This is a genomic window from Aestuariibacter salexigens DSM 15300 (assembly GCF_000429145.1).
In the GTDB taxonomy this organism is placed as follows: domain Bacteria; phylum Pseudomonadota; class Gammaproteobacteria; order Enterobacterales; family Alteromonadaceae; genus Aestuariibacter; species Aestuariibacter salexigens.
In genome coordinates, this window is the sequence record NZ_AUBH01000001.1 from 57,672 (window position 1) to 288,357 (window position 230,686).

Consider the following 230,686-nt stretch of genomic DNA (forward strand, 5'->3'; position numbering starts at 1 on the left):
GTGCTCATCGATATCGGTGTTCATCGTGAGCAATGGAGCGACCGGCGGGCATTAACCCTGTGGCAGCAGTATTTGCCTGAACGCATGGATATTGGTGCCCGTGAACTGGCGCGGATAAAACGCTGGCCTGCACAGGTAATTACCTATGTGTATGGGAAATACCAGATTGAACAGGCTATCAAGCAGGCGCTAGACAGCGGCTATTCTGCTGTCGAGGCCCATCATATGATTCTGCGCTTAAGTAATCAGCCATCCATCTCAGCACAAACAGTTTCCTATTTTTTAACACGGAGAAAATCTTTTTGAATACAGCAGCCTTCCAGTCAGTATCAGCGGTGTTACTTGCCGCAATAGTCACAGCGTGCAGTGTCGCTCATGCAAAAGAGCACACGCTGCCCAGAAGTACCTTACTCGGCATCATGCCTGCACAAACCAGCCAGGGTGAGCCGGTCGTTCTGCAACGTATCGTGCCGCGCAGCACCGCTTCAGCCATAGGCCTGAAAGCGGGAGACACCCTTGTGTCTATCAATCAGCAGCCTATTGGCGAATTTTCTGATGTCCTTGACACGATCAGGCCGCTTACTACCGGCCAAGAAGTCTCTGTAACCCTGCAACGTGATGGTAAAACGCTAACGGTGTCGGGTGAGATGCACCCTCGACCTTTTGAAGAGAGTGCTCATGCAGAGGTGTTGTATGAATCCGTCAGCTATACGGGAAATGTACTGCGTTCGATAACCTATAAACCTGCAACTGCTTCACTACAGACAAAGGCACCGGCGATATTTTTCATTCAGGGCTATACCTGCGGCTCTATCGATATGGGGATGATGCCAAATGCCACCACTAAACAATTAGTTGAGCAGTTTGCTAAAGCCGGGTACGTGGTATTCCGGGCTGAAAAGCCGGGTGTCGGCGACAGCCAATCCGACCAACACTGTGCAGACATCGACTTTACTACTGAAACCACTGCGTTTATTGAGGCGCTGCGCGCTCTTAAACAAAAGCCATATGTTGATACCAACCATATCTATTTATGGGGGCACAGTCTCGGCGTGCTGCATGCACCTGTAGTAGCCAGCAATGAGCCCGTTGCCGGGATAATCGGCTACGGCGGCGTGCTCAAACCCTGGTATGACTACATGCTGGATATTTACTATGAGCAGTCGGTGAAACACTTTAATGCCTCACCGTCACAAGCCAGACGTAATAAAGCCATTATGCAGCCTGTTTTGGATATGTGGCTGAACAGCGATGCCCCGTGGTCTGACGTAAAGACGCATAAAGCCACTCAAGCAGCGGTTGATGCGGGGTTGGTCAGCATTCGTGATACGCAAATCTTCGACCGGCATTACAGCTTTTTCAGAGATCTTAACCAGTACGACTTTGCATCAATGTGGCAACAACTGGATGTGCCGCTTCTGATGATGCACGGCAGCCTGGATATTCAGGCAATCGACAAAAAATGGGCGTTCGACCTCGTGTCGCTGTCGTCACATCCACAGAGTCAGGCTTTGGAGGTTGAGGGAGCGGAACATGCTTTCATGCTCTATGCATCAGCGTCTGACTACAGACAAGCGCAAGCTCAAGGAACATTTAACCCGGCAGAGCCAGACGGACATTATGATCCTCGACTCGTTGAGCACAGCCTGAACTGGCTTGCAGCGCTGCAAACCGGTAAAAACTAAGCTCACTCAAGTGGCAACAGCGATACCGGTGGAAGAGTGACTAGTCGTAAACAGTAAGGTTGCGACCGTCACTCTTGGCCTGGTAAAGCCGAGCATCAGCCAAAGAGATCGCTTTATCGATAGAGGGAGACTCATCATGAGTACTTACGCCAGCACTGATTGTGATCTGTAAGGGCTTATTGCCCACTGAGAATGGCTCAGAGGCAATCAGTTCACGTAACTTATCGGCAAGTGTGAATGCATCATGCTTGCCGGTCTCTGGCAAAATAAAAATAAACTCCTCTCCGCCCCAGCGACCAACAATATCCTGATGACGGATATGCTGTCTGAATCGTCTGGTTAGCTCTACCAACACCTTATCGCCGGCATCATGTCCGTACATATCATTGACGCTTTTAAATTTATCCACATCCACTAACACGATGGCAAAGGGCTTGTTTGAGCGTTCGCTTCTTGCCAGCTCATAGTCCAGACTAGCGCGAATCCCTCTTCTATTTGGTAGGGCGGTGAGTGTGTCCTGTGTTGCCTGTTGCTCAAATTCATCACTTAGCTGTTGAATGAACTGATATGACTGCTGCCGTGAATATTCATAAAAGCCGGCCAGAAAGGTGAGTGTCATGTACGAGTACAGCAGGCGAGTTTTAAACTCGTAACTGTAGGTCGCTGCAAGTAGCCCTTCAGCGGGCACAAACATGATTACGGACAGAGCAATAATGAAAATGATATTCACGACAAGCCCTGCACGCAGTCCGGCCATGAACATGGCAACCGGCGGTACCAGAAATATCCACAAAGGCCCGGTATTATTATTCCCGCCTGAATGCACGAGATAGATCATCAATGCAACCAGGCTAAACAGTAAGATACTGCCTGACACGTCGTGCCGTCTCGAATTTTGCGACAGGCGCTGATACAGGCGCGTGATATAGAACAGGATGGTTGCCGTCAGTAGTGAAAAACCGAGTACGTTATCCCCTGACAGCAAGGCTCTTACGCTAAGCAACAACGTAATAGAAAAGCCCACCAGTCCGAACAAGTTAATCACATAGATTTTGCGATTGGCTTCCGGTGAGAGCTGATTACTGACGCCAGCGCTCAGGTATTGACGTAGTGGCGAGATGACGATGTGGTTAAATGCTGACTTAGCTTTCATTAACGATGCGACTGACGTCGCCGGCCAGTTCTTCAAGCAGGGAGTTCATCAGCGCAACCGCGTGGGCAAAGCCATCCTGCTGCATTGACCTGGTATAGTGGAACGACTTAGTGACAATGGCCTCGCCTTGTTGTTGCACCCAATATTGACCTTTTAAAATGACTTCCCCACGCTCATTTGGCAGAAAGTCATCTATCTGCACCGTGATAGAACGGTCAAGTGCAGAAGCGCCTGGCGAAGTTGAGGCAATCATCCCGTGCTGTTCACTCTGCTGATTAAACTGCTGAACCAGTACCCGAGGAATACTTTTCGTTATAGGCTCTGACCAGATATCCAGACTGGCATAATGTAACTGATGGGGCGCGGTCTGCATGACCAGACTGGATTGTTTAAGATAATCGGCTAGTCGCACGGGTTGCAGAACCCACTTTGTTCTGGTGCTCAGGTCACTACTACAGCAGTCTGGTGAGCTCAATACATAGTACTTAAAGGTTGCAGGGGCTGAAGAGCAGCCAAGCAAGAATAAAAAGGCCAGTGCGGATACCAGTGCTCTAATCATTATTATCTCCATTACTGGCCGACGTTGAACGCTTAGGGAACACGGCGTGCTGGGTATCGCCGGTAAATATCAAACTGTTCGGGGTGTGGTTTAACTGTAATAAAATCGGCTGCAAATCATTCAGCATGGTCTGGATTGCACTCAGCGTATCATTGATTTCCAGGTTGGTTGGTGAGCCGTCCGAATAACCCGCCAGTAAAGTTTGCATCTGTTGCAAGGTTTTATTCAGGTTGCCATTTAATTGCTGGGAATTAATTCCGCTGAGGGTGGATTCAAACGCCTGACTGGTTTGTCGAACCGATGCGGCGGACGAAGACACATTTGCCATGACTTCCTGTAAGTCTGCTAACACGTCCTCCAGAGGCATGTTGTTGAGTTTATCCAGCAGGGATTCCATTTTTTGGGTAATTTGTGCAAATTCATCAGACAGGGTGGGGATCACGTCATATTCGGCAAGTTTGACTAACTCGACATCCGGCGTGTCAGCAATATGCTGTAACTCAACATATAATCCTCCGGTGATAAGGTTGCCAATACGCAGTCTTGCACGCAGATCGTTGTTAACCCAATGCATGATTTGCTCTCTGACAAATTCCACTCCTTGTTCGTTATCTTGCTGTTGTACCCTGCCGGGATAGATTTTTATCAACACGGGGATGCTGTATTCCTCATCCAGAATACTGCCGGGGATGGATATGGGAGGATTAATTTGCGCCACCTCACCAATTTCAATGCCACGATACTCAACAGGGGCACCGACGGTCAGGCCTCGTACTGTCTCATCAATCAGTAAGATAAATTCTGCGGCCAGATTAAATCGCGCGTTTGAGGCTGACTCATAGTCGCGATAAATATCAAAAAACGCCCGTTTGGTGATTTGCTGGCCGGACGCCATACCCTCAGGAATACCAAAGGTGACGCCATTTGTTAATAGTGTCTCCAGACTACCAGTCTCTATATTCACACCACTGGCGCTGAGCTCAAAGCGCACGCCACTGGTATTCCAGAACCTGGTGTTTTCAGTAATCAGTTTGTGATACGGCGCTTCAATGAACGCGTTGTAGTACACAATGCGCTCTTCAACGTTAAAGTAGATATCTTCAAACTCACCGACTTTCAGGCCCTTATAAACAATGGGGTCGCCCTCTTTGAAAGCGAATTCATCGTCGCTGTTGAGAGTGACATGCAAGCCAGGCGTGCCAGGTGGCGTGACGGGTGGGCGTTCCAGGGCAATGAATTCATACTGCTCCTGCCCTTCCTCGCTGGGCTCCATGGCAATATATCGGCCGGACAACAGAGTGCTAAGACCACTTACTCCAGTGATGGATACGCGCGGTGCGATAACCCAGAATTGGGTGTTTTCAGTCAGCAAATGGGCCGCAGAGGGGTCAATGCGTGCGGTGACAATAACGCCGGATAAGTCCGGCTTAAGTTCGATTGCCTTGACCACACCTACGTCAAAGTCTCTTGCTTTGATTGACGTTTTGTCCACTTCAATGCCGGTGGCAGAAGAGAACTCAATGGTGATTAATGGGCCCTGATTACTCCATTGGTAATACACAATCCACAGCCCGATCAACAATGCTACCAGCGGTATCAACCAGACTCGGGATATGCTCCTGACCGGCTGAATGTCTGCCATCGGCAGTTCGTCGCCCGGTGTGATTTGCTCACTCATTGTAGTTCCTTGTACGCCAGATCAGTCTGGTATCAAATGTCATCGCTGCCAGCATGGTGATAAATACGACGGCGCAAAACGCCAGGGCAGCAGGGCCCGGGTAAATCGACATGGTGTTACCTAGCTGGATTAACGCCACCAGGATCGCCACTACAAAAACGTCGACCATTGACCATCTGCCAATAAACTCCGTAACCCGGTAAAACTGTATCCTGCTCAAGGCGTTATCTTCAAGTCCCTTTTGCACTGACAGGTTGAGCCAGGCCAGTGTGATCAGTTTTGCCACCGGTACGAGAATGCTGGCGACAAATATCACAATCGCAATGGGATAGGAGCCCATCTGCCATAACAATACAACGCCGCCAATGATGGTACTGGGTTCATCCTGCCCGAGCCAGCGCGTAGTCATAATAGGCATCATATTCGCCGGTATGTAAAAAATAACGGCAGTTAACAGCAGCGCCCAGGTGCGTTGAATGCTCTCGCTGGCAGGCACTTTTGCATGCGCAGCGGGCATACTGGCCACACCTACCAGACGCTGATATAAGTGAAATCGGTCCATATAGTAGGACATGGCGACCATGCACAGGGTGAACAGAACATAAGCATAAAATGAAGGCCCCATCTCAATACTGGCCAGGGTTCTGATCTTGACCAGACTGACCAGCACGCTGATCAGAAATATTTCAGCCATGCTCCAGGGCAGCAGTCGATATACCCAATCCAATACCGACTTTGCTTTGTACGGAGATCGCTGTGACGGTCTGGGAAACAGTAGGTACACCATCCCCACTAGCACAATAAAGGGCAGTGCCAGAATAGCCACTCCAGTAATGATCGCCAGTTCAACATAGTTGTTGGCCACCAACACCTTTAACGCGCTCAGCAGATTGATTGACTGGGCATTACCATTGGCTTCAAAGGACATGAATTCATAAGGCACGGATAGCAGCAGAAATACCAGTGCGGAGAGTGCAAATGCCAGTACATATTGCTGCGCTTTTTGTCTATACACAAACAGTTGTAAACCGCAGCGTGGGCACACCGCCTGCTGACGATCGGCGAGCTCCGGCAGACAGACTTCAAATTCGCATTCGCGACATTGGACCTGCTGTTCACAGCTGTGGGGGGATGATTGCACGGTTATGGTGGTGTTCGCGTTATTTTTTCATTAAGCATACACCTAAATAACGCTGCGCCATAAAAAAAGCGGCCTTTTGGCCGCTTGTCTGACAATTCATTCAAGATTAGTAACTTGCATTGCCTGGTGTACGGGGGAACGGGATCACGTCGCGTACATTTTGCATGCCTGTAACGTAGGCAACCAGACGCTCGAAACCAAGCCCAAAGCCGGCGTGCGGCACGGTGCCATAGCGGCGTAGATCGCGATACCAACCATAGTCTTCTTTATCTAGCCCCATCTCTTCAAGACGCTCGTCAAATACGTCAAGACGTTCTTCACGCTGTGAACCACCGATGATCTCGCCGATCCCAGGAGCCAGCACATCCATTGCAGCAACGGTTTTACCGTCATCGTTAAGGCGCATGTAGAAGGCTTTAATATCTTTCGGATAGTTCTTCATGATGATTGGCGCACCCACGTGCTCTTCTGCCAGATAACGTTCATGCTCGGAGGCCAGATCGATACCCCACTCAACAGGGAACTCAAACGTCTTGCCACAGTTTTTCAGGATCTCAATGGCGTCGGTATAGTCCATGTGCACGAAATCCTGTTCAATCACCTTCTGCAACCGGGTAATGGCATCTTTTTGAATGCGCTGGGCAAAAAACGCCATATCATCCGCACGTTCCTCAAGTACAGCTTTAAAGACGTACTTCAGCATATCTTCCGCCAGGGAAGCGATGTCAGATAAGTCAGCAAATGCCACCTCAGGCTCGATCATCCAGAACTCAGCCAGGTGGCGGCTGGTATTTGAATTCTCGGCTCTGAACGTAGGACCAAAGGTGTACACCTTTGACATCGCATTACTATAGGTTTCAACGTTAAGCTGGCCCGAAACGGTCAGGAAGGTTTCTTTACCAAAGAAGTCTTCACTGAAATCCACGTCGCCTTTATCTGTTGTAGGCGGGTTGAGCATATCCAGTGTTGATACGCGGAACATCTCGCCAGCGCCTTCAGTATCGCTGGCAGTGATGATCGGCGTACTGATCCAGAAGTAACCACGCTCATGGAAAAACCGATGAATTGCCTGTGACAGACAGTTGCGAACCCGCGTTACCGCGCCAATTACATTAGTGCGTGGGCGCAGATGAGCGTGTTCGCGCAAAAACTCAATGCTGTGGCGTTTTGCGGCCATTGGATAGGTGTCTGGGTTCTCTACCCAGCCCAGCACTTCGATGCTTGTTGCATCTATTTCCCACGCTTGCCCTTTGCCTTCAGACGCTTTCACAGTGCCTGTCGCACTGACAGAGCAGCCTGTGGTCAGCTTCTGAACCTGATCGTAATTCGGCAAATTATTCAACGCGATGACTTGAAGAGGATCGAAACAGCTGCCGTCATGCAATGCCACGAATGACAGCCCGGCTTTTGAGTCACGGCGGGTTCTTACCCATCCTTTGACGGTGACTTCTTCTCCCTCGGCAACTTTGCCAGCAAGAACATCCACCACAGGGGTGTGCGTCATGTTAATTTCTCCACATAATATTTGAATAATTTGCTACATCACTGTGCCTGCACGGTCAGATTTGACGCTGTAGACACAGGGTGTGTAATCTTACTTAGCTGACACTAAGACACAAGTAAAAATACCGCCAAAACCACCCATGACAGAGCAAAATAATCAATGGCAGGGCGAAGAGCGTCGTCAATTGCCAAGACATCGGGATATATTGTACAAAACCGTCGTTGGTTTGAGCGTGTTAGCATGGGTTGGTCTCATTATCGCCCTGGTACTATTTCATTTTGCACGACCCGAATTAAGTACCGGTGTGCAAGAGTACTGGGGGGTAAAAGCACGGCAGGGGTGGGATCGTTCGCTCGCCGCGGGATTGTTGTGGACGCTGCGTACCTGCCTGATATTAAGCTTGTTGAGTATTGTGCTTCGGCTGCGCCGTACTCGCAGAAAACAAGACCGTTTTGGCATAAGCCTCGTTTTATTGTCTATCATTGTTATCGTGAGCCTGGTGACACTGAATGTGTCTCTTGGCACAATCTGAAACTCCCAGGTGGGTGATGCCCAGCGTGAATACTACAAAGCTACTCAGGTTCGTGTTACGAGGTTACCCGGCTCTTGCCGTTATCACAGTGGTGCTAATCGTATGGCAGCACTTTGGAATGAATATCGCTTATCAGGTTTTTCCAAACGAAAACGTTGACGTTGAGTTATACATGGATGGCATCAACGAAGGGCTTTCCTCAGCATCTCTGCTACCAGACTCAGATAGCTTACGCATTGACTGCAATATTGTTGCTGTACAAAACACTCATGCATTTTGTGGTTTACAGATAAACCTGTCCGGTGCTTTGGATGTAAATCGCTACGACGAGCTAAATGTCGGTCTTGAGTTTGCGTCCTCGCTCGAAGATACCACCATGGTCTATCTGGTCAATGCTGAGCCCGACGCAGACACCGCGAGTCATGAAAGAGCAAATCTGCGCACGGTATTTGTCGAGCAGCAAAGTGCCACATTTGCGTTGCCGATTCGCTCCTTTAGCGTGCCGTCCTGGTGGTTGCTGAACAATCCGACGGATGAATTAAAAGGTGAACCTAATCTTGATAATGTCGTCAAACTGCGCATTACAAGCGGCGATAATGAAATGTCGCGCACCCAGACCATCGGCATTCACCATCTCTCTTTGAGCGGAAAATATCTATCTAACAGTGAACTCTATCTGACACTGCTAACACTTTGGGTATCGCTTAGCCTCGCTTATGCTGGCGTATTTTATAAAAAGCTATATGACGAATCGCGTGAAATGAAGGCGCGTTCGGAGCAGTTACAGCGGGTCAATTCTTTCCTGGATCATGAAAAAGACAGATACAAAAAGATGGCCGTCACGGACCCGTTGACCGGAGCACTTAATCGCTCAGGGTTGGGTAAGATAATCGAAGAGACGATACACGATTTCGTCGAAAATAATCAGCCCAGTGCGATGATCCTGATAGATATAGATAACTTTAAGGTCATCAATGATACCCATGGTCATGACGTAGGCGACGTAATATTGAAAGACCTTGTTACTCTGGTGTCTAACAATATTCGTTCTTCAGATGAGTTGGCTCGTTGGGGAGGGGAGGAGTTTGCAGTAATTTGTCCGCGCACCGAATGTGATGAAGCACGACTGCTCGCCAAAAAGCTCAGAAACGCTATTGAGCTTCATCGATTTGAAATAGGGCAGGTAACTTGCAGTTTTGGTGTAAGTGGAATTGATAAAAATGTGGAAACCTGGTTCAAAGCGGCGGATCGCGCGCTTTATGAATCCAAACGCGCGGGCAAAAACCGGGTGACGGTGGCAGGTTAAGCCAACGCTCTGTAAATAGCGTCTGTCAGTTGCGTTAGCTGCTCAGAAGTGATCACATAAGGCGGCATAATATACACCAGCTTACCAAAGGGGCGTATCCATACGCCTGATTCAACGAAGCGTTTTTGAATACTTGCCACATCTACGGCGGCGCGACACTCGACCACGCCAATTGCACCCAGAACCCTTACATCCGCAACGGCTGGCAGGCTGAGGCACGGTGCTAATTCGACTTTAAGCTGTTGCTCAATGGCTGGGACCTGTTGTTGCCATTGTCCCTGTTGAATTAGCCCGACACTAGCACTGGCCACCGCGCAGGCCAGTGGGTTGCCCATATAGGTTGGACCGTGCATAAATACGCCAGGCTCGCCCTGACACACACCAACGGCAACGTCTTCTGTACAGAGTGTCGCGGCCAATGTCAGATAGCCACCGGTCAGTGCTTTACCCAGACACAAAATATCCGGACTGATCTGTGCGTGATCGCAGGCAAACAGCTTGCCCGTGCGACCAAACCCTGTGGCAATCTCGTCGCAAATCAACAGGATCTGATAGTCATCACATAGCTGTCTGGCACGACGCAGATATTCTTTATGATACATACGCATGCCGCCAGCGCCCTGCACAATAGGCTCCAGAATCAGCGCGGCAATATCGTTGTGATGTTGACTGATCAGGTCTTCGAGCGGCGCAATGTCGTCCTCATTCCAGACCTGATCAAAGCGCGTTTGTGGTGCAGGGGCGAACAGCTGGTGGGGCAAGACCTTGTTAAATAAACTGTGCATGCCATTGACAGGATCGCACACCGACATCGCATTGAAGGTGTCGCCGTGGTAGCCGTTGCGCAGGGTAACGAACTTATGTTTCGCGCTGTTGCCCTGACAGGCCCAATATTGCAGCGCCATTTTCATCGCTACCTCAACACTGACCGAACCAGAGTCTGCCAGGAATACTCGCTCAAGGCCGGACGGTGCAATGTCCAAGAGCTGTTTGCACAGTGTGATAGCCGGTTGATGAGTAATACCGCCGAACATGACGTGCGACATTTTATCGATCTGGTTTTTAGCAGCATCATTCAATACTGGGTGATTGTAGCCATGCACAGCTGCCCACCAGGATGACATGCCATCAACAAGTTCCCGCCCGTCTGCAAGTTTCAGCATCACGCCGCTGGCACTCTCTACTTCGTAGCAGGGTAGGGGATTAAGCGCAGACGTATATGGATGCCAGATATGCTGCTTATCAAATTCAATATTGTTCAAATTATAACCGTTAGTAAACTTTTGTAAATGGTCAGAGTTGACAAGTGGTGCTGCGCGCCTAGACTAAGCGAGTCATTTTTCCTTGTAAAGAGTCATTCATGTCAGTTTCGTCTCCTGAGCTTCGCCACGATTGGAGTGTAGAAGAAGTCCAAAGCCTGTTTTCATTGCCGTTTAACGATCTCTTGTTCAACGCGCAAAGTATTCACAGAAAGTACTTTGATCCCAATCAGGTGCAGGTATCAACGCTGCTATCGATAAAGACCGGCGCGTGTCCGGAAGATTGCAAATACTGTCCGCAAAGTGCGCGCTATGATACCGGACTGGAAAAAGAACGCTTACTTGAAATCGAGAAAGTTATCGAACGTGCCCGCGAAGCCAAAGCGACCGGTTCAACCCGTTTTTGTATGGGGGCGGCATGGCGTAACCCGAAAGACCGAGATATGCCTTATGTCATCGACATGGTCAAAGAGGTAAAAAAGCTCGGCCTGGAAACCTGTATGACCCTGGGCATGCTGACTCGCGAGCAGGCCGTTGCGCTCAAGCAGGCAGGGCTGGATTACTATAACCATAATCTGGATACCTCGCCTGAATTTTACGGCGATATTATTTCAACTCGGACCTATCAGGACCGACTCGATACCCTGTCACATGTGCGCGATGCGGGCATGAATGTGTGCTCAGGCGGTATTGTTGGTATGGGCGAGTCGGCCGGCGATAGAGCCGGGCTGCTGGTACAACTGGCAAATTTGCCAAAGCACCCGGAAAGTGTGCCTATAAACATGCTGGTAAAGGTCAAAGGCACGCCGCTTGACAGTGTTGATGATCTGGAACCATTTGAGTTCATCCGCACCATCGCCGTGGCCAGAATTATGATGCCCCAGTCGTATGTGCGCCTGTCCGCAGGTCGTGAAGCGATGAACGAGCAGATGCAGGCATTGTGCTTTATGGCTGGTGCCAATTCCATTTTCTACGGTTGCAAGCTGTTAACCACATCTAACCCGGAAACCAATGAGGATGTGCAACTGTTCAGGAAGTTAGGCATTAACGCCGAGCGCAGTCGTGACTACTCTGATGAAGCCTACGTGGCCGCTCTGCAGGATGAAATCAGTGAGTCTGAGACGTCGCAGCAGGAGCCACTGTTTTACGATGCCACACAGAAGGCCTCGCGTCAGACAGAACAGGCCTGATGGCATTCGATTTTATTAAAACATCGCTCGCCAGTAGGGCAGAACAAGGACTGCTACGCAAGCGTAGTATCGTACAGAGCGAGCGTGACGGTATCGTCGAAATTGATGGCCGGCACTATTTAAATTTCGCGAGCAATGACTATCTGGGCATGCGCCAGCACCCCGATGTGCTGCAGTCTTTTGCCGAAGGGCTAGCTAAATATGGCAGCGGCAGTGGGGCATCGCCACTGGTAACCGGTTACAGTGATGCGCATGATGCGCTGGAGCAGTTCATTGCAAAGACGCTTGGCTATTCCAGAGTACTGCTGTTCTCTTCAGGCTTTGCCGCCAATCAGGGCGTGTGTCAGGCATTATTTTCTGCTAGCGGCACGATTGTCTCAGACAAGCTGATGCACGCTTCGTTCATTGATGGCGCCTTGTCCTCCAACGCGCAGCTCTCGCGGTTTCGACACAATGACATGTCACACTGCGAGGCGCTGTTGGCAAAGGCCGAGGGTGATGTACTGCTTGCGACGGAAGGTGTGTTCAGTATGGATGGCGATACGGGCCGTATCGGCGAACTTGGTGAACTGGCAAGTGCTCACGGTGCGTGGCTGATGGTAGATGACGCCCATGGATTTATGACCAGCGAAACCATCCATCCCTCTACCAGTGCAGACATTTACATGGCGACCTTTGGCAAAGCCGTAGGGACGGCAGGTGCCTTTGTTGCCGGCAGTGACGACCTGATTGACTACCTGATGAATTTTTCAAGGCATTACATATATAGCACCGCCATGCCGGCCGCACAGGCCTGCGCGACCCTCGCCAGTATCAAGCTGATAATGAGTGAAAAACCCTATCAGCGATTGGCTGAAAATATTGCCTATTTCAGGCATGGAGCAGTCCAACGGGCATTACCGATTACCAAGAGTGAGTCCGCTATCCAGCCTGTTATCATCGGTTGCCCTAAGCGCACCGTAGATATCAGCGAACGCCTGCGTGGTCTGGGAATATGGTGCGGTGCAATGCGCACGCCCACGGTACCGAAAGGCAGCGATCGTTTACGCATCACCTTGTCAGCACTGCACAGTCAGCAGGACATCGATGCATTGCTGGACGCGTTGGCGCTAGTGATTGAACCTGTCAGGCAGGATGAAGCATGCCAGAGCTAAAGCAGCGCATCGCCCGCCAGTTCAGCCGTGCGGCGACAATGTACGACAGGTTTGCCGATATTCAGGCTGATATTGCGTTTGATGCATTATCACTTCTACCGGGATGCGATGGCACCTTGCTGGATATCGGCTGTGGTACCAGTCGTTATGCAAAACAGCTACTAAGCAAATGCAGCCATATGCTTGGTGTTGACCTTGCCTATGGCATGCTTAGCCAGGCTCGCGACTCGGTGTCCAATGCTGACTGGATCTGTGCTGACGCGGAGGATCTGCCATTGGCAGCACAGTCAGTAAATGGCGTGTTTTCCAGCATGGCGCTGCAGTGGTGCAGCAGCGCTGAACAGGCCATGCTCGAGTGTGCAAGAGTCATGCGACCTGGCGCACGAGGCACGCTAGCGATCATGAGTGCAGGCTCATTCACTGAATTACATAAATGCCGTCAGATGATCGATGGTCAGCTGCTTGGTAATCGCTTTTTTGACAGCCAGCATTGGCATTCAGCGGCGGAAAAAGCGGGATTAAGAACGGCAAGCCATACTCGCGCTTATACCAGTTGGCATCCTGATATACTGTCGTTACTCAATTCAATACGTCACATCGGTGCCAGTACTCTGACCCAAACCGATCACAGACCGCTTAATCGTCGTTCTTTGCTGCGACTCGAGCATGAATATGAGCAGCACTTTGCCAAAAATGGCAGATTGCCCCTGACCTACAATGTGACATTTTTACAGGTGATAAAAAACCATGAGTGAAGCAAGTCCTATATCTTTTTTTATTACCGGTACCGACACCGATGTAGGCAAAACAGTAGTCTCTACGGCACTGTTGAAAACGCTCAACTCACAAGGTCTGAAAACGGCTGCTTACAAGCCGGTGTCAGCCGGTTGTTTGGACACAGAGCAGGGCTTACGCAATGCGGACGCTTTGGCTATGCTGGAACATTGTAGTGTCAACCTGAGCTACGAAGAGGTGAATCCCATTGCCTTTGCCGACCCGGTAGCTCCTCACCTGGCTGCTCATCGTGTCGGCCAGCCCATTGAGTTTGCTGCCATTACGCGGGGATATGAACGCCTGGTCGCAAAACAGCCGGATGTGATTGTGGTAGAAGGTGCTGGTGGCTGGCGACTGCCGCTTGAACAAGATGCGTATTTATCCAGTTTTCCGATGCTGTTTGATATGCCGGTGATTTTGGTGGTGGGCATGCGCTTAGGGTGTCTTAATCATGCCTTGCTCACCTGTGAAGCTATCCAGCAGGACGGCCTGAAACTGGCAGGCTGGGTAGCCAATGAAATCGACCCGGGTATGGCATATCTGGAAGATAATCTGGCCGCGCTGACACATTTGTTGCCAGCGCCGCTTCTGGGCCATATTCCCTTTTTGGCCAATACAGGTGACGCCTCAGGTTTTCTGAACCAGCGCCTGCTAGTTGATATTGAGTAAATGGCTCAGATCCTGTCCGGGCGCTATCGCGGATTGCGACTTATCTAGAAACATCACGCCAGCCTCGGCACCCAGCAGGGTGAGACTGTCCCCTTTGCGCTGCAACGCGGTGCCCTCTCTAATGCCGATTACCGGCATGTTTGGTTCCAGTGTGCAAAATTCGCTGATTCGCTCGGCTCGCGTTTCGCCGTTATGTCCGGGGGGGATGTAATCGGTGTAATGCGGATTAAGCTGAAAAGGCACCAGATTCAGTGCTTCGAATGATGGTGGCTGAATAATCGGCATATCGTTTGTGGTACGAATGCTGTTACCACAAATGTTAGAGCCTGCACTCCAGCCGATATAGGGTGTACCTCGTAGTGCGACCTTTTTTAACGGCTCAATAAGGTTATTTACATAAAGTTCATTGAGCAGATTAAAGGTATTACCGCCGCCTACCATGATGGCGTCTGCATCCATAACTGCCTGTTGTTTGTCCGCGCACTGGTGCAAGCCTCTAATTTCCAGATCAGGTAATGCCCGCTGCACTTTGTCCGTATAGTCGTCCCAGCCTATGGATACGCCAGCAAAGGGCACAAAAATCGCGCGCTTCACATCGCCTAAATGGGCATGGAACATGGCAACGGCGTGTTCCAGATACTCTTCGTTACCTCGTCTGGAACTGCTTAACATCAGAACATTTAGCACAGGTAAGGGTCCCCTTATTGTTTTAATTGATTGGTAAAGCGGATTATAGGCCGATACACTACTCAACCAAACCGTAAGTTGCACATTTTTATCTGACCGCGAGGAGCCCTATGGCCGATTCTCAACTATCGGTATTGTTTGTTTGTCTTGGCAATATTTGTCGTTCTCCGACTGCTGAAGCAGTGTTTGCCACCAAAGCGCAGCAGCGCAATATACTTATCAGTGCTGATTCTGCCGGTACAATGGGCTATCACACCGGCAGCCCGCCTGACAAACGTGCGCAGGAAGTCGCATTGAAGCGCGGATATCAGATGAAGCATCTGCGCTGTCGCCGTGTGCAGGATGATGATTTCGTGCAATTTGATTACATTGTGGCGATGGACAATGCCAATATGTCGGACCTGCAGGCGCGTTGCCCGGCTGATTTGCAGCATAAATTGCACTTGTTCCTCTCGTTTGCACAAAGTGACTATGACGAAGTGCCCGATCCTTACTACGGTGGCCGCAAAGGATTCGAGCTGGTGCTGGACCTCATCGAAGACGCTTCAGAGGGGATGCTTGACCATATCGTTCAACGTGACAAGGAATGACCACGCACCAGGCTGAAGTTAAGCCGATACGACGTTTTCCCGTTTTTTTCCTGGCGCTAGTAGCGCTGTTTCTCAGCGCTGCCTATCTGCTCGTGTTTCCAGCACTGGGCAGATTGTCAGATCCGCTTGAGCAACAGCTCATCTTGACGTTTCGACTGCCTTTGCTGATAACTGCCAGCGTCGTTGGGGCAGCTTTGTCGGTGGGTGCAGCAAGTCTTCAGGTATTATTACGTAACCCGTTGGCTGATCCTGGCATCATTGGTCTTAGCTCCGGCGCTAGTCTGGTGGCCGCGACGGTCCTGTTAAGTGGTGTGCTGCCGTCTGTATGGCCGCTGCATTATTTCCTGCCACTGCTATGTTTTATCGGTGCGTTGGCCTCGGGCACACTTATATATGTGATCGCGCAGCGATTATCTTCCTCATCAAGTGCGGTGATCCTGGCCGGTATCGCTATTTCTACCATTGCCGGCGCGATGATTGGCTGGATGTACTGGTTCAGTGACGCGCAATCACTGCGCAATCTTACCTTCTGGCTGATGGGAAGTTTGCATCAGGCTGACTGGTCGATACTCAGTGTCGCGTTACCTATTCTCGCCGCGACGCTTTGGGCAAGCTGCCGACAGGGAGAGCGTCTCAATCGTTATTATTTCGGGGCGCAGTTTGCCGCACTTGGCGGACTGGACGTAAAACGCTTTGAGCGAAACCAGTTACTCTGTGCCGCGTTGTTAATTGGACTGGCGGTGTCGCTGGCCGGCTCAATAGCCTTTATTGGTTTGTTAGTTCCACACTTCCTACGTTTGCTTGTCGGTCATGACAATCGCATGGTGTTGCCGCTGTCGGCTATCGTAGGTGCGCTATTGATGGTGTGGGTCGCGATAGGCACTGAGCATTGGACAACCACGCAACTGCCGGTGTCCATGCTGACTGCAACCATTGGCGGTCCGCTGTTTATTTGGGCGCTAATGCGCTCTCCACGGATGAGTATATGATTCAGTTAGCGTGTCATCATCTGAGCGTACCTGACCGGCTGGTTAATGTGTCGCTGTCAATGACGGCTGGCCGGGTTGTGCATGTGCTGGGGGAGAATGGCGCGGGTAAAACGACGTTACTGCATTGTCTTGCCGGGTTACTTGGTGACTACGAGGGAGATATCACGCTAAATCATCGTCCGTTGTCTGAATATGCGATGGCACAGCTGGCGACGTTTAGGTGTCTGCATTTACAACATCGTAGTACGCCTTTTCGTTTGACTGTTGCAGATGTTTTACATTTGCACAGCAACACAGCCGACGTGCCAGCTGTGTTGCAGGATGCTCTGGAAATTACTCCTTTTACTGGACGGATTTTTGACACCCTATCCGGTGGAGAGCAACAGCGTGTGTTGATTGCTCAGATTTTGCTACAGGTATGGCCGGCCATTGAACGTGGTGAGGCGCTCGTGATGTTTGATGAAGCCCTGCAGGGGCTGGATATCCGTCATCAACATCAATTCCACCGTTTGTGCAATCATCTCGCCGAGCTAGGTAATAGTGTGTTGGTAAGCCTGCATGATATTAACCAGAGCAGTCAGTACGCTGATGACGTATGGATAATGAAAAGCGGCGAACTGCTGGCAAGTGGAGAGGCTCATCAGGTACTAAGCATTGAAAATTTACGCCTTGCGTTCGGCGGCAATGTAGAAAAAATTAACAATACGCACGGAGGAAGCGGGTTTACCTGGACCACGTCATAAGAAAGACGAAAATTTGATTGAAATTTTACACCATCCTTCTACACTCGTTGGCCCGACGAATCGCGTACTACAACAATCAATACATGGCGCGTTGACAACTAAAGGAAAGAACGTGAGTCAATGGCAGATCGATAGCTGGCGCAGTAAGCCCATCTTGCAGCAACCTACATATCAGGATACCGCTCAACTGGAGCAGGTAGAGGCGAAGCTGAAGTCTTATCCACCGCTGGTTTTTGCGGCAGAAACACGGGAGCTTTATAAGCAGCTCGGACAGGTGTGTGAAGGTAAAGGCTTTCTATTACAGGGCGGCGATTGTGCCGAGTCTTTTGACGAGTTTAATGCGCCTAAGATCCGCGATACCTTTAAAGTGTTGCTGCAAATGGCCATCGTCCTTACGTTTGCTGGCCGCTGCCCTGTGACTAAAGTCGCCCGTATGGCCGGTCAGTATGCCAAGCCGCGCTCGGCTGACATGGAAACCATTGATGGCGTTAGCCTGCCCAGCTACCGTGGCGATATCATCAACAGCTTTGAGTTTACTGAACAATCACGTCAGCCAGATCCGAATCGGATGGTCGAAGCCTATCATCGTGCCGCTGCGACGCTGAATTTGCTGCGCGCGTTTGCCCAGGGTGGTCTGGCTGATTTACATCAGGTGAATCGCTGGAATATGGCGTTCGTTGAAAACAATCCGCTTAAAGAACGCTACCAGGACATGGCGCGACGCATTCAGGACACTCTGGAGTTTATGGATGTGATTGGCATAAATAGCGCCAACAACGCGGCACTGCATGAAACCACACTGTTTACGTCTCATGAGGCGCTGTTACTTAACTATGAACAGGCCTTAACCCGCATCGATACCCTGACAGGCAAACCCTATAACTGTTCGGCCCATATGCTATGGATTGGCGAGCGTACCCGCCAGCTTGACCATGCACATGTGGAGTTTTTCCGCGGTATTCATAATCCTATTGGGGTCAAGGTTGGCCCAACCATGCAGGATGACGAGTTGATCCGCTTGATTGACGCGCTCAACCCGGATAATGAGGCAGGCCGTCTGACCCTGATCACCCGCATGGGTGCGGACAAGCTTGAGCACAACCTGCCACGTCTGCTACGCCGGGTGAAACAGGAAGGCAGGAATGTGGTGTGGAGCTCTGACCCCATGCACGGCAACACCAAAAAGGCCTCGTCTGGTTACAAAACCCGTAATTTTGATGAAATTTTACGAGAAATTCGTCAGTTCTTCGCCGCTCACGAAGCCGAAGGTACTCATGCCGGCGGCATCCATCTTGAGATGACCGGACAGCATGTGACCGAATGTACTGGTGGTGCCTACGAAATCAGTGATGACGATTTGGCGCAGGCCTATCAGACCCAGTGCGATCCGCGTTTGAACGCCGATCAGGTATTGGAAATGGCATTTCTGGTTGCCGATCACTTGCGTAGCGGTGCATAGACGAATTGTTGGCTTTAGAATATGTCGTCGGCGCGCTGCGCGCCGGCAGCATGAGCAAATGCCTGCTCACGTTCCGATTCAGTGAGCAAGTTACCAAGCGGCGACACTCTAAGTAAGCGGCGCATTTCCTCATTATCCTTAAGCAGTATGTCTGCAACGTTTTGTGTTGTTCGCAGCTGTTCAATCAGACTCATCCAAGCGATGTGATTCCCCCTGCTTAGCCTACCGCTTTTTGCACGCTGGCTGATTAAATGATCCGCCGTATCCAATAACGACTTATCGAGCTGAAGCTTGTCAGCGATGGCACGATGAAGGGTTAATAACTGTGCATCAATAAGGTGATCTTTGCGAGAGCGCACTAGCTGTCTTCCTGCTGATGTTGTTGGGCATTCCATAATGCGGCGTAAACGCCACGCTGTGCGAGTAGCTGAGAGTGGGTACCTTGTTCAGCCACCTGACCGTTGCTGAGTACGACAATATTGTCGGCATCAATGATAGTCGACAGGCGATGCGCGATGACCAGACTTGAATGGCCTTTGGCTATCTCTCGCAGCGCCGTCAGGATGGCTTTTTCAGATTGGCTGTCCAGTGAGGAGGTGGCTTCATCGAACACCAGAATAGGGGGCTTTTTCAAGATAGTTCTGGCAATGGCCACGCGCTGTTTTTCACCACCGGACAGTTTCAGCCCTCGCTCTCCCACGGTGGTCGCGACGCCGCCAGGCAAAGAAGTGACAAAAGCATCCAGATGGGCCAGTTTAATAGCCTGCATAACGTCATCATCAGAGGCCTGGGGATTGCCGTAGCGGACATTCTCCAGAATGGTGTCATTAAACAACACGGTATCCTGAGGTACGATACCAATCGTCTTGCGAAGCGATTGTTGCGTGACCTGACGAATATCCTGCCCGTCAATGCTTATCGCACCTGAGGTGACGTCGTAAAAACGGAACAGCAGCTTGACCAATGTCGACTTACCCGCGCCGCTTTCACCCACCACTGCCACCTTCTGGCCAGGCTCAATGGTGAAACTGAGGTTTTTCAATATTGGCCTGTCCTCACGATAATGAAAATCAACGTTGTCGAAGCTAATGCGGGCCTGAGAGATATTAAGGGCAGCAGCATTAGCCGTATCCGTGACGTTTGGCGTTTTCTCCAATAGATTAAACAGGTTCTCTATATTGGCCAGCGAACCGCGGATCTCACGGTACACAAAGCCCAGAAAATTAAGCGGCATGAATATCTGCATAGTGAAGGCGTTGATAAGCACAAAATCACCAATGGTCATGTCGCCATTCGCTACACCCAGTGCAGCCATGGCCATCATCGATGTCATTGCAGCCGCGATAATAAACGCCTGTCCACCGTTCAGGGCAAACAGAGATAAACGATTTTTACGACGTGCCTGTTCCCAGCCGGCGAGGTTAGTGTCATAGCGTGCGGCTTCAAATTGCTCGTTATTGAAGTATTTAACGGTTTCATAGTTGAGCAAACTGTCTATTGCGCGACTGTTGGTTGTCGAGTCAGCCTGATTCATTTCGCGCACAAAACGTGTTCGCCAGTCTGTCGCTTTAACAGAAAAGCCCACATACAAAATGACCGCAATCAGAATAGTCAGGCCAAACCTGGCACCGTACTGGTGAATCAGTACGCCCACGACCAGTATGATTTCCAGCAGGGTGGGGCCGATATTAAACACCAGGAATCGCATCAGAAAGCTGATCCCCGAGGTGCCCCGTTCGATGTCTCTGGCCAGCCCTCCGGTTTGCCGGTTGAGGTGAAAATCAAGATCCAGTCTATGCAGATGGTCAAACACGGTCAGGCCCAGACGACGCATGGCGCGTTCTGTGACTCTTCCAAACAACGTATCTCTGATCTCACCGAACAGCACATTGGCCAGTCTGAGCACACCATAGGCAACTATTAACGCCAGTGGAACGGTAAGTAATGCATCCGCGGTGCTGTCAATATTCAGGCTATCAACAGTATGTTTCAGCACAAAGGGTAAGCCAATGCTGGCAATTTTTGCCCCGATCAGGCACAGCAGGGCCAGCGCCACCCGTTGCTTAAATTCAAGTAGGTAGGGCCACAGCTTGGCAAAAACGCGCCAGTTAATGTGGGTGTCGTCTGTGCTTGGGAATCGCGAGCGCCGCATAGGTCAGGCCGGAAGTCTATCGAATCTATATGATAACAAGTTTAGGTGTGCTCGCAGCAACTACATTGACTCGGTGAGTACTGCGCGCACTTTTTGGTAACGCTGTTCCTGATCCTGATTCAGACTGCCATCTTCAATGGTTTTAATGCACTGATTAATGACCGCCTTTGTGTTACTTGGCAACCTTCTTTCTTTGGCCTTAACCGCAATGGCCTGCAACAAATTGAGCGCAATAGATGGGTTTTTTGGCATGATCGTGAAGGCTTTACTGAATACCTCCAGAGCACTATCCACGTTGCCTTGCTCGTAGTGAGTAACCGCCGTGTTATTGAGTTCACGGGGACTTTGCCTGATCTCATCTTTTTCCTGCTTTTCCTGCTGTACGTAGTGCAGGAATAAATCACCCTGATTGGGATCAGATTTACAGCGCAGTTCGACTTTTTCCATAATGGATAAGGCCCGTTCATATAAACCTATGGCGTGGAACGCTTTGGCTTTATCAATCAGTGAATCGAGACTGTCATTCTCCCAATTTTCCTCATTTAACTGGGCAAGCAATGACTGGGCATTTTCGACATCATCTTCAAGGCAGGCGAGTCGGGCATCCAGCACCTTGAGCTGTTCACCCAGTTCATTTTTGGGGAACATGGCTTTGACCTGTTTAACGTAGTCATAGGCCTGTTTGAGCAATTTGTCTGTTTCAGACTCTTCAGACACCATCGCGTAGTCGAGACCCGCGCGGGCAACATTAAGATAATTTTCTGGCTTGTCGTGAATCGAATCCTTGGCGAACTTAACAATTTTCTTCGCGGCTTCAAACTGGGTTTCGTAATCATGGGTGATCCGCGATAGATCCATGGCGGTGCGGTGTCGACGAATGTTTCGCGGTGATATTTCGGTTGCAACAACAACACATTCCAACGCCGCCTCGTAGTCCTTTTTCTTGATCTGTAGTCCGGCCAGCAGGTCGTATGCAGCCAGCTGTGAGTCTGGCTTAAAGGCAAGTTCGAGAATGAGCTTTTCAGCTTCATCTTCATCGCCAAGCTGAATGAATGATTTTACCAGGCCGATTTTCGCCCAGGTGAAGGACTGTACATTCAGAATAGCCTGATAAAAGTTTCGGGCCTGCTCGTGGTAGCCGCACGCTGCCAGCAGTTCGCCTTTGGTCTTCAGTGCCAGTGGGAAGAACTCTGCATTGCTTGAGTCGGCCAGAAACAGTTCTACTTCCGACAGGGCCTTTTCAAACTGGCGCTGCTCCATCAGCTCGTAAATTGGCTTGAGTGCCTGCTTGCGCATCAATACACGAGTAAGACGTTTATCGAGCTCTTTTACGGTAAAGGGTTTGGCCAGAAAGTCGTCTGGTTTAAGTTCGACAATACTGTGCACGATATCCGGTGTGGTATCGGCGCTGATGAACACGAAAGCGGTGCGCGGAGACAGCTCATTTTCTGCTTTGAGCTGTTCATACAGATAGTAGCCATCCTGATCTTTTTTGAGATTGTATGAGCACACAATCAGATCAAAATGCTCTTTACGGATCTGTGACAAGGCCTGATTGGCTTTATCCACATAGGTGATATCACTGAAGCCGAGTTCCTCCAGTGAGTATTTCATATATCCCTTGGCAAGGACCTGATCGTCTACGATCAACACCTTGGTATTGCCGGCCAGCTTGTGATTCATCTTGCCCGTATTATGCTTGCTTTGTATTTAGCTTATCGTACTGAAAACGCAAAAGATAAGCTTATTTTTGTATGGGTTAAGCAAATATGAGGCTTATTTTGTGAGGAGAATTAGAGAAGGCGACCATTAGCGTCGCCATTGTGTATCCTGATTGCGTAACAGCGTCTCGGGTATATCTGAGTTATTGAGACTGAACACGCGTCTATTTTGCAGTGCCAGACCGTCCAGCCTTTCGCCATACGTGTCTTCAAACAAGGTTTGCAATGTTCCTTGCTGACGCATCATGCGCATGCCTGTAGACAGAGCCGAGGCAAGCTCAGGGTTGGCTTTATTGACGAACAAAAAATAGTAGCTGGGATACACCAACACTAGTGACCCCTCGACGGCAATAGAGGTCGATTGTGAGCGTTTAAGCTCGTCTTTTATGGTCAGCGCAGAGCGGGGTAAATAATCAGCTAGGCCGCTATCGATAGCCCGGAACATATCGGAGTATTTCAGATCTCCATGGATTTGCAGTCCGTTTTCAATCAATACCCGATACTCCGCCCAGTGTTGATATTGCAGTCCAATCATTTTTGCCAGGGCCTGTAACGATGTCAATGCGGCGAAATCCGCCTGCCTGTCGGCATGGATAAGTAGCAATCGGTTGCCGTGCAGGCCGGAATACAAGGATATTGGTACAAACAGCATGGTGTCGATTCGCTCTTTCGTCACAGGCATCCAGGCGACGTCAATGCCCGGTGTCCCATCTTGCAGCATCTTCTGTATGCGACTTTCATTGGTGGGTAAATCAAAGTGGGCAATCTGCACGGTGTGACCTGTCGCGTCAGCTGCCCTTGTTACCACTTGTTCAATATAAAGGTTCCTTTGCTCATCATTGGCTATATAGGGCAACGTAATTTTTAGTGTTTTCTCTGTAGCCTGAACATCCGATATGCTTATCAGACTAAAAAAAATAAATGCTGCAATTGCCGCAAAAGCTGCCAAAACACACCCTGCTAAAGGAACCATAAACACTCTGTCACTATAGCACTGCTTGCGGAGAACTCGCCATTCTCTGTGGATATTTGCTGTTTGCCGAACATTACAGATTGTTAATTTCCACTCCACATTCAGGTAATTGGAAGCAAGGTAAAGTAAAGGCCAATTGAATCAACATTGAGGTACTTACGTGTCTTCATCATTACTCAATTTTGCCTTGTTTCAAACCATCTGGTTCGTCGCGGCTTTCTGGCAGGAGCAAGCTTTACTCGTGCTCGCTCTGCTGGTATCTGCGATAGTGCTAGTGGCAAAGCAGCGCTTAACGGAGCTAAAAGTTATAGTCTGCTGTGGCGTGGTAGGCATCATCATGGACAGTTTATTAACGGCAAACCAAGTACTTGTGTTCGGCTCTGAACAACAGAGTTGGCATGTGCCTGTCTGGTTTATGGCCATTTGGTTTGGTTTTGCTGGCACGCTTCGTCACAGCTTACGTTCGCTCACCGCACGACCTGTATTATTGACTGCCGTGGCGGCCATTTTTGCGCCACTTAATTACCTTGCAGGCGCTCGACTCGGCGCATTGGAGTTTGGCCTGTCGACGATTGAAGCTGCACTAATAATCAGTGTCAGCTGGTTACTGGTCGTGCCCACCATGCTGATTGCTATATTTAGCGTGCACTTCGAAAATGGACTGTTTTTAACAAACAACGGTTATGAATTTGCACTCGCGCTGTTTGCCGCGACGCTTGCGCTGACATTCCAGGGTGCAGGCCGCTTCGCTATCGACAATGTCATAGCTAAACAGCTGTCATCAAATAGCGCGTCCAAAGATTCTAGCGCAGCTAACAGTTTCGCCTGATTACTATTTTAGTGACGTCCCCGAAATGGCGGGGATGTTGCTAATTGACATCAATAGGAAACTCCGTCGTACTTTTGATCGTTTCCATCACAAATCCTGCTGTTACCTCGAACAGGTTCGCATGTATCAGACGCTGGTAAAGCCGGTCATAGCCGGCAATATCTTCGACCGCCGCCTTGATAAGATAATCAACCTCACCGCCCATACGGTAAACTTCCATCACGCCAGGGATCACCTCCACCGTTTGCTTAAACTTATCTGCCCAGGCTTTATTGTGTTGATTGGTTCTTACCGAAATAAACACCATTAATTTTACCCCTATTTTGCTTGGGTCAAGCAGGGTAACTTTCTGGCGGATAATACCGTCTTCTTCCATACGCTGTATTCGACGCCAGCAGGCTGATTTAGAGATACCAATTTCCTCGGCCAATACACCCACAGATTTGCTTGCATCATGTTGCAGCCGTGCCAGTAATTTTTTATCTGTTTTGTCTAGAGTGGTCATAAGTTCCAATAATAAATAAAAATAAGAACATTTGTTTCGTATAAAGGTAAATATTAGCACGTAAAGGGGATATTGTTCTGGTTGTTTGTATTTACTATCTTCCCGCAGCAAGTGAGGAAGATATGAGCAACCTAATCGAACGTATTCGCAAAAGTGTTATTGGTGCCAACCGGGTATTTGAGACGCCCTTTGGTACAAAACCATTGGTATATGCTGATTACACAGCATCAGGCCGGTCGCTTGGATTTATTGAAAATTATATCCAGGGCCACGTATTGCCCACGTACGCCAATACGCATACAGAAACCTCATTTACAGGCGCACAAACCACACATTTGCGTGAGCAGGCTCGCGGTATCATCAAAAAAGCGGTAAACGCCAGCATTGAAGATAATGTTATTTTTTGCGGCTCGGGTGCAACTACCGGCATAAACAAGATGGTCGATATTCTGGGCTTACGACTGCCCAAGGCGCTGGACGATGAGTATCAATTGTCCAGCCAAATTCCGGAGCAGGAACGTCCAGTTGTGTTCATCGGGCCTTATGAACACCATTCCAACGAGCTCCCGTGGCGAGAAAGTCTGGCAAAAGTGGTGGCTATTCCGCTTGATCACAACGGGCAAATCGACCTGGTGACACTTGAGCTGGAACTCTGTAAGTATGCAACGCGTAAAGTAAAAATTGGCAGCTTTTCGGCTGCGTCAAATGTGACGGGAGTGCGCAGCGATGTCAGTGCAATCACCGCTCTTCTTAAACGACACGGTGCATTGGCGTTCTGGGATTATGCTGCAGCCGGTCCTTATGTGAAGATTGACATGAATGGCGATGCGCCTATTGATGCAGTGTTTATCTCTCCTCACAAATTTGTTGGAGGGCCAGGCACGCCGGGTGTGCTGGTGGTCAAACAAAGCGTATTAAACAACGAAGTGCCTGCCATTGTCGGAGGTGGCACGGTGATGTACGTCACACCTGAAGGACACAAATTTATTGCCGACCACGAGCGACGTGAAGAGGGCGGAACGCCCGCTATTGTCGAATCCATTCGCGCAGGATTGGTCTTCAAACTTCAACAGGATGTCGGCATCGACACTATTGAAACCCATGAAAAGCGGTTGATAGACAAAGCCATGGCATGCTTTAACAGCACTGAGCAAATCGATGTGCTGGGTGATAAAAATGCCTCGCGGTTGTCGATATTTTCCTTGCGCTTTAAACACAATGGTAAGGACCTTCACTACGGTTTTGTCACAGCGTTATTGAATGATCTTTTTGGTATCCAGGTGCGCGGCGGCTGCTCCTGTGCGGGACCATATGGCCACGCCCTGTTGGATATGGACATGACATATAGCCGCGAGATAGAAAAAGAAATTCAGGCTGGAAGCATGATCTTGCGCCCGGGCTGGGTGCGACTGAATTTCAATTACTTCATTAGTGATGAAGAGTGTGATTACATTTTGCAGGCACTCAAACTGGTTGCTGAATTTGGCTGGCGTTTATTGCCTTACTACCAATGGGATGCCATTGAGGGCGTGTGGCGCTTCCAGGGGCACCTGACGAAGTTGACGACGTCACTAACAGACATGAATTTCAATGAGCATCATGTTGTCGACGATTCTCCAGAGTTGCCTGACTACGCTGCACTACTTGGCCAGGCAAAGGCAATATTGACTGCCCCTGACACCCATTGGCAGACGTTCCCATTACAGTTATCTGATAAAGCAGAGGCGCTGCGCTGGTTTGTATTGCCACAGGATTGCTGTGAGACGTTCGCGGTGGTGACCTGATGCTTTGCCATAAAGCAAGCAACGTTGTAGCAGAATAGTTTTAGGAAAGTGGTGGACGGCACCGTGGTTTGAAGCGACGTTGCAAATCCGTTATCAAGTTTTGTAATGATGTTAGTTAGCAACTATGCTAAAACCGCTGATCATTAAGAAAATAAAAACTTGTGCCAATAGTACTTAACTGGGAAGAACACGGTGTTGTCTGGCATTGTTCGGGCCACATTACTCTGCACGACGTGATGGAAGCTGATGATTCGTTGTATGGAAATCTGGCTTTCAATAACACGCGATACCTCATTATTGACTGTCTTGCGGTCTTGGATTTCGACCTGAGCCCAACCGAAATTCGATTAGACGTTACTAACGATACGGTTCATGCCTTAAAACACGAGTCTGCCGACAGTGAGTCGGTGCAAATTGCTTTCGTGGTACCTAATCAAGCTCTGGCCGACGTGGCGGATGTGTACGCCGAGCAGTTCAAGAAAAAGCGTCTTTTGTGGCAGGTGGCGAAGTTTTCAGATATTGCTTCTGCCAGGCAATGGATAGACGGGCACAAGTAGAGTCAACGCATGCACGAGCCTGTTCACGGTAAATTTTCAGTAGAGGTTGACGGCAATATTATCGTCAACCGATACGCCGAGGGGTTTAACCAAGCCGGTATCCGAGCGGTCACCGATGCTATCCTGGAGTCTGCTAGAGGACTCGAACGCTGGGCACTGCTTCAATTGCCTGAAGCTAGTGCCGGTTTAACTGGCGACTCGGTTCCTGAAATGATGCGTGCATACAACCGTCTGCAATGTGCTGGCTGCATTGCTGTTGCGATTCACGATAACAGTATGTTTGTTCGCGCAGGCTATATGGTCAAAGATGTTGAAGTGAGCCTGCCGTTTCTCATCGATAAAGACATTGCATTACCGCGCCCGTGGTTAGAGAAAAAGTTCAGTACGCGTCAGCCTTCAGCCTAGCGTCGTGCAGTGCATCATAAAATGCATTCAGGTTATCTCTGAAGGCCAGGCTGAGCGGGTGTCTCAAAGCGACGGTTTCATGACTACTCTGCGGGGCGACAAATTCCTCAATCGACTTCAGCGTACCAGCCAATGCTGTTGCCTTAACTCTTAAGGTTTTTATCGCGTCAGTGGCATCGACATTGCAGCTTTGATCAGGCTCAGGAAGGGTCGCGATTAACTGGATGACCATCTCCTGAAAAAACGCTTTGGATTGCTCCTTGCTCAGCACATCAACGCCTTCTGAGTAGGTCGCTTGCCAATCCGGCAGTACGCTGCGAATGTATGTTTGGCACGTGTCACTGGCCAGTGCAGGTCTTCCCATTGCAAGGCTCAAGACGACAATGAAGTAAATAAATTTTGATTTCATAGTATCTATGCGCTTTTCATCGAAGATAGTGTGTCACTGATGGGACTGAACCCCTTTTCCGATAGCCATCTCAGTGCCTCGTCGGCGCGACTAAATTCTCGGTAATACTCGCTATATTTGCTGGTTTTCAGGGCTTTCGATAATACGTGGGATTTCAGGGCATTGGGCGGAAATACGACGGCATCTCTGACAATGCCGTTTTGGATACACCATGATTCCAACTGGCCAATAATGGGAAAAAAGTCCTGATCAGCGAGCTCCCAGTCGTCGAGGTAAGTAATATGCGCCCAGGGTTTATGTATTATGGACTCCGCGACCTTTTTAAACTCATCGGCATAAGCATGGGTTATTGCCGCGTCCCATTGCCCTCTAAAAACAGCAATGAGTACATCATTTTCAACCCAGAGTTTAAAATACCGCTCATGCGTCCTATACATATTCCTCATCCTTGTTGGTAATTAAGTGCTACTGAACGACATATTAGCTCACTAATAAAGGTATGCCTTCAATAATTAGTTCGCCTATTAGAGTATATACCACCTGTACTAAATCGTCGTATGTAACGTCCGGGCCATACAGAGTTGCCAGTGGCATGTTTACCGAATGACTTCCAAAGCATTAGTTTAGGGAGTTAGCATTGGAATACATGTATACGGATTCGGGAAGGGGCCGACATACATCTAATCAAAATTCCAGATAACTGAGCTTTGGTTTGGACGTAAGTGTTTAAAAAGTAAGGTGGTGGACGCTACTGGGCTTGAACCAGTGACCCCCGCCTTGTAAGGGCGGTGCTCTCCCAACTGAGCTAAGCGTCCTAAGACTTTGATTCTGATGGCAAAAAGAGTGGTGGACGCTACTGGGCTTGAACCAGTGACCCCCGCCTTGTAAGGGCGGTGCTCTCCCAACTGAGCTAAGCGTCCGTATTTTTGCCTGCCGCCTGGGTGGTTTACCGCAGTGGCGACGTGGGGCGGTATTATAGGGAGGCGGATTTCGCTGTCAATACAAAAATGTGCTTTTTAAAACTGGTCGAGCAAAAAGCCACCAGGTTGTGAATTTTTCATTCGGGTTGTGTTTTTTAGGCGTTAACAGACAGGTTTTATTGCTCACAACATTCTCAATAAATGTCGAGGCTGGTAGAATGCGCAGCCAATTTTTATCAGAGTCGAAGACCCATTATGACAGTTGTTACCCGATTCGCACCCAGCCCAACAGGTTATCTGCATGTTGGTGGAGCCCGCACCGCACTCTACTCATGGCTTTTTGCTAAAAATCAAGGCGGTGAGTTCGTTCTTCGTATAGAAGATACCGACATTGAGCGCTCCACAGATGAAGCCAAGCAGGCGATTCTTGATGGCATGCAATGGTTGGGACTGACATGGGATACTGGTCCGGTTTATCAGACTGATCGTTTTGACCGATATAAAGCGCTGATCCAGCAATTATTGGACGAAGGCAAAGCGTACAAGTGCTTTATGTCAGCTGAAGAGCTTGATGCGATCCGTGAGCAGCAAAAAGCGCATGGTGAAAAGCCCCGCTATCCGGGTACATGGCGTGATCGTACCGATCACCCGGAAGGTCAGCCCTATGTGGTGCGTTTCAAAACACCTCTGGAAGGCGAAGTGGTGATTAAAGATCACATCCGTGGCACGATTACGGTTGCAAATAGTGAGCTGGACGACCTGATTATCCTGCGCAGTGACGGTACACCAACGTACAACTTTTGCGTAGTAGTGGATGACTGGGATATGGGCATTACTCACGTTGTACGTGGTGAAGATCATGTCAATAACACGCCAAGACAGATTAATATTCTTAAAGCGCTCGGCGCGCCTATACCAGAATACGCTCACGTTTCTATGATTCTGGGTGACGATGGCAAGAAATTATCTAAGCGTCACGGTGCAGTTAGCGTAATGCAGTATCGCGATGATGGGTATCTTCCTCAGGCACTTATGAACTATTTGGTGCGTCTGGGATGGTCTCATGGCGATCAGGAAATTTTCTCGCAGCAAGAGATGATCGAACTGTTCTCTCTGGATGCAATTGGTCAGTCTGCATCAGCATTTAACACGGAAAAGCTCATTTGGCTCAACCAGCATTACATAAAATCGCTGCCGGCTGAAGACGTTGCCGAACATGCTAAATGGCATTTTGAGCAACTTGGGATTGATGTTTCCAATGGGCCTGCACTTGAGGCTGTCATTGGGATCCAGGCTGACCGTGTTAAAACATTGAAAGAGCTTGCCGAAATTAGTCGCTACTTCTATGAAGAGTACGAAGAATTTGATGAGAAAGCCGCGAAAAAGCATTTGCGTCCGGTTGCAAAAGAGCCATTAGAGCAGGTTAAAGTGAACTTATTAGCATTGACAGACTGGAACCCGGAAGCTATCCAGCAGGCCATTAATACAACAGCAGAATCATTGGGTGTAGGAATGGGTAAAGTAGGCATGCCATTACGGGTCGCAGTCACTGGTTCTGGTAACTCTCCATCTTTGGATATCACCCTGAATTTGCTGACAAAAGGGCAAATTGAACAGCGAATAGACAAAGCGCTCACATATATAGCAAACAGAGAAAATTCGTAAAAAAAAGCGTTGACATAAAAAGGGTGGATGCCTAGAATGCGCCCCGCTGTGACGGATTGGCTCCATAGGCCGGAGCAAAGTCTGGAAGCACGGGGCCATAGCTCAGCTGGGAGAGCGCTTGCATGGCATGCAAGAGGTCGGCGGTTCGATCCCGCCTGGCTCCACCAAGAAACCAAATTGTACTAAGGGCGTTAAATTAAACGCTTTTATAAGTAAGGTCGCTCGGTTTTTATTAATAAAACCTCTCCTTACTGAAGACATGCGAAGCTGTGTAAGCGTCGCAAAGTAGCCGAAAAATTTCTATTAATGAAATTTTTCCCTACAAAAAATCATCGAAGCAGAGCTTCGATAGAAAGATTTTTTGTCCCATTCGTCTAGAGGCCTAGGACACCGCCCTTTCACGGCGGTAACAGGGGTTCGAATCCCCTATGGGACGCCACTTTTGGAACCGATGTCGAAAGCAGAATAGGCCCTGCTCGACAGAGTTTGAAAAAACAGGTTCAAATTAGCAAGAAATAGGTCACATGTGTGTTAAATGTGACCTAACAAAAAAATCATCGAAGCAACGCTTCGTTAAGAAGGTTTTTTGTCCCATTCGTCTAGAGGCCTAGGACACCGCCCTTTCACGGCGGTAACAGGGGTTCGAATCCCCTATGGGACGCCACATTAAACAACCCGCTCATTCGAGCGGGTTTTTTTATGCAGTTATGACTGGTGAGTGCATCTGAGGCCGCGAAGCGGCAAAATACACGACGTACTTTGCAATCCCCGTTTAATCTCCAAACATCCAACAAACATATCCTAAAACAATCACTAATTGACATTCCCTCACAACAAGCGCACTCTAGCTGCATCACATCAATCGGGAGCAGGCCGGTGAACAATTTACCTTCCAATTACTTCGCTGATATTGCGCTTGTGCTCTCGAATTCGGCTCGCCTTCACTAAGAACGCCGCCTTTTCGGGCAAACTCAACATTTAAGCTCGTTTTCAGCTGGCACGGTCATCGTCTACTGCTGCGCGTTTTGGACCGTTATCAAAATTTTTTATGCTCATTGAGCATTGTCGGATTTATGTGATGCAAGAACAAACACAACAAATACAGAAGACCTCAATCTGGTCTCTGGTAAAACAAGCCCTGCGGGGCAAAACTGATTACGACTTTACCTCTGGTTCAATTGGTGTCGCAGCCTTTTTACTGGCGATACCCATGGTGCTTGAAATGGCAATGGAGTCTATTTTTGCCATTGTTGACATCTTATTTGTCGCGTCTCTGGGCTATGAAGCGGTTGCTGCCGTGGGGCTTACCGAAGGCGTACTTACCATCCTCTATGCTATTGCCATTGGTTTGAGCATGGGCGTCACGGCACTGGTGGCTCGTCGCATTGGCGAGGGCAACAGAGAGCAGGCCAACAAAATTGCCGGGCAGGCACTATGGACAGGACTGATCACCGCCACCATCGTCGCGTTTGTCGGCCTTTTTTATGCGGCTGATATTCTGCGTTTCATGGGGGCGGACGAGGCAGTGCTGGTCATTGGCGAGCACTACACCACCATAATGCTGTGTGGTTCTGTGTCTATTTTGTACCTGTTTATCATCAATGCCATATTCAGAGGGGCAGGGGACGCCGCCATTGCGATGCGCTCATTGTGGTTGGCAAACGGTATTAACATCATTCTGGATCCTATCTTTATTTTTGGCTTAGGACCTGTGCCTGAAATGGGCGTGACCGGTGCTGCTGTGGCAACCACCATCGGACGTGGAATAGGAGTGCTATACCAGCTATATCACCTGCGTCATCATGCCTCCCGTATTTGCCTGACACTGGAAGACATCAAACCTGTGCCTCGCATTATGTGGCAATTAATGAAAGTCTCCGCCGGCGGCATTATCCAGTTTCTTATCGCGACAGCGAGCTGGATGCTGTTGGTAAGGATCGTTGCGCAGTTCGGCAGCGCTGCCGTGGCAGGTTATACCATTGCGATACGCATTGTTATATTCACTATCCTCCCGGCCTGGGGCCTTAGCAATGCCGTCGCTACACTGGTTGGGCAAAACCTCGGTGCCGACAAGCCAGAACGTGCTGAGCAGTCAGTATGGCGCATTGCGCGATATAACGTGACTTTTATGCTTATTGTTGCCGCCGTGTTTATTCTATTCGCGCCAACTCTGATAAGCTGGTTCGCAGACGACCCAGAGGTCATTGCTGTTGGTGTCAGCTGTTTGCGCATGGTTAGCTACGGATACGGTTTTTATGCCATTGGCATGATTGTGGTGCAGGCCTTCAATGGTGCGGGGGATACCATGACACCGAGTAAAATCAACTTTGCTTGCTACTGGGTACTGCAAATACCACTTGCTTATATGCTGGCCAACACAACAGACCTGCAGGCCGATGGAGTATTTATGGCGATACTTGTTGCTGAAACCTTGCTTGCACTGATAGGCGTGTGGTTATTCAAGCGCGGTAGCTGGCGGAACGTAGTACTGCAATGACCAGTCACATGAAATTGAGCTCACCCTGTGTGCGGCGCTGTACGCTGGATAGTAACGACCAATGTCTCGGCTGCTATCGCACACTGGATGAGATCCTCAATTGGACATCGATGGGCGAAGAAAAACGTCAGCAGCTAGTTCTGATTTGCGCAAAGAGAAAGGTGCAATATGAACAGCTACATGCAGACAAGCGCCGCTGACAGCTGGCTGAAAATACCGTTAACTGATACACTCCGCGGCCTTTTCAAGCAATGTGAATAAGTCTGCCTGCATGCAAATAATGCTCGCCCCCATGGAGGGTGTCGTTGACCATCTGATGCGCGATATGCTGACCAAACTCGGTGGCTTCGACCTGTGCGTGACAGAATTTGTGCGCGTGGTGGACATCAAACTGCCGCGTAGGGTGTTTTATCGCATTTGTCCGGAACTGCAACATGGCGGACTGACGCCAGGCGGCGTGCCGGTTCGCGTGCAGTTACTTGGTCAGCATCCTCAGGCGCTCGCTGAAAACGCCCAGCGAGCCATTGAGCTTGGCTCTCATGGCGTCGACTTGAATTTTGGCTGCCCGGCAAAGACGGTTAATAAGAGCAAGGGTGGGGCAGTTCTGCTCAAGGAAACCCAGACGCTTTTTGATATTGTCAGTACCGTCAGACAGGCGGTTCCTCAGCCTAATAAAGTAACCGCGAAAATGCGACTGGGATTTGAGGACTGCAATCTGGCCATTGATAATGCCTGCGCACTGGCTGAGGCTGGCGCAGATATCATCACCATTCATGCACGTACCAAAAAAGACGGTTATCGACCGCCAGCCTACTGGGACTGGATTGCCAGAATCAAACAGCATGTGAACGTACCCATCGTAGCCAATGGCGAGATCTGGAGCCGCGACGATGCCCAGCGCTGTCAGGAACAATCCGCCTGTCGAGACATTATGCTGGGCCGTGGTGCGCTTGCGCTACCCAATCTGGCCCGAGTGATCCGTGGCGAGCAGGCGCCGATGCGCTGGGGAGATGTGCAGCGGCTGCTTATCGATTACTCCGGTTATGAAATTTTTGGCGATAAAGGACGCTATTACCCGAATCGTATCAAGCAGTGGCTAGGCTTTCTAAAACGTCAATATGTTGAAGCACAGACCACCTTCAATATGATACGCACAATGACTGATGCTGATGACATCGTCAGAGCACTGCAACTGCCCGTACCAGTTGCAGATAATCCTTCTTCTGGTTATTCACGTATAGCTTGTAGCTGACAAACGCAGGGACTCTTGCTAGCCTTGTTTGGGCACGCCGTCAGGCGGTCGGCAATCATTACAACAACAATAGGTAAAACCATGAAGACCTCAACTCCCACAAAGGCGTTGGCTTTGTCTCTGGTGTCTATCGCGCTGCTCGCTGGATGCGGCGGCGGTGAGGAAACCAGCAAGACCCAAAAGCCAAAGTTTGAGATCGATAAAGATCCCTACCCAAGTACTTATCAACCGGTTCCAGGCGAGCCTACTGTTATCACTAACGTCACCATCCTTGATGGTATTGGTGGTCAGATAGACAACGGTAGCGTGTATTTTGAAAACGGCAAAATCGTTGCTGTGGGTGCAGATATTGACGTACCCGACAATGCCACTGTTGTAGACGGACAAGGCAAATGGGTCACGCCTGGTATCATCGATACCCACAGTCACCTTGGCGTATACCCCTCTCCGTCAACGCGCTCGCATTCAGATGGTAACGAAGCAACCAAACCTGTGACGGCAGAAGTATCTGCTGAGCACGCGGTATGGCCACATGATCCAGGATTCCAACGCGCGCTGGCTGGCGGTATTACTGCCATGCAGATTTTGCCAGGCTCTGCCAACCTGTTTGGCGGTCGTTCGGTTACGCTGAAAAACGTACCTGACCGCACTATGCAGGACATGAAATTCCCAGGCGCACCCTACGGTATCAAAATGGCCTGTGGTGAAAACCCGAAGCGGGTTTATGGTGGCAAAGGCGGTCCAAGCACCCGTATGGGTAATGTAGCTGGTTATCGTCAGGCGTGGTCTGACGCACAGGACTACAAGCGTAAATGGGAACAGTACTACGCCGATTACGAGGCGGGCAAAGATCCGAAAGTACCAAAGCGTGACCTGAAACTGGAAACGCTGATGGGCGTATTGGACGGTGAAATAATCGTGCATATGCATTGCTATCGTGCAGACGAGATGACCGTCATGATGGATGTGATGAAAGAGTTTGACTATCAGATAGGTTCTTTCCATCACGCTATCGAGTCGTACAAAATCGCCGACAAGTTAGCAGAAAATAACGTGTGCTCATCGATGTGGGCTGACTGGTGGGGCTTTAAGATGGAGGCCTATGACAGCATCAAAGAAAACATTCCTATGGTGCATAACGCCGGAGCCTGTGCAGTGGTCCACTCTGATAGTGATCTCGGCATTCAGCGTCTTAACCAGGAAGCTGCAAAAGCCTGGGCAGACGGCAAGCGTGTAGGCATCGATATCAGTCAGGCTGACGCGTGGCAGTGGCTATCGGCTAATCCTGCTAAATCGCTGGGCGTGTTTGAGCAAACTGGCTCATTGGAAAGTGGCAAACACGCAGACATCGTGTTGTGGAGCGGCAATCCATTCTCAACATATACGCAGGCTGAGCGCGTATACATAGACGGTGGTCTGGTATACGACAGAGCCAATCCTGAAAGCTGGCCAGTCAGTGACTTTGAACTTGGTCAGGTGGGTGAAGGAGACGCAAAATGAAAAAATGGATAATCGCGCTTAGCGCAATGATGGCCTGTGCTACAGCTTCAGCACAGCAAATCGCTATCGTGGGTGGCACGGTTCACACGATGGGCCCAATGGGCAGTGTGGAAAACGGTGCAGTCCTTATCCGAGACGGGAGTATTCAGTCAGTCGTCAACGCGGATGCCGTACCGGAAGGGTACGAAGTAATTGACGCTGCAGGTAAGGTTGTCACTCCCGGTTTGTTCGGTGCCAGTACGTCGCTCGGCTTAGTCGAAGTCGGCATGTCAGCAGGCACCGTGGACAGCTCGGTTGTGTTTGGTGAAACCCAAACCGCGCCTGTCTCTAACGTTGGTGCTGCGCTGGATGTTCAGTATGGCATCAACCCTGATTCGACACTTATTCCCGTTAGCCGCGTTGAGGGTGTAACCTCTGCGGCAACCGGCATCGGCCGCGGTGAATATTTGTTTTCTGGCCAGGGTGCGGTAATTACACTGAGTGGCGGCGCTGACTCAGTGCTCAAACCCAAAGCCTTTATGCATGTTGATGTCAGCAACAATATCTCAGAGCGTCACGGCGGTAGCCGGGCGGCACTGTGGGTGATGTTGAACGAGGTGCTTGGTGAAGCAAAAGCTGCACCGGCACGTCTTGGTCCCACCAGTGAATGGCATGGCATTACAACCCGTGCGGACGCTGCGGCGCTGAAAGCGGTGGTTGCTGGAAACATGCCGTTGTTGGTGACCGCTGACAGAGCATCGGATATCCGTCTGGTGATTGATCTTAAAAAGCGCAATCCGCAGATGAACGTGGTGCTTGTGAACGCAGTGGAAGGCTGGCGTGTTGCCAACGAGCTGGCTGCGGCGAACATTCCTGTCATTCTGGATCCTGAAAATAACTTGCCGGGTAGCTTCGACCAGTTAGGTGCGACTCTGGCTAATGCAGGGCGATTGCACAAGGCTGGCGTTGCGGTTTCCATTGGCATGGATACGCATAATATCCGCCTGGCGACGCAGCATGCTGGTAACGCTGTGGCAAATGGTTTGCCATGGGAGGCCGGGCTGGCAGCGGTGACGATTAACCCTGCTCGTATCTACGGTGTTGCCGATCAAGTTGGCAGTCTGGAAAGTGGCAAACGTGCCGATATCGTCGTATGGTCTGGCGACCCGTTGGAGGTTACCTCTCATGCAGAGCATGTGTTCATTAATGGTGAGCATATGGGCACCGAGTCTCGTCAGCATAAACTGCGCGATCGCTACAAAAATCTCGCCAGCGATGTGCCGATGACACACGTCCGGCCTTGATTGCCCAGATTGAACCTTCTCGTCATGCCTGCGCAGGCAGGCATCCGAGACAGGCTCCTAAAACAAAAACGCCCGCTTACTAAGCGGGCGTTTTTATATTCTTAAACGGTTAATCAGGCAAATGTGTCTACGTTGCTGCCTACACGCTCGTTCGCAGATGGAGCTGGCTGTGGCTGCTGGCTGGCGGTTTCCAGCTCGGCCGTTTGCTGACTAGCTTCCTGCTGCCTGATTTGCTGTGTCTGGCTAGGTTGTTGCTGGCTTTGTACAGCCTGTCCTACCGATGCGCCTGAGCTTGATCCAACTTCCATACTTTCCCCCGTAATGTCTTGGTCTTCGTTTAAAAACCGGATTTACGTGTTAATACTGTCAATTGAGTATAAGCGGTTCAAGCTGATTTTGCATAAATTCTGCGATAAGCGGCTGCGCTTCCAGTGCCGGATGGATCCCATCTGGCAACATCAGAGACTTATCCAACGCGATATCGTCCATAAAAAATGGGATAAGAGGAATGTCGTGCTGTTCGGCTAATTCGCTATAACTGTCTGTAAACATTGAGGTATAACGTCTTCCATAGTTGGTAGGAATGCGCATCTGTTGCAAGTACACGGTAATGTCACGCTGCTGTGCCATTTCGATCATGGTGGTGATATTGCTGCGAATTTTATTGATGGGGTGACCTTGTAGCCCGTCATTGCCACCAAGTTCGATTAACAAATGTGTCGGTTCATGCTGTTCAAGCAACCTTGGCAGCCTTGCCAGTCCACCGTCCGTGGTCTCTCCACTGATAGCGGCATTGACCACTTGAATATTTTTCTCGACGAACGCATCTTGTAACAAAGAAACCCATCCTTCGTCTTGCTTCAACCCATATGCAGCACTTAGGCTATCGCCAAGTATTAACAGTTTATTCTGCGCATTAGCGTGGGCGATTGAGTGATCTGAAACCCATAGTATGGGTATAAGCAAACATAGGAATATCCAGCGTGAGAACTGCATTTTGGTGCGTTGGAAAGTTGTAAATAAAACCACGAGAGATTTGGCTCCAGACTATGATCAAGACAAAAAACATCACTAAACGAGTCACTACGAGTGAAGGCGAATTACAGATCCTTCAACCGATAAGCTTCGATGTCAAGGCAGGTGAGTCAGTTGCCATCGTGGGTGCGTCAGGCTCCGGCAAATCAACGCTGCTTAGTCTGTTAGCTGGATTGGATCAGGTAAGCGACGGCGAAATTTTCCTCGATGGTGCAGGATTGCATGACATGGATGAAGAGCAGCGCGCAAGGCTGCGGGGCGACAAAGTGGGGTTTATTTTCCAAAGTTTCATGTTGGTGCAAAGTCTGACGGCATTGGAAAATATCATGCTGCCCGCTGAAATTGCGGGTATGGACAACCCTCAGAAGCGCGCACAGGACATTCTCGACATGGTGGGACTGGCCCACCGTGGACAGCATTATCCAAACCAGTTGTCAGGCGGTGAACAACAACGTGTAGCGATAGCGCGCGCATTTATCACTAATCCTCAGATCCTGTTCGCCGACGAGCCTACCGGCAATCTGGATGCCAAGAACAGTGAAAAAATTGAAGATCTGCTATTCAAGCTGAATCAGGAATCGAATACCACTCTGGTGTTGGTGACACACGATAATGAACTCGCGCAGCGCTGCCAACGTCAACTGCAAATGCATGCAGGTGAGCTGACCGAAATCACTGAAAACGCCACTGATACCATGCACAAACAGGCGGTGTAGTCACAATGAATACAACATTTAGTCTGGCCTGGCGGCTGTTTAAGCATGAAGCACGCCGGGGCGAGTTGACCATTATTCTGTTTGCCATCGTGCTGTCCGTTGCGGCAGTACTGTCCTTGTCGCTGTTTAGTGAACGCCTGCAAGCAGCACTTACTGACCGAACGGCACAGTTTCTCGCTGCTGATCGCACGCTTTACTCAGACGATCCGATTGATCCGGCGTGGCTGAGCAAAGCGGAGGCTATGGGCCTCGCCCACGCCCATCAGGTTAGTACCCGATCGATGGCGTTCGGTGAGCAGCAAATGTCATTGACAGATCTGCGCGCAGTCAACCTTGATTATCCTCTTAAAGGTGCAGTGAAAGTTGCGCCTGAGCCCTTTGCAACAGCATCAGAAACCTCTGAACTGCCGCAGATAGGCGAGGCATGGATAGACTCGCGCTTATTCCAGCTACTTGACGTGCGTCTGGGTGACAGCATTGAAATTGGCGATGCGAACTTCTCCGTCGCTCGCGTATTGGGTGAGATCCCCGACGCCGGATTCAGTGTTTTTGCGACTGACCCCATTGTGTTGATCAGGCAAGAGGACGTCGAGGCAACTAACGTTATCGGCCCTGGTAGTCGGGTCAATTTCAAATATTATTTTGCTGGAGACAGCAGTGCCCTGAATGCGTATTACGACTGGCTGGAGCCCCAGCTTGATGATGAGATACATAACTGGCGTTCAGTCGAAGATGATGACTCGCCAATTGGGCGCTCCGTCGGGCGGGCTGAACAATATTTCCTGTTGGCCAGCCTGCTTGCGATCATCCTGGCAGCGGTATCAATCGCGGTGGCAGCACAGCGCTATAGTCAGCGTCACTACGACCCTGTTGCGATAATGAAAACGTTGGGTGCCAGTCGGCAGATGGTGCAACGCATTTATTTGTTGCAGATCACCTTTATTACGCTTCTGGGAATTGTGATTGGCGCCGCGCTGGGCGTAGCCATTCAACAAGTTGTAGTGTGGGCCATCGCCGATCAGGTCGATGTATCAATGGATATGTGGCACTGGCGACCGCTCATCATTGCCGTGTTTACCGGTACCGTCTGTGCGGTGTTATTTTCGCTTTATCCTTTACTTAAATTGTTTACTGTTCCACCGCTGCGTGTACTTCGGCGCGACCTCGGAGCGGGGTTAAGCTCGCGAATGATCCAGTTTCTGGCAGCGGGAAGCGCTATCTTTCTGCTGATGTGGGCGTACAGCCAGAACCTGAAAATTAGCGCAATTTTGTTTGTATCCGGCATCGTACTGGTTGCCAGTTTACTGGTGGTTACCCACGGACTGATTGCGCTAGGACGTAAACTCGGGCAGGGCAGAATGGGCCCGTGGCAGCTGGCATGGGCGCGTATCCGCCGGCGTGCACTGGACAACAGCGTGCAACTTATCAGCTTCTCGGTCACCATCATGCTGCTGTTAGTGGTATTGGTGATGCGTAACGACATGATCAAACAGTGGCGAGACCAGTTGCCCGAAGGCACGCCCAATTACTTTTTAATTAATATCACCGAAACACAGAAGCCACAGTTGCAACAACACTTTGCCAAAAATGATGTTGAGTCAGATAAGTTTTATCCAGTGGTACGCGGCCGCTTTGTAGCCATTAATGATGAACGTATCCGCACCAATGTCACCAAAGAAGACGAAGAGGACAGTAACGAAGGGCGTCAGGGGCTGGGCAGAGAAGCAAACCTTACCTGGAGTCTCGAATTACAGGATCAGAACGTGGTAGTTGAAGGAGAATGGCTGACTGCTTGGCAGCCTGGACAGCCTTATCCGGTGTCAGTTGAAAAAGAAGCGGCGCAGCGGATGGATATCAAGCTTGGCGACGTGCTGACCTTTAACATAGGCTCTGAGGTGGTGAGCACCACAGTAACCAGCTTGCGTGATGTGAACTGGCAAACCATGCAGCCAAATTTCTTCTTTGTGCTGCATCCGGAGGCGATGAAGGCGTTTTCGCCAACTTACATCACCAGCTTCCATTTAGCCGAGGAGCGTAAACCTGAGATAACCGCATTAATGCAGCCGTTCGCCAGTGTGACATTGTTTGATGTGGATGCCCGCATCAATCAACTTCGCGACGTGGTTGAGCAGGTCTCGATGGCGGTCGAGTTTATACTGGTGCTAGTGTTGGCCGCTGGTTCGCTGGTATTGATTGCACAGGTGCAGGCAAGCATGGACGAGCGTCAACAAGAGCTGGCTATCCTTCGTACTCTGGGCGCCAAAGGTACGCTTATTCGTCTCAGCGTGATTTACGAATTTCTGATTGTTGGGATTGTCGCCGGATTAATGGCGGCTCTAACCAACGAGCTCAGTTTGTATTTATTGCAGTCACAGGTGTTCCAGATGAATGGTAGTCTGCATCCTGAATATTGGCTTATTGCGCCAGCCGTTGGTGCAGTCATTGTAGGCGTATTGGGTGCGCTGGGCTGCTGGCGTTTACTTAAGCTCAATACCAGTCAACTGCTCAGGCAAATGGTATAGAACACTGCCCCGCTTAGTGCGGGGCTTTTTTTTGAATACAGTTAAACTTTTTTGGTAATAGGTGCGACTTAGTGTATATGAGCTATACGGAGTCAGCACCATGCCTGTAAAACATCATAAGCTACGCCTTAAAGCGCGAATTACGTTTATTCTTACTGCGGTCTACGCATTACTGCTACTCAGCGCAGTGAGCGTTAGAGCGGTGACAGCAGAACAGTCACCTGAAGCTGGTAACGATTGCGTGCACGCCAGTGCGAAGCTACCCTGAAACAGCATCGGTAAGCAGTCGCTCTATCCGCATCGCCAGTTTTTGCGCCCAGCTTTGATAGGCTTTGGGGCCAGGATGAAATCCATCACTCGCCATGTGCGTCACGTCATTACTGAAATCCAGTGCAAAAAATTCTGCATGTGAATGCTGTGCAACTGACGCTTTAAGGCTGCGTTCAAATATATGTGCTCGCTGTCCCAGATACCAGCGAAGCGGTTGCGGCAGGGCAGGGAACTCCCCTATAGGTGGCAATCCACATACAACAATTTTGGGAGCGTGGAAACGACCTGAGATCAATTGATGAAGTCGTTGCTGCTGTATCAGCCAGTGGCGCTTCCCAATTCTCGATGTGACATCATTGACCCCCAACACGGTGATAACAATGTCAAAAGGTTGCGCCGGCACTTCCTCAATCATCGCCAGTGCATCACGGGTATTGGCACCACTTCTGGCGTGTAACACCCAATCAATGTGAAATTTTCGCCCTAGATGCTCTGCCAGTAAAAAGGCTAGCGCTTGCTGCTGACTTTCTGCGCCCACACCGGCAGCCGATGAGTCCCCAACGATCAGCAGGCGCAATGGGCTCCCTTGGCCACTCGATCCTGCGCGGGGACCTTCCGGCTCGGGCAGACGGACTGTGTCGCGGCGTACTCTCTTGCCTTGAAGTAATAGAATTGGCGCTAGAAAAGGTAAGCTTAGAATGTGCAGCATCAGATGTGGTATCGGAAGGTTGCGCTCATTACAGCATCATCACTGTCTGTTTCGATGCGACAGCTGGCGACTTTAAATACGAGTCCACTTGTCAACATAATAATGCTGCCAGTGTCAGAATCGTTAATCTCGTAATGGGATAACTCCGCCGTATCCAGCTGCCGAATCACACTGTCCACGGGTGTGCCTTGTGTAAAATTGGCGCACAGAAAATAGATTTCTTTACGGGTCTCATTGGCAAAAAACGCAAAACTTAGTGTGCAGACCAGCATCACCAAAATTATCAGTAAGCTGGTGGATTTGCGTGATGTCTTAGACATTATAAAAAATGCCAGTCGCTACAGATTCAACTGCTCAAACGCGCCGTCGATCTCCGGGAAGGAAAATGTAAACCCGTGCTCAATCAATTTGTTCGGTACCACATTCTGCCCATACAACAATAAATCCGATGCTTCACCCAGCGCGATTTTCAGCACAAATCCTGGTACCGGAAAAAGGCAGGGCCGGTGCAATCGCTTTGCCAGTGCTTTAGAGAACTGCCTCGATGTGACTGGCTTTGGTGCAGTCAGATTAAATGCGCCATGGCAGTCTGAATGATCAAGCAAAAATACAATACCGTTCACCATGTCGTCGATGTGGATCCACGACATGTACTGCTTACCGCTGCCAACGTGACCGCCAACGCCGAGCTTGAAAGGTAACAGCATTTTAGCCAACGCGCCGCCCTTGCTCGCCAGCACCACGCCGGTACGCAGTAAACACACCCGAGTTTGGTCGATTTGTGCCCGCATCGCAATCGACTCCCAGCGGGCACACACCTGATGGGAAAATTCGTCGTGCATGTCGGTAAAGGTTTCGTCTATTTCTTGCTCGCCCTGTCTGCCATAAACACCAATCGCAGAGCCGCTGATAAAGACCTCAGGTGGTTTTTCGCTGGCTGCGATCAAGTTGCTGATCTTTTCAGTTATATCCCAGCGGCTGTGGCAAATGATCTGTTTTTGTTTGTCAGTCCAGCGCTTATCGACAATTGGTTCACCCGCCAGATTGATAATGGCATCGAAGTCGTCAAGGTTATTAAAGTCGTCCAGGCTTGAAATCAACGTCACTGATTTTGCAAATAAGGGCTCCGCCTCGGCGACCCGACGCGTGAGGACCGTCACGCAGTGTTCATTACATAATTTGGCAATCAGATGTTTGCCAATCAGACCAGTACCACCAGTGACGAGAATGCGCATGGCGTTTACCCTTTATGACAGGACAGGCAAAGTGACACTGAGTCAGAGAAGCGCAGTGCGTGAGGCTTATCAACCTCGACTTCGGCAAACCGCACCCAAGGATGCTCAGCAGCGATATCCAGTACATCCGCGGTAAGCTTTTCGAGCAGGAAAAACCGATTGTCTTCAACCAGTTTGATGATCGCTTTGGTGATGGTTTTATAGTTTAACGCATCTTCCATCTGGTCAGAGTTAGTCGCCTGGCCAGCGTCATACTGGATCTTCACATTGATAACCACATCCTGCTTATTTTTAATTTCATCATCGTTGATGCCGATGTATGTGCGCAAACGCAAGTTTTTGATGCGGATAATGGCGTCGTTTAATTTCATGGCAACCCTTTACTCAAGTAACTGTTTTCGTTGATTTTCATTTTCTTCACTGTACAGATCTGCTAGGTTGGCGGCAACGTCAGATATCGGTCGGATACAGACCCTAACAAGGACTTGTCGATGGAACTCAAGTCACCTACCGCAAAAGTCATGGTTGTCATGGCCTCGCTGATCATCATCTTTGCGGGTATTAAAGCCGCCAGTGCCATTATGGTGCCGTTTTTTCTGTCGGCCTTTATCGCCATTGCCTGTAGCCCGCTGATAAATTGGGCCAGTCAATATCGTATCCCACGCTGGCTGTCAGTGATATGTGTAATACTGCTGATTCTGATATTTGGTTTTATGCTGGCCGGATTAGTTGGTCAGTCACTCAGTGAATTCCGAGCCAACATGCCGGAATACCGCGAGCAGCTAAAACAGGAATTTGCCTGGGCGGCCGCACAACTGTCTGCCCTGAATATTGAGATTGATTCGTCGCTGCTGGTGTCCTATCTGGATCCCGGTATGGCCATGAACGTTGCAACAAATTTCTTAAGCGGCATGGGGGGAGTGCTGTCCAATCTTTTACTCATTCTGTTAACCGTCGTATTCATGTTGTTTGAAGCGGAAAGCATGCCTCGACGCATTCATGTGGCCCTCGCTGACCCTGAAATGAAAATGCGTCATATTGACAAGTTTTTACAGTCAGTAAACCGTTATCTCGCCATTAAAACGTTGGTTAGCCTGGGCACCGGTTTGTTGATTGGCGTGTGGCTTTATTTTCTCGATGTTGATCATTATCTGCTCTGGGCAGTGACAGCGTTTTTGCTCAATTACATCCCTAATATCGGATCAATCATCGCTGCGGTGCCGGCTGTACTTATGGCGTTTGTGCAACATGGTCCGGGCACAGCCGGACTGACGGCGCTTGGTTTCGTGGTGGTGAATACTGTGATGGGCAATGCAGTTGAGCCTCGTTACATGGGCAGAGGACTGGGATTAAGTACCTTAGTGGTGTTTCTGTCCTTGATCTTCTGGGGTTGGCTACTCGGTAGCGTGGGCATGTTGCTCTCAGTGCCACTGACGATGATCGTAAAAATCGCACTGGAATCGAGAGAAGAAAGCAAATGGCTGGCGGTAATGCTATCCAGTGAGGGGAGTGAAGCCAAGCAGGCTCTCGCTCAACAGTCGGCCGGCAAGGATTAAGTGAGCAGCTGAGGAAAGCGCAGAATGATGCTGGCGCCGCCCAACTCAGCGCGTTCAATGTCCAGCTGTCCCTGATAGATGCTGACCAGATCGCTGACCACGGCCATGCCTATTCCCTGTCCATCTTCATAGGCATCCAGACGGGTACCGCGAGTGAGCATCTTTTTGCGCAGTGATTCAGCAATACCGGGACCGTCGTCATCAATTTGCATGTTCAACCAGCTGTGCGTTGTCCACACTCTGATCTCAACCTTCCTTTGACAGGCTTTGCAGGCGTTATCAACAACGTTACCCAGTATTTCCATCAGGTCGGTTTCATCCCCCCGGAACATGGCCATGTCCTCAACAGTTTCAATAATCTCTAACGCCTTGTTTCTGTGCACTTTCAGCATTGCCGCGCTTAACTTTGTCACCACTGGCGCTATGTCGACTGCGTGGTGCCAGCCTCCGGTGGCGGCGGATGCGCGTTTTAACTGGCGCTGAATAATATTATCGATTTGCGTTAACGGCTCACGCACGCTGTGGGGGAGGTCATGATGCCCGGAGATCACCGCGACCGGCGTTTTCAGACTGTGGGCTAAATCGCCAAGACTGTTCTTATAGCGTTCGCGCTGCTGTGATTCCGTATCCAGCAGATGATTAATGCTATGTTTTAGACCTTCAAGCTCGGGTGGAAATTGATGTTCAATACGGCCTATTTCGCCTTGTTCTGCGAGACCAATCTCTTGTCTAAGCCTGTTCAACGGCTGTAATGTTGTGCGTAGAGTCAGCATCAACAGGGCTAGCAGCACAACAGAAATGACTGCCAGCCAGCGTTGCAAAGTACGCAGAAAAGCCTGTCGTTCTTTTTCGATAAAGAACCGCTCATGCAGTACTAAGAATCCAATTCTTTTGTAGCCTTTATCAGTCGCGAACTCCGCACTGTACGCGTACAGCAGATACTCCTGATTTTCACCATAGGTATCGACAAACATCTCTTTACCTACGTCCGGAAGGGGAAATGACTGAAATGCTGGAAGTTCAATTGCAGACCATGAATTCCAGACTATCTCATCGTCTTTTTGAATAAAGGCATAATAGCCTGAACCTGGGATGTTCAGTTGATCATCGAACAGCAATTCAGGCATATCGACCATATCGCCATCCAGTTCAATTTCAGCGATGATTGACAGACTCATTGTGCGCAGTTCACTGAGTTTTGCCTGCAGTAAGCTGTTGGTGAACGCCCGGTCGAGCGTGAAGTACATGGCCGGAATAAACAACGTCAGCACAAGCAACGCCATCAAAACACTGCGTATTCGCAATGATAATTGTCGCAACGATAGTTGTCGCAGCGATAGCTTGCTGAGTATTGTCATAGCGCGCGATTAATCCGATAGCCGCGACCGCGCAGGGTTTCTATCGGTTTAATCTGGCTATCTGGATCGAGTTTTTTACGTAGACGTCCCACAAAGACTTCAATCACATTACTGTCCAAATCGAAATCCTGGTCATAAATATGCTCGGTCAACTCGGTTTTTGATACCACTTTGTTGGGATTCATCATCAGGTATTCGAGCACTTTGTATTCGTAGGCCGTGAGGTCAAGCAAGGCGTCGTGAATATAAGCTTCGTTGTTCAAGGTGTCGAGGCGGATAGGCCCTCTTTCGATTTGCGGGTTGGCCTGTCCAGACGCCCGCCTGATCAAAGCTTTTACCCGTGCCAGCAATTCTTCTTCGTGAAATGGTTTGGTCAGATAGTCGTCAGCACCTGCGTCCAAACCTTCTACTTTCTCCTGCCAGCGATCGCGGGCGGTTAACAAGAGCACCGGTGTGGTGATGTTATCTCTTCGAATACGCCGCAGCAGCTCGAAACCGTCCAGTACGGGTAAGCCAACGTCAACAATGGCCAGGTCGTAGGGATGTTCACTGAATAAGAAGTAGGCTTTTTGTCCATCATCCGCCAAATCTACACTGTATCCATGCTGTTGTAACAGGCTGTCTAACTGCATTAGCAAGCGACTGTCGTCTTCAACGATTAACACTCTCACTGGTGTTCCTCATCCTTCTTTGTAACCTTGCCGGACTTTTTATCGACATCTACAGATACCACTCGTCCAGACTTCTTGAGCACTTTGACGCGATAGCGGTCGTGGTTCTGATCAACTTTTAAGACCCTGCCATTGACTTCTTTTCGGGCCTGTCTGGCGGCTTCGGCTTTGTCGATAAGAGTGGGTTTCTGCGTTTCCTTTTGCTGCGCCATCGCTCCAGGTGCGGACAGGATGCCGATCAACAGCAACACCGCAGCAAACAACTTGGACACGCCGATTCTCATGCTACCTCTAACTTTTTCACAGTGTGGATTGTAGAGTGTACTCTACTTTATCACTGCCTTAAATTACTGAAAGAGTATGAGAGGCAGCACATGAATGCTGCCTGAATTTATTCTGAGTTAAGTGCTCTACACAAGCGGGTTAGGACAGTTGGTCTGGATACTGTCTGTCTTATCTTGAATGAAAAGGTGTACTTCTAACGGTGTGCGATGCAAACGCTGCCACATGATCTGCTGTTCCGCTGACGGGCAAATCGATTGGCGCAGATAACGCTGCTGCACGGAATACGCCATATCCAAAGGCTCTGGGATCTTGATGTATGCATTGATACGCCCATCATGCCACTCGGCACCCTGATAGCGCCAGTCGCCGAGCATAAAGGCCTGGTAAAATGCGCTGTTAACAAGTTTCAGAGTGTTTTGATCTACGCCTTCGTCGACATCCCGATTGGGATTCGCAAAATTAGATTGCGCGGCTGGGGCGTTCGCACTGACCGCCATAGTCTGTGTGCAACTCACCACAAGCAGACTCGCCAGAAATATAAACACCAGCGTCATACTGCTGTTAATCAACATGTAAGATAATCGGGAATGGGACATACTTCGCTACCTCTCTCGCTCACATCATGGTTATCGGCGAGGGAGGCGTTTTCTGTTCCGTCGTACTAGATCAATTCCTTATCGATTGTTTATTGTCTAGGACAAAAAAGTATTAAAGTTTTGCAAAACAGCAATTTGAGTTTGTACAACTAAACCTATCATCGGAATATAAATGCCATTTATTCGTGAAAAACGGTTATTTGAATACCTAAATCGGTTGCCTCTTAGCGAGAATTCAGCCTTAATATACGCTGTAAAAAAGATGTAAACATTTCGTGTCAGGAAGTGACTATGCCATTAGATAACAACGCTGCGAGCGGTCAGGAAGCATCCTCTAAAGTGCCATTGGAAATGCTGTATAAGTGGGAGCAGGAACGCCCCAACGAGCCTTATTTAAGCCAGCCAGTTGATGGCGGTATGAAAACTTACACCTGGGCAGAAACTGCAGACGCGGTGCGTCGTGCCGCAAACAGACTGAAGCAAATGGATTTCCCGGCGGGCAGCCGAATCGCAATATTGTCAAAAAATTGCGCCGAATGGTTTATTGCTGACCTTGCCATCATGATGGCCGGGCATGTATCCGTGCCCATTTTTTCAACCGCGGGTACAGGTACGATTCAGTACGTGCTGGAGCACTCTGAGGCTAAACTTATCTTCATCGGCAAATTGGATGATACAGAGACTCAGGTTGCCGCTATTCCGGATAGTGTGAAAAAAGTCGCGTTTCCATACGACGGGATCCCTGGAGACATGACATGGCAGGAGTTCATTGACATCGAACCCATGCAGGAAAATCCCGTACCGTCATTAGATGATACTATGACTATCATCTATACGTCTGGCAGTACCGGACAGCCGAAGGGCGTACTACATAAGTTTCGCTCTATTTCATGGTCAGCGGAGAATTGCCTTAACTCATTGAAGGTGAATGACGATGACCGGATCCTGAGTTATCTGCCACTTGCTCACATTACCGAAAGGGTGTTGGTGGAAAATGCCAGCTTCTACTCAGCCTGCCGCGTATCCTTTGTAGAGTCTTTGGATACTTTTGTCAGAGACGTCTGCAATACCAGGCCAACCTTGTTTATTTCCGTACCGCGTCTGTGGACCAAGTTCCAGATGGGTGTACTGGCGAAGATGCCACAGAAGAAACTCGATTTAATGCTGAAGATCCCGATTCTGGGCAGCATGGTCGCCAAGAAAATTCGTATCGGATTGGGACTGAACGACGCGCGTTTATGCGCTTCAGGGTCGGCTCCCATCCCGCCCGCGACTATTCACTGGTTTAGCAAACTGGGGATCAATATTTCTGAAGGCTGGGGGATGACAGAAAACTGTGCCCTAGGCACGCGCTCCGTGCCGTTCAGAAAAGATAAAGTAGGCTGCATTGGTAAGGCATATGACGGTGTGCACGTGCGCATTTCAGACGAAGGTGAAATTCAGGTCAAAGGCCCGTGTAATATGCACGAATATTACTTGGATCCGGAAAAAACAGCGGAAGTGTTCACCGAAGATGGCTATCTGAGAACCGGCGATAAGGGTGTTATGGACGAGGAGGGCTATGTAAGGATCACCGGCCGATTGAAGGAAATCTTCAAGACCGCGAAAGGAAAATACATTACACCTGCGCCTATCGAAGCAAAAATTATGGAAAACAATTTTGTCGAGCAGTGCTGTGTAACCGGCGTGAATCTACCGCAACCTATCGCCTTATTAGTGCTTTCCGAAGATGCCCGTGCACTGCCTAAAGAGGAAGTTGAGGCGAGCCTGTTGGAAACATTGAACAAGGTCAACGGGGAGTTGGAGAGCCATCAGCGGCTAGACCGTTTGATCGTGATGCAGGAAGAGTGGTCAATTGAAAACGAGCTGCTCACGCCAACGCTTAAAGTCAAACGCCATGTGCTGGAAGAGCGTTTCGCTGATGTGATAGCAGCGAAGTATAAAGACAAAGTCGTCTGGCATCAGTCGTAGCACAGAACGTGACGATACATGTTATCAAGGCCCGCATTTGCGGGCCTTATTGTATTAAGGAGGGATCATGCTAAAAGGGACGCGGATAATAGAAATAGAGGGCATTGGCCCCGGTCCTTTTGCGGGAATGATGTTGGCCGATCTGGGTGCCGAGGTGATCGTGGTGCATCGAGAAGAAGTGCCTGTTGCCGGTATGTCTGACAGGAGTTTGCTCGATAGGGGGAAGCGCTCGATCGTACTTGATCTCAAACGTCCTGCTGATGTTGCTGTTTTAATGAAGTTAGTGTCGGGTGCCGACGGTTTGATTGAGGGATTCAGACCGGGCGTGATGGAGCGTCTTGGCCTTGGTCCTGAGCCGTTACTAAACGAGAATCCTAAGCTGGTATATGGTCGGGTGACAGGGTGGGGCCAGTCGGGACCAAAAGCAAAACAGGCCGGGCACGATCTTAACTATATCGCGCAGTCGGGGGCGCTGTGGTATGCCTCACTGCCGGGGCAGGCTCCCTTTACGCCACCGACCATGCTTGGCGATGTTGCCGGCGGCTCACTTTATCTCGTCGCCGGAATGCTGGCAGGCATGATCAATGCGATAAAAACCGGGCAGGGCACCGTGGTTGATGCTGCAATTGTGGATGGTTCTGCACATATGATGAACCTGCTGATGACATTGCGTAGCATGGGCGCATTAAGTGAGAACCGTGGTCAAAGTTTACTTGACGGGCCACACTGGAGCCGTTGCTACCAGTGTGCGGATGGTAAATGGTTATCTGTGCAATGTATGGAGCCACAGTTTTATCAGCAGTTTCTTGACGTGCTTGGTCTGCAACATGACGAGGCATTTTTACAGCAACACAATCCAGCATCTTGGTCGAATCTGTCTGACAGGTTAACGCGATTATTCAGTGCCCATCCGCTGTCACACTGGCTTGCGCTATTCGAGCAGACGGATGCGTGTGTGGCACCTGTGCACAGTCCGTCACAAGCGTTACATGATGCTCATCTTGCCAGCAGAGGCACATGGAGCGAACCAGGTGGCGTGTTACAAGCGGCACCGGCTCCGCGATTTTCATCCTATCAACATTCCCCTGGTGCGCCTCCTCGTCGAGGTCAGCATACGGAAGAGATCCTCGCCATGCTTAACCGCACTGACTAATATTGGATACACACTATGCCTGTATTTCGCGCCATAACATCTATATCTACTGCCGTTGTCATATTTGTCCTGTTTGGCTGTAACAAGCCTGTGACCATAGAACACGGTGCAGACGCAAATGGCCACGTTGCACCAACGGCAGCTACCGTCAGCGCTCAACAACAGGTTTTGGATGCCTTGCCGTTCGAAGACACCAGTGATTTTGTTAACGCACGAAAAGGTCTGATAGCGCAGGATAAACATCTTGTTGTTGAAGGAACGCACGGTAACCACATCTGGAACATGGATGCTTACGGTTTCATTGATCAAGATGGTGAAACACCACCGGGCTCAGTAAACCCGTCCCTGTGGCGACAGGCTGCTCTTAACAACATACACGGGCTTTTTGAAGTCTCGCCAGGCCTGTATCAGCTGCGCGGTTTTGATTTGGCCAATATGTCAATCATTTCAGGTGAGACTGGCTGGATAATTGTTGATCCTCTTACTGCGAAGGAAACCGCTGCGCGGGCCTTTACGTTCGCACAGCAGCATTTAGGCACCAAGCCAGTCGTCGCAATCATTTATACCCATAGCCATATTGACCATTTTGGCGGTGTAAAGGGCATTATTGACAACCTTCCAGCCGAGCAGAGACAGGCATTGCGGATCATTGCGCCTGAGGGCTTTGAACATGAAGCCACCAGTGAAAATGTCATTGCAGGTATTGCCATGGGCAGGCGTGCACAGTACATGTATGGGCAAAGACTTAATGCCTCAGAACGCGGTAAAGTGGGCTCTGGGTTAGGTAAATCGCCAGCTTTTGGTCAGTTTAGCTTCGCGACGCCAACTGATGTGATTGGACAAGACAATCTGAATCTGACAGTAGATGGCGTTGAGTTTCAGTTTCAGGTTGTGTCAGGTTCTGAAGCCCCGGCGGAATTTACCTTCTATTTGCCCCGGTTTAAGGCGTTTTGTGGTGCAGAGCTGGTGAGTCGAACCATGCACAACCTGTATACGCTGAGGGGCACAAAGGTCAGGGATGCGCGGATCTGGAGTGGCTTTATTGATGAGGCGATGCACAGGTTCGATGATGCTAATGTGTATTTTGGCAGCCATCACTGGCCCGTTTGGGGACAGGACAATGTGCAGGAATTTTTGCAACAACAGCGTGATACTTACAAGTTTATCCATGACCAGACTGTGAGACTACTCAATCAGGGCTACACGCCAAATGAAATTGCTGACACATTGACCTTGCCCGCATCATTAAGACAGCAGTTTCATAATCAGGGGTATTACGGCACCGTCGCGCACAACGCTAAAGCGGTATATCAGTTCTATCAGGGCTGGTACACCGGCAACCCCGCCAAACTGCATCCGCTACCTGAGCGGGACGCAGCAATACGTTACGTTGAGATGATGGGCGGCATTGATAGTCTACTGGAACGAGCTCTATCACAATTTCTGCAGGCATCTGAGGGTAGTCCTGATGAGGCATCCCGCACCTACCGCTGGCTGGCAGAACTGCTTAACCATGCAGTATTTGCAAAACCTGAAAATCAAGATGCCAAAGCACTACTGGCCAAGGTTTATGATCAGCTAGGTTACCAGGCTGAATCCGGTCCATGGCGAAATGTGTATTTGTCAGCCGCTTATGAATTGAGGCATGGAGGGCCTGAAACAGGCATTGGGCCCGCGGTGATGAAAGACATTCTGCTGAATACTGACGTATCACAGTTTTTCGATAGCATGGCGGTAAGAGTTAACGCTAATGACGCTGAAGGTGAGCAACTGACCTTGCTGGTGACTTTCGCGGATATCGAACGGTCCTACTTACTTACACTGGATAACTCGGTGCTCCATCATCGTCTGGTTAATGAAGAAGAGGTAAAAAAGGTAGAAAGTGATGTCAGGCTGGCTCTCACGGTGCCGCTGTTTGTCGATATCATTGTTGGCCATGCCAGTGTTAAAGACCTGCTGCTGAGTGATGAACTGCAAGTGGAAACGGGCGCATTGGATCTTATCAAGTTCGTGAGTCTTCTGGATAAGCCCACAGGGATGTTTAATATTGTGACGCCTTGATGTTTAATCATTGGGTGTCAGCATCTCATTTATCGTCTTTATTAACTTATTGAGCGTAAAGGGTTTATAAAGGACACTTGGTGTCACGTCATGTTCATCCTGATAACCGTCAAGCTCAGCACTTCCTCCGGTCATCAATAATATTTTTACATCGCACTTTTTCTCTGCGTGTAAAAAATCGACCAATTTGAGGCCTGAAATATCAGGCAGACAAATATCTGTGATCAATAAATCTATGTTCTCTTCGCGGAGAATTTTCTTTGCCTCTTGACCAGTTTTACAACTAATTACCTTAATATCCAATGATGCTAAGGCTTCGCTAAATAGGTTGTTAAGATCTTGCTCGTCTTCTACCAAAAGAATGGTTTTACCATGCAGGAGCAATTCGTTACCAGAGTGCTCAGTATTTTCCTGACATGTTGTGCAACATCCGTTGGTTATTGGCAAACACACTGAGAACATAGCCCCATTTCCAGGCTCGCTGGTCACTGAAATAGTACCATTGTGTGACTCAATAATACCTTTGGCGATGGAGAGCCCCAGACCAGTGCCCTTTCCAAAAGGTTTATCGGTGTAAAATGCCTCAAAAATTTTGCTCTGTGCTTCTTCGGTAAGTCCTGTTCCGTTGTCTCTGATATCGATACAAACCATTTTTTGAGTGGGGCGAACACTGATGTTGATCTCTCGAGGTGTTTTTCCCTCGGTGGCATCTTTTGCATTAGAAAGCAGATTCATTAAGACCTGTTGAAGTTCACCAAAATGTCCCATGACGTGTATGGATTGCTGAGCCAACGTGGTTTTCAGCGTAATTCCCTGATATTCATACATGCTGAACATGAAATCGTGCAGATGCTGAATAAGTGTGTTGATATCCAATATTGAGGTTTTTTCGTTTGAATCATCGCGGCTGAGCGTACGCAGGCCGTTAACAATACCCTGGATTCGGGTACATGCAGATTCAAAACGTTTGCAGAATGCCTGAAAGCTATCATCTTTCCTTACTTGTTCGGGCCATTTATTTTGTAACAGTTCAAAGTTACTCATGATCACCGCTAATGGATTATTGATTTCATGCCCCACGCTAGCTGCTAGTTCTCCAATTGAAGCAAGTCTGGCGGCGTTCATACTTTTAACCCGCTCTTCCATAAGTGTGTCTTCCTGACGTTTCATTTGCGAAATATCCATTTGCACACCGACTATTCTAATTGGCTGATCTGCATCGTTATAAACAGCCTGAGCTTCACATCGAAAATATGTATTTTTGTTATGATTCAATCGAAATTCATAGCTCACTCTGTCTTTACTTTTGCTTGCCTGTTTTACTGTCTCTTTTAACGGCTTAACATCATCTGGATGCACGCACTCCAGCCATTCATCGAAGCGAATAAATGTTTTATTAACATCGAGTTGCATCGTATCGATGACCTTTTGGTTAACAAACATATCGCCTGTTTTGACATTGATATCCCATATGCCAATATTGCCAGCATTAATGGCAAGCTCGATACGCTTGCGATTAAGGGTTTGTTCGGTTACATCCTGAATCGTCCCTTGCAACATTAAATCTCCATCATCACTTGCAAATTCAGCGATGACTTCAACCCAAACAGGCAGGATATTATTGGTCAGTTCAAAAACACCGGAGACTTGTTTCTTCTCTTGTGCCACTTTTTCAAAAATAGACTCAATATTTTCTATCGCAGATACGCTGAAATAACGTAAAAATGATTGCGTGTCACATCCAGTGCCGCATCCCAGCATCTTTTCGGCTTGTTCTGAAAGCTTGAAGACATTTTTCGTTCTATTAAAAATCCAACCGCCAATCTGACCTACTTGCTCTGTTTTAGTTAGGAAGAACTCGCGCTGTTTGGCTTGCTCAATATCGATAAAGGTAACGACGTAACCCGTCTGCGCCCCTAATTCTTCGATATAGGGCATCACGTTACATTGAAAATATTGACCTGATGAGGAGCGTGTCTCAAAACTATGTGTTTCCAGGGGGCGAGTGACAATATCTTGTTGAAAAGGCTTAAAGACATTGCCTATATCCAGCTCAAATATCGAGCGCCCCTCATCGTTTTCTCGGATTTGAAATAGCGCGGAAACATTCTTGCTCGACGATCTAATGGTAAATTGCAAATCGAGGAATAATACTCCAACACCCGTTGATTTAATCAAGTTTTTCAGGTCAGTATTGATGCTGACGACTTGTTTGACCCTGGCTTGTAACTCACTGTTTAGCGTGTGCAACTCTTCGTTGACAGAGTTCAGTTCTTCGTTCGTACTTTGCAATTCTTCATTCGACGCCAACATTTCTTCGTGAGTTGTTTGAAATTCCTCTTCAATGACCGCTAATTGTTGCTTGGTGTCGTCCAAGTCAACTTGTAACCCATGTATCTCATCCTGCATGGACATAATGATGCCATTGGCGTTACTCATGTCTCGCGTCATCGCTACAGTTGTCGTTAGAGGTGGCGAACCATACTCATCTGCTTGCCGCTTTGCGTCGCTTTGGCTATTCGCGTCTGACTCTAAGTTGACAATAAAAAAAACAGTGTCTGTCAATTTTATTTTCTTTAGCCTCACTGCATTTAACGAGGTCTCCGGCAGTGATAGATTTGAATACAGTATATCGCCTTGCTGTTTGTCGAGCTGCTTTAGCCCTGTCATCAGAGGAAAACCCACGTCCTGCATCAGAAATTGCTCAAGCTTTGTGGATACAGCACCTTGCATATTTTGAGAGATAAGTCCCTGAGCCTTACCAAGCACAGCACATACAGAGTAATCTCCATCTATCACAAGGCTGTCTGGGTATAGGGAAGCGAAGAGTTTGTAAAAAACATCAAGGTTTTTTTTAGCAATGCTTGGTAGCGAACGTGTAACTTGCAACGTTTTTATTGGATTAGTGCTCCAACGTTTTTGATGTATGAAGGGCGGCTTTAAAATTCTCTCATAAAGACGCCATTTGCTATTAATTGGAGAGAAGCAGCTTGCAAAGTCAGTCAAGGATTCGGCTGGTCCCAACGCTAATAACCCGTGATCTTTCAATGCATATGAAAGATTATAAAGGGCTTTCTTCTGGCCTGCGGCAGTGAGGTAGATAAGCATGTTTCGGCATGAAACGATATCTATGTTTGAAAAAGGAGGAGACTCTATTACGTCATGACACGAGAAAATAACCATGTCTCTTACTGATTTAATAATCTGATAGTTTCCCTCCCGATTTTTTTTAAAAAACCTGGTGACGTATTCATTATTAAGTGTTTTCAGTTGTGCTTTGCTAAATATGCCCGAACTTGCCAGCGTAATCTGCTGGGGATTAATGTCGGTAGCGAATATTTTTACGTGTTTTTTTTGCGCTGATGAAGCATTGATATCGTGCACAAGCATAGCAACCGAATAGGCTTCTTCCCCAGACGAACACCCAGCGATCCAAATACGAAGCTCTTCACTAGCTGCTGTTAGTTTTTCGTATAGATGTTGTTTGAGAGCATCAAAAAACTCTGTGTCCCTGAAAAAATTACTGACGCCTATCAATGCGCTTAATGTCAGTTTGGTTTGCTCCTGCGTATCGTTCTGTAGAACAGTAATGTATTCGTCTAGTGAGCGGCACTGCCGTTCAGTAATGCACTTTAAAATCCGTCTAAACAGCGTATTGCGCTTGTACCAATTTATGTTGAGCCGAAGTTTTTCGCTAAAAAAATCAGCTAGTTCATCGAAGCGTTTATGAATCTGCATCATCAAAATAGGCTGCTCACCTATCAATGACGCGTTTGAAAGAGAGTCCGATATAGCTGAAAATAGCCCTGTGGATGGCACCACATCGGTAAAGGCACCTGCATCAATAACGCCTTGAGGCATACTGGGAAACTCTGCCTCGTTTGGGTCTTGCACAAAAACGTCCCCTCCGTTCTCATGAATGGCAATGGCCCCACTTAAGCCATCATTACCACTTCCGGACAGAATTACTGCTATAGGGATTTGTTGTTCATTCGCGCTTAATGACAATAAGAAATTCGAAATTATGGTGTTCGGAACAGGATGCTCATCGTCTTCAGCGGTGATCAGCATGTTACCTTCAATACTTAATACCTTTCCAGGTGATAATAGATAAATATGATTTGCTTTTGGCTGTACTGAATCGCGAAGACTTACTACGGTAAGTGTCGTCTTACTCTGCAGTATCTCCTGCATGTGACTCTTTTCATGGGGACTGAGATGCTGGATGACGACATAACAAACGGGTACCTCTAGTGATACCGCCCTTGCAAAAAAATTACAAAGCGCGGATACGCCGCCTGCTGACGCGCCAATTCCAACGATATACATACACGGCCTATAGACTGTAACGTCGTCTAAGTGTGCGACAAAACTGAGAAAAAGCTAGAAAGATAACTAAAAAATTGATTTGCAGAGATAATTTCTAGTTTATTTGTGAAATTCAAACGAAAGTTGAATTGTAAAAGGTGCGCCATACTTTATTCTGTAATGCTTTCTTGAGCCCCAGTCAATGAAAACAAACACATTGATTTGGTAGATCCAGCGCAATTCTGTGAGACGTGTTGTACACACAAAGTGCAGTGCCATTAAATATGGCTGTTCTCCATTTTCTTTTGGGTTTCTTCGGAACAACCGGATCGTCCAAGTATAACAAAGTTAAAGAACAAGGCTGCCACAGGCTTTATCTTCTTATCACTGTGCTTTTCATACGACAGCGTTGCACAGGCGAAGTCTTTTGGAGAAATAGATTGGTGGACCTGTCTTACAAGCGGTAAACGGTAGATCGGTAACGTACCAAAGTACTCATTAATTCACTGCGCTTGCTCGAAAGAATAAGAGTCTGAACTGAAATGTTCCTGACTTCGCATCTTAGCGCCTTCCGGGACCGAGTCATTCTCATCAATACTGCCTTGTACAAGAAGCATTGGAATGGCGGCGAAACGTCTTTTGTCGAAAGGCTTACCAGTCGTCATTTGAAAATCAGCAACACCGACGGGGTAGGTCAGTGGCTGCTCTTCAAGCTGTGATATCGGCAAGATGGGCAATCCGCCTAATCCTCATGCCACAAGGGCTCTGACTTTTTCGGGTGGATAGTTTCGAATCGCGTGACAAAATCTACCTCTGCTGACAACCCATTCTGAATGGCAGCGGGTTGACCAAGATTGGCGATTTAGGCACGAATTTAGGAGGCAGTGAAAAAAGTAGAGGAAGAAAAAGCCTGCTTCCGGGTCAGCAGGCACGCGATATACCTGATGTGGTTTAAGCGGTCTTTCAAACGCTCTAGTGTATCGGTGGGCCCCAGGGTGTTTGTAGCTCAGACGCTGTCTCAGCCGAGACAGACAAAACAACAGTGTTAAACAATGAAATGAATAATATCCCTATCAGGATCTTTATGTTTATCACCTAATCCGCCATGACCACCACGTCATTTGCATTAATCAAGAAATCAGTGATGCAATATCCCTGCTGATCACTTCTTTCATAATTTCATTGGTGCCACCATAGATCTTCTGGACTCTGGCATCGACATAAAATCTGGAAATAGGGTACTCACGCATGTAGCCGTAACCGCCGAACATCTGCAACGCCTCGTCAATCACATCGCATTCCATCTCGGTGCAGACGTACTTTGCCATACTGGCCTCTGCGGCACTGAGCTCTCTGGCCATGAGCTTTTCTTTATAGCGTTCTACTAACACGCGGTGAGTCTCGGTTTTTGAATACATCTCAGCCAGTTTAAAACGAATATCCTGCAGTGCCGCTAACGGCTGTCCAAAGGCCTTACGTTCATTCACGTATTCAACCGCAAGCTTGAGTGCGCCTTCGGCATGGGCAACAGCGCCGCAGGCCAGTGCCAGACGCTCACGAGGCAACTCTGTCATCAACGCGATAAAACCCTGATTCTCTTTGCCAAGGAGCGCATCCTTATTAAGCTCAACATCTTCGAAAAATAGTTCAGATGTGTCACCGGCGTGCTGACCCATTTTGTCCAGATTCTGACCCCTTGAGAAACCCTTGGCATCACCCTCGACCAGAAACAGGCTGATACCTTTGGCTGCTTTTACATTCATGTCGGTGCGCGCAGCGACAATATATAACGACGCGTTCTGACCATTAGTAATAAAGGTTTTTGAGCCATTTAACAGATAGTTGTCGCCAACCTGACGGGCGTTGCTTTTCATGCCTTGCAGATCACTGCCTGCAGCGGGCTCAGTCATGCAGATTGCGCCAATGCACTCTCCGCTTACCATGGCTGGCAGGTACTGCTGCTTTTGCGCTTCACTGCCCATATTCAGAATGTAGTGGGCACAGATATCAGCATGCACCGTGACATTGGTGCTCAATGCGAAAAAACCGGCCCTGGCAAGCTCTTCACCCACGACCATGTTGAATCGGAAATCTACACCAACACCACCATACTGCTCAGGAATATCGCAGCACAGCAGTCCCTGTTCGCCCATTTTTCGCCACAACGAAGTGGGGATGATTTTATCTTTTTCCCATTGTTCATAATGTGGGGCGACTTCGTAGGCCAGAAAATCTCTGACCATATCGCGGAATAGCGAAAGTTCCTGATTGTCTGTTGATTGCATGTAGAAACACCGTAGCACAATTGGTTAAGTTACAGATCTATCTTACCCCTAAGCTGCTTTTTTCGGGCATCTTTTTTCTTACCATCCAGGCGTTTCTTCTGCGAGGCGCGGGTCGGTTTGGTGGGTTTGCGCTTTTTTTGCTTCCGCGTGGCGGACAACACAAGATCGCTAAGGCGTTTAATCGCGTCTTCGCGATTCGCCTCCTGCGTACGAAACTGCTGTGCCTTTATTACAATCACGCCGTCCTTGCTGAGTCGGCTATCGTGCAACTGTAATATGGATTGTTTGATATCATCTGGCAGAGAAGACGCCATAACATCGAAGCGAAGATGAATGGCACTGGAAACCTTATTAACGTTTTGCCCGCCCGCACCCTGAGCCCGAATGGCAGACAGCTGTACTTCCTCATCTTCTAGGCTTAGGGAGGGGCTAATAATGATCATTTGTTAGGGCAGCACTTTTTTGTAAGGCTTAACCGTCACTCTCGCATATACGCCGGCTTCCAGATAGGGATCGGCATCGGCCCACTTTTTCGCGTCATCCAGTGATACAAACTCGGCCACTACCATGGAGCCCGTAAACCCAGCGTCACCGGGGTCGTCGCTGTCAATCGCCGGATTGGGACCGGCAATAAGCAGTCGGCCCTGTTCTTTTAGCACCTGCAGGCGAGCAAGATGGGCAGCACGGGTTTGCTTACGCAATGGCAGGCTGTTCTCCACGTCTTCAGCGACAATCATATACCACATTGTTATGGAGCTCCTATTTGGCAGTCGCCGCCTTCATCCCACGCACAAATTCAGTCAATGCATTGAGCATAGCAGGGACATCGTCTAGATATTTTTCAACGATATTAACCGTCGCCGAACCCGAAATTGCGCCAGCCGCGCCCGCAGCGATGGCATTGGCAACCTGCTCTGGCGTGGATATCCCGAAGCCCAACAGGGGGGGCGCTACCTGATATTTGGTTAACTGCTCCACCAGCTCAGTGGCGGGCATGGTTGCGGCGGTCTCCGCCCCCGTGACACCGGCTCTGCCCAGCAGATAGGTATAACCTCGAGACTTTTCGCCAATTTGTTTAAGGGTGTCCTCACTGGCGTTAGGCGGTGCAATCAGTATCTGTTGGATACCATGCTGCTGTGCGACGGCAATAAATCGATCGGCTTCACGCAGAGGAACATCGGCTATCAAAATAGAGTCCACGCCAGCCTCTGCCGCTTTTGCATAAAATCCATCGAGTCCGGCTGCTAGCACCAGGTTGGAATACAGCAATAAGCCAATTGGAATATCTGGGTGAGACGCTCTTACCTGACGCAGAATATCAAAACAGTCAGCAGGGCGTATTTTGTTACCTAATGCACGAATACTGGCTTTTTGAATTGTCGGACCGTCTGCGATGGGGTCCGAGTAGGGAATGCCAAGCTCCAGCGCGTCTGCGCCACCGGCAATCAGGGCTTCGATAATGTGCAGTGAAGTTTGCTTATCTGGGTCGCCCAGCATCACGAAGGGAACAAACGCGCCTTCGTTTTTCTGTCCCAGGCGCTCGAACATTGTTTCGTAACGGCTCATGGTTGTTGGTCTCCCAGAATGTTATGGACATGAGCGAGATCTTTATCGCCGCGGCCAGACAGGTTCACCACAATGATGGTTTCTTTCTCTGCCTCGTCTGCCATATTTAACGCGTGTGCCAGAGCATGCGCAGTTTCCAGTGCGCAAATAATGCCTTCTTTTCTGGCCAGTAATTGCAGCGCATTAAGCGCTTCCTGATCGGTCGCGGCAACATATTCAGCGCGGCCAATATCATGCAGGTAAGCATGCTGTGGCCCAACTGCCGGATAGTCCAGCCCGGCTGACACCGAATATGACTCTTCTATCTGGCCGTCGCTGTCCTGCATGATGTAACTGTACGCGCCGTGTAAGATGCCTTTTGAGCCTGTCGAGATGGCTGCACCGTGCTCGTGAGTATGTAGCCCTTTACCAGCAGGCTCTACACCCACTAGTCTGACCGAGGGTTCATCAATGAAGTCGGCAAACATGCCAATCGCATTAGAACCACCGCCCACACAGGCAACGACAGCATCTGGCAAACGCCCTTCTTTTTGCATAATTTGCGCACGGGTTTCTTCGCCAATCATACGGTGATATTCACGCACGATGGTAGGAAATGGATGAGGTCCTGCTGCGGTGCCCAGCAAGTAGTGCGCTTTGTCATAATTGGCTGACCAGTCTCGCATTGCCTCGTTAACCGCATCTTTCAGCGTACCTGAGCCTGAATTCACCGGGATCACTTCGGCACCCATCAAGCGCATTCTGAACACATTGGGTGCCTGTCTCTCGACATCTTTTGCGCCCATGTAAATGCGCGCCTTCAAACCCATTAATGCGCAGGCGAGGGCGGTTGCCACACCGTGCTGACCGGCTCCGGTTTCAGCGATGACTTCGGTTTTACCCATTCGCTTGGTCAGCAAGGCCTGCCCCAGCACCTGGTTGGTTTTATGCGCGCCACCATGTAGCAGGTCCTCGCGCTTAAGGTACAATTTAACCAATGGGTTACTTACGATATTTCTGCACTTGGTCATTGCCGTAGGACGACCGGCATAGTCGGTCAACAGACTCATGAATTCCTGTTTAAATGCCTCGTCCTGCTGTGCGTCAAGAAACGCCTGTTCAAGTTGATCAAGTGCCGGGATCAGCAACTCGGGCACGTACATGCCACCGTAGTCACCAAATTTACTGTCTAAGTGATTCATAATTTGTCGCTTTTCGGATTAATAGCTTCGCAAGGCAACAAATGCCTGCTTAAGTTTGTTCATATCTTTGATCCCTGGCGATGATTCCACGCCGGAGTTCAGGTCCAGCACGCCAGCGGTGCGTTGGCGCGCGCCAACAATGTTGTCAGCATTTATACCACCGGCCAGAACCAGATCTTTTCTATCTTGCAGACCATCCAGCAAACGCCAGTCGAATGACTGGCCTGTGCCGCCTGTTTTATTGCCTACTTTGCAGTCCAGCAAAAAACGGTCAACCTGTTTTTCGTCCATGGCCGGAAGGTTATCGACAATCCCTCGTGCCAGCCAGATCTCACAACCATCAGGTAACAGGGGACGCAGTGTGTCAATGTACTGCTGGTCCTCCCTGCCATGCAGCTGCACAGCGGCAAGTCCTAGCGCCGCGGCATATTCAGCCACTTGACGCTCTGGTGCATTGACAAAAACACCCACATAATTGAATGGGACCGCAGCCACAATATCCTGAGCCTGCTCTAACGAGATAGCGCGCTCTGACGCCGGTGCAAAAATCAAGCCCATAAAGCTGACCGGCATAGATGCCACGCTTTTGGCGTCGCGAGGACGGGTAATACCACACACTTTCACCGCACCATACACTAAATCTTTGACAGCCTGGGCTAGATTTTCCTGAGCCATCAGGGCGCTGCCAACCAAAAAGCCATCTGCAAGTGGCGCTAGCCTGCGGATATCCTGATGGGTGTAAATGCCAGACTCGCTGATGATCAGACATTCATGCCCTGATGCCTTTATCATCGGTGCCAGTTGCTCTGTGGTCGCCAAATCGGTGCTCAAGTCTCTGAGGTTGCGATTGTTGATACCGATAATCCTGGCTTTTAAGCGAATCGCGCGCTGCGTTTCTTCCAGATTGCTAACCTCGGTCAGGACATCCAGTCGCAGGCTTTCTGCAATCTCGGCCATTTCAATGTATTGCTCATCATCTAGCACTGAAAGCATCAACAGGATCGCATCAGCGTTGTGGTAGCGGGCCAGATAAACCTGATAGGGATCGCAGAAGAAATCTTTATTTAACACCGGTTGCGAGACTCGTTCCCTAACATAGCGCAGGTAATCAAAACTTCCCTGAAAATATTTCTCGTCGGTAAGGACCGAAATACAGGCAGCATGGGGTTTGTACGCCGTAATGATCTCATCCAGGTTGAAGTTCTCGCGGATCAGTCCCTTTGAAGGTGAGGCCTTTTTACATTCAAAAATGTAGCCGCTGTGTTGTTGCGCCAGCGCGTCGTAAAAACTGCGCTCGGAGGGCGTCAGATTCGCGCGCACCTTATCCAGCGGCAACGACGCTTTGAGTGCGATAAGCTCCTGGCGTTTGTCCTCAACAATTTTTTCTAGCACATTGGCCATTATAGGCCCTCCTGACTTAATGTAGCGGCGCTGCGTATGGTGGCTAGGGCGCGGCCAGTATGCATTGCCTCTCTTGCTATATCTGCAGCCTGCTTTAAATCGCGGGCAGCACCACACAACAGCAGCAATAAACCGGCGTTCATGGCGATGGCCGCTTCATGTGCCGCCTTACCTTTACCGCTTAGTACCTCAGTGATAAGCATATGATTGTGTTGTGGATCACCACCGGCCAGTTCGTCCAACTTATATTCTTTCAATCCAAAATCGCTCGGACTGATTTGTAACTGGTTTATCACGCCATTATCGAGCTCCACAATATCCGATGGACCGTGCAACGCCAACTCGTCCAACCCGCTACCGTGCACGACTACGGCGCGCTTATGACCGAGCAGCTTAAGCGTTTGTGCATAAGGTTTGAGGAGTTCCGGCCTATACACACCCAGCATGCTGTGTGAGGGTTTCGACGGATTTGCCAGGGGGCCAAGAATGTTGAACAGTGTCCGGGTTTTTAATGCGCCCCGCACTGGCATGGCATGACGCACACCGGGGTGGTAAACGGGCGCAAACAGAAAACAAAATTTGCTTTTATCAAGACATCGCCTTGCAGTCTCAGGCGACATGTCCAGTTTCATATCAAACATCGCGAAGAGATCGGCCGATCCTGATTTACTGGATACGCTACGATTACCGTGTTTGGCAACCGGTACCCCACAGCTCGCCACAACAATCGCAGCTGCACTGGAGATATTAATAGTGTTGTGGCCGTCACCGCCAGTACCGACAATGTCTGCAAAAGCATAGTCAGGTCGAGGAAACGCGGTGGCCTCGTTAACCATTGCTGCTGCTGCACCGGCAATTTCATCGGGCGTCTCACCTTTCATTTTTAGCGCAATAAGCAGTGAAGCCAAAAGCACAGGTTCCAACTCCCCGCGCATGACCTGTGTAAATAGCGCCTGTGCCTGAGCCTGACTCAGTGGTTGTTGTTGATAAAGCACTTCCAGACTTGGATGCACGTCACTCATGCCGGTGTCTCCCTGTGAATTAGATAATCTACACTTTGTGCGAGTAACTGACTGCCCTTGGACGTCAGTATAGATTCTGGATGAAATTGAAAGCCAAGCATGTTGTCCTGCTGGTGGTACACCGCCATCGGAATGTCCTCCACGTGGGCCAGCTGGGTCAGGCTAGAAGGCAGAATGGTGGCCATCAGAGAATGGTATCGTGCCACGGGAAGCGGGTTATCTAAACCGGCAAAAATGGGATGTGGCTGTACTTCTATAAGCGATGATTTACCGTGCATGACGCTTGTTGCTCTGCCTACTTCCCCTCCGTAGTGCTCGACGATGGCCTGATGACCCAAACAAATGCCCAGTACCGGATATTTGCCCTGTACGGCTTTTAAAAGGGCGGGCATGCAGCCGGCGTCCTGCGGTGCACCGGGGCCCGGAGATAACATCACCAATGGCGTCGAGGTATCTGATACGCTGCCCAGGTAATCCATTACAACATGTTCGGGGACGGTGTTGCGGAACACGGTAAGCGTGAGCCCCAGGCTGCGCAGCTCGTCTACCAGGTTATAGGTAAAGGAGTCTACATTATCTAGCAATACGACATGTGATGACTTCACGCGTTGTCCTCCTGTACTGCACTGGCTGCCTGTATAGCACTTATCACCGCCTGTGCTTTGCTGCGTGTTTCATCCGCCTCAGACTGCGGATCAGAATCATACACAACGCCTGCGCCAGCCTGTATATAGGCTTTACCCTGTTTTACAAACGCCGAACGAATAACAATACAGGTATCCATATCGCCACTGCCGTTAATGTAACCAACCGCACCGCCGTAGCTGCCTCTACGGGTTTTTTCAACGTCTCGGATTAGGCCTGCCGCACTGACCTTGGGGGCACCTACCAGTGTGCCCATATTCATGCAGGCCTGATACGCATGTAATGCATCGAGGTCGTCCCGCAGCACCCCCACTACTCGCGACACCAGGTGCATGACGTGAGAGTAGCGGTCGACTTTCAACAAATCCTTCACATGGCGTGTGCCCGGCTCACAAACTCGGGCAACGTCATTGCGTGCAAGGTCAACCAGCATAAGATGTTCAGCTTTTTCTTTTTCATCCTGTCTTAGCTCAAGTTCAATGCGGCTGTCTAAATCGAGGTTTATTCTGCCATCGGGCCACTTGCCCCGTGCACGGGTTCCGGCTATCGGATAAATCTCCACTTCCCGACTTTCAGCAGTGTACTTCAGCGCCGACTCAGGTGAAGCACCAAACAGCTGAAAGCCTTTGTCTTTCATAAAAAACATGTAAGGGCTGGGGTTTTGTGTTTTCAGTTCACGATACGCCATCAATGGAGAAGGACAAGGCAGCGAAAACGTGCGGGAGGGGACGACCTGGAAAATATCGCCAGCAAGGATGTGCTCCTTTAAATCGTTCACATCATTGCAGAATTGTTCATCGGTTTTGTCACAATCAAGGTGCACCTCAACTGCTTGTGACTGCTCCTGATACAAGCTGGATTGCTCTGATTGCAGCTGTTGAGTTATTTGTTCCAGACGCTGTGACACACGAAAGTATTGCTGAGCCACGTCGGGGCCGCTGAATACGTTGCCAATCAGCTGTGTCGTATGTTGCTGATGGTCAATCTGAATAAGGGTTTCTGCCAGATAAAATACAAAGTCCGGGCAATCATTTAGTCCCGTTGCTACGGTTGGAAGTGGCTCACATACGGCCAGTAAATCATAGCCAAACACGCCTCCCAGAAACACCGCACTGTCTATCTCTCTAATTGGTTTAACTGAGGTGATGACGGCCCGCAGGGCATCGAAAACCGTTGTGGCTTTCAAACGCGAATCTTCATCCAGATTGGGATCGATAGTGGCAAAACGCAGCGTGACTGTGTCTTGCTGCTCATACCCTACCTCTACCTGTTGGTTCTGAAGCGCATCAAACAGCGGCAGTACGGATTGTCCATTGCTGGTCAGCGCGGTAATGGTCACCTCATTGCCCCAGCACTCCAGTCGCAAAGCGGCATCCAGCAGGATTAATGATTTGAGATTATCCTTACTGTCTATTTCCGCTGAATCCAGCAACAGCGAGTAGTCCTGATTGGCGGTCAGTACGGAAAACGCGGCAACGGCGTCTTCAATGTAGGCACATTGAGCGATCAGTGACTCAACTTTTCCTGGTATATCACTTAATTCCGCTAAACTCATATCATGTTACTTCGTGTAAAAAAGACAAAAAAAAGGCCCGATTTTACGGGCCTAATAAAAAGAGATTTCGCTAACAAAAAATCACCAAAGCCCGTCGGAAGAGACGTGCCACCACCAGATATGTTGTGAAGTTGTGATTACTTGTGTCATGAAATCGGAGTAAACCTTGCTGTTCTGACTCTGTTATTAACAACCCGCCTTTTTTCTCTGTAGATGTGGCGTGTTGATGCGTATAATTCTTAGCGATCTTTTCTTCGCGTAAACTATGCATAGGTAAAAGCAAAAGCGCGATGCTGTCAACCCTAAATTACGACAAACTAGACTAATTGATGAAATTTGATCTGCACTGCCACAGCCACTACTCAGACGGTACGCTCTCACCCGCAGAACTGGTGACCCGAGCCCACAATATGCAGGTGGATGTGTTGGCACTGACCGACCATGACAGTGTCGACGGCATTCATGAATTAATGCAGTGTCAGACAGAACAGAGCCGGCCTCTGACCATTATTCCCGGTACTGAGCTGTCTACACGCTGGCGCAGCTTTGAGATCCACATTGTTGGGTTGAATGTGGATTATCAGGACGCAGCGTTTAAGAAGAGACTGCAAGATCAGGCAGCAAGACGTCATGAACGCGCAGTACAGATTGCCGATAAGCTTGCCAAAGCCGGGATTGAGGATTGTCTGTCGCAGGTTCAGCGTTTGGCCGGTGTGGGTCATATTACGAGAGCACATTTTGCCAGAGTGCTGGTCCAGCGAGGCATTGTTAGTCAGCCGCAACAGGCATTTAATCGATATTTGGGTAAGGGCAAGCGTGCTTACGTCAATAGTCAATGGATCAGCATTGAAGAGGCAGTAAAATGGATCCACGATGCGGGTGGCAAGGCAGTAGTCGCGCACCCAGGGCACTACGACATGAAAACCAAATGGCTGCGTCGATTATTGACTGATTTTTGTGCCGCGGGTGGCGATGGAATGGAAGTCTGCCACCCGGGATTATCCAGCGATCGGCAGCGTCTTATGGCTGAACTTGCCAACAAATATGGGTTACAGGGATCGGTAGGATCAGATTTTCACTTCCCGGGTCGTTGGACAGAATTGGGTCGGGTAGGCCGTTTTCCAGAAAACCTTGAACCAGTCTGGAAAGACTGGACTTTATCAGTGGCATAAGGGCATGCTTACACTATGAGCCAATTTTTCTATGTTCATCCAGACAATCCACAGCCGCGATTGTTAAAACAGGCCTGCGAACTTATCGCTCAGGGCGAGGTGGTAGTGTATCCGACTGATTCAGGCTATGCCATTGGCTGCCAGATGGAGGACAAACGCGCGCTTGAACAGATATGTCGTATTCGAGATATTGGCAAGGACCATAACTTCACGTTAATGTGTCGCGATATGTCTGAGTTATCAACCTATGCCAGAGTGGATAATACCGCGTTCAGACAAATTAAAAACAATACGCCAGGGCCGTACACCTTCATTCTCAAAGCGACCAAAGAAGTACCCCGTCGATTGCAAAACCCTAAGCGCAAGACCATTGGGATACGGGTTCCTGATAACACCATTGCGTTGTCTATGCTGGAAATGCTGGGGGAACCACTGATGTCGACAACCCTCATCTTACCCGGTGCGGATATGGCGGAGTCTGATCCTGATGACATTCGCGACAAACTGGAACGGCAGGTTGGGTTGATTATCCACGGTGGCTATCTTGGCGAACAACCGACGACCGTGGTCGACCTGTCTGAAGGTGAGAGCCAGATTATCCGTTATGGTGCAGGCGATCCGGAGCCATTCCAGTAATATGAAAGAAGATCTTCCGGCCAACGCCAATACGCCAGTACAGCAACCTTTACCGCTCGCCTTCGTCAATGGTGAGGCGGTGCTGGAAAAGCCCGAGGATCTGTATATCCCGCCCGATGCACTGGAGGTCATTCTTGATGCATTCGAGGGGCCACTTGACTTATTGCTGTATCTTATCCGCAAGCAGAAGTTTGACATCGTAAATCTGCCGGTGCTGCAAATCACCCGTCAGTACATGGAATATGTTGATGTCATGAAAGACCTGAAGCTTGAGCTGGCGGCAGAGTACCTTTTAATGGCGGCCATCCTTGGTGAAATTAAATCCCGCTTGCTGCTGCCCAAGCGCACTGACGATGAAAATGACGAGGGCGACCCTCGTGCCGAATTAATTCGACGTCTGCGTGAGTATGAAATTATCAAGCAGGCGGCGGAAGAGATTGACCGATTACCCAGACAGGAACGTGACCTGTTTAGCGCCTCAGCATCTGCACACCCGGATGTAGAGCCGGTAAAAGTACTGCCAACGGTGGCCATGCAGGAGCTGGTGCTGTCATTGCAGGGGGCATTGCAGCGAGCCAAAGCGTTTGAGCATCATCACATTGAACGTGAGGCATTGTCCACCAGAGAGCGTATGAGCCTTATCCTTGAGCGTCTTAGTGCTGACAAATACTGCACCTTTGACGAACTGTTTACCCGTCAGGAGGGGAAAGCCGGCGTAGTAGTCAGTTTTCTGGCGATTCTGGAACTGGTGAAAGAATCACTGATTGAACTGGTGCAGACACAGCCGTATGGCAGCATTCATGTGAAAGCGAGCATGTAATGGCAAAAATTAACAAACAACAACTAAAACAACTCATCGAAGCCGCCATTTTCGTCGCTGACGAACCACTCAGTAAAGAAAGAATGCAGCAGACTGTGCTAATGGATTTGGACGTGTCGACCCGTGCGTTGAACGAAGCACTGGCTGAATTAACACTGGATTATGCGCCACGTGGTGTGCAACTGGTTGAACTAGCCAGCGGCTTTCGATTCCAGTCAATGGACAGTTTGAGTCCGTGGCTTGGGCGGCTTTGGCAAGAGAACGTGCCACGTTACTCCAGAGCAATGCTGGAAACCCTTGCGCTGATTGCCTATCGCCAGCCCATCACACGGGGTGAAATAGAAGATATTCGAGGCGTGTCAGTTAGTAGCCACATTATCAAAACCCTGACAGAAAGGCAGTGGGTGAAGGTGGTTGGGCACAAAGAGGTACCGGGCCGTCCGGCGCTTTATGCCACAACGCGTCACTTTCTGGACTACTTTACATTAAAGAGTCTGGATGAGCTGCCGCCTATCGATAGCTTTATAGAGGGCGTATCTGACGAACAAAACACAGATGCAGAGAACGCCTCTCAGGTGAGTGCTGAACAGGCATCGCCCAACAATCAACAGGTTCATTAATGAGCGAAAAATTACAGAAAATATTGGCAAATGCAGGGCTTGGTTCACGCCGTGAAATGGAAAAGTGGATTGAGCAGGGACGTGTCTCTGTTGATGGCAACGTTGCCAAGCTGGGAGAAAGGGCTGAGCCGGGCCAGACCATTCGCGTTGACGGTAAGCCACTGAATACACAAAACAAAGAGTCAGTGTGCCGGGTGTTAATGTACAACAAGCCCGAGGGAGAGATTTGCAGTCGCAATGACCAGGAAGGCCGACCGACGGTTTTCGACAGACTCCCTAACATCAATGCGGGTCGCTGGATAGCCGTTGGCAGACTGGATCTGAACACCAGCGGCTTACTGCTATTTACCAATGACGGCGAACTGGCGAACCGATTGATGCATCCCCGTCATCAGGTTGAGCGTGAGTATGCAGTGCGCGTATTTGGTCAGGTCGAGCAGGCAATGCTCAATCGACTGCGCAATGGTGTCGAACTGGAGGATGGTAAAGCACGTTTCACCACAGTGACACATCGTACCGGTGATGGTGACGGGCTGAACCAGTGGTTTAATGTCACCCTGGAAGAGGGCCGAAACCGCGAAGTGCGACGACTGTGGGAATCTCAGGGACTTCAGGTTAGTCGATTGATACGCGTTAAATATGGCCCGCTGGCACTGAACCCGCGTTTGCCACAGGGCGCATGGCTGGAATTACCCTTGGATGACGTCAATGCACTACGTCAGTCAGTTGGACTCAATGCAGAGACTGAAACCTTTGTGACCGAGACGGATGAAAAACTCGATCATGTGCGATTGATGAGAATGCGACGTTCGGTGAAAAAGCATAAATCACAAGCCAACAATCGTCGTCGCCGATTGATAAAATAAACCAGAAAAGCAACAAGGTAGTAAAGGAGAGTGATTCATGATGAAAGTAGTCGTAGCAGTCGTTGTTGTAATTATTATTGCTACGTTCACGTTCTGGCCAGACGCGCAACAACCTGTAGCAACCGATCCTGTTGCGCAGCCGGCGATCACACTTGACCAAATCCTGTCTGCCTCCGATTTAGAATTGGCTGCTCGTCAAACCGCCGAATCCAATCAGCCTCAGGCATTGAGCGATGCACTGGCACTCGCCGCACAGGTTGCCACAGAAGCAGGCTTGAGCCAGCGAGATATTGATTACCTTAAGAGTGGTCAAGCAAAAGAATACTTGCTGTTTAAAGCGCGCCGTCAACTGTTCTTTGAGCAATTCGAAGCCCACTACTATGCGCTCATGCCCATTGAGGAGTTAAAAAAAGTCTATCCTGAAGCGCAGGACCTGTTCGAGAGAGCGGAGCAGCTCATTGCGCAGCGAGATCAGCAAATTCTACAGATTGCAGAGGAGATGGCAGACAATGAGACACAGACGGAATCTTATCTGCAGTTAGCTCGTCAGCAGTGGCTTGAAGAGTTAGGTCGCAATATGACGCCATTGCAACAGCCATCAAGCGACACAAATAACTAAACCGGGCCTGCTTCTCATACATATGATAACGGGTGTTTTTGAGTACGTTCACCATTTCGTCTCCCTGATGAAAATCAGGGTCTCCCTGGGACGTATTCCAGCCGGTCGTAATTCGGGCTGCCCCAGTGTCTCTAATGGTGCTTATTCCGGGCACTCATCCGAATGCGGAATTACTTATCAAGTTCGAAAGGTTCCTTAGTTTTTAGCATCCCAAGATATATCTATTTTCCTGTGCTGAGCTACGCAGTCTCTTAGATAAAGATTGATCAAGCTCTGATACGGCACGCCAGAATCTTCCGCCATACTTTTAAAATAGTCCACGACATCTTCGCTAAGCCTCATCGTTACCGGCTTTTTCAATTTGCTAGCATATGGATTTCGATTTGACTTCATTGTAGATAAATCATATTCATCTTTCATAGTCATTAACCACCATAAAATTTCTTTTCATTTCGAGTCGCTTTTCGCGCAGATATGATCCGTATAGTGTTGCCAACATCTCTTTCGCAGTGACACACTAGAAGCAATCTCGCCTCGTTACTCATTCCCAACATCAAAAAACGATCTTCTTCTAATTGTGAATTTGCGTCGTCAAAAAACTGAACAGCATATTCGTCATAGAAAATCGACTTGGCCTCTTCGAACGAAACGCCATGCTTTTTGAGGTTTGAGGCGGACTTTGCATTGTCCCATTTAAACTCAATCATATGTACAGTGTATGTACATAATAGGGAGCTGTCAAAAATGACTAAGAATCTTGATAGCTCAAGAGATGTGAAGGAGGTTTGTGGCGTAAGCGCCATCAAACCAGAGGAACAAACTAATCATTGTATGTCTGTTGCTGGTCTTCAGCAGACCACCGACGTCGCGGTGGTGACTATTAGGCCGCGGTGGAGTCTATGAGGCTGCGGTGGTGGCTATCAGATGGTTTATTAAACTGAGCTTCCGCTCGGAGGTGTAAATGATGGGTATTCGCTCCTAGCCAACACTTGTACGTAAAAATAAACAAACTGTATTGATATGTGGACTGTTCTAATACAGGCACTTGTTCTGCAGTATCTTTGTGCTTTATGCTAGCTGAATAATAAAAAAACGGTGATTTTGTAGACAAGGAGTGCGTCGACAAAATGGCATGCACACGGGCGACCTGATGCTTAACGACCGACCCTCCCTGAGCGTAGTCACGGCAATCGTATTTGCGGTGTTGCTGCTGGTTGTCGCGTTGTTATTGGGCGGGTTAACTTACTACGAGCACAAGCGCTCCGCGTCAATGTATACCGAATCATTGTTTGAAGAGCGCAGGCTTGGCATAAGTGATTCGTTGCAGAGAACATTGCAGAATCAGGCGAAACTCAACTATATGAATGCCGCCGCGGCCGTGACCTTAGTAGAGGACGACAATCACGACGCATTGCACGCGCTTTTACACGCCCAGCTTAGCCAGTTTCCTGAGATTTCTGCCTTATATTTTGCGACACCAGATGATCGATTTTGCGGCTATCTGCGAGATATGTCGCGCATCGAGTTTTTACATACTGATAGCGATAACCCATCATCCATTGCGCTATACCGGTTGGATGTGAATAACCAGCCAACCATACAAACTTTACGTTCAAGTGGGTTTAAGGTAACGGAACGCAGTTGGTATCAATCGGCTGTTGCCAATGCACGTTCAGGCTGGAGTGACATTTTTGCTTATCACGCCTTCGATTCGCTGGCCCTGCCTCACAGCCTTGCTGTGTATTCCAGGCAGGGTGAGCTTCTTGGGGTAATAAGCAACAACGTACTGCTGTCCAGCATCGGCAATATTTTAAAAACCATGATGTTGCCGTCATCTGGTCACGCCGTTATTTTTGACAGCGATAACAATATCATCGCGTCTTCAGGGGATGAGCAGCCGTTCATTAATGACGGTCAACAGGTACGTATGCTGCGGGTAGATGAAAGCTCGGACCCGTTTATTCTTGCTGCTGAGCAAGAAATCGACAACAGCCCGGCAGGCTCCTATCGACAGTTCTTTTTAAATGGCACAGAGCTGTATCACTTTAGCCATTTTACGCTGAATGAAGTGCCTGGTATCAACTGGAAAATTGCTATATCCATCCCCGACAGTGCGATCAAGTACAGCGTTCTGGACAATTATTACCGCACGGCAGTGGTCATGTTAGTGGCGGTCGTCGTGGCTATATTATTAGCGGCATGGTTGTCTAGAAAAATATCCGAGCCGCTATCAGATCTGGTTGAACACTTTGGTCGTGGCGAGCGAGTAACGGGCAGCCTGTTGGAAGAAACCAGTTTTGAAACAAAAGAGGTGGCGGAGCTCAGGCACTCAGCCCACCAATATCAAACAACGTTAAGCGAGACCATCGACAGCCTGAACCAGCAGGTTCGGGAGAATCGCAGACAGATGGCACAAATCGAAAAATTGGCATTGGTGACGCAAAGTATTGATGACATGTGCGTTATTTTAAACCGTCACGCCACGGTAGAATGGTCTAACGCTATCTTCAATGCTTTTTTTGGTCTCACTCAAAGTGTTGGACGCGGCTTGTCTATTGAACGCATTAAAAAGTCGTCAGGCCAACATCGTCTTCTGATTGACGGCATTAACCGAGCCTTCCAACGTTATCTGGCTGATAACAGTCAGGTTACTGACAGTGTTAATGCCGCTGACGAACGCGTATTTGAGGTGCGTTTTTACCCTGTTAGTCAGTCCATCGAGCAGACTCATCTTTTACTGATCCGCGATATTACCGCGCAGCGACAGTTCGAGAATGAATTGTTGATCTGGAAACGATTGTTTATGTCCAGTGGTATCGGCATCGCCATTACATCCGAGGATGGTTCGATTATTGAGCGGGTCAATCAGGCATTCGCTGATATGCATGGCTCGGCGCTTCGGTATTTTGAGGGGCGGCAGATAAAAGAGGTGCTGCCTCAGGTTATGCAAGAGCTGGAATCGACAGAAAGCCACGGCACCTGGGTCCATGAGACAGAGTGCTATCGGCGGGATGGACAACACTTCCCGGCTCTAGTAACAGGCTCAAATGTGTATGATGAAATCGATCATCGCGTTGCCAACATTATAGCCGTACAGGATCTGACTGAAATTAAACAACTTCAGCAACAGCTGCTGCAATCTCAGAAGATGCAGGCAATCGGAACATTGGCGGGTGGCATTGTGCATGATATGAGTAACGTTTTGGCGTCGGTGATGGGCAATGCGGAACTCGGTCTGCTTTATAATCAATCGGCAGATAGTCAGACTGGCGCACAGAATCTAAAGCTATTCAATGCGATTTTAAGTGCATCGAACCGGGCGTCCAAGCTGACCGATCAGATTTTGTCGTTCTCGCGCATGGAAACGACCGAGTTTGAGCCTGTTAATTTGTCAGCGCTTTTGGATGATACCGTTGAGTTAATTAATCCGACGTTGCCCAGTGACATCAAGTTAACCTACTCATCAAGCGTAACGTATGACAGCATGGTGATGGGTAATGAGTCACAGTTACAGCAGGTGTTTGTTAACCTTTTGAATAATGCCATTAATGCTATCCAAAATACGCACAATCATAGCGGCAATGTAAAAGTCAGCCTCGCCGCCAGTCATGCTGAAGATGAGCTCATACTGAGAATTGAAGATACCGGCTGTGGCATACCAAAAGACAGCCTGCCCTTCATCTTTGACCCGTTTTTTACGACCAAACCTAAAGGACAGGGAACCGGTCTCGGTCTGTCGATAGTGAAACGTATTATCGATGGCCACACCGCCAGTATTGATGTGCAAAGCCAGGAGGGGCAGGGCACTACCTTCATCATGCGCTTTACTCGTCTGGTGAAACTACAAGACAACACATCCAAAACGCTGACAATAGCTGAGTTTCAGCACGATACGTTTAATCTGGTGGTAGTTGATGACGATAAGGATCTCACCAAGGTATGGCGCGAACTATTTGCTGTTAATGACTTTAAGGTGGACACATTCAACGATCCGGGTGTTGCACTGGCGCACATAAAGTCACATTATGAGCATATCGACTGCATTGTGACCGACTTTGACATGCCAGTCATGAGCGGTGAAATGCTATGTCAGGAAGTCCGCCGGTTTTCAGACACCGTGCCGATTGTGATGGTAAGTGGTTATGGCCAGCCAATGAATGAGGCGAAGCTGGAAGAGCTTGGGCTATCTGCACTGCTGACAAAACCGATCACCTTTGCACTACTTCAAGATAAAATATTGCAGGTAATACGGGCCCACCGACAAACCAAGGCGGTGTTGTCAGGGTAGGCAAAATTAACGCAATGATAATAATAAAGAATCCCTACGAGGATAGATGGAAGACGTTGCCAGGGTATGACAAAGAGAGTATTGATTGTTGAAGACGACGCCTGTTTCAGGCAAGTAATGAACGAATTTTTGACCCTGACGGGGTTTGATGTCACGCAGGCGGACTCCGCTCGTGCGTGCTTCCAGTGCATTGATAGCGAGGAGTTCGACTTAATATTGCTTGACCTGACATTGCCCGACGAGGACGGCCTGGTCATCCTGCGCAAGCTCACTCAGCGCTTGAAAATACCGATAATTGTAGCCTCAGGGCGTAAGTCTGATGATGATAAAATCGCCGGACTAGAAATGGGCGCCCGTGATTACATTGGTAAACCTTTTTCACTTAATGAGCTTAAGCTGCGCATTTTTAATCTGATAGGCGAGCCAAGTGAGGCGGAAGAGCAGGGTCACACCTTACAGTTTCACGGGTTTAGCTTAAGCGAGCGCGCTAACGTGCTAACTGCGCCAAGCGGGCATAAGGTCCAGCTTACGCCCCATGAATATAAGGTACTACTCACCCTGGCGCACCATATCGATAAGCCGGTCAGCCGTGACCACATTATTGATGCCAGTACCGAACTGGATATGCCTGAAACCAACCGGGCGGTAGATATCAGCATCAGCCGTTTACGCAAAAAACTAAATGACACCAACAAGCCCCCCAGTAAACTGATGACCATCCGTGGTGAGGGCTATATGCTGACCTCTGCTTGAATACTATACATATTCGGCAATTGCGTCAGAAGTTCGCTTTGAAGGTAAATTCAATATTTCTTGGTGGTCCCAAAATCACTTGATTAGGGTAATAAATGTCACTCCATGGGCCATATATTTCGTCTGATACATTGTTTACATGTAATCCGACATAGTATTGCTCACCGTGGTAAGCCAAAAATAGTTTGTGCAATGTGTAAGAGTTAAGTTGCACCGTATTCTGTGAATCGGCCCAACGCGATGAAACATAATTAGAGCTTGCTCCAATTTCTATTGGCAGTTCGTCAAACTGGTAAGATGCTCTGAGATTCAACATTTTTTCCGGAACATTGACCGGTGTATTGCCACTGACATCTAAGCCTATTTCAGGATCAAAGTAGTGGCCGAAATCGGTGTTGTTTATGGCGGCATTAATACCGATGCTTACGTTATCTGACAAGTGACTATTTAACGACAGTTCAAGGCCGATACTGTCAGCGTCACTGTCAAAAAATACGTTATTGGCACTTGGCTGAGTATTGACTCTTTTGGTCAGCTTATAAACCGCTCCCGTTAGCTCAGTTCTCTGCTCATCAAACACGCCCTTGTAGCCAATTTCAATTTGTCTCACGTCAGAAGGTGTCAAATTCGCTACGTCATAAACAAAGCGATAGTCACTAAATACGGGGTCATGAGAAATCACATAGTGCGAATAAATTGAGCTGTTATCGTCCGGCTGATAATTCAGCCCTATGCTTATGCTTTGTTCTTGAAATGTTGTTTCAAGCGTCGAGCGATCTCTCACGGTTCCGTCCCAGTTGATATAAAGACGGTCGAAGTGGATAGATTCATGGCGCAATTGAACATGTAAGGAAAGAGCGTCAGAAACATCGCTGACGTTCGTTATCATTACATTGCTGGTTCTTTGTTCCAGCGCGTCGCTGCGTAAATCTACAAACCCAAACTCTCCAGACTCAGGCTGATAAAGATCGACAGCATCCCAGTAAAGTGAGGGGCTATCTAAGTTGAAACCCACATTCCTATCAAAATTAATGACATGGTATCCGGCGATAAGCGTGGTTTTATTATTACCAAATGCGTCATGCTGAAAAGACAGTTGTGCTTGAGCGCCCCAATTTTTTCGGTCGTGTTCAACAAGCAACCTGTCTCTTTCCACTTCAGCGATGCTCGTGTTATAGAAGTAGTTTTCTGCGTTTTTCCAGCGTCGGTCTGCATTAAAAGAGTAGAGGCTACTTTTGAATAACACCTCACTGCCTGCACGCCAGGTTAAATCTATCCTGTTCCACATGCTGTCTGACGAAATCTCATGGTCTGTGACATTGTAATTTGTGAGGCGCGTTGTTTCGTCAATTACAAAACCATTATCACCCGTTATCACATTTGAGTTCGGAGAACGCGCGACGTGCTCGGGCACGAAGGGAGTTCCCCAATAAGCAGGGAGCTCGTCCTTATGAGACTTGATTGAAAAAAATAGCTCCACAGAAGTGGACAATTGCCACAGCAATGATGCTGATAAATCTGTTGCGAAGGAGTATGAGTCATCTACCCATCCATCAGAGCTGTTTCTGCTCAGGTCAACGCGATACCCAACCCTGTCATTCAAAGGACCAGACAACCCTAAATTAACCGACTTTGAGTCAAATTTGCCTGCTGAAACCAATAACTCTCGGGTGTGATATTTCACCAGGCGCGCTTTCTTTGACACGATGTTGATGGTGCCACTTGCGCCACCTTGTCCAGCGGTCAGAACCACCGGACCTTTTGTAATCTCAACTTGTTTGATATTAAAGGTATTCAATGGTCGAGTGTTGTAGGTTGCTACGCCAATTGAGATACCGTCATACACCATATTGACTGAATCTCGACTAAACCCTCTGAAACTGAAGCTGTAGGGCTCTGAGGGGGATTCGCCAGATATAATACCCGTCATGTTTTCAGCGACTTCAATGACGTTGGAGATCCCTCGCGCACTGATTGAGTCTGAATTCATTATTTCAATTGATTTCGGGAGCTGCAGGTGGGTGAGATTGGCAGCGTTTCCTGTTTCAGGACGTTTGTTTAATTCGAGCGAACTGACCACGTCCCCCGCTAGGTTGATCTCGAGTAACTCTTCAAGAGATAAGTCAAACAGTGACGTATCTTGCGCATACACAGAAATACTAAAAAAACAGAGAATAAAAGAAATAGCGCGCATTACGTGGCTTCCATGTGGATGCGTCACTTTTCAGCCTAGGATAAATGCACGAATATTCAACTTTACGTAGCGTAAAACTCCTGATGTTTCAGGGGGTAGGACTCAAAATCAACTTATGCTCAATAGCTCCCGGCAATAATGGCGTACCGCTGTTGTTAACGTGCCCTTCAAATCCACTGGCGTAGTAATCAGACAGCGGGTGACCGGATTGTCCACCGGGGATGGTCAGAATGCCAAATTTCTCCCGTCCGGGCTGAACCACCAATCGCTGTGAAGCGCCAAACCGATTGCGCTGCACGGCTGGTGTATAGCTGTCGCCAAAGCCCTCAGCCTCGGGCATATTCAGGTACCTGCCAATAAGCGGAAGTGCAGAGGCCAGTGGATGGGTGACGGTCAGCGCGTTGACCTTGCCCCAGCGTAACGCCGCAAAATCCTGTTTACCGTCTGCATAGTTATCAAAAAGTCGCTGTTTGCTTTGTCTGTAGGCATCCGCCAAAAAGGCTGGCCACGACGCGTATTCTTTGGGCAACCACGTTTGTGGCTGTTCGGTCAAAAGCTGCCATGAGGCTGGCTCCATGTGTCGTAGAACGGGTGAAAGGCTTAAGTCATGTTGTTCAAGCGTCTTTTGTAACGGCGCAAATAGGGCACTGTGTACCTCTGAACGAAAATATCTGACCAGGGTATAACCTATAGATTCGGCGCACGCACAGCTTTGCCAGTCATTGATGTATGTCAGGTCGTCAGTAAATTCATCCTGACCACTCAGGATCTGGCTCAGTAATTGTTGCCACGGACGCATAAATCGCGCTTCGTTATCCTGTTGAATGCGATAAAAATCCTGTTCGGTAAACGTTTCTTTCTTCAATAAGCGGTCGCGTATTTGTTTACCTCTGGCGCCGACTGCATAGCCTCCATTGCCAAAGCGGTCCATGTCCTCTATCGACATCACTCGGGCATTGGCGGTCCAGATGCGCTGATTGTCTGGATTATAAACTACAGGGCGCTGACCTTCTGACTTTGCCCAGCGACTGTCGTACTGCACCTGCGGATAGGCAGTGACAGACGGCTTCTGACGCGCCGTTAACCCGCCCATGGGGGTCCACGCGGCATTCCCTGAGCTGTCTACGACAACCAGATTTTGTAAAGGAATGCCCCCCTTAGGGGCGATGTTAAGCGCCTGCTCAACATTTTGGGCGTGCTCAAATGCCAGTAATTCCAGATTCACTGCATAAGGCTGGTGAGCGGTCCACGCCAGGGCAAAGCGCTTTCCATTAATCTCTTTGACCGGACCATACTCTGAACGTGAAAAGGTTACGGTTTCACTGGAATCCGGCAGGTTAATGGTTTCTGAAACGACCTGTAGCGGCGTGTCATCACTTAGTTCAATCCAGTCTGCGTTATCCAGATTAGCATTGGTAAAGCCCCAGGCGATATGGGTATTACTGCCTACAATCATTAGTGGCGTACCGGGTAGGGTGACTCCGGTTATTGATATGGGATTATCGCCGGTCAGGTTAAACTGGCTGCGATACCAGATGATAGGCACCCCCAGAGATAAATGCATGTCATCGGCCAGCATGGCATGTCCGGTATCGGTTACCTGACCGGTGACTGCCCAGTTATTACTGCCTACCTCGTGATCTGGGTGAACAAGATTCGCTGCCAATGTATGGCTGGCATTTATTAGCTCAGGGACCGCGACCGTTCCGGTTTCATATTCAGAGCCATCCAATGCAGCCTGATAGTCGCCAGGTTGCATAATAAAGGCAGTCATCTGCGGCCCGTATTCTTTTTCCAGCATGGTTAGAGCCAGGTCGCGATTGACCTGTGATAACTGTAAGTCCAGGTACATGGAATAGCTGACCAACAGGCTGTCTTCCGCTTTCCAGGGAGAGAAGTCAGCGCCCAGTAACCAGTATTCAAACGGTTTGCTGAACAGACTTTTTGCGCCAGCATTGACCCCGGCGGTGTAGGCATTCAGCACTTCTCGCTGATGCTCAGTAAGATGGCCAACTGCGCGTTTTGCGTGCTGTCTGAACTGATGAAAACGTCGTGATTTGTCTGTTTCAAGCGCTCGCTTACCAAATATTTCCGACAGCTCTCCGGCGGCATTACGACGCAGTAAATCCATTTGAAACAATCGATCCTGAGCATGTGCCATGCCCAGCGCAAACGCAATATCGGCGCGATTTTCACCGCTTATTACCGCGGTGCCGATGTTATCCCGACCCAGCGATACGTCAGCAGAGAGCATGCTCACTTCACGTTCGCCATCAAGCGATGGCATACTCGAATAGAGAATGGCAAAGAGAGCGGCGAAAGCGGCAACAATGAGAATGAGGGGAATGCGTAGCAGGTATTTTTTCATCAGTTTTTATTTTTATGTCGAGTCACAAGGCCATAGTGCCACAATTGTGAGAAGTGTCGACCCCTGCACTTTTCTTCATTCAGGGGCTGCTTTATAGTGACCGCAATGAAACTTTATGAAGCAAGTGAATGGGCCCGGTAGTTATCGATTTAATTGGTGAAGATGTCAGCGCAGAAGAGAAAGATATGCTCGAACATCCACTGGTAGGTGGCGTGATTTTATTCTCACGAAACTATGCCGAGCCACGTCAGTTAACGGAACTGATGCAGCAGATAAGGGAATATGCCAGACAGGATGTGTTGGTGTGTGTTGATCATGAAGGAGGGCGGGTACAACGCTTTAAACAGGGTTTCACGCATATTCCTGCCATGGGCAAGCTGATGCCTTGGGCACAGCAGCATGGTGTCAGTGCGACCCAGCTTGCAACAGAAATGGGCTGGCTGATGGCCAGCGAACTGCGCGCCTTTGATATCGACGTCAGCTTTGCACCCGTATTAGATATCTGGGGTAACAGTGATGTCATTGGCGATCGCAGTTTTCACAGCGACCCCAAACTCGTTATCGAGCTGGCCAGTGCCTTTATTGAGGGCATGCGTGACGCTGGCATGAGTGCGACTGGAAAACATTTTCCGGGTCATGGCAATGTAAAAGAAGACTCCCACATAGCCATGCCAGTAGATAGGCGGTCTAAAGATGACATTCTGTCGGTGGATATGGCTATCTTCTCGGCTTTACATGATAAAGGACAGCTCGATGCAGTCATGCCTGCTCATGTCATTTTCCCCGATGTGGATGAACACCCGGCCGGCTTTTCATCCACCTGGCTGCAGGGCATTCTACGCGGGCAGATGGGCTTTGACGGCGTTATTTTCTCTGATGATCTGTCTATGCAGGCCGCAAGTGTGGCGGGGGACCATCTGGAACGTGCCAAGGCTGCATTTGCAGCAGGCTGTGACCTTGGTCTGGTGTGCAATGACAGCAAAGCTGCAGCACAGGTACTGGATGGACTGCCCAGTGACTTTCAAACCAGTGACAGGGCGCGCAAATTAAAGCCACAAAATTCAGTAACGTTGCAGCAACTTCACGCTTCAACACGTTGGCAACAGGCATCAGAACTGGCGAATCGGGTGCAGCATGGCTAATTATAAGCTGATTTTTATTGCCTTAGTGAGCTCTCTGCTGTTGGGTGGTGGACTTTACGCCGCAGGACAACCACAGGCGATCTGTTTTACCGCCGCCATTACATTATTTACGGCAATACTTTGGGTATCCGAAGCGTTACCTATACCAGTCACTTCACTTATCCCATTTGTGGCGTTTCCCTTAAGTGGCGTGTTGACCCATCAGCAGGCCGCCTCATCCATCGGTAGTCATGTGATCGTGCTGTTGATGGGCGCCTTTATGCTGTCCAAAGCGCTGGAGCGCTCTAACGTACATACGCGGCTGGCCTATTACATGCTGCAAGTAACCGGAAGTAGTAGTGCTTCGCGTCTGGTGCTGGCATTTATGCTCACAGCTGCCATTTTAAGTATGTGGATCTCCAATACCGCGACAACGCTGATGTTACTGCCGATTGGCCTGGCTATTGTGGCGCACGTTGAAGATCGTCGCGTGGCAGTCGCACTGCTGCTTGGCATCGCCTATGCAGCCAGCTTAGGAGGTGTAGGCACACCAATCGGCACACCGCCTAACATTATCTTTATGAGTGTTTACTTGGAAAATACGGGCAAGGAGATCAGCTTTCTAAATTGGATGAAAACTGGCATTCCGATAGTACTGATTGCTATTCCGTTGATGGCCTGGTGGCTGACTCGCCACCTTGGCGCACTGGGAGAGTGTAAGTTACCCAAAGTGGGTGCGTGGCAACAGGCTGAAAAACGCGTCTTAATCGTATTCGCCATTGTTGCCCTTGCCTGGGTGCTGCGCCCTTACTGGACGCAGTGGCTGAATACGCCCAACGTGGGGGACAGTACAATTGCTCTGGCAGGTGTAGTATTAATGTTCCTGGTGCGTTCAGGCGATGGTAAAACCGATGAAAAGGACAGGCCTGATATGCTGCTGGACTGGAAAACGGCAGCATCGATTCCGTGGGGCATGTTACTGCTTTTTGCTGGTGGCATATGTATTGCCAAAGCGTTTATGAATTCAGGTTTGAGTGCACTGATGGGAGAATGGTTAACCGGCCTCTCGGCACTGCCAGTATTGGTGATGATCCTGATGCTGTGCCTGTTTGTGACCTTCCTGACGGAAATTACGTCTAATACCGCCACTGCGACCCTGTTAATGCCCATTCTGGCCAGTGCGGCGCTCGCCGCAGATATCGACCCAGCAATACTGATGATGCCCGCCGCTATCAGCGCCAGCTGCGCCTTTATGCTGCCGGTTGCAACGGCACCTAATGCCATCGTTTATGGCACAGATAAGTTCAGCATCAAGGATATGGCCAGAGAAGGCGCGGTGCTGAACGTAATCGTAGCTGTGGTGGTGTCGCTGGTGGTATATGTGACAAGGTGAAGTTCATTCCCTCTCTACGTCTCCACCGCGCAGGCGGTGGTCTCACTGCAATTAACCTGATTTTCTCAATTAAACCATTGTTGTTTATTACACTTTCTGTATCGTAGGGAAATGTCACCCGGCCTGAAAAGATGAGCTAAGCTGTTAGTAAGAAAGGGAATAGCTTGCTCTCCACATTCGTATGAAAAAATTTCTCAAAGAGCTGCAACGCCGAGGGGTTATTAAGACCCTTGTGGCTTATATCGGTCTTGTCTGGCTGGTGATGCAGGTAGTCGAGGTGGTTTCTGGGCTTATTGACGTCCATGAGATGGTCGGCCCTACCACTGTGATTGTATTTGCCTGCCTTGCCCCTGTGGTGCTTTATATCTCTTGGTATTTCGAATGGCATGAAGGTTCTATGCGCCGCACTGTGGCGATAGACAGTGGCAAACTGCAGCCACTGGGTTTCTTTAGCTGGTTTGGACTGGTCACAGTGCTTTCGTTCTCTTCCTATCTGGGCTATGACTTTCTGACAACTATAGCCGCCGAAAAGGCGGCTGAAGCCGAAGGAATGGCACAGATAAAGCAGGCTGAGTCCATCGCAGTATTGCCCTTTACCGACCAGAGCCCTGAAAAAGACCAGGGTTATCTGGCAGTGGGTTTAGCCGAGGAATTAACAAGCCTGCTGGGTCGCTCTGAAGGCTTTCGTGTTGCTGCATCCCGTTCTTCACAGATCCTCGCAGAAAAAGGCCTGCCACCGGTTGATATCGGTAAGAGACTGGATGTGGAAACGGTACTTACTGGCAGCGTTAGGGCTACGGGCAGCCGCCTGAAAATACGCGTAGAGCTACTGGACACAGAAACCGGCCATACGCTTTGGACGGAAAACTTCTTACGAGAATTGAAAGACATCTTCGAGCTTGAAAGCGAAATCGGACGGGCGGTCATTAACTTGTTGCAGGATAAATATCTTGAAGCAGGTAGCTTTAAGTCTCTATCTTCAACAAGCAGTACTGATGCCTATGTGATGTACCTGAAAGGAAGAGAGGAATACCGCAAACAGACTACCGAGTCGATGAAAGAGGCGCGCAAGCTGTTTGAGCAGGCTGTAGCACTGGATCCTGAGTATGCGATGGGGTATACGGCTCTTGCAGATACGATTTTAATGTTGTCAGAGGGTGAAGAGAATTTCGGAGTCTTAAAGACTGATATAGCTGTGCAGCTTGCGCAATCTAATATGGAAAAGTCACTGGTTCGTGAGCCATTATTAGCGGAGTCTTACGCGATTTTGGGAAGTATCGATTATTTTCAAGGCAACTATGATGATTCTTTAGTCGATTTTGATAAAGCCATAGAGCTTAACCCCAGCCTAGCAATTGCTTATATGTGGAAGTACAACTCTTTTGTGCAGTTACAGCGTTATGATGAAGGCTTGGCAGTCCTTCAAAAAGCCAAACAACTTGACCCACTCTTTCCGTCCATTAGCTACAATTTGGGCTTTGAACTGGCAAGTGCAGGCAAGATAGAAGAAGCTGAAGAAATATATAAGCAGTTGATCCTGGATCATCCTCAATCCCCGTTTGCTTATTCAGGCCTTGCGGATATTTACTTTGGGCGTGGTGATTTCGTTGGGGCAATAAGAGAAGGATTAAATGCTTTGAATCTTTCGAAGAACAACACCGAATTACAATTAAGGTTAGTAGGCCCTTTACTTCAGTTGGGCTTGACGGAAGAAGCAAAATCCGTCACCGATGATCCTAAGTACGATGAGACGATACTGATCATGGATAAAAAGTATGATGAACTGTTCAATAAAATGGAGTTTGAATTAAACGCCAATCCCGGCGACCCATGGGTAGCTTTTGAGGCTGGATGGTACCACTCGAGGATTGGTGACAAAGATAAAGGAATTTTACTTTTAGCCCAACAAACAAAGGGTTTTGAAACCTCGCAAATGTTTAACATGCCTACATGCATACCAGCAATTGATATCGCATGGGCATATTTGAATTCGGGAGAAAAAGAGTTAGCAGAGACTCTTATAGAAAATTGCGAACAATTGTTATTTCAAGAAGCTGAAAGCAATCTCAAGTATTTTGAATTAAGCCATCTGGATGCACGATTAAAAATAATGAGAGGCGACAAGCGAGGCGCATTGGTCAGTTTAGAATCAGCAATACAAAATGGATTAAGAGAGTGGTGGACTAAATACGACCCTATTTTCGAAACTCTACGAAATGAGCCTGAATTTCAGCGACTAATGAAAATTATAGACGATGACCTTGCTAGGCAAGCTCAGGAGGCCAAACTCCTCTTTGAATAAACGAGTAAATTTGGCCCCGCTTTTGATACTTATTTATGAGTCAATTTTCTTTGACGACGTAAGTAAATAGCGCCTAATCCAGTTAAGAATATACTCAGTGTAGCTGGTGCACTGGCTCTGACCACTTCATTGTCAGCAGAGGCAGGCAAGATCCGCAAAATTTCCTCATACGACGAGGCATAGCTACCCGGAATATCAGCACGTTCTATATATGGATTCAAAAATTCACCATACCAGTTGGGGTCACGCAAATCAGTCAAACTAGTATAGCCGCAGATTTCATAAACGGGCTCAACAGGTTCCGGTTCGCCACTATTCGGATCCCAGGCATCCAGAGCATCGTTATATGCTTCATAAGCGGCGATTTCATCGTCATAACTATCGAACGTACTTTTGCAGGCCTTTTTAAAATCTACAGGATCATCCGGATCAGGGCTTTCAAAAAATAGTCTTCCCTGATTAATGTTAAATGAAACATCAACGCTGATGGTGTAATCCCCAGGTAACAGATTTGCGTCACTTGCTGCGACATTTAAAAATACAGAGTCACTGCCAACTGTGCCGCTGCCTGTCCATGAACCGTTTGCACCACTTATATTCCATGTCACAAAATAGTCGATATTAGGCGTATCAAAAAACAGGTTGTAAAAGCCCCAGGTTGAAATATCTTCGCCTTGTTCAAACTGCCATATGCAAGGCTCATTTGGGCCATAAAACTCGTCTTTGATTTCCTGCACGTAGGCTGCCAGTGCTGCTTCACCCTCTTCGTATGTGGCATAGTTGCTGTAATCCCAGAATGCTTCTATATCTGGAATGGTATCGTTAAGCAGCGTGTCCTCTTCATCCTCTGAATAGTTATATGAGCACTCCGCTGGTGTAGCTTGTACATATTGTGTACCACCACCACCAACATACCTTTGTTGAGTGATGGCGTTAAGCTTATCTGGCTCAAAAAATCCCCAAGAATCTTCCAACAGTTCAGCTTTGACACCGACTTCGTTTAATAAACTTTCATCTTCAACATAATAAAAGTTATTAGTAAAGTTTCTCGTTCTATATCCTCTACCTGAATAGATAATCAAGTCCGCTTTTACTTCCCCAATAAAAGTGAGTGAGGAAATTGTATAAGTTCCTATGGATACGATGGCGGTTTGTGCACATGCCGCAAGTGACGTTGAAGCGACGAGAAAAGACTTCTTAAAGGTTCTGGACTTCATGAGTGGACCTGATATTTTTATTTTCAGGAATTCTCAAGCATAAATCAGTCCACAATCACAAAGGTATAAAATTCATACAGTTACCAGAGCGACTACATAATTCTATTAAATAAGTGTAAAAAAAACAGACACCCTTTGTTATTAACAAAGCGCTGGTGTTTTTCTGGACAGGTCATACACTGTAAGTAAGCAATGCGCTGGGAAGCTACAATAATAATGAAACGGTTCTTTGGAGAACTTCAACGCAGGGGCGTAATTAAAACGCTGGTCGCCTATATTGGTCTTGTATGGTTGGTTATGCAGGTTGTTGAAGTGGTGTCTGGGCTGATTGATGTTCATGAAATGGTCGGCCCGACTACCGTTATCGTGTTTGCCTGTCTGTTGCCTGTAGTGCTTTATATTTCCTGGTACTTCGAATGGCATGAAGGCTCCATGCGCCGCACCGTGGCCATAGACAGTGGAAAGCTTCAACCACTGGGTTTCTTTAGCTGGTTTGGACTCGTCACTGTTCTATCGTTCTCTTCCTATCTGGGCTATGACTTTCTCACCAATATAGCAGCAGAAAAAGCAGCGGAAGCGGAAGGTCAATCACAGATTAAGCAAGCTGAATCCATTGCCGTACTTCCCTTTACTGATCAAAGCCCAGAAAAAGACCAGGGGTATCTGGCAGTCGGTCTCGCCGAAGAACTTACAAGCTTGCTGGGTCGCTCCGAAGGCTTTCGGGTTGCTGCATCACGTTCGTCACAAATTCTTGCTGAAAAAGGTCTGCCACCGGTTGATATCGGCAAAAGGCTGGATGTGGAAACCGTGCTAACAGGTAGTGTCAGAGCGACGGGAAGCCGTCTTAAAATCCGAGTAGAGCTTTTGGATACCGAAACCGGCCATACGCTTTGGACAGAAAACTTCTTACGAGAGCTGAAAGATATTTTCGAGCTTGAAAGCGAAATTGGTCGTGCAGTGATTAACCTGCTGCAGGACAAGTACCTGGAGGCAGGCAGTTTTAAATCACTTTCTTCAACCAGTAGTACCGATGCTTATGTAATGTATTTGAAGGGCAGGGAAGAATACCGCAAGCAGACGACTGAATCGATGAAACAAGCACGCAAACTGTTTGAACAGGCGATAGCACTCGATCCTGAGTATGCGCAGGGATATGTTGGATTGGCTGACACTATAGCGCTTCTTGGTGACGGACCTACCCAGTTTGGTGTGCTAGCGAATGATGTTTCTGCAACGCTAGCCGAACAAAATGTGGAAAAGGCGCTCGTTAGAGAGCCAAATATGGCGGAAGCATATGCGATCTTAGGCTATATCGCGATGATCCGAAGCCAATATGAGGGTTCATTGAGTGCCTTTGACAAAGCCATTGAGCTTAACCCGAGCTTAGCTGTTGCTTACATGTGGAAATACCGCGCACTGTATAACTTAAATCGTTACGAAGAATCATTTGCTGCGCTACAAAAAGCGACCGAACTTGATCCGTTGGCAAAAGCGGGACAGGCAAACTTAGGGTGGGAATTATCAAGACGAGGAAAAACAGAAGAGGCACTTAAAATATACCAACAGCTTATTAACGATTTCCCAGACTACAATATGGGATATGAGGGAGTTGCGGATGTTTCGTACTCTTCTGGAGACCTCTCTGAAAGTGTGAGGTACTACTTAAAAGCTGCGGATGTTTCACCAGATGATAATGAACCAATGTTTCGTGTAGTAGATGTCCTTTTAGAGCTAGGGATGGCTGAATATGCTGGCAAACTTGTTGATCGAGAGTCAGACGACTATAAATCATTCTTTTTAGTTAGGGAGGGGAGATATGATGATTTGTTTGATTATTTAGAGTTTCAATTAAAAGTACATCCAGATGACCCCTACTTAACTTTTGAATACGCTTATTACCAACTAATGTTTGGTGATTTCAAGATAGCTTCTAAGTATACAGAAATAGCTTTATCTAATCTTGATGACGACTTTATTTACTTGCCTCATCTGTATTTGCCAGCTATGCAAAACATCTTCATAAAAAAGCAACTAGGTGAAACTCAAGAAGTAATTAGAGCTTTAGCCGAATTGAAAGAAAAGATTTCAGAGACTGATCAGGCAGGCTGGTATCATATGTTTATGGATTACTCAAAAGCTAGAGTTTATTATTTAGAAAGTATGGAGGAGTCTTCATTAGAGAGTTTCGAAAACGCATTTGAGAATGGTTGGCGGCAATGGTGGACACGATTCGATCCAATAATGAAGCCCCTTTTCGAATCAAACGAAAAAGCGCGTCTGCTGTTAGAGCTACACGATGAAAAAATTGAGACTGAAATGCAGGAGACGCTCCTTCTGCCTGAACTTCAAGCTCTTGCATCACCCGCTCAAGACGCGTATTAAAGGGATGTGTGAAAAACTAGCTCTTATTTTTTGTTAAAAGGTTTCGTCTTGTTAAACTTACCGTGAGTCCTGCTAGCAGAATAAGAAGTGTTGTTGGCTCATTCACTACCCTGAGACGTATTCCCTCGTGAACCCGACCGTCAGAAACATACGCACCCAAGGTAAATACATCATAGGCATCAAAGCGTTTCACAAGTAAAGGGTCTTCAACAGCGTCAATTTCACAATTTTCAATACAATCAGACGATTCGTCACGTAGGTCTTCGTATAAAAAAGTTCTGCCGTTGCCTGAAAAAATATCTACTGAAATATTAAGAAAATAGTCCCCAGGCATCAAATCTCGTGGCATGGCGGCATCCAGAAATACCATATTAGGGTCACCATAGGGTGCAATTCCAGAACCGATATAAGCTTCATCTTTAGAATTAAATAACCATGACTCACCAGCAGTATTAGATATAGTCCAGTTTACGACATAGTCCAAACCCAATCCTGCAAAGGGATCGAAAAAAGGAAAGCTACCAAAGGCGAAAAGTTGTTCCCCTTTTTTATATTCCCAGACACATTCGCCAAAGGCATCGGCGTTATATTGTCTCTCAGCGTCGTATTCTTCTGGCGTAGAGAATTCAAGAATACAATCGCTCTTTGGCACAGCAGATAGAAACAGGTCGCCTGAGGTATACCCGAAAGTGGGTGATGTGCCTAAGACGCCAGTTATTTCATCAAGTAAGATGGTTGCTGTTTGATATGGAGTGCCATTTCCATAGGTACCGGAGAAAGTGCTATAGAAAAGACTATCGTCTACAAGGTGAATAGCCTGTGGCGCTGTGTCAGTTTGTCTTCCCACGCCGCCGCCAACAACAAGCCGAGCATCAGCATCTTCAACATAACCTAATGTTCCAAAAACAGTTAGTGTAAGAATTTTCAACATGGTACTGCTTTTCATAACGATTCCGGACTTTGACGCGTTTACTTCTTTTTAGACTACAAGCACGAAATGCGCCATTTATTTACCGCATTAAAATCAGAAAGTTAGTTGGTAGAGAGACAAGGGTTGTATTAAAAGTGTAAAGAAACCTGACAGTGCTTGAGGCTTATGGTGTTTTTGAGGTCTTGGTTGTTTTTGGGCAGACCCCGCACTAAATGCGGGGTGACGAGAGCTTCATGCGGGTGGACGTAAGGTCCGTTCGGGGTGACGGTCTTGGGACTGGAATTTGGTGCTGTATGATTCAGAATCGCGTGGGTGACCGTTGTTTTATGACGCAAGGCTGCGTGCGTTTCGTTACACATTAATATCGGGGACGTTTTGCGCGTGGTTCAGGTATCTTGCTAACACGTAGAAGTAGTCTGAAACACGGTTTAGGTAGGTCAGGCAGACGGGCGGGACAGGATGCTTATCGATTAATGATACCAGTGTTCTTTCTGCGCGTCTTGCTACGGTGCGGCACACGTGAGCCTGAGCAGCCTCTTTGCTGCCGCCGGGCAAAATAAATTTTGTTTGTGCTGGCAGCGTGTCCTCGTATTGGTCTATCCATGTTTCCAGCGTAGAGATGTCTTCGGCTTTAAGGCTGGTGGTGGCAGAGATAGCAAAGCCAATCTGGAACAGGTGGCGCTGGATACTCAGTAACTGTTCTCGTGGCTCTGTTAACGTGTCATGCAGTAAGCTGCCGAGCAAGCCTACGTGCGCGTTTAGCTCATCCAGGGTGCCATAGCATTCCAGCACGTCGGCGTCTTTGCGCATTCTGAGCACATCATCGGCGTACACCTGGGTATCGCCTTTATCGCCGCCTCGTGTGTAAACCTTCATTATTGCTCTTCCTGCGTTTCTTCTGGCTCAGGCGGCTCGTAGCGTCTGATTTGCACAACCATGCCAAACAGAGGGTGATCAAAATAATGTATCTGGGTGCTGATCACCCGCCTTAACTGATCAAACGGAAAGCTTTGCAAGCGAGTTTCAGCGCTGCCATCAACCTCTTCGGTCAGCGGTGCACGAAAATCCAATTTACTGTCGATGTGCAGATAGGGCACGCGATTGATGTATTGCAAAAAGACTTTAAAACGTCCGTCAATTTCCCAGATGGGCTGTCTGTCTTCGTCCGCATCTGTCGCGTCTGACTGTTCAGTATCGAGTAATTCCGGTGGCACATCTTCGCCTTGCGAGGCCAAAGCCAGACGAATCTTGTCGGTTAATGTCAGCGCTGGTGTCTGTGCAACGTTATCTTCTTCTTGTGGCTGATCCTGTATCTCTATCTGGGGTAGCTCAGGGGGGAGGGCAGTGCCATCGTCGGCAAAGAACATCGCGTAATCATTGCCAGCGAACAGTCGGAAGTCTCTTGCTCTGTCTCTATCAAACAGGACCTGCTGACGCCAGCCGGTGTGAAGTAACGGCACGAGGTCGCGACTTCTGCGCATCTGAGTAAACAAGTCGTCCAGTTGCAGGCTGTCTGGGTGTAACAGATATGGTTTAAGACTGTGTATCCACTCTACACCATAGGGCTTGACCGGCAATGCGTCGTGCAACAACCCGTAATCGTAGTCTGGCTCTGGCTCAAAGTAGGTGGCGGGCTTGGTGAGATGGCAGCTGTAATCTTGTTGGGCAAGTAGCTCAGGAATGTTGTTATCCACGTTTACCCATTGCCACCACGCATCATAAAACTGCTGCAAAGATTCAATACGCTGCTGCTCGATATCTGCCACGTCAGGTTCGACTGCCCCTGCAATTTCGTCATCACGCTGATCAACCTCTTTCAGTTGTGTCTTTACAATAACATCTGGTTGTGCAGACTCGTCCGTCTCTGGCAGTTGGCTAGCAATGTAGAGTTCATAATCAGCGAAAATGTCTTGCAGGCTTGGCAGTGGCTCTGGAGGCGTTTCACAGAGCGGCAGAGCCTGATGCAAAGTGCGGATATCGGGTGTTAGATAAGCAGTGAATAAATCCACCGTACGCGCAGTGTTAATGCTGTTTAGACCCGGTGCGAATCTTTCATTAAGAGTATTAGGGTCAAGGTTTCGCTTGAACAGTAATACTTCAACCTCGAACCACCAGTCGCGCTCTTGCGCCGTCGCTGCCGTTATCGGCATGAGCACTATCAGCGCTAATAACGTGAAGGCTAGGTGGAGACGTCCCCGTCGAGCGTATGTCACAAACATCGATTATGCGGCCCTTAGCTGCTTGTTCAGCGTATTAATCAGTTGTTCCGTCACCTGCAGCCTTTTCTCCGCTGAATCTGTTTTCTGAATAACTTTTAAACGTTGCGGCCCGTCGAACTTGTAACGCGTTGGCTCTTTCTGGATCATCTGAATGATAAAGCCCGGATCGACCTTGGTATTTTCAGTAAACTCAATGCTGCCACCCTGTGCCGCCATGTCAATCTTGGCGATACCAATATGCTGAGCGCGAAGTTTCATATTAGCAATCTTGATAAGATTTTTGGCCGCATCAGGCAACAAACCAAAGCGGTCGATCAGTTCAATCTGGAAGCCATCAATGTCTTCCTTACTCTTACAGCTTGCCAGCTTTTTATACAGCGACAAGCGGGTATTGATATCGCCGATGTAATCTTCGGGCAGCAGTGCTGGCAAACGCAGTTCTATTTCGGTCTGTCGCGATAATACTTCATCCAGCGCTGGTTCTTTGCCTTCTTTAAGTGCTTCAACCGCCTGTTCGAGCATATCCATATACAGCGAGAAGCCAACGCTAGCGATCTGACCGGATTGGTCGTCGCCAAGCAGTTCACCTGCACCTCGGATCTCCAGATCGTGGGTTGCTAATGCAAAGCCTGCGCCTAAGTCCTCCAGCGAGGCAATGGCCTCAAGTCGTTTCTGTGCATCCTTGGTCATACGCTTGGGGTGCGGGGTAAGCAGGTAGGCGTAGGCCTGGTGGTGCGAACGTCCGACGCGGCCACGCAACTGATGTAACTGCGCAAGGCCAAGATGATCGGCTCTGTCCATAATGATGGTATTGGCCGACGGGACATCGATACCGGTCTCGATGATGGTAGTACACACCAGCACGTTAAAGCGCTGGTGGTAGAAGTCGGTCATTACGCTTTCCAGTTCGCGCTCGCGCATTTGTCCGTGGCCAACACCAACCCGGGCTTCTGGTACGATGTCGGCAATTTCCTGGGCGGTACGCTCAATGGTTTCCACTTCGTTGTGCAGAAAATATACCTGACCGCCACGTAAAATCTCTCGCATAATCGCTTCGCGGATGAGCTCTTTATTGCGCTGTCTGACAAAGGTCTTAATGGCCAGACGCTTGGCTGGAGGCGTGGCGATAATCGACAGGTCACGCATGCCGCTTAGCGCCATATTCAGCGTACGTGGTATGGGTGTGGCGGTAAGGGTGAGGATATCCACCTCGGCACGCAGTGATTTAAATTTCTCTTTCTGACGCACGCCAAAGCGATGTTCTTCGTCAATAATGACCAGGCCAAGATCTTTAAAGCGCATGTCATCCTGTATCAGTTTGTGGGTGCCGACCACAATATCCACTTTGCCGTCGGCGATCGCATCCGCCACGGATTTCTGATCTTTGCCTGATACGAAGCGCGACATCACTTCAATTCTGAATGGCCAGTCGGCAAAGCGGTCGCGGAAGTTTTCATAATGCTGCTGCGCGAGCAGGGTAGTGGGGACCAGAATGGCTACCTGCTTGCCCTGATTCGCGGCCAGAAACGCGGCACGCATGGCTACCTCGGTTTTACCAAAGCCGACGTCACCGCATACCAGTCGGTCCATCGCCTGTGGACGGCCCATATCCTGAATAACGGCGTTAATGGCCTGTTGCTGATCAATGGTTTCTTCAAAGGGGAAGCTGTCAGCAAATGACTGATATTCTTCCCAGTTGATGTCGTAAGCATGGCCGGGCTTGGCCGCGCGCTTGGCATACACATCCAGAAGCTGGGCGGCGACATCGCGCACTTTTTCGGCCGCTTTTTTGCGGGCCTTTGCCCAGGTATCGTTGCCCAGGTGGTGTAATGGCGCATGGTCAACATCACCGCCGGTGTAGCGGCTAATAAGGTGTAATGAAGACACCGGCACATAGAGTTTTGCCTGTTTGGCATATTCAATACACAGGTATTCAGTAGTGACGCCGCCAGCGTCCAGTGTTTGCAGGCCAAGGTAGCGACCCACACCGTGATCAAGATGCACTACGGGCTGGCCAACGGCGAGCTCTGCCAGGTTGCGGATCACCGCATTTTCATCGGTAGCCTGACGCTTATCCCGCAAGCGTCGCTGACTGACCTTGTGGCCAAGCAGCTCGGTCTCTGTAACAACCAGCAGTGGCGCGTCCGGCTGGCTGAGCATGAAGCTATGCTCGAGCGGCCCTATGGTGATGCCTATGCTTTCCTGACTGCCGATAAAGTCGCTAAAGGTGTCGAACAATTTGGGTTTGATGCCAGACTTTGCCAGTATCTCAAGCAGGTTTTCACGACGCCCTTGCGATTCGGTACAAAACAGTGTTCGTCCCTGTTGCTCTGATATCTCGGCCAATCGGGTTTTCAGACCTTGCAGTGGTGATGTCAGGCGCGCATTAAACGTGACGCCCTCAACCCGCTCAGTGGCGTACAGATGATGGCCAGGTTTTGACTCTTCAGCCTCGCTGCTCAGTGAAATACGTGGACAGTGTTTTAACTGGGCAAAAAGCTCTTCAAAACGCAAAAACAGATCTGCTGGCGGCAACAGAGGACGATTACTGTCGTAGCGGTATTGTTCATAGCGCTCGTTAAGGTCGGCCCAGTAAAATTCGCAGGCGTGTTTTAGGTCGCCATGCAGCATGAACAGCGTGTTGTCGCTCAGATAGTCAAACAAGGTTGCAGTCTGTTCAAAAAACAGCGGCAGATAATATTCGATACCACTGGGTAGTGAGCCGCGGTGGATCTCGTGATAAATGGCATCCTGAGAGGTAATGTTGTCAAACCGTTCAAGATAGCGCTGTCGAAACTGACTGATCGCATCTTTGTCAGTAGGGAACTCACGCGCTGGAAGCAAACGTACTTCCTTAACACTGTCGCCAGAACGCTGGCTGTCTGTGTCAAACAACCGGATACTTTCTATTTCATCGTCAAACAGGTCAATACGGTAAGGCTCATCGCAGCCCATCGGGAATAAATCGATGATACTGCCACGTACCGAAAATTCGCTGTGTCCGGTAACCTGACTGACGTGCAAATAGCCAGCACGCTCCAATTTTCTGCGAAATGCCTCGATGTTCAGACGTTGGCCGGTTTTCAGGAACAGTAGATATTTTCCCAGATAGTCAGTTGGCGCAAGCCGCTGCATCAATGTATTAACGGGTACGATGACCACGCTGTGCTGGTCGGTCGTCAGCTGATACAGGGTTTCCAGTCGCTGTGAAACGATATCCTGATGGGGCGAAAAATGGTCATAGGGCAGGGTCTCCCAGTCAGGAAATAACGTGATGGGTACCTTGCCTTCCAGAAAAAACGCAATGTCATGTTCAAGCTTAATTGCTGTCGGGGTATCCGCCGTGACCAGCACAACGGAGCCATCATGGGCGGTCACGCCATTGGCGATAGCCAGCGCCATGCTGCCACCTTTCAGATTACACCAATGCTGGTGATCGGCGATGGAGGGTGACGATGTCTGCGAAGCCGGCGCGGCGATGCGCGGCAATGTCGGAGAAAAAATACTGCTTGTTGTCATTACTCGTTAAGACCACCGTCCTGCTTGGAACGTTGTCGTAATTGCTGTGTTTGAAGATGAAGACTGGCGCGTACCAGCAGTTCCTGATCTAGCTCTCTGATCCGATTGAAAATGAAGCTGACGTGAAAACGTTCGTCGACACTTTCACAGCCTATCGCTTCGCCAAGGCAGTATACCGCAGAAGCTTCCTGAGTTAGAAAAATTTTAAGCTCGGCTTTGCTGCCTATTTCTATGGCCGTGGCACTATCTACAACCAAACCACCCCCACCGAAGCGAACTGTGGTGAACCTCGCGTCCTCGTCGTCTTGCTGTTGTAGAATATAGGACATGATGAGGTCAATTTTGCGTGACTGATGATTCAAAAAATCCACCAGTTCCTGAGCATGATCGGCCAGTCCGCGCAGAGGTCGTAGTGCTTTACTCTCTACTTCGGAAAGCTCGCTGGCAATACGAAACGCATAAGGCATGGAAGCTTCCATTCCCGCCAGGCTGGGCATCATAAAATCATCAGGCAACAGCTTTACATTGACATTGAGCGAATGCGCAATCATGAAATATTCAGAAAACTGCTGTTGTTTCTCTGCCAGAGTAGGGCTGTCTGCGTCTGCCATAGGTGTCCTGAGTTTGCTTGTTACCACTTAAGCTTACACGTATTATGCGCAGAGCTTAATACTTCATATCGACGGTCGATGATGTTCACTCCCGTGTCGGCATTTATTGGGTTGCGCTATGCGCGCTCCGGTAAAGGCAACAGCTTTATTTCGTTTATCAATCGTTTTTCAGTCGCAGGGATTACGCTTGGACTGGCTGCGTTGATCACATCATTATCTGTGATGAACGGTCTGGAAGCACAGCTTAAGCAGCGGATACTGGGTTTGATGCCGCACGTGGTAACCACCGCCGGACAGGTTCCTGATATAACTGAAAAGCCATTATCAGATCATGTCAGTGATGTTTTGCCGTACATTGAGACAGAAGCCGTATTGCAGTCTCGAAGTGGCTTACAAGGTGTCATGATCCAGGGGCTGGAAGTGCAGCAGACACCGCCCTTTGATTTATTGCGAAAACATATGGTGGCCGGCCAGCTGGATTCACTGAAAGTGGGTCAGTATCATCTGGTTATAGGACGACGACTTGCCACTAAGCTAGGACTGAATATTGGTGATCAGGTGCGATTAATAAGTGCCAGTGCCAGTACTTTTACGCCCTTTGGCAGACTGCCCAGCCAGCGCTTATTTACCGTATCCGCTATTTATGACATTGGTTCGGAATACGATGACAAAGTGGTGCTCGCCAACCTTGCTGACATTGCCCGCCTGCTGCGCTCACCACTTGAGAAGGTGCAACAGTCACGCCTCTATCTTAATGATGCGTTCGACTATCAAACTACTACCCAGTACCTTGACCGACAGAGCATTAACTATGTGAGTTGGCGTGACCGGCAGGGACCGCTATTCGACGCCGTTAAGATGGAAAAAAATATGATGGCGCTGATGCTTATTCTGGTGATTGCCGTCGCCGCATTTAATATTGTGTCAGCGCTGGTCATGGTGGTGACCGAGAAGCAAAGCGACATCGCGATTCTACGGACGCAGGGCATGAGCCGTGAGAGGGTGATGGCCATCTTTTTAATCAACGGCTGTTATAACGGGCTGAAAGGCGCATTGTTTGGCTTGATAGTCGGATTGTTGCTGGTCAGTCAGCTTAATAACATCCTTGCTCTGGCCGGCTCGCCCATAGCATTAGATGCCAATGGTTCAGGGTTACCGATAGATGTGCAATGGCATCAGATTGTTACCGTGACATTGTCATCGACGTTATTGTGCTTCCTGGCGACCCTGTATCCGGCGTATAAAGCAGTAAAAATTGCGCCCGCACAGGTGTTGCGCTATGAATAGCCATCATTATACTACGCAGCCCTTAGCCGGTTGGGGAATACTATGCAAAAGACCTTTATAAGCGCTCAGTCACTGCTTGAAGATTCATTCAGGCTTGCATCACAAGTTTACAAGGATGGTTTCAGACCTAATTTCATTGTTGGGATCTGGCGAGGTGGCGCGCCAATTGGTATCGCGGTGCAGGAATACTTTGAGTACATGGATTCTCCCACTGATCATATCGCAGTGCGAACTTCCTCGTATTACGGCATTAATAAGCAGTCAAAAGAGATCCGTGTACACGGTTTGCATTACCTGATCGAAAACGCTAACGCGGAAGACAGTGTGCTTATCGTTGATGACGTGTTTGATTCAGGACGCAGCGTTGATGCGCTTATCAAGCAGGTCAAAAAGCAGACCCGCAAAAACATGCCTCACGACGTGCGTATTGCCTGTCCCTGGTATAAACCGAAAAATAATAAAACCGATATCGTGCCTCATTACTTCGTGCATGAATCAGATGAGTGGCTGGTGTTCCCGCATGAATTGTCAGGTCTGACAAAAGAAGAGATCAGAGAAGGTAAAACCGATCTGGCGAACGTCCTAGATTTGTTTTAATTAACGATTATTTTCTTCAAGTATCAGGTCTCTCTATTCCACTGACGCAATCCCAAACAACATTCTCGTCGTCCCAGAGCACTCACGTCGTCCCCTCGCAAGAGGGGACCTCCAATACCGAAGAACCTACTTCTTCTCCAGATAGTGTTTATCGTAAAACGTATACACCCAGCTAGGCTTGTAAATGACCAGTAGTGTCATGGTCATGCCATTCAGCATGGCTTCCGGAAACAGCATAAGCGGAATAAGCACAAGATAGTTGTCCTGCACAACCGTCCAGCTATGTGCGCCGTCCAGAAAATAAAAACTGCCTAACAGTGCCATTTTCAGTGCGATCATCAGCGCCCCAGTGAAGAATGCGCAGACAAAGATGTACACAAAGAAATGACGCGGTAATTTATGGAACGACAAAATGTAAATCAGGTAACTCAAACCGATTGGGGTGAGAACTCCCAGCAGACCATTTACCCCAAGCATGGTGAGGCTCTCCTTGCCGACCAGTGTGATCCCCAGTAAAGCTAATGACGCGCTGACGACTGCCATTCTGAAACCGAGCATCAGCGTAAGAGCGGTCAGCCATAAAAAATGGACATCGAGTCCCTGATAAATTCCCGCTCGAAATAGCCACAAAAAGAATACTGATGCGGACGCGCCAAACACCAGATGCTGGGTGTGCTTATTGACTCGAAATTGGTGCCAGTCAATCTGTCTGGCAACAGCAGTAAGCAAGCCACCAAACAGCAGCAATGACACGATTTGTAAAAGTGTCATGTCTGCCATCATCAGGCTACGGTCGCCCAGATGGGGGCGTGATCAGAGGGCTTCTCGATACCACGAAGTTCATAATCGATACCTGCATCGGTCAACGTACTGGCCAACTTCTGGGTGGTAAGAATAAGGTCAATTCTCAGTCCGCGATTATCGTCAAACCCACGTGAGCGATAATCAAACCAGCTGTACTGATCGTCTGTTTGAGGGTGTAACTGGCGGAAACTGTCTACGAAGCCCCAGTCCATGACGGTATTTAGCCACTCTCGCTCTTCCGGCAGGAAACTGCACTTGCCAGTGCGTAACCAGCGTTTCTTATTGTCTTCGCCGATACCAATATCAAGGTCTGTGTGCGAGATATTCATATCACCCATCAATACCACATGATCATCTGGATGATGATGCGTGTTGAGATGGGTCATCAGATCGCTGTAAAACTTCTGCTTAGCCGGAAATTTCGTCTCATGACTTCTATTTTCGCCCTGTGGGAAATACCCGTTTAATACGGTTAGCTGTTCGCCCTTATCGTCAACAAAGGTCGCGATGAGCATTCTGCGCTGGGCGTCATCATCATCGGTTGGGAAGCCATAGCTGACGTTAACTGCCTCACGCTTGCTCAGTATCGCAACGCCGTAGTGGCCCTTTTGGCCATGAAAATAGACTTGATAACCCATATTCTGCACTTCCTGAACAGGAAATTGTGGGTTATCAACCTTAATTTCCTGCAGGCCGATGACATCTGGCTGGTGCTTGTCGATAAGGGCTGTGAGTTGGTGTAACCGGGCACGAATGCCATTAATATTGAATGATACAAACTTCATTAATTAAATGTGCCTGAACGCATAGAGGATATATTTGAAGTCTATCAAAAACGCCAAATGGCGGTCCACATGGACCACCGTTAGGGGGACGGTTAAAATCTGGATTATTTCTTCAATTCAGGATGCAGTGCTTTGCCAAGAATGTGCTGGTCACGGTCGATGACCGAAGATGCCCGGCCAACGATCAACGGATCGGGAGCACGCGCAATACGTGAATCTTTATTTGGATAGGGGAGCTCGTTTAAGAAATACTGCAGACAGTTCAGCCTTGCGCGCTTTTTATCATCTGATTTTATGACGACCCAGGGGGCATCAGCCGTGTCAGTGTAAAAAAACATCGCTTCTTTGGCTTCGGTGTAGTCATCCCACTTTTGCATGGCAACCTTGTCGATAGGGCTAAGCTTCCACTGTTTGAGCGGGTCTGTCTGGCGTTTGTTGAAACGTCTTTCCTGTTCCTCCTGCGTCACTGAAAACCAGAATTTAAAAAGGCGAATGCCACTTCTGACCATCATTCTTTCCAGCTCTGGTGCCTGACGCATAAACTCCAGATACTCGTTAGGTTCACAGAAACCCATGACGCGCTCTACGCCGGCCCGGTTGTACCAGGAGCGGTCAAACAACACGATTTCGCCAGCCGTTGGTAAATGTTTAACGTAACGCTGAAAATACCATTGTCCCCGTTCTTCTTCGGTGGGTTTTTCAAGAGCGACAACCCTGGCACCACGAGGATTAAGATGTTCCATAAAGCGCTTAATTGTGCCGCCTTTCCCGGCGGCGTCACGTCCTTCAAACAAAATGACGACTTTTTCACCACTTTCTTTGACCCACTTTTGCAGTTTTAACAGCTCTACCTGAAGACTGTATTTATGAGACTCATAAAATTGACGGGACACTTTAGTGCGATAAGGGTATTCCCCCGAGCGAAACGACTCAGCGATGAACGCTGGATCGTGCCGTCGTTCGGACAAAGAAAGGTGTTCAGCAGCTGCAAGCTCTGATATTGAGGTCAAGTCATTCTGGATACTGGTGCTGCTGTCACCTGTATAGGTGGATTGAGGTTGTGAATCGCGCATGCTGTCTCCTTTTTTTACAGCATATCTAAAGCGAGAAGGACTGTGGTTAAGGGAATCAGGGTAACTTGATCGCGATCACAAAAAAGGGCGCCAGTGAGCGCCCCCTTTACACAAAAAAATATGTGTTATTGGTCAAGCGGAATGTTGAAGTCTTCATGTAACTCAAAATCGCCTTCGACAGCAGCAAGCTTGTCGCGATCAAACTTGATGAACAGTTCTTTGCGTACGTCTTCGCCACGCACGCGCATGCCGCGTTTCATGTCGTAGATGTAATACCAGGTATCCTGATTAAAGCTGTCTTCGATGACTGGGTGGCCGAGTACGTAAACCACCTGTTCTTTGCTCATGCCGATACGCAGTTGGTCAACGTCTTTCTGATCAAGGAAGTTTCCCTGTGGAATGTCAATGCGATAGATCCAGCTACTACAGGCACTGGACACAAAAACAAACGCTAAAACAACACCGCACTGCAACCACTTCTTCATGTAATTTCTATACCCTAATTTACTGCTTTCGAATAACCGCCTGACGCGTCAGGCACGCATCCTAACTCAGCTGGGTATGACCGTTCAATCAGAAATTAGTTCATGTGCTGGTGCAGCAACTCTCGAGCGTTAGCGAGTGCAGATTCTGTCAGTGTGTCACCGGCCAGTAATCTGGCGAGTTCTTCCACTCGCTGACTCTCCGACAAGCGCATCATGTTGGTTTCGGTGGTTTCACCGTCGCTAAACTTAGTGACAAACATTTGCTGGTGACCCAGCGCGGCGACTTGAGGCAAGTGGGTGACGCAAATCACCTGACTGCATGCTCCCAAGCTTCTGAGCAGCTGACCAACCACCGACGCCGTTGGACCACTGATGCCGGTATCCACTTCATCGAAAATCATGGTGGGGATAGAGTGCTTGGATTTGCTCAAGACCTGAACAGCCAGCCCAATTCTGGACAATTCACCTCCGGAGGCGACTTTATCCAACGTTTCAACCGGTTGGCCGGGATTCGCCGATACCTTAAATAGAATATTGTCCTGACCGGTGCGCGACGCAGGTAATTCAGGGGCAAAACACACATCAATCGAAAATACGGCGTCTGGCATATTAAGCTTGCGGATTTGCGCCTGAATTGCCTCAGAAAGTTTGTCGCCCGCTTGCTTTCTGTTTTCGCTTAATGCCTTCGCCTGACATATGTAGGCGCTCTGTAACTCTGAAATATGCTGCTCAAGTGCTTCCTGTGCGTCTTCGTCACCCTGCAGTTGCGTCAATTCGTCAACAAGTTGTTTATGCAGTGCGGCCAGCTGCTCTGCTTTGACCTGATGCTTACGGGCCAACTCGAGGGCCTTGGTATAGCGGGATTCTACCTGTTGCATGCGCATTGGGTCGATATCAAGCTGTTCGCAATAATCCCGAAGTTCATGGCTTGCTTCAGTTATTTGAATACTCGCTTCACGTAACATGTCGACAATGGGAACCAGAGATTCATCATGTTCCTGCAGTTCTTCTAGCTGATCCAGGCTTTGCTGTACTGCTCCCAGTGCATTGCCCTCATCAGCCTCATAAAGTTGATAAAAACTGCGTTGTGCCTGCTCGAGCAGAGTCTGACTATTGCTGAGGCGCTTATGCTCTTTTTCCAGCTCTTCAAATTCGCCTTCCTGCAGGGCAAATTCATCCAATTCTTCAACCTGATAAGTGAGCAGGTTACGTCTGTCGAGACGCTGCTGCGCTTCCTGTTTCAGTGTATCAAGACGATGTCTGGCGTCTTGCAACTCGCCATACAGCACAGCAAGCTTACTGAGGCTGTTGTGGTTATCGGCATAATCGTCCAGCAGCTGGCGCTGAATTGTAGGTTTAAGTAGCTGCTGATGGGCATGCTGGCCATGGATGGAAATCAGTGACTGGGTCAGGGACTTTAGCTGTTGTAATGCCACAGGTGTACCGTTTACGTACGCCTTTGAACGTCCTTCGCTGGAGATGACCCGTCTGATCATACACTCATCATCAGCGCCAAGATCTTGTTCTGCAATCCACTTTTGTGCAGCGGGGTTTTTGGTAATATCAAAGGTGGCGCATATCTCTGCTTTGGCTGCGCCCTTGCGTACCATGCTGGCTTCAGCCCTGTCTCCCATACACAAACCTAGCGCATCGAGCGCAATTGACTTACCCGCACCGGTTTCACCGGTGATAGTTGTCATGCCTTTTTGCAGGTCAAGATCGAGATGTTTTACCACCGCAAAGTCGCGGATTGCCAGATGAAGAAGCATGGAGCCACCATATGTCTAAATATACAGTAACTGGTAATATATACAGTTTTATTGTTGTGTAAAGATCTTTGTTAGTAAAGCTTACTGCCCCAGCCAAGCTTTGTGCGTAACACGTTGAAATAGTTGTAATCTTTGGGGTGAATTAAGGACAGCCTGTCGGGATTTTTACCGATGCGAATTTCATCACCTGGCATTACCGCCAGTACGACATGGCTATCACAGCTGACCTGCAGGCTGTCGGTATTTTCCTTCGATACTCTGATCCTGACCATGCTATTGGCGTCAACCACGATGGGACGACTGCTCAGCGTGTGCGGGAACATCGGTACCAGCGCCAACGCATCAAGGTTTGGGGTAAGAATTGGCCCACCGCCAGACAGAGAGTAGGCTGTAGATCCAGTTGGTGTCGCAATAATCAGTCCGTCAGAGCGCTGACTGAAGACGAAGTTGTCATCGATGTAAACTTCGAATTCCATCATGTGCGCTACCTTGCCGTGGTGCAATACTACTTCGTTCACGGCCGAGCTGGTGCTTTTCAGCTTTTCGTGCCGATACACCTCGACTTCGAGCAAAAAACGCTGCTCAAAATGACATTCGCCTTCGAAAATGCTGTCTAGCTGCTGGGCGATATTATCCGGATGGATATCGGTCAGAAACCCAAGATTGCCGCGATTGACACCAACTACTTGCGTATCAAAACGAGACAGCACGCGCGCCGCGCCAAGCATATTGCCATCACCGCCGACGACAATCGCCAGGTCGGCACGTTTGCCAATGTTAACCAAATCGCATACGTCAAATCCGTTGCCTTTGAGCTCCTGTGCGACCCGCTCTTCGACTAGAATGGTGCAGTTACGCTGCTGTAAGTACACCAGCAGCGCATTGAGCGTCTCGCTTGCTCCCGAATGAGCAGGTTTGCCAATCAGTCCAACAGTTTGGTACGCCATGAATTAAAGACTTAACCGGGTGAATGTATGACGCCAGTATAGCCAGCCTTTCAGGATAAAGTCATGGGGTAGAGGCTAATCTTGTCAGACAATTTCTTATCGTGCAGTCCAGCCACCGTCCAAAATCATAGTTTGCGCGGTGATGTTACGTGCAGCGTCACTGATTAAGAACGCTGCACTACCGCCTAACTCGTCGAATTCGATAAAGGCCTTTTTGGGCATTGGTTCAAGCATGATTTTGTTAACGACATCTTCTTCGCTGATGCCATTTTCAATAGCCTGCGCAGCAATCTGTTTTTCAACCAGCGGAGTTTTAACATACGCCGGACACAACGTATTGATGGTGACGTTGCAGTCGCCGGTTTCCAGTGCCACTGTCTTAGCAAAACCGAGTAAACCATGTTTTGCCGCCACATAAGCAGATTTATAGGGCGAAGCGATGACTGAGTGAATCGAGCCGACATTAATTATGCGGCCAAAGTTGTTGGCCCGCATGCCAGGTAGAAAAGCCTTGGTTAACAGCGCTGGCGCAACAAGCATAATATCGATCAGGCGTTGCCACTGCGCAGCGGGAAAGTCCTCCAGCTTAGATACGTGCTGGATGCCGGCATTGTTGATAAGGACGTCAACGGGTTCATTCAACACCTCAGGCAGTGCTTCCACCTGTTGGGCGTCACAGACATCCAGACACACGCCCTTTGCATCAATTGTTGATTGACTAAGTTCTTCAGCGCACTGTTCGACGGCCTGTTGATTGATATCAGCGAGGATCACGCGGTGTCCCTGTTTGCCCAGATATTCAGCTATCCCTCTGCCGATGCCACTGGCACCGCCGGTAATAAAAAGTGTTCGGTTTTTCATTGCTTGTTCTTCATTTCTTCGCCAGATTATTGACCATGGTTTTCACTGCCAGGGGTTGTTCGCCCTCTGCGGTGGCGTAGTGCTCCGATGTATAGCCCCACCAGTCCCAGCAGCCCTGTGGGTTTAACGGCATAAACATAGATGCTTTTGCCTGCGGATACAGCACCACAAGATTATTGCTGTCGGCCCAGCGATTGAGTCCGTTTAATCGCACATACTCATCGCCTACAACCTCGGCAAACTGATTGCAGCCGTGAAAGTTGATATGCACTTTGCACGTCTGCCCTTGTACGCAAGACTCAGGAATATATACAAACCCTTCATCCGCCAGACTGGCAGCAGCATCGCCACCCAGTTGCTGTTGGTCAAAGCTATACAGTGTACCGCCTAGTGTTTCGGCAGGGGCACTTAGCTCGCCGTACAGCTCGCCGTATAGGTGGCTGAGCAAGTTGCCCGCTGCATCATAATTACAGGCGCCAACAAACGGTGCTTCTGAGACATCGCAAGCGTGTCCACTGGTTTCTGTCGGGAAGTGGTGTGAAAACGGTTTGTCGTTAACGTAAACAACATTTTCAGCGCCGGCCCAGTTGCGATATTGCTCAGTCAGTGCGTCAGATACCGGTTCAATAATGCGCTCATCGATAGTACCGTGCAAAAGCCAGACTTTGTCTCCCTTGAGCGCCTCAAGCGGGGCAATTTTTCCCTCGGCGGCCCAACTTGCCGCCATATCACTTAACGCGGCAACATCTAGGTCGCCATCAACCTTATTTACACATTGACTCAGTGCTGTAGTGATACTGTTTCTGGCACAAGGGTAGGGGCCCGCGGAAATGATCGCCGCACCTGACACCCAATCTGCGTAGGCTAAATGGAACTGGGTCGCCATATAGCCACCGCTGGATAATCCTGACACTGTTACCTGCTCGATATCGAGCTGCATGTCAGGTAGTTCAGCCGCGGCACTGGCGCAAAGCAGGGCGCTGGCGCCGAACAGATAATGGTATTTCATATTGAATCCTCTAAAACCAGCTGAACAGGGTGATGGCCATGGTCAGTCCGATGGCAGGCACTACCACAGTGAGTGCAGCCAGTGGCCAGTAAGCCGCCTGATGGGTTTCATGACAAATGGCACGAATGGTTGTTACCACATAGCCGTTGTGTGGCAATGAATCCAGTGCACCTGAGGAGATTGACACAATTCTGTGTAGTTCTTCCGGGTCGACACCCTGGTCCATGTAATGGGGCCCAATCAGGGGCAGGGCGATGGCCTGTCCGCCCGATGCCGAGCCCGTCAGGCCAGCGATAACCGTCACGGCCACGGCAGCTCCGATCAATTCGTTTCCGGGCAAATGGGTCATCACATCCACCGTGGCCTGAAACGCTTCGGTATTTTTAGCGATGGCGCCAAAGCCAACCACGGCAGCGGTATTACCAATCGCCACGAGGGCGCCCGTGGTACCAAGGTTGACTGCTTTGGGAAGGTTGTGGAAGTACTGGAAATTAATCAGCATTAACGCCAATACGCCACCGCCCAGCGCTACTATTAAGGCGAGTTGTGCTAACGCTTCGTGTAGTGAAAAAGACAGCACTAATACTACCATCAGTGGAATGATACCGGTCAGTGGGTGAGGGTAGTCTCGCATCGGAATGTCGGGATCTTCGGCGCGATGTTCAAATTTTTCGCCGTTGTTCACTGCTTTTCCGATCATGCGTTTTAGCCACCAATAACCGAAAAGAGCCATAAATACGGCCACCACAAACGACACTTCCCATGCAGCAAATGGAGAGGTGCCAAGGTATTTAATCGGGATCCAGTTCTGGATTTCCGGCGAGCCGGCAGAAGTCATAGTGAAGGTAACAGAACCAAACGCCATCGTTGCCGGAATAAAGCGGCGCGGCAGATTGGCATCTTTAAACAGGCTGAGCGCCATTGGATAAACGGAAAATGCGACCACGAACACGCTTACACCGCCATAGGTCAGAATGGCACAGGCAAGCACAACCGCGAGTACAGCGCGCTGAAAACCAATCTTGTCGACAATCCACCGGGCGACAGAATCTGCTGCACCTGTATCTTCCATAAACTTGCCGAACAGCGACCCGAGCAGGAACATAAAGAACCACGCTGCGATAAACCCGGAGAACCCACTCATGTAGGTTTCCACAAAGTTGTTGTCGCCAACAAAAACGGGTAGTCCACTGGTCAGCGCAACAATGAGCGCGCAAAGTGGTGCAGCGATGAACAGGTTCATGCCCCGTATGGTAAGGATAATCAGCAGAGCCAGGCCGCCAACAAGCCCGATAAGACTTAGCATCGTTATTATTCCTTATTATTATACATTCAGGGTGCCTTGCAGCACGTGACTGAATGTGGCTGATTGCTGTGACCGCAGACCATCAGACGTTGTGAATTGTGTTGCAAGCGCCCAATAAAGCCCATAGTACGATGGTACTACATACGGGTTTGTCGATGTTGAGTAGAGTAATTAACCAATACCTGACCGTAAACCACAGAACCTGTATTCCATGTCGGGTACAGAACAACAATCATAAACACAATCTGGGGACACGTTATGAACTCAAATCGCTTTTCCGTTTCATTGTGCGCGCTGGCGGTGACCAGTGCGCTGGCCGTCGCTCTGCCGGCCACTGCACAGGAAGCTGCTGACGACGAACAAGCGAAAGGTAAGCTTGAACGCATCGAAGTTACCGCTCGTCGTACGGTCGAAACGCTGCAGGAAGTACCCGTTGCCATTACCTCCATCGGCGCTGCCGAATTACAGGAAAACGGCATTGCAGTACTTACTGAAGTGCAACAGTTTTCGCCTAATACCACACTGCAAATGTCACGTGGTACGAACTCAACACTAACTGCGTTCATTCGTGGTGTCGGTCAGCAGGACCCGCTATGGGGCTATGAGCCGGGCGTGGGGATTTATATCGACGATGTCTATATTGCCCGTCCTCAGGGTGCCGTACTCGACCTGCTTGATGTACAGCGAATTGAAGTACTACGCGGGCCTCAGGGCACACTTTACGGTAAAAATACCATCGGTGGCGCCATTAAGTATGTGACCAAGAAAATGACTGGTGACACCAACTTTAACATCGAAGGTACGGTGGGCAGTTATTCGCAGCGTGACGCGAAGGTAACCGGCCAGATCCCTCTGGTAGAAGACAAGCTGTATTTTGGTTTTGGCTACGCCAACCTGAACCGTGATGGTTATGGCGAATATTTGCAATCTGCATTGCCAAATCAGGACCGTGAAAATTACAACAAAGACCTATGGGCGGCCCGCGCAACATTAGAATATCAGGCCACTGATGATTTATTCATTCGTGTCGGCTGGGACAAAACCGAAGACGATTCCAATGCCAAGGGCGGATATCGTCTGCTGCCGAGTTTGTTAACTGACGCGCCGGTGCCAGACAGCGTTTACGATTCATACACCAGCTTACCGACCTGGAATAAAGTTGAACTGGAAGGCATCAACTGGCTGGTTAACTGGTCGGCTACTGATGATTTAGAAATCAAATACATTGGTTCATCTCGTGAAGGGTATTCACCAACCAATATTGATTTTGATAATACGGCGCTGGATATCTTCGATGTACCGGCCGAATATAAAGATGAAAATACCACCCATGAATTCCAGGCGAATTACTTTGGTGGCGGCTATAAGCTCGTATCTGGCTTGTATTTCTATGATGGCGAGTCGTGCGGTAACTTCGACGCAGTGTTGGGCTTCCTCGGACGTGCAGCATTCGGCGTACCCGGCCTGACCCGTGAGGTAACTGGTTGCAACAATTCTGAAAGCTGGGCGGTTTATGCGCAGGGTAGCTTTGACCTGACCGAAAAGCTGTCAATGACAGTGGGTGCCCGCTATACCGATGAAGAAAAGCAAGCCATCGTGAACAACGGTCTGGTATTCGCTAACGTTTATCCGCAGGATGACTGGATCCCCGGGTATGACCGTCCTGATGCCGCATTTGCGAACGATCAGATTGTGCCGCCAGTACTGGGCACTGACACCAATGGCGATGGCGTAATTGATGCCCCTGCGGTAGAAAGCTGGTCGCGCTTCACACCTCGTTTCGGCCTGGAATATCAGTACAGTGATGATGTGATGTTCTTCGCGTCTTACTCGCAAGGCTTTAAGTCTGGCACGTTTAACCCTCGAGCTACCATCAATGAGCCTGGCGTTGCCCCAGAAGTGGTTGATTCTTTCGAACTGGGTATGAAGAGTGATTGGGGTGAAAACCTGCGTGCCAATATCACATTGTTCAGTTATGACCATAAAGATCGTCAGTACATCGGTGTTGAAGGAAACAGTAACGATCCGACGGCACTTGATCAGCGTTTACGTAACGCGGCGGCTACTGAAGCAGATGGTATTGAAGCTGACTTTACCTATGTCGCAACAGAGAACCTGACGTTAAACGCGTCAATTGGCTACATCGACTTTGAAATCGTTGAAAACAATGCCATTCCACCGCTGATTGGCCTGGCCAGTACACCAGAGTTTACCTATAACCTGGCCGCAACTTACCTGCTCGAATCAGACATGGGGCCTTTTGTATTTAACGCGAACTACTATTACCGCGATGACTACATCCTGTTTGAAACCAGCGATCTTATCGCGCAGGACGGCTACGGTATGCTGAATTTCAGCGTGACATGGGAGCATGAAGACGGTCAGTGGTATGCAGGATTGCATGGCAAAAACCTGACCGATGAAGAATATCTGGTCGGTGGTTATGACTTCGTAACTCGCAACGAAGATGGCAGCTACGGTCCTGGACTGGGTGGTGATACCACGCTAATCGGCTATTACGGTGACCCGCGTACGGTACATCTGACTGTTGGCTACCGATTCTGGTAATTAAGTAAGTATTGTGTGTGTAGTCTAAGGCGGCCTCGGCCGCCTTATTTGTTTGCAGTTGTCGTTGACATTACTGGTGAAGCTGATTGAATTGAGTTCGCGATTGGATAAGGAAAACACAGAATATGCAGGTTAAAGCGCTGGTCGCCGATGATCACCCACTGTTCAGAAGTGCGATGGTGCAGGCATTACACACCATGGTCGGCAGCGACCTGCTGGAATCCTCCAGTTATCAGGAAACCGAGGCCATGTTGCGTGAGCATCCTGATGTAGAATTGGTGTTTCTGGATTTAAATATGCCGGGTAACGATGGTCTGTCAGGATTGCTGGCACTTCGCAGTCATTATCCGGATATTCTGATCATTGTGGTGTCCGCACAAGACAACCCCAACATTATTGCCAAAGCAATGAGCATGGGAGCCAGTGGCTACATTCCAAAATCAACGCCACTGGATGAGATCGCGCATGCCATTCAGCATGTGATGGACGGCGAACAGTGGTTGCCCAAGGCGTTACAGGCAGAGGTAGAGCAACAGCACGATCCGGCCCAAACGGCCTTCGCAGAAAATCTGCAGAAACTCACGCCGCATCAGGTCAGGGTATTAAAGATGATGGCTGACGGACTGCTGAATAAGCAAATAGCCTATGAACTGAATATTTCCGAATCTACCGTAAAGCAGCATAGTTCGGCGGTGTTACGTAAGCTTGGTGTGATCAATCGCACGCAGGCGGGTGTGCTTTACAAGCAATACATGCAGAACGAATCTGATTAAGCGCTTTTGCTGCCTTGTTTAAGAAGATAAATAAAGTCGTCAGCCGATACCGGCGTACCAATAAAATATCCCTGCGCGAAGTGACAACCCAACTCACGCACCCGAGCTAATTGCTCAGGCTCCTCGATACCCTCGGCTGTTGTGTGGATTTGTAGCGCATTCGCCAGACTGATAATGGACTCGAAGATAATCGCAGAAGACGAGTCATCTTCTTTAGCGGTCATAAAGCTGCGATCAATCTTGATGTAGTCAAAGTGCAAGCGGTGCAGATAGCTCAGGCTCGAATAACCGGTCCCAAAGTCATCCAACGCGATTTTTACGCCAAGCTTTCTGAATTTTTTCATATTTGCTGTAGCATCATCAAAATTCTCAATCAGACCCTGTTCGGTAATCTCAAATATCATATGAGGGAGAATGTCTGGTGAGGTGTCGGCGATATTTTCAACAGCGTTGTAAAAGGCCTGCGAGCAAAATCCCAGTCCGGAAACGTTAATCGACAAGCGAAAACTGCTATCCGACAAGGTTTGAAATTTTGTTAGATAGTCAATCGCCGCGCGTAGCACGTAGATGTCCAGGTCGATAATACGTCCGTTAGTTTCCAGTTCATCAATGAAGGCATCCGGGTAAATCGTGCCGAGATTTGGGTGATGCCATCGTACGAGCGACTCCGCGGCGATAATCTGGTCGTCGTGCAGGTTGATAATGGGTTGGAAAACAAGTTTAAAATCCTGCTGGGTAAGCGCCTGACTGAACTCAACGTCAAATTTGTGCGACCGCGTTTGTCGCTCTCCGCCTTTTTCGTCGAAGAAGAATATTCTATTGCGGCCTTGCAGTTTGGCGAGGTACATAGCCTCATCGGCCTCAATCAGAAGCTGCTCGCTGGTCATATCCAGACCCTGATAGGTAGATACGCCAATGCTGGTAGTCGTGCTTAACTCGCGGCCGTCGATAGTGATGGTCTGGCCAACTGCATCAATGATCTTGCGACCGATTTTCCTGATTTCCTCTTTATCATTGATGCGTTCCAGTAGAATGGCAAATTCATCGCCGCCTAATCTTGCAAAGGTGTCTGACTTTCTCATCACCTTGTCTATTGCAGCGGAGACATGAACCAGCATCTGATCGCCAATGTGGTGTCCATGATTGTCATTGATGGCCTTGAATTTATCCAAATCCAGAAACATCACGGCAATGATACCGGTCTGAGAGCGTTCGAAGGATTTGATCGCGTGTTCAACCCGGTCTGAAAACAGTAAGCGATTAGGTAATTGTGTAAGTGGGTCGTGCAAAGCCATAAATTCAAGCTCTGCTTTGGCTTGCAAACGTTTGAGCGCAATGTGAATGTGCTTGGCGACAAACCCCAGTAACAGGGTATCTGTAGGCTTGTATACATCGCTGGCATTATAGCTTTGCACCAGCACCACGCCGCGCATAGTTTCATCGCCGAATGGCACCCCGAGCAACGCTTCAGGCATGGTGCCTTCGACGTAAAACTTGCCTTCGTCCATCATCTGGTGAATATCGGCTTTATTTACCAGCAGTGCTTGCTGAGTGCGCAGGATATAACCGGTTATGCTGGGGTGCTCGCTGATGTTGATGGAAGAGTCATCATCAAAGACATCATATTCATCCAGGTAATATGGGCAGTTCAGTACGCCAGTGTCAGTATCCTCTATCGCGATTAAGAAGTTCTTCGCATAGGTAATTCGATTAATACAACGCTGCAACGATTGATAAAACGCAAGCAGTGAATCTGAGTTGTAGACTAGCTCGGCAATTTCAAACAGGGTGTCCTGGAGTTTTACGTTGTGCTCAAGTTCTTGCACTGTCGACTTCAAGGTGTCGATGGTGCGCGTCTTGAGTATTTTCGTTGCGGCGATAGAGGCAACGGCAGTTAAAGCCTGTTCATGCTTGTCAGTGAAATAAGCGCGCTCAGGGTGTTCAGAATCAATCACGCCCACAAATTCTTCACCGGCTAACATTGGCACGGCCAGCTCTGACAGGCGCACAGCATCGTCAACGATATAATCGGAAAATTCGCGGCAGTCATCTATGCGTAAGGGCTTTCGTGTCGCTGCCGCTTTACCCACTACACCTTGCCCGATGGCAATCTCGATAGGGGCGAGTATTTCTTCGTCTTTAGGGTTTTTATCGCCAAACGCTGCAGCTTGCACCAACACGTCGCGATTTTCATCGTACAGATAGATAACAGCATCAACCAGTTTCAGATTGGCCACCACCTCCTTAGCTAAATGCCAGACGACATCATGCTCGGTATTGAGTGACAGCATATCGATGGCAAACTGACTGACCACCGACAGAAACTGTTGTTCGTATTCGCTATTTTGACCTTGCACAGACTGCACCATAAAACGTGAGGAACTCCTCATGGAGCATTAGACTTCCTGCCTATTGTACGCCAATTGGGCAATATGAGCATAAAAAAACATAAATTTCAGCGGGTGAAACGTCAGTGAGCCAGCGCTTTTCGCAACATTCGTTTCAACGCGGCTGACTTGACCGGTTTGGGTAAAAACAGCAAATCTGCCTCAAGAGCCTGTTCTCGCACCCACTCCTGAGGGTCGGCACTGTTGATAATGCCGGGAATAGGGTGGCTAAAATGGGACCGCAACTGATGTGCTGCCATCACGCCTGTTTGCCCATGGTCAAGGTGAAAGTCCAGTAGCATAATGTCAGGGCAGTGCTGGCATTTTTGCAGCGCGGTATCGATGCTATCCGCCGCCGTGACCAAGGCACCCCAATCTCCCAATTGTTTGGACATGGCAGCCAACAGCTGCGGCTCATTATCGATAAGCAAAACCTGCTTGCCCTGCAGAATGGGTTTTTGCTCATCGACACCAGATATGCTCACTGCGTTGGTCTTTTGTGCTCTCACGCGTTCAATTGAGACAGTGAATAAGGTGCCCCGGCCTAACTCTGAACGCAGTGCAATAGGGTGATCAAGCAGGTGGCTGATGCGCTCTACAATCGTGAGTCCTAAGCCGAGCCCATTTTCATTGCCTTCATGACCAAGCTGATGAAATTCCTTGAATATTTCTTGCTGCTGGCTTTTGGCAATACCGGGCCCGGTGTCAGCGACCCATACCTCTGCGTATCTTTTCCGGCGTCGCACGCCAAGTAAAATATGTCCGGTCTGGGTATAGCGAATGGCGTTTGATAACAAATTTTGCACAATACGGCGCAGTAGCTTTCTGTCTGAGTTCACCCACACACTGGTCGGCACGAAGTGCAAAGAGAGTTGATTTTGCGAGGCAATGACTGAAAACTCTTCAACCAGAGAGGCCAATACGTCATTCAGGGGAAAATGCTGCATATTTGCCTGCAGTACACCAGACTCCAGTTTCGTCATGTCCAACAGCATCGACAGCAACTCTTCAGCACTGTTGAGCGACGTCTGCAAGCCGTCACTCAGTGCCTGAAGTTCAGACTGGCGGGTTTTTTGCGCGAGCATACCAGCGAACAGTGTCGCCGCGTTAAACGGTTGCATCAGATCGTGCCCGGCAGCAGCCAGAAAACGGGTCTTACTGGCACTGGCAGCTTCAGCCTGCTGCTTGGCCTGGGCCAACATCTGATTACTCTCATTAAGTTCAGCAGTGCGCTGTTCAACGCGCTGCTCCAGCTCATCTTTCGCCCGTTGTAGTGCCGCCTGTATATTGACATATTCAGTGATATCACTGTACGAGGTCACAAACCCGCCACCGGGTAACGGGCTGCCGCTGATTTCAATCACCGTGCCGTCTTTCTGGGTGCGTTGGAAACGATATTTACTGCCGCTTTTCAGGTAGTCGAGACGTTTGGCGACTTCTACTTCTTTGTCTTCAGCGTAGTGGATTAGACCACGCTCAACGTTGAAACGGATGATGTCACCGATCGGCTTGCCCGCCTGCACGAAACCTTCCGGGTAGTGAAACATTTCCAGATAGCGCTCATTCCAGGCGACGATGCGAAGGTGTGTGTCTACCACACAAATACCCTGCTCAATGTGCGCGAGTGAGGATTGTAAGACCTCATGGTTAAACTGGAATGAGTCTCTCGCTTCCTCCATCCACTCCACCAGATCGGGCACAGCTTCATCGCGATGTTCGGTAATAGCGGACAGCAAAATTCTGGCACCAGCACTTCCCACATGTGCGGTTAGGCGCTTCTCGACTTCCTCAACCAATGATTGACTGGCGTAGGCCTGTTCGACGCCCTGACCACCAATATCGGCAATGTCCGCGCGACTTTCTGCGGGCAGGATACGGGAGGCTAGCAGGGTCAGGTCAGACACTCTAATGGCCAGGCCGCTGGCCTGCGGTGTCTCATCACGCACGCGATCTCGTTGGGTTTTATTTCTTATCAACGCGATAATCGCATAGGCGGCAGCATTCAATGCTAGCGTAAAAAGAAAGCCCCTTGATAAATCCCAATCCGTGGGAGCGGGATCGAAATAATAGCTGGAGCGAATACTCGGCCATAGCAGCCAGGTAAACCAGCCCAGTATACCCACCAGCAGTGAGATCAGTGCGGCGACCCGGCTGCGCTTGTGCCAATAAAGACCAAACAGCAGCGCCGGGAATGACTGAGCCAACAATGCCAGCGCTATGGTTCCACTACTTACCAGCGGCGCAGATTGACTGACGTTGAGGTAGTACAAATAGGCGATCGCCAGCACCACCAAGATGGTCAGGCGGCGACTCAGCAACACACCGCCGGGGGTCATGCCAGTGCGATCTCGTCTCTTAATGCGGCTGGCGAGCAGCAGGGGGGTGAGCAAATTGTTGGCAATCATAATACCCAACGCCAGGGTCGCCACGATGACCATACTGGTGGCTGCTGCAATGCCGCCAATGAAGGCGATCATAGCTATCCACTTGTTTTCAAAATGCACCGGTAATGCCAGGGTAAAAGTATCCGAGCTGTAGTTGGTATTGCCCAGAGTTAATGAACCGGTCAGGGCAATAGGCAGGATAAATGCGCTCATCAGGCACAGATAAATAGGAAAAAGCCAGCGCGCCGTGCGCATTTCTGTGGGGCCATTGTTTTCGATGAAATTAATATGAAACTGGCGGGGCAGGCAAAACATCGCGCATATTCCCATGACTACGTGGCTGATATACACCAGTGGCGCACTTTCTGCGCTCAGTATTGCGCGTGTCGCGGGCTCAGTTGCTGCCGCCGCTAACAGGGGGATAAGCCCATCAAATATGCCGTACACGGCAAAACCACCCACAATCAATAGCGCCACAAGTTTGACCACCGACTCAAAGGCGATCGTCAGCATTAAACCCGGGTGTTTGTCGGTCAGGCTCAGAGTACGGGTGCCGAACAACAATGCGAACAGGGCCATCATAGCAACTACGTAAAGCCCTACCGATGCCCTGGCATCAGTGTTGGTGATCAGTGACACACTGTTGGTAATGGCATCAAGCTGCAGCGCGATATAGGGAATAACACCAATAAAGCACAGCACTGAGACACTGGCAGCGAGTGCATAGGAGCGTTGATAGCGAATACTGATAAAGTCAGCCAGTGAACTGACATTGTGCTGGCGGCATAGCCTAGCGATACGCAGTAACACCGGCTGGGCAAACAGCATGACCAGAATGATCCCAAGATAGGTAGGGATCAAAGACCAACCGAATTGAGCAGATTGTGTGACCGTACCAAAAAACGCCCAGGAGGTGCAGTGTACGCCCAGTGCAAGTGAGTACACATAGGGGTGTTGCTGAGAGTGCTGGCGCTTATCTGCCCAGAAGGCAATGATGAAAAGTAACGCGAGATAACCGACAACCACAGCGGCGACGGTCCACAAACTGAACATAGCAACACAGATGACTGAAAAATAAAGGAATACGCTACCACATTTCGAGGTGGATGCAGGACTTTTTCAGTGGTCTGAGTCAGTATTTCATGCGTAGTGATGTGAGTGGTAAAAACATTCGGGAGAACACATTGATTCAGGTTGCGGACCTCACCATGGAGTATGAACAGGAGGGTAACGTCTTGCGTGTACTCGATAATATGAACTTCAGTATGCAACGAGGAGAGACAGTGGCGATAGTCGGGCCATCAGGCTCAGGCAAAACCACGCTACTGCAACTGCTCGCAGCGCTGGAACAGCCTTCTAATGGGCACATCAAAGTCGATGATCACACTCTAAGAGACATGTCTCGCGACCAACTGGCAGATTTCAGGCGCGATAATATGGGTATCGTGTTTCAGTCCTTCCATTTAATAGACAGTCTTACCGCCCTGGCGAATGCAGCGTTACCCCTGGACATCGCTGGGGTACCTGATGCACTAAAACGTGCTCAGGATATGCTGGAGAGAGTAGGGCTTGGTCACCGCATCCATCACTATCCTCGGCAATTGTCAGGTGGGGAACAGCAGCGGGTCGCTATTGCCCGTGCGCTTGTGCATCAGCCCAGACTAATACTTGCTGATGAACCGACTGGCAACCTTGATGATAAAACCGGCAAGCTGGTTGCGGATATGCTGTTTGATCTGCATGCACAGACGCATTCTACACTGGTGTTAGTCACTCACGATATGCGCCTGGCCGAGCGGTGCGAGCGTTCCTTCCACTTGCAATCAGGTCAATTACAGGTGGGGTAAGCAGATGAACTTCCCGTTAAAATTTGCCTATCAGGATCTCAGCCAGAGTGCCGCCCGCCTGTGGCTGTTCAGTGCATGTCTGGTGTTTGGTGTCTGTCTGGTGATGGCCGCGACCACGATGTATCAGATGCTGGACAGAGTGATGTTATCGGACACCCGTGTGCTAATGGGCGGCGACGTGGAAGTTGAATCTCGTCAGGCAATTGAAGAGTCAGTACTGGAGTGGGTTCGCACCACTGGCGATATTTCGCTGACCCGAGAACTCGACACCATGATGAGTACGCAAGATGATGAGTTTGTGCTGGTCGAACTGCTCAGTACAGATAGCAACTATCCCTTGTACGGTGAGTTAGTCCTTGAACCGGCACAAACGCTGGGTAGTGCGTTGCAGAAAGTCAATGGGATGTGGGGTGTGGCTATTGACCCGGTTTTAGCGGAGCGCGTGAACCTGGCTGTAGGCGATAAAGTCTTTATTGGTGAGTTGGAAGTCGTCATTCGTGCCCTGGTATTGGAACAACCAGACCGTCGTCTTAGCGCAGATTGGCGCGGAGCACCGGTACTCATTGCTGAACAGGCGATGGATGAGTCAGGGCTGATTCGGGAGGGCAGCCGTGTCGAATATGAATATCGAATTCGCACCGAACAGGATGTGGCGAGTTGGGAAGAAAATTTTATCGCTCAATTTCCTGACACAGAATGGGAAATTCAGACATTTGAAGACAGAAGCCGACGTATTGCTGATCGTTTGTCACAGATTGCGTCAGGGTTACTGATTGTCGCTTTCAGCACATTGTTTATTGGCGGATTGGGGGTGTTTAACAGTGTGTCGGTCTATTTGCAGAGTAAGCGTTCCACTATCGCAACGTTGAAAGCATGCGGTCTGCGCGATGTGCGAATCGGTCAGGTCTATATCACAGAAATTGCTATTCTCGCCGCCGCATCAGGGCTGATAGGTGTCGTCGTTGGCAGTGGTTTAGCCATTATCGCCAGTAACATACTGGCGCAGGACATCGCCGTGGCATTGAACATAAGTGACGTACTGACGGCAGGTGCAGCCTCATGGCTGTTTGGCATGATCACCGCCTTTACCTTTGCATCGCCCGCTCTGGGACGGGCGCTGAACGTTGATGTGGCCCACTTGTTTCGCGCCACCGAGGTCACCAATGAGACGCCGTCGGTTGGCTGGCGTCTTATCAGTCTGCTGTGTGCAGTCGTGCTGATCCTGTTTGTACTGATTGCTATACCGAATCTGCTATTCGGGCTGGCGTTTGTTGTCACCGTTGGCCTGTGTCTGGTGTTGTTCGAAGGTGTCGTTACAGGATTGCGATGGTTGTCGAAAAACCTGGAGAGGCGGCCGTGGTTATATCGACATGCGGCGATACGTCTGGCGTTGTCAAATATGCATCGGCCGGGCACGCCGCTGCGTATTACATTACTTTCGCTGGGGACTGCACTAACACTGGTCGTTGCCTGTTCGGTGATTGTCATCGCGCTGTTACGACTGGTGTCGACTACCATACCTGAGGAGTCGCCGGCATTGGTGCTATATGATGTGCTTGGCGCGCAGAAATCTGATGTTGAGCGGATAGCGAAGACGTTTCCGTCGTTATCACAACTTACCCTGACACCCAACGTACGAGGCCGTGTTTCATCCATTAACAACGTGCCAATCCGTAACATTGAGGATAACAACATTGACTGGCAGGACATGGCCCGCGACGAGCATAAACTCAGCTATCTGGCGGGCAACATCGACGGGATCCGTTTGGTAGAAGGAAGCATGTGGGATGCCGGATTTGATAGCGGTTCACGTCCGATTGCTGATGTTGATTTTGCCTTCATTATGGAAGATCGGGAGGCAGGGCAGATGCAGCTTTCGCCCGGTGACACCCTGACATTTACCATCGAAGGCATATCCAGAACCGGATTACTGACTGGCATTTATAGCCAGAAAGGGATCCAAACCCGATTCTGGTTTGAAGCCATTGTGTCTGAAGGTGCACTGGATGATTTCATCAATGCCTATGTCGGCACGGCCTACATGACGGATGAAGATGCGCTGACGTTACAAATGCAATTAGCTAAAACCTACCCGAACATCATCACGGAGCGCACAAAGGATTTGATTGATTCAGCATCGACACTACTGGATAAGGGGACCAATGGCCTTATCGCCATATCGTCAGTAAGCCTGCTTGTCAGTCTGATGGTGCTTGCCAGTGTGATGGCGGCTGGCCGCTCCAAGCAAAGCTATCACGCCATCATTCTTTATTGCATTGGGGCGCGTATCTCCTACATTCGCCGAGCCATTGCCATCGAATATGCGCTGCTGGCTACTATCGTGAGCGCATTTTCTATTCTGCTTGGGTTGTCGATTGCATGGCTGGTACTGCACCTGCGTCTCAAAATATTTGTGTTGGATGTGTACTGGATTGGTGTTGCGGTGGCCGTTGTGTCGTCTGCGCTGGTGTTCGGTGCAGGCGCAGTGTACCTGTTTAAGCAGTTGACGATTCAGCCAGCAAGACTCCTTAAAGAGACTGCGTAGCGTTTATTTGGGGTGCCCCGCAAGAAAAATCCACAAATCTTGCGAGGGTACCCTTGATCTCATTTTTATTAACCCCATTTTCTTGCTCATTCGAAAACCATATACCGTTGGCGTCAGTTCAAGCCGCTTGATGCCAATTACTTGTCAATATCGTGGAGGAGTCATGAGCGACGACAAGCAACAACAAGACATTCCTGCCCAGGAGAGCGTTGAGACTGCACAGACAGTGGAAAACGCTGATGCCGAAAACGCCGGGGCGCAGGACGTCAGTGACATTGAGCGTATTGCAGAGCTTGAGGCCGCATTGGCTGAAGCCAATGCCAAGGTAGAAGAGCAAAAGGACAGCGTGTTAAGAGCACGCGCCGACATGGAAAATGCCCGCCGTCGGGCAGAGGCCGAAGTGGACAAGGCGCGTAAATTCGCGCTGGAAAGGTTCGCGGGTGAGCTGCTACCGGTTATCGATAATCTGGAACGCGCGTTACAGGTTGCCAATGCAGATGATGAGGTTGTGAAACCGCTACTTGAAGGTGTTGATTTAACCCTGAAATCATTTGTATCGACGATCGATAAATTTGGTTTGAAAGTCATCAACCCGCAGGGTGAGGCGTTTAACCCGGAGTTGCATCAGGCGATGTCCATGCAGGAAAGCGACGAAGTTGCGCCCAACACCGTCATGGCAGTGATGCAAAAAGGCTACGAACTGAATGGTCGTTTGCTCAGACCAGCGATGGTCATGGTATCTCGTGCACCTGATGGTGGCGTTGATACGCAGGCCTAGGCAAAAATTTAGTCAACATTTTTTTACGAATAGATTGAAAACCGAATTAAATAACCCCACTAAAAAAGCAACTATGAGTGGGAAGACGTTTTGGAGACACTTAAATGGGTAAAATCATTGGTATCGATTTAGGTACAACAAATTCATGTGTTGCCGTACTTGACGGCGACAAAGCGAAAGTTATCGAAAATGCCGAGGGCGATCGCACAACCCCTTCTATCATTGCTTATACCAATGATGGAGAAACCCTGGTGGGTCAGCCTGCGAAGCGTCAGGCGGTAACCAACCCTAACAACACCCTGTTTGCGATCAAGCGTTTGATTGGTCGTCGCTGGGAAGACAAAGAAGTACAGCGCGACATCGACATCATGCCTTATAACATTATTAAGGCTGATAACGGTGATGCCTGGGTCGAAGCGAAAGGCGAGAAGATGGCACCGCCACAAATCTCTGCCGAAGTGCTGAAGAAAATGAAGAAAACCGCTGAGGATTACCTTGGCGAGGAAGTCACTGCAGCCGTTATCACGGTGCCTGCCTATTTCAACGATTCGCAGCGTCAGGCAACCAAAGACGCCGGACGTATCGCGGGACTTGAAGTAAAACGTATTATCAACGAGCCAACTGCTGCGGCGCTGGCTTACGGTATGGACAAGAAGAAAGGCGATAACGTCGTTGCAGTCTACGACTTAGGTGGTGGTACGTTCGATATCTCAATCATCGAGATTGATGAAGTAGAAGGCGAGCACACCTTCGAAGTGCTGGCTACCAATGGTGATACGCACCTGGGTGGTGAAGACTTTGATAACCGTGTTATCACTTATCTGGTTGATGAATTCAAGAAAGATCAGGGCGTGGATCTGCGTAAAGATCCGCTGGCGATGCAGCGTCTGAAAGAAGCGGGCGAAAAGGCCAAAATCGAACTTTCTTCTGCTCAGCAGACAGAAGTGAACTTGCCTTACATCACCGCCGATGCGTCTGGTCCTAAGCACCTTACCATCAAAGTGACCCGTGCCAAGCTTGAGTCACTGGTTGAAGATATGGTCAAGAACTCACTTGAGCCTGTTAAGCAAGCCCTGGCGGATGCTGACCTGTCAGTAAGTGACATCAATGACATCATTCTGGTTGGTGGTCAGACACGTATGCCGCTGGTGCAGAAGTACGTGACCGAATTCTTCGGTAAAGAGCCACGCAAAGACGTTAACCCTGATGAAGCCGTAGCGGTAGGTGCTGCGATTCAGGGCGGCGTACTGGCCGGTGATGTGAAAGACGTACTGCTGCTTGACGTAACGCCACTGTCTCTGGGTATCGAAACCATGGGCGGCGTGATGACAGCGCTGATTGAGAAGAATACGACTATTCCAACCAAGAAGTCGCAAACCTTCTCAACTGCTGATGACAACCAGGCAGCGGTAACCGTGCATGTATTGCAGGGTGAACGTAAGCAGGCACAGGGTAACAAGTCTCTGGGTCAGTTTAACCTGGAAGGTATTCGTCCAGCACCGCGCGGTGTACCACAGATTGAAGTCACGTTTGACATCGATGCTGACGGTATCCTACACGTGTCTGCAAAAGATAAAGACACTGGCAAAGAGCAGAAGATCACTATTCAGGCATCTTCTGGTCTGAGCGAGGATGAAATCGAAAAAATGGTACAGGATGCCGAGGCCAACAAAGATGCGGACAAGAAGTTCGAGGAATTGGTACAGGCTCGTAACCAGGCGGATGGCATGGTTCACGGTACCCGTAAGCAAATCGAAGAAGCCGGCGATGCGTTGTCAGCCGATGACAAAGCGTCAATCGAAGCAGCAGTAGAGGCCCTTGAAAAGGCAGCTCGCGGTGAAGATAAGGCCGAGATTGAGGCGAAGACGCAGGAGCTGATCCAGGCGTCTGCAAAGCTGATGGAAATTGCTCAGGCGAAGGCGGCTCAGGAAGGCGCAGGCGCTGAAGCTGGCGGTGCAGACGAAGGCCAAAGCAACGCTGGTAAAGACGACGACGTTGTTGACGCCGAGTTTGAAGAAGTGAAAGACGACAAGAAGTAATACGTCGATGACAGCCCCGCCTGTGGGCGGGGATACTTCGTTCACTTGGGCGTAACGGCGAATGGCGTTGCGCCCTTTGTGTGTAGTACGAACAACGATGTTGCCATTCGCACTGCGGGTGGCGTAAAGGTTAGCAGGAAAAGCGAGCGGTATGTCGAAACGAGATTATTATGAAGTGCTTGGCGTGGATAAAGGCGCCAGTGAGCGCGACATTAAAAAGGCCTATAAGCGCCTCGCCATGAAATATCACCCGGACAGAACACAGGGCGATAAGGATCTTGAAGAAAAATTCAAAGAGATCCAGGAAGCCTATGAAGTTCTGACCCATGATGAAAAACGGGCAGCGTACGATCGTTACGGTCATGCCGGCGTCGATCCGAACCGTGGAGGCGGCGCAGGTTTCAGCGGTGGTGCCGATTTTGGCGATATCTTTGGCGATGTATTCGGCGATATTTTTGGCGGCGGTCGTGGTCGACAGTCGCGTGCGCGTCAGGGGGCTGATCTGCGTTATAACCTTGAACTCACTCTGGAAGAAGCCGTACGTGGTAAATCTGTCGAAATACGCGTACCCACTCTGGTAGGGTGTGATGAATGTGATGGCTCGGGCGCGAAAAAAGGCACCACGCCAACAACCTGTCCTACCTGTCACGGTAACGGACAGGTGCAGATGCGTCAGGGCTTTTTTGCGGTTCAGCAAACCTGTCCAACCTGTTCAGGCCGAGGAAAGATCATTTCAGACCCATGCCGAAGCTGTCATGGTCAGGGCCGTAAAGAGAAAACCAAAACCTTATCCGTTAAAGTGCCCGCGGGTGTGGACACTGGCGACCGTATCCGCCTAAGCGGTGAGGGTGAAGCTGGCGATCATGGCGCGCCAGCGGGTGATTTGTACGTACAGGTCCATGTCAAAGAGCATCCTATCTTTGTACGTGACGGCAATAACCTGTATTGCGAAGTACCTCTCAGCTTTACCACCGCAGCGTTGGGCGGAGAGATAGAAGTACCAACGCTGGATGGCAAGGTTAAATTGAAAATCGGCGCAGAAACGCAAACGGGACGCATGTACCGCTTACGTGGTAAGGGCGTGAAGTCTGTGCGCAGCGGTAGCGTCGGTGATTTGATGTGCAAGGTGGTGATTGAGACACCGGTCAATTTGTCTGCCAAGCAGAAGGAATTGTTACAACAGCTTGATGAGTCGATGGGCTCCGGCGATGATGCCGCGAAACATCGTCCCAAAGAGAAAGGCTTTTTCGACGGCGTGAAAAAGTTTTTCGATGACCTGACCGGCTAGCTGACCGGCTAGCTGACCGGCCAACTCTTGTAAGTCACCCCGCACAACCAAAATGTCACCCCGCACCTGTTGCGGGGTTTTCCCCTTCAGTCTTTAGTCAAAGACAACATTTGTGTGATAACCCGTCTTTCCGCCCCGGCAATCACGATATCTAATTCACCTGAAGCCTGCATATTGGAAATGACATCTCCAACTCTGTTGGCCAGGGTTTGGTGTTTTTTATCCAGATAGTGATAAACCGGCAAGGTAGCTAAAGGCTTGCCTGTCGCTCGAATAGTATCGTCTAGCCCAATCTTTTGCAGGTGCCATCGGCCGTCTGTGTCATTCGTCAGAGCCACATCTACCATATCGCGCTCCAGCAATCTGAACATGGCCTCAGTGGATGAAACGGGGTAAACATTGCTTAACCCTTCAGTAATATTCTCGGTGTGCTTTACACCCCGCACGATAGCGATGCGAAGTCCGTCAAGCGAATCGGCATCAGGAATATTGATGTCTCTGTCATTTTTAACAAAAGCCATTGTTTGCAGATAATAGTACGGCGGCTCTATACGCAACGACGTGGGCACGTCTTCACCATAGGTATATATACGCATCGCTTCACCATCTGCACGCTGCGCCATCAGTTCCTTTTCAGCACGCTTTCCTGGCATCGGGGTAATGGCGACTTTTACATCCATTTTTTTATAGATTTCAGCCAGCACAATCATGCCGACTTGCTGTTCAGCAAGGTACTCTATGGAGGCGAGATTTAATTCGTTCTTCGCATGGCTGCTAGTAATAAAAGCCCAACATGTAATGAAAAAACCACGAGTGAGTAAAAGTTTAAATAACCGCATTATACGCGTAAGCAAAATGTGACCTTTATATCGATTCGTATGAATTTTAGCCAAAGATGGTGCAGATTTCTTTACCAATTGAATGATTGATACGACTGGTAAAAGTAAACGTATTAACGCAACATAAAGCATAAAATGCCCATCAATATTGAAGGAACAGAAAATGAGAAAACTAGCGAGTGTTGCCGCATGTGCTGCGGTTTTGGTATCCGGTATGGCAATTGCGCAGCCTGCTGCCAATCAAAAACAGGCAGATACGGCGGTCCAGTTTCGTCAGGCACTATTGCAATTAGTGCGCAGTAATGTGGGTGCAATCGGTGCAATGAATAAGGGGCAAATTCCCTTTGATACGGCGCAAATGGAGAAAAATGGACTGCGTCTGGAGCAGTTGTCATTGATGATGGCTGATTACTTTACGCTGGATACCCGTGAATTTGACACCGACACCGAAGCGCTCGACAAGATTTGGGAAAAAGGTGCTGACTTTCAGTCAAAAATTGACGCGTTAACGTCAGCTGGCCAGGGCTTACAGAGCGCGGCTAAGTCTGGCGATGAAAGCCAGTATAAAGCCGCCATTGGTGATGTCTTCAAGTCGTGTAAAGGCTGTCACGACATATATAAAGCAGATTAAAACGCTTACTGGCTTTGCGTTAATCGTTTAAGACAGTGAGGTTAAGTAAAGCCAGTTCTTGCTCCCACAGGGCTTTTGCCGCGGCGCGAAAATACCCCATATGACCTATGCTTTTCATCCCAACATCTCTGGGATGAATGTCGATATTACTGACATTACTGCCAGTGTAATATTTCATGAATGCATCCCGGGACCGAGGTGATGCCCATTTGTCGTCTACTGATGTGAGCGCACGGATGGGCATGCTGACCTTGGCAAATTGCTCAATAAGATACGCATAGTCTGGGTCTTCAAAGAAGAATTCAGGGAATTGGCACCAACGTTTCCATTGACGATAGACCCCAAGCGGCAGATCTTCCCCCATGCCTAGCTTACTCCAGCGCAGAAAGCCATGCCGGCGGGTGAGCACGGGACCAACCACATTCCACATCAATGACACTTTCAGGCGTTCCATTTTGGGCATCCAGCCCTGCCAACCTGCTCCGGTGCCAAAAAACGTTGCGGCGCGAAACACGTGTGGCGTTGACAGTAGACCTAACGCCTGACCGCCATAGGAATGTCCCACGAATGCCAGCTGTTTGCCGAGACTGACGGCATAGTCGACAACCGCCTGCAAATCAAACCGCGCCCAATCACGGTAATCGATATCAAAGCCTTTCAGCGTGGTCGGCGCTGATTGACCAATGCCGCGATAGTCAAAGGTGATAACGTCAAATCCGGTGTCTAGTGCATACTCAGCAAATCGACGGTAATAGCCCTGCGGTACGCCTGTCGCGCTGCCAATAACCAGGATGCTGTTCGATTCAGGCTTGCTGTAATAAAGTGCCTTTAATGCGTAACCATCTGCTGAGGCAATAGTTAGTGGGGCAGGGGAAAGCTGCATCACTAGTAATAAAAGTCCATAGCCGGCTCTGGCGGTGCGACTTCTACTAACCAGTAGACAAACAGTGCTGTGAGCGCGATGGTAATCACCGCTAATAGCAATCTTGACGAACTAATACCTTGTTCAGCTGGTACGTCCTTTTTGCCAGTAAACATCGCCTTTACCAGATTCTGCTTCTTCACTTTGGTGTAGTACAGCACTGCAGCAATGTGAATGACGACAGCGGCAATAATGTAATCGAAACTGTCGTGATGCCAGCTTTGCATGCGTTCCTGCCACTCCTCGCTTACGCTGCTGAAATAAGGACCAGAATGTAAGACGTCGTCATTACTGAAAAGACCGGTTATGGCTTGCAGGCCAATAAGCACTAACATCAATATCACCATTAATCCGCCGAGTGGGTTATGCCCAGCAAACGGCGAGTTGTTATCGCCTCTGGCGTAGGCAATGATATTCTTGGGTGAATAGAGGAGATCGGCAAAACGCGCGTGAGCGGTGCCGATAACACCCCAGACAACACGAAAAATGATAAGACCCAGCGTGAAATAGCCGATATAAAAGTGCCAGTCCATATTGTCCAGCACTTCTGCAGTTAACCATTGTGTAATGAGACTCAGGACCAATAACCAGTGAAACAAACGAGTGGGGATATCCCACACCAGGGTGTTTTTAGACATCGTTGCCAATAATCCTTACAGCGTCAGATAGGTCACTGACATTATCATGTTATGAGTACTGCAATCGATTGATAATTGGTGCAAAATTGACTTATATCAGAGCTTTTTGAAGAGTGCAGCCATGCTACAGATTGGAATCACCGGTGCTAACGGGCGTATGGGACGGGTATTGATTGAAGCCATTGACCATGAACCTGATACCGAATTAGCGGTTGCCACGGTCAGGCCAAGTTCCAGCATGCTGGGCGTGGACATCGGTGAACTGGCGGGCATTGGCAGGCGCGATCTGCGCACACACAGTGATCTGAGTCATGGCGCAAAATCACCTCAGGTGGTAATAGATTTTACTCTGCCTGGTGCACTTGCAGCTAATCTGCAGTGGTGTATCGCACACAACACACCTATTGTCGTAGGCACAACAGGACTTGATCCTAAACAATTGGAAAATTTGCGCGAGGCCGCCAACAGCATCCCCGTTGTCTTTGCAGCCAATTACAGCGTGGGCGTGAATATATTGTTGAATTTAGTCCGGCAGGCCGCAGCGGTATTGGGTGAAAGTGCAGATATAGAAATCATTGAAGCCCATCATCGGTTTAAGCGAGATGCACCTTCCGGTACTGCATTGGCCATTGGTCAGGCCATAGCCGATAAGTTAGGCCGTGATCTCGACAGTCATGCCGTTTATGGCAGAGAAGGCGAAACGGGGGAAAGGGCACATGACACTATTGGTTTTGCAACAGTACGTGGTGGGGATGTAGTGGGCGAACATACCGCACTGTTTGCGGATATAGGCGAACGTCTGGAATTAACCCACAAGGCGTCGAGTCGCCTAACCTTTGCTAAAGGCGCGGTGCGCGCAGCAAAGTGGATAGCTGAGAAGCCACCTGGATTGTACTCAATGCAGGACGTATTGGGGCTGTAGAGATAAATTTAAAAAGTCCTTTATTTACAAGGAAAAAGGTGTTTTTTAAGGCGTTGCGTAAAAAATGAGGGCAAACAGGAAGTTTTTGAACTTTTACTAAATCGAAATAGACCTCGTATTAGCTATGCTATATACTAGTCTGAATTTGCCAAAAATTTATATCAGCAGGCCAGAGGCCTTAGGTAAATTGCTGCTTAGAACTGTAAACGGGATGTAAATCAATTATTTACAACCCGTTTTTTATAGGGGGTTTGACCCTTTGCCAGGCAATACCCTCAAAAAAACCTATGAAATGGGAGGTTGATTTGGCTAATTCCGCCCTATTAGTGCTCGAAGACGGCTCGGTCTTCAAAGGCACCGCTATCGGCGCAGACGGTAGTGCAGTCGGTGAAGTGGTGTTTAATACATCCATGACCGGATATCAGGAGATATTGACCGATCCTTCTTATGCTGAGCAAATCGTTACCCTGACTTATCCCCACATCGGTAATACCGGCACCAATCAGGAAGATGTTGAGTCTACCAAAATCTGGGCACGAGGCCTGGTGATAAGAGACCTGCCTTTAGTTGCCAGCAATTTTAGAAATCAGCAAACCCTTTCAGACTATTTAAAACAGAATAACATTGTTGGTATCGCAGATATCGACACCCGTCGTCTAACCCGTATTTTGCGAGACAAAGGCGCGCAAAATGGCTGTATTATCAGCGGTGAGTCTCTGACCGATGCGCTACAGCAGCAAGCTTTGGAAAGTGCTAAAGCTTTCCCAGGTCTGAAAGGCATGGATTTGGCGAAGCAGGTCACTACGGATAAGCAATATCAGTGGACTGACTCGGTATGGACACTGGGCGAGGGGTATGCGACCAACCAAAGCGATTTGCCTTATCACGTTGTAGCGTATGACTTCGGTGCCAAACACAACATCTTGCGCATGCTGGTTGCCAGGGGCTGCCGCCTAACAGTGGTGCCGGCTACTACACCTGCAGAAGACGTACTGGCGATGAATCCTGACGGTATTTTCTTGTCGAATGGCCCGGGCGATCCTGAGCCTTGTGACTATGCCATTGACGCTATCCGCACGTTTTTAGATAAATCTATTCCCATATTCGGTATTTGTCTGGGCCATCAGCTGTTGGCGCTAGCAAGCGGTGCGAAGACCGTGAAAATGAAGTTTGGTCACCACGGTGCTAACCACCCAGTCAAAGATATTAAGCGGGACGTGGTGATGATCACCAGTCAGAACCACGGTTTCGCGGTAGATGAGAAGGCATTACCGGACTCGCTTGAGGTGACTCACGTGTCATTATTCGATGGCTCCTTACAGGGAATACATCGTAAGGACAAGCCGGCGTTTAGTTTTCAGGGGCATCCTGAGGCAAGTCCAGGCCCGCATGATGCAGCGCCGCTATTCGACCATTTTATTGAACTGATTAACGCCGCTAAGTAACAGGTTAAGCCACATGCCAAAACGTACCGACCTTAAAAGTATCCTCATCCTTGGCGCTGGCCCTATCGTCATTGGCCAGGCCTGTGAGTTCGATTATTCAGGTGCCCAAGCCTGTAAAGCCCTGCGAGAGGAGGGCTACCGCGTCATCCTGGTAAACTCTAATCCAGCGACCATCATGACCGACCCAGAAATGGCCGATGCAACCTACATCGAGCCAATTCACTGGGAAGTCGTAAAGAAGATCATTGAAAAAGAACGCCCTGATGCGATCTTGCCGACTATGGGTGGCCAGACCGCTTTGAACTGTGCGCTTGATCTGAATCGCCTTGGCGTACTTGAGGAATTTGGCGTTGAGATGATTGGCGCCACTGCGGATGCCATTGATAAAGCCGAGGATCGCGAACGTTTCGATAAAGCGATGAAATCTATCGGCCTGGAATGTCCACGCGCTGAAATTGCACACAATATGGAACAGGCCCACGATGTGCTAAGCCGCATAGGCTTCCCGTGCATTATCCGCCCGTCATTCACCATGGGTGGAACCGGTGGTGGTATCGCGTATAACATCGATGAATTCAACGAAATCTGCCGCCGCGGTCTGGATTTATCGCCGACCAACGAACTGCTGATTGACGAATCGCTTATCGGTTGGAAAGAATATGAGATGGAAGTGGTCCGCGATAAAGCGGATAACTGCATCATTGTGTGTACTATCGAGAATTTTGACCCGATGGGCGTACACACAGGTGACTCAATTACGGTCGCACCGGCACAGACGCTGACGGATAAAGAGTTTCAGATCATGCGTAATGCTGCGATGGCAGTACTGCGTGAAATCGGTGTCGAAACGGGCGGCTCAAACGTACAGTTTGGTGTCGACCCTGACACAGGCCGCATGGTGATCATAGAAATGAACCCACGCGTGTCCCGCTCTTCAGCGCTGGCATCAAAAGCCACAGGTTTCCCTATTGCCAAAGTGGCTGCCAAGCTGGCCATAGGTTATACCCTGGATGAGTTGGCTAACGACATTACTGGTGGGCTGACTCCTGCGTCTTTCGAGCCGTCCATTGACTACGTTGTCACCAAAATCCCACGCTTTAACTTTGAAAAATTCGCTGGCGCAAACGATCGCCTGACTACGCAGATGAAATCTGTCGGTGAAGTGATGGCGATTGGTCGTAACCAGCAAGAGTCACTGCAAAAAGCACTGCGCGGATTGGAAGTCGGTGCGAACGGATTTAATCCGATCATCGATATTGATGATCCGGAGGCAAAGTCAAAACTGATTTACGAACTCAGAGAGCCGGGTGCAGAGCGCATTTGGTATATTGCCGATGCGTTCCGCATGGGCATGAGCGTCGATGAGCTGTTTGATATCACCAAGATTGACCGCTGGTTTTTGGTCCAAATCGAAGAGATCATCAGACTGGAAGCACAAATCGAAGAGAAAAGTCTGTCCGGTATTAATGCCGATTTTCTGCGCCTGTTAAAACGAAAGGGCTTTGCTGACTCACGCATCGCTGAGCTAACTGGCGTGTCGGAGAAAGACGTCCGCGAACTGCGTCACAAGTTCAGCGTCGTACCCGTTTATAAGCGCGTTGATACCTGTGCCGCTGAATTTGCTACCAGCACCGCATACATGTACTCCAGTTACGATGAAGAGTGCGAGGCAGCACCGTCGGATAGAGACAAAATCATGGTGTTGGGCGGCGGTCCAAACCGTATCGGACAAGGTATTGAGTTCGACTATTGCTGTGTGCATGCAGCACTGGCAATGCGTGAAGACGGTTACGAGACCATCATGGTGAACTGTAACCCTGAAACCGTATCTACTGATTACGACACCTCAGACCGCTTGTATTTTGAGCCTGTCACACTAGAAGATGTATTGGAGATTGTGCGTGTTGAGAAGCCGAAAGGCGTTATCGTGCAATACGGTGGCCAGACACCACTGAAACTGGCTCGTGCACTGGAGAAAAACGGTGTACCTATTATCGGTACCTCCCCTGATGCCATTGACCGCGCTGAAGACCGCGAGCGTTTTCAGCATATGGTCAACAAACTCGGTCTCAAGCAGCCGGCGAATGCCACTGTAAGTGACATGCAGCAGGCCCTGACCGAAGCCGAAAAAATTGGTTTCCCTCTGGTTGTCAGACCTTCCTATGTGCTCGGTGGACGAGCTATGGAAATTGTTTATGACCTCAAGGACCTTAAACGTTACCTGAATGAAGCCGTGAAAGTGTCTAACGAGGCACCTGTGCTGCTGGATCGCTTCCTCGACGATGCCATTGAAGTGGATATCGACGCTATCAGTGATGGTCAACAGGTGGTCATTGGCGGGATTATGGAGCACATTGAACAGGCAGGTGTGCACTCAGGTGATTCTGCCTGTTCATTGCCACCACACTCTTTGGCTGCAGATATCCAGCAGCTGATGAGGGAACAGGTCGAGGCCATGGCATTAGAGCTGGGCGTTATTGGCTTGATGAACACGCAGTTTGCGATCAAGGACGGGGAAGTTTACCTTATTGAGGTTAATCCTCGTGCTGCGCGTACCGTACCCTTTGTGTCTAAAGCGACAGGGCGTCCACTGGCCAAGATTGCGGCACGCGCAATGGCTGGTGTGTCATTGCAGGATCAGGGTATTACCGAGGAAATCATCCCGCCGTACTTCTCTGTGAAAGAAGTGGTGCTGCCATTTGCCAAGTTCCAGGGTGTCGACCCATTACTTGGTCCAGAAATGCGCTCTACTGGAGAGGTAATGGGCGTAGGTGATACTTTCGAAGAAGCTTACGCAAAAGCGAATCTTGGCGCTGGATCGCCACTTCCTAGAGCAGGCAAAGCACTGATCTCCGTTCGCGCGACCGATAAGAAACGTGTGATTGATCTGGCCAAATTCATGGTTGAAAAAGGCTTTAAGATCGAAGCGACGCGGGGTACTGCAACGGTGCTCTACGATGCAGGTATAATGAGCACGGTGGTCAACAAAGTGTCTGAGGGTAGACCAAACATCGTCGACTCAATCAAAAACGGTGAGTATTGCTACATAATCAATACCACTGAAGGACGTCAGGCGATTACCGACTCGGTATATATACGACGTGAAGCCTTGCTCAATAAAGTGACCTATACCACGACGCTGAATGCGGCATTCGCCACAGTCAACGCACAGGAAGCGGACGACAGGGCGCGTGTTGCCTCAGTGCAGGAGCTGCACGAGCGGGTGCGATAGTGACAAGACGCCTGATAGGCGCTATGCTTTAAAAAATGGTGCGCAGACTGCCCGGCGGTGTGCGCATTTTTCTTTTCCAACCTTACTTTTTAAGCCGAGACGGCTTTGAATGAAAGAGTGAATAAATGAACCAATATCCCATGACCGCGCATGGAGCGGAGCTTCTGCGCGCAGAGCTGAATGAGCTAAAAACGGTTAAACGCCCACAAATCATCGAGGCTATCGCAGAAGCGCGCGAGCACGGCGACTTGAAAGAAAATGCTGAATATCACGCAGCACGAGAGCAGCAGAGTTTTTGTGAAGGGCGTATTCAGGACATCGAAGCTAAACTGTCAAACGCACAGATTATCGATGTCACCAAAATGGAAAATACCGGCAAAGTGATATTCGGCACGACGGTAACGATACTCAAGCTCGATACGGATGAAGAAACGACCTATCGCATCGTTGGCGACGATGAAGCAGATATCAAAAACAACCTGATTTCAGTCAACTCACCCATTGCCAGAGGACTGATTGGCAAAGAGCTGGATGATGTTGTCAACATTCAGACGCCATCTGGTACGGTTGAGTACGAAATCGTTGCAGTAGAATACATCTAAGCGTTACTGCGCTTTAACCTAACCCGCCTAATCAGGCGGGTTTTTAGTTTTTAGTCGGTATTAGCTTATTCCCAGCTTGAAACTGGCCAATCGCAGTGCTTCAGTGCGGTTATCAATGAACCTGTGTTCGCTGATAATGTCTTCCATTCCCATCCGTAACATTCTTTCCTGTACCTTTTTCTGCTTGGTGATCACATAGACTTCTTTAAGGCTTTCTACGGCTTCCTTGATAACGTTTTCAATCGCCAGTGAGATAGTGTCATCTAGAAAAGAGACATCGGTTAAATCAACAATGACGGCGTCACAGTCTTTCAATGCGGCTTGCTCTCTGGCAAGCGCTTTGGCAACGCCGAAAATCATTGGTCCACTCAGGTATAGCAGCAATATTCTTCCGTTAGCAGCATTCATTAACGCGCGCTGCTCTCTATTCAGTGGCAGCTTGTCATCCATGTCACTGATAGCTTTGATATTGCCTTCCTGCGCGCGACTCAGCTTTTCAATGGTCATGATGTTGGCAATAAAGACACCCAGGCCTACTGCAACGATCAGGTCGACAAACAAAGTGAGTAGCAATACCAGATACATGATCGCAGTAGACTGCCATGACACGCGGTGAGCCCGTTTGATAAAGCTCCAGTCAAGAATATCGAGCCCAACTTTGATGGCAATGCCGGCCAGTACTGCAAGCGGAATGCTCTCTAGTAGCTGTGCGGCACCAAACACGGCAATAATCAGCACAACCACCCTGACAACGCCGGATAACGCCGTTCTGGCTCCAGATTGAATATTTACCACGGTACCCATGGTCGCACCGGCACCGGGTAACCCGCCGAACAGGCCAGAGAAGATATTACCAATACCCTGACCAATCAGTTCTTTATCGGATTTATGCTCTGTACGGGTGAGGTTATCTGCAATGACCGATGTCAGCATGGAATCAATACAACCCAACATGCCGAGGATCATGCCGTCCAGCATCATGGTTTGCAGCTGCGCGGCTGTGAATACAGGAAGCTGTATCGATGGCAGACTGACATTAATTTCACCGATACGATTAATACTGTTATCGCTTAAGAAGAATACCGACACCAATGAGATAGCCACCAGTGCAATGAGTTGTGGCGGTACGTATTTTTTAATTCGATTAGGCGATAAGAAAATAATGCACAGGGTCGCCAGGCCCAATAAAACCTCGACCGGATTGGTTGTCTTTATCAGTTCCGGTAAGGCCAGCAGCATACCGGTCGCACCACCTGGTGGAGCAGAATGCCCGGTGAGGGGAGCCAGTTGCATAATGATTAGGATAAAACCGATGCCCGACATAAATCCGGACACAACGCTGTAGGGCATTAAGGTGATGTATTTCCCTAACCTCAGCGCGCCAAACATGATCTGGAATGCACCGGCGATCATCACAACGGTGAAGGCCATGGCCAGGCCATTCTCTGGATTGGCAGCAATCGTAGATGATACCACCGCAGCCATGATAACCGTCATCGGACCGGTGGGCTCTGAGATGAGGGTAGGGGTGCCACCGAACAGGGCGGCAAAAAGACCAACCAGTACCGCGCCGTATAATCCGGCCTCGGCTCCAGCCCCGGATGCAACCCCAAAGGTTAATGCAAGCGGCAAGGACACAATCGCGGCGGTGAGGCCGCCGAGTATGTCGCCTCGTAGATTTGAACCATTAATCAGATTAAACACTGCTCAGAAATTCTTTTGCATGATCAATAACGTAGGAGGGTAAAGTAACACCAATTAATAAGCCATCACTTTATTAAAAGCCCGACCACTTGAAGCCTCCTATTGAAAAGTCGTTCTGTTGACCCTCCTACAAATTTTGTGATTGCAAAAATAGATTAAGCAGATTGATAAACTCCATTTTAACAGATTAGAGACGCACCCTATTATTTAAACATGGCAAGCGGCCATAGCATTTAACAACATAGAGGAATTTACTCATGGCAAAGATTAACCAGACTATCCCAGAGTTTACTACTGACGCATTTTACAACGGTGACTTCACCACCATCAGTAGCGAAGATGTAAAAGGTAAGTGGTCAATCTTTCTGTTTTACCCAGCGGATTTTACTTTCGTATGTCCGACTGAGCTGGAAGATATGGCTAACCATTACGAAGAATTACAGAAATTGGGCGTTGAAGTATACGCAGTGTCTACTGACACGCACTTCGTACACAAAGCATGGCACGATGCGAGTGAAGCTATCGGCAAGATCAAATTCCCAATGCTGGGTGACCCTACTGGTAAGATAACGCGCGGTTTTGACGTCATGATCGAAGAAGCAGGTCAGGCACTGCGCGGTACGTTCCTGGCAGACCCTGACGGCGTAATTAAAGTGGCTGAAATCCACGATCTGGGCATCGGTCGTTCAGCGAAAGACATGCTGCGCAAAGTGAAAGCGGCTCAGTACGTTGCCAACAACGACGGTGAAGTATGTCCTGCGGCGTGGGAAGAAGGTCAGAAAACACTGACGCCTAGCCTGGACCTGGTTGGCAAAATCTAAACATAAAGGTCTTCCTGTACCCTTGTTATCGGGCGCCACAGGCGCCCTTTTTTAACCCTAATGTTTAAAGGTGGAACCATGCTTACTAACGACATTTTACAGGCGCTTAAACAATACACCGCCAACATGCAGTCACCGGTCACACTGGTTCTGCAACAAGACGATGGGCAATCAAATCAAGAAAAACGTCAGGAACTCAAATCGTTTCTCGAACAGGTTGCTGGCGTGTCTGACAATCTGAACGTTGTAGAGCCTGACAAATACGCTCTGCGTTCAGGATTAAGCTTTACCCTTGAAGTAAATGGCGAGCCTACCGGCATTGTGTTCTCGGGCATTCCGGGCGGCCACGAATTTAACTCATTTGTACTGGCTCTTTTACAGGCGGCAGGTACGCCAATCAAGCTGGACAGTACGCTACAGAATATGATCAAAGCAGTGGACAAACCGCTGTCTTTTGAAGTGTATATCAGCCTCAGCTGTCATAATTGTCCTGATGTGGTTCAGGCGCTGAATCAGTTTGCCTTGCTGAACCCTCACATTAAAACGGAAATGATTGACGGCGGTCTGTTCCCAGAGTTGGTTGAGCAGAACAATATCCAGGGTGTACCGACTGTTATTTTGAATGGCGAGGTATTCGCTAACGGTAAGGTAGATACGGCACAACTTATCGATAAATTGAAGCAGGCCCATCCCGATCTGGGCAAGCAGGCTGCGCCAACAGAAGCGCTACCTGAGCAGGATGTGACCGTTATCGGTGGTGGTCCGGCCGGTGTGGCAGCCGCGATTTATGCAGCGCGTAAAGGCTTAAAAGTGACGATCGTTGCCGATCGTTTTGGCGGCCAGGTTAAAGACACCATGGATATCGAGAACCTGATTTCCGTGCCTAAAACCACGGGTACTGAGTTAACCGGCGCACTGCACACACACTTGGCCGACTATGATGTGACGATAAAAGAACACATGCGAGTCGAGCAAATCAAAAAAGGTGACGTGAAGACGCTGGTGTTAAGTTCGGGCGAGGAGATCACCTCCAAAACCGTCATCATTGCAACCGGTGCGAAATGGCGCGAGCTTGGCGTACCCGGCGAGAAAGAAAACGTTGGTAATGGTGTTGCCTACTGCCCACACTGTGACGGACCGTTTTATAAGGGCAAAGATGTTGCGGTGATCGGTGGCGGTAACTCTGGCGTCGAAGCGGCTCTTGATCTGGCGGGTATTGTGAAATCCGTGACTGTGATGGAATTTATGCCGGAACTGAAAGCCGACAAAGTTCTGGTTGATAAGCTTTATCAACGTGAAAATGTGTCGGTGCTGACCAACGTTGCTACGCAGCAAATTACCGCTTCAAACGGCAAAGTGGATGGCATTGAGTACCAGGACCGTGAAACGAGTGACACTCAACGCGTTGATTTGCAGGGCGTGTTTGTACAAATTGGCCTGCTGCCGAACAGTCAGGGACTCGATGGCGTAGTTGAACTGACTAAGTACGGAGAAGTTGTGATCAACGAAAAAGGTGAGACCAGCGAGCCGGGTATTTTTGCCTGTGGCGATGTGACCACCGTCCCATACAAACAGATAGTAATAGCGATGGGTGAGGGTGCCAAAGCATCACTGGCTGCGTTTGACTACCTGATCAAACACTTCAACTAATCAGGTTGTCTTAGAGTCCGTGAGCGATTCAGAAAAGATCTTCTCACGGGCTACCTCACAAATGGTCGCGACGGCTGGATGCTTAATTTTGCGTTCAGCCGTTATTGCATAGAAGCGTTGTTTAAGTTCACTTATTCTTCCCACCACTTCAACATCGAACGACTGGCAGACTTCCTGTTCAATAATGCTGGGCATAAAAAACAGGCCATGACCGTGCTGCCCGAATGATTTCATCAGTGCGCTGTCATCAAACTGACCTTTAATCAACGGAAAAATATCGCGTTCCGCGGTCCAGCGATCAAATTGCTGGCGAATAGCATACTGTTTGGTGGGCAGCAGCATAGGTGCTTTGTGCAATGATAAGGGAAAGTCGGGGGCAACTGTTCGCGCCAGCGTGGGGCTGGCGAAAAATGTGAGTACTGATTCTCCCAGGAAATGATTGTAGGCTTTGACACTGAGACCGCTGTTGAGAGGGATATCTGACAACACCATGTCGACCTCGTGTACTGCCAGGTCAGCGAGAATAGACTCGACCGGTCCTTCTTTGCAGGTCAGACAGATGTCGTGCTCCGCATGCAGTGCCGGTTCAATAATTTTATTCACAATGGTTTTAGGCAAAGCACTGGCGGCACTGACAATAAACTCCGAAGTGCCTACCGCTGGCGCGCCACGCAGAACATCCGCTAACTCTTTCCCCAGCTCAAAGATATCATTGGCATAGCCAAGTACCAGGCGTCCGGTTTCAGTCAGTTGTAGGCTTCGTCCAATGCGGTCAAACAATGGGTGGCCAATTCGCTCTTCCAGCAAGGTCAGTTGTCCGCTAATAGTTTGCGGTGTGATGTGCAGTTTTTCACTTGCGCGGGCAATACTGCCTTCATGCGCGACCACCCAGAAATAATGAAGGTGTTTATAATTCAGAGAGTCTGCCATTAACCAACCTCTACTTCGGGAAAAACGAAGTAAACATCCTCAAATCAAAGGAAATAATTATCTAACCTGAATAGATAAGGCGATACGGAGGAAAAGGTTCACTTAGTTGTGGGGGGAGGTGCCGGCACTGCGGCCGGCATGACAAAACTTCTTGCGGCCGGCATGACAAAAAAAGACATCGTTGCCTCCGCCGCTCTTTATTTGTCGCCTCCGCGCAGGCGGAGGCCTACATCAATTACTCTGCGTATTTAACCACAACACCGTCTTTGATAACGGTAGTCACTGACTCCATCAATGCCATATCTTCCAAAGGATTGCCTTTGACAGCTACGATATCAGCCAGTTTGCCCGCGCTGATACTGCCGAGCTTATCCTGTTGTTTAAGCAACGTGGCAGGGTTAATCGTCGCTGCCTGTAAAGCCTGCATTGGCGTCATGCCAAAACGCACCATGCGCGCAAATTGCTTGCCGTTATCGCCGTGTGGATACACGCCAGCATCTGAGCCAAACACCATTTTTACGCCCGCGTTCACGGCTTTTTCAAAATTAGCCCGCTGTCTTGTGCCAACGACGCGTTCTTTGTCCAAACTTTCCTGCAAGATCCCCGCTTGTTCGCCTTCACCTAAAATATATTCAGTGACATAGATGTCCATTGAAAAATAGGTACCATGTTGCAATGCCAGTTCAATGCCTTCGTCATCGAGCAGGCTGACATGTTCAACAGAATCTACGCCCGCTTTTATTGCGGCTTTGATTCCGTCAGTACCGTGTGCGTGCACCGCGACAGTGAGTCCGCGCAGGTGCGCCTCGGCGACCACGGCATCCATTTCTTCCTGACTGTATTGCTGCACACCCACTTTTGTACCTTTAGACAACACGCCGCCAGTGCCGCAGAATTTAATCACATCCGCGCCATATTTGATGTTGCGTCTGACTTTCTCGCGCACTTCCCAAGGACCATCGGCGACACCTTCACTGTACTGGTGATAGTCATAGGGCAATAAATTATTGTCACAGTGCCCACCGGTCACACCGATTGACGGTCCAGATACAAACATTTTTGGCCCCAACACGTCGCCATCATTGATTGCGTCTCTCAGTGCAACATCGGTAAAGCCCGGTGCACCGACATTGCGTACGGTGGTAAATCCTGCCATCAGGGTCTTTTCAGCGTGCTTCACGCCGGTTATCGCAGCGCGGGGTACCGATACTGCAAGACGCTTATAGCCATGTTTAGTGGCATCGCTGGTAAGGTGCACGTGCATGTCCATCAACCCAGGCAACAGTGTTTGTCCTTCCAGATTCAGCACCTGCGCGCCCTCGGGGATAGCCATTCTATTTTGCTTACCCACTGTTTTAATCACATTATTTTCAACGATTACCAGCGGCCGTTCGAGGACCTCACCTGACTCAACATCAATTAATCGATCTGCTGTGATAACGAGAAGTTTGGCATGTGCCGACGAAAATAAGCCAATACCGAGAAACAGCGTCGCTAAAAGCGCAACACGAATTTTCATAAACTACCTGTGAGATTGGAATTGAAGTGTGGAGCTATAATAACGTCACCGAAAAATTAGTGAAGTTAAAAACGCAAGCTATCTGCGTGATGCACGCCAGCATTCTATGGTCAGACAAAGCATCACAAGCCAAATAATCGTGTCCCCAAAGCGTCGGTAAGGTGTCGAGCCTGTCACCTTTTCCACCGTATGTTCGATGCTGCCCGCCTGAAACTGAGGTAAACGAGCGACGACGTCGCCTTTTTCATTAATAAACGCGGTGATGCCATTGTTGGTTGCCCTGAGTACAGGTAACCCAAACTCCTTCGCTCTAACCCGGGCGATTTCAAGATGCTGAGCCGGTCCATGTGAACGGCCAAACCAGGCGTCGTTACTTACGGTGATAATCGCATCGGTATGCTGGTCAATATTTGCACCTACCTGACGGGGAAAGGCAATTTCAAAGCAAATTGCAGGTGTCAGATGTACTGAATTTGCTACCAGATTGGGCTGTCTGAATGCGCCACGAGTAAAGGAGGACATGGGTAAATCAAACAGGGGCGCAATGCCTCTCAGCCAGTCCTCCAACGGAATAAACTCTCCGATCGGCAACAGGTGATGCTTGGCAAAGCGGTTGTCATGTAGATATTGATAATGGCCGGCGTCATCATCGGCATGCCGTTTGCCAAGTGTGATCAGGTTATTAAATACCTGCCGGGTTTCAAAATTGTAATTAACGATGCCGGTGATTAACCCGGTGTCTTTCTTGGCCGCTAAATCATCAAGCTCTTGCAAATAGTCCTGAGACAGGCTCTCTAACCTGGGTATCGCGGCTTCTGGCCAAATGATCAGATCGTTGTCCCAAAGTGACTGTGTGAGGTCCAGATACTTTTGCATAGTGGGCATGTCCTGCTCTGGTGCCCATCGTAACTCCTGACGAATATTGCCCTGGACCATCGCCACGTTAACCTGTTCACCGCCAGGCTCTGTCCAACTCACAGTGTTCAGTACGAAACCACTGAAAAATGCCGTGAAGCTTACAGTAAGTACTGCTAGCCATTTACGCTGAGGTAACCATACAGCAATTCCAGCGCACAGCATCATGACTAATGCACTGACGCCAGTTTCGCCAATCACCGGCATCCATCCTGATAACGGGCTATCTATCTGGCTGTAACCAATACTTAACCAGGGAAAACCGGTCAGAAGCCAGCTGCGTAGCCATTCGAACAAGGTCCATGCAACAGGCAATGCCAACGGCCACATCGAAGTGGGAAAACGATTTGCAATGAGGTTTAACGCCGCAGCAGGGAAGAGCGCCAGATAGCCGCACAGTAAAAACATCAGCGCCATGGAGGCAATCAACGGCAAGCCGCCGAAATCGGCGATGCTAACGTGCACCCAGCTGATGCCTGCCCCAAACCAGCCCAGGCCGAACAGCCAGCTAAACAGAAACTGTCGCCGTGGCTCAATGCGCTGGAGTAATATAATCACCAGCGGTACAGCAATAAAAACGATTGGCCATAACCCAAAGGGCGCGTAGGCCAGCGTCAGAGACGCGCCTGCCAGCAGGGCGACGATATAACGCAACATCGACGTCGCGCTTATTCGTCCTGGGACGGCAGGGTGATCTTTAACTGCACCAGGCGTCGTTTGTCGGAGTTGGTGACTTTGAACTGAATGTCATCAATACTGATTTCATCGTCGGTTTCCGGCATATGACCAAAGGCTTTGAGCACGATGCCACCAATGGTGTCAGCTTCTTCTTCGTCAAAGTTCGTTTTAAAGTAATTATTGAAATCTTCAACCGGCGTCAGTGCTTTAACAGAGTAGGTCTGCTTATTAAGCGAACGGATATTGTCACCACCGTCCTCATCAACATCGTACTCGTCTTCAATTTCACCAACGATTAATTCAAGAATATCTTCGATGGTGACTAGTCCTGATACACCGCCATACTCGTCGACCACGATGGCCATGTGATAGCGCTGCTGACGGAATTCTTTGAGCAGCACATCGACACGTTTGCTCTCCGGTACGATAACCGCAGGACGCAGGACATCCTGTAACTTAAATTCTTTGCCGGGGATGAATGCGTAAGCAAGTAAATCTTTTGCTAACAACAGACCTTCGATATGATCTTTGTCTTCGCTGATAACAGGGAAGCGTGAGTGCGCAGAGTCCAGCATCAAGGGCAGAAACTCTTCGACACTTTGGCCGATATCGATGGTGACCATCTGGGCGCGGGGTATCATGATATCCCTGACCCGCATTTCGTTGACTTCCATCACGCCTTCGATCATTTCACGGGTCGCGGGATCAATAAGCTCACGCTGTTCCGCATCGCAGATCATCTCGGCGAGTTCTTCTTTACTTTTCGGCTCTCCGGTAAAGGTATTGACGATTTTTTCTAGCCAGCCTTTGTTAGAAGAGCCGCTCGTAGAGTGGGGATTGTCTTCGCTCATTCGTTCTTTGGTCTGTTTATTGGAGTGTTATAGTTAATGATCTTGGTAGGGATCGTCAATTCCTAATTGCGATAAAATTGCGATCTCACGCGATTCCATCACTTCGGCATCGTCATCCTGTATGTGGTCGTAGCCCAATAAATGCAAGACGCCATGCACAATCATATGGGCCCAATGGTGCATTTCAGGCTTGTGTTGTTCATCTGCTTCGCGTTTCACCACGTCAGCGCAGATCACCAGATCGCCGAGTAAATTTAATTCAATGCCCGGTGGTGCCTCGAATGGAAATGACAGCACATTGGTGGGTTTGTCTTTACCACGATACTGCTGATTCAACTGCTGCGACTCGTCACTGTCAACGACGCGCACTGTCAGCTCTTGAGGTTCAGTGATGTCACCGCTCTCATTTAGCGCAGCATTAACCCAGCGCTGAATATCTTCACTGCTGGGAAGTTCGGGAGCGTCACTTGCGAATTGAATATCAACGACGTGATGCATTATTGGTCAGCTGATTTGTTGGCTTTGTCAGCTGCTTTTTTTTGGGCACTCAGACGTTGCTGCTCAGCATCATATTCTTCGTATGCTCTGACGATGCGTGCCACAACCGGGTGACGTACGACATCGTTAGCATTAAAGAAGTTAAATGAGATGTCCTGCACGTCCTGCAATACCTCAATACTGTGACGCAAACCTGAACGCACGCCGCGGGGCAAATCCACCTGGGTGATATCGCCGGTGATAACGGCCTTAGAGTTAAAGCCAATGCGGGTCAGGAACATTTTCATTTGCTCCACCGTGGTATTCTGGCTTTCATCAAGAATGATAAACGCGTCATTCAGGGTGCGACCGCGCATATAGGCCAGAGGTGCAACTTCGATGACGTTACGCTCGATCAGTTTTTCGACTTTTTCAAAGCCAAGCATTTCAAACAGTGCATCATATAAAGGACGCAGATAAGGGTCGACCTTTTGTGATAAATCGCCAGGTAGGAATCCCAACTTCTCACCCGCTTCAACGGCGGGGCGAGTCAGCAGGATACGTCTGATTTCCTGACGCTCTAACGCGTCCACAGCGCAGGCTACGGCTAGATACGTTTTGCCTGTTCCAGCTGGGCCTATACCAAAACTGATATCATGGTTGACGATATTGGCCACGTACTGACTTTGGTGCGGATTGCGCGGCTTAATCACGCCACGTTTAGTCTTAATGTGCACTTCTTTGCCGTACGCACCAGACTCAGCTCGCTCCAGGCATTTGGCTTCCTGAATGGCCAGGTGAACCTGGTCGGGCTCTAATTCCGGAATGTTGCCGCGTACCGGTTGGGTTTCGATGTAAAGAAGTTTAAGTAACTCAACCGCGCCATTCGCCTGTAAGGCTTCTCCGGTCACCTTAAACGCATTGTTACGATAAGTGATTTCTACGCCAAGGCGTCGTTCAATCTGTTTGATATTTTCATCAAACGGGCCGCACAGGCTTGACAGGCGACGGTTGTCTTCAGGCTCTAGTACAATTTCACTGGCAACAAGGTTACTCAAACTCTTTCTACTCTCTCTTATTTTGCAGGTACGAATTGCGCCACACCGTTTGCATCAGGCTGCATGGACGCTTGCTGGTTCAATATAGATTGGGGCGAACGGCTGATACGCAAGCCCATGTCGGCTTCGCGACGCACCACGTTGCCGCGCAGACTGTTGGTGAACACGTCAGTGATCAGCACATCGACGAATTCGCCTATCATATCTGGTGACCCTTCAAAGTTCACCACACGGTTGTTTTCGGTACGTCCTGACAGTTCCATCACGTTTTTCTTGGACGGCCCTTCTACCAGTATACGCTGCTCGGTATTCAGCATGTTGCGAGCAATCTGTTGCGCCTGTTGGTTGATGCGCTGTTGTAACAGGTATAGACGCTGTTTTTTGGTCTCTTCACTGACATCGTCAGGCAGATCTGCCGCAGGTGTGCCGGGACGGGCGCTGTAAATGAAGCTGAAGCTCAGGTCGTAGCCTACTGCCTGAATCAGATCCATGGTTGCTTCGAAGTCCTCATCGGTCTCGCCGGGAAAACCGATAATAAAGTCTGAAGACATGCTCAGGTTAGGTCGTACTTTCTTCAGACGACGAATTTTAGACTTATACTCAATCGCCGTATGGCCGCGTTTCATCAGGTTGAGTATACGGTCTGAGCCACTTTGCACCGGTAAATGAAGATGATCGACCAGCTCTGGAATGGTTTCGTAAGCAGCAATGATGTCATCGGTGAACTCAACCGGATGAGATGTGGTGTAGCGGATGCGATCGATGCCATCGATTGAGGCAACGAGTTCGAGCAGCTCGGCAAACGTACAGATACTACCGTCGTGATGAGGACCTCGAAACGCATTCACGTTCTGACCCAACAGGTTCACTTCACGGACACCCTGCTCAGCAAGCTGCGCGATTTCGTAGATCACATCGTCCACCGGGCGGCTGACTTCTTCCCCACGGGTGTAGGGAACGACACAGAAACTGCAATATTTTGAGCAGCCTTCCATGATGGATACAAACGCTGATGGGCCTTCCGCACGGGGCTCTGGCAGACGGTCAAACTTTTCAATTTCAGGGAAACTGATATCGACAACGGACGATTTACCGCCCTGGATCTGACTGATCATTTCAGGCAGGCGATGCAGGGTTTGCGGACCAAATACAATATCCACGAAAGGCGCACGCTGGCGAATATGATCACCTTCCTGAGAGGCCACACACCCCCCTACACCGATAATCAGTTGTGGATTGGTCTTCTTCAGGTTTTTCCAGCGACCTAGCTGGTGAAATACTTTTTCCTGCGCCTTTTCACGAATAGAACAGGTATTGAGCAGCAGAACATCTGCCTCTTCGGGCTCTTGAGCCAGCGTGTAGCCATGGGTTGAATCAAGCAGATCGGCCATTTTTTCCGAATCATACTCGTTCATCTGACAACCCCAGGTTTTGATGTACAGCTTTTTGCTCATAACCGAATACTCGTGAACTCTTTAATGTGTTAACAACACACCGGCTACATTATCAGTCGGTGCCAAAAAAGGGCGCGTATTTTACCGCCAATTACCTGTGAGTACCAGTCATTCTATAGTAGCCAGCGCTGGCGCAGGGTGATATTCGCTGCCCACACAATCAGCACACTGCCTGCCAGCAGACCAGTAGAAATGGGCTCTTGCCAGAGCAGGTAACCGAGCATCGCTGCAAATATCACGCTGGTATAGGTTAACAGACCAATTTTAACCGGTGACGCAAGCCTGAATGCTCGTGTCATCAGTACCTGTCCGACCGCGGCAAACACGCCCATAATGGCTAGTAGGCCAGTATTGTGGAGAGAGATGGGCTGCCAATCCCACAGCATGGGGAAAAACGAAATGATCGTAGAAATGCCGGTAAAATAGCCGACGATACGCAGCGAAGGCTCGCTGTCTGTCAACTTTCTGATGGTGCACTTTGTGGTGGCCACTAAACAAGCGCAAAGCACAGCGAGTACAATAAATATGTTAATGCCCTCAGAACCCGGGTTTAATACCAGAGCCGCACCAACAAAACCAATCATCATGGCTACCAGCGTTTTTATGCTAATGGTTTCTTTAAGCCATACACGAGCGATCAGCGGTACAATAAAAGGGGCGATGAGAAGCGCCATCATCGCCGGCGCCAGTGGCATGTTTGCTAACACATAGAAAAAACAGTACATGGCAATGAGGCCCGTGCTGGCTCGGAACAAATGCAGAGGAAATTTATCGGTGTGGATAAGTGTGCGTCCGCCGCGCAGGATCCAGGGTAACATCACTAGCATGGCGGCAAGATTTCGAAAAAACACCAGTTGCGTCTGCGTCAGGCTCTCGCTCAGATGTTTGACCATAGCGCCGACCCCGGCAAAAAGCGCCTCAGCAACAATCAGACACAGTGCACCTAATACGACGGGCGACGGCATGATTTCCTCCTTACTACGAAAGTTGCGTAGTGTAGGGAATCCATAGACGACTTACCACGTTGTTTTCTTAACCTGTCAGATAAGGAATAATGTCAGGCATAACGCTTTTTCAAATGTCAGAGAACAACTATGTATGACGTGTGTGTCGTCGGTGGCGGCATGGTCGGTGGGGCGGTAGCATTGGGTCTGGCACGGTCTGGTCTAACGGTCGCTGTGTTGGAAGCTCACATGCCTTCGGCGTATAACAGCGCTCAGCCTCCTGATATTCGCGTATCAGCAATTGGTCTTGCTTCTGTGAAGTTACTTGAGTCTCTGGGAGCATGGCAACATATTGCTACTAAACGGCTTTGCCCACTGCGTCATCTTGCGGTGTGGGAAAATAGTGACGCCAGAACCCAATTTAACGCCGCAGATGCAGATGAGTCAGTACTTGGCTATATCGTAGAGAATCGCATTATTCAACTGGGCTTACTGGACGCGGTCGCACAGCACAGTAATATCACACTGTATCAGGACGCTACCCCGGCGGATATAAGACTTGGGCAACCAAACCGAGTTACCTTAAGCAGTGGTGAAGAAATCTGCGCACGACTTTTGGTTGGTGCCGATGGTGCCAGATCAAGAGTGCGGCAGGCTGCTGGCATCGGCACACATGGCTGGCAATATTCACAGCATGCGATGGGTATACTGGTTAAAACAGACGGTCAGCAGGATATCACCTGGCAACAGTTTCACCCTTGTGGTCCCAGAGCATTTTTGCCCATGTACGATGGCTATGCGTCGTTGGTGTGGTATGACGAACCAACTACCCTAAAAGCACTTGGCAGCTTGTCTAAAGGGCGTTTAAAAGAGCAGATCGTGCAGCAATTTCCCGCGTTTGCTGATGATTTTGACGTGCTGCAGCATGCCGCATTTCCTTTGACCAGAATGCATGCCAATGATTATGTCAAAGCGGGTGTGGTACTGGTCGGTGACGCAGCACATACTATTAATCCACTGGCGGGTCAGGGCGTTAACCTCGGTTACCGGGATGTGGCTGCACTACTTGACGTCGTGAACGGCGCAATAGAAAAAAATGACGATATAGGTTCACCTGATGTACTGAAGGCTTATCAGGCCAAACGACGAAAGGATAATTTGTTAATGATGTCTGTCATGGACGCCATTTATATGACCTTTAGCAATGACATTACGCCATTGAAACATCTGCGTAACCTGGGACTGAAATTAGCGGATGCTGCTGGCCCGGTTAAAACTCAGGTGATGAAATACGCGATGGGGATTTGATGACTGTTATTTATATTTTAGCCATTCTTTTTCTGGCACTGTTTATTGTTATTCCATTGATTGAAAAATCAAACCTGCGAATGAGTGATGAGACTACCGCCAAGTTCAGCCGCTGGATCTGGCCATTGGTCATGATCCTGATTGTTGTGCAACTGATAATGTTGGTGGTGTAGATGATACCCGACAGGTGCTGCGCACCTTCGGGTATGACGGGAGGGGAGCGGCAAAGCCGCGGTCAGGAATCTCCTACCAGATACCTTTCTCACTGCTGCCCTGGATCTCGCAGTCGCCCGTTTTGTATTCGGGGACCTTGCCAGCTTCTCTTTTTCTGAAATAGTCTTTACTGATACTGACAATGGTAGGCGTTAGCCACAGGATGGCGATGATGTTGATTACCGTCATGAGTCCCAGCGCCATATCGGCCATGGCCCACACATCGGGCAAAGCGGCTTGTGAACCCCATAAAATCATCAGCAGATAACCGCTGGTGTAACATATCCGGCCAATTTTATTGTCGAGCCTGAACATGTGCAGATTACTCTCACCATAGGCATAGTTTGCCACTACCGACGTGAAGGCAAACAGGGTGATGGCCGCGGCGACAAAATCCTCACCACCACTACCAAGGTGATACTCCATAGCGGATTGCGTCAGGCGAATACCTTCCATGCCGGTGCCATTTGCTCCGCCAGCCAGCAGGATAATGACAGCGGTGCAGGTACACAGCACCATGGTATCGAGGAATACCCCAAGCATCTGCACATAGCCTTGCGAGACGGGGTGGGGGGGATAAGGCGTTGCGCCGGCAGCAGCGTGAGGTACGCTACCCGAACCTGCTTCATTTGAGTATAGTCCGCGCTGAATGCCGTGTTTGACCGCTGCGCCAAAAGCGCCTGCACCTGCTTCTTGTAATCCAAATGCATGCGTGACGATATCCCACACCATGGCGGGTACATCAACGATATTAAACAGGGTGATACCGATGGCTACCAGCGCGTAGCCCACGCCCATCACTGGAATAACGTATTCGGAAAACCGTGCAATGGCCCTGAAGCCACCCACCACGATAAGGCCAGCCAGCGTGATGATGAGTAAACCACCATAAAAAGTGGGAATACCGTACGCATTGTTCCATGCGTCAGTAATGGTATTGGCCTGTACCGCGCTAAATACAAAGCCGTAGCCCATGAAAAGGCAGAGGGAAAATACAATCGCCAACCACTTATTTTTCAACCCCTGCTTGATGTAATACGCAGGGCCGCCGCGATACTCACCGTTGTCATCACGCACTTTATATAGTTGCCCAAGTACGCTTTCCGCAAAGCCGGTTGCCATGCCCAGCAGCGCAATAACCCACATCCAGAATATCGCGCCTGGACCACCTAGTGAGATGGCTACGGCAACGCCCGCCAGATTACCGGTGCCGACGCGGGCAGAGAGGCTGGTACATAGGGCCTGAAAAGAGCTGATCCCCGAGGCGTCTCCCTGTTTACTGCCTTTGAGGACAGAGAACATGTGACCAAAATGCTTAAGCTGGATGAATCCGAGACGATAGGTAAACCATACGCCGGTGACTAACAGCATTACGATCAGAAGCTGACCGTCGCCCCAAAGCACATTATTGACTGCTGCAACGATATCGTTAATCAAAATAAACAGGCTCTACAGGTGAGTTGCAAAGCACCAAAGTGTGCCGTTGATGTGCGCGCGTGTCCAGAGGTTACGCTAAATTGCTGGAGGCAAACAAAAAACGCCGTTAAAGAACGGCGTTTTGAATATGGCTGGGGGAGCTGGACTCGAACCAACGAATGGCGGGATCAAAAACCGCTGCCTTACCAACTTGGCTATACCCCAAGAAACTGACCCGCAATTGCGTGACGGTATAAAAAAGGGATGGCTGGGGTAGCTGGACTCGAACCAACGAATGGCGGGATCAAAACCCGCTGCCTTACCAACTTGGCTATACCCCAACAATGGTGCGGAAGGAGAGACTTGAACTCTCACGCCGTGAAGCACTGGAACCTAAATCCAGCGTGTCTACCAATTCCACCACTTCCGCATTGGACTATTTCATATTACATGAAATGGTGGCTACGGCGGGACTCGAACCTGCGACCCCATCATTATGAGTGATGTGCTCTAACCAGCTGAGCTACGTAGCCACGATACTTCTTATCATCAACTATTTATCGTTGGTGTTTCGAAGTGGCGCGTATTATGCGTATCTGTCCGGTGGTCGTCAACCCCTTTTTGATAGTGTGTTTGTACCGCTGAGTTGATTGCACAGATACTAAACAAATCTGCTGTTTTTCAGTCAATTCTAAGGCATCAAGCAGGGAAGAAAGCTTAAGAAGAAGTGAACTGATTCACGACATCAAGCGTTTATAAACATCAATTTTTTCTTAGAGAGGGGACTAAATTGCAGTTTTTATCTTCACTTACGGTAAGAGCCCGACTGGCGATAGGGTTTGGTACCATTCTCGCTTTGCTTATATTGTTAACGGTGCAAGGTATTCAACGGGTTAACTTCATTGACCGCACCCTTGCTGAAATAACCGATATCAATTCAGTAAAACAACGTTATGCGATTAACTTCAGGGGAAGCGTACACGATCGTGCAATCGCTATTCGTGATGTGGGTATCGCTCGTAGCAATGCCGAAATTTCAGAGTTCGAACGCGAAATTCGCCGGCTTGAATCCTTCTACACAGAGTCGGAAAACAGAATGAACGCAATGTTGCGTGACGGCACGGAATTTACCGCTACCGAACGGGACATCCTCAAACGCATTGAAAATATTCAAGCCAAAACACTACCCATGATTGAACAGATCCTGCGCGACAAAAAAGCGGGGAAGTCAGTCGACGAGCAACTACTAGATGAGGCCCGCCCGGCATTTATTGAGTGGCTTAACACCATCAATGAGTTTATCGATTATCAGGAGGACCAGAATCAGAGCGCCACTCCGGAAGCCCGTGATGTTGCTGGTGGGTTCCAAAATTTGATGCTCGTACTGGTAGCCGTTGCCGTGGCGCTTTCACTTGCAGTTGGTTTCTTGATTGACAGAAGTCTACTGGCGTCACTGGGGGGGGAGCCATCCGAAGCGCAAAATGCAATAAAACGCGTGGCCGACGGTGACCTTACCCGTGAAAATGATGCGGAATTTAAAGGGAGTGTTTTGGACTCTGTGTCTGAGATGAGTGATAAGTTGACCAGTATCGTGCGTAATATCATCAATGCAGCGAATAATGTGACTGTGCAAGTTGGCGAAGTCTCAGAGGGCTCGGCAAAGGTACTCGCTGCGGCACAAAGCCAGGCTGAATTGACCAGCGAAACAGCGGCTAAATTGGGTTCCATGCGCGAGAGCATCGATCAGGTGTCGCAAATCGCCCACAAAACCGAAGAGAACTCCGGGCTCACTGTTGACTATGCAGAGCAGGGGCGCGAAGTCGTGAATAATACGGCTGATGAGATGGAACGCATTGCTAGGACTGTCGATGACACGGTGAAGCAAATTCGTTTGTTGGAAGAAAACACCAAACAGATTGGCGGCATTGTAAACGTGATCAGTGGAATTTCGGAACAGACCAACTTACTTGCCTTAAATGCCGCTATTGAAGCTGCACGTGCAGGAGAGTCTGGACGCGGCTTTGCAGTTGTTGCTGACGAAGTACGTCAGTTAGCGCAAAGGACGGGGGAAGCGACATCACAGATCGAAGGAATGATAAATGAAGTGCAAATGCAAACCGCAGCTTCTGTATCTGCGATGGAGAAGACCCAACCTCAGGTGGAAAACGGAAAAGCCCAGACAATGAAGGCAACCGAGTTACTTGAAAATATTGAGCAGCAAGCGACTGATTCACTTCAACGTGTTAAAGAGGTTGCAGCAGCAGCAGCTCGACAGGTGTCAGTAGTAGGTGAGATCAGTAAAGCAATGGAAGACATCGCCGCCATGTCAGATGACGCGATGCAGTCGATGCAGAGCAATGATACCGCTGCCTTTACGCTGAGTAAGCTATCAGCAGAACTGAAAAAGGAAGTGGAGTACTTCAAGCTATAAGGAATAAAAAAGGCCCGCATGTGCGGGCCTCAAATCAGTTATGTTATCCGTTACACATTGAATCGGAAGTGGATGACATCGCCGTCTTTGACAATATAGTCTTTGCCTTCGAGACGCCATTTGCCCGCGTCCTTCGCGCCTTGTTCACCGTTATTCGCGATATAGTCGTCATAACCTACGACTTCTGCACGAATGAATCCTTTTTCAAAATCAGTGTGAATTTTTCCTGCTGCCTGTGGCGCGGTAGAGCCGTTAGGGAAGGTCCAGGCCCGCACCTCTTTTACGCCAGCAGTAAAATACGTTTTTAGTGTTAATAAGCTGTAACCTGCGCGGATCACGCGATTCAGACCAGGCTCTTCTAAGCCCATTTCTTCCAGAAAGTCAGCCTTTTCATCATCGTCCAGTTCTGCGATTTCTGATTCAATTGCCGCACACACAGCGACCACTACCGCATTCTCCTGTTCGGCGATGGCCTTCACTTCATCCAGGTAAGGATTGTTGTCAAAGCCGTCCTCATTAACGTTTGCCACATACATGGTAGGCTTCAGAGTGAGCATATTCATGTAGCTGATGGCAGCCAGCTCTTCTTTTTCCAGAGGCAGAGAGCGCAGCATGAGTCCTTCATCGAGGTGCGGCTTTATTTTTTCAAGCACTTTGAGCTCAAATTTGGCGTCAGCGTCACCGCCTTTGGCGCGCTTACCAACGCGTATAAGAGCCTTTTCTGTCGTTTCCAGATCAGCCAGTGCCAGTTCGGTATTAATCACGTCAATGTCGTCTTTAGGGCTGACTTTGCCAGCGACGTGAACAATATTATCGTTTTCAAAACAACGTACAACGTGGCCAATAGCATCGGTTTCGCGAATGTTAGCCAGGAATTTATTACCCAGACCTTCGCCTTTAGAGGCACCAGCGACCAGACCTGCGATATCCACAAACTCCATGGTTGTGGGGATCACACGTTGAGGGTTAACAATCGCCGCCAGTTTGTCGAGGCGCTCATCGGGTACTGGCACCACACCAGTATTTGGCTCTATGGTACAAAATGGAAAATTGGCCGCTTCGATGCCTGCTTTGGTCAAGGCATTGAACAAGGTGGATTTTCCTACATTGGGCAAACCTACAATGCCGCACTTAAATCCCATGATGTATTCCTCATATAGATAACGTGACTTACACGTTACGTAAATTATTCTGCTTTGAAAGCGTGCAATCGATTCATCGCCTTAACGAGATCCTCTTTAATGAGAAGTTCGGTACAGCGCAAGGCTTCATCAATTGCTTCATCCATTTGTTGCTGTTCGTTCTGAGGGGCTTTCCCCAGTACGTAGCCAGTCACTTTGCTTTTGTGACCCGGGTGGCCAATGCCGATGCGAAGCCGCAGAAAGTTTTTATTGTTGGCTAATTTACTGACAATATCGCGAATGCCATTCTGACTGGCGCTACCGCCCTGTTTGAACTTGGCGACGCCGGGAGGTAAATCTAACTCATCGTAGGCAACAAGAATCTGTTCGGGTGTAATCTTATAGAAGCTCGCCAGTGCGGATACAGACTGACCACTGCGGTTCATAAAGGTTGTTGGGATAAGTAGTCGAACGTCCTGATTGGCTATCTGGACCCGGCCTGTATAGCCGAAGAACTTGCTTTCCAGTTTGAGGGGGCAACGATAAGTGTCAGCGAGAGCCTGAACGAACCAAGCGCCGGCGTTGTGGCGTGTATATTGATATTCGGGGCCCGGATTACCCAGGCCCACAATCAGACGAATGTCCGCCAAGGAAATTATTCCTCAGTGGCTTCTTCTTCACCGTCCTCGGCGTCATCAGCACTTGCTCCGCCTTTAGCGGCCTTGACCGTTACAACCGCCAAGTCGTGATCTTCACCTTTAGCCAATTCAACCAAGGTTACGCCCGCAGGCATTTTTAGGTCAGAAAGGTGCAGAGTCTGGCCAAGTTCTACATTCATCAAATCTACTTCGATGAACTCTGGCAGGTCTTTTGGCAGACAGGTGATCTCGAGCTCGTTTACGTGGTGTTCTGCATGACCGCCTTGTGTTTTGATCGCAGCACACTTGTCTTCATTAACGAAGTGAACAGGAACATTGGTATGCAGTGCTTCACCAGCTACAACACGCTGGAAGTCCATGTGTGTAACTTTAGGCTTGTACGGGTGACGCTGCATATCTTTTAGCAGCGCTTCGACTTTCTCGCCACCAATGTTCAGAGTCAGAACGTGTGAATAAAAGGCTTCAAATTCTTGTGCCTGGATCACTTTGTTGTGCTCAAGGGTCAGTGCCAGTGGCTCTTTATCGCCACCGTAAAGGATAGCAGGAACTTTGTCGGCATGACGCAGGCGGCGGCTCGCACCTTTCCCCAGGTCTGTGCGGACTTCCGCATCCAGTGTAAAAATTGCTTCAGACATGTTGTACTCCAAAATATTCGTGGATTTTTGCGACCAAAACCCACTTTCAACACGGACGTTACGTCCGTAAACAAGGTTAACCCCTCAAAAAAGGGCGGCGAATTCTACCATCTGCCTTTTCGTTATACAACGCTACTTACCTATTCAATGTTAAATTTAACCGGCTTGTGCATAGGCTTGTTGAAGCCAGTTAATTAACTCATCATCAACCTGACTGATGTCGCTGATTTTTACTCGATGACTGACCATGGCATTGAAACTGCCTGATGCTTCAAGACGCCCTTCTGCAGGTGTGTCTTTTAGGTTGATACCAACGTCAATACGGGTTTTTGTGGAGGGCTGGATAAGCGCGAACTGCTTTTTCCGTCTGAGGCTGACATAGGTCTTTTTCGGCGCTATCTCGACGTCATCACCAAAACAAAGTATACGTTCTGTAATAGCGTCATAGATGGGCCGCAACGGCTGTTTACCATTTTCATATTGGGCAGCTATTAAATCGGACGGCGCACTGTCTTTGCGGTTAAGGTATTTTTGGGCAATCAGGTTGGCAAAGCCGTGGGTAACCTGCCACTGCGATTTTAGCATGCTTACAATCTTGCCATGCTTGTTGAGCTTCTCGCTATCTATAACAGAATACCATTGCTCGAGGGACTTACCGGTTTTATCAGGTAGGTTGTCCAGCATGGTCTGTAGCTGTTGTTCGGGTGTGGCCATCATTACGTTCCTGTTCCGTTGCGACGCTATAAAAGCATAGACCAGTCCATCAAACAGACATAAAAAAGGCGCCAGTTGTGAAGTGGCGCCTCAATATATGTGCAAAACTGGTGAAGCCTACTGCTTGGTTACCACCTGATCAATCTGACCAAAAATGGATTGGCCGTTGGCATCAAACATTTCGATTTGCACGCGGTCGCCGAAGTCCATAAAGGGGGTTGAAGGCTTACCGTTCTGAATCGTTTCAATCATTCTGATCTCAGCAATACAGCTGTAGCCAACGCCGCCTTCATTGACAGGTTTGCCCGGACCGCCGTCCATTTTGTTAGACACGGTTCCTGAGCCTATTAGCGTACCTGCACTCAACGGACGGGTTCTGGCGGCATGGGCCACCAATTGACCAAAGTGGAACGTCATATCTGTGCCTGCATCGGGTTTACCGAACATCTCACCGTTCAAGTGTGAGACCAGTGGCAGATGCACTTTACCTTGTTGCCAGGCATCGCCTAGCTCATCAGGGGTAACGCATACCGGACTGAACGCACTGGAAGGCTTTGACTGGAAGAAACCAAACCCTTTTGCCAGTTCGCCGGGGATTAATCCGCGCAGTGATACATCGTTCACCAACATGATGAGTTTAATGTGCTTCAGTGCATCTTCGGCACTCACGCCCATAGGCACATCGTCTGTAATAACCGTGATTTCGGCTTCGAAATCGATACCAAAACCTTCACTCTGCGGCATCACGATAGGATCACGGGGCGCCAGAAATGCATCAGAACCGCCCTGATACATCAGAGGATCTGTCCAGAAACTTTCAGGCATTTCTGCGTTGCGCGCCTTACGAACCAATTCCACGTGGTTAACATAAGCGCTACCATCGGCCCACTGGTAAGCTCGGGGCAGGGGAGAATGGCACTGGGTTTGATCGAAATCCTGACCCTCTATCTGGCCATTTTCCAGTTGCTCGTACAGTGCCTGCAGTTTAGGGGCGGTGTCGTTCCAATTATCTAAAGCCGCCTGCAACGTCGGGGCAACCTCTGAGGCGCTGACCATTTTACTCAGCGTTGAGTTGACGACCACAAGCCGCCCGTCACGGCCGTGCTTTAATGTTGCTAATCTCATTTAGATACCTCTTCAAAACTTTTATCGCCATGCATCCAGTCGGCATGTCGTGGTGCTTGTTTGGTACGAGACCACTCTTCCAGCATGTCTTCTGATACACGTTTTAACTCTTCCATCATACCGGGCTTTGCCGTATTGGCCGCCAGTTCGATGCGATGACCATTCGGGTCGAAGAAATAAATCGACTTAAAAATGGTGTGGTCGGTCGGTCCCAACACGTCGATCCCATTGGCTTCGAGTTTTGCTTTTGCCTTGAGCAGCGTATCCATATCTTCAACTTCGAACGCGATATGCTGCACCCACTCGGGCGTATTGCCGTCACGCCCCATTTCAGGGGAATTGGGTAACTCAAAAAACGCCAGCACGTTGCCCATGCCTGCATCCAGAAATACATGCATGTAAGGGTCCGGCGCTTTGGTTGAGGGGACTTCGTTTTCTGCTATCGCGAGCTGGAAGTCCATGTCCAACATATCACGATAAAAATTTACCGTTTCCTTCGCATCTTTACAGCGATAGGCAACGTGGTGAATACGCTTGAGCATTATGCGGTTTCCTCGTCTTTTTGGATCACGCCACGAGCCAGCTGGTCACGCTCGATAGATTCAAACAGTGCCTTAAAGTTACCTTCGCCGAAGCCTTCGTCTTCTTTACGTTGAATAAATTCAAAGAATACCGGCCCCAGCAGAGTTTCAGAGAAAATTTGCAGTAACAAACGAGGCTTGCCGCCTTCCGTTGTGCCATCAAGCAGGATGCCGCGCATCTGCAGTTCGTTGGTAGGCTCGCCGTGGCCAGGCAGACGTTCTTCGAGCATCTCATAGTACGTGCCCGGAGGAGGCGTCATAAACTTCATGCCCATCGCCTTGAGCTTGTCCCAACATTCTAGCAAGTTGTCACACGCCAATGCGATATGCTGAATACCTTCGCCATTATATTGCATCAGGAATTCTTCGATCTGGCCGCCACCTTTTGATTCTTCATTAAGAGGTATGCGGATCTTACCATCCGGCGCGGTCATTGCTTTTGACAGCAGGCCTGTGTATTCACCTTTGATATCGAAGTAGCGAATTTCGCGGAAGTTGAACAGCTTTTCATAATAGTTGGCCCAGTGCTGCATGCGACCGCGATAAACGTTGTGCGTCAGATGATCCAGTGTGTGGAAACCACAGCCTTCAGGATGACGGTCAACGCCTTCAATCCATTCGAAGTCAATATCATAAATTGACACACCTTCTTTGTAGCGGTCAATCAGGTACAGAGTTGCACCACCGATACCTTTGATGGCGGGCAGGCGAAGCTCCATGGGACCAGTATGCACCTCAACCGGCTGCGCACCTTTACGCAATGCTTCTTTATAAGCAAATTGTGCGTTCTTGACGCGGAACGCCATGCCGCATGCAGAAGGGCCGTGCTCATCTGCATAATAATCAGCGTGGCTATTAGGCTCATAGTTAGTGATAAAGTTAATATCACCCTGACGCCACAGTTCAACTTGTTTAGATTTATGAATGGCTACTTTACTGAAGCCCATTGCCTCGAACACTGGCTCTAGAATTCCGCGCTCTGGCGCCGTAAATTCAACAAATTCGAAGCCGTCCAGGCCCATCGGGTTTTCAAATAAATCCGCCATAATTTTCACCTTATTTTGTGTTGCAGTTGACAAAAGCGTTCAACAGAACGCAACATAGTTGCAGTTGCAACTAAATTAGTTGTCACTGCAACTAATGTCAACCAACAGCCGCTTACTGTAAGTGAATGGCTGTTTCGATGGCTTTACACTGGCTCCGAGGAGGCTGAACTTTGGCGAACGATAGTGGACCTATTCTCACTCTTGAACGTTACCTGCCGTACCGTCTGTCTATCCTGTCGAACAAGGTCAGTAGCGTCATTGCGCAGATCTATAAAAACAAATTTGCGTTATCAGTCACCGAGTGGCGCATCATGGCAGTACTTGGGGAATATCCGGGCATTTCTGCTGATGAAATCTCTGTCAAAACGCAGTTGGAGAAATCCATCTTAAGCCGAGCTATCAATCGATTATTGAAGCGGGAATTTATTAGCCGCGAGTTTGCCGAACACGACAAACGCCGTTCCATGATCACGCTTTCTGAAACCGGTCAGTCGGTGTATCAGGAAATCGTTCCCTTATCTTATGAATACGAAAAAGCGCTACTAAATTGTTTTACCAGGGAAGAGCAGGAAACTCTTGTTACTCTGCTCGATCGGCTATACGAACATGCCGAACAGATTGCATCGAGTGACAACGAGCAATGATTTGCTAGACTGAGTGTCACACTCATCGCAAAGATAAATTCAATGAACATCAAAACCTTAGTGAAATGCGCAGCAGTTGTTGGGCTGGTGTTAGGGAGCGCTGTGGCCTCGGCTGAACGAGTCGCTCTGGTTGGCGGCCGGCTGATTGATGGCTTCGGCCATCAGCCATTGGCCAATTCAGTGATCCTGATAAAAGACGGTATTATCGAAAAAGTCGCTACGGTAGATACGCTTAAGGTCCCGGATGAATATCAAGTGGTCTCCACGGAGGGCATGGATTTGCTGCCGGGGCTATGGGAGAACCATGCTCATTTGATGTTAAATGGTCACGCTGACTATGCGCACTGGGATGTGGCTTACATTGACCGTCTGGAAGACGAAATTATGCCTGCCAGTGCGCTGCAATTACTGCTGGCTGGTGTGACAACAGCCCGAGATTTAGGCGCGCCTTTAGAGGCATCGGTGAATGTTAAACAACGCATTGAGCGCGGCGAGATCCACGGTGCACGGATATTTATTACCGGACCTTTTTTACAACATGAGCCTTATCCGGGTACCGAAGCGTTTCGCTGGGGTGTCAATAACGCTCGCGAAGCACGTCAAAAAGTGAATGAGCTGGCTGATGCCGGTGTCGATCTGATTAAACTGGTGGATCAGGACAAGATCCCGCTGGAGGCCGCCAAAGCGATTGTTGAGCAGGCCCACAAACGTGGCCTGAAAGTCATCGCCCATTCACACAGGCCGGATGAAATTCGAGTAGGGCTTGAAATCGGCGTCGACAATTTTGAACACACCGGTCTTACTACGGCCCCCGAGTATCCTCAGGACGTGATGCAGGCATTAAAAGAACGCACCGCAACAGGACGCGTGGCGGGCGGGCCACTTTACTGGACGCCAACAGTAGAAGGGCTATGGAATTACGAAAACACCGTAGCTAACCCTGAAAATCTGGACAGTACCTGTTGGCATCGCGGTCTTAAAGACGACACCATTGCCGATATCAGGGCATCATTGAAAGCGCCGGGCAAACTGGAATATATGCAATTGACCCCACTGCGCAAACCCACATTAAAGCGAAAAATCATGCAGCTTAAAGAATCCGGCGTGGTGATGCTAATTGGCACCGATAGCGGCATTCCTACCAAGTTTCATTGCCAGAGTACCTGGAATGAAATGGCTATCTGGGTTGAAGAGTTTGAATTTAGCGCGATGGATACAATTCGCGCAGCGACCTACTGGCCTGCAGTGATGATGGGGGTTAATGATAAACTTGGCACTGTCAGCGAGGGTAAACTGGCTGACATTATTGGTGTCAAAGGGGACGTGCTACGCTATATCAACCTTCTACAGCATGTCGACATGGTCATGAAAGAGGGTACCTTATACAAATATGATGGGCGCCCGACAGCAATTATAGACTAGTTTAATATGGTCTTAGAGTGCGCTAGAAGCGAGAACGGAGTGCAATCTAACTATCAAAATATACGTCAAGAGACCACACAGAATTGCCAAAATAAAGGCCATGAGCGACATGGCCTTTGGTCTGCCAGTCGTCCAGAAGCGGAGCCAATCCCTTTGCTCCCTGACTTGCACCACCTTCAATAAATATTTCCGCCACGCAGCGATGTTCGCGACAAGTCAAAAGATTTACATTGTAATTGACGTTATTAATATATTGTGTGGCCGCTGCTCTAAACTGCTCTTCACGATGAATGTCCCATCGACCTGATTCATCATCGTTGTTTAAGTGCGCCAAATTGTGCTGCACGATTTCTTCACTGCTGGAAAAACGGGTAAAGATATCTTTATCGATAAGGTCAAAAGTCAACGAGCCATCCTGATTTTTAGTTGCCGTCACTGAATATTCATGCCAGTCAAAATAGGCTTTGTGATCGCCGGCCGCAAATTTGTTATTCGCTAGCCTAGTAAGCTCAGAGTAAAACTTACTTTCTTTTGAGAATCGAAATGACACTGGTTTATCACCCAACTCTACTGGCGCTGATGAGAAACGGGTGTCTGTGTCAGTCTTCGCATTTTGTCGTGCTAACTGCGACTTCTCTGTCTTGCTATAGGTTTCTAAAGGTGGTTTTTCTAAAGTCTCTGCCTCAGTTTTGAAAGCTTCTTGTGGCTCTGAGACAGAATTGCTATTTGGTTTATTCAGGTTGGCATTCGCAAGTACATTTTTCTCATTGAAAACGAATGCGCTTAAACCGAGTAAGAGCAATACCGCGACAATGTAGAATCTTGAAAGATGCATGGATTGTTAGATGTCGGCAGGTCTTGTAATTGCGCTGTCATCCAGAACAACAATTTTACTTACATCCAGCAAATCGCCGTACTGGGTGGTGGTCATCACATCATCTAATACACGTCCCGTCACACGTACGCGCAGACCCTGAACCTGATACTCTCTATCAAGTTTGCGCAGCGTGTATTTGCTGCCATTGTCCGCATCCAGTGCATAAAAGCCGCCCTCAAATGACTTAAACTGAATAGTTCCGGTAATGATCTTCATGCCGACCTGCTCCTTACCTTCTGCGTCACTCGATGATTTGGTAATCGGATCCAGCTGCTCTTTTTGAACGCTTTCTGAATCGGGTTCCGATGCTCTCTGACAAGCCATAAGTATTACGCTAAACAATAAAACGTAGAAGTAACGCATCGTGATGCTCCAATGACATACCTGACTATTATGCCAGCATGGTAGCTGAACTTTGCCTGAATCGAAAAGCGCTGTGGAGATAATTTTGAGGAATTTAACGTCCCGTGTGAAATGAGGACGCTTTAATGTTCAAAACTGCAGTTGGCAGGGCCACAGTAGGCCCTGCAAAATAGGGGATTGAGCTAGTCTCTAAATTTCATTTCCTGAAGCAATGAAGTGCTCATAACGGTGCGGTACTCAGCCCGATTACCGCTTTCTTCTTGCATTTTTTCCATACTCTTTTTGACCCATTCCATATACGTTTTCCTGCGTTCTTCATTTTCGGCAACTGAGGCCATATTTTCAAACACACGAATGAGGTAGAGGTCTGGCTCGTCTGCTCGAGCATGGACATTGTTGATAATAGAATAACTGACGAGCCACCCTTGCTTCACTGCAAAATCTGAGTTTTTTCTCCACTCTGAAGCAAGCCATTTGGCATATTTCAGACCAGCGCCATCGGCTAACTTGATACCGGTCACTTCCCAATAGTTACCACCGATAAAAGGGGGCTCATGATTATCTGCGTGTACAACTTGAATAGCGATTAGACTAAAAACACAAAACAACGCTCCTCGTAAAAAATGCTTATTCATTTTGAATAATCTCCTTAATTCAGGCAGGCATCATTGTCGCCTGAATAATGAAAGTAGTTGTTGGCCCTAGATATGTCTAATTTTTATACTGCAAAGACTGGAATGGTAACTATCATATCCGAGAGATATGACGATAAATAGAAGCTCGTTGCGAGTGCTTGACTGGTGCTGTACGGGCGTCGAAACCCATCATGCTAGTTTATTTTTTTAAATTCAGTGAGGAAAGACTCTCTCAAACCGGGCTCTATGTATTGTAGATGCCATGCAAGGTATTCATCGCTTTTAGTCATGGTGGTCAGTGCCTTATTGAGTTCGCTGATAAACTGCTGGTTTTCCGGCGTATCTTTACAAGCTACATGGCCTGTCAGTAATGCTGGCAGTCCTTCGACGTCCAGTGGTACCGGCCTGTTCTGAGGTGCGATCGATTTTTGTACGTTGTGATATTCCATCACGGTTGGATATTCGATCAGGACGTCAAACCGGTTTGCCAAGAGCATTGCATGCAGTTGTGAAGTGCTTTCACTGCCGTCTTTTTGATACATTCTTGCCGGGTCAACCTGTGACAGCAGCGCATCAATCTGATCGCCGTAAGAGCGGTCCTTTTCTAAGCCAATCACTAATTGCGGGTGTTGTTGCAGTAGTGCCTGCAATGATACCTGGTGTTTTGGATGTTCGACATTAGACTGGGATGATACGAAAACCCGTAATCCCAGAAAGTAAGTGACGGGCTCAGAGAATAGCAGAGATTGTCGTCGTCTCTCGGTGGGCAGCAAGCTTCTTACACAATCGCCATCACCGCGCTCAATGTTACTTAAGGCACGTTCCAGAGACGCTTGTTCTTCACTGATACTGAAGCGTTCCGCCAGGCTCGTTCTAAGTGCACCAAACACCAGTTGTTCTGTCGGTACGCCGCCAGCAGGATTGAAGTAGGTCTTTATATGTACCTTGTCTGCGAATGCCACTCTGCTTTGCATGAGTGCAATGAAGCATAAGATGATGAATAAAAAGGAATTAATGCGCATTTTAAGGAAGGTACTCTTGAAAAACGCGCGTAGTGTACTGTCTTTACATCAAGACTTCTACAACGTCTAAGTGTTCACTGAATGAGCGTCATAATAAATGTTGACCATTATAACGCCCAGTGAAGGTCTAATTTATCAATCGTCACTGTCGTCCAGTGCGGATGCTAATGAACGAAACTCTCTTACGCGATGTTCAACGCCGGATACGTTATCTCGCGACGCGGTCGCTATTTGGCTGATATGGCGGGTCGCCTCTTTCGCTTCCTGGATGGCTTGGTTGATCTCAAGTAAAGCTTGTTGATTCTCCGTACCTGCCGCTGCGATTTGAGCCATTTCATCGGTCATTTTTGAAAATTCCTGACGAATACTCAGCATTTCAGCGCGAGCCTGTTCGCTCTGCTCACTACACGTTTTGGCAACCTCAACCTGTCTGAGCAAATCCTCCTGTAGCGTATTGATAGTGTGCGTCATCGAGCCTATGGTTTCTTCGATTTCATCTACGGCTTCCTGTGTACTTTGTGAAAGACTGCGCACTTCGTCAGCAACTACAGAGAAACCTCTGCCAGATTCACCAGCTCGAGCCGCTTCAATAGCAGCGTTGAGTGCGAGCAGATTTGTTTGCTCTGCTATTTTATCAATGCGGCTACTGAACTCTGTAGCAGACTCGCTTTTTTCAACTAACACTTCGGCATAGTTTGCGGCGCTCAATACATGCTTGGCGAGAGCGTCGATTTGCTCAGCTGACTGGTCGACTATATCAGCCGATGCGTTCACCTTGTCTCGAGCAGCGCTGCACATGCTAGCGGTCGTCTCTGCGCTGCTATTTACCTCTTCTACGGCAACCGTCATCTGAGACGTAGCAACAGAAATCTGCTCAGCAGCAGCTGCACTCTGTTCAGCTGCGGAGACCAGTCCCTCTGCATCTTGCTTGGTTTGGGACAACGCCATGCCAATGTCATCGGTACCGCTTTCTAACCTGCTCATTGCTGCATAAAGCGCGCCTTCCTTCAACGCGAGTTCATAGTCGATCAATGATGTTGCAGGTGTCTGCGCAAAAACACGCCGCTGGATAGGAAAATGCTGAGCAGAGAAATTTTCAGAATACCGGTTATTTTTTGCAATGTTTGGATAAAGAAAGTAACCAATGGCGGCAAAGCCTATCATCAATGCGATTGAAACGAGTGATGACTGCCCGAAAATCGCGATGGCCAGTAATACTGCGGCAAAAGCGCATAGCCCCGTTACCTGCCAGTTGTATGACGTAGTAGTAGCGTTACTGTATACAGCACTCGCTCGTTCTATTAGCTCTGGCTCAGCGACACTCAGCAGCCATTGTGCGCCGACTACCTTTTGTTTGCGATAGATAGGCCGGACAAACGTCTTTTTCCATTCTTGTCGTCCGTTAGTAGTAAAGGGGAGGATGCCTAACCACGGAGTTTCAGTCGACAGACTCAATGTAATTTCTTGTAACACTGATGCTGGGCATGAGCTGAGTGCGCTATGCGTGAGAGCCTTTCCTTCTGTTTGGTTTGCAGTTATGCCGAAAAATTGCTGAGCACTTTGCAAAACATTCCAAAATGACAGGTCTGGTCTTGTAGAAAAAACGATGTCTTCATCCTTTACGGAGTGACGTAGCTGAGTTGATGAAGGTTCGGCGTGATTTGTTTGCGGGGGCGCGTCGAAAGTGAGTGCTACTGACATGATATGTCCTCTGTGGTCGTCAGAGTTTGTACCACCGCAGAGCACTTTCAGTTCACTTTAATCTCGCAGTTGGCCCACCAAACTTCTGTTTTTGATAAGGCCAACTAATTTATTTATTTATTTGCTTTTGTTAGTACTCAAACATCGCTGAGATTGACTCTTCATTGCTGATGCGGCGAATGGTTTCTGCCAGCATGTTAGACAATGTCAGCTGTTTGACTTTATCAATTGCACGGATCTCATCGCGCAGTGGGATGCTGTCGGTCACGATGATTTCGTCGATCACAGAGTCGCGCAGGTTGTTCGGCGCGTTACCCGAGAAAATCGCGTGTGTGGCGTAGGCATATACGTTGCGTGCGCCATGCTGTTTGAGTGCATCAGCGGCTTTTGCCAGCGTACCGCCTGTGTCGATCATGTCATCGACGATAATACAGTCGCGGTCCTGTACATCACCGATAATATTCATGACCTGCGCGACGTTTGCTTTGGGACGACGCTTATCGATAATTGCCAGGTCGGTATCGTTCAGTAACTTGGCCATGGCTCGTGCACGCACTACACCGCCAATGTCAGGCGATACCACTACAGGTTGATGGAAATCACGGGTCTTCATGTCTTCCAGCAAGATGGGCGTACCAAATGCGTTATCCACCGGCACATCAAAGAAGCCCTGAATCTGTTCAGCGTGCAAATCAATAGTAAGTACGCGGTCGACGCCGACGTTAGATAAAAAGTCGGCTACCACTTTAGCAGTGATAGGGACGCGGGCTGAGCGCACTCGTCTGTCCTGTCTGGCATAGCCGAAGTAGGGCATCACTGCCGTGATCCGACCCGCAGAGGCCCGTCTCAGGGCGTCAATCATAACAATCAGCTCCATCAGATTGTCATTTGTTGGGGCGCAGGTTGACTGAATGATAAAGACATCTGAACCACGCACATTTTCATGGATTTCGACGCTGATTTCACCGTCGCTGAAACGACCAACGCTGGCATTTCCAAGTTTAGTGTAGAGTCGTTCGGCTACTTTTTGAGCGAGTTCTGGTACGGCGTTACCGGCGAAGAGCTTCATGTCAGGCACAAGTGGTTCCTCAGTGCGTCATTTGAGAGTTGGCTGGGGTAGCTGGACTCGAACCAACGAATGGCGGGATCAAAACCCGCTGCCTTACCAACTTGGCTATACCCCAATAATTCGGTCTATCAATCTTGTCTCTATCGCCTCTTGAGCTGCGATAGGAACGTGAGCAAAGGTGAATCATTTACGCCTCTGGCAACGAACCCGGACCACTCATCAGGCAGCTTTTGCAACACGTCCTGTGCCTGTTCTGCGTGTTCAAAAATGGCGAAACAACAGGCTCCCGTGCCCGTCATCCGAGATGGCGCGTATTCTATCAACCAGCGTAATAATTTTGCAACTTTAGGCTGCTGTTGCATGACAATTTTCTGACAATCATTGTGGGTAGTATCGAAACTATACTGTTGCCAAGAAATAAGGGCCGTATTTCGAGGGAGATCGGCGGCGGCAAACACCTCAGCGGTGGAAACCTGTATCCCGGGATGGGCCACAAGAAACCACTTTTCAGGTTGTTCACACGGCAACAGCTTTTCACCCACGCCTTCAGCGAATGCAGTTTTTCCCTCAACAAACACCGGTACATCAGCGCCGAGCTGGATACCGATCTTCGCCAGTTGCGATACTGACAAGTTCAGCTGCCACAGATGATTGAGCGCCACAAGCGTCGTCGCAGCGTTGGATGAACCACCTCCCAGACCGCCGCCCATCGGCAAAACTTTTTTCACTTCGATATGCGCGCCCAGTTGACAGTCGGTAGCGCGTTTCAAGGCATTGGCCGCACGTACTATCAGGTTGTCATCGTCGGCCACGTCAGGCAGAGAATGGTGGAGTGTTACCTTGCCGCTTGTGTTGATGTCAAACTGAATCTCATCGCCATAGTCGAGCATCTGAAACAGAGTTTGCAGATTATGGTATCCGCGATCATTGCGTCCGGTGATGTGTAGGAATAAATTTAATTTCGCGGGGCTGGGCCACCACATTACACGCGCCTCCAACTATCTATACGGATCCTGATACGGTTAGTGGTGTCATCCAAGTTGGTGAGGCTGATGCGATGAGGTAGCCACAACCCTTCGTATTCTTCATATCGGTCATAGTCAAGCTTCCAGCGTGCACAGCGCTGACACGTGGGTGTCAGCGTACGAATCAGTCCCTTTTCGTCAAATTCAGCGCTGTCGCCGGGCATTGCCATGCCTTTTAGCCAATAAGGTAATCGGCTGACCGGGATATTCCAGCCTGTCATTCGCCAGATCAAAAAACTGGCATTGGTGTCTGTGTGGGTCTGCTCGTCCAGCGTCAGTTGCACCTGACCGTCAACCTGTTCCAGTGATACCAGTTCGCTGCCGAGTAGCGAAAATAATTTGAACTGATACGTACCAGGTTGGTGCTGCCATGACATCGACGCCGAAAACTTTTCTTCTGCGCTATTGAAAGCAAAGCGTCCGCGAACTTGCCATGCGTCAAACTGCTGCAGCGCTCGTTGATGCTGTTGTTGATCTAAATCGTCAGGAAGCTGATGAGTGGTCGTACATGCGACTGACATTAGTAGCAAAACAGTAAGTACAGCAAAATGAAAAAGACGTGACATGAAGACTCAGTATGGAATGCTGATAGCAAAGTGATTCGTTTTTACAGGTTGTCGCAATGTGAACACAGAAAGCCTTTCGCTTTCAATAGTTTTACCTTTTTCGTACAATGCCGCTCCTTTTAGCCTGCTGTAGATGTAATGACTCTGATTGCGTTTGGGATCAACCACAACACTGCCTCGGTCGAAATGCGTGAGAAAGTCGCATTCGGTGACGAGCAGCTGGTTGACGCATTGCTGTCACTCCAGAAGCAGGCAAAGGTGGACGAGGCCATGATCCTGTCCACTTGCAATCGCACAGAGATATACGCCAGCGCAGAGGCTCTCTCATCACAAGATTTAGCTAACTGGCTGTCTGAATTCCACCGCCTTGATGTCAATGCAGTACAAACGAACAGTTACACCTTCTGCGAAGATGAAGCTATACGGCACGTGATGCGTGTCGCCAGTGGGCTGGATTCAATGGTGCTTGGCGAACCGCAGATCCTTGGGCAAATTAAGCAGGCGTACGCGAGCGCAAGAAATGCCGGTACGGTCAGTAGCGATTTAGAACGTTTGCTTCAACACACCTTTTCTGTCGCCAAGCGGGTACGCACAGAGACTGAAATTGGCAGTAACGCGGTATCGGTTGCTTTTGCCGCTGTGCAGTTGGCCAAACACATTTTTTCATCCCTGAAGAAGACCTCTGTATTATTGATAGGGGCAGGTGAGACGATAGAGTTGGTTGCCCGACACTTGAGTGAACAAGGCGTACAGCGTGTGATGGTCGCAAACCGTACATTAGAACGTGCTGCTGACATTGCTGCTCAGTTTGGTGGGGAAGGGCTGACACTACAGCAGATCCCGGCTCACCTGCCAGATGCGGATATTGTTATCAGCTCGACCGCCAGCCAGTTGCCAATTATCGGCAAGGGGATGGTTGAAAAAGCGCTAAAGTCCAGGCGTCACAAACCCATGTTCCTGGTTGATTTGGCTGTGCCCAGGGACATCGAAAGTCAGGTTGCCGAGCTAGAAGATGCGTTTCTGTACAGCGTTGATGACTTACAGCAAATCGTTGAGAAAAATATGGCATCAAGGGAGTCTGCTGCGAAAGAGGCGGAGAAAATTGTCAATGAACAAGCACAGGGTTTTTTGCAGTGGGCTCGCCAGCAGCAACATCTTGATGTACTAAGAGAATTCAGAAGTAACGCTGAGCAACAACGGGATAAATTGAAGCTTCGTGCAATGAATCAGCTGGCAGAAGGCAGGTCGGCTGAAGACGTCATTGATGAGTTATCTAACAAGTTAACGAATACGCTGATACACCCACCAACGCAGGCCATCAAGCAAGCCATGGATAAGCGCGACACGTCGCTGCTTCAATGGCTGCAGGAAGCGCTTGGCCTTAGCAGAGACTAGACTAATTAAATGCCATACCAGCACGATTGGAACCGATAAGAATGAAAGCATCTGTTATTACAAAACTCGAGTCATTAATTGAGCGCTTTGAAGAGGTCCAGGCCTTGCTCAGTGATGCTGAGGTGATTGCTGACCAAAATAAATTCCGAGGACTGTCACGGGAGTATGCGCAGCTTGAGGATGTGGTGAAGTGTTTTAGACTTTATCAGCAGGCTCAGGAAAATCTTGCTTCCGCGCAGGAAATGCTGAGTGAAGATGACGCAGAAATGCGCGAAATGGCTCAGGAGGAGATCAGTCAGGCTAAGTCTGATATCGAGACGTTGGAAACCGAGCTACAAATACTCCTGCTGCCAAAAGACCCCAATGATGATAGCAACTGCTTTTTGGAAATCAGGGCAGGTGCTGGTGGTGACGAGGCGGCAATATTCGCAGGCGATCTGTTTCGTATGTACAGCCGTTACGCCGAATCGCAGGGTTGGCGCGTCGAAATTGTCAGTGCCAGTGAAGGTGAGCACGGTGGTTACAAAGAAATCATCGCCAACATCATTGGCGACGGTGCTTACGGTGTCATGAAGTTTGAATCTGGCGGGCATCGTGTTCAGCGTGTCCCTGAGACTGAATCGCAGGGTCGTATTCATACCTCAGCCTGCACCGTTGCCGTACTGCCTGAAATTGCTGAGTCTGAAGCCATAGAAATCAATCCGGCAGAACTGCGTATTGATACTTTCCGCGCGTCTGGCGCAGGTGGACAGCACGTCAACAAAACTGACTCTGCAATCCGCATCACTCACTTGCCTACCGGGGTAGTCGTTGAGTGTCAGGATGAACGTTCGCAGCACAAAAACAGAGCCAAGGCGATGTCAGTGTTGCAAGCAAGGCTTAATCAGATTGAAGAAGACAAGCGAGCCGCCGAAGAAGCCTCCACACGACGTAATCTGGTAGGCAGTGGTGACCGGTCTGAGCGAATTCGCACTTATAATTTCCCCCAGGGCAGGGTCACCGACCATCGTATTAACCTGACGTTATACAAGTTGGATGATGTGGTTGAAGGAGAGTTAAACGCGATTCTGGAACCGATTCGTCAGGAACATCAGGCCGACTTGCTGGCATCGTTGTCGGAAGAAAACTGATTGAACGACACGTCTAGACGCATTGATACGTTGCTGAACTGGGCACAGCAGCAGCTAGGCGACTTGGATTCCCCGGCTGACAGTCGCTATTTATTAAGTCACGTGATTAATCGACCGCTTGCCTATCTGATGACATGGAACGATAAGCTGGTAGATGACGAGCAAGCAAAACTCTTCAAAGCGCTGATCGAAAAGCGCAGGACAGGCTGGCCAGTTGCCTACCTTACTGGTCATCGTGAATTCTGGAGCCTCGAGCTGGACGTCAATCCAAGTACCCTGATCCCCCGTCCGGATACAGAGATTTTGGTCGAAGCGGCGCTATCGCTACCATTAGCTGATCATGCTCACATACTTGACTTGGGCACCGGCAGCGGCGCTATCGCGCTGGCCCTGGCATCGGAAAAGCCAACCTGGCAGGTTGACGCAGTTGATGTCAGTGCAGAGGCTGTGGCGCTGGCGATGGGGAACGCCAACAAGCATCATATTGACAATGTAACGATTTGGCAGAGTGACTGGTTTTCTGATGTCACGAACACCTATCAGATGATTGTCTCAAACCCGCCTTATGTCGAACAAAACAGTGCCAGGCTCTCGCAAGGCGACGTGCGTTTTGAACCAGATAGCGCGCTGGTGTCAGGTGAGGACGGCCTTGACGATATAAAACATATCATCAACGCGTGCGAAAACTATTTAGTGTCCGGCGGATGGCTGGTATTGGAGCATGGATTTGAGCAGGGTGAAGCCATCAGATCGCTGTTAAACCAAAACCAATTCAGCAATGTAAAAACGGTGAAAGATCTGGCTGGTCTGGATCGGGTAACGCTAGGGCAATACGTACAACAGTCAGAATGATTGAAAGTTGCAGCAAAGCCTCGTAATGTAGCGATACCACTAACGATATCTGTAATTAACCCATACACCTGAATAGTTAGCACCGGTAATCACTGAGGACTGCGATGAACGACGATTTTTTGTTCGCCGATGACACGGATGAAGAGGTAAGCGAAGAGCTTGGAAGCTGGAAAGTACTCATCGTCGATGACGAACCTGAAGTACACGCAGTGACGAAGCTGGCGCTTAGCGATTTTGTATTTTTAGATAAACGCCTCGAATTTATCAGCGCCTACAGTGGCAAAGAAGCGCGTAAGATTTTTGATGAGCATCATGATATTGCGGTCGTCCTGCTCGATGTGGTGATGGAAACCGACGATGCAGGCTTGCAGGTGGCGAACTACATTCGTAACCAGGCCAATAACCACTTTACTCGCATTATTCTGCGTACAGGGCAGCCCGGCCAGGCACCCGAGAAGGACGTCATCCTCAACTATGACATTAACGATTACAAGTCCAAGACCGAACTGACCGCGCAAAAACTGTTTACCGTCATCATTGCCACACTGCGTTCGTATCGGGATATCGTGGTTATCGAAGAAAATCGTCGCGGTCTGGAAAAGATCATATCGGCATCTGCCAACCTATTTAGCCAACAATCCCTTGAGAGTTTTGTCGAGGGTATTGTGCAGCAACTCGCGTCGCTGTTGGGTGGAACCAAGGATGCGGCTTACATCACGTCTGCAGTCGCCGGCCCTAAACCAATAGAAAAAGCAAATCCTGTTCCCCTATTCGTGTTTGCCGGAAATGGTGAATTTCAAGATAGCGAAGGCCGCAAGCTGGACGAAATTGTTGATAGTGAGCAGTTGGCAACGTGTGAAAAAGCGCTGTCGGATAAATCGGTCGTTTATCATGAAGAACACCTCGCAGCGTACTGCAACAGCACGTCGAATAGAGGGTCACTGTTATTCTTATCTGGCTTGCCTCGAAAGCTGACGGAAGTGGATCGCAGACTGGTGGAAATTTTTGCACAAAACGTGCAGATTGCCTTGGATAATGTGCTTCTTACCCGTGATATCAAAGAAACACAGCGCGAGATTGTCGAGCGTCTCGGTCAGGCGATGGAGAAGGAAATGTTTGCCAGCCAGCACATTAAGCGAATGGTGCAAATGTGCGAAGTTATCGCCAGAGGCTGTGGCATGTCCGAACCTGACATTGAGATACTCAAACTCGCGGTACCTCTCCATGACATTGGTAAATCAAAGGTGCCGACGGCGATCCTTACCAAGCAAGGCAAACTGGATGATGACGAAGTTGATGTCGTGAGGCAGCATACCGAGTTTGGCTATGCGCTGTTAAAAAATTCTGACCGTCCGATCATCAAAGCGGCGGCCATTATGGCGCGCGATCATCACGAACACTGGGATGGTAGCGGCTATCCCAATGGTCTGAAAGGAGATGATATTAGCGTATTTAGCCGCATTACGGCATTGATTGATGTGTACGATGCGCTTCGTTCAGCGAGGTGTTATAAGGCACCCTGGGAAAAAGCCGAGGCGCTAAATGAAATTGTCAGTGCCAGCGGTACACGTTTTGATCCAAAGTTGGTGAAAGTGCTGGAACAGAAAGTTGACGAGCTGGAAGCGATTATCGAAAAATATCCCGACGTGTCATCAGACAGTGACCAAACATCACATTAACAATGAAGTCCAAGCTCAGACTCGATAGCGCGTCTGTGCGATTGATCACAATAAGAGAGACAATCCTATGTATATGATGCTCAAGCATCTCCACCTCACTGCAATTGCCATCAGTGTTGTGTTGTTTATTTTGCGTTTTATCTGGCTCATGCGTGAGTCTCCGCAGTTACAGAAAAAGTGGGTAAAAATTCTCCCGCACGTCGTCGATACCGTGCTTCTGGCCAGTGCGCTGGGGCTTTGTATGGTAATTTCACAGTACCCGTTCGTGAATGGCTGGGTGACTGAAAAAGTCATTGGTCTGGTGTGTTATATTTTGCTTGGTTTGGTGGCGTTTAAGTGGGCCAGAAATAATGCCATGCGCCTGGTGGGTTTCTTTGGTGCACTATCATGGCTGGTATTTACGGCCAAGGTCGCTATCACAAAGCAGCCTCTGCTGTTCTCATAAGGTAAGAAAGCATTCAAAACGCTATTCAAGCGCAGAATTACGTGAACGCTTAGGAAAATACATGCAAACAAAAGATGTCCTCAATTTTTCAGGTATTTCTGTAGGGAATACGCTGCCTTTCGTGTTATTCGGCGGCATGAACGTGCTGGAGTCCAGAGATCTTGCGATGCAAATCGCTGAGCATTACGTAGAGATAACCAACCGTCTTGGTATCCCTTATGTATTCAAAGCGTCATTCGATAAAGCAAACCGTTCATCCGTGCATTCATACCGAGGCCCAGGTATGGATGAGGGCCTTAAAATATTTGAAGAGATCAAGCGTACTTTCAACGTGCCGGTGATCACTGACGTGCATGAGCCTTATCAGGCTGCGCCGGTTGCCGAGGTGGTCGATGTGATTCAACTGCCCGCGTTTCTTGCTCGTCAGACCGATCTGGTGGTTGCCATGGCAAAAACCGGTGCAGTAATCAATGTGAAGAAACCGCAGTTCCTGGCACCCCATGAAATGCGCCATATCATTAAAAAGTTTGCCGAAGCCGGCAATGAAAAGATCATTCTGTGTGAACGCGGCTCATGCTTTGGTTACAACAACCTGGTTGTCGACATGCTTGGCATGGATGAAATGAAGCAATACGCTCCTGTCATCTTTGATGCGACCCATGCCTTACAAAAGCCGGGAGGACGTGCCGATTCTGCCGATGGCCGCCGTGCGCAGGCTGCTCAATTGGCGCGAAGTGGCATGGCGTTAGGTCTGGCTGGATTGTTTATTGAGGCGCATCCCGACCCCAATGCTGCCAAGTGCGATGGTCCATGTGCGTTGCCTTTGGCTAAGTTAGAGCCTTATCTGGCGCAGATGAAAGCGCTGGACGAACTGGTTAAAGGGTTTGCGCCACTGGATACCAGTGCAAACTCAGTGAATTAATGTCGTTTTGGTGATCCAAACTATACTTAGGTAACTAAATTACGATAAGAAACCTCGTACTGGAGCCTGTCAAAGCAAATGAAGCGGTTCGAGAAACAGCGTCTTGAGGCGTTGAAGAGGTTAAAGCTCCTAGACACACCAGCAGAAAAGCAGTTTGATAAGATAACTGAACTGGCGAAAGCTGTTTTTAAAACTAACATCGCGCTCTTTTCTCTTATTGACGACAATCGTCAGTGGTTTAAGTCTAAACAGGGCTTGGCGGTCTCTGAAACATCACGGTCGGTGGCGTTTTGCGATAAAGCGATTAAGCAAGACAACATTTTTGTCGTAAATGACGCGACCAAAGATGAGCAGTTTAAATCCAATCCTCTCGTGACAGGGCCGCCTTACATTCGCTTTTATGCCGGAGCCCCGGTGCGCGAACCCCGAGGTTTTGCGGTGGGTACGCTATGCGTAATCGCCAATCAACCCAGGACTTTCTGCGATTCGGATAAACGGGTGCTACGCTTGTTGGCTGACCTCATCGAACGGATCCTTGAAGATAGATCTCGTAAACAGGCTAATACATCAGAGTTTTTTGCCAGCAGTCTCGATAGAGCGATACAACGGGCGCAAACAATATTTTTGTCCAGCACAGACAGTGAACGTGCGTTTGATTATGTACTTCAAGATTTACTTGAGCTAACCAGAAGTTCTTACGGACTGATTGGAGAGGTTAAGCTTGACGACGATAAACAACGCTTCATTCAAATAAAGTCTATTACCAATTTATCCTGGAATGAGGATACTGAGGCGTTGTACCAGCGCGTCAAAAGAGAAGGCATGTATTTTTACAACCAGGATAATGTCCTCGGTATGCCACTAAAAACTGGCGAAGTAATTATTGCGAACTTCATGCACAGTGATCCTCGCAGGCAAGGGCAGCCTAACGGTCATCCACGATTAGACAATTACATGGGTATTCCCATTTTCGTCGCTGACAAGTTAGTGGCGCTAGTAGGATTAGCGAATCATCCGAGCGATTTCACCCTTGACCTTGTAGATAAAATCTCTCCACTATTGAATACGATCGGCAATTTAGTTGAGCGAACGCAACTTCTAAAAAGTAATGAGCAGCAACAGCAACAATTGCAAAGCGCAGCATACTACGATGAGCTCACTGGGTTACCAAATCGCCGCAAACTAAGAGAATTATTCGACGACGCTAAAAGAGCGGCGAGGAAAGAAGCGTATAAACTCGCTGTCTGCTTTTTAGACCTGGATGGTTTTAAAGAGATCAATGACCGATTCGGTCACCATACCGGTGACATTGTACTGCGTAATGTGGCTGACAAACTGCAAAGAGTCGTCAGGCATCAAGACATCGTATCTCGTTTGGGCGGCGATGAATTTGTTGTGGTTATCAACAATTTTGTTAATCCAGGCATATTAGACAGAATTTTGAATGTACTAAAAGAACCTGTAGTGCATTTTAACTCCGCAGTTAATGTGACTGCCAGCATGGGTGTTACTCTTTTTCCCGATAACGATGCAGATATGGACACGCTGTTGCGGCATGCAGACCAGGCAATGTATGGAGCCAAGCAAGGCGGTAAGAATCAATTTAATTTTTTCGACATACAGCTTCATTCGGAAAATACTGAAAGGTTGTCCGCGCTAACTGAAATAATTGACGCGGTAGACAAGGGGCAGTTTGAACTCTTCTATCAACCTCAGGTAGATGCACAACAGCAATGTGTCATGGGTTTTGAAGCCCTCATTCGATGGCGTCATCCGCAAAGAGGGATTTTGCCTCCTTCAGAATTTGTTCAACAACTCGAGCATACAGAACACGCCAGGACACTCAGCGTATTTGTAATTGAGACAGCCTTGAAACAGTTGCTGAAGTGGAGAGAGAATAGTTTGCCGTACTCATTGAGTATCAATATCAGTACGAGTCACTTTCTAAGTGAATCCTTCAAGCATGATATTGCTGGGGCGTTGAAAAATATTCCTGATGATGTGCGAAGGCGCCTTAAGTTGGAATTGCTCGAAACAATAACGTCCGACAACTTAGACTACATTGTCACAACATTAGATTTTTGCCGCGGGCTCGGCCTTTACATTGCCTTGGATGATTTTGGCACAGGTTACTCGTCACTAGAGTATTTTAGCCGCTTGAAGGTTGATGAAATTAAGATCGATCGCTCATTCATAGACGCTCTTAAACGTGGAAATGAAAATGCCCAGATCGTAGAAGCAATCATTTCTATGTCCACCAGTTTTGACCGACACGTCGTCGCAGAAGGCGTGGAGGACGAAGCCACCAGCAACATGTTGCTGGATATGGGCTGCAACCTCCACCAGGGATATTTCTACTGTAAACCCGCTGAACTCAACGACGCTCTAGCCTGGGCTAAAGGCTATGCGCAGCAGGAGCGCCGTGTTGAATTTGATATCTAATCAGCAAACACGACTTTAAAACGGTGCTCTGGTAATTGCTGTTTTACCTGCGCGATCAGCATATCTGTGTGGCTGTATAACAGTGATCTGGACAGCGACTGTTCTACCTGATCCTGCAAATTCAGTGTATTCAATGCTGTGCGTTGTTCAGCAAGCGTAGTCGCGATCTCCTGGTGAAGCGTTTGCTCATTCACCAGCTCCGCGCCAAAAGCATTGTTGGAGAGTGTTAAAAGCGCTACACTGAACAGCGTTGCGTTAACAAACGTTTTCATTTTTTTAACCTTAATAATGTTAATGTTTACAACTTTTTCTCAAAATTTAATTAACGCGTATCAAAAACGTTAATAATGATGTAAAACAGTGAGTTCTAGAAGTTAATAAGAATTTTAGACCGGTCTGAGAAAGGGTTAAATTGACATTTATTGGCTTTTTTCAATTAGAAAAACTAATCTATAATTCATGAAAGCGTCATATTGAGAATTGTTGTCAGACATGACCCGCCGTTTACCACCGCTTAACGCCCTAAAGGCCTTTGAAACTGCTGCCAGGCATCTCAGCTTCACCCGAGCTGCAGATGAACTTTTTGTGACGCAGGCTGCTGTGAGTCACCAGATAAAAGCATTAGAAGAATTCCTCGGCATGAAGTTGTTTCTACGCAAGAATAGAACGCTGCTGTTGACGGAAGAGGGGCAGACGTACTTTCTCGATCTCAAAGACATTTTCCAGAATCTTCAGGAGTCAACGGAAAGGCTGCTCGCCAAAGGCGCGAAAGGAACAATAACAGTAGCAATGCCACCGAGCTTTGCCAGTCAGTGGCTGGTACCAAGGATCCATCAGTTCAGTGCGTCAAACCCGGATATCGATGTGCGCATCAAGGCCGTCGATTTTGACGATGGGTTTTTGAATGATGACATTGATGTGGCGGTCTATTTTGGTCGCGGACGTTGGAGTGGCCTGCACGCAGACCCGTTACATAGGGAATATCTGACGCCGCTGTGTTCGCCGTTGTTATTTCAATCTGATAAACCGCTCGATTCGCTTGACGACCTGAAGCATCACGTTATTTTGCACGACTCCAACCGAAATGCCTGGAAACGCTGGATCAAGCATTTTGATGTCAATGGTGTGAACGTGAATCAGGGACCCATTTTCAGCCATTCGATGTTGGTATTGCAGGCTGCCGCACTGGGGCAGGGGATTGCGCTGGCCAGTACGCTTCTGGCCAAGCCGGAACTGGATTCAGGCCGGCTGATCCAGCCGTTCGAACATCGTCTGGAAAGTAAAGAGGCCTACTATTTAGTGTGCCAGCAGGCGCAGGCGGATATGGCCAAGATAGCGACCTTTAGAGAATGGATATTAAGTCAAGTAGAAGAAGAGCAGCATGTTTGATATCGACGCATCTACGCCAATTGCGCGCCTGTTGCTGGCCCATGGCGCCGGGGCCGATATGCACAGTGACTTTATGCAACAGATGGCAAGCGAGTTAGCCCAACGAGGGATATCCGTACGTCTGTTTAACTTTCCTTATATGGTGAAACGCGAGCAGGACGGGAAAAAGCGGCCTCCGGACCGATTTCCTGTCTTGCAGGACAGTTTTAATCAGCAGATTGAACGCTGTGAGTCTGATGTCCCCTTATTCATCGGCGGTAAGTCCATGGGAGGAAGAGTGGCAACAACAATCTTGCAGCAAGCAGACACAGTCAGGGCATGCATCTGTTTGGGCTATCCATTTCATCCGCCTGGAAAACCTGAAAAGTTGCGTACAGAACACCTTGTCGAGATGGCCAAGCCAGTGCTGATTGTTCAAGGTGAACGTGACACCTTCGGTAATCAACAGGAAATCGCAGATTACGTGCTTAGCGAAACGATAAAATACGCATTTTGTCGAGACGGAGACCACAGTTTGAAACCTCGTAAATCGAGTGGACTATCGCATGACGACAACATCACATTCGCGGCTGACCACATTGCTCAGTTTGTTCGGGAGCAGATATGAAATTGTTGACGATTTTCGCTGCCATAAGTGGCATGACTGCAGTCATACTTGGCGCCTTTGCCGCTCATGGGCTCAAAGGTAAGCTGTCGGAACCTTTGTTAAACGCGTTTCAAACCGGTGTTCAGTATCAGTTTTATCATACGCTGGCGTTGTTGTTCATCGTCCTGATTAGTCGCTTTGTTCCATCTACACTGCTGAGTTGGTCTGGTTATTTTTTTGCAGCTGGGATCCTGTTGTTCAGCGGTAGCCTATATTTATTGGCCCTCACCGGTATTAAATGGTTTGGACCTATTACTCCCCTTGGCGGGGTCTGCTTCATCGCGGGCTGGGCGATGATGCTCGTTGTTGCGATAAAGGAGCTGTAGTGGCGAGTATCGTAGCCTATTGCCGGGCCGGATTTGAAGCAGATGCTGCTAGTGAGCTGGATGCAGCATGTGCCGGTCTTGAATTATTTGGTTATAGCCAGTTTGTGCCGGGTCAGGGCTATGTCGCGTTTGAATTGTATGATGCTCAGACACTGCAACACGCCAGCCAGAGTATTCGGCTGGATGCTCTTGTATTCGTCAGACAGTTAATATTCTGTCCCTACCATTTTACGGCGCTGCCAAAACGAGACCGCATTGGCGCGCTTGAGCTAGATACATTTGTCCTGCCCAAAGCAGGCGTGTTGCGGGTAGAGCACCCGGAAAGCGACGACGGAAAAGAGCTCAGTACGTTTTGCAGGAAGTTCACTGTGCCGTTGCGACTGGCAATGCGTCAACACGATTTGCTGAGCAAAAAAGAAAACCCTGCGCTTGCTACCATTCATGTGTTTTTTACCGACGGAGAATCTGCGTTTGTAGGTTTTAGCCATCCGAATAATGCGTCTCCCTTTCCGCTGGGCATAATGCGTCTTAAGTTTCCTGCCGACGCGCCAAGTCGTTCTACCTTGAAGTTGGACGAGGCCATTCAGAGCCTGCTTAGTGAAAAAGAACGTCAGCGCTGGTTCAAAGCCGGCAATAGCGCAGTGGATTTGGGCGCCTGTCCCGGTGGTTGGACGTATCAGTTGGTGCGTCGAAATATGCGCGTCGAGGCTGTCGATAACGGTGCCATGGACGACGCACTGATGGAGACTGGCCTGGTGTCGTATTACGCCGAAGATGGCTTCAAATATCGGCCGCAAAAAGGCAGAGTTGATGTGCTGGTGTGCGATATGATTGAGCGCCCAGACCGGGTGGCGAAACTGATGTCCCAGTGGGTCATTGAACAATGGTGTAATGTCGCCGTATTCAACCTGAAACTACCCATGAAAAAGCGCGCTGCAGCGATTGACGAGATAAAAACTCAGATAGTACAGCAGTTCAGTGATGCCGGGCGCACAGCAACGCTTCGAATCAAGCATCTTTACCATGACCGTGACGAAGTGACAGCGGTACTGTTTAGTTAAGCGCGTCATATAACACACAATATTTCCATTGCTATAAAAGAAAGCTCCGAAAAGGGTATAAATTCAGCGGGGAAATCTATATAATCCCGCCGATTTTTTTCTATGAACCAAAAAGTGGACCAATGGCAGACTTATCTCACTACAGAAACATAGGTATTTTCGCCCACGTTGACGCGGGTAAAACTACCACCACAGAACGAATCCTGAAGCTTACCGGTAAGATTCACAAGACCGGTGAAGTACACGATGGTGAATCAACCACTGACTTCATGGAGCAGGAAGCCGAGCGTGGTATCACAATCCAGTCTGCAGCGACGACCTGTTTCTGGAAAGATCACCGCATGAACATCATCGATACTCCTGGACACGTTGACTTCACCGTTGAAGTATATCGTTCACTGAAAGTATTGGACGGCGGTATCGGCGTATTCTGTGGCTCAGGCGGTGTTGAGCCTCAGTCTGAGACAAACTGGCGCTATGCTAACGAATCCGAAGTATCACGTATTATCTTCGTAAACAAACTCGACCGTATGGGCGCTGACTTCTACCGTGTCGTAGGGCAGGTTAAAAAAGTACTGGGCGCGAACCCGTTGGTGATGACGCTGCCAATCGGTATTGAAGATGACTTCAAAGGCGTTGTCGACGTACTTGAAAAGAAAGCGTACATCTGGGATGACTCAGGTTTACCAGAAAACTACGAAGTCACTGACGTGCCTGCTGACATGGTAGACAAGGTTAATGAATACCACGAGATGCTGGTTGAAACTGCTGTCGAGCAGGATGACGACCTGATGATGGCTTACATGGACGGTGAAGAACCTTCTATTGAAGACCTGAAGCGCTGCATCCGCGAAGGTACGCGTAAGCTGGACTTCTTCCCAACATTCTGCGGCTCTGCGTTCAAAAACAAGGGCGTACAGAACGTACTGGACGCGGTTGTTGATTACTTGCCAAGCCCAACAGAAGTTGATCCGCAGGATCTGACTGATCCTGAAACGGGTGAGCCTACCGGTGATAAAGCGATTGTATCTGCTGATGAGCCTCTGCGCGCACTGGCGTTCAAAATCATGGACGACCGTTTCGGTGCCTTGACCTTCGTTCGTATTTACTCTGGTAAGCTGAAGAAGGGTGACACCATTCTTAACAGCGCCACGGGCAAGACTGAGCGTATTGGCCGTATGGTGGAAATGCACGCGAATGACCGTACTGAATTAAGCAGTGCGCAAGCCGGCGACATTATCGCTATCGTCGGTATGAAGAACGTTCAGACCGGTCACACGCTTTGTGATCCAAACCATGAATGTACACTTGAGCCTATGATCTTCCCAGATCCGGTAATCTCTATCGCTGTTGAGCCTAAAGACAAAGGGTCAACGGAGAAGATGGGTATTGCTATCGGTAAAATGGTTGCTGAGGATCCTTCTTTCCAGGTTGAGACTGACGAAGATTCTGGTGAAACCATCTTAAAGGGAATGGGTGAGCTTCACCTTGACATCAAAGTCGACATCCTTAAGCGTACGTATGGCGTTGAGCTGAACGTAGGTAAGCCTCAGGTTGCCTACCGCGAAACTATCACCATGCCAGTTGAAGACAGCTACACGCACAAGAAGCAGTCGGGTGGTTCGGGTCAGTTCGGTAAGATCGATTATCGCATCAAGCCAGGTGAAGTTAACTCTGGCTTCAAGTTCGAATCTACCGTCGTAGGTGGTAACGTTCCTAAGGAATTCTTCCCTGCGATTGAGAAAGGCTTTAAGTCAATGATGCAGGAAGGCCCGCTGGCTGGCTTCCCAATGCTGGACGTTGAAATCGAACTGTTCGACGGTTCTTACCACGCGGTTGACTCGTCAGCGATTGCGTTTGAAATCGCGGCCAAAGGCGCATACCGTCAGTCAATGCCAAAGGCCGGACCTCAGCTACTTGAGCCAATCATGAAAGTTGACGTGTTCACTCCAGAAGATCACGTTGGTGATGTTATCGGTGACCTGAACCGTCGTCGCGGCATGATCAAGGATCAGGAAGCCGGTGCGACTGGCGTACGCATCAAAGCTGATGTACCTCTGGCTGAAATGTTCGGTTATATCGGCCACCTGCGTACCATGACATCTGGTCGTGGTCAGTTCTCAATGGAATTCTCTCACTACGCAGCGTGTCCTCAGAACGTTGCTGAGCAGGTCATTGAAGAGACTAAAGCGAAGCGCGCTGAAAAATAAGCTCGTATTCGATTGAAAAAAACCGCGGCATTGTCCGCGGTTTTTTTATGCCTGGCTCTGAGATGGATTGTTCTGCACATCATTGCTTGGTAGTCTCATTGCGGTTTTTCAACGTAGTAATCTTGACTATCGCAATGGGTAACTCTGGTATGAAGCATTTCCTGACTATCCTGTCACTGTGTTTATTAACGGCCTGTGGAGGCGGCTCGTCATCCTCTCCGCGTGAGCCTGTGACCAATCCTCCACCGCCGCCGCCACCCAGCAATGAATGGCAGGTAGGCGTATTTCCTGACGCCGATCAGTTTGCTGCGCAGTGTGTTTCACCGAGAAACGGAGTGGATATCAACGGGAATCCCTGGCCTGATGTAGCGGGCAGCGAGACCGATGAAAAGATGTGGCTGCGTTCATGGAGTCATGATACCTATTTATGGTATGACGAAATTGATGACGTCGATCCGGCTGGATTTGCCAGCCCACAGGCATACTTCGATGTACTCAAAACGACCCAAACCACAGCATCCGGCGTGCCAAAGGATAACTTCCATTTTTATCAGCCAACCGACGAATACCAGTCCTTTTCGCAATCTGGAGCTGAAACCGGATATGGCGCAGAGTGGGCGTTTTTGCGTGCCTCACCGCCGCGTGACCTGAGGGTCAGCACAGTGCAACCGGGATCATCAGCGGCACTTGCCGGTGTACAGCGAGGTGACAGGCTAATTGATATTGACGGAGTGGATGTGATTAACGGTAGCAATGTTGATTTTTTGAACGACGCTATTTTCCCATCTGACGCAGGACAGCGTTACCAATTTACGTTTCAGCGTGTGGACGGCTCTGAGCTGGTGGCTGAGCTGACGTCACAGACAGTGGTAAAGTCATTTGTTAACAACGTTCAGGTGTTAGACACGCAGGTGGGCAGAGTGGGTTACCTTCGCTTTGACGGATTTCAACGTCCTGCACAGGGGCCTCTTATTTCGGCATTCCAGTCTTTTGTCGACCAGAATGTTACCAGCCTTGTCCTCGACTTGCGCTATAACGGTGGTGGCGTGCTGGCCATGTCTTCACAACTGGGATATATGATTGCCGGACCGTCACAAACTGCCGGCCGCACCTTTGAGCTATTGAAGTTCAATGACAAGTATCCAAATACTGACCCTGTCACGGGCCGCTCCATTTCGCCAACGCCGTTCTACAGTCAGGAAATCGACTGGCAGCGCGGCGTGCTGACCGACCAACAGTTGCCCAGTCTGGGTCTAACCCAAGTGACGGTGATCGTGACGGAGGACAGCTGTTCTGCCAGTGAGGCCTTAATCAATGCGCTTCGAGGCATCGATGTCGAGGTGATACAGATAGGGGGGCGCACGTGCGGCAAACCCTATGGTTTCTATCCAACAGACAACTGTGGTACGACCTATTTCACCATCCAATTTCAAGGCGTGAATGACAAAGGATTTGGAGCCTATGCGGACGGTTTTAAACCTGTTTCTGCGCCGCAGTTTAACGACGAATTGCCAGGTTGTGTGGTGGAGGATGACTTCTCATCAGCGCTGGGCAGTGTTGAAGAAGGGATGCTGGAAACGGCACTGCACCGACTGACAACTGGTAGCTGCCCAACTCAGAGTGTTGAGCTTATCCAGGCCAAGCCTGACAGCAAGCGTCGCCCGTCGCCACTCGATGTTATGGACCCTCGCTATCGTTCAATGTTACTTGAAAACAAACTCTATACACCGTTGGATATTAACCATGGAGTAATGCAGTGAGACGTTCAGTGCTGTGTCTTGCAACCGTAATTGTTCTGGGTGGGTGTCAGATGACGCTTGGCGATACTGCGGTTGCGGCCTATGTACCGCAAGCCAATGCCGAGAATATTCAGTTACTCGAACAGGGGGTGTCTGAAATGTTGCAAGGGTATCCAGTCACGCTGGCGAACAGTGCTTTTGCCACTGACAATACGTTGTTGATTGAAAGAGACCCCGCACGCGATGAACGAGGCGGCCTGCTGGAAGGGGCGCGACGTGACGATGCGCTAGCGTTTACGTTGTGGCTGGATGACGGTATTTGCTGGCTCAAACGCAATGATACGGGGCAAAGCCTTGCGCTAACTGAACTGAATTGTCAGGCCCTATGAAGCCTGCTGTTTAAGCTGGCGACGCAGGTCGGACAGGAGCGTCTTTGCGTCCCGTTCATGCACCGCAGACGAGCCGTTTCGGTACTGCGTGTTGATATAAAGCCTTGTCAGTCTGGCAAAGGTTGCAGCGACACCTGCGGAGCAGAGGCGAGAGACTTCCTTGCTGAACGTCTCTGGCGGAATGTGAGCAGTGCGCTCGATGCCATGTTTTGATAGCAGCATCAGTGCGGTCTCATACGCCTTGACTTCACGAGGGCGTGTATCGCGTTGCCAACGCGGCAAAAAGAACAGCGCCAGCAACGCCATAATGCCCAGCAGTGTGCCAACGCTTAGCCACATCAAGCGCTGCACTGACAGTTCACCTAGTAGTTCGCGCAGCATATCGCGCTGTGATTGCTGGTCGAAACCCAGAAACCAGCGACTCCACGCGTAGTCTATATCTGCTAACAATAAACGCAATTGATTGAACAGTGGGAAAGCGCTCAGCCTTGCCAGTGACAGGGGCTCACCAACCAGTTCGGAATCTTCTTCAGACAGCACGTTCTGCAGACCAAACATGACTCTATTGGGCGCAACTAATGCGGTAGGATCATAACGTACCCAGCCGCGCTGCTCCGTCCAGGCTTCTATCCAGGCATGGGCGTCGTATTGATACACACTGATATAGCCGTCGTTGTCTACTTCACCGCCCTGGTAGCCGGCGACCATGCGCGCTGGAATGCCCCCTAGTCGCAACGCATAGGCCATAGCACTGGCATAATGGGCACAAAAACCGGCTTGTTTGTCAAAAAGAAACTGATCGACCGGGTTTTCCTGCATGGTTTCCGGTTGCAGCGTATAGCGGAAGTCCTGCTCGACGAAAAAACGTTGTACGGCGCGAATAAACTCAGCATCAACAGGGAACTGCTGGCGCAATTCACTAATCCATTCCCGTGTTCTTGGGTTGCCCTTGTCGGGCCGCTGCAGATTAAGCCGTCGCTCCAGAGAAAATAACGTATCATCCAGAGCGGTCTCCGGAAAGGAGCGCACGTTATAAACAAAGGTGCTGTGCAGTATATCGCGACTGAACAGCTGATAGCTGTGGTCTTGCCAGATTTGGCGATTGGAGCGCGAGCCGTCGGGTATTGCGACGTCCAATGCAAACAGGTAGCGCTGGCTGGTGGGCTCGGCAATGACCTGATAGCGATATGACCGTCCGCTCACATCCGGTGTAAACTCGGCATTGGCGTTCAGATATTGACGCCTTGCGGCGACCCGGGTTGGGTGTGTTTGCCAGGTTTTGCCGTCAAAATGCTCCATCACGACCGCTCGCCAGTAGCGCTCCTGGGGTTGCGGCAGCGCACCTTCAAAGGTGGCTCGGAAGGCCAGCTTTGCCGAGCGGCTCAACTCGGCAATGTCGCCCGGCGTGACGGTATCAGACAGGCCGGTTTCCGTGCCTCGCTGCGATGGCATCTGCCACAGCGGTCCAAGCTTGGGCAGCACCAAAAATAGCACGACGGCGATAGGGGCAGCCTGCAGTATCATGATTGCAGTCTTTTTGCTAAGCGTTCGCCACTGTAATCCCGGCGCAAAATAGACCGCCAGACTGAGTAGCAACAGCAAACAAATCGCCGTATAAAACAGGCTGTAAGCAATCGACTGTTCAAAGATGAATCCACAGGCAGTGAGAAAGACCTGGGTGGCCACCAGTTGCAAAAAGTCGCGCTGATTTCTCAGCAGCATTAGCTTTAGTGCACTGGCCATCACCAGCAAATTGACCATGGACAGTAAAAGGCCTAGCTGAAAGCTGAACCAGGCCAGTGCCAGCCCAGATAACAGTGCGAGTAAATTGAGCGTGCGTACTTTGGGCAGGCTCTTATGCCACTCAAAATACAAGGTAAGGCGCATAACAAACGCACACAGCACCAGGATCAAAATCCAGCTCAGTATTTCCGTGAACATACTGACGCTAAGTGCGATGAAACAGCCGCTCAACAGCAAAATACTGCTATTCCTCGCTGCTTTAAGCATGTTTACCCCAGGTAAATGTTGCCAGTGCTGCCAGACAGGCTTCCTGATGATGGACGCCACTGTCAGGAGCAATCTGTACGCTACCCAAATCGAGCCCAAAGGTAACCTGTTGCTGGCTCAACTGATTCACCATAAAGCACAGCTGTCCCAGTTTGTGTTCGACATTATCGGCAGAGCAGGGCAGCAGACGTAACCACCCGCTGCTCGATTGGGAACTGCTGAACTGTTTACTGACCATGCCCTGACCCTTGGCGACCTGCTTCCAGGCTACATGATAGAGGGGATCGCCCAGCTGGTAGGATTTTAAACCGTCAAAATCGTCGTGGCCGCGGGTTATTGCGTGAGATTCGCTTTCGTTGTTATCTTCAGATAAATAGTCAAGTGCCATTTCACAGGGCACAGGTTTGGGGTATACCAGTGTGCTATGGTCAAACAGCAGGTGTGTCCAGCAACGATATAAGCCCAATGGATAGTAGCTGGAAACGGTTAATCGTGGCATGGAGTATTGGCCACGTCTTCGGGTCGGTAGCGTTATCCATATTGGGTTTTGAGTACTATCCACATCCACCTCAATGCTGTCCTTTTGTAGCCAGAACCTGAACTGCAGTTTGCCGTGGGCAGTGTTTTCCTCGCCTGAGTGTTGGCTAATCCAGATGGCAAAACGAATGTCGTCGCCGGCATAAACATGCTGGGTATTACCAAGACTGATTTTCAGGCGTGCAAAGTTCAGGTAGCTGGTGAACAGGTTGATGAGAAATAACGCCACCAGAAAAAAGCACAGGGCCAGCATTAGGTTGTTCTGATAATTTGTCCCGAGTAAAAAAAGACACAGGCATAGCAGTAAGAACAGGCCGCCAAAGACTGAAGGAAAAATAAAGATGCTGCGTAAATCCAGCGCAAAACTTCGGGCCATAGGAATACGCCTGTCCAGCCATATGGCCATCCTTTCATGCCAAAGGCGTTGCCCTTTTTTTGAAAGCAGCATGTCCTATTACGCCGCGAGGGGGTCAACCGCTTCCAGCAACTGATGACTCAAGCTGCCCTGGCCATGCAGGTCGGTAAGCGATGAACGTAGCCTGTGTTCTGCAACGGCCGGTAGCACCGCCTGCACGTCTTCAGGCACCAGATAATCGCGACCGTGTATGTACGCCCACGCTCGGGATGCCTGCAACAGTGCTTTGCTTGCCCTGGGCGACAGGGGATTCGGAAACTTACCGGATTCTCTGCTGTAGGTGACTAACCGGAGAATGTAATCAATGACAGCGTCAGAGCTATGTATTTGCGCAGCGGCCTGTTGTGCCTGACTAAATTCACTGAGCTGCATGACTGCGCTCAGCGCTTTTTCTGTTTTAGACTGCGCGCTGCTCAGCATCAGTTTTTCAGCCTGCCAGTCAGGGTAACCAAGCTGGATACGCATCAGGAAACGGTCAAGCTGCGACTCCGGCAAGGGATAGGTGCCAGACTGGTGCATCGGGTTTTGTGTGCCAATGACAAAAAATGGACTGGGCAATGAGTGGGTCTGGCCATCCAGACTAACCTGTTTTTCTTCCATGGCTTCTAGCAGCGCACTTTGGGTTTTAGGACTGGCCCGGTTAATTTCATCAGCAAGTACCAGCTGATTGAAGATAGGACCAGGATGGAACTTAAAGGCCTGTTCGTTACTGTCGAAGATATTGACGCCCAGCATATCTGCAGGCAGCAGGTCAGACGTAAATTGGATTCGGGAGAACTGCAGGCCGAGAACGTTTGCCAACGCATGTGAAAGCGTTGTTTTGCCCATGCCCGGCAAGTCTTCGATCAGCAGATGACCATTGGCAAGCAGGCAGCTAAAAGCAAGCGTTACTTGTTCCTGTTTACCAATTACATGACGGCAGATGGCGTCTATTGACGCGTTAATTTTTTTTTGCATCACTATTCACTTCCTTCCAGGAGCTCTCGCCCTAACTGAAGCGCGACGGCAGGTCACGATATGCAATAAGGTTATTGGTCAATACTCTACCTGCAACTAACTTGCATGTGTTTGCCGCATTCATACTTGAGTATGAATGAAACCGGTGAGAAGATCAGGCTTCGCCTCGTGAAACTGTCATAAGTCTTCAACACACTTATGCAGATACTTAAGCAGATAACTTACCAATAACAATTATAAAGCCTATGAAAACCATAGATATTGACGACGATCTTTACCAGTATATTGCCTCGCAAACCCAATTTATCGGCGAGAGCGCTTCTGACATTTTGCGTAGATTGCTCAAGCAGGATCTTGCCTCGCAGACGTCTGAAGTAACCAGTGACGACAACGTCACATACACCCGTGTAGCAGAGCCAACGGCGCCGGTTGCAGTGATTGACGATATTAGTCAGGTGTTAAACGAGCAGACGCTGTCTCAATTCGGCACTGTGGTCGAGCGCTTTCTGTTTGTTCTGTCAACGCTGGCATTGCACCATCGCGAGCATTTTAACCACGTGCTGGATATAAAAGGCAGTGACAGATTGTACTTTGCGACGAGTAAAGACGCCCTGTTAGCCAGCGGCAGCAGCACCAATCCTAAAGCAATCCCGGATACCGATTACTGGGTAGTAACCAACAACAATACCAATAAAAAGAAAACAATTTTGAAACAGGTACTGCTGTCGTTAGGGTATGCTGAAGAAAAAATCGGCTACATAGCGGATTTACTCGTTCCAAACAAAACAGCCTGACCCCCTCGTTAAAGGAATTTACCATGCCATTACATCCGCAAGCTGGCCAACCCGCATCTTCAGAGCAACTGGTTAACGTTGCCCGTCTCGTTAGCGCCTATTATAGCTATCAGCCGGATCCTGATGATCCTATGCAGGCGGTGAGTTTTGGTACATCAGGGCATCGCGGTTCATCACTGTTATCGACCTTTAATGACACTCACATTGCGGCCATCTGTCAGGCACTGGCAGAATATCGGGTCAGTAACGATATTACTGGACCGTTGCATATAGGGATGGACACGCACGCGTTATCTGAGCCGGCATTCATTTCGGCGGTTGAAGTCCTTGCGGCCAACGGAGTCAGTTTAATTGTGCAGGCGGGTATGGATTACACCCCGACACCGGTGATTTCACATGCTGTGTTGTCATTTAACCGGGGACGGCAGTCAGGCCTGTCTGATGGCGTGGTGATCACACCATCACATAATCCACCGGAAGACGGTGGATTTAAATATAACCCGCCTCATGGCGGCCCGGCTGACAGTGATGTGACAACGCACATTCAAAGCCGTGCCAATGCGATCATCAAAAGCGGCCTTGAGGGCGTAAAGAGAATGGATTTTCGTGCTGCGATGGCCAGTGATGCCGTGACCGAAGTGGACTTCGCCGTCAACTACATCGCTGAGCTTGAGCAGGTTATCGATATGCAGGCCATTGCAAACGCCGGGCTTAAATTGGGAACCGATCCGCTGGGAGGCTCCGGGCTGAAATACTGGCACCGCATTGCCGAGCACTATGGCCTGAACATCGACGTGGTCAATACCACGCTGGACCAGCAGTTTGCGTTCATGCGCCGTGATAAAGACGGAAAAATTCGCATGGACTGTTCCTCGCCTTATGCCATGGCGGGGCTTATTGAACTTCGTGACCGATTTGATCTTGCTTTCGGTAACGATCCGGACTTTGACAGACATGGCATTGTCACTCGACAAAGCGGACTAATGAACCCGAATCATTATCTTGCTGTCGCGATCAACTATCTTTATCAGCACCGACCACAATGGAGCGCATCACTGCAGGTGGGTAAAACGTTGGTGTCCAGCAGTATGATTGACCGCGTGGCGGCGTCCCTGGGCAGGCAGCTGGCTGAAATGCCGGTTGGTTTCAAATGGTTTGTACAGGGACTGCTCAACGGTCAGATTGGTTTTGCCGGAGAGGAAAGCGCGGGTGGCATTTTCCTTCGTCGTGACGGTAGGCCTTGGGCAACAGACAAAGACGGCTTTATTTTGTGCCTGCTGGCAGCAGAAATTCAGGCGGTTACCGGCCAGGATGCGGGCCACCACTATCAACAACTCACCGAGCAGTTTGGCACACCTCAATATCAACGTATCGACGTTGCTGCCAGCTTTGAACAGAAAAATGTGCTGAGTAAACTCAGCGCTGACTCCATTACCGCCACACAGCTGGCGGGTGAAGCCATTACATCGGTATTAACCCATGCACCTGGCAACAGCGCGGCGATAGGTGGTGTAAAAGTAAATACTGAAAATGGCTGGTTTGCAGCGCGCCCATCAGGTACGGAAAACGTGTACAAAATCTACGCAGAAAGCTTCAAAGATGAAAGTCATTTACAGGCTCTGATTGGTGAAGCGCAGTCGCTGGTGAATTCCGCCTTTGAAAATGCGGGTTGTTAAACCATGTTTACATCTGTGTTACAAAAATGTAAATGAATTACATTTTTTTGTTCGAAAGTGGATTTAATTGGTTATCATTAACATTTTGGTAACAATTTAACGTAAAAAACGCTTTCCATTTTGTGTATTTTTTGGTTTCCTGTAATTAAATTACAAACTCGGTGCCGATAAGACGTTGTGGTCTCAAATAGACTATCTTTTCATAACGCACGGTGCTATTGAGAAACTGACAGGAATGCGAACATGAATGCAAAAGCGAACGCGTTTGCCAGGCAATCGCTATCAGATGTAAAGCTGAATAAATCTGAGATCAAAGACACCGTCGTGCGCCATCTCCACTGCACGCTGGGTACAGACGAGAACAAAGCCAATAATCACGCATGGTGGAAAGCAACCAGTGCAGCAGTGCAGGAGCTGGTGCTGGAGGGCCTGCGTAAAACTCAGAAAACCCATTATCTGAATGACACCAGAGCGGTGCATTATTTCTCTGCCGAATTTCTTATGGGGCGGCTGTTATCCAATAATCTGCACAACTTCGGCTTGTTTGAAAAGACCAATCAGGCACTCAATGAGCTGGGTGTGTCACTGTCTGACATTCTTGAAGAAGAGCCGGATATGGCTCTTGGTAACGGTGGCCTTGGCCGTCTGGCAGCCTGCTTCATTGACTCGCTTGCGACTATGGAGTTGCCGGCTATCGGCTATGGTATCCATTATGAGCATGGTCTGTTTAGACAGGAAATTAAAAGCGGCGTGCAAATAGAGCGCCCAGACAGCTGGCGCGATTATGGTAACCCGTGGGAGATTTGCCGTCCTGAATCTATTCAGGAGGTCTCATTATACGGTTATGTGGAAACCAAATATGGTGAAAATGGGCGCATTCAGAAAGAGTGGCACCCAGGCTCTATTGTAAAAGGGGTACCCTGGGATATCCCTGTGGTCGGTTATGGCGGTAACACGGTCAATGTGTTGAGGCTGTGGCAGAGTGAATCATCCGATTACTTTAACTGGGACGTATTCAACGCGGGCGGCTACATCGATGCGCAGCGAGAAAACGTGCAGGCTGAAACCATTTCCAAAGTGCTTTACCCGAATGATGAGACAGAGGCGGGTAAAGAACTGCGTCTCATACAGCAATACTTCTTCTGTGCCTGCTCGTTAAAAGACATTATTCGTCGCTATAAACGCGCTCATGGTGACGACTGGTCACGTTTTACCGATCAGGTTGTGATCCAGCTAAACGATACCCATCCGGCCATCGCGATACCAGAATTGATGCGTATTCTGGTCGATCGTGCTGAACTGGATTGGGATGATGCCTGGGCGATATGTACAGAAACCTTTGCGTATACCAACCACACACTGTTACCTGAGGCGTTGGAGAGATGGCCGGCCAGAATGCTGGAGAAAATCCTGCCAAGGCATCTTGAGATCATCTATGAGATTAACCATCGCTTTATGGCTGAGGTGGAAAAGAAGTGGCCCGGTGACAATGCCGTTAAAGCTAAGCTCTCGATCATTGAAGAGGGTGCGGACAAAATGGTGCGCATGGGTAACCTGTCTGTGATTGGCTCATTTGCAGTAAATGGCGTGGCAGAGATCCATTCCAAATTGGTTAAACAAAATCTTTTTCCTGAATTCAACGAGTTATGGCCCGGTAAACTGACCAACGTAACCAATGGCATCACGCCAAGACGCTGGTTAAAAGCCTGTAATCCAAAATTATCATCACTGATCGACAGTAAAATTGGTGACGACTGGCCCACAAATCTGAGCAAATTAGAGCAGTTAGCTGAGTTTGCTGACAATGCCCGTTTCCAGAAGCAGTTTATGCAGGTTAAGCAAGAGAATAAGCAGGAACTGGCGGATGAAGTTAAGGCATTGACCGGTATCGATATTGACCCTAAAGCGATTTTTGATATCCAGATCAAACGTCTGCACGAATATAAACGTCAACACCTGAATCTGTTGCACATCATGACCTTGTACCGCCGACTGCTTGAGAATCCGGACTATGACATGCATCCTCGCGTGTTCCTGTTCGGAGCGAAGGCGGCGCCGGGATATAAACTGGCAAAAGACATTATTTATGCAATTAACCAGGTGGCTGAACGCATAAACAACGATAAACGTGTTAATCACAAACTCAAAGTTGTGTTTATGCCTAACTATCGTGTGTCATTGGCAGAGAAAATGATCCCCGCTGCTGATGTATCAGAGCAAATATCTACCGCAGGTAAGGAAGCATCAGGAACCGGCAATATGAAGCTGGCCCTGAATGGCGCGGTGACAATTGGTACATTGGATGGTGCTAATATTGAAATTGCCGAAGAGGTGGGCGATGACAACATATTCATCTTCGGCCTGACCGTTGACGAAGTGCATGCTCTGAAGTTCAAGGGATACAATCCGTATGATTACTATTATCAGAACAAGGAAATCAAAGCGGTACTAGACTGGCTTGAGACCGATTACTTTACACCTGGTAAGCCTGGCGCACTGGCATCAGTGAAGCAGAGCCTGCTGGACGGTGGCGACCCTTATCTGGTTCTGGCTGATTTTGAAGCCTACTGCAAAGCGCAAACGGACCTAGATGCGGCGTATAGAGAGCCGAAACGCTGGGCGAAAATGGCGATAATGAATACCGCTAAGATGGGCAAGTTTACGTCAGACCGCTCTATTACGGATTACGTGGAGCGGATTTGGAAACTGTCCAGCTGTCACGTCGATTAAACAGCTGTGCTGATAAATCGAGCCGAAGCGACTTTCTTTCATCGAAAGTTCATGTAACATACCGCACTTTCTGGCCCGCACTACATGTGCGGGCTTTTGATTATTTTGTGAGCTAAAGACCGCTATCCCCCGTAAGGTAATTCATACCATGCACAATAAGTTAATACTTATTGGGAATGTCAACGCTGGTCATTTACTGTTTACAATGCTGTTATTAATAGAAATGAGGTAGTGCTGTCCTCGATGAAGCCGAACCATCAATCTCTTGCGACTATCCCCAATCGCTATGCGTTCCTCGATGTCATTGACAACGCAGTTGGTGAGCATCGCGAACTTTCATTAATGCTGATTGATGTCGTAAGGTTTTCCGATGTGTCTACCAGCTTTGGTCACGCGGCCGGTGATACTATTCTGTTGCAGATTGCCAACCGCATTGCTGAGCTTTTTGGTGATGATGCACTGCTAGGCAGAGTCAGTGGAGATGTGTTTGGTCTGGTATTGTTTGGACGACATACGCAGCGCCAGCTACACCACCATTACACACATCTGATCGAGCATTTTAAAACACCAATTTTTCATGCCGATCACGCCTTCATCGCCGACTTTAACGTTGGGGCGGTGACCAACACAAAACGCAATCACGATACCACGCTGCTCATTTCCCGAGCCGAAGCTGCATTAAAGCAGGCCAAAGAAAACAAGTACGAAAACTTCCAATTGTTAAGCCTGCTGGAAAAATCAGACACCAGCCGCTCATTAACACTCAAAGCAGACTTGAAACGGGCATTCGCCAATGATGAGCTGGAACTGTATTTTCAGCCCAAAGTGGATTTGCAGACGTTGAAAGTGCAAGGCGCTGAATGTTTGCTGCGCTGGAATCATCCGCTTGATGGCGTGTTATTTCCTGGCGCACTGATTGAGGCCGCAGAGTCTTACAACATGATGAATGAGCTGGGCTACTGGACCTTAGAGCAGGCGATCAAAAGCGCTGCTGACTTTAAAGCGCAGGGACTGGACATGCTGGTGTCGGTGAATATGTCGCCCACACAGCTCTACGATATCAAGTTTGCGTCGACACTGATTGAGTTAAGTAACGCATATAATGTCGACATGAAACGTCTGCAATTGGAATTGACCGAAGACGTTGCGTTGTCAAATTCTCTGATGGTGAAAAAGCAGCTGGCCATGGCGAGGGCAATGGGCACCGCAATTGCTATAGACGATTTCGGTAAGGGCTATTCAAACCTGGCGTACATTCGTGACATGACCATAGATACGCTAAAAATCGATAAAACCTTTGTGATGGAGCTTGAGAATAATCCGGTAAATGCAGCCATTATCCAGGCGGCACAGGTGATTGGTAAATCACTCGACTGTGAGGTGGTTGCAGAAGGCATCGAAACCATGCAACAGCTTCATACGTTGCGGGAATTAGGCATTAATACAGGGCAAGGCTATCTATTTTCCCGTGCCGTACCGAAAGACGCATTTATTCAACTGGCACAAAGTGAACTGGCGATTGGCCGTTCCAAAGCTCTGGATACACGAGCAGGTTAGCGTGTTGAGCACAGCTGCGTTACCATAGCGCGGTTTTTAACAATCTCAATGTGATCATGTATCAGCAACTACAAGACGGCGCAGCGAATTTTCTTCATCTATCCCGAACTGCACCACAACATTTTACTACTCCTCTGACGTTTTCCTTGACCAATAACACTCGCGTGACGATCAGTGCGCCGGGGATTATATGTTTTGAGCCAGCTCAGCCTGGTGATAAAGATATCGTTTTGTCCTGTGGCGTACATGGCAATGAAACCGCTCCAATAGAAATCTGTGACGAATTGGTAACTGATTTACTCACTGAGCGCCTGGCGTGTCAGCATCGGTTTTTGGTGCAGTTTGGCAACCTGTCGGCGATGGATATTGGTGAACGGTTTGTAGAAGAAAATATGAACCGCTTATTCAGTGGTGCACACTCACAAGGCCCCGGGTTGATAAACGAAGAGCGCAAGCGCGCAAAATTGCTTGAGCAGAGCGTTGCCGAGTTCTTTACCGCTGCGCCTGCATCTGAAAGACACCGCGCACACTATGATTTGCATACCGCGATCCGTGATTCAAAAAATGAGAAGTTTGCCGTCTATCCGTTCACGCACGGCAAACCCCATAACAAACAACAGTTGCTATTTCTTAAAGCCTGCGGCGTGACGACCATTTTGTTATCCGAATCACCCACGACGACCTACAGCTATTATTCAGCCCGTCAGTTTAACGCACATGGTTTCACTGTCGAGTTGGGTAAAGTACGTCCGTTTGGTCAGAATGACATGAGCCGTTTTGCTCAGGCCAGAGACAGCCTCCGTAAACTGGTCAGTGGCGAACAGCTCTCACTTGGCGAATACCGTAATGAAGACTTTTTGATTTATCGGGTGAATCAAGTCATAAACAGGAATGAAGAAGATTTTAGGCTTAATTTCGCCGATGATGTGCCTAATTTCACCGATTTTAAGAAAGGAACGTTACTGGCTGAAGAATCAGGCTGTCGCTACATCGCTGAGCAGGATGGTGAGGCAATTGTGTTTCCCAACGCTAAAGTGGCAATTGGTCAACGCGCACTCTTGACTGTTCTGCCAACGACACTGGATTAGAAGGAAGCATATTCATGGCATTTACACTCGATCAGCGATTGCAGAACGATTGTCTTCACGTCTGTGACCTTTCACTGTGTCGTGTGTTATTGATGAACGATTGTCAGTACCCATGGCTTATTCTGGTGCCGCGTGTGGCTGATATAGCGGAAATTATTGACCTGACCGAACAGCAGCAACAAACCTTGTGGCGTGAATCTGCTCAGGCGAGCAGGGTGTTACAGTCACTTTATTCACCTGACAAATTAAATGTGGCGGCGTTGGGGAATGTGGTGGCGCAATGCCATGTTCATCATATTGCAAGATTTCATCATGATCCGGCCTGGCCTGCACCGGTGTGGGGTCAACATCCTGTTACGCCATACGCAGAGGATGAACTAGCCGCGACGTTAGACAAGCTGAAGTTGGCGTTTAACCCAGATTAACGGTCATTATCGTCGTCATATTCCCGTTTTTTAAAGTCTTTTGGCACAGAAAAGCGGTTGCTGTGTTTTAGCAGCATGATGTTGCCAATAATAATGCCAAACGCCAGCACAACTAAAAATACAATCCAGCCAGTACTCACGCCGTTTCTCCGTTCAGAATAAAAGTGCGGTAAATCTTATCAAGGTTATCCAGGATCACGTGTTTACCGAGAATATCTGCTTCGTTAATTGCCGAAAAAATGTCTTCAATGTTCACTGCAGCGAGGATTTCACCGGCCAGTGGTCGATAGCTGATGTGCCAAGGCTCAGGAGATACGCCACCGGTTTCCTGTGCATAAGGACGGTAAAACCCAAAGCGTTCGGCATGTTCATCAAGCCACACAGATAAATCGTAGCAGGGGCCACCCGGCTCATATTCCTGTGTGATCAATTCAAAATCATGACCACTGTCGTCGACCGATTTCTTATCATAGACATCCAAATCGGTGCCCCAATGGTGGCGACTACCGCCGGGCAGCGCAGACCATATCAGAATACTGAACAGTTTTTCGGTATCACTGAGCGCGTTGGCATCGAGCCGCTTACCCTGACGATCGTAAAGTGGTCTGTCACCGCGCCATTTGCTATTCCAAATTAAAAGCTGTCGCTCAAAGCCGCGAAAGCCACTGGTAATATTCAGTCCCACCTGAGACTCGCGTGCGGCATGTTGCATACGTTTAAACGCGTCACATACGTCAGTGTGTAGATAATGGCCATCCTGACATTCGCTAAGGTGTGTTTCAGATTGCCCCAGCCACTGTGCCGTCGTTATCATGTCAGCAGGTTTTCCATAATGCGTTCGTATATTAGTGCAAGCTCTTCAAGATCGGCGATACGCACATGTTCATTGACCTTGTGAATTGACGCGTTAACCGGTCCCAGTTCGACCACCTGAGCGCCAGTTGGGGCAATGAAGCGACCGTCAGAGGTCCCACCGGCAGTTGAAAGGGTGGTATCCCGCCCGGTGTAATATTGAATGGCCTGCTGTGTGGCGGCCACCAGCTCGCCGCTGTCGGTAAGAAACGGCTGACCGTTAAATGTCCACTTTATGCTGTAGTCCAAATTGTGTTTGTTGAGGATCTGCTCAACGCGCTGGATCAGCTGTTGGTCAGTGACTTCGGTGCTAAACCGAAAATTGAAACACACATGCAATTCGCCGGGGATCACATTCCCTGCACCAGTACCAGCATGAATATTGGAAATCTGAAAACTGGTTGGCGGGAAAAAGGCGTTTCCGTCATCCCAATGCGATCTGGCTAATTCATCCAGTGCTGCAGCGGCCAGGTGAACCGGGTTTTTGGCCAGGTGGGGATAGGCCACATGCCCTTGAACACCCCTGACCACGAGATCGCCGGTTAGTGAACCACGACGGCCATTTTTAACAACATCACCGACAAATTCCGTGCTGGAAGGCTCACCGACCACACACCAGGTGATCTTCTCCTTTCTGGCTTCCAGTGTGTCGATCACTCGGGTTGTGCCGTTAATAAATGGTCCTTCCTCGTCACTGGTGATAAGAAAGGCGATGCTGCCGCGGTGCTCAGGATGTTTGCTCACAAAGTTTCGGGTTGCCACCAGCATGGCTGCCAGGCTGCCCTTCATATCGGCTGCCCCACGACCGTATAAGACGCCATCTTTGATCGTTGGTGTAAACGGGGGAGTGTGCCAGTGACGCTCATCGCCGGGCGGCACAACGTCAGTGTGTCCGGCAAAACAAAACACCGGTCCTTCATTGTTGCGCCGAGCCCACATATTAGTGGTGTCTTCAAACACCATTGATTCGATATGAAATCCGCTTTTATGTAACCACTCCGCCATAAGCTGTTGACACCCTGCATCCTCGGGGGTGACGGAGGGTCTTTCAATTAACTGCTGGGCGAGGGTTAGGACGTCGCTGCTCATGAGAATATGGCTTGATATTGGTCCGGCTTAAATCCCAGATGACAGGTGTCATGCTTGACGAGCACCGGGCGTTTAATCATTGCAGGATGGGCCAACATCAGCGCGATCGCCCGTTCTCTGTTTAACCCTTGTTTCTGCTCATCAGATAACTGCCTGAATGTCGTGCCTCGTTTATTGAGCAGACTTTCCCAGCCGAGCTGAGACTCGAACTGTTCCAACATGTCCTGACTGATGCCGTCTTTTCTATAATCATGAAACTTAAAGTAAATGTTCTCAGCCTGAAGCCAGTTGCGCGCTTTTTTTATAGTGTCGCAGTTTGAAATTCCGTACAGCGTGATCACGAAATGATTTTCCTTTACGTCATTACATTGAGTTAAATACAGCGTTAAAGCATATCAGATGATAAGACCTTCATCACAGGTATAAGGTCATCGCGATATCATCCATAGCGATTACCTGATTGCGGCTATGCACAATGGCTTTTATACGTTCGCAATTAATAATGGTTAATGCGCTGTGAAGGGAGGGCAGTTCACTTTTCAATTTAGGCAAATCGAATTCCAACAACACCTCTCCCGCAGCAACTTTTTGACCTTGCTTTACTTTATGACGAAAGCCCACGCCCATCATAATATGTGAATCAGTGCCTATCTGGATAAGCAGACGCAAGCCATTTTTGCAGCGAAGTCTTATTTGATGAGCAGTAGCCGGAAGCCACTCGACGATGGCATCAAAGGGGCTGTGCACAAGACTGCCTGCTGGTTGAAATGCGACGCCGTCACCCAGCAAGCGGGCCTGAAAAGCCGGGCATGGCATGTCATCTAACGGTATCAATCTGCCTGAGAGAGGACTTACGATATCTACCCGTTGTCTAAACGTCGCTGGAGGGGTATCGGTAACGACGTTAAACGACATCATAGCCGTTTTGATGCAATGCCTGGGTAGCGTTCGCCAGGTCCTGTGTCTTTACCAGGAAAAAGTCAGTCTCGAAGGTTGAAACGACAAAAATACTTACATTGGCGTCGGCCAGTACGGACGCTATCTCGGCCATGATACCGACCATGGACAGCTGCAATGGCCCCAGCACTTCGAGCACGCGCCAGTCGTGGTCAGTTTCATTGGCTGAAGAAACATTGATGTCCTGTGGTGCCACTACGGAAAGCTCATCATGGGTTTTGCCGACAAAATACAGTGGTGACTGCAGTATTTCTGCGGGAATAGGCTGGTCTACATCCAGGCTGTGTATGCAAAACGTTTGCGGCAGCACTGCCAAAGTTTGTTTACTCATTATGGTCCCGTCATTACTGCATCAACAGCCAGTGAATGAGGATGCAATTCGCATCCTTGTGTATTTATTCATTGTGCGTATTGCATAGTGGTAGTCAAGCTTTTACACATCACAAAGCAGGTTATCCACTGAATCTGTGGATAACATTGTTGGTTAATCCTGAATGTGTGCATAACTTACTGTTATTTGGTCATTTTATTCAACTGTGCGGAAACTGTTCATATTGCTGCTAGGCTTGTTTATGTCGAACAAAATATGTGGAGAGAGAACATGGCGAGTATGCATGTCGGTGCAGTGGGCTGGTTAGATTTAACCGTAGATGAGGCAGATAGCATCAGAGATTTTTATCAGGACGTGGTCGGGTGGCACCCAAAGCCGGTCAACATGGGCGAGTATGCGGATTACTCGATGCAAAATCACGACGGTGAAGACATCGCAGGGATATGCCACAAGCGGGGGCCAAACGGCGATTTACCCTCGTACTGGCTGCCATACTTTGTGGTCGAAAACCTGGATGACAGCATGCAGGCTGCTACTGCTCAAGGCGGTAAGATAGTCACCGAGGTAAAGAGCATAGGTGATAGTCGTTATGTGATTATTAAAGATCCAGCTGGTGCAGTGTGCGCCCTGTATCAGCCCTGATGATTACAAAACCACACGCAACTGGTAAAGTACTGACCACATTAGTAAAAGGAGTCTGTCAGCGTTGCACGTGCTGGATATTTATGCGGGGCCATCGGCATTAGCCCGCATCCGAGAGGAAGGGTTTCACCCTGAGTTGTTTGATTATTTTCTGGGCGCATCGGGTGGTCCGAAGTGGTTTGTGCTGGCTGGCCTTGACCGCGTTATCTTTCCGGAGTTTTTTAAGCAACGAAAAACGCCAATAGACGTAGTTGGCTCTTCTGCGGGCGCTTTCAGAGCAGCCTGTTTCGCGCAGTCTGATCCACGGGCGGCAATAAACAGACTGGCTGAGCGTTACTCACAAACCACGTATTCAGACAAACCCACGGCGCGTGAGATCACAGAGAAAGGACGTGACCTATTAGATTATCTGCTGGGTGACAAAGGCGTGGATGAGATCATCGCAAACCCGCTGGTCAGAGCGCACTTTATTGTTGCACGCTGCAAAGGATTGGGAAAAAGCGAGCGTAAATCGATTCAACTGGCCGGATTAATCGCGAGTGCGACGGCCAATTTAGTGTCAAGAAAGAGTCTCGCTAGATTGTATGAAAGGGCGATATTTGCCAGCCCGCACTCGTCGCTCGAGTTGCACGACCCCTATGATTTACCGTCTTTTCGCGTTGACCTCAGTCGAGATAATTTGACTGATGCACTGATGGCATCAGGGTCAATTCCCGTGGTGCTCGAGGGCGTTGAGAATATTGCTGGTGCACCATCGGGCATGTATCGGGATGGTGGTATTGTTGATTACCATTTTGACGTGAAATTGGGGCCGCGGTCGGGATTGACCCTGTATCCGCATTTCTACGCCTTTCCCAGCCCAGGCTGGTTTGATAAATCGCTAAAATCACGTAATCCACACCATAGTAGCTATGACAATGTGGTGATGGTAGTACCTTCACAACAATTTGTTACCTCGTTGCCTTATAACAAAATTCCCGATAGGAAAGACTTTGAAACCATGGACGCAAAAACGCGCATAGCATACTGGCAGAAAGTGCTGATTGAGACAGACCGATTGGGTGAGGCGTTTATGGACTTATGGCAGTCAGAGCTACTTGCCAACCATGTTAAACCACTGCCTTTTTTAACTGAGTGATGACACCTAATGCTTGCCGCTTCCAGGCTTGAACTGCACTTTAATCCCCAGCGTCTTACTGCAGATCTTGGTCTGCTCGATCCGGGCTGTTGGACACCTCATGTTAATCGTACTGACTATGACGGCATGTGGGAGGGGATCGCTCTGCGTGCGCCTGAAGGCGCGCAACATCCCATTTTGCAGTTGGCAGCCAATCCAGGTCAGCAGCATTGGATGGAGACGGAGCATTTAAAACGCTGTCACTATTTTAATGATGTGCTGGACTGTTTTCAGTGTGAACTGATGTCAGCAAGGCTACTCAAACTAAATTCAGGCTCAGTCATAAAAGAACATTCGGATCCGGAATTGGGCTATCAGTTCGGTGAGGCGCGATTACATATTCCTATTCAAACCACTGACGCAATTGAATTCTATGTCGCTGGCAAACGGATTGACATGCGTGCAGGGCAGGTGTGGTATATCGACGCCAGTCAACCTCACCGTGTCAGTAACCACAGCGATACAGACAGAGTCCATCTGGTGATTGATTGTCGGGTAAATGACTGGCTTAAGGCCAAGATAGAGCAAGGCGAGATTCACTAGCAGTGCGGTTATGCACAAATTTTCTGCACTCAGTAAATGGCTATCAAAAAGCGCTTGCAGAATGGTATTGTGATAGCTAATATACGCGCCGCTTCTACGGAATGCGTCTATAGCTCAGTTGGGCAAAACCCGGTGAGCACCGCTCAAGAGGGGTGACTTAACGTCACGCCGAAAGGGTTTTACGACCAGGCAGGACGCTTGGGCTGGAAATAAGCACCATGGACGGAAATGAAAAAACATTCTACATATGCGTCTATAGCTCAGTTGGTTAGAGCGCTACCTTGACATGGTAGAGGTCCCCTGTTCGAGTCAGGGTAGACGCACCATCCACTGATCCCAGCTTAATTTCCTGTAAATCAGGTTTTATATTCCCCTAGGGATTTCACTTTGTTAAAAGCTGATACTAATCTGGCAATATCTGTATGGTCAGATTGCTTATTTTCCGCCAGATAAACGTCGACTGCCAGCTCTGGTACTTCATATGTCATAACCGTTGTCACACACCACGCAAACCGCGATGAACAATTTCATTGCAGGGAGCGTAACCCGCACCTTATTAACTCAATAAATTTGTCATGTTAGTCAAACGCTTACCAAGTATCGCCAATGCAGTTTGAAGATATTTCGGATTGCTCAGTATCTGCGATTGGAAGGTGGCTCTGTCGATTACCATTAAATCGCAGTCAGTGACTGCTGTCACATCAGCAGTTCGAGGGCTCTCCATGAGCAGCGCAAGTTCACCGAATAATTCACCTCTGCCTATCTCGGTAATGAAGACGTCATGATTATCTTCACCTTTGGCCACCGATACTCTTGCTTTGCCATCAACGAGAATGTATGCACAGTCCGCGTTCTCACCATTGTTGATGATTTTCTCTCCGGCTTTGAAGAATTCTCTATCAAAGTTTTCCAGCCATTCATCCATCTTTTGTTGTTTGGCATATTCGAGGAAGCGATCTTGCATGTTCGCCATATCCAGCATCATGGGGCAAATTGCCATTCCGCTGCGTTCATGGGTAAAAATATCACCAACCTGCTCAAAGCCGACCATCTTGATAATAGGCGCAATATCAGGGTTTATAGGCGCCACAACATGAGTAATGCCACGCTTTATACCCCAATAGCAAGACATGCATAAAATCATGAAGGCAATTTTGCGCATTGAACGATAATCATTATGCAGGCAAAACATGCTGGCGCTTGCAATAAGGCTCTTATTCTCAGGTAAAAGGTGACTGAAATCATAATACGTATCTGACGGAAGTCCTGCAGCGGACATTTCTGTGATACGCATGCCTCCTACAACCTCACCATCCACTACCGCGGCAATGTTTCTTGTGGTAGGTAATGCATCAAAGCGATCATAAATTCGCCGTTCTGGCGTAGCGGGAAATTTTCCCTCCTGCTCTGAAAATACGGTATATCTGGCTTTAAATACGCCATCAATTTCTTCAGGTTGCTGCGCTATTTTTATTTTAATACCCATGTTTTCTTCCTTGTCCTACGTTGTTTTCGTTTCAATGCGCTTGACGCGAACCCCAAGTATTACCCGCTAGTCTGCATTTTATGTCGCATCACCTGTTAATAGAGCATAGATGAATTGTTTTAACTTGGAAGGATTTTATCCACCAGGTTCGTCTTCGCGCGGTTATACAAGTGAAGCACTGTTTGTATTGCGATCTAATTGACTCATTTTTGTGTAGACTATTAGTGATCTAGCAAAAAACGGAACGTTATGATTAATAAGCAAAACGGTAAAATGTTATACAGCGCTATCGCGACGGTAGCGGTCGTTGCTGTAGTGTATTTTCTTTTCTTTGCACGCGAGAGTGCGCCGGATTTTTCCCAGTACGAGGCAGGCCCAGAGCGTAAAGAAGCATTCTTCAGTTACTTTCACCCTATCGTAAATGAAATCAACGAAGAGATTCGCAGTGACAGGGCGACCGTGGTGGAGACCTGCGATGCAACAGGAGAGGAATCTGCTTTAAGCCCGCTGGCGGAGAAATATCGTGTTGATGACAGTGACCTTAAAAATGAATCGCTGTGTGATTTACTGTTGCGTCGGGTAGATGTTATCCCTGCATCGCTGGCACTTGCCCAGGCTGCAAATGAAAGTGCTTGGGGAACGTCAAGGTTTGCTAAACAGGGCAATAACTTTTTTGGGCAATGGTGTTTTGAAAAAGGCTGCGGCATTGTGCCTAATAATCGTGATGCAAATAAAACACATGAGGTCGCAGACTTCAGATCGCCCAGTGACTCAGTAAAAAGTTATATGTTGAATCTTAATGGTCACGATGCTTATCGTCCACTGCGTGAAATAAGAGAAAGTCTGCGCATGCGTGATGCTCAGATTACCGGGATTGAGTTAAGTCATGGCCTGAACAAGTACTCAGAACGTGGCGAGGAATACGGTGAAGAGCTGAGGGCGATGATCCGTTTTAATGAACTCACGCGGTTTGACACTGCGTCGTAACCAAAACGGTTATTTAAATTTGTAAATCTGTCTGCGTATTTGCTACTGTTTTGATGTTGTAGTGGGTACTTCGATATGAACATAGAGCACATGAGGGCGATTCTTGACGCCCTCCCTGACCCTGCCTTTATTCTGTCCGAGAGTGGACAATACGTAAACGTCTTCGGTGGTCGTGATATCCGCTATTACCATGAAGGTACCTCGCTGATTGGTAAACGTATCCCTGAAATCCTCAAAGCTGACAAGGCACAATGGTTTATTGACAAAATTGCACAGGCGCTTAGTGCAGGTGGCATGACGATCGTCGAATATGAGTTAAGTAATAAAGATATTATCGGCCTGCCTGACGTAGGGCCAGATGAGCCAATATGGTTTGAGGGGCGCATTCAGCCTCTGGATTATACGGTGGCGGATGAGCGTGTAGTATTATGGGTGGCCAGTAACATAACAGAGCGACACAAAATGGAAGTATCGTTACGGTATCTTAGCGATACTGACCAACTCACAGGTTTGTTCAATCGCCGAAAGCTCGAGCAGGATCTTGCCGCACAGTTTGCCAGCTTTACACGCTACGGGACGCCGACTTCCGTGTTGATGCTCGACATGGATAACCTGAAACAAGTCAACGATACGCTAGGACATCAGGCCGGAGATGAAGTGATTGTGGCGTTTTCCAGAATTTGCAGTGAAACACTGAGAGAAACCGACTTTGCCTATCGCTACGGTGGTGATGAGTTTGTGATCGTACTGCCTAATCTGGATTATCAACAAGCCACACAGTTTGCAGAGCGGCTTAATCATGCATTTCGACATCATAATATTGACGGAGAAATCCACAGCGAGCCTGCAACACTGAGTATCGGCGTCACGGCGTTTACGCAACAGGACGCATCATTCGAAGATACGCTGCGTCGAGCTGATGAGCTGTTATACAAGGCAAAACAACAAGGTAAAGATCGTGTGGCTACATCATAGAGCTCATCTTTCAGGGAAGGGTCACGCAAATGGATAAGATAGTCACCCCACATTTTACTCTGCGCAGAGAAAATGACGTGCTGGTTGCCATCATCAGTGGGCAATGGGACGACATGACTACAAATTCCTATGCTGACGCGTTTAAAAAAGTCGCATCGTGTATGGCAAGTCAGCCTTGGGCTCATATTACCTATCTGGACAGGTGGGAGCTGGCCACGCCAGACTGTGTTCCCATTATAAACGAGTTGGAGCGTTGGTGTATGGCCAATAAACTTACCTGCGATGCTGTTGTGTATCCCGATGATGGATTGAAAGACTTCATCCTTTCTAAAGCCCTTGAGACCAGCCGTAACCCGAAAGTTTACCGGCATTTTACCGATGCATCGGACGCGCTTGAATGGATATCTGAAAAAGGCTTCAGCCCGATTAGTTCGACCTTGTCTTCAGTCAAATCTGCCTAAAAACAATCTGAGCATTATCAATGCATTATGAAAATGCATAAGTGCGTATCGTTACGCAGATAGGCGAAACCCGCTATCAATGGTTATAGTTACTGTGATACTTCAGTTCAGTGGCGATACCCATGCACGAGTTGTCAGAGCAATTCTCAAAAGACGAGCAGCCAATTTTGAAGGCTATCCTCGAATTACAGGCACAGCAAAAAACAGTCGACCTTGAGTCAGTGCAAGGAGAGGTTGGTAATAATGTTGCTCCTGAACGTGTAAAAGCGGTGCTGGAAAAGTACCGGTCTTTGGCTACGTCATCAGATGAAACAGCGACAGCATTGCCTGACACTGTTATCAACGCGCTCAATGGGGCCTGGCAACAAGCTGTGCAGCAACAGCAAGCAAAGCTAATGCAGGTATCCAATCATGCCACTCAGTTGAAGGCTCAATACCAACGGATAAAAGAAAACCAGCTCGAATTAGAGCAAGCTGCTGACCTCAGTCAGCAAAAAGCAGAAATGCTGGAACGCGAGTGCGAACAGGCACAGCACCGTAATATCAGCCTGGAGCAGGCATTGGCGCAGCGTGATAACACGATTAAAGAGCTGCAACAGGAAATCGCCAACTTACAACAAACCGTTGGTAAAGAATCAAATCAGTATCAGCAGCAGGTCGAAGAGCTTGCCCAGCAGGTTGACACTGCATCAACACAGATACAGGAGCAACAACAGCACATTTCCGATCTCGAAGGACAATTATCAGCAGCGTCAGACGATGCGGAGACCTCGGCGCACAAACTGGCCGAACTGCAAGAACAAAATAACGTTCTAACAGAACAGTTGCAGGCGCTTCAGGAGCAGGCGAGTGAGTCGCAGGACGGTGTACAGCAGCAATTTGAGGCTCAGCTTGCGTCGTTGCAATCTGAATTAGATGAATTGAAATCGTCTCATTCAGCAATACAAAGCGAACGTGATGAATTACAGAGCGAGCGCGAACAGCAGGCTCGGAGTGTCAAAGAATTAACATCTCAAGTGGAATCTTTAGAAGCCGAACTGAAAATATCCAACAAACTCAGTGCCGCGTTAGAAGCTGCTAACAGCAGCTTGAAACAAAGGTTAAGTTCTGGCGGACAGCCAATATCTACCGAAACTGTCTAGCGTCATAGTCGTCATACACCAGGACGAACACCGCAGCGTGAAAATAGTGCCTGCCACCATGTTATATGAGTATGGACAGATTGCTGATAGCGGTTGAATCGTTCATCAATGTTAGTCTGCAAAAAAGTTGTTAGCGCTTCAGGAAGCGCTGGATGGTGTGCCAGTTCTTCAATAATCGGCGCGAGCTGATAGTGATAGCGGTTGACTTGACCCAGCACAGGTTGAATTTTTTCAATAAAAAATAGGTTGAATACGTTTACCAGATACTTCGCTTTCTGAATGGCTTTCCCATTTGGGCATTGAATGTCGCCTTCAATTTGCTTCAACCATTGCGTCATGACTGAAAGGTGATGAGACACCAATAACTGAGTGCGCCATAATCTGGCTGGCAGACGGTATTCTATAAGTTGTTGCAGGTGCTGTTCTAATACGTCACTGTCGTTGGAAGGCTTGGACGACAGTGACAGTAGATATGAAAATGCTGCACGTGTACTCGTCATACCATCACTGTCATCTCCAGCTACATAAGCACTGCTGCGCGTTAAACCAAGATAGACTTCCTCAGATCCTGCAATAAGGTCTGCCCAGACTAATGGAAGTTGTTGGGTTTTCTGTTTAAGCCATTTTTCCAATGTGCCTGCTATTGCCTCATCCTCAATTTGGGTAAGACAGGACTCAAGCGACTCCAGCAGCGTGACTTCATACACGAATCGGCTTGAAGGGTGTTGAGCGCGTCCCAGTGATGTATTGCGTTCAGCGATAAGAGTGTTTACAGGGCAGTCCTGTAACGCATAAAAGTCTGACAGCTGCATCGTCATATTTTCGATGTCTGGTCTGAGCTCGGCTAAAGGTGGTAGTGTGAGCGGAGTTATATCAGTAATCGCAGGTGGAACGCTGTCCAGCACATTGGCAAGACGCTGGCGGTATTCATTCAAATCATCATGCAGTTGCATTTTTTCATTGCAACTTGCAAGCAGCAGTGTAGTAACCAACAGGGCGTAGCGATAAGCAGCGGTCATGCGCAACAGCAGTGGATATCCTTGTCTGATATAACGGAAAGAAGCTGTCTATGGTTCAGTAAAGTTGTTCATCATCAGCACTAATACTTACATCGAGCTTTTTATGAACATCATCAATATGCATATGCAAATGAACGTCGTTGGCGCAATTTGGACACTCCTCAAAGTAATCCTGATCGCCATTACTGAAATCAATTGATAAATGCATGCTATGTCCACAATGGGGACAGGTCACACGGGCCGGCTTTGTATTCATTATTACACTCCTTCGTGTTTCACATCCTTATGCATCAAGGTTTTTTAACGTCGCCTGAGCAGATTGCAGATAATGCTCACCAAATAGCAACGCGTGATTCAAAATGTGATAGAGCTGATAAACCGACTTGCGATACTGATAGTCGTCGCTGAGTGGCCAAACATCATGGTAGCCAGCATAAAAAGCGGAGGGGAATTTGCTAAAAAGCTCGGTCATGGCGATGTCGGTTTCCCTATCGCCGTAATAAAAAGCGGGATCAAACAACACCGGCGAGTCTTTGAAAAATCCCGTGTTGCCATGCCAGAGGTCACCGTGCAGCATAGACGATTCTGGCGCATGACCATTTAAAAGGCGTGTCACTGCGTTAACCGTATTGTCGATGTCCACCAGTTTATGGCCGCGCTCGGCCAGCAGTTGCAGCATGTAGCCGATACGCTGCTCAGCGAAAAAGTGACTCCACTTCTTATCCCAGCGGTTTGGCTGAGGCGTCACGCCAATAAAGTTGTCCTCCTGCCAGCCATACATTTGCTGGGTGTGATGCCGATGTAAATGGGCTAGATGCTGCCCGAATTGGTACCAGTTTTGTTCATTCCCCGAATGCATAGTGACATGTTCAAGGACCAGAAAACTGTGCTCGCCTACACAGCCGGTGCAAATTACCCTGGGTACCCTGAAATGCTCAGCCTGTTGTAAGTGCGCCAGGCCCTCCGCCTCAGCCGTGAAGTGTTCAATGCTATTCGCGCCATTGGTCTTCACAAAAAATCGACGTTTACCATCACTTATTTTGAATGCGCGATGGGTGTCACCGCCTGAGACTTCGCGGATATCGTCACAAATAAATGGCGCGTCAATCTGTTCACTGATTTGCTCGCTGATGAAGTGCCACATTATGGTTGCCGGAAAAATAATGCCTTCTTCCAGTATGGAACATCTCATGCAGACGGGTAGTCGATAAAATTATCAGGCGTGAATTCTTTATATCGCAACGCTATTTACGAAGTGTGGCTTTTGTTCACGCATTGCTTCGTGGGCTAATAACGGTATAATCTCGCGCATTGGCTCTGACGGTAACAGAGCCCTTCGCACTCAGGCACCCGATTAAGGGTGTTTTTTTATTAGTAAAAAATTGCTTCAAGGCAAAAACACGCATGTGGCGCTTGGTACGTGTCACCACTGTGAGAGGATACTTCATGCCCGTAATTACGCTTCCTGACGGCAGTCAACGCCAATTTGATAATCCAGTCTCTGTTTTAGATGTTGCCAGCGATATCGGTCCTGGTCTTGCCAAAGCCACCGTCGCCGGTAAGGTCAATGGTGAGCTGGTTGATGCGGTAGATATGATCAACGATGACGCACAGGTGCAGATCGTCACCGCTAAAGATGAAGAAGGGTTGGAGATTATCCGTCACTCTTGCGCTCACCTGTTAGGGCATGCCATCAAGCAGTTGTTCCCGGACGTCAAGATGGCAATCGGTCCGGTCATAGACAACGGCTTCTATTATGATGTTGATCTGCCACATTCACTTAGTGAAGACGATATCCAGGCGCTGGAAAAGCGCATGCTGGAACTTGCCAAGACCAACTATGACGTCATCAAGAAGGTGGTAAGTTGGCAGGAAGCACGAGATACCTTTGAATCACGTGGCGAGAGTTACAAGATGGAGATCCTGGACGAAAACATCGACAAAGATGACCGTCCTGGTTTGTATCACCACGAAGAATATATCGATATGTGTCGCGGTCCGCACGTACCCAACATGAAGTTCTGTCATCACTTCAAATTGATGAAAGTGGCTGGCGCATACTGGCGCGGAAATAGCGACAACAAGATGCTGCAGCGTGTATATGGCACGGCATGGGCTGATAAAAAGCAGCTCAAAGCCTATCTGAACCGCTTGGAAGAAGCAGAGAAGCGTGACCATCGCAAAATTGGTAAAGCCCTTGATTTGTTCCATTGGCAGGAAGAGGCGCCTGGCATGGTGTTCTGGCATAACGATGGCTGGAACATTTATGTTGAGCTGGAAAAGTATATCCGCCAAAAACAGCGTAAATACGGGTTTGGTGAAGTAAAAGGTCCATTGATGATGGACCGCTCCCTGTGGGAAAAGTCGGGTCACTGGGACAAGTATGCGGAAAACATGTTCACCACTGAGTCAGAAAAGCGTGAGTATGCAATCAAGCCCATGAACTGTCCTGGTCACGTGCAGATTTTTAACCAGGGTCTGAAATCGTATCGTGACCTGCCGCTGCGCATGGCTGAATTCGGTTGTTGTCACCGCAACGAGCCGTCAGGTGCGTTACATGGATTGATGCGCGTGCGCGGCTTTACGCAGGATGATGCACATATTTTCTGTACAGAAGATCAAATTGAGTCTGAGGTCATCAGCTGCATCGACATGATTTATGAAGTCTATAAAGACTTTGGTTTCGAAAATATTGTTGTCAAACTGTCTACCCGCCCGGAAAAGCGTGTTGGATCTGATGAAATCTGGGATAAAGCCGAGCAGAAACTGGCCGATGCATTAACTACGCGCGGTATTGAGTTTCAATACCTGCCAGGAGAGGGTGCGTTTTACGGTCCCAAGATTGAGTTCACATTACATGACTGTCTCGATCGCGCCTGGCAATGTGGCACGGTGCAGCTGGATTTCTCCATGCCAGGACGTCTGGGGTCGACGTATGTCGCAGAAGACGGTGAGAGAAAAGTACCGGTGATGATTCACCGTGCAACGCTCGGATCACTGGAACGTTTCATCGGTATCTTGACCGAAGAATACGCAGGGTTTTATCCGTTATGGCTGGCGCCGACTCAGGCGGTGGTGATGAATATTACCGACAATCAGGCTGAATATGCTCAGTCAGTGGTAAATATTCTTCAACAAAAGGGATTTAGGGCCAAGACTGACTTGAGAAATGAGAAGATTGGCTTTAAAATCCGCGAGCATACATTAAGGCGCGTCCCTTACATGTTGGTTGTCGGTGATAAAGAGATGGAAGCAAACGAAGTTGCGGTCCGTTCTCGCCGAGGTGAAGACCTCGGAAAACTCTCGCTTGATGCTCTCGTGGCGAAGCTGGACACTGAAATCAACGATAAGACGATAAATTAAAATCACTCGGAGGAAACGCACATCAGAGGCGCTAACAATAAGGGTCAGAGCGATAAAGCTCGGATTAATGACGAAATTACCGCACGTGAAGTGCGCTTGATAAAAGACGATGGTGAACAGGTTGGAGTTGTCTCACTTTCAGAAGCGCTGGAAGCAGCGGATCAGGCAAGTCTCGATTTAGTAGAAATCAGCCCTAACGCCCAGCCGCCAGTCTGCAAAGTTATGGACTACGGCAAGTTTCTTTTCGAGAAGAGTAAGGCTCTTAAAGAGCAAAAGAAAAAACAGAAGCAAATTCAGGTCAAGGAGGTTAAATTCCGCCCTGGCACTGATGAAGGCGATTACCAGGTCAAACTGCGCAACCTGCGTCGCTTTCTTGAAAGTGGTGATAAAGCCAAAGTCACAATCCGCTTCCGCGGTCGTGAAATGGCGCACCAGGAGATCGGCATTGAGCTTTTGAACCGTGTCAAAGCGGATTTGGAAGACATTGCAAACGTCGAAGCATTCCCGAATAGGGTTGAAGGTCGACAAATGATCATGGTGCTCGCCCCAAATAAGAAGTAGTAGTGGTCTACAAGTAGTTAAGCACCTGCACTGCCTGACTCACCCTGCTGCAAATTGAAACCCAAACTGACGTGACTGCACACCAAGGTTTGTCTTAAACAATGCGGAGTTTTAGCAATGGCTAAAATGAAAACCAACAAAGGAGCTGCCAAGCGTTTTAAAAAGACCGCTTCAGGCCGCTTCAAAACTAAACAGTCTCACTTGCGTCACATTTTGACCAAGAAGAGCTCTAAGCGTAAACGTCACCTGCGTGGCAAGAAACTGGCTCACGACGCGGATACCAAGCTAATCCAGCGTATGATGCCTTACGTATAAGAGAGGAGACTGAAAAATGGCTAGAGTAAAACGCGGTACTATCGCCCGCGCACGTCATAAGAAAGTCCTGAAGCAGGCTAAAGGCTACTACGGTGCCCGCAGTCGCGTTTACCGCGTAGCGGTTCAGGCAGTAACTAAAGCTGGTCAGTATGCCTATCGTGACCGTCGTCAGCGTAAGCGTCAGTTCCGTCAACTGTGGATTGCACGTATCAACGCTGCGGCACGTCAAAATGGTATGTCATACAGCCGTTTCATTAACGGTCTGAAAAAGGCATCTGTCGAAATTGATCGTAAGATCCTTGCCGACATCGCCGTGCATGACAAAACCGCTTTCAGCGCATTAGTGGATACCGCTAAAGGCGCATTAGCTTAATCGATAACGTATTAAGTTTAAGTTCTTTCGGGGAAAGGCGAGCTAGGAAGCTCGCCTTTTCTTTTTCTGCCCTTGCAATTTCCCTGTCAGAAAATTTTACACTTCAGACTCATACTTTCTGAACGAAGACCCTAACTATATGAAAGGTATAGACTATTTTTCATCGGTATTATTTTTGCTTAATACTTTAGTCTAATAAAAATAAGTCAAAATAGACGACGAGAGCATGAACGCCTCCACGTGTTATAAAAGTATGAGGAAGCAACAATAATGTTTAAACGAGCTGTGAAAGCCCTAGCAACTGGAGTGAGCCTGTTAGCTTTGTCGCTGCCATCTCAGGCTGCTTTGGTGACTATAGACTACGGGTTTGGCGCATTACCAGATGGCTTTTCTGAAGCCGATTTTAATGGCGATGGTATTCCTAACGATCCTATGTCCTGGAATTTGTTCGATACCAATGATGATGGTACTGGTGATTTATTGATGGCTATTGGTGCCTCTCAGCGTTACGCGAGCCCAGCGTTGACTAATGACGGTAATGGTAACTTCTTTGCTACCACTGGCAACACCATTTGTTTCGAACCACCTGGAGCATGTACAGAAGACGGTCCACGGTGGAACTTTAATTTCTTCATTGAGTCAACGAGTGCGTCAATTCAGGATTTGCTAAGTGGGTTGCAAATAAATTATGAACTTGATCCTAATTCAACTGAATTTGCAATCGTAAATCTGTTCAATCCAAATGGTGCAGACTTTTTGCTGCAAGAAAGTTGGAATTTAGATTTTGAGTTTTTAAACACGGGTCTTTTCACGTTTCCAGGTGACACTACACCCACTGAAGTGGGTTGGACTCCACCAGGAGAAGAATTTGACCGTGATGCTTTGGGTACGTACTCATTTGAGTTTGTCGCTTTCGATCAAAACCAAGGTGGCCAGATTGTGGGTATGTCTGTAACAACGACCTCTGTACCAGAACCATCCACGATAGCAACGCTGGCCCTGGGGTTGCTGGCGATGGCGAGGTTAAGAAGAGTTAAATAAATACTAATTTCTAAGAAATCCTAGAGCCCGTGTCATGTACATGGGCTTTTTTGTTCAATCGTTATAGCGGGAAGCTTATTTGGAGATTTGTTGATTTTACCGGCAATGATTCGGGCCTAAGCTACAGCTCAACCTACACAAAATAACAGACTGCAACTAAACCCGGTCTGGCACTCTGTACCCCAATTCATGTAGAATTGCGGGCTTCTTTGGAGCGAGCCTACATAATATTTACGCAGGCTCCGCGATACAAAATAATCTTTCCATTTTCGGGGAAAAGTATGGATCTCGAAGCCATCATCAGTGAGGCAGAGTCACTGATCAATGACGCGACTGACGCAAAGGTGCTTGACCAGGTGCGCGTCGACTTTATGGGCAAAAAAGGTAAGCTCACTGAACTATTAAAAGGTCTGGGAAAATTATCCGCAGAAGAGCGTCCTGCCGCGGGTCAGAGAATCAATCAGGCTAAACAACAAATCCAGAAATTGTTGAGTGCCAAGGGTGACCTTTTACGAGACCAGGAATTAAACGCCAAGTTGCAGGCAGAAAAAGTCGATGTGACGCTGCCAGGCCGCGCCGACAAGGTCGGTGGACTGCACCCTGTTTCTCGCACCATTAGCCGTATTGAAAGTTTCTTTGGCGAACTGGGCTTCAGCGTTAAATCAGGACCAGAAGTCGAAGATGGTTTCCATAATTTTGATGCGCTTAATATTCCGGCCAACCACCCGGCACGTGCCGATCATGACACCTTTTATTTTAATCCAGACGTGATGTTGAGAACCCAGACATCGGGCGTTCAGATCCGCACCATGGAGGCTGAAAAGCCGCCGCTGCGGATTATTTCACCGGGCCGCGTTTACCGTAACGATTACGATCAGACTCACACGCCGATGTTCCATCAGGTCGAAGGATTGATGGTCGATACGGACGTGAGCTTTACCGAGCTGAAAGGAATACTGCACGACTTTTTGAATCATTTCTTTGAAGCAGAGATGACGGTTCGCTTCCGTCCTTCTTACTTCCCGTTCACCGAACCTTCTGCAGAGGTCGATGTTATGGGACAAAATGGTAAATGGCTGGAAGTGTTAGGTTGCGGCATGGTGCATCCCAATGTACTGCGTGCGGTTGGCATTGACCCTGAACACTATACCGGCTTCGCATTCGGTATGGGTGTAGAACGACTCACGATGCTGCGTTATGGAGTCAGCGATCTGCGCTCGTTCTTCGAAAATGATTTACGTTTCCTCAAGCAGTTCAGATAGGACACCAGTACGATGAAATTTAGCGAAAAGTGGTTAAGAGAGTGGGTTAACCCGAGCATTACGACCGAGCAATTATCTGAACAGCTGAGTATGGCCGGGCTTGAAGTAGACGGTATTGAACCTGTAGCCGGTGAATTCTCCGGTGTGGTTGTGGGTGAAGTCGTGGAATGCGGACAGCACCCTGATGCAGATAAGCTGCGTGTGACCAAAGTTAACGTTGGTGACGACGAACTGCTTGATATTGTCTGTGGTGCACCTAACTGCCGTCTGGGTCTGAAGGTGGCTGTCGCAAAAGTTGGCGCCGTATTACCAGGGAATTTTAAAATCAAAAAGGCCAAACTGCGTGGTCAGCCGTCTCACGGCATGCTGTGCAGCTATTCTGAACTCGGTATCAGTGACGATCATGACGGCATAATCGAACTACCGGCCGATGCGCCGATAGGGCAGGATATCCGTGAATATTTCGGGCTTGATGACGTCACCATTGAAGTTGATTTAACGCCGAATCGCGCTGACTGTCTCGGTATTCGAGGCATTGCACGTGAAGTGGGCGTGCTCAATCAGGCCGACGTGTGTGTGCCTGAAATTGCCGAGGTGCCTGCTTCGATCGATGACAGTAGAGAAATAACATTACAGGCGCCTGAAGCCTGTCCTCGCTACCTGGGCAGGGTGATCCGCAATATTAATCTGGACGCACAAGCGCCGCTTTGGATGCAGGAAAAGCTGCGTCGCTGTGGCGTACGCAGCATCGACCCTGTGGTTGATGTGACCAACTATGTGCTGCTTGAGTTGGGACATCCGATGCACGCGTTTGATCTGGATAAGCTGGACGGTGGCATCGTGGTGCGATTCGCCGAGCAGGATGAAACCTTAACCTTACTCGATGGAAACGACGTCAAGCTAAACAGCAATACGCTGGTCATCGCAGATAGCACCAAAGCGCTGGCAATGGCCGGTATTTTCGGTGGTTGGGACAGTGGTGTGACTGAGCAAAGCCAGCACATCTTTTTGGAAAGTGCGTTCTTTGCACCAGATATGATACTGGGTAAAGCTCGCCAATACGGCCTGCACACCGATGCGTCCCATCGCTATGAGCGAGGAGTCGATCCTACTTTGCAGCGCAAGGCAATGGAAAGAGCCACTGCGCTTTTGCTGGACATCGTTGGTGGTGAAGCGGGACCTGTAATCGAAGGCGTAAGCGAGGCACATTTACCCGGCTCACCTATGGTGTCATTACGTCGTGACAGGCTGCACAAGGTGATTGGCATCAGTATCAGCGACAAACAGGTCGAAGATATCCTCACCCGTCTTGGTATGGACGTTGAGAAAACGGCGCAAGGATGGCAAGCCAGCGCCCCTGCATACCGTTTTGATATTGCAATCGAAGAAGATCTGATTGAAGAAATTGCGCGCGTTTACGGGTACAACAATATTCCTGACGTTGCGCCGACCGCAAAGCTGACCATGTCAGAGTCGGTTGAAGGTAACACTGCGCTGAACCGTTATAAGGCATTGTTAGTTGATAGTGACTATCAGGAAGCCATTACGTATTCGTTTGTTGATCCCAAGGCGCAACAGGCAATGTTCCCTGACATGGAAGGGATGGTATTACCCCATCCAATATCTTCTGATATGTCGGTCATGCGTGTCAGCCTGTGGCCTGGACTGTTGCAAGCTGTGTCTTATAACCAGAAACGTCAACAGAGCCGTGTCCGTTTGTTTGAGTCAGGTCTACGTTTTATTCCGGATCAAGGTGCCCCTCAGGGGGTACGCCAGGAAGCGATGATTGCCGGTGTGATCAGCGGGACCCGCTACAATGAGCACTGGACACTGGAAGAGCAGGCTGTCGATTTTTATGACATTAAGGGTGACGTTGAGAAGCTGCTGGCACTGAGTGTCGACGATACCAGCTGGCGTTTTGAGGCGTGTCAGCACCCAGCCTTACATCCTGGCCAGGCCGCCGCCATTTACCGTGGTGAACAGCTTGCTGGCTACGTTGGCGCCGTGCATCCCAAGCTTGAAAAAACCTTGGGCATCAATGGTAAAGCGTTTGTGTTTGAGCTGTCGTTGGAGGTTATCACTGCCCGTCAATTGCCACAGGCTAAATCCCTGTCAAAGTTCCCAGCTAACCGTCGGGACATTGCAATTGTGGTAAAAGACGATATTCTCGTTGGAGAAGTCCTGACTTTCATCGAAAAATTTGGCGCAAATCAATTAGTTGGCCTAAACTTGTTCGATGTGTATAAGGGTAAGGGCATCGAACCGGGTTATAAGAGCCTGGCGTTGTCGCTCACGTTGCAGGACACCGACCGAACATTGGAAGAATCTGATATTCAGGCGGTGGTTGATGATATTCTGGCCAAACTCGCTAATGAGTTCGGAGCCACATTGAGGGATTGAACATATGGCGTTAACCAAGGCCGAAATGGCTGAACACCTTTTTGAAAAATTGGGCATGAACAAACGTGATGCCAAAGATCTCGTAGAGTTATTTTTCGAAGAAGTCCGTGAAGCCTTGGAATCTGGCGAACAGGTGAAATTATCTGGTTTTGGTAATTTTGACCTGCGTCAAAAAAATGAACGCCCTGGCCGTAACCCTAAGACGGGTGAGGATATTCCCATCAAGGCAAGGCGAGTGGTGACATTCCGTCCCGGACAAAAGCTAAAAAGCCGGGTTGAAAACACCAAGCCACCCGTCGAGTAATTCATACGAAGCGCACCCTTTGGGGTGCGCTTTTTCGTTCTATGACGTTTTCCAGTGATACTCTAACCTTCATCTTCACAGCATGTGCAAGTATTGGCATGCTGTGGTTGTTCCACACGGTCTTAATAAAATCGCAGCAAAAAGCAGGTAACGAAAAGCTATTTTATCGTCATCTAGCCATGCTGATCCTGACGCTTATTGCCGTCATTGCCAATGTTCTGGCGCTGCCTGTCGCCGACAGCACGCGTAATCAGATCCTTGGACTACTGGGATTGATTATATCGGGTGTGATTGCCTTCTCATCCAGCACGATTTTTGCCAACCTGATGGCAGGCTTTATGCTGCGTGTGACGAGGCCCTTTGCAACGGGCGATTTTGTGCGCGTGGGTGATGTGTTTGGTCGCGTTGTCGAGCGTGGACTGCTGGATACCGAACTGCAGACTGACAAACGAGAGTTGGTCGCACTGCCCAATACCTATCTGATAAGCAGGCCAGTCAGCGTGGTGAGAAGTTCAGGGGCGTTAGTGTCATGCGATGTCTCCATCGGGTATGACGAGCACCATAGTCGAATTGAAAGCTTACTGCTGGAAGCTACAGAACAAGCTGGGTTGACTGACGGATTTGTACAGGTAATTGAGCTTGCAGATCATGTAGTGTGTTACAGAGTGAATGGTATCCTTAGTGAAGTGAAAAATCTGATCAGTGCGCGTTCTCAGCTGTTTCGATGTGTATTAGACAGACTGCATGAGAATGACGTTGAGATCATGTCGCCCCGATTCATGGGACAAAGACCAATTCCAGACGGTGTGCGAATGGTCCCTGCGGTATCTGCTGCCGCACAAATCAAAGAAGAAAAACAGGCAGAAGAGGTGATTTTTGATAAAGCTGAATCTGCACAGCAAAAAGAACAATCATTGCAGCAACTGCAGAGTCAGCGTGAAAGTCTTCTCGAAAAAATAAAAAACGCAGATGCTGAGCAAAAAACAAGGTTAAAGCACAAACTGGAAACGCTTGAAGCGAAGATAGTTGAGATAAAAGCAGCGGGGAATGGAGAAAATCCCTGAAAACGCTGCGCGTTAATACACACGTCATGCCGCATTTAGTGCGGCATCTGCTCTTTTTAACCTTGTGCCTCAAAATAACATCGGTTGCGCAAAAGCCTGACTGAAGCTCCACTGTCGCTCACTCCGCTCGCTCAGTTGTCTTTGCCGTCAGGTTTTGCACTTATAAATAAAGTAGCGCATTACTCTGGTCGATTCGAAAATCAAATTCCTTCAGAAAGTTCATACCCAGTAATCCGTCGGCAACGCCAAGATCATCCAGTGGCAATATCATCACTGTTGTATTGTTTACCGAGTAGCGACCGATTGACAGCGTTGCCATGCGATACATGGGCGCGACAATCTGTCCTGCGGCCGTATTGATAGTAAATCGACCAATAAAGGTGCCTCTTTCACTACGCGGTAACGTTTCAAAATGCTGCTGCGTGATCGCGGAGGCTGACGCACCGGTGTCGATCAGCAATGTCACTCCTGAGCTGTTTAATTTCGCATTAACCAGAAACTGATCGCCGATGCGGGTCAGTGCAATGCCCTGTTTGCGGGGTTTGGGAGTAATTTCGGCAACCGGCCTACGATTGCTGACAATTTGTTCTTCCGATTTGGGGATGAGCGCCTCGCGCAGGCGCTGTGCGTCGTGATCATTGGGCATGAGCGACGCCAGGGTATTTTCCATTAACGTAAATTGACTTTGCTGACCATACGCTTGTGCCAGGGCAAGGATATAACGACGCTCTGTCGGGTCGAGTTGAACCAAAGGCTCTACAAACATGGCAAGTACATCCCAGGCTCTGGCATCAGAGAGTCTGGCAATGGCTTCGTCTGTCAATGTAATAATCCGCTGTCTTATCTGTGTATCCTGGGACTGACTTAATGGTAATGACAACAGACTGTAATAATGCTCTATCGCTTCAGATAGAGGCTCCGTTGCTGCGATCAGCTCAGCTTCGATTAGCAGCGCATCGATGTCCTGCGGATGCTGCTGCAAATAGGCATGAATCGCGGTTTGCGCACTGCGATAATCCTGGTCCCGCTGCCAACGTTGCCAATGGGTATTTAGCTGAGCAATGCTGATATCGTTAAAGTTGGATGTTGCAGGTGCAGTCGCAGCGGGCTCTTGGGCATCTTCTTGACTTGCCACTGGCTGAGTGTTTTTGAGTGCAGGCGTGTTCTGTTTCGCCAAAACATTTGTGGCATCACTATCTGATTGCCAAATTTTAGTCAGCAACAACACATTGAGTGTTAGTGACGCGCTCAAGAGCACCGCAAACCAGCGCATTATGGCTCCTTGATGCAGGCGCTTCCATATACATCACAGAAACGCTCTGGCATGCGCTTTGGTCGCCCCGATGACAGTGCAATACAGACGAAGTCAGTGCGGGCTTTTAGCACCGTGGCGCCATCATGCTGACGGATAAACTGGAAACGACGAGAGAGCTTTAATCGACTGTCGCACTGCACAATCCAGGTTGCACAGAGTAATACGTCGTCGAGCAGGGCTGCGGCAAGGTAGTCAATCTCGTGCCGGCTTATCGCCATTCCCCGATCCAGTGCACGATAATCATCAATTGTTAATCCTAATGCGTTGGAATGAGACCAGGCAAGCTTCTCCAACATGCTGACATAGGCAACGTTGTTGACGTGATTGTAGTGATCAATCTCCTGTTTAGCGATTCTCCACTCAATGATATGAGGGTCAGGAAACTGCCAGTTTAATTGAAGATGTTCGTTCAAAGCTGCTCCGGAAGTGGGTTCGTGTCATCGTGGAGTAGGGCGTGCATGATCGCGCGCTCTTTTTCTACGATGGGATCAATAAATTCGTGCACATCACCTAATTTTTTAAAGGCATGATAGCCAGCTTCCAAAAATTCATGCAAGGACAGCAGACCAGCAAGTTTGGCCGGTTTTCTTGCCAACTTGATGAGTGTAGAGATACCACGGAAACGCACCACGTCAGCAAGCTGGTCGCCAAGTAACTCTATGACGTTTATCTGTACAACGCGGTCGTCTTCGCGTCCAACATTAACGTAAGCCGCGGCATAGGACTCCCGGTTGATGGTTTGCCCCTGTAATTGCTGCGCCATGGCAAAGTCGAGCTCAAATGACAAACGATTAAGATTCAATGCCGCCTCAAGCGATAATATGGCCTTTTCGGGTAACACTTTGGCAAGCTTGGGTACAACTCGGGCGATGTCCTGATCTCGCTGGCTGAAGTCTTTTGGTCCATATAATTCATCGACGAAAAACTCCATTGCCGGGCGAAAGCGTGGGTCATTCCACATCCCCTGATGACTGGCAATGAGACGCTCACACTGCCAGTTTTGCACATCCTGAATGACGCTAAGTAAGCCGCCGCGCTCGGCAAGGTCACGCAGTACATTAACCTGGTTAAGATGCTGAATAATGTGTTCAACCGGTTGTGCCATGAAGCAAAGGGCGTCCTGTTAATTTACTGATGTCTATAGCTTGTCTCAATCAAACTCGCTTTACAATAGAATGGCTACGCATGTTTCACATGACTTGAGGGTGGCTGAGGAGCTGGGTAAAATGCGCAGCCTCACAAATCAGCCTAAGCCTCTAGCGGAGAAGCAGCGTGGTCTCAGCACAGCAGTCAGACGTGCATTGTATTGATGAACTTATAGCGTTATTCGAGCAAGCGTTCTTTGCGGATCACAACACGCGTCTGGTTAAAGGTGATGATGAGCCTTTATACTTGCCCGCTACCAAGCCCTGTGAGCCTCATCAAATCATTTTTGCACATGGCTTTTTTTCCAGCGCGCTACATGAAATTGCCCATTGGTGTCTGGCTGGCGAACAGCGTCGCCAGCAAGTGGACTATGGATATTGGTATTGCCCTGATGGCAGAAACGAACAGCAACAGCAGGCGTTTGAACAGGTTGAGGTCAAGCCACAAGCCATTGAGTGGGCATTCAGTGTAGCCTCGGCACATCCGTTTCGGGTCAGTACCGATAATCTTGACGGTGTGACGCCCGACAGAAAAGCGTTTGCAATGCGAGTATTCGAGCAGGTCACAAGCTATTTGCAAGAAGGCTTTCCACCGCGTGCTCAGCAGTTCATTAACTGTCTGTCGAGACGATTTCATACAGCGCCATTGACGCTAAAACAGTTCGATCCGGAGGTCGCGGGTGCCTGAACGATTATCGAGCAATGTCTTTAAATTAGGGCTAGTGGTCAATCCTTTTGCTGGCATTGGCGGTGCATTGGCACTTAAGGGCAGCGATGGAGCAGAAATTCGCGAGCGAGCGCTGGCCATGGGGGCCGTTCAGCAGGCAATGGCAAAAACTAAACGGGCGTTACAGTCATTGGTCGAACTCAAATCGAACGTTATGGTGTATACCGCGGCTGGCGATATGGGACAGTCGGTGTGTATGGAGTTGGATTTGCCACATCAGGTGGTATACGAACCGCAGAGCAATCAGACTGAGCCTGAAGATACCCTCGCAACCTGTCGAATATTGGTAGAGCAGGGGATTGATCTACTGGTTTTCGCCGGCGGAGACGGCACCGCAAGAAATGTCAGTGAAATTGTGAACATGGCGTGTCCTGTGGTGGGTATCCCTGCTGGATGCAAAATACATTCTGGTGTGTTTGCGATTACGCCTAGCGCTGCCGGGGCTGTTGTGGCGAGTGTGGTGCGTGGCGAGCTGGTATCCATATTCGAGGGAGAAGTCAGGGATATTGACGAGAATGCGTTTCGCAGCGGGAACGTTATCGCCCGTCATTTTGGTGAACTTCAGGTGCCTAAACAGCTTGAGTACATCCAATCTGTAAAAATGGGTGGTAGAGAGTCCGATGAGCTGGTGCTGGCGGATATTGCGGCACACGTCATTGAACTGATGGATGAAAGTCCTGACGCGTATTTTGTCATGGGATCGGGTTCAACCGTGGATTTTATTATGGAGGAGCTAGGTCTGGAGAATACCTTACTGGGTGTTGACGTGGTGCAAAATGGTCATCTGGTGGCCTCAGATGTCACCGCTACAGAACTGTTAAGCCTTGTTCAGCATCAACCGTGCAAACTGGTATTAACACTGATTGGTGGGCAGGGACACGTGTTGGGCAGAGGCAATCAACAATTGAGTGCTGATGTGGTTCGCAGTGTAGGGCGGGAAAATATGCTTATCGTAGCGACCAAGAATAAGATCAATGCGCTTGAGGGACGTCCACTTATCGCCGACAGCGGAGACGAAACGCTGGATGCTGAACTGTCTGGACTTATCCCCATCATCACTGGATACCACGATCAGGTGCTCTATCAACTTCGCTAGCAAATACGAGGAACATTCTTGAACCATCCTACTGAAACACTGGCGCAGTGCGTCGAACGTATTGAACAACAACTTTTCGATATGGTAGATACCGCGAGCGAGCACGACTTATTTATCTCTGGCTATCTGCATGGTCATTTTTCCCTGATCGTCAGTCAGGCGGAGCGACAAAACGAAACCACGTTGTCAGCGCTTAACAGCCGCATGCAGCAAAGCCTGGATGACGCGTTCAGTAATAACGAACTGAATGAATCGGACCAGGAGGATGTTCGGAATCTGTGGCGCAAGCTTTTTGAAAACAAGTCAGTGTAGGTAAACTGAATTAGGTATTTCATTTTTTGTGTAAAAAGGGCTAAGTATCTGCATTACCCCGTCAGTCAAAACGACAACGTTATCATAACTATCTGAATACACTATAAAATAACCTGTTTGCATAAATAAAAAATGCGTATTTAGGTTATCCATCTTTATACTTTCCTTTTCCTATCCCATTTGTAGCATTTTGTACGCTGGACATCAGACCAGTGCTGGATAAAATGCGCGCACTTTTTCGACAGACGAAATATGCGTCTGTTTTCCGGTTTTTTGTCATCCAAGTTGGAGGAATGTACTACTATGCTGTGTCCTGACGTTGAAACACTGTGTGAGACACTCAACTCATCAAATATGTTGGGGCTGCTGAACGCGGCACACATGTTATTTCAGGACAGTTTTGACGGCGTACTTATTACAACGCCGGATATCGACAACCCCTCCATCCTGTTTGTTAATGCCAAAATGTGTGAGATGTCCGGTTATAGACAGGATGAGCTACTAGGCAAATCTCCGGCCTTGCTACAAGGTGAGAAAACGAAACAATCTACCGTAGAAAGACTGCGCAGTAGTTTATCAAAAGGCACTCCGTTTCATGGGACCGCAGTAAATTATCGAAAGGATGGAGAAGAGTATCATGTTGAATGGAAGGTGAATCCAATAAAGGACACGTCAGGCAATGTGCTGTTCTTCCTTTCAGTGCACCGTGATGTAGGATTTATCAAAACCTTCATTGCTAATGTCATCGGTACATCACCAAGTTTAAAGCAAGCGTTTAAAGGCATACTGGCACAAAATAGTGTACGAAAAACCGTTGGTGAAGCAGAAAAACATGATGTCGAGTTTAACGACCACGATGAAATTGAATTATTTGATGACTTCAATTTTGATGCCAATACGTCATCTGCCAGTGACGTAAGAGAAACAGAAAATACCAATGACGCAACCACAGCCGCGGATTATCTGAAAAAAACCGACCTCGACTATAATGACATTTTGGCATTGAGCTGCATTATCGAAGAATGTGTTGCGAACATTGAACTGGCGAAGCTGAATATTAAACGACGGGCCTGCCTGCAAGACTGCCTCAGCCAGCTGCACGAATTTGCCAATATTGTGTTTATGATGGACGAGTTTTCATCCATTTCTACAGCGCTTTACAAACTGGTCGATACTCTTCTCAGGCATCAGCATTTTTTGGAAAAAGCAATAACACTGGAAATCATGAGTTCACTAATCTATGACCTGAATACCTGGATCAGTGACGTGTTCGTGAATCAAACGGCTGAAGACATTCATCAGTTTGATGCCAGCATTATTGGCTCGGTCGAACAGATGAGCGTAATAATGAACTAAGTGGTTATTTTGTGATCTGAACATGCAAGGATGTTGTATCACGTTATATACCCATTTTATTAATCAAAAGGTATCTATATGTCAGCGAGGTCTTTTGTTGTTAGCGCAGCAATTATTGTGCTGTCGGTATACGTCATATTCAGTTTGGGTATGCAAAACTGGGTGTACTTTCTGATCCTTCCCAGTTTGTTTTGTGCGCTCCTTTTTGCTCGGGTCGCGCGTTTTCCCCGCTCCGAGTCATTGCGTGGATACGCTGAGCCGGAAAAAGCAAAAACGTACGATATTTAGCAAGCGTAAGGTTGCTACCAAAGCGGCGAAAACATTGCCGCCCATCGGCAATTTGTTGCCATCATCAACCTCGGTTTCTCTTACATCGCTAGTATTGGCTGAGCAATAGCCTTTGGCGCGATTTTTGCGTAATCATTCCCACGTGTTTTTCTGGGGCAATGCCCAATTAATGTGAGGAATGTGCTGTGAAGTCTTTCAAAAGCACCTGTTGCGTGGTTTCTCTGTTGCTTCTTGCAGGCTGCAGTAGTGTCTACAACACCGATACACAACAGCAATTCAACGAGTCGCAGCTTAACCCGCTGGGCAATGTCGAATATTACACTCATCAGCTTGCGAATGAACTGTTCATGGGGATGCATCCCGCCGCACAGGCTCGATACGCTGTGGTAGATTTCGTGCCTGTCGATGCGCTTGAACATAATCTAGATGAGCAACACCCATTGATGCTACTTGGGCATCAACTCGAACAGGGACTGATTACTGAAGCGACACGGCGGGGTTTTACTGCTCAAGACTTCAATGTTTCGCGCGATATAATTATTGGCAGTGAAGGAAATCGTGTGTATTCACGGAACATTGAACACCTGAGCGATCAGCAGGGGGCCGATTTTTATATCAGCGGCACGATTACACCTCAGTATCGCGGGGCTATCGTCAATGCGCGCATTATCAATGCACGCAGTCGTGACGTAGTCGCAGCGGCAACACGCTTTTTTCCGGATGAGCTATTTTGGCAACGTGAGAAAGTAGGCCATCGCAATGGCAAACTTTATCGCTCGGACACAGAATAAGGTGACACAAATGAAACAAATGAGCGTTTTTATGCTGGTAGTATGTGGTCTCGCTGGATGTTCCAGTGTTGATGACAGTGCACTAAACCACACGCCCGACGTGATGCCTATGAATGTGATCGACATTGCACAGGCACCTGAGCGTGAAGACTACGATCAGCAAACCGAACGTTATGGGATAGACAAGTTTGGCGCACTGGGCTCGACACCGACCTATTCAAATGCGTACGGCGCCTACAAAGGCCAAATGCTCACCAAGCATATTGGTGATTATGTGCAGAACATGACCCAGGACCTGATTGCGAATATGGAGTATGTGACAGATGACACACCGATAGGTGTGACACATTTCGCACTGCTCGATGGTGATTTAAACAGCACCAATCTGCTTGGTCATCAGATGGCAGAATCATTCATTCATGAACTACACAAATTTCGAATTCCTGTTATTGATTATAAGACGACCGACTACATCAGGGTGACAGGGCACGGTGACTTTGTGCTATCTCGGGACTTTCTGGAACTGAAGCAGCGTTATCCCATTGAATATGTGCTGACCGGCACACTGGCCCGCCATCAGGGCGGTTATCTGGTTAATGCACGGGTATTGGGATTAGAGTCCAAAGCCGTGGTGGCCACCGCACAATCTTTGATCCCATTTTATGTCGCTGACGCACTGCTACCCAGTGAGCAACAGCACAGTGACGACAGTATGCGTGACGGTGTCAGACTGATTGAAGGAGATTGATATGCGTGGGTTGCTGATCTGCATGATGGCACTACTACTCACCGGGTGCCTCGCATCACCGGACTGGTCCGATCCTTTTGCCTCTGTTATGAGCAATAAGGACGATGCAAAACCGTTGCCTGACAACATGCAGGTCAATGGCAGAACGTATACTCCAGATTCACGTGATCGCGCCAGGCATCAGCAGCAAGCCGTTACACAAAGGCCTGTGTGGCGACAGCCGCAACATCGCTTCTACGCTGAGACAATGCATAAATCGCTGGCTGATTATGCTGAGCAGTTAGCTATGCAGCTGATTAAACATGCGAATGGGATAAGTAGCGCCTCACGCATAGGCGTGGTGTCCTTTGTCGCATTTGATGCATCACTGCAGAACACGTCTGTAGTGGGCAATCAGTTGGCAGAATACACCATGGTGCAATTGCAACAACTTGGTGTGAATGTCGTGGACTTTAAACTGCAGGATGGCATTGCTGTAGGTCGTCATGGCGACATTGTGCTGAGTCGTGACGAAGATGATCTGGCCAACGAGCTGGCATTGGACTATGTGCTCACAGGCACCATGATTGAAAACCCCCGAGGTCTGACAATCAATGCCCGTATTGCTCATTTAGACAACAAACGTCTGGCATCAAGCGCGACCCTGCAGATCCCTCGTATCGTGGTAGAGCAGCTTATGCCCGATAGCTACGTGGCGGCTGACTAATTTAACCCTGCTGCATTTTGCGCAGCGCTTTTATCAGGAAGCGGTTCGGATTTAGTGCATCTAATAACGGCGCCGTAAGCGGCAGCGGTTGACCGAGCATCTGACTGATGGTGAGCTGCGCCATCAGCGGCGCAGTGGTGAGCCCCCGTGAACCCAGCCCGGTGCAGACATACATGCCGGTCTTATTATCAGCTAACGGATAGGTATGTTGCGATCTGGCTTTATACAGCTCAGCATATTGCGACGTCTGGCTGTGCAAATCAGGTACGGCACCCACGATTGGCTGATGGTCGGGGACCGTGTTGCGTACCGATGCCCTTGCTTCGCCGTTGATATCAACGTTATCAAACCATTCGTTACCCTGCATAGCAGCGTGATGCGTAGTCATGTTGACCTGTGTTTCCTGCGCACTCACGTCTGTGTTCATAGACCCTTTTACATAGGTGGAACCCATTGCATGCATGCCGTTTACCGCCGGAGTGAAGTAGCCTTTATGACATAAAACACTCTTCAAAGGTGCAAGTGACGGCTGCGCTGGCACATGCTCTACCTGTCCGCGTACCGGTCGCATGGGTAAACCATCGAGGTGCATTATCTCAGCGCTCTGTGCGCCAGTGGTCAGCACCACAGCATCAGCATGGGTTTTGTTGCCCTCTGCCGTCTGTAATCGCCAGAGGTCTCCCTCTTTTTGTATATAAGTTACTGTCTGCCCGAGTTGCAGCTCGCATAATCCCGTTGCCACTGCAGCGTCAACCAGTGCACGAACCAGGCTGGCTGGACTTATCCAGCCACCCATAGGGATATGCAATGCGGCCTGCTCAAGCTGAACGCCGGCTAGTTGACTGGCCCTGCTTCTATCAACAATGCAGGCAAGCTCAGCAGGCCACAGACCCGATGTGCTAATTTTATGTAACCTGTCATGCAAGGTGTCAGTGTGGGCAAGCTGTAGCACGCCACACCAGTCATACTCAAAGCTGATGCCGCGCTGCTCAAGATGATCATAAAACCGTCTGGCGTGCAAAAAGCTTAGGGCCTGACACTGACTCATGGGGGAAAACTGCGCGTGAAGCTGCGGGTAGAAGCCCCCCACCAGATTTCCCGATGCGCCGTCTGCGACATCTTGGCCCTGACTGATCAGCGTTATGGGTATGCCTTGCTGGGTCAGCAGATAGGCAATACAGGCACCCGCCAGTCCTGCACCGACAATAGTCGTGTTGGCTGGCTGTGGATAGTCAAACAGACGTTGATAGTATGCAAAATGCGTGGGCTCTGCGCCGTTACTGTCTTGTTCAGCCGGCAGTGTGCCTGCCAGCATATCGCGTTTTCTACCGAATCCAGGGCGCTTTTCAATCGTAAAGCCGGCATCACGCAGACCTCGTTTGACCACACCTGCGGCGGTAAAGGTTGCAAATGTCCCACCTGATTTAGTCAGCCTTCGCATTTGAGCGAACAGCTCTGGTTGCCACATCTGCGGGTTCTTAGATGGCGCAAAACCGTCCAGATACCAGCAGTCTATAAGTCCATTTTGTGGTGCCTGCATATTTTCAAAGATTGCTATGGCATCGCCAAAATGCAGATCCAGTATGACCTTGCCATTAGCAAAGGAAAGTCGATGGCAGCCAGCTATAGGCAAGGGGTATTGTGCAATTAACTGTGACGCTTCATGTTCTAATGTTGGCCAGTTGGCCAGCGCCTGGGCCAAGACCTCGCGCTCAATGGGAAATTTTTCCACGCTGATAAAGTGTAGGCGAGGCAAGTCGTCTACAGTGGGATGATGCAAATATGCCTGCAGTGTGACCAGAAAATTCAGGCCAGTGCCAAAGCCGGTTTCTGCAATCACAAAATTTTTAGCCTGGCATTGCAACCATCGGGCGGGTAGGTCATTGTTATTAAGGAACACGTATTGTGTTTCTTCAATCCCATTGGCATTGGAGAAGTACACGTCATCAAATTCGTCTGAAACGGGTGTTCCTTGCTGGTTAAAGTGGATCTGTGCCGGGCGTAAATTCACAGTAAATAGATAGCTAATGATTTTGCTGCGTAGTGTAATGCAACTGACGCTTGACACAAAAATTTCACAAAGAGCGGACCAGTTAGTCGTCAATAATCGTTATCCTATGCGGCGTTAAAATAGATGAAGGTGCAACAATGAGAAGAGCTGTTATAACCGGGATGGGCATCGTGTCGAGTATCGGTGTCGATCAACAAGAGGTTTTACAGTCATTAAAAGCGGGTAAGTCAGGCATTACACATTCTGACCAGTTCGCTGAGATGGGACTTCGCAGTCAGGTTTGGGGTGATATCGACATTGATATCACTGAACACATTGACCGTAAAACCCTGCGTTTCATGGGGAACGCGGCAGCCTATGCCTACATTGCGATGCAGCAGGCAGTAAAAGATGCCAACCTCAGTGAAGAACAAATTAGTAATCCTCGAGTAGGTATTATTGCCGGCTCAGGTGGCGCATCGTCTGAAAATCAGGTGCTATCTGCTGACATCATGCGTGAAAAAGGCGTTAAGCGCATGGGGCCTTACATGGTTACACGCTGCATGGCCAATACTGTGTCAGCCTGTCTGGCGACGCCGTTCAAAATTAAAGGCACCAACTATTCGATTGCCTCAGCCTGTGCGACCAGCGCACATTGTATCGGCAATGCAATGGAGCTTATTCAGCTAGGTAAGCAGGATATGGTGTTTGCCGGTGGTGGCGAAGAGTTGCATTGGTCACTGTCTGCGCAATTCGATGCGATGGGCGCACTGTCCAGTCGCTACAATGACGATCCAACTAAGGCATCACGGACTTATGACGCGAACCGCGACGGCTTTGTGAGTTCTGGCGGTGGCGGCATGGTGGTCGTAGAAGAGTTGGAACATGCGTTGGCCAGAGGGGCGAAAATTTACGCTGAGGTCGTTGGTTACGGTGCCACTTCCGACGGTGCCGACATGGTTGCCCCGTCTGGCGAGGGCGCGGTGCGCTGTATGCAGATGGCGATGCAGGGCGTAAATGATCCAATCGATTATCTGAATACCCATGGCACATCTACACCC

General features: G+C 49.0%; 209 protein-coding genes and 11 tRNA genes (2 of these 220 only partly in view). 110 read left to right on the top strand and 110 right to left on the bottom strand.

The features are described from left to right. Both G441_RS0100285 and G441_RS0100290 read left to right on the top strand, forming a co-directional pair. Positions 1-306 carry the end of a DUF885 family protein gene (locus G441_RS0100285; RefSeq protein ID WP_084407219.1) on the top strand. The gene continues 996 nt to the left of window position 1, outside the view, so only the last 306 of its 1,302 coding nucleotides appear in the window; its start codon lies off the left edge, out of view; its stop codon occupies positions 304-306. Then, positions 303-1,685, top strand: a complete 1,383-nt coding sequence (locus tag G441_RS0100290) for a PDZ domain-containing protein (RefSeq protein WP_026374509.1) — start codon at positions 303-305, stop codon at positions 1,683-1,685. The genes G441_RS0100285 and G441_RS0100290 overlap by 4 nt, the downstream gene beginning before the upstream one ends. Positions 1,686-1,725: 40 nt before the next feature. On the opposite strand, the gene G441_RS0100295 is transcribed toward G441_RS0100290, so the two are convergent. The 5 genes from G441_RS0100295 to asnS form a co-directional block, all read right to left on the bottom strand. Then, entirely contained in the window at positions 1,726-2,838 is a 1,113-nt protein-coding gene (locus G441_RS0100295) for a GGDEF domain-containing protein (protein WP_051275223.1), read from the bottom strand. Further along, positions 2,828-3,397: a PqiC family protein gene (locus G441_RS0100300; protein ID WP_026374511.1), complete on the bottom strand. Its 570-nt coding sequence runs from the start codon at positions 3,395-3,397 to the stop codon at positions 2,828-2,830. Before G441_RS0100300 ends, G441_RS0100295 begins: the two co-directional genes overlap by 11 nt. After that, on the bottom strand, positions 3,390-5,075 hold the full coding sequence (gene pqiB, locus G441_RS0100305) for an intermembrane transport protein PqiB (protein ID WP_051275224.1): 1,686 nt from the start codon (positions 5,073-5,075) through the stop codon (positions 3,390-3,392). The genes G441_RS0100300 and pqiB overlap by 8 nt, the downstream gene beginning before the upstream one ends. Then, positions 5,068-6,216, bottom strand: a complete 1,149-nt coding sequence (locus G441_RS0100310) for a paraquat-inducible protein A (RefSeq protein ID WP_240485058.1) — start codon at positions 6,214-6,216, stop codon at positions 5,068-5,070. Before G441_RS0100310 ends, pqiB begins: the two co-directional genes overlap by 8 nt. Before the next feature lie 106 nt (positions 6,217-6,322). Further along, positions 6,323-7,720: an asparagine--tRNA ligase gene (asnS, locus tag G441_RS0100315; protein WP_026374514.1), complete on the bottom strand. Its 1,398-nt coding sequence runs from the start codon at positions 7,718-7,720 to the stop codon at positions 6,323-6,325. Positions 7,721-7,859: 139 nt separating this feature from the next. On the opposite strand from asnS, the gene G441_RS0100320 reads away from it, so the two are divergent. After that, positions 7,860-8,252 (top strand): hypothetical protein, encoded by a 393-nt coding sequence (locus G441_RS0100320; RefSeq protein WP_026374515.1) that lies wholly within the window; start codon positions 7,860-7,862, stop codon positions 8,250-8,252. A gap of 25 nt (positions 8,253-8,277) precedes the next feature. Beyond that, on the top strand, positions 8,278-9,558 hold the full coding sequence (locus tag G441_RS0100325; protein WP_169726027.1) for a GGDEF domain-containing protein: 1,281 nt from the start codon (positions 8,278-8,280) through the stop codon (positions 9,556-9,558). On the opposite strand, the gene bioA is transcribed toward G441_RS0100325, so the two are convergent. Further along, the gene (gene bioA / locus G441_RS0100330; RefSeq protein WP_026374517.1) at positions 9,555-10,820 is read right to left on the bottom strand and encodes an adenosylmethionine--8-amino-7-oxononanoate transaminase; all 1,266 of its coding nucleotides are present in this window, start codon (positions 10,818-10,820) and stop codon (positions 9,555-9,557) included. The two genes, G441_RS0100325 and bioA, sit on opposite strands and share 4 nt — an antisense overlap. Positions 10,821-10,918: 98 nt before the next feature. On the opposite strand from bioA, the gene bioB reads away from it, so the two are divergent. Genes bioB through bioD form a run of 4 tightly spaced genes read left to right on the top strand, consistent with a single transcriptional unit; the run spans position 10,919 to position 14,604 of the window. Beyond that, positions 10,919-12,007 carry a biotin synthase BioB gene (bioB, locus tag G441_RS0100335; protein ID WP_026374518.1) on the top strand — a complete coding sequence of 363 codons (1,089 nt, stop codon included), beginning with the start codon at positions 10,919-10,921 and terminating at the stop codon, positions 12,005-12,007. Then, positions 12,007-13,161 (top strand): aminotransferase class I/II-fold pyridoxal phosphate-dependent enzyme, encoded by a 1,155-nt coding sequence (locus G441_RS0100340; RefSeq protein ID WP_026374519.1) that lies wholly within the window; start codon positions 12,007-12,009, stop codon positions 13,159-13,161. Before bioB ends, G441_RS0100340 begins: the two co-directional genes overlap by 1 nt. Beyond that, on the top strand, positions 13,149-13,916 hold the full coding sequence (locus G441_RS0100345) for a methyltransferase domain-containing protein (RefSeq protein ID WP_026374520.1): 768 nt from the start codon (positions 13,149-13,151) through the stop codon (positions 13,914-13,916). Before G441_RS0100340 ends, G441_RS0100345 begins: the two co-directional genes overlap by 13 nt. Further along, on the top strand, positions 13,909-14,604 hold the full coding sequence (gene bioD / locus G441_RS0100350; RefSeq protein ID WP_026374521.1) for a dethiobiotin synthase: 696 nt from the start codon (positions 13,909-13,911) through the stop codon (positions 14,602-14,604). Before G441_RS0100345 ends, bioD begins: the two co-directional genes overlap by 8 nt. Here the strand turns inward: bioD and pepE are convergent. Further along, on the bottom strand, positions 14,587-15,276 hold the full coding sequence (gene pepE / locus G441_RS0100355) for a dipeptidase PepE (RefSeq protein WP_026374522.1): 690 nt from the start codon (positions 15,274-15,276) through the stop codon (positions 14,587-14,589). The two genes, bioD and pepE, sit on opposite strands and share 18 nt — an antisense overlap. Before the next feature lie 125 nt (positions 15,277-15,401). Between pepE and G441_RS0100360 the strand changes: the two genes are divergently transcribed. From G441_RS0100360 to G441_RS0100375, 4 genes are all read left to right on the top strand, one after another. Beyond that, positions 15,402-15,881, top strand: a complete 480-nt coding sequence (locus G441_RS0100360; RefSeq protein ID WP_026374523.1) for a low molecular weight protein-tyrosine-phosphatase — start codon at positions 15,402-15,404, stop codon at positions 15,879-15,881. Beyond that, entirely contained in the window at positions 15,878-16,870 is a 993-nt protein-coding gene (locus G441_RS0100365) for a FecCD family ABC transporter permease (protein WP_051275225.1), read from the top strand. The genes G441_RS0100360 and G441_RS0100365 overlap by 4 nt, the downstream gene beginning before the upstream one ends. Further along, positions 16,867-17,613: an ATP-binding cassette domain-containing protein gene (locus G441_RS17525; RefSeq protein WP_051275226.1), complete on the top strand. Its 747-nt coding sequence runs from the start codon at positions 16,867-16,869 to the stop codon at positions 17,611-17,613. Before G441_RS0100365 ends, G441_RS17525 begins: the two co-directional genes overlap by 4 nt. 112 nt (positions 17,614-17,725) lie before the next feature. Continuing rightward, complete coding sequence (locus G441_RS0100375; protein WP_026374525.1) at positions 17,726-19,072, top strand: class II 3-deoxy-7-phosphoheptulonate synthase; 1,347 nt, start codon at positions 17,726-17,728, stop codon at positions 19,070-19,072. 14 nt (positions 19,073-19,086) lie between these two features. Here the strand turns inward: G441_RS0100375 and G441_RS17530 are convergent, their stop codons facing one another. The 4 genes from G441_RS17530 to G441_RS0100395 form a co-directional block, all read right to left on the bottom strand. Next, on the bottom strand, positions 19,087-19,431 hold the full coding sequence (locus tag G441_RS17530) for a hypothetical protein (RefSeq protein WP_051275227.1): 345 nt from the start codon (positions 19,429-19,431) through the stop codon (positions 19,087-19,089). Next, positions 19,431-21,224, bottom strand: a complete 1,794-nt coding sequence (locus G441_RS0100385) for an ABCB family ABC transporter ATP-binding protein/permease (protein WP_026374526.1) — start codon at positions 21,222-21,224, stop codon at positions 19,431-19,433. Before G441_RS0100385 ends, G441_RS17530 begins: the two co-directional genes overlap by 1 nt. Positions 21,225-21,284: 60 nt before the next feature. Next, a complete protein-coding gene (locus tag G441_RS0100390; protein ID WP_026374527.1) occupies positions 21,285-22,907 on the bottom strand; it encodes a response regulator in 1,623 nt (540 codons plus the stop codon). Between the two features lie 126 nt (positions 22,908-23,033). Beyond that, positions 23,034-23,894, bottom strand: coding sequence for a substrate-binding periplasmic protein (locus tag G441_RS0100395; protein WP_034474038.1), 861 nt, complete (start codon positions 23,892-23,894; stop codon positions 23,034-23,036). Positions 23,895-24,078: 184 nt separating this feature from the next. On the opposite strand from G441_RS0100395, the gene G441_RS19090 reads away from it, so the two are divergent. Further along, on the top strand, positions 24,079-24,747 hold the full coding sequence (locus G441_RS19090; protein WP_051275228.1) for a DUF2878 domain-containing protein: 669 nt from the start codon (positions 24,079-24,081) through the stop codon (positions 24,745-24,747). 40 nt (positions 24,748-24,787) lie between these two features. Here G441_RS19090 and G441_RS0100405 read toward each other — a convergent pair whose 3' ends face one another. Continuing rightward, positions 24,788-25,252: an Lrp/AsnC family transcriptional regulator gene (locus G441_RS0100405; protein ID WP_034474041.1), complete on the bottom strand. Its 465-nt coding sequence runs from the start codon at positions 25,250-25,252 to the stop codon at positions 24,788-24,790. 122 nt (positions 25,253-25,374) lie between these two features. On the opposite strand from G441_RS0100405, the gene G441_RS0100410 reads away from it, so the two are divergent. From G441_RS0100410 to G441_RS0100420, 3 genes are all read left to right on the top strand, one after another. Beyond that, complete coding sequence (locus G441_RS0100410; protein ID WP_026374530.1) at positions 25,375-27,036, top strand: aminotransferase class V-fold PLP-dependent enzyme; 1,662 nt, start codon at positions 25,375-25,377, stop codon at positions 27,034-27,036. Between the two features lie 161 nt (positions 27,037-27,197). After that, entirely contained in the window at positions 27,198-27,593 is a 396-nt protein-coding gene (locus G441_RS0100415) for a hypothetical protein (protein WP_156896237.1), read from the top strand. A gap of 9 nt (positions 27,594-27,602) precedes the next feature. Beyond that, the gene (locus G441_RS0100420) at positions 27,603-27,998 is read left to right on the top strand and encodes a hypothetical protein (RefSeq protein ID WP_026374532.1); all 396 of its coding nucleotides are present in this window, start codon (positions 27,603-27,605) and stop codon (positions 27,996-27,998) included. Here G441_RS0100420 and G441_RS0100425 read toward each other — a convergent pair. The 4 genes from G441_RS0100425 to G441_RS0100440 form a co-directional block, all read right to left on the bottom strand. Then, positions 27,973-28,407, bottom strand: a complete 435-nt coding sequence (locus G441_RS0100425; RefSeq protein ID WP_026374533.1) for a hypothetical protein — start codon at positions 28,405-28,407, stop codon at positions 27,973-27,975. The two genes, G441_RS0100420 and G441_RS0100425, sit on opposite strands and share 26 nt — an antisense overlap. 5 nt (positions 28,408-28,412) lie before the next feature. Next, the gene (locus G441_RS0100430; RefSeq protein ID WP_156896238.1) at positions 28,413-28,844 is read right to left on the bottom strand and encodes a hypothetical protein; all 432 of its coding nucleotides are present in this window, start codon (positions 28,842-28,844) and stop codon (positions 28,413-28,415) included. A 302-nt stretch (positions 28,845-29,146) separates the two neighbouring features. Beyond that, positions 29,147-29,222: transfer RNA gene (locus tag G441_RS0100435), tRNA-Val, on the bottom strand. Between the two features lie 29 nt (positions 29,223-29,251). Further along, a tRNA-Val gene (locus tag G441_RS0100440) sits at positions 29,252-29,327 on the bottom strand. Positions 29,328-29,582: 255 nt separating this feature from the next. Here G441_RS0100440 and gltX point away from each other — a divergent pair. The 9 genes from gltX (at position 29,583) to G441_RS0100485 (ending at position 37,524) form a co-directional block, all read left to right on the top strand. Continuing rightward, the gene (gltX, locus tag G441_RS0100445) at positions 29,583-30,992 is read left to right on the top strand and encodes a glutamate--tRNA ligase (protein ID WP_026374535.1); all 1,410 of its coding nucleotides are present in this window, start codon (positions 29,583-29,585) and stop codon (positions 30,990-30,992) included. A gap of 91 nt (positions 30,993-31,083) precedes the next feature. Further along, positions 31,084-31,159: transfer RNA gene (locus G441_RS0100450), tRNA-Ala, on the top strand. 196 nt (positions 31,160-31,355) lie between these two features. Continuing rightward, positions 31,356-31,431: transfer RNA gene (locus tag G441_RS0100455), tRNA-Glu, on the top strand. 149 nt (positions 31,432-31,580) lie between these two features. After that, positions 31,581-31,656 (top strand) — tRNA-Glu (locus G441_RS0100460). Between the two features lie 414 nt (positions 31,657-32,070). Next, positions 32,071-33,489, top strand: a complete 1,419-nt coding sequence (locus tag G441_RS0100465) for an MATE family efflux transporter (protein ID WP_026374536.1) — start codon at positions 32,071-32,073, stop codon at positions 33,487-33,489. 8 nt (positions 33,490-33,497) lie between these two features. Then, entirely contained in the window at positions 33,498-33,689 is a 192-nt protein-coding gene (locus tag G441_RS0100470) for a DUF1289 domain-containing protein (RefSeq protein WP_240485059.1), read from the top strand. 71 nt (positions 33,690-33,760) lie between these two features. Further along, complete coding sequence (locus G441_RS17540) at positions 33,761-34,741, top strand: tRNA-dihydrouridine synthase (RefSeq protein ID WP_051275229.1); 981 nt, start codon at positions 33,761-33,763, stop codon at positions 34,739-34,741. Positions 34,742-34,822: 81 nt separating this feature from the next. Next, positions 34,823-36,241: an amidohydrolase gene (locus tag G441_RS0100480; protein ID WP_026374538.1), complete on the top strand. Its 1,419-nt coding sequence runs from the start codon at positions 34,823-34,825 to the stop codon at positions 36,239-36,241. Next, complete coding sequence (locus G441_RS0100485) at positions 36,238-37,524, top strand: amidohydrolase family protein (protein ID WP_034474045.1); 1,287 nt, start codon at positions 36,238-36,240, stop codon at positions 37,522-37,524. Before G441_RS0100480 ends, G441_RS0100485 begins: the two co-directional genes overlap by 4 nt. Positions 37,525-37,637: 113 nt before the next feature. Here G441_RS0100485 and G441_RS0100490 read toward each other — a convergent pair whose 3' ends face one another. Both G441_RS0100490 and G441_RS0100495 read right to left on the bottom strand, forming a co-directional pair. Beyond that, positions 37,638-37,832, bottom strand: a complete 195-nt coding sequence (locus G441_RS0100490) for a hypothetical protein (RefSeq protein ID WP_026374540.1) — start codon at positions 37,830-37,832, stop codon at positions 37,638-37,640. A 58-nt stretch (positions 37,833-37,890) separates the two neighbouring features. After that, positions 37,891-38,520, bottom strand: coding sequence for an arylesterase (locus G441_RS0100495; RefSeq protein WP_026374541.1), 630 nt, complete (start codon positions 38,518-38,520; stop codon positions 37,891-37,893). 53 nt (positions 38,521-38,573) lie between these two features. Between G441_RS0100495 and G441_RS0100500 the strand changes: the two genes are divergently transcribed. From G441_RS0100500 to G441_RS19630, 3 genes are all read left to right on the top strand, one after another. After that, positions 38,574-39,275, top strand: a complete 702-nt coding sequence (locus tag G441_RS0100500; RefSeq protein WP_026374542.1) for an ABC transporter ATP-binding protein — start codon at positions 38,574-38,576, stop codon at positions 39,273-39,275. Between the two features lie 5 nt (positions 39,276-39,280). Further along, positions 39,281-41,797, top strand: a complete 2,517-nt coding sequence (locus G441_RS0100505; RefSeq protein ID WP_026374543.1) for an ABC transporter permease — start codon at positions 39,281-39,283, stop codon at positions 41,795-41,797. A gap of 100 nt (positions 41,798-41,897) precedes the next feature. Continuing rightward, positions 41,898-42,065, top strand: a complete 168-nt coding sequence (locus tag G441_RS19630; protein ID WP_156896239.1) for a hypothetical protein — start codon at positions 41,898-41,900, stop codon at positions 42,063-42,065. On the opposite strand, the gene G441_RS0100515 is transcribed toward G441_RS19630, so the two are convergent. From G441_RS0100515 to folX, 4 genes are all read right to left on the bottom strand, one after another. Further along, entirely contained in the window at positions 42,057-42,644 is a 588-nt protein-coding gene (locus tag G441_RS0100515) for an SGNH/GDSL hydrolase family protein (protein ID WP_169726028.1), read from the bottom strand. The two genes, G441_RS19630 and G441_RS0100515, sit on opposite strands and share 9 nt — an antisense overlap. Positions 42,645-42,775: 131 nt before the next feature. After that, entirely contained in the window at positions 42,776-43,096 is a 321-nt protein-coding gene (locus G441_RS0100520; RefSeq protein WP_026374545.1) for a hypothetical protein, read from the bottom strand. Between the two features lie 18 nt (positions 43,097-43,114). Further along, entirely contained in the window at positions 43,115-44,011 is an 897-nt protein-coding gene (locus G441_RS0100525; protein ID WP_026374546.1) for a TIGR01777 family oxidoreductase, read from the bottom strand. A 5-nt stretch (positions 44,012-44,016) separates the two neighbouring features. After that, the gene (gene folX / locus G441_RS0100530) at positions 44,017-44,382 is read right to left on the bottom strand and encodes a dihydroneopterin triphosphate 2'-epimerase (protein ID WP_026374547.1); all 366 of its coding nucleotides are present in this window, start codon (positions 44,380-44,382) and stop codon (positions 44,017-44,019) included. A 120-nt stretch (positions 44,383-44,502) separates the two neighbouring features. On the opposite strand from folX, the gene G441_RS17545 reads away from it, so the two are divergent. Next, positions 44,503-45,567, top strand: a complete 1,065-nt coding sequence (locus tag G441_RS17545) for an AI-2E family transporter (RefSeq protein ID WP_034474048.1) — start codon at positions 44,503-44,505, stop codon at positions 45,565-45,567. Here the strand turns inward: G441_RS17545 and G441_RS0100540 are convergent. The 4 genes from G441_RS0100540 to G441_RS17550 form a co-directional block, all read right to left on the bottom strand. Then, positions 45,564-46,850, bottom strand: coding sequence for an ATP-binding protein (locus G441_RS0100540; RefSeq protein WP_240485060.1), 1,287 nt, complete (start codon positions 46,848-46,850; stop codon positions 45,564-45,566). The two genes, G441_RS17545 and G441_RS0100540, sit on opposite strands and share 4 nt — an antisense overlap. A gap of 71 nt (positions 46,851-46,921) precedes the next feature. Next, on the bottom strand, positions 46,922-47,596 hold the full coding sequence (locus G441_RS0100545) for a response regulator transcription factor (protein ID WP_026374549.1): 675 nt from the start codon (positions 47,594-47,596) through the stop codon (positions 46,922-46,924). Next, a complete protein-coding gene (locus tag G441_RS0100550; protein ID WP_026374550.1) occupies positions 47,593-47,874 on the bottom strand; it encodes a PepSY domain-containing protein in 282 nt (93 codons plus the stop codon). Before G441_RS0100550 ends, G441_RS0100545 begins: the two co-directional genes overlap by 4 nt. Before the next feature lie 132 nt (positions 47,875-48,006). Next, on the bottom strand, positions 48,007-48,477 hold the full coding sequence (locus G441_RS17550) for a hypothetical protein (protein WP_156896240.1): 471 nt from the start codon (positions 48,475-48,477) through the stop codon (positions 48,007-48,009). A 291-nt stretch (positions 48,478-48,768) separates the two neighbouring features. On the opposite strand from G441_RS17550, the gene G441_RS0100560 reads away from it, so the two are divergent. The 3 genes from G441_RS0100560 (at position 48,769) to G441_RS0100570 (ending at position 53,662) form a co-directional block, all read left to right on the top strand. Beyond that, entirely contained in the window at positions 48,769-50,448 is a 1,680-nt protein-coding gene (locus G441_RS0100560; protein ID WP_026374551.1) for an AMP-binding protein, read from the top strand. A 67-nt stretch (positions 50,449-50,515) separates the two neighbouring features. Then, on the top strand, positions 50,516-51,601 hold the full coding sequence (locus G441_RS0100565; RefSeq protein ID WP_026374552.1) for a CaiB/BaiF CoA transferase family protein: 1,086 nt from the start codon (positions 50,516-50,518) through the stop codon (positions 51,599-51,601). 15 nt (positions 51,602-51,616) lie between these two features. Next, positions 51,617-53,662, top strand: a complete 2,046-nt coding sequence (locus G441_RS0100570; RefSeq protein ID WP_084407224.1) for an alkyl/aryl-sulfatase — start codon at positions 51,617-51,619, stop codon at positions 53,660-53,662. Between the two features lie 3 nt (positions 53,663-53,665). Here the strand turns inward: G441_RS0100570 and G441_RS0100575 are convergent, their stop codons facing one another. The 11 genes from G441_RS0100575 to G441_RS0100625 all read right to left on the bottom strand — a co-directional run bounded on the left by G441_RS0100575 (position 53,666) and on the right by G441_RS0100625 (position 67,625). Next, the gene (locus tag G441_RS0100575) at positions 53,666-57,991 is read right to left on the bottom strand and encodes a CheR family methyltransferase (protein ID WP_026374554.1); all 4,326 of its coding nucleotides are present in this window, start codon (positions 57,989-57,991) and stop codon (positions 53,666-53,668) included. 482 nt (positions 57,992-58,473) lie between these two features. Further along, positions 58,474-58,698, bottom strand: a complete 225-nt coding sequence (locus tag G441_RS0100580) for a hypothetical protein (RefSeq protein WP_156896241.1) — start codon at positions 58,696-58,698, stop codon at positions 58,474-58,476. Positions 58,699-59,100: 402 nt separating this feature from the next. Further along, positions 59,101-60,255: an acyl-CoA dehydrogenase family protein gene (locus G441_RS0100585; RefSeq protein WP_026374556.1), complete on the bottom strand. Its 1,155-nt coding sequence runs from the start codon at positions 60,253-60,255 to the stop codon at positions 59,101-59,103. Between the two features lie 29 nt (positions 60,256-60,284). After that, positions 60,285-60,698, bottom strand: a complete 414-nt coding sequence (arfB, locus tag G441_RS0100590) for an alternative ribosome rescue aminoacyl-tRNA hydrolase ArfB (RefSeq protein WP_026374557.1) — start codon at positions 60,696-60,698, stop codon at positions 60,285-60,287. Positions 60,699-60,701: 3 nt separating this feature from the next. After that, positions 60,702-61,001: a YciI family protein gene (locus G441_RS0100595; RefSeq protein WP_026374558.1), complete on the bottom strand. Its 300-nt coding sequence runs from the start codon at positions 60,999-61,001 to the stop codon at positions 60,702-60,704. Positions 61,002-61,014: 13 nt separating this feature from the next. After that, positions 61,015-61,821, bottom strand: a complete 807-nt coding sequence (gene trpA, locus G441_RS0100600) for a tryptophan synthase subunit alpha (protein ID WP_026374559.1) — start codon at positions 61,819-61,821, stop codon at positions 61,015-61,017. Then, positions 61,818-63,002: a tryptophan synthase subunit beta gene (gene trpB / locus G441_RS0100605; protein WP_026374560.1), complete on the bottom strand. Its 1,185-nt coding sequence runs from the start codon at positions 63,000-63,002 to the stop codon at positions 61,818-61,820. The genes trpA and trpB overlap by 4 nt, the downstream gene beginning before the upstream one ends. 18 nt (positions 63,003-63,020) lie before the next feature. Beyond that, a complete protein-coding gene (trpCF, locus tag G441_RS0100610) occupies positions 63,021-64,403 on the bottom strand; it encodes a bifunctional indole-3-glycerol-phosphate synthase TrpC/phosphoribosylanthranilate isomerase TrpF (protein ID WP_026374561.1) in 1,383 nt (460 codons plus the stop codon). Next, positions 64,403-65,425, bottom strand: a complete 1,023-nt coding sequence (gene trpD / locus G441_RS0100615) for an anthranilate phosphoribosyltransferase (protein ID WP_026374562.1) — start codon at positions 65,423-65,425, stop codon at positions 64,403-64,405. The genes trpCF and trpD overlap by 1 nt, the downstream gene beginning before the upstream one ends. After that, on the bottom strand, positions 65,422-66,030 hold the full coding sequence (locus G441_RS0100620; protein WP_026374563.1) for an aminodeoxychorismate/anthranilate synthase component II: 609 nt from the start codon (positions 66,028-66,030) through the stop codon (positions 65,422-65,424). Before G441_RS0100620 ends, trpD begins: the two co-directional genes overlap by 4 nt. Then, entirely contained in the window at positions 66,027-67,625 is a 1,599-nt protein-coding gene (locus G441_RS0100625) for an anthranilate synthase component 1 (protein ID WP_026374564.1), read from the bottom strand. Before G441_RS0100625 ends, G441_RS0100620 begins: the two co-directional genes overlap by 4 nt. Before the next feature lie 329 nt (positions 67,626-67,954). Between G441_RS0100625 and G441_RS0100630 the strand changes: the two genes are divergently transcribed. Genes G441_RS0100630 through G441_RS17555 form a run of 6 tightly spaced genes read left to right on the top strand, consistent with a single transcriptional unit; the run spans position 67,955 to position 72,358 of the window. Beyond that, positions 67,955-68,797 carry a PHP domain-containing protein gene (locus G441_RS0100630; protein WP_026374565.1) on the top strand — a complete coding sequence of 281 codons (843 nt, stop codon included), beginning with the start codon at positions 67,955-67,957 and terminating at the stop codon, positions 68,795-68,797. Between the two features lie 15 nt (positions 68,798-68,812). Then, positions 68,813-69,433 carry an L-threonylcarbamoyladenylate synthase gene (locus tag G441_RS0100635; RefSeq protein ID WP_026374566.1) on the top strand — a complete coding sequence of 207 codons (621 nt, stop codon included), beginning with the start codon at positions 68,813-68,815 and terminating at the stop codon, positions 69,431-69,433. Between the two features lies 1 nt (position 69,434). Further along, a complete protein-coding gene (locus G441_RS0100640) occupies positions 69,435-70,253 on the top strand; it encodes a segregation and condensation protein A (protein WP_026374567.1) in 819 nt (272 codons plus the stop codon). Further along, a complete protein-coding gene (scpB, locus tag G441_RS0100645; protein WP_026374568.1) occupies positions 70,253-70,873 on the top strand; it encodes an SMC-Scp complex subunit ScpB in 621 nt (206 codons plus the stop codon). The genes G441_RS0100640 and scpB overlap by 1 nt, the downstream gene beginning before the upstream one ends. Beyond that, the gene (gene rluB / locus G441_RS0100650; protein WP_026374569.1) at positions 70,873-71,739 is read left to right on the top strand and encodes a 23S rRNA pseudouridine(2605) synthase RluB; all 867 of its coding nucleotides are present in this window, start codon (positions 70,873-70,875) and stop codon (positions 71,737-71,739) included. The genes scpB and rluB overlap by 1 nt, the downstream gene beginning before the upstream one ends. A 37-nt stretch (positions 71,740-71,776) precedes the next feature. Continuing rightward, positions 71,777-72,358 carry a hypothetical protein gene (locus tag G441_RS17555; RefSeq protein WP_051275234.1) on the top strand — a complete coding sequence of 194 codons (582 nt, stop codon included), beginning with the start codon at positions 71,777-71,779 and terminating at the stop codon, positions 72,356-72,358. A 195-nt stretch (positions 72,359-72,553) separates the two neighbouring features. Here the strand turns inward: G441_RS17555 and G441_RS0100660 are convergent, their stop codons facing one another. Together G441_RS0100660 and G441_RS20040 are read right to left on the bottom strand one after the other, a co-directional pair. After that, positions 72,554-72,778 carry a BrnA antitoxin family protein gene (locus G441_RS0100660; protein ID WP_026374570.1) on the bottom strand — a complete coding sequence of 75 codons (225 nt, stop codon included), beginning with the start codon at positions 72,776-72,778 and terminating at the stop codon, positions 72,554-72,556. Positions 72,779-72,783: 5 nt separating this feature from the next. Next, entirely contained in the window at positions 72,784-73,161 is a 378-nt protein-coding gene (locus G441_RS20040) for a BrnT family toxin (RefSeq protein ID WP_420806130.1), read from the bottom strand. A 311-nt stretch (positions 73,162-73,472) separates the two neighbouring features. On the opposite strand from G441_RS20040, the gene G441_RS0100670 reads away from it, so the two are divergent. Both G441_RS0100670 and G441_RS0100675 read left to right on the top strand, forming a co-directional pair. Then, positions 73,473-76,646 carry an ATP-binding protein gene (locus G441_RS0100670; protein WP_156896242.1) on the top strand — a complete coding sequence of 1,058 codons (3,174 nt, stop codon included), beginning with the start codon at positions 73,473-73,475 and terminating at the stop codon, positions 76,644-76,646. Between the two features lie 66 nt (positions 76,647-76,712). Continuing rightward, positions 76,713-77,399: a response regulator transcription factor gene (locus tag G441_RS0100675; RefSeq protein ID WP_084407226.1), complete on the top strand. Its 687-nt coding sequence runs from the start codon at positions 76,713-76,715 to the stop codon at positions 77,397-77,399. A 25-nt stretch (positions 77,400-77,424) separates the two neighbouring features. Here the strand turns inward: G441_RS0100675 and G441_RS0100680 are convergent, their stop codons facing one another. After that, positions 77,425-79,593, bottom strand: a complete 2,169-nt coding sequence (locus G441_RS0100680) for a TonB-dependent receptor (RefSeq protein WP_026374574.1) — start codon at positions 79,591-79,593, stop codon at positions 77,425-77,427. An 88-nt stretch (positions 79,594-79,681) separates the two neighbouring features. Further along, on the bottom strand, positions 79,682-81,961 hold the full coding sequence (locus G441_RS0100685; protein ID WP_026374575.1) for a penicillin acylase family protein: 2,280 nt from the start codon (positions 81,959-81,961) through the stop codon (positions 79,682-79,684). A gap of 128 nt (positions 81,962-82,089) precedes the next feature. On the opposite strand from G441_RS0100685, the gene nagZ reads away from it, so the two are divergent. The 3 genes from nagZ (at position 82,090) to G441_RS0100700 (ending at position 86,777) form a co-directional block, all read left to right on the top strand. Beyond that, positions 82,090-83,103: a beta-N-acetylhexosaminidase gene (gene nagZ / locus G441_RS0100690; protein WP_026374576.1), complete on the top strand. Its 1,014-nt coding sequence runs from the start codon at positions 82,090-82,092 to the stop codon at positions 83,101-83,103. Continuing rightward, positions 83,096-84,475, top strand: a complete 1,380-nt coding sequence (locus tag G441_RS0100695) for an SLC13 family permease (RefSeq protein ID WP_034474055.1) — start codon at positions 83,096-83,098, stop codon at positions 84,473-84,475. The genes nagZ and G441_RS0100695 overlap by 8 nt, the downstream gene beginning before the upstream one ends. A 181-nt stretch (positions 84,476-84,656) precedes the next feature. Next, on the top strand, positions 84,657-86,777 hold the full coding sequence (locus G441_RS0100700; RefSeq protein ID WP_026374578.1) for a tetratricopeptide repeat protein: 2,121 nt from the start codon (positions 84,657-84,659) through the stop codon (positions 86,775-86,777). Positions 86,778-86,806: 29 nt separating this feature from the next. On the opposite strand, the gene G441_RS0100705 is transcribed toward G441_RS0100700, so the two are convergent. After that, positions 86,807-87,994: a hypothetical protein gene (locus G441_RS0100705; protein ID WP_026374579.1), complete on the bottom strand. Its 1,188-nt coding sequence runs from the start codon at positions 87,992-87,994 to the stop codon at positions 86,807-86,809. A gap of 216 nt (positions 87,995-88,210) precedes the next feature. Between G441_RS0100705 and G441_RS17560 the strand changes: the two genes are divergently transcribed. Further along, on the top strand, positions 88,211-90,376 hold the full coding sequence (locus tag G441_RS17560) for a tetratricopeptide repeat protein (RefSeq protein WP_051275235.1): 2,166 nt from the start codon (positions 88,211-88,213) through the stop codon (positions 90,374-90,376). Positions 90,377-90,392: 16 nt separating this feature from the next. Here the strand turns inward: G441_RS17560 and G441_RS0100715 are convergent, their stop codons facing one another. From G441_RS0100715 to G441_RS0100735, 5 genes are all read right to left on the bottom strand, one after another. After that, positions 90,393-91,322, bottom strand: a complete 930-nt coding sequence (locus G441_RS0100715) for a hypothetical protein (protein ID WP_026374580.1) — start codon at positions 91,320-91,322, stop codon at positions 90,393-90,395. Between the two features lie 336 nt (positions 91,323-91,658). Continuing rightward, entirely contained in the window at positions 91,659-92,183 is a 525-nt protein-coding gene (locus tag G441_RS0100720; protein WP_026374581.1) for a cob(I)yrinic acid a,c-diamide adenosyltransferase, read from the bottom strand. Further along, complete coding sequence (locus tag G441_RS0100725) at positions 92,183-93,526, bottom strand: CsiV family protein (RefSeq protein WP_084407228.1); 1,344 nt, start codon at positions 93,524-93,526, stop codon at positions 92,183-92,185. Before G441_RS0100725 ends, G441_RS0100720 begins: the two co-directional genes overlap by 1 nt. Positions 93,527-93,529: 3 nt before the next feature. Continuing rightward, positions 93,530-97,045 carry a transcription-repair coupling factor gene (mfd, locus tag G441_RS0100730; protein ID WP_026374583.1) on the bottom strand — a complete coding sequence of 1,172 codons (3,516 nt, stop codon included), beginning with the start codon at positions 97,043-97,045 and terminating at the stop codon, positions 93,530-93,532. After that, the gene (locus tag G441_RS0100735) at positions 97,045-97,656 is read right to left on the bottom strand and encodes a PilZ domain-containing protein (RefSeq protein ID WP_026374584.1); all 612 of its coding nucleotides are present in this window, start codon (positions 97,654-97,656) and stop codon (positions 97,045-97,047) included. Before G441_RS0100735 ends, mfd begins: the two co-directional genes overlap by 1 nt. A gap of 81 nt (positions 97,657-97,737) precedes the next feature. Between G441_RS0100735 and G441_RS0100740 the strand changes: the two genes are divergently transcribed. Together G441_RS0100740 and G441_RS0100745 are read left to right on the top strand one after the other, a co-directional pair. Next, positions 97,738-98,943 (top strand): lipoprotein-releasing ABC transporter permease subunit, encoded by a 1,206-nt coding sequence (locus tag G441_RS0100740; RefSeq protein ID WP_026374585.1) that lies wholly within the window; start codon positions 97,738-97,740, stop codon positions 98,941-98,943. A gap of 42 nt (positions 98,944-98,985) precedes the next feature. Beyond that, positions 98,986-99,540, top strand: a complete 555-nt coding sequence (locus G441_RS0100745; RefSeq protein WP_026374586.1) for a phosphoribosyltransferase — start codon at positions 98,986-98,988, stop codon at positions 99,538-99,540. 126 nt (positions 99,541-99,666) lie between these two features. On the opposite strand, the gene G441_RS0100750 is transcribed toward G441_RS0100745, so the two are convergent. From G441_RS0100750 to G441_RS0100790, 9 genes are all read right to left on the bottom strand, one after another. Continuing rightward, positions 99,667-100,311, bottom strand: a complete 645-nt coding sequence (locus G441_RS0100750; protein ID WP_026374587.1) for an energy-coupling factor ABC transporter permease — start codon at positions 100,309-100,311, stop codon at positions 99,667-99,669. Positions 100,312-100,322: 11 nt separating this feature from the next. Continuing rightward, positions 100,323-101,129, bottom strand: coding sequence for an exodeoxyribonuclease III (gene xthA, locus G441_RS0100755; RefSeq protein WP_026374588.1), 807 nt, complete (start codon positions 101,127-101,129; stop codon positions 100,323-100,325). A 104-nt stretch (positions 101,130-101,233) separates the two neighbouring features. Next, positions 101,234-102,202 carry a polyphosphate kinase 2 gene (gene ppk2, locus G441_RS0100760; RefSeq protein WP_026374589.1) on the bottom strand — a complete coding sequence of 323 codons (969 nt, stop codon included), beginning with the start codon at positions 102,200-102,202 and terminating at the stop codon, positions 101,234-101,236. Positions 102,203-102,327: 125 nt separating this feature from the next. Then, positions 102,328-102,687 (bottom strand): outer membrane protein assembly factor BamE, encoded by a 360-nt coding sequence (locus tag G441_RS0100765; RefSeq protein WP_026374590.1) that lies wholly within the window; start codon positions 102,685-102,687, stop codon positions 102,328-102,330. Positions 102,688-102,782: 95 nt separating this feature from the next. Further along, the gene (gene recN, locus G441_RS0100770) at positions 102,783-104,456 is read right to left on the bottom strand and encodes a DNA repair protein RecN (RefSeq protein WP_026374591.1); all 1,674 of its coding nucleotides are present in this window, start codon (positions 104,454-104,456) and stop codon (positions 102,783-102,785) included. Positions 104,457-104,527: 71 nt separating this feature from the next. After that, positions 104,528-105,403 (bottom strand): NAD(+) kinase, encoded by an 876-nt coding sequence (nadK, locus tag G441_RS0100775; protein WP_026374592.1) that lies wholly within the window; start codon positions 105,401-105,403, stop codon positions 104,528-104,530. 96 nt (positions 105,404-105,499) lie between these two features. After that, positions 105,500-106,264, bottom strand: coding sequence for a 3-hydroxybutyrate dehydrogenase (locus tag G441_RS0100780; protein ID WP_026374593.1), 765 nt, complete (start codon positions 106,262-106,264; stop codon positions 105,500-105,502). 10 nt (positions 106,265-106,274) lie between these two features. After that, a complete protein-coding gene (locus G441_RS17565; RefSeq protein ID WP_034474062.1) occupies positions 106,275-107,273 on the bottom strand; it encodes an extracellular catalytic domain type 2 short-chain-length polyhydroxyalkanoate depolymerase in 999 nt (332 codons plus the stop codon). Between the two features lie 10 nt (positions 107,274-107,283). Next, on the bottom strand, positions 107,284-108,579 hold the full coding sequence (locus G441_RS0100790) for a GntP family permease (protein ID WP_026374594.1): 1,296 nt from the start codon (positions 108,577-108,579) through the stop codon (positions 107,284-107,286). Positions 108,580-108,837: 258 nt separating this feature from the next. Between G441_RS0100790 and G441_RS0100795 the strand changes: the two genes are divergently transcribed. Further along, positions 108,838-111,147, top strand: a complete 2,310-nt coding sequence (locus tag G441_RS0100795) for a TonB-dependent receptor (RefSeq protein ID WP_026374595.1) — start codon at positions 108,838-108,840, stop codon at positions 111,145-111,147. A gap of 125 nt (positions 111,148-111,272) precedes the next feature. Continuing rightward, a complete protein-coding gene (locus G441_RS0100800) occupies positions 111,273-111,920 on the top strand; it encodes a response regulator (RefSeq protein ID WP_026374596.1) in 648 nt (215 codons plus the stop codon). Here G441_RS0100800 and G441_RS0100805 read toward each other — a convergent pair. Next, a complete protein-coding gene (locus tag G441_RS0100805) occupies positions 111,917-114,277 on the bottom strand; it encodes an EAL domain-containing protein (RefSeq protein ID WP_169726029.1) in 2,361 nt (786 codons plus the stop codon). The two genes, G441_RS0100800 and G441_RS0100805, sit on opposite strands and share 4 nt — an antisense overlap. A 113-nt stretch (positions 114,278-114,390) precedes the next feature. After that, positions 114,391-117,744 (bottom strand): PAS domain-containing hybrid sensor histidine kinase/response regulator, encoded by a 3,354-nt coding sequence (locus G441_RS0100810; protein WP_026374598.1) that lies wholly within the window; start codon positions 117,742-117,744, stop codon positions 114,391-114,393. A 53-nt stretch (positions 117,745-117,797) separates the two neighbouring features. Here G441_RS0100810 and G441_RS0100815 point away from each other — a divergent pair, with 53 nt between their 5' ends. The 5 genes from G441_RS0100815 to dnaJ all read left to right on the top strand — a co-directional run bounded on the left by G441_RS0100815 (position 117,798) and on the right by dnaJ (position 125,188). Further along, positions 117,798-118,538, top strand: a complete 741-nt coding sequence (locus G441_RS0100815; protein WP_240485061.1) for an ABC transporter ATP-binding protein — start codon at positions 117,798-117,800, stop codon at positions 118,536-118,538. Positions 118,539-118,542: 4 nt separating this feature from the next. Continuing rightward, positions 118,543-121,083 (top strand): ABC transporter permease, encoded by a 2,541-nt coding sequence (locus G441_RS0100820; RefSeq protein WP_026374600.1) that lies wholly within the window; start codon positions 118,543-118,545, stop codon positions 121,081-121,083. A gap of 163 nt (positions 121,084-121,246) precedes the next feature. Further along, the gene (gene grpE, locus G441_RS0100825) at positions 121,247-121,861 is read left to right on the top strand and encodes a nucleotide exchange factor GrpE (protein WP_026374601.1); all 615 of its coding nucleotides are present in this window, start codon (positions 121,247-121,249) and stop codon (positions 121,859-121,861) included. Positions 121,862-121,965: 104 nt separating this feature from the next. After that, a complete protein-coding gene (gene dnaK / locus G441_RS0100830; protein WP_026374602.1) occupies positions 121,966-123,900 on the top strand; it encodes a molecular chaperone DnaK in 1,935 nt (644 codons plus the stop codon). Between the two features lie 151 nt (positions 123,901-124,051). Then, positions 124,052-125,188: a molecular chaperone DnaJ gene (gene dnaJ / locus G441_RS0100835; RefSeq protein WP_026374603.1), complete on the top strand. Its 1,137-nt coding sequence runs from the start codon at positions 124,052-124,054 to the stop codon at positions 125,186-125,188. Between the two features lie 86 nt (positions 125,189-125,274). On the opposite strand, the gene G441_RS17570 is transcribed toward dnaJ, so the two are convergent. Further along, positions 125,275-126,027, bottom strand: coding sequence for a substrate-binding periplasmic protein (locus G441_RS17570; RefSeq protein WP_051275236.1), 753 nt, complete (start codon positions 126,025-126,027; stop codon positions 125,275-125,277). Between the two features lie 163 nt (positions 126,028-126,190). Here G441_RS17570 and G441_RS0100845 point away from each other — a divergent pair, with 163 nt between their 5' ends. After that, on the top strand, positions 126,191-126,658 hold the full coding sequence (locus G441_RS0100845) for a c-type cytochrome (RefSeq protein ID WP_026374604.1): 468 nt from the start codon (positions 126,191-126,193) through the stop codon (positions 126,656-126,658). 19 nt (positions 126,659-126,677) lie between these two features. On the opposite strand, the gene G441_RS0100850 is transcribed toward G441_RS0100845, so the two are convergent. Both G441_RS0100850 and G441_RS0100855 read right to left on the bottom strand, forming a co-directional pair. Further along, positions 126,678-127,541, bottom strand: a complete 864-nt coding sequence (locus G441_RS0100850) for an alpha/beta hydrolase family protein (RefSeq protein ID WP_034474268.1) — start codon at positions 127,539-127,541, stop codon at positions 126,678-126,680. Between the two features lie 2 nt (positions 127,542-127,543). Further along, positions 127,544-128,218, bottom strand: coding sequence for a cytochrome b/b6 domain-containing protein (locus G441_RS0100855; RefSeq protein ID WP_026374606.1), 675 nt, complete (start codon positions 128,216-128,218; stop codon positions 127,544-127,546). Between the two features lie 121 nt (positions 128,219-128,339). Between G441_RS0100855 and dapB the strand changes: the two genes are divergently transcribed. The 4 genes from dapB (at position 128,340) to greA (ending at position 134,419) form a co-directional block, all read left to right on the top strand. Continuing rightward, positions 128,340-129,140, top strand: coding sequence for a 4-hydroxy-tetrahydrodipicolinate reductase (gene dapB / locus G441_RS0100860; protein ID WP_026374607.1), 801 nt, complete (start codon positions 128,340-128,342; stop codon positions 129,138-129,140). 305 nt (positions 129,141-129,445) lie between these two features. After that, entirely contained in the window at positions 129,446-130,585 is a 1,140-nt protein-coding gene (gene carA, locus G441_RS0100865) for a glutamine-hydrolyzing carbamoyl-phosphate synthase small subunit (RefSeq protein WP_026374608.1), read from the top strand. A gap of 13 nt (positions 130,586-130,598) precedes the next feature. Then, the gene (carB, locus tag G441_RS0100870; RefSeq protein ID WP_026374609.1) at positions 130,599-133,817 is read left to right on the top strand and encodes a carbamoyl-phosphate synthase large subunit; all 3,219 of its coding nucleotides are present in this window, start codon (positions 130,599-130,601) and stop codon (positions 133,815-133,817) included. A gap of 125 nt (positions 133,818-133,942) precedes the next feature. Then, positions 133,943-134,419, top strand: a complete 477-nt coding sequence (gene greA / locus G441_RS0100875; RefSeq protein WP_026374610.1) for a transcription elongation factor GreA — start codon at positions 133,943-133,945, stop codon at positions 134,417-134,419. 60 nt (positions 134,420-134,479) lie between these two features. Here greA and G441_RS0100880 read toward each other — a convergent pair whose 3' ends face one another. Next, positions 134,480-136,123: a SulP family inorganic anion transporter gene (locus G441_RS0100880; protein WP_026374611.1), complete on the bottom strand. Its 1,644-nt coding sequence runs from the start codon at positions 136,121-136,123 to the stop codon at positions 134,480-134,482. 257 nt (positions 136,124-136,380) lie between these two features. On the opposite strand from G441_RS0100880, the gene ahpC reads away from it, so the two are divergent. Together ahpC and ahpF are read left to right on the top strand one after the other, a co-directional pair. Then, on the top strand, positions 136,381-136,944 hold the full coding sequence (ahpC, locus tag G441_RS0100885; protein ID WP_026374612.1) for an alkyl hydroperoxide reductase subunit C: 564 nt from the start codon (positions 136,381-136,383) through the stop codon (positions 136,942-136,944). A gap of 78 nt (positions 136,945-137,022) precedes the next feature. Then, positions 137,023-138,594, top strand: a complete 1,572-nt coding sequence (ahpF, locus tag G441_RS0100890) for an alkyl hydroperoxide reductase subunit F (protein WP_026374613.1) — start codon at positions 137,023-137,025, stop codon at positions 138,592-138,594. Here ahpF and nhaR read toward each other — a convergent pair whose 3' ends face one another. From nhaR to G441_RS0100930, 8 genes are all read right to left on the bottom strand, one after another. Further along, on the bottom strand, positions 138,595-139,524 hold the full coding sequence (gene nhaR, locus G441_RS0100895) for a transcriptional activator NhaR (RefSeq protein ID WP_026374614.1): 930 nt from the start codon (positions 139,522-139,524) through the stop codon (positions 138,595-138,597). A gap of 235 nt (positions 139,525-139,759) precedes the next feature. After that, entirely contained in the window at positions 139,760-141,043 is a 1,284-nt protein-coding gene (locus tag G441_RS0100900; protein WP_026374615.1) for a Xaa-Pro dipeptidase, read from the bottom strand. Positions 141,044-141,121: 78 nt separating this feature from the next. Next, on the bottom strand, positions 141,122-142,615 hold the full coding sequence (gene lnt / locus G441_RS0100905; RefSeq protein WP_026374616.1) for an apolipoprotein N-acyltransferase: 1,494 nt from the start codon (positions 142,613-142,615) through the stop codon (positions 141,122-141,124). An 11-nt stretch (positions 142,616-142,626) separates the two neighbouring features. Continuing rightward, a complete protein-coding gene (corC, locus tag G441_RS0100910) occupies positions 142,627-143,487 on the bottom strand; it encodes a CNNM family magnesium/cobalt transport protein CorC (RefSeq protein WP_026374617.1) in 861 nt (286 codons plus the stop codon). A gap of 33 nt (positions 143,488-143,520) precedes the next feature. After that, the gene (gene ybeY / locus G441_RS0100915) at positions 143,521-143,985 is read right to left on the bottom strand and encodes an rRNA maturation RNase YbeY (protein WP_026374618.1); all 465 of its coding nucleotides are present in this window, start codon (positions 143,983-143,985) and stop codon (positions 143,521-143,523) included. Further along, positions 143,985-145,022 (bottom strand): PhoH family protein, encoded by a 1,038-nt coding sequence (locus tag G441_RS0100920; RefSeq protein WP_026374619.1) that lies wholly within the window; start codon positions 145,020-145,022, stop codon positions 143,985-143,987. Before G441_RS0100920 ends, ybeY begins: the two co-directional genes overlap by 1 nt. Positions 145,023-145,039: 17 nt before the next feature. After that, entirely contained in the window at positions 145,040-146,476 is a 1,437-nt protein-coding gene (gene miaB / locus G441_RS0100925; RefSeq protein ID WP_026374620.1) for a tRNA (N6-isopentenyl adenosine(37)-C2)-methylthiotransferase MiaB, read from the bottom strand. Between the two features lie 113 nt (positions 146,477-146,589). Next, positions 146,590-147,441 (bottom strand): DMT family transporter, encoded by an 852-nt coding sequence (locus G441_RS0100930; RefSeq protein WP_026374621.1) that lies wholly within the window; start codon positions 147,439-147,441, stop codon positions 146,590-146,592. 129 nt (positions 147,442-147,570) lie between these two features. Between G441_RS0100930 and G441_RS0100935 the strand changes: the two genes are divergently transcribed. Further along, entirely contained in the window at positions 147,571-148,728 is a 1,158-nt protein-coding gene (locus tag G441_RS0100935; RefSeq protein WP_026374622.1) for an FAD-dependent oxidoreductase, read from the top strand. Next, positions 148,728-148,901, top strand: a complete 174-nt coding sequence (locus G441_RS19805; RefSeq protein WP_169726030.1) for a hypothetical protein — start codon at positions 148,728-148,730, stop codon at positions 148,899-148,901. The genes G441_RS0100935 and G441_RS19805 overlap by 1 nt, the downstream gene beginning before the upstream one ends. Positions 148,902-148,974: 73 nt before the next feature. Here the strand turns inward: G441_RS19805 and G441_RS0100945 are convergent, their stop codons facing one another. The 5 genes from G441_RS0100945 to G441_RS0100965 all read right to left on the bottom strand — a co-directional run bounded on the left by G441_RS0100945 (position 148,975) and on the right by G441_RS0100965 (position 150,890). Next, a complete protein-coding gene (locus G441_RS0100945) occupies positions 148,975-150,378 on the bottom strand; it encodes an alanine/glycine:cation symporter family protein (protein WP_026374623.1) in 1,404 nt (467 codons plus the stop codon). Positions 150,379-150,506: 128 nt separating this feature from the next. After that, positions 150,507-150,582: transfer RNA gene (locus G441_RS0100950), tRNA-Gln, on the bottom strand. Positions 150,583-150,622: 40 nt separating this feature from the next. Continuing rightward, a tRNA-Gln gene (locus G441_RS0100955) sits at positions 150,623-150,698 on the bottom strand. A gap of 4 nt (positions 150,699-150,702) precedes the next feature. Continuing rightward, positions 150,703-150,787, bottom strand: a tRNA-Leu gene (locus tag G441_RS0100960). Positions 150,788-150,813: 26 nt separating this feature from the next. Continuing rightward, positions 150,814-150,890 (bottom strand) — tRNA-Met (locus G441_RS0100965). 257 nt (positions 150,891-151,147) lie between these two features. Between G441_RS0100965 and G441_RS0100970 the strand changes: the two genes are divergently transcribed. Then, positions 151,148-152,788: a methyl-accepting chemotaxis protein gene (locus G441_RS0100970; protein WP_026374624.1), complete on the top strand. Its 1,641-nt coding sequence runs from the start codon at positions 151,148-151,150 to the stop codon at positions 152,786-152,788. Positions 152,789-152,838: 50 nt separating this feature from the next. On the opposite strand, the gene ychF is transcribed toward G441_RS0100970, so the two are convergent. The 7 genes from ychF to hppD form a co-directional block, all read right to left on the bottom strand. Continuing rightward, positions 152,839-153,930 carry a redox-regulated ATPase YchF gene (gene ychF, locus G441_RS0100975; RefSeq protein WP_026374625.1) on the bottom strand — a complete coding sequence of 364 codons (1,092 nt, stop codon included), beginning with the start codon at positions 153,928-153,930 and terminating at the stop codon, positions 152,839-152,841. A 44-nt stretch (positions 153,931-153,974) separates the two neighbouring features. Continuing rightward, the gene (pth, locus tag G441_RS0100980) at positions 153,975-154,559 is read right to left on the bottom strand and encodes an aminoacyl-tRNA hydrolase (RefSeq protein WP_026374626.1); all 585 of its coding nucleotides are present in this window, start codon (positions 154,557-154,559) and stop codon (positions 153,975-153,977) included. A gap of 5 nt (positions 154,560-154,564) precedes the next feature. After that, on the bottom strand, positions 154,565-155,203 hold the full coding sequence (locus G441_RS0100985; RefSeq protein ID WP_026374627.1) for a 50S ribosomal protein L25/general stress protein Ctc: 639 nt from the start codon (positions 155,201-155,203) through the stop codon (positions 154,565-154,567). 156 nt (positions 155,204-155,359) lie between these two features. After that, positions 155,360-155,920, bottom strand: a complete 561-nt coding sequence (locus G441_RS0100990) for a DUF5655 domain-containing protein (RefSeq protein WP_026374628.1) — start codon at positions 155,918-155,920, stop codon at positions 155,360-155,362. Positions 155,921-156,034: 114 nt separating this feature from the next. Beyond that, positions 156,035-157,042 carry a fumarylacetoacetate hydrolase family protein gene (locus G441_RS0100995; RefSeq protein ID WP_026374629.1) on the bottom strand — a complete coding sequence of 336 codons (1,008 nt, stop codon included), beginning with the start codon at positions 157,040-157,042 and terminating at the stop codon, positions 156,035-156,037. Further along, entirely contained in the window at positions 157,039-157,584 is a 546-nt protein-coding gene (locus G441_RS0101000; protein ID WP_205622147.1) for a VOC family protein, read from the bottom strand. The genes G441_RS0100995 and G441_RS0101000 overlap by 4 nt, the downstream gene beginning before the upstream one ends. Further along, a complete protein-coding gene (gene hppD, locus G441_RS0101005) occupies positions 157,584-158,669 on the bottom strand; it encodes a 4-hydroxyphenylpyruvate dioxygenase (protein ID WP_026374631.1) in 1,086 nt (361 codons plus the stop codon). Before hppD ends, G441_RS0101000 begins: the two co-directional genes overlap by 1 nt. Before the next feature lie 170 nt (positions 158,670-158,839). Here hppD and G441_RS0101010 point away from each other — a divergent pair, with 170 nt between their 5' ends. Next, positions 158,840-159,313 carry a MarR family winged helix-turn-helix transcriptional regulator gene (locus G441_RS0101010; protein ID WP_026374632.1) on the top strand — a complete coding sequence of 158 codons (474 nt, stop codon included), beginning with the start codon at positions 158,840-158,842 and terminating at the stop codon, positions 159,311-159,313. A 42-nt stretch (positions 159,314-159,355) separates the two neighbouring features. Further along, the gene (locus G441_RS0101015) at positions 159,356-160,735 is read left to right on the top strand and encodes an amidohydrolase family protein (protein WP_034474067.1); all 1,380 of its coding nucleotides are present in this window, start codon (positions 159,356-159,358) and stop codon (positions 160,733-160,735) included. 46 nt (positions 160,736-160,781) lie between these two features. Here G441_RS0101015 and G441_RS0101020 read toward each other — a convergent pair whose 3' ends face one another. The 9 genes from G441_RS0101020 to lolB all read right to left on the bottom strand — a co-directional run bounded on the left by G441_RS0101020 (position 160,782) and on the right by lolB (position 167,993). Further along, positions 160,782-161,570, bottom strand: a complete 789-nt coding sequence (locus tag G441_RS0101020; RefSeq protein ID WP_026374634.1) for a hypothetical protein — start codon at positions 161,568-161,570, stop codon at positions 160,782-160,784. Positions 161,571-161,576: 6 nt separating this feature from the next. Further along, positions 161,577-161,936: a hypothetical protein gene (locus G441_RS17575; RefSeq protein WP_051275237.1), complete on the bottom strand. Its 360-nt coding sequence runs from the start codon at positions 161,934-161,936 to the stop codon at positions 161,577-161,579. A 221-nt stretch (positions 161,937-162,157) separates the two neighbouring features. Then, the gene (locus tag G441_RS0101030) at positions 162,158-162,610 is read right to left on the bottom strand and encodes a hypothetical protein (RefSeq protein ID WP_026374635.1); all 453 of its coding nucleotides are present in this window, start codon (positions 162,608-162,610) and stop codon (positions 162,158-162,160) included. Positions 162,611-162,804: 194 nt separating this feature from the next. Next, entirely contained in the window at positions 162,805-163,632 is an 828-nt protein-coding gene (locus tag G441_RS17580; RefSeq protein WP_051275238.1) for a transporter substrate-binding domain-containing protein, read from the bottom strand. A gap of 135 nt (positions 163,633-163,767) precedes the next feature. Then, positions 163,768-165,333: a methyl-accepting chemotaxis protein gene (locus tag G441_RS19985; protein ID WP_026374636.1), complete on the bottom strand. Its 1,566-nt coding sequence runs from the start codon at positions 165,331-165,333 to the stop codon at positions 163,768-163,770. A 130-nt stretch (positions 165,334-165,463) separates the two neighbouring features. Continuing rightward, on the bottom strand, positions 165,464-166,411 hold the full coding sequence (locus tag G441_RS0101045; protein WP_026374637.1) for a ribose-phosphate pyrophosphokinase: 948 nt from the start codon (positions 166,409-166,411) through the stop codon (positions 165,464-165,466). A gap of 30 nt (positions 166,412-166,441) precedes the next feature. Next, positions 166,442-166,517 (bottom strand) — tRNA-Gln (locus tag G441_RS0101050). A gap of 25 nt (positions 166,518-166,542) precedes the next feature. Beyond that, the gene (gene ispE / locus G441_RS0101055; RefSeq protein WP_205622148.1) at positions 166,543-167,385 is read right to left on the bottom strand and encodes a 4-(cytidine 5'-diphospho)-2-C-methyl-D-erythritol kinase; all 843 of its coding nucleotides are present in this window, start codon (positions 167,383-167,385) and stop codon (positions 166,543-166,545) included. Further along, the gene (gene lolB, locus G441_RS19095; RefSeq protein ID WP_051275239.1) at positions 167,385-167,993 is read right to left on the bottom strand and encodes a lipoprotein insertase outer membrane protein LolB; all 609 of its coding nucleotides are present in this window, start codon (positions 167,991-167,993) and stop codon (positions 167,385-167,387) included. Before lolB ends, ispE begins: the two co-directional genes overlap by 1 nt. 138 nt (positions 167,994-168,131) lie before the next feature. On the opposite strand from lolB, the gene hemA reads away from it, so the two are divergent. The 7 genes from hemA to G441_RS0101095 all read left to right on the top strand — a co-directional run bounded on the left by hemA (position 168,132) and on the right by G441_RS0101095 (position 176,858). Further along, positions 168,132-169,388 carry a glutamyl-tRNA reductase gene (gene hemA, locus G441_RS0101065; RefSeq protein WP_026374639.1) on the top strand — a complete coding sequence of 419 codons (1,257 nt, stop codon included), beginning with the start codon at positions 168,132-168,134 and terminating at the stop codon, positions 169,386-169,388. Between the two features lie 41 nt (positions 169,389-169,429). Then, the gene (prfA, locus tag G441_RS0101070; RefSeq protein ID WP_026374640.1) at positions 169,430-170,518 is read left to right on the top strand and encodes a peptide chain release factor 1; all 1,089 of its coding nucleotides are present in this window, start codon (positions 169,430-169,432) and stop codon (positions 170,516-170,518) included. Next, complete coding sequence (gene prmC, locus G441_RS0101075; protein WP_026374641.1) at positions 170,519-171,370, top strand: peptide chain release factor N(5)-glutamine methyltransferase; 852 nt, start codon at positions 170,519-170,521, stop codon at positions 171,368-171,370. Positions 171,371-171,474: 104 nt separating this feature from the next. Then, positions 171,475-173,049 (top strand): DUF3369 domain-containing protein, encoded by a 1,575-nt coding sequence (locus G441_RS0101080; protein WP_026374642.1) that lies wholly within the window; start codon positions 171,475-171,477, stop codon positions 173,047-173,049. 67 nt (positions 173,050-173,116) lie between these two features. Next, the gene (locus tag G441_RS0101085; RefSeq protein ID WP_026374643.1) at positions 173,117-173,494 is read left to right on the top strand and encodes a SirB2 family protein; all 378 of its coding nucleotides are present in this window, start codon (positions 173,117-173,119) and stop codon (positions 173,492-173,494) included. Positions 173,495-173,555: 61 nt separating this feature from the next. Beyond that, positions 173,556-174,416, top strand: a complete 861-nt coding sequence (kdsA, locus tag G441_RS0101090) for a 3-deoxy-8-phosphooctulonate synthase (protein ID WP_026374644.1) — start codon at positions 173,556-173,558, stop codon at positions 174,414-174,416. Positions 174,417-174,494: 78 nt separating this feature from the next. Then, positions 174,495-176,858, top strand: coding sequence for a bifunctional diguanylate cyclase/phosphodiesterase (locus tag G441_RS0101095; RefSeq protein WP_034474069.1), 2,364 nt, complete (start codon positions 174,495-174,497; stop codon positions 176,856-176,858). Here the strand turns inward: G441_RS0101095 and G441_RS0101100 are convergent. Then, a complete protein-coding gene (locus tag G441_RS0101100) occupies positions 176,855-177,130 on the bottom strand; it encodes a hypothetical protein (RefSeq protein ID WP_026374646.1) in 276 nt (91 codons plus the stop codon). The genes G441_RS0101095 and G441_RS0101100 overlap by 4 nt on opposite strands. A 220-nt stretch (positions 177,131-177,350) precedes the next feature. Between G441_RS0101100 and G441_RS0101105 the strand changes: the two genes are divergently transcribed. The 7 genes from G441_RS0101105 to G441_RS0101135 all read left to right on the top strand — a co-directional run bounded on the left by G441_RS0101105 (position 177,351) and on the right by G441_RS0101135 (position 184,618). After that, positions 177,351-178,247 carry a transcriptional regulator GcvA gene (locus G441_RS0101105; protein ID WP_026374647.1) on the top strand — a complete coding sequence of 299 codons (897 nt, stop codon included), beginning with the start codon at positions 177,351-177,353 and terminating at the stop codon, positions 178,245-178,247. Beyond that, entirely contained in the window at positions 178,240-178,854 is a 615-nt protein-coding gene (locus G441_RS0101110) for an alpha/beta fold hydrolase (protein ID WP_051275240.1), read from the top strand. Before G441_RS0101105 ends, G441_RS0101110 begins: the two co-directional genes overlap by 8 nt. Further along, complete coding sequence (locus G441_RS0101115; protein WP_026374649.1) at positions 178,851-179,219, top strand: DUF423 domain-containing protein; 369 nt, start codon at positions 178,851-178,853, stop codon at positions 179,217-179,219. The genes G441_RS0101110 and G441_RS0101115 overlap by 4 nt, the downstream gene beginning before the upstream one ends. Then, the gene (gene rlmM, locus G441_RS0101120; RefSeq protein ID WP_026374650.1) at positions 179,219-180,280 is read left to right on the top strand and encodes a 23S rRNA (cytidine(2498)-2'-O)-methyltransferase RlmM; all 1,062 of its coding nucleotides are present in this window, start codon (positions 179,219-179,221) and stop codon (positions 180,278-180,280) included. The genes G441_RS0101115 and rlmM overlap by 1 nt, the downstream gene beginning before the upstream one ends. Before the next feature lie 122 nt (positions 180,281-180,402). Continuing rightward, positions 180,403-182,490, top strand: coding sequence for an elongation factor G (fusA, locus tag G441_RS0101125; RefSeq protein ID WP_026374651.1), 2,088 nt, complete (start codon positions 180,403-180,405; stop codon positions 182,488-182,490). Positions 182,491-182,612: 122 nt separating this feature from the next. Further along, on the top strand, positions 182,613-184,250 hold the full coding sequence (locus tag G441_RS0101130; protein ID WP_240485062.1) for a S41 family peptidase: 1,638 nt from the start codon (positions 182,613-182,615) through the stop codon (positions 184,248-184,250). Next, on the top strand, positions 184,247-184,618 hold the full coding sequence (locus G441_RS0101135; protein ID WP_034474073.1) for a hypothetical protein: 372 nt from the start codon (positions 184,247-184,249) through the stop codon (positions 184,616-184,618). The genes G441_RS0101130 and G441_RS0101135 overlap by 4 nt, the downstream gene beginning before the upstream one ends. On the opposite strand, the gene G441_RS0101140 is transcribed toward G441_RS0101135, so the two are convergent. From G441_RS0101140 to G441_RS0101150, 3 genes are read right to left on the bottom strand one after another with little or no spacing between them, the layout of a single operon-like run. Then, the gene (locus tag G441_RS0101140) at positions 184,613-186,628 is read right to left on the bottom strand and encodes a transglutaminase TgpA family protein (protein WP_026374654.1); all 2,016 of its coding nucleotides are present in this window, start codon (positions 186,626-186,628) and stop codon (positions 184,613-184,615) included. The two genes, G441_RS0101135 and G441_RS0101140, sit on opposite strands and share 6 nt — an antisense overlap. Further along, positions 186,621-187,613: a DUF58 domain-containing protein gene (locus tag G441_RS0101145; RefSeq protein WP_240485063.1), complete on the bottom strand. Its 993-nt coding sequence runs from the start codon at positions 187,611-187,613 to the stop codon at positions 186,621-186,623. Before G441_RS0101145 ends, G441_RS0101140 begins: the two co-directional genes overlap by 8 nt. Before the next feature lie 6 nt (positions 187,614-187,619). Next, positions 187,620-188,537: an AAA family ATPase gene (locus tag G441_RS0101150; protein WP_026374656.1), complete on the bottom strand. Its 918-nt coding sequence runs from the start codon at positions 188,535-188,537 to the stop codon at positions 187,620-187,622. A gap of 245 nt (positions 188,538-188,782) precedes the next feature. On the opposite strand from G441_RS0101150, the gene seqA reads away from it, so the two are divergent. From seqA to G441_RS0101180, 6 genes are all read left to right on the top strand, one after another. Further along, a complete protein-coding gene (seqA, locus tag G441_RS0101155) occupies positions 188,783-189,331 on the top strand; it encodes a replication initiation negative regulator SeqA (RefSeq protein ID WP_026374657.1) in 549 nt (182 codons plus the stop codon). Positions 189,332-189,354: 23 nt separating this feature from the next. Continuing rightward, complete coding sequence (gene pgm, locus G441_RS0101160) at positions 189,355-191,007, top strand: phosphoglucomutase (alpha-D-glucose-1,6-bisphosphate-dependent) (RefSeq protein ID WP_026374658.1); 1,653 nt, start codon at positions 189,355-189,357, stop codon at positions 191,005-191,007. A 243-nt stretch (positions 191,008-191,250) separates the two neighbouring features. Then, positions 191,251-193,737, top strand: coding sequence for a glycogen/starch/alpha-glucan phosphorylase (locus tag G441_RS0101165; protein ID WP_026374659.1), 2,487 nt, complete (start codon positions 191,251-191,253; stop codon positions 193,735-193,737). Positions 193,738-193,980: 243 nt separating this feature from the next. Further along, the gene (locus G441_RS0101170; RefSeq protein WP_026374660.1) at positions 193,981-195,294 is read left to right on the top strand and encodes a putative bifunctional diguanylate cyclase/phosphodiesterase; all 1,314 of its coding nucleotides are present in this window, start codon (positions 193,981-193,983) and stop codon (positions 195,292-195,294) included. A 56-nt stretch (positions 195,295-195,350) separates the two neighbouring features. Next, positions 195,351-196,382: a succinylglutamate desuccinylase gene (gene astE, locus G441_RS0101175; RefSeq protein ID WP_026374661.1), complete on the top strand. Its 1,032-nt coding sequence runs from the start codon at positions 195,351-195,353 to the stop codon at positions 196,380-196,382. Between the two features lie 14 nt (positions 196,383-196,396). After that, a complete protein-coding gene (locus tag G441_RS0101180) occupies positions 196,397-196,807 on the top strand; it encodes an HIT domain-containing protein (RefSeq protein ID WP_026374662.1) in 411 nt (136 codons plus the stop codon). Here G441_RS0101180 and G441_RS19455 read toward each other — a convergent pair. From G441_RS19455 to G441_RS0101210, 6 genes are all read right to left on the bottom strand, one after another. Beyond that, the gene (locus G441_RS19455; protein ID WP_084407231.1) at positions 196,804-196,947 is read right to left on the bottom strand and encodes a DUF2897 family protein; all 144 of its coding nucleotides are present in this window, start codon (positions 196,945-196,947) and stop codon (positions 196,804-196,806) included. The genes G441_RS0101180 and G441_RS19455 overlap by 4 nt on opposite strands. After that, positions 196,944-197,621 (bottom strand): M15 family metallopeptidase, encoded by a 678-nt coding sequence (locus G441_RS0101190; RefSeq protein WP_026374663.1) that lies wholly within the window; start codon positions 197,619-197,621, stop codon positions 196,944-196,946. The genes G441_RS19455 and G441_RS0101190 overlap by 4 nt, the downstream gene beginning before the upstream one ends. After that, a complete protein-coding gene (gene dapE / locus G441_RS0101195) occupies positions 197,618-198,748 on the bottom strand; it encodes a succinyl-diaminopimelate desuccinylase (RefSeq protein WP_026374664.1) in 1,131 nt (376 codons plus the stop codon). The genes G441_RS0101190 and dapE overlap by 4 nt, the downstream gene beginning before the upstream one ends. Continuing rightward, positions 198,745-199,089 carry an ArsC family reductase gene (locus tag G441_RS0101200; protein WP_026374665.1) on the bottom strand — a complete coding sequence of 115 codons (345 nt, stop codon included), beginning with the start codon at positions 199,087-199,089 and terminating at the stop codon, positions 198,745-198,747. The genes dapE and G441_RS0101200 overlap by 4 nt, the downstream gene beginning before the upstream one ends. 73 nt (positions 199,090-199,162) lie before the next feature. Next, positions 199,163-199,666 carry a PTS sugar transporter subunit IIA gene (locus G441_RS0101205; protein WP_051275241.1) on the bottom strand — a complete coding sequence of 168 codons (504 nt, stop codon included), beginning with the start codon at positions 199,664-199,666 and terminating at the stop codon, positions 199,163-199,165. Continuing rightward, on the bottom strand, positions 199,653-200,036 hold the full coding sequence (locus tag G441_RS0101210) for an ACT domain-containing protein (RefSeq protein WP_026374667.1): 384 nt from the start codon (positions 200,034-200,036) through the stop codon (positions 199,653-199,655). Before G441_RS0101210 ends, G441_RS0101205 begins: the two co-directional genes overlap by 14 nt. Positions 200,037-200,306: 270 nt before the next feature. Between G441_RS0101210 and G441_RS0101215 the strand changes: the two genes are divergently transcribed. The 4 genes from G441_RS0101215 (at position 200,307) to G441_RS0101230 (ending at position 202,724) form a co-directional block, all read left to right on the top strand. Further along, positions 200,307-200,678 (top strand): VOC family protein, encoded by a 372-nt coding sequence (locus G441_RS0101215; protein ID WP_026374668.1) that lies wholly within the window; start codon positions 200,307-200,309, stop codon positions 200,676-200,678. Between the two features lie 64 nt (positions 200,679-200,742). Then, positions 200,743-201,816, top strand: a complete 1,074-nt coding sequence (locus G441_RS0101220) for a patatin-like phospholipase family protein (protein WP_026374669.1) — start codon at positions 200,743-200,745, stop codon at positions 201,814-201,816. A gap of 9 nt (positions 201,817-201,825) precedes the next feature. Continuing rightward, a complete protein-coding gene (locus G441_RS0101225) occupies positions 201,826-202,398 on the top strand; it encodes an aspartyl/asparaginyl beta-hydroxylase domain-containing protein (RefSeq protein ID WP_026374670.1) in 573 nt (190 codons plus the stop codon). Positions 202,399-202,647: 249 nt separating this feature from the next. Beyond that, positions 202,648-202,724: transfer RNA gene (locus tag G441_RS0101230), tRNA-Val, on the top strand. Between the two features lie 30 nt (positions 202,725-202,754). Here the strand turns inward: G441_RS0101230 and G441_RS19990 are convergent. Both G441_RS19990 and G441_RS19100 read right to left on the bottom strand, forming a co-directional pair. After that, positions 202,755-202,886 carry a hypothetical protein gene (locus tag G441_RS19990; RefSeq protein ID WP_276201935.1) on the bottom strand — a complete coding sequence of 44 codons (132 nt, stop codon included), beginning with the start codon at positions 202,884-202,886 and terminating at the stop codon, positions 202,755-202,757. A gap of 68 nt (positions 202,887-202,954) precedes the next feature. Next, entirely contained in the window at positions 202,955-203,884 is a 930-nt protein-coding gene (locus G441_RS19100) for a cyclic nucleotide-binding domain-containing protein (protein WP_051275242.1), read from the bottom strand. Between the two features lie 249 nt (positions 203,885-204,133). Between G441_RS19100 and G441_RS0101245 the strand changes: the two genes are divergently transcribed. The 4 genes from G441_RS0101245 to G441_RS0101260 all read left to right on the top strand — a co-directional run bounded on the left by G441_RS0101245 (position 204,134) and on the right by G441_RS0101260 (position 207,449). Beyond that, on the top strand, positions 204,134-204,871 hold the full coding sequence (locus G441_RS0101245) for a glucosaminidase domain-containing protein (RefSeq protein ID WP_034474075.1): 738 nt from the start codon (positions 204,134-204,136) through the stop codon (positions 204,869-204,871). Between the two features lie 75 nt (positions 204,872-204,946). Continuing rightward, a complete protein-coding gene (locus G441_RS0101250; RefSeq protein ID WP_026374672.1) occupies positions 204,947-205,846 on the top strand; it encodes a sensor domain-containing diguanylate cyclase in 900 nt (299 codons plus the stop codon). A 29-nt stretch (positions 205,847-205,875) separates the two neighbouring features. Beyond that, entirely contained in the window at positions 205,876-206,307 is a 432-nt protein-coding gene (locus G441_RS0101255) for a hypothetical protein (RefSeq protein WP_026374673.1), read from the top strand. A gap of 122 nt (positions 206,308-206,429) precedes the next feature. After that, the gene (locus G441_RS0101260; protein ID WP_026374674.1) at positions 206,430-207,449 is read left to right on the top strand and encodes a coiled-coil domain-containing protein; all 1,020 of its coding nucleotides are present in this window, start codon (positions 206,430-206,432) and stop codon (positions 207,447-207,449) included. Between the two features lie 11 nt (positions 207,450-207,460). On the opposite strand, the gene G441_RS17595 is transcribed toward G441_RS0101260, so the two are convergent. Genes G441_RS17595 through G441_RS0101275 form a run of 3 tightly spaced genes read right to left on the bottom strand, consistent with a single transcriptional unit; the run spans position 207,461 to position 209,660 of the window. After that, positions 207,461-208,468 carry a DUF3080 domain-containing protein gene (locus G441_RS17595; protein WP_034474078.1) on the bottom strand — a complete coding sequence of 336 codons (1,008 nt, stop codon included), beginning with the start codon at positions 208,466-208,468 and terminating at the stop codon, positions 207,461-207,463. 55 nt (positions 208,469-208,523) lie between these two features. Then, positions 208,524-208,724 carry a CPXCG motif-containing cysteine-rich protein gene (locus G441_RS0101270; RefSeq protein ID WP_026374675.1) on the bottom strand — a complete coding sequence of 67 codons (201 nt, stop codon included), beginning with the start codon at positions 208,722-208,724 and terminating at the stop codon, positions 208,524-208,526. A gap of 27 nt (positions 208,725-208,751) precedes the next feature. Then, positions 208,752-209,660, bottom strand: a complete 909-nt coding sequence (locus G441_RS0101275; RefSeq protein ID WP_240485064.1) for a fructosamine kinase family protein — start codon at positions 209,658-209,660, stop codon at positions 208,752-208,754. Positions 209,661-209,914: 254 nt separating this feature from the next. Between G441_RS0101275 and thrS the strand changes: the two genes are divergently transcribed. The 9 genes from thrS (at position 209,915) to G441_RS0101320 (ending at position 219,151) form a co-directional block, all read left to right on the top strand. Next, positions 209,915-211,831 carry a threonine--tRNA ligase gene (gene thrS / locus G441_RS0101280; RefSeq protein WP_026374677.1) on the top strand — a complete coding sequence of 639 codons (1,917 nt, stop codon included), beginning with the start codon at positions 209,915-209,917 and terminating at the stop codon, positions 211,829-211,831. A 21-nt stretch (positions 211,832-211,852) separates the two neighbouring features. After that, the gene (gene infC / locus G441_RS0101285) at positions 211,853-212,392 is read left to right on the top strand and encodes a translation initiation factor IF-3 (protein WP_084407232.1); all 540 of its coding nucleotides are present in this window, start codon (positions 211,853-211,855) and stop codon (positions 212,390-212,392) included. 117 nt (positions 212,393-212,509) lie between these two features. Beyond that, positions 212,510-212,707, top strand: coding sequence for a 50S ribosomal protein L35 (gene rpmI / locus G441_RS0101290; RefSeq protein ID WP_026374679.1), 198 nt, complete (start codon positions 212,510-212,512; stop codon positions 212,705-212,707). A gap of 16 nt (positions 212,708-212,723) precedes the next feature. Beyond that, positions 212,724-213,080 (top strand): 50S ribosomal protein L20, encoded by a 357-nt coding sequence (gene rplT, locus G441_RS0101295; RefSeq protein ID WP_026374680.1) that lies wholly within the window; start codon positions 212,724-212,726, stop codon positions 213,078-213,080. 270 nt (positions 213,081-213,350) lie between these two features. Beyond that, complete coding sequence (locus tag G441_RS0101300; protein ID WP_026374681.1) at positions 213,351-214,121, top strand: PEP-CTERM sorting domain-containing protein; 771 nt, start codon at positions 213,351-213,353, stop codon at positions 214,119-214,121. A 281-nt stretch (positions 214,122-214,402) separates the two neighbouring features. Then, on the top strand, positions 214,403-215,383 hold the full coding sequence (gene pheS / locus G441_RS0101305) for a phenylalanine--tRNA ligase subunit alpha (protein ID WP_026374682.1): 981 nt from the start codon (positions 214,403-214,405) through the stop codon (positions 215,381-215,383). Between the two features lie 12 nt (positions 215,384-215,395). After that, positions 215,396-217,783 carry a phenylalanine--tRNA ligase subunit beta gene (pheT, locus tag G441_RS0101310; RefSeq protein WP_026374683.1) on the top strand — a complete coding sequence of 796 codons (2,388 nt, stop codon included), beginning with the start codon at positions 215,396-215,398 and terminating at the stop codon, positions 217,781-217,783. Between the two features lie 4 nt (positions 217,784-217,787). Next, positions 217,788-218,087 carry an integration host factor subunit alpha gene (ihfA, locus tag G441_RS0101315; RefSeq protein WP_026374684.1) on the top strand — a complete coding sequence of 100 codons (300 nt, stop codon included), beginning with the start codon at positions 217,788-217,790 and terminating at the stop codon, positions 218,085-218,087. Positions 218,088-218,128: 41 nt separating this feature from the next. Further along, positions 218,129-219,151, top strand: a complete 1,023-nt coding sequence (locus G441_RS0101320) for a mechanosensitive ion channel family protein (RefSeq protein WP_026374685.1) — start codon at positions 218,129-218,131, stop codon at positions 219,149-219,151. A 160-nt stretch (positions 219,152-219,311) separates the two neighbouring features. Here G441_RS0101320 and G441_RS17600 read toward each other — a convergent pair whose 3' ends face one another. The 3 genes from G441_RS17600 to G441_RS0101335 are packed head-to-tail and all read right to left on the bottom strand — an operon-like array spanning position 219,312 to position 221,571. Continuing rightward, positions 219,312-220,424 (bottom strand): retropepsin-like aspartic protease family protein, encoded by a 1,113-nt coding sequence (locus tag G441_RS17600; RefSeq protein ID WP_051275243.1) that lies wholly within the window; start codon positions 220,422-220,424, stop codon positions 219,312-219,314. Continuing rightward, a complete protein-coding gene (locus G441_RS0101330) occupies positions 220,424-220,879 on the bottom strand; it encodes an acyl-CoA thioesterase (protein ID WP_026374686.1) in 456 nt (151 codons plus the stop codon). The genes G441_RS17600 and G441_RS0101330 overlap by 1 nt, the downstream gene beginning before the upstream one ends. Further along, positions 220,876-221,571: an FFLEELY motif protein gene (locus G441_RS0101335; RefSeq protein ID WP_026374687.1), complete on the bottom strand. Its 696-nt coding sequence runs from the start codon at positions 221,569-221,571 to the stop codon at positions 220,876-220,878. The genes G441_RS0101330 and G441_RS0101335 overlap by 4 nt, the downstream gene beginning before the upstream one ends. A 167-nt stretch (positions 221,572-221,738) precedes the next feature. Here G441_RS0101335 and G441_RS17605 point away from each other — a divergent pair, with 167 nt between their 5' ends. From G441_RS17605 to G441_RS19110, 7 genes are all read left to right on the top strand, one after another. After that, positions 221,739-222,299: an elongation factor P hydroxylase gene (locus G441_RS17605; protein WP_051275244.1), complete on the top strand. Its 561-nt coding sequence runs from the start codon at positions 221,739-221,741 to the stop codon at positions 222,297-222,299. Then, the gene (locus G441_RS0101345) at positions 222,292-223,434 is read left to right on the top strand and encodes an ATP-NAD kinase family protein (protein ID WP_026374688.1); all 1,143 of its coding nucleotides are present in this window, start codon (positions 222,292-222,294) and stop codon (positions 223,432-223,434) included. The genes G441_RS17605 and G441_RS0101345 overlap by 8 nt, the downstream gene beginning before the upstream one ends. A gap of 18 nt (positions 223,435-223,452) precedes the next feature. After that, positions 223,453-223,746 (top strand): YfcL family protein, encoded by a 294-nt coding sequence (locus G441_RS0101350; protein ID WP_034474094.1) that lies wholly within the window; start codon positions 223,453-223,455, stop codon positions 223,744-223,746. Between the two features lie 252 nt (positions 223,747-223,998). Further along, positions 223,999-225,102 carry a PAS domain-containing protein gene (locus G441_RS19105; protein WP_051275246.1) on the top strand — a complete coding sequence of 368 codons (1,104 nt, stop codon included), beginning with the start codon at positions 223,999-224,001 and terminating at the stop codon, positions 225,100-225,102. 473 nt (positions 225,103-225,575) lie between these two features. Further along, the gene (locus tag G441_RS0101360; RefSeq protein ID WP_026374690.1) at positions 225,576-226,181 is read left to right on the top strand and encodes a FlgO family outer membrane protein; all 606 of its coding nucleotides are present in this window, start codon (positions 225,576-225,578) and stop codon (positions 226,179-226,181) included. A 10-nt stretch (positions 226,182-226,191) separates the two neighbouring features. Next, complete coding sequence (locus G441_RS0101365; RefSeq protein WP_026374691.1) at positions 226,192-226,929, top strand: FlgO family outer membrane protein; 738 nt, start codon at positions 226,192-226,194, stop codon at positions 226,927-226,929. Between the two features lies 1 nt (position 226,930). Next, the gene (locus G441_RS19110; protein ID WP_051275247.1) at positions 226,931-227,635 is read left to right on the top strand and encodes a FlgO family outer membrane protein; all 705 of its coding nucleotides are present in this window, start codon (positions 226,931-226,933) and stop codon (positions 227,633-227,635) included. A 1-nt stretch (position 227,636) separates the two neighbouring features. On the opposite strand, the gene mnmC is transcribed toward G441_RS19110, so the two are convergent. Continuing rightward, positions 227,637-229,703: a bifunctional tRNA (5-methylaminomethyl-2-thiouridine)(34)-methyltransferase MnmC2/FAD-dependent 5-carboxymethylaminomethyl-2-thiouridine(34) oxidoreductase MnmC1 gene (gene mnmC / locus G441_RS0101375; RefSeq protein WP_169726031.1), complete on the bottom strand. Its 2,067-nt coding sequence runs from the start codon at positions 229,701-229,703 to the stop codon at positions 227,637-227,639. An 80-nt stretch (positions 229,704-229,783) separates the two neighbouring features. Here mnmC and fabB point away from each other — a divergent pair, with 80 nt between their 5' ends. After that, positions 229,784-230,686, top strand: the 5' portion of a protein-coding gene (gene fabB / locus G441_RS0101380; RefSeq protein ID WP_026374693.1) for a beta-ketoacyl-ACP synthase I. It continues 312 nt past the right edge of the window; only the first 903 of its 1,215 coding nucleotides appear in the window; the start codon lies at positions 229,784-229,786; the stop codon falls past the right edge of the window.

Excerpts from the sequence above, each read along its gene's own strand:
- G441_RS0100295 (WP_051275223.1), bottom strand. The coding sequence starts at position 2,838 with ATGAAAGCTAAGTCAGCATTTAACCACATCGTCATCTCGCCACTACGT.
- G441_RS0100300 (WP_026374511.1), bottom strand. The coding sequence starts at position 3,397 with ATGATTAGAGCACTGGTATCCGCACTGGCCTTTTTATTCTTGCTTGGC.
- pqiB (WP_051275224.1), bottom strand. The coding sequence starts at position 5,075 with ATGAGTGAGCAAATCACACCGGGCGACGAACTGCCGATGGCAGACATT.
- asnS (WP_026374514.1), bottom strand. The coding sequence starts at position 7,720 with ATGACGCACACCCCTGTGGTGGATGTTCTTGCTGGCAAAGTTGCCGAG.
- G441_RS0100320 (WP_026374515.1), top strand. The coding sequence starts at position 7,860 with ATGACAGAGCAAAATAATCAATGGCAGGGCGAAGAGCGTCGTCAATTG.
- bioB (WP_026374518.1), top strand. The coding sequence starts at position 10,919 with ATGTCAGTTTCGTCTCCTGAGCTTCGCCACGATTGGAGTGTAGAAGAA.
- G441_RS0100340 (WP_026374519.1), top strand. The coding sequence starts at position 12,007 with ATGGCATTCGATTTTATTAAAACATCGCTCGCCAGTAGGGCAGAACAA.
- G441_RS0100345 (WP_026374520.1), top strand. The coding sequence starts at position 13,149 with ATGCCAGAGCTAAAGCAGCGCATCGCCCGCCAGTTCAGCCGTGCGGCG.
- bioD (WP_026374521.1), top strand. The coding sequence starts at position 13,909 with ATGAGTGAAGCAAGTCCTATATCTTTTTTTATTACCGGTACCGACACC.
- pepE (WP_026374522.1), bottom strand. The coding sequence starts at position 15,276 with ATGTTAAGCAGTTCCAGACGAGGTAACGAAGAGTATCTGGAACACGCC.
- G441_RS0100360 (WP_026374523.1), top strand. The coding sequence starts at position 15,402 with ATGGCCGATTCTCAACTATCGGTATTGTTTGTTTGTCTTGGCAATATT.
- G441_RS0100365 (WP_051275225.1), top strand. The coding sequence starts at position 15,878 with ATGACCACGCACCAGGCTGAAGTTAAGCCGATACGACGTTTTCCCGTT.
- G441_RS17525 (WP_051275226.1), top strand. The coding sequence starts at position 16,867 with ATGATTCAGTTAGCGTGTCATCATCTGAGCGTACCTGACCGGCTGGTT.
- G441_RS0100385 (WP_026374526.1), bottom strand. The coding sequence starts at position 21,224 with ATGCGGCGCTCGCGATTCCCAAGCACAGACGACACCCACATTAACTGG.
- G441_RS0100390 (WP_026374527.1), bottom strand. The coding sequence starts at position 22,907 with ATGAATCACAAGCTGGCCGGCAATACCAAGGTGTTGATCGTAGACGAT.
- G441_RS0100405 (WP_034474041.1), bottom strand. The coding sequence starts at position 25,252 with ATGACCACTCTAGACAAAACAGATAAAAAATTACTGGCACGGCTGCAA.
- G441_RS0100410 (WP_026374530.1), top strand. The coding sequence starts at position 25,375 with ATGAGCAACCTAATCGAACGTATTCGCAAAAGTGTTATTGGTGCCAAC.
- G441_RS0100420 (WP_026374532.1), top strand. The coding sequence starts at position 27,603 with ATGCACGAGCCTGTTCACGGTAAATTTTCAGTAGAGGTTGACGGCAAT.
- G441_RS0100425 (WP_026374533.1), bottom strand. The coding sequence starts at position 28,407 with ATGAAATCAAAATTTATTTACTTCATTGTCGTCTTGAGCCTTGCAATG.
- G441_RS0100430 (WP_156896238.1), bottom strand. The coding sequence starts at position 28,844 with ATGTATAGGACGCATGAGCGGTATTTTAAACTCTGGGTTGAAAATGAT.
- gltX (WP_026374535.1), top strand. The coding sequence starts at position 29,583 with ATGACAGTTGTTACCCGATTCGCACCCAGCCCAACAGGTTATCTGCAT.
- G441_RS0100465 (WP_026374536.1), top strand. The coding sequence starts at position 32,071 with ATGCAAGAACAAACACAACAAATACAGAAGACCTCAATCTGGTCTCTG.
- G441_RS0100470 (WP_240485059.1), top strand. The coding sequence starts at position 33,498 with ATGAAATTGAGCTCACCCTGTGTGCGGCGCTGTACGCTGGATAGTAAC.
- G441_RS17540 (WP_051275229.1), top strand. The coding sequence starts at position 33,761 with ATGCAAATAATGCTCGCCCCCATGGAGGGTGTCGTTGACCATCTGATG.
- G441_RS0100480 (WP_026374538.1), top strand. The coding sequence starts at position 34,823 with ATGAAGACCTCAACTCCCACAAAGGCGTTGGCTTTGTCTCTGGTGTCT.
- G441_RS0100485 (WP_034474045.1), top strand. The coding sequence starts at position 36,238 with ATGAAAAAATGGATAATCGCGCTTAGCGCAATGATGGCCTGTGCTACA.
- G441_RS0100490 (WP_026374540.1), bottom strand. The coding sequence starts at position 37,832 with ATGGAAGTTGGATCAAGCTCAGGCGCATCGGTAGGACAGGCTGTACAA.
- G441_RS0100495 (WP_026374541.1), bottom strand. The coding sequence starts at position 38,520 with ATGCAGTTCTCACGCTGGATATTCCTATGTTTGCTTATACCCATACTA.
- G441_RS0100500 (WP_026374542.1), top strand. The coding sequence starts at position 38,574 with ATGATCAAGACAAAAAACATCACTAAACGAGTCACTACGAGTGAAGGC.
- G441_RS0100505 (WP_026374543.1), top strand. The coding sequence starts at position 39,281 with ATGAATACAACATTTAGTCTGGCCTGGCGGCTGTTTAAGCATGAAGCA.
- G441_RS19630 (WP_156896239.1), top strand. The coding sequence starts at position 41,898 with ATGCCTGTAAAACATCATAAGCTACGCCTTAAAGCGCGAATTACGTTT.
- G441_RS0100520 (WP_026374545.1), bottom strand. The coding sequence starts at position 43,096 with ATGTCTAAGACATCACGCAAATCCACCAGCTTACTGATAATTTTGGTG.
- G441_RS0100525 (WP_026374546.1), bottom strand. The coding sequence starts at position 44,011 with ATGCGCATTCTCGTCACTGGTGGTACTGGTCTGATTGGCAAACATCTG.
- folX (WP_026374547.1), bottom strand. The coding sequence starts at position 44,382 with ATGAAATTAAACGACGCCATTATCCGCATCAAAAACTTGCGTTTGCGC.
- G441_RS17545 (WP_034474048.1), top strand. The coding sequence starts at position 44,503 with ATGGAACTCAAGTCACCTACCGCAAAAGTCATGGTTGTCATGGCCTCG.
- G441_RS0100540 (WP_240485060.1), bottom strand. The coding sequence starts at position 46,850 with ATGGCGTTGCTTGTGCTGACGTTGTTTATTCCGGCCATGTACTTCACG.
- G441_RS17550 (WP_156896240.1), bottom strand. The coding sequence starts at position 48,477 with ATGTCCCATTCCCGATTATCTTACATGTTGATTAACAGCAGTATGACG.
- G441_RS0100560 (WP_026374551.1), top strand. The coding sequence starts at position 48,769 with ATGCCATTAGATAACAACGCTGCGAGCGGTCAGGAAGCATCCTCTAAA.
- G441_RS0100565 (WP_026374552.1), top strand. The coding sequence starts at position 50,516 with ATGCTAAAAGGGACGCGGATAATAGAAATAGAGGGCATTGGCCCCGGT.
- G441_RS0100570 (WP_084407224.1), top strand. The coding sequence starts at position 51,617 with ATGCCTGTATTTCGCGCCATAACATCTATATCTACTGCCGTTGTCATA.
- G441_RS0100575 (WP_026374554.1), bottom strand. The coding sequence starts at position 57,991 with ATGTATATCGTTGGAATTGGCGCGTCAGCAGGCGGCGTATCCGCGCTT.
- G441_RS0100585 (WP_026374556.1), bottom strand. The coding sequence starts at position 60,255 with ATGCAATCAACAGACAATCAGGAACTTTCGCTATTCCGCGATATGGTC.
- arfB (WP_026374557.1), bottom strand. The coding sequence starts at position 60,698 with ATGATCATTATTAGCCCCTCCCTAAGCCTAGAAGATGAGGAAGTACAG.
- G441_RS0100595 (WP_026374558.1), bottom strand. The coding sequence starts at position 61,001 with ATGTGGTATATGATTGTCGCTGAAGACGTGGAGAACAGCCTGCCATTG.
- trpA (WP_026374559.1), bottom strand. The coding sequence starts at position 61,821 with ATGAGCCGTTACGAAACAATGTTCGAGCGCCTGGGACAGAAAAACGAA.
- trpB (WP_026374560.1), bottom strand. The coding sequence starts at position 63,002 with ATGAATCACTTAGACAGTAAATTTGGTGACTACGGTGGCATGTACGTG.
- trpCF (WP_026374561.1), bottom strand. The coding sequence starts at position 64,403 with ATGGCCAATGTGCTAGAAAAAATTGTTGAGGACAAACGCCAGGAGCTT.
- trpD (WP_026374562.1), bottom strand. The coding sequence starts at position 65,425 with ATGAGTGACGTGCATCCAAGTCTGGAAGTGCTTTATCAACAACAACCA.
- G441_RS0100625 (WP_026374564.1), bottom strand. The coding sequence starts at position 67,625 with ATGAGTTTAGCGGAATTAAGTGATATACCAGGAAAAGTTGAGTCACTG.
- G441_RS0100630 (WP_026374565.1), top strand. The coding sequence starts at position 67,955 with ATGAAATTTGATCTGCACTGCCACAGCCACTACTCAGACGGTACGCTC.
- G441_RS0100635 (WP_026374566.1), top strand. The coding sequence starts at position 68,813 with ATGAGCCAATTTTTCTATGTTCATCCAGACAATCCACAGCCGCGATTG.
- G441_RS0100640 (WP_026374567.1), top strand. The coding sequence starts at position 69,435 with ATGAAAGAAGATCTTCCGGCCAACGCCAATACGCCAGTACAGCAACCT.
- scpB (WP_026374568.1), top strand. The coding sequence starts at position 70,253 with ATGGCAAAAATTAACAAACAACAACTAAAACAACTCATCGAAGCCGCC.
- rluB (WP_026374569.1), top strand. The coding sequence starts at position 70,873 with ATGAGCGAAAAATTACAGAAAATATTGGCAAATGCAGGGCTTGGTTCA.
- G441_RS17555 (WP_051275234.1), top strand. The coding sequence starts at position 71,777 with ATGATGAAAGTAGTCGTAGCAGTCGTTGTTGTAATTATTATTGCTACG.
- G441_RS0100660 (WP_026374570.1), bottom strand. The coding sequence starts at position 72,778 with ATGAAAGATGAATATGATTTATCTACAATGAAGTCAAATCGAAATCCA.
- G441_RS20040 (WP_420806130.1), bottom strand. The coding sequence starts at position 73,161 with ATGGCGCTTACGCCACAAACCTCCTTCACATCTCTTGAGCTATCAAGA.
- G441_RS0100675 (WP_084407226.1), top strand. The coding sequence starts at position 76,713 with ATGACAAAGAGAGTATTGATTGTTGAAGACGACGCCTGTTTCAGGCAA.
- G441_RS0100680 (WP_026374574.1), bottom strand. The coding sequence starts at position 79,593 with ATGCGCGCTATTTCTTTTATTCTCTGTTTTTTTAGTATTTCTGTGTAT.
- G441_RS0100685 (WP_026374575.1), bottom strand. The coding sequence starts at position 81,961 with ATGAAAAAATACCTGCTACGCATTCCCCTCATTCTCATTGTTGCCGCT.
- nagZ (WP_026374576.1), top strand. The coding sequence starts at position 82,090 with ATGGGCCCGGTAGTTATCGATTTAATTGGTGAAGATGTCAGCGCAGAA.
- G441_RS0100695 (WP_034474055.1), top strand. The coding sequence starts at position 83,096 with ATGGCTAATTATAAGCTGATTTTTATTGCCTTAGTGAGCTCTCTGCTG.
- G441_RS0100700 (WP_026374578.1), top strand. The coding sequence starts at position 84,657 with ATGAAAAAATTTCTCAAAGAGCTGCAACGCCGAGGGGTTATTAAGACC.
- G441_RS0100705 (WP_026374579.1), bottom strand. The coding sequence starts at position 87,994 with ATGAAGTCCAGAACCTTTAAGAAGTCTTTTCTCGTCGCTTCAACGTCA.
- G441_RS17560 (WP_051275235.1), top strand. The coding sequence starts at position 88,211 with ATGAAACGGTTCTTTGGAGAACTTCAACGCAGGGGCGTAATTAAAACG.
- G441_RS0100715 (WP_026374580.1), bottom strand. The coding sequence starts at position 91,322 with ATGAAAAGCAGTACCATGTTGAAAATTCTTACACTAACTGTTTTTGGA.
- G441_RS0100720 (WP_026374581.1), bottom strand. The coding sequence starts at position 92,183 with ATGAAGGTTTACACACGAGGCGGCGATAAAGGCGATACCCAGGTGTAC.
- G441_RS0100725 (WP_084407228.1), bottom strand. The coding sequence starts at position 93,526 with ATGTTTGTGACATACGCTCGACGGGGACGTCTCCACCTAGCCTTCACG.
- mfd (WP_026374583.1), bottom strand. The coding sequence starts at position 97,045 with ATGACAACAAGCAGTATTTTTTCTCCGACATTGCCGCGCATCGCCGCG.
- G441_RS0100735 (WP_026374584.1), bottom strand. The coding sequence starts at position 97,656 with ATGGCAGACGCAGACAGCCCTACTCTGGCAGAGAAACAACAGCAGTTT.
- G441_RS0100740 (WP_026374585.1), top strand. The coding sequence starts at position 97,738 with ATGTTCACTCCCGTGTCGGCATTTATTGGGTTGCGCTATGCGCGCTCC.
- G441_RS0100745 (WP_026374586.1), top strand. The coding sequence starts at position 98,986 with ATGCAAAAGACCTTTATAAGCGCTCAGTCACTGCTTGAAGATTCATTC.
- G441_RS0100750 (WP_026374587.1), bottom strand. The coding sequence starts at position 100,311 with ATGACACTTTTACAAATCGTGTCATTGCTGCTGTTTGGTGGCTTGCTT.
- xthA (WP_026374588.1), bottom strand. The coding sequence starts at position 101,129 with ATGAAGTTTGTATCATTCAATATTAATGGCATTCGTGCCCGGTTACAC.
- ppk2 (WP_026374589.1), bottom strand. The coding sequence starts at position 102,202 with ATGCGCGATTCACAACCTCAATCCACCTATACAGGTGACAGCAGCACC.
- G441_RS0100765 (WP_026374590.1), bottom strand. The coding sequence starts at position 102,687 with ATGAAGAAGTGGTTGCAGTGCGGTGTTGTTTTAGCGTTTGTTTTTGTG.
- recN (WP_026374591.1), bottom strand. The coding sequence starts at position 104,456 with ATGCTTCTTCATCTGGCAATCCGCGACTTTGCGGTGGTAAAACATCTC.
- nadK (WP_026374592.1), bottom strand. The coding sequence starts at position 105,403 with ATGGCGTACCAAACTGTTGGACTGATTGGCAAACCTGCTCATTCGGGA.
- G441_RS0100780 (WP_026374593.1), bottom strand. The coding sequence starts at position 106,264 with ATGAAAAACCGAACACTTTTTATTACCGGCGGTGCCAGTGGCATCGGC.
- G441_RS17565 (WP_034474062.1), bottom strand. The coding sequence starts at position 107,273 with ATGAAATACCATTATCTGTTCGGCGCCAGCGCCCTGCTTTGCGCCAGT.
- G441_RS0100790 (WP_026374594.1), bottom strand. The coding sequence starts at position 108,579 with ATGCTAAGTCTTATCGGGCTTGTTGGCGGCCTGGCTCTGCTGATTATC.
- G441_RS0100795 (WP_026374595.1), top strand. The coding sequence starts at position 108,838 with ATGAACTCAAATCGCTTTTCCGTTTCATTGTGCGCGCTGGCGGTGACC.
- G441_RS0100800 (WP_026374596.1), top strand. The coding sequence starts at position 111,273 with ATGCAGGTTAAAGCGCTGGTCGCCGATGATCACCCACTGTTCAGAAGT.
- G441_RS0100810 (WP_026374598.1), bottom strand. The coding sequence starts at position 117,744 with ATGTTCAGTTTGTGGACCGTCGCCGCTGTGGTTGTCGGTTATCTCGCG.
- G441_RS0100815 (WP_240485061.1), top strand. The coding sequence starts at position 117,798 with ATGCAGGACTTTTTCAGTGGTCTGAGTCAGTATTTCATGCGTAGTGAT.
- G441_RS0100820 (WP_026374600.1), top strand. The coding sequence starts at position 118,543 with ATGAACTTCCCGTTAAAATTTGCCTATCAGGATCTCAGCCAGAGTGCC.
- grpE (WP_026374601.1), top strand. The coding sequence starts at position 121,247 with ATGAGCGACGACAAGCAACAACAAGACATTCCTGCCCAGGAGAGCGTT.
- dnaK (WP_026374602.1), top strand. The coding sequence starts at position 121,966 with ATGGGTAAAATCATTGGTATCGATTTAGGTACAACAAATTCATGTGTT.
- dnaJ (WP_026374603.1), top strand. The coding sequence starts at position 124,052 with ATGTCGAAACGAGATTATTATGAAGTGCTTGGCGTGGATAAAGGCGCC.
- G441_RS17570 (WP_051275236.1), bottom strand. The coding sequence starts at position 126,027 with ATGCGGTTATTTAAACTTTTACTCACTCGTGGTTTTTTCATTACATGT.
- G441_RS0100845 (WP_026374604.1), top strand. The coding sequence starts at position 126,191 with ATGAGAAAACTAGCGAGTGTTGCCGCATGTGCTGCGGTTTTGGTATCC.
- G441_RS0100850 (WP_034474268.1), bottom strand. The coding sequence starts at position 127,541 with ATGCAGCTTTCCCCTGCCCCACTAACTATTGCCTCAGCAGATGGTTAC.
- G441_RS0100855 (WP_026374606.1), bottom strand. The coding sequence starts at position 128,218 with ATGTCTAAAAACACCCTGGTGTGGGATATCCCCACTCGTTTGTTTCAC.
- dapB (WP_026374607.1), top strand. The coding sequence starts at position 128,340 with ATGCTACAGATTGGAATCACCGGTGCTAACGGGCGTATGGGACGGGTA.
- carB (WP_026374609.1), top strand. The coding sequence starts at position 130,599 with ATGCCAAAACGTACCGACCTTAAAAGTATCCTCATCCTTGGCGCTGGC.
- greA (WP_026374610.1), top strand. The coding sequence starts at position 133,943 with ATGAACCAATATCCCATGACCGCGCATGGAGCGGAGCTTCTGCGCGCA.
- ahpC (WP_026374612.1), top strand. The coding sequence starts at position 136,381 with ATGGCAAAGATTAACCAGACTATCCCAGAGTTTACTACTGACGCATTT.
- ahpF (WP_026374613.1), top strand. The coding sequence starts at position 137,023 with ATGCTTACTAACGACATTTTACAGGCGCTTAAACAATACACCGCCAAC.
- nhaR (WP_026374614.1), bottom strand. The coding sequence starts at position 139,524 with ATGGCAGACTCTCTGAATTATAAACACCTTCATTATTTCTGGGTGGTC.
- G441_RS0100900 (WP_026374615.1), bottom strand. The coding sequence starts at position 141,043 with ATGAAAATTCGTGTTGCGCTTTTAGCGACGCTGTTTCTCGGTATTGGC.
- lnt (WP_026374616.1), bottom strand. The coding sequence starts at position 142,615 with ATGTTGCGTTATATCGTCGCCCTGCTGGCAGGCGCGTCTCTGACGCTG.
- corC (WP_026374617.1), bottom strand. The coding sequence starts at position 143,487 with ATGAGCGAAGACAATCCCCACTCTACGAGCGGCTCTTCTAACAAAGGC.
- ybeY (WP_026374618.1), bottom strand. The coding sequence starts at position 143,985 with ATGCATCACGTCGTTGATATTCAATTCGCAAGTGACGCTCCCGAACTT.
- miaB (WP_026374620.1), bottom strand. The coding sequence starts at position 146,476 with ATGAGCAAAAAGCTGTACATCAAAACCTGGGGTTGTCAGATGAACGAG.
- G441_RS0100930 (WP_026374621.1), bottom strand. The coding sequence starts at position 147,441 with ATGCCGTCGCCCGTCGTATTAGGTGCACTGTGTCTGATTGTTGCTGAG.
- G441_RS0100935 (WP_026374622.1), top strand. The coding sequence starts at position 147,571 with ATGTATGACGTGTGTGTCGTCGGTGGCGGCATGGTCGGTGGGGCGGTA.
- G441_RS19805 (WP_169726030.1), top strand. The coding sequence starts at position 148,728 with ATGACTGTTATTTATATTTTAGCCATTCTTTTTCTGGCACTGTTTATT.
- ychF (WP_026374625.1), bottom strand. The coding sequence starts at position 153,930 with ATGGGATTTAAGTGCGGCATTGTAGGTTTGCCCAATGTAGGAAAATCC.
- G441_RS0100985 (WP_026374627.1), bottom strand. The coding sequence starts at position 155,203 with ATGTCTGAAGCAATTTTTACACTGGATGCGGAAGTCCGCACAGACCTG.
- G441_RS0100990 (WP_026374628.1), bottom strand. The coding sequence starts at position 155,920 with ATGATGGCCACACCCGAACAACAGCTACAGACCATGCTGGACAACCTA.
- G441_RS0100995 (WP_026374629.1), bottom strand. The coding sequence starts at position 157,042 with ATGAGATTAGCAACATTAAAGCACGGCCGTGACGGGCGGCTTGTGGTC.
- G441_RS0101000 (WP_205622147.1), bottom strand. The coding sequence starts at position 157,584 with ATGCTCAAGCGTATTCACCACGTTGCCTATCGCTGTAAAGATGCGAAG.
- hppD (WP_026374631.1), bottom strand. The coding sequence starts at position 158,669 with ATGGCGGATTTATTTGAAAACCCGATGGGCCTGGACGGCTTCGAATTT.
- G441_RS0101015 (WP_034474067.1), top strand. The coding sequence starts at position 159,356 with ATGAACATCAAAACCTTAGTGAAATGCGCAGCAGTTGTTGGGCTGGTG.
- G441_RS0101020 (WP_026374634.1), bottom strand. The coding sequence starts at position 161,570 with ATGCATCTTTCAAGATTCTACATTGTCGCGGTATTGCTCTTACTCGGT.
- G441_RS17575 (WP_051275237.1), bottom strand. The coding sequence starts at position 161,936 with ATGGCTTGTCAGAGAGCATCGGAACCCGATTCAGAAAGCGTTCAAAAA.
- G441_RS0101030 (WP_026374635.1), bottom strand. The coding sequence starts at position 162,610 with ATGAATAAGCATTTTTTACGAGGAGCGTTGTTTTGTGTTTTTAGTCTA.
- G441_RS17580 (WP_051275238.1), bottom strand. The coding sequence starts at position 163,632 with ATGCGCATTAATTCCTTTTTATTCATCATCTTATGCTTCATTGCACTC.
- G441_RS19985 (WP_026374636.1), bottom strand. The coding sequence starts at position 165,333 with ATGTCAGTAGCACTCACTTTCGACGCGCCCCCGCAAACAAATCACGCC.
- ispE (WP_205622148.1), bottom strand. The coding sequence starts at position 167,385 with ATGTGGTGGCCCAGCCCCGCGAAATTAAATTTATTCCTACACATCACC.
- lolB (WP_051275239.1), bottom strand. The coding sequence starts at position 167,993 with ATGTCACGTCTTTTTCATTTTGCTGTACTTACTGTTTTGCTACTAATG.
- hemA (WP_026374639.1), top strand. The coding sequence starts at position 168,132 with ATGACTCTGATTGCGTTTGGGATCAACCACAACACTGCCTCGGTCGAA.
- prfA (WP_026374640.1), top strand. The coding sequence starts at position 169,430 with ATGAAAGCATCTGTTATTACAAAACTCGAGTCATTAATTGAGCGCTTT.
- G441_RS0101080 (WP_026374642.1), top strand. The coding sequence starts at position 171,475 with ATGAACGACGATTTTTTGTTCGCCGATGACACGGATGAAGAGGTAAGC.
- G441_RS0101085 (WP_026374643.1), top strand. The coding sequence starts at position 173,117 with ATGTATATGATGCTCAAGCATCTCCACCTCACTGCAATTGCCATCAGT.
- kdsA (WP_026374644.1), top strand. The coding sequence starts at position 173,556 with ATGCAAACAAAAGATGTCCTCAATTTTTCAGGTATTTCTGTAGGGAAT.
- G441_RS0101095 (WP_034474069.1), top strand. The coding sequence starts at position 174,495 with ATGAAGCGGTTCGAGAAACAGCGTCTTGAGGCGTTGAAGAGGTTAAAG.
- G441_RS0101100 (WP_026374646.1), bottom strand. The coding sequence starts at position 177,130 with ATGAAAACGTTTGTTAACGCAACGCTGTTCAGTGTAGCGCTTTTAACA.
- G441_RS0101105 (WP_026374647.1), top strand. The coding sequence starts at position 177,351 with ATGACCCGCCGTTTACCACCGCTTAACGCCCTAAAGGCCTTTGAAACT.
- G441_RS0101110 (WP_051275240.1), top strand. The coding sequence starts at position 178,240 with ATGTTTGATATCGACGCATCTACGCCAATTGCGCGCCTGTTGCTGGCC.
- G441_RS0101115 (WP_026374649.1), top strand. The coding sequence starts at position 178,851 with ATGAAATTGTTGACGATTTTCGCTGCCATAAGTGGCATGACTGCAGTC.
- fusA (WP_026374651.1), top strand. The coding sequence starts at position 180,403 with ATGGCAGACTTATCTCACTACAGAAACATAGGTATTTTCGCCCACGTT.
- G441_RS0101140 (WP_026374654.1), bottom strand. The coding sequence starts at position 186,628 with ATGCTTAAAGCAGCGAGGAATAGCAGTATTTTGCTGTTGAGCGGCTGT.
- G441_RS0101145 (WP_240485063.1), bottom strand. The coding sequence starts at position 187,613 with ATGCTGCTTTCAAAAAAAGGGCAACGCCTTTGGCATGAAAGGATGGCC.
- G441_RS0101150 (WP_026374656.1), bottom strand. The coding sequence starts at position 188,537 with ATGCAAAAAAAAATTAACGCGTCAATAGACGCCATCTGCCGTCATGTA.
- seqA (WP_026374657.1), top strand. The coding sequence starts at position 188,783 with ATGAAAACCATAGATATTGACGACGATCTTTACCAGTATATTGCCTCG.
- pgm (WP_026374658.1), top strand. The coding sequence starts at position 189,355 with ATGCCATTACATCCGCAAGCTGGCCAACCCGCATCTTCAGAGCAACTG.
- G441_RS0101165 (WP_026374659.1), top strand. The coding sequence starts at position 191,251 with ATGAATGCAAAAGCGAACGCGTTTGCCAGGCAATCGCTATCAGATGTA.
- G441_RS0101170 (WP_026374660.1), top strand. The coding sequence starts at position 193,981 with ATGAAGCCGAACCATCAATCTCTTGCGACTATCCCCAATCGCTATGCG.
- astE (WP_026374661.1), top strand. The coding sequence starts at position 195,351 with ATGTATCAGCAACTACAAGACGGCGCAGCGAATTTTCTTCATCTATCC.
- G441_RS0101180 (WP_026374662.1), top strand. The coding sequence starts at position 196,397 with ATGGCATTTACACTCGATCAGCGATTGCAGAACGATTGTCTTCACGTC.
- G441_RS0101190 (WP_026374663.1), bottom strand. The coding sequence starts at position 197,621 with ATGATAACGACGGCACAGTGGCTGGGGCAATCTGAAACACACCTTAGC.
- dapE (WP_026374664.1), bottom strand. The coding sequence starts at position 198,748 with ATGAGCAGCGACGTCCTAACCCTCGCCCAGCAGTTAATTGAAAGACCC.
- G441_RS0101205 (WP_051275241.1), bottom strand. The coding sequence starts at position 199,666 with ATGATGTCGTTTAACGTCGTTACCGATACCCCTCCAGCGACGTTTAGA.
- G441_RS0101210 (WP_026374667.1), bottom strand. The coding sequence starts at position 200,036 with ATGAGTAAACAAACTTTGGCAGTGCTGCCGCAAACGTTTTGCATACAC.
- G441_RS0101215 (WP_026374668.1), top strand. The coding sequence starts at position 200,307 with ATGGCGAGTATGCATGTCGGTGCAGTGGGCTGGTTAGATTTAACCGTA.
- G441_RS0101225 (WP_026374670.1), top strand. The coding sequence starts at position 201,826 with ATGCTTGCCGCTTCCAGGCTTGAACTGCACTTTAATCCCCAGCGTCTT.
- G441_RS19990 (WP_276201935.1), bottom strand. The coding sequence starts at position 202,886 with ATGACATATGAAGTACCAGAGCTGGCAGTCGACGTTTATCTGGCGGAA.
- G441_RS19100 (WP_051275242.1), bottom strand. The coding sequence starts at position 203,884 with ATGGGTATTAAAATAAAAATAGCGCAGCAACCTGAAGAAATTGATGGC.
- G441_RS0101245 (WP_034474075.1), top strand. The coding sequence starts at position 204,134 with ATGATTAATAAGCAAAACGGTAAAATGTTATACAGCGCTATCGCGACG.
- G441_RS0101250 (WP_026374672.1), top strand. The coding sequence starts at position 204,947 with ATGAACATAGAGCACATGAGGGCGATTCTTGACGCCCTCCCTGACCCT.
- G441_RS0101255 (WP_026374673.1), top strand. The coding sequence starts at position 205,876 with ATGGATAAGATAGTCACCCCACATTTTACTCTGCGCAGAGAAAATGAC.
- G441_RS0101260 (WP_026374674.1), top strand. The coding sequence starts at position 206,430 with ATGCACGAGTTGTCAGAGCAATTCTCAAAAGACGAGCAGCCAATTTTG.
- G441_RS17595 (WP_034474078.1), bottom strand. The coding sequence starts at position 208,468 with ATGACCGCTGCTTATCGCTACGCCCTGTTGGTTACTACACTGCTGCTT.
- G441_RS0101270 (WP_026374675.1), bottom strand. The coding sequence starts at position 208,724 with ATGAATACAAAGCCGGCCCGTGTGACCTGTCCCCATTGTGGACATAGC.
- G441_RS0101275 (WP_240485064.1), bottom strand. The coding sequence starts at position 209,660 with ATGAGATGTTCCATACTGGAAGAAGGCATTATTTTTCCGGCAACCATA.
- thrS (WP_026374677.1), top strand. The coding sequence starts at position 209,915 with ATGCCCGTAATTACGCTTCCTGACGGCAGTCAACGCCAATTTGATAAT.
- rpmI (WP_026374679.1), top strand. The coding sequence starts at position 212,510 with ATGGCTAAAATGAAAACCAACAAAGGAGCTGCCAAGCGTTTTAAAAAG.
- rplT (WP_026374680.1), top strand. The coding sequence starts at position 212,724 with ATGGCTAGAGTAAAACGCGGTACTATCGCCCGCGCACGTCATAAGAAA.
- G441_RS0101300 (WP_026374681.1), top strand. The coding sequence starts at position 213,351 with ATGTTTAAACGAGCTGTGAAAGCCCTAGCAACTGGAGTGAGCCTGTTA.
- pheS (WP_026374682.1), top strand. The coding sequence starts at position 214,403 with ATGGATCTCGAAGCCATCATCAGTGAGGCAGAGTCACTGATCAATGAC.
- pheT (WP_026374683.1), top strand. The coding sequence starts at position 215,396 with ATGAAATTTAGCGAAAAGTGGTTAAGAGAGTGGGTTAACCCGAGCATT.
- ihfA (WP_026374684.1), top strand. The coding sequence starts at position 217,788 with ATGGCGTTAACCAAGGCCGAAATGGCTGAACACCTTTTTGAAAAATTG.
- G441_RS0101320 (WP_026374685.1), top strand. The coding sequence starts at position 218,129 with ATGACGTTTTCCAGTGATACTCTAACCTTCATCTTCACAGCATGTGCA.
- G441_RS17600 (WP_051275243.1), bottom strand. The coding sequence starts at position 220,424 with ATGCGCTGGTTTGCGGTGCTCTTGAGCGCGTCACTAACACTCAATGTG.
- G441_RS0101335 (WP_026374687.1), bottom strand. The coding sequence starts at position 221,571 with ATGGCACAACCGGTTGAACACATTATTCAGCATCTTAACCAGGTTAAT.
- G441_RS19105 (WP_051275246.1), top strand. The coding sequence starts at position 223,999 with ATGCGTCTGTTTTCCGGTTTTTTGTCATCCAAGTTGGAGGAATGTACT.
- G441_RS0101365 (WP_026374691.1), top strand. The coding sequence starts at position 226,192 with ATGAAACAAATGAGCGTTTTTATGCTGGTAGTATGTGGTCTCGCTGGA.
- G441_RS19110 (WP_051275247.1), top strand. The coding sequence starts at position 226,931 with ATGCGTGGGTTGCTGATCTGCATGATGGCACTACTACTCACCGGGTGC.